This window comes from Photobacterium damselae subsp. damselae, from assembly GCF_038086725.1.
Lineage (GTDB): Bacteria > Pseudomonadota > Gammaproteobacteria > Enterobacterales > Vibrionaceae > Photobacterium > Photobacterium damselae.
Genome location: NZ_CP146970.1, coordinates 1038089 through 1268774 on the forward strand (window position 1 = coordinate 1038089; position 230686 = coordinate 1268774).

General features: G+C 40.5%; 203 protein-coding genes, 4 tRNA genes, 1 pseudogene, 1 riboswitch and 2 other annotated features (2 of these 211 cut by a window edge). Of the genes and pseudogenes, 117 read left to right on the forward strand and 91 right to left on the reverse strand.

The features are described 5' to 3' along the window. The 9 genes from WAX86_RS04720 to dinG all read right to left on the reverse strand — a co-directional run. Positions 1 to 1235, reverse strand: partial view of an efflux RND transporter permease subunit gene (locus tag WAX86_RS04720; protein WP_106261657.1) — the 5' end (the start) only. The gene continues 1891 nt to the left of window position 1, outside the view; 1235 of the gene's 3126 nt are visible here — the first part of the coding sequence; it begins with the start codon at positions 1233 to 1235; its stop codon lies off the left edge, out of view. Next, positions 1235 to 2713, reverse strand: coding sequence for an efflux RND transporter periplasmic adaptor subunit (locus tag WAX86_RS04725; protein WP_341489184.1), 1479 nt, complete (start codon positions 2711 to 2713; stop codon positions 1235 to 1237). Before WAX86_RS04725 ends, WAX86_RS04720 begins: the two co-directional genes overlap by 1 nt. Positions 2714 to 2721: 8 nt before the next feature. Beyond that, the gene (locus tag WAX86_RS04730; protein WP_341489185.1) at positions 2722 to 3999 is read right to left on the reverse strand and encodes a TolC family protein; all 1278 of its coding nucleotides are present in this window, start codon (positions 3997 to 3999) and stop codon (positions 2722 to 2724) included. A 137-nt stretch (positions 4000 to 4136) separates the two neighbouring features. Next, positions 4137 to 4538 (reverse strand): hypothetical protein, encoded by a 402-nt coding sequence (locus tag WAX86_RS04735; protein ID WP_341489186.1) that lies wholly within the window; start codon positions 4536 to 4538, stop codon positions 4137 to 4139. A gap of 347 nt (positions 4539 to 4885) precedes the next feature. After that, entirely contained in the window at positions 4886 to 6340 is a 1455-nt protein-coding gene (locus tag WAX86_RS04740) for an EAL domain-containing protein (protein WP_341489187.1), read from the reverse strand. Between the two features lie 343 nt (positions 6341 to 6683). After that, complete coding sequence (gene rsmS / locus WAX86_RS04745; RefSeq protein WP_341489188.1) at positions 6684 to 6851, reverse strand: pleiotropic regulatory protein RsmS; 168 nt, start codon at positions 6849 to 6851, stop codon at positions 6684 to 6686. 61 nt (positions 6852 to 6912) lie between these two features. After that, on the reverse strand, positions 6913 to 7464 hold the full coding sequence (locus tag WAX86_RS04750) for a primosomal replication protein (RefSeq protein ID WP_341489189.1): 552 nt from the start codon (positions 7462 to 7464) through the stop codon (positions 6913 to 6915). A gap of 11 nt (positions 7465 to 7475) precedes the next feature. Then, complete coding sequence (locus tag WAX86_RS04755) at positions 7476 to 8249, reverse strand: TSUP family transporter (RefSeq protein WP_065170208.1); 774 nt, start codon at positions 8247 to 8249, stop codon at positions 7476 to 7478. Between the two features lie 35 nt (positions 8250 to 8284). Then, on the reverse strand, positions 8285 to 10360 hold the full coding sequence (dinG, locus tag WAX86_RS04760; protein ID WP_068967952.1) for an ATP-dependent DNA helicase DinG: 2076 nt from the start codon (positions 10358 to 10360) through the stop codon (positions 8285 to 8287). Between the two features lie 532 nt (positions 10361 to 10892). Between dinG and WAX86_RS04765 the strand changes: the two genes are divergently transcribed. Together WAX86_RS04765 and WAX86_RS04770 are read left to right on the forward strand one after the other, a co-directional pair. After that, the gene (locus WAX86_RS04765) at positions 10893 to 11897 is read left to right on the forward strand and encodes a porin (RefSeq protein ID WP_068945974.1); all 1005 of its coding nucleotides are present in this window, start codon (positions 10893 to 10895) and stop codon (positions 11895 to 11897) included. Positions 11898 to 12038: 141 nt separating this feature from the next. Then, complete coding sequence (locus WAX86_RS04770) at positions 12039 to 12680, forward strand: DUF2057 domain-containing protein (protein WP_341489190.1); 642 nt, start codon at positions 12039 to 12041, stop codon at positions 12678 to 12680. Positions 12681 to 12771: 91 nt separating this feature from the next. Here WAX86_RS04770 and WAX86_RS04775 read toward each other — a convergent pair whose 3' ends face one another. Beyond that, positions 12772 to 13137 (reverse strand): TraR/DksA C4-type zinc finger protein, encoded by a 366-nt coding sequence (locus WAX86_RS04775; protein WP_044177399.1) that lies wholly within the window; start codon positions 13135 to 13137, stop codon positions 12772 to 12774. 329 nt (positions 13138 to 13466) lie between these two features. Between WAX86_RS04775 and WAX86_RS04780 the strand changes: the two genes are divergently transcribed. The 5 genes from WAX86_RS04780 to recR all read left to right on the forward strand — a co-directional run bounded on the left by WAX86_RS04780 (position 13467) and on the right by recR (position 18005). Then, on the forward strand, positions 13467 to 13865 hold the full coding sequence (locus WAX86_RS04780) for a YbaN family protein (RefSeq protein ID WP_341489191.1): 399 nt from the start codon (positions 13467 to 13469) through the stop codon (positions 13863 to 13865). A gap of 171 nt (positions 13866 to 14036) precedes the next feature. Then, the gene (apt, locus tag WAX86_RS04785; RefSeq protein WP_005300263.1) at positions 14037 to 14582 is read left to right on the forward strand and encodes an adenine phosphoribosyltransferase; all 546 of its coding nucleotides are present in this window, start codon (positions 14037 to 14039) and stop codon (positions 14580 to 14582) included. Positions 14583 to 14830: 248 nt separating this feature from the next. Beyond that, complete coding sequence (dnaX, locus tag WAX86_RS04790) at positions 14831 to 16945, forward strand: DNA polymerase III subunit gamma/tau (protein ID WP_341489192.1); 2115 nt, start codon at positions 14831 to 14833, stop codon at positions 16943 to 16945. 124 nt (positions 16946 to 17069) lie between these two features. Then, the gene (locus WAX86_RS04795) at positions 17070 to 17399 is read left to right on the forward strand and encodes a YbaB/EbfC family nucleoid-associated protein (RefSeq protein ID WP_005300258.1); all 330 of its coding nucleotides are present in this window, start codon (positions 17070 to 17072) and stop codon (positions 17397 to 17399) included. A gap of 3 nt (positions 17400 to 17402) precedes the next feature. Continuing rightward, positions 17403 to 18005: a recombination mediator RecR gene (recR, locus tag WAX86_RS04800; RefSeq protein WP_036764189.1), complete on the forward strand. Its 603-nt coding sequence runs from the start codon at positions 17403 to 17405 to the stop codon at positions 18003 to 18005. A gap of 101 nt (positions 18006 to 18106) precedes the next feature. Here recR and WAX86_RS04805 read toward each other — a convergent pair whose 3' ends face one another. Both WAX86_RS04805 and WAX86_RS04810 read right to left on the reverse strand, forming a co-directional pair. Then, on the reverse strand, positions 18107 to 18616 hold the full coding sequence (locus WAX86_RS04805; protein WP_225314490.1) for a regulatory protein ToxS: 510 nt from the start codon (positions 18614 to 18616) through the stop codon (positions 18107 to 18109). A 44-nt stretch (positions 18617 to 18660) separates the two neighbouring features. Next, complete coding sequence (locus WAX86_RS04810) at positions 18661 to 19563, reverse strand: transcriptional regulator (protein WP_341489193.1); 903 nt, start codon at positions 19561 to 19563, stop codon at positions 18661 to 18663. A gap of 189 nt (positions 19564 to 19752) precedes the next feature. Between WAX86_RS04810 and htpG the strand changes: the two genes are divergently transcribed. From htpG to WAX86_RS04830, 4 genes are all read left to right on the forward strand, one after another. Further along, positions 19753 to 21654, forward strand: coding sequence for a molecular chaperone HtpG (gene htpG, locus WAX86_RS04815; RefSeq protein ID WP_341489194.1), 1902 nt, complete (start codon positions 19753 to 19755; stop codon positions 21652 to 21654). 136 nt (positions 21655 to 21790) lie between these two features. Further along, complete coding sequence (gene adk, locus WAX86_RS04820) at positions 21791 to 22435, forward strand: adenylate kinase (protein ID WP_005300248.1); 645 nt, start codon at positions 21791 to 21793, stop codon at positions 22433 to 22435. 285 nt (positions 22436 to 22720) lie between these two features. Next, a complete protein-coding gene (gene hemH / locus WAX86_RS04825) occupies positions 22721 to 23695 on the forward strand; it encodes a ferrochelatase (RefSeq protein WP_171027373.1) in 975 nt (324 codons plus the stop codon). A 172-nt stretch (positions 23696 to 23867) separates the two neighbouring features. Then, the gene (locus WAX86_RS04830; protein ID WP_044176158.1) at positions 23868 to 25172 is read left to right on the forward strand and encodes an inosine/guanosine kinase; all 1305 of its coding nucleotides are present in this window, start codon (positions 23868 to 23870) and stop codon (positions 25170 to 25172) included. A gap of 77 nt (positions 25173 to 25249) precedes the next feature. Here WAX86_RS04830 and asnB read toward each other — a convergent pair whose 3' ends face one another. From asnB to nagB, 5 genes are all read right to left on the reverse strand, one after another. Further along, positions 25250 to 26920, reverse strand: coding sequence for an asparagine synthase B (gene asnB / locus WAX86_RS04835; RefSeq protein ID WP_005300243.1), 1671 nt, complete (start codon positions 26918 to 26920; stop codon positions 25250 to 25252). Between the two features lie 361 nt (positions 26921 to 27281). After that, positions 27282 to 28871: a cation:proton antiporter family protein gene (locus WAX86_RS04840; RefSeq protein ID WP_237034664.1), complete on the reverse strand. Its 1590-nt coding sequence runs from the start codon at positions 28869 to 28871 to the stop codon at positions 27282 to 27284. Positions 28872 to 29160: 289 nt separating this feature from the next. Further along, the gene (locus WAX86_RS04845; RefSeq protein ID WP_065170218.1) at positions 29161 to 30375 is read right to left on the reverse strand and encodes an ROK family protein; all 1215 of its coding nucleotides are present in this window, start codon (positions 30373 to 30375) and stop codon (positions 29161 to 29163) included. Positions 30376 to 30378: 3 nt separating this feature from the next. Continuing rightward, positions 30379 to 31515 carry an N-acetylglucosamine-6-phosphate deacetylase gene (gene nagA, locus WAX86_RS04850; RefSeq protein WP_036764183.1) on the reverse strand — a complete coding sequence of 379 codons (1137 nt, stop codon included), beginning with the start codon at positions 31513 to 31515 and terminating at the stop codon, positions 30379 to 30381. Positions 31516 to 31532: 17 nt separating this feature from the next. Next, positions 31533 to 32333, reverse strand: a complete 801-nt coding sequence (nagB, locus tag WAX86_RS04855; RefSeq protein WP_005300234.1) for a glucosamine-6-phosphate deaminase — start codon at positions 32331 to 32333, stop codon at positions 31533 to 31535. A 256-nt stretch (positions 32334 to 32589) separates the two neighbouring features. On the opposite strand from nagB, the gene nagE reads away from it, so the two are divergent. From nagE to glnS, 3 genes are all read left to right on the forward strand, one after another. Beyond that, the gene (nagE, locus tag WAX86_RS04860; protein ID WP_237033002.1) at positions 32590 to 34059 is read left to right on the forward strand and encodes an N-acetylglucosamine-specific PTS transporter subunit IIBC; all 1470 of its coding nucleotides are present in this window, start codon (positions 32590 to 32592) and stop codon (positions 34057 to 34059) included. Between the two features lie 171 nt (positions 34060 to 34230). Continuing rightward, on the forward strand, positions 34231 to 36894 hold the full coding sequence (locus WAX86_RS04865) for a beta-N-acetylhexosaminidase (protein ID WP_341489195.1): 2664 nt from the start codon (positions 34231 to 34233) through the stop codon (positions 36892 to 36894). 233 nt (positions 36895 to 37127) lie between these two features. Further along, on the forward strand, positions 37128 to 38795 hold the full coding sequence (gene glnS / locus WAX86_RS04870; RefSeq protein ID WP_065170222.1) for a glutamine--tRNA ligase: 1668 nt from the start codon (positions 37128 to 37130) through the stop codon (positions 38793 to 38795). Positions 38796 to 39072: 277 nt separating this feature from the next. Here glnS and fur read toward each other — a convergent pair whose 3' ends face one another. Continuing rightward, positions 39073 to 39519, reverse strand: coding sequence for a ferric iron uptake transcriptional regulator (fur, locus tag WAX86_RS04875; RefSeq protein ID WP_005300226.1), 447 nt, complete (start codon positions 39517 to 39519; stop codon positions 39073 to 39075). Between the two features lie 192 nt (positions 39520 to 39711). On the opposite strand from fur, the gene WAX86_RS04880 reads away from it, so the two are divergent. Beyond that, positions 39712 to 40173, forward strand: coding sequence for a DUF4442 domain-containing protein (locus tag WAX86_RS04880; protein ID WP_065170223.1), 462 nt, complete (start codon positions 39712 to 39714; stop codon positions 40171 to 40173). 115 nt (positions 40174 to 40288) lie between these two features. Here the strand turns inward: WAX86_RS04880 and fldA are convergent, their stop codons facing one another. The 4 genes from fldA to WAX86_RS04900 all read right to left on the reverse strand — a co-directional run bounded on the left by fldA (position 40289) and on the right by WAX86_RS04900 (position 42040). After that, positions 40289 to 40816 carry a flavodoxin FldA gene (fldA, locus tag WAX86_RS04885; protein ID WP_005300225.1) on the reverse strand — a complete coding sequence of 176 codons (528 nt, stop codon included), beginning with the start codon at positions 40814 to 40816 and terminating at the stop codon, positions 40289 to 40291. Between the two features lie 27 nt (positions 40817 to 40843). Beyond that, positions 40844 to 40978 (reverse strand): hypothetical protein, encoded by a 135-nt coding sequence (locus WAX86_RS04890; protein ID WP_265094721.1) that lies wholly within the window; start codon positions 40976 to 40978, stop codon positions 40844 to 40846. Continuing rightward, entirely contained in the window at positions 40971 to 41192 is a 222-nt protein-coding gene (locus WAX86_RS04895) for a DUF2788 domain-containing protein (RefSeq protein WP_036764176.1), read from the reverse strand. Before WAX86_RS04895 ends, WAX86_RS04890 begins: the two co-directional genes overlap by 8 nt. Positions 41193 to 41278: 86 nt before the next feature. Then, complete coding sequence (locus WAX86_RS04900) at positions 41279 to 42040, reverse strand: alpha/beta fold hydrolase (protein WP_065170224.1); 762 nt, start codon at positions 42038 to 42040, stop codon at positions 41279 to 41281. A 102-nt stretch (positions 42041 to 42142) separates the two neighbouring features. Between WAX86_RS04900 and seqA the strand changes: the two genes are divergently transcribed. Both seqA and pgm read left to right on the forward strand, forming a co-directional pair. Beyond that, positions 42143 to 42688 carry a replication initiation negative regulator SeqA gene (gene seqA, locus WAX86_RS04905; RefSeq protein WP_065170523.1) on the forward strand — a complete coding sequence of 182 codons (546 nt, stop codon included), beginning with the start codon at positions 42143 to 42145 and terminating at the stop codon, positions 42686 to 42688. Between the two features lie 49 nt (positions 42689 to 42737). Then, positions 42738 to 44384, forward strand: a complete 1647-nt coding sequence (gene pgm / locus WAX86_RS04910; protein WP_068945965.1) for a phosphoglucomutase (alpha-D-glucose-1,6-bisphosphate-dependent) — start codon at positions 42738 to 42740, stop codon at positions 44382 to 44384. A gap of 119 nt (positions 44385 to 44503) precedes the next feature. Here pgm and WAX86_RS04915 read toward each other — a convergent pair whose 3' ends face one another. Next, positions 44504 to 45292 (reverse strand): DUF1853 family protein, encoded by a 789-nt coding sequence (locus WAX86_RS04915; RefSeq protein ID WP_341489196.1) that lies wholly within the window; start codon positions 45290 to 45292, stop codon positions 44504 to 44506. A 119-nt stretch (positions 45293 to 45411) separates the two neighbouring features. Here WAX86_RS04915 and WAX86_RS04920 point away from each other — a divergent pair, with 119 nt between their 5' ends. Both WAX86_RS04920 and WAX86_RS04925 read left to right on the forward strand, forming a co-directional pair. Next, a complete protein-coding gene (locus WAX86_RS04920) occupies positions 45412 to 45618 on the forward strand; it encodes a DUF2517 family protein (RefSeq protein ID WP_065170227.1) in 207 nt (68 codons plus the stop codon). Between the two features lie 181 nt (positions 45619 to 45799). Beyond that, on the forward strand, positions 45800 to 46558 hold the full coding sequence (locus tag WAX86_RS04925) for a Nif3-like dinuclear metal center hexameric protein (RefSeq protein WP_138242027.1): 759 nt from the start codon (positions 45800 to 45802) through the stop codon (positions 46556 to 46558). 89 nt (positions 46559 to 46647) lie between these two features. On the opposite strand, the gene WAX86_RS04930 is transcribed toward WAX86_RS04925, so the two are convergent. Next, positions 46648 to 47937, reverse strand: a complete 1290-nt coding sequence (locus tag WAX86_RS04930) for a citrate synthase (RefSeq protein WP_005300214.1) — start codon at positions 47935 to 47937, stop codon at positions 46648 to 46650. 386 nt (positions 47938 to 48323) lie between these two features. Here WAX86_RS04930 and sdhC point away from each other — a divergent pair, with 386 nt between their 5' ends. From sdhC to sucD, 8 genes are all read left to right on the forward strand, one after another. Further along, positions 48324 to 48725, forward strand: coding sequence for a succinate dehydrogenase cytochrome b556 subunit (gene sdhC / locus WAX86_RS04935; protein ID WP_044176127.1), 402 nt, complete (start codon positions 48324 to 48326; stop codon positions 48723 to 48725). Then, on the forward strand, positions 48719 to 49066 hold the full coding sequence (gene sdhD, locus WAX86_RS04940) for a succinate dehydrogenase, hydrophobic membrane anchor protein (protein WP_341489197.1): 348 nt from the start codon (positions 48719 to 48721) through the stop codon (positions 49064 to 49066). The genes sdhC and sdhD overlap by 7 nt, the downstream gene beginning before the upstream one ends. Beyond that, positions 49067 to 50833: a succinate dehydrogenase flavoprotein subunit gene (gene sdhA, locus WAX86_RS04945; protein WP_341489198.1), complete on the forward strand. Its 1767-nt coding sequence runs from the start codon at positions 49067 to 49069 to the stop codon at positions 50831 to 50833. Positions 50834 to 50847: 14 nt separating this feature from the next. Next, entirely contained in the window at positions 50848 to 51558 is a 711-nt protein-coding gene (locus WAX86_RS04950; protein WP_005300210.1) for a succinate dehydrogenase iron-sulfur subunit, read from the forward strand. A gap of 151 nt (positions 51559 to 51709) precedes the next feature. Then, on the forward strand, positions 51710 to 54532 hold the full coding sequence (sucA, locus tag WAX86_RS04955; protein ID WP_065170232.1) for a 2-oxoglutarate dehydrogenase E1 component: 2823 nt from the start codon (positions 51710 to 51712) through the stop codon (positions 54530 to 54532). Between the two features lie 31 nt (positions 54533 to 54563). Beyond that, positions 54564 to 55775, forward strand: a complete 1212-nt coding sequence (gene odhB, locus WAX86_RS04960; RefSeq protein WP_154139929.1) for a 2-oxoglutarate dehydrogenase complex dihydrolipoyllysine-residue succinyltransferase — start codon at positions 54564 to 54566, stop codon at positions 55773 to 55775. A gap of 137 nt (positions 55776 to 55912) precedes the next feature. Further along, positions 55913 to 57079, forward strand: a complete 1167-nt coding sequence (gene sucC, locus WAX86_RS04965) for an ADP-forming succinate--CoA ligase subunit beta (RefSeq protein WP_341489199.1) — start codon at positions 55913 to 55915, stop codon at positions 57077 to 57079. Then, positions 57079 to 57951: a succinate--CoA ligase subunit alpha gene (gene sucD / locus WAX86_RS04970; RefSeq protein ID WP_341489200.1), complete on the forward strand. Its 873-nt coding sequence runs from the start codon at positions 57079 to 57081 to the stop codon at positions 57949 to 57951. Before sucC ends, sucD begins: the two co-directional genes overlap by 1 nt. Before the next feature lie 89 nt (positions 57952 to 58040). On the opposite strand, the gene znuB is transcribed toward sucD, so the two are convergent. Both znuB and znuC read right to left on the reverse strand, forming a co-directional pair. Continuing rightward, positions 58041 to 58826 (reverse strand): zinc ABC transporter permease subunit ZnuB, encoded by a 786-nt coding sequence (znuB, locus tag WAX86_RS04975; RefSeq protein ID WP_065170235.1) that lies wholly within the window; start codon positions 58824 to 58826, stop codon positions 58041 to 58043. 11 nt (positions 58827 to 58837) lie between these two features. Beyond that, positions 58838 to 59587: a zinc ABC transporter ATP-binding protein ZnuC gene (gene znuC / locus WAX86_RS04980; RefSeq protein ID WP_065170236.1), complete on the reverse strand. Its 750-nt coding sequence runs from the start codon at positions 59585 to 59587 to the stop codon at positions 58838 to 58840. 96 nt (positions 59588 to 59683) lie between these two features. Here znuC and znuA point away from each other — a divergent pair, with 96 nt between their 5' ends. The 5 genes from znuA to WAX86_RS05005 all read left to right on the forward strand — a co-directional run bounded on the left by znuA (position 59684) and on the right by WAX86_RS05005 (position 65072). Next, entirely contained in the window at positions 59684 to 60625 is a 942-nt protein-coding gene (gene znuA / locus WAX86_RS04985; RefSeq protein WP_138222837.1) for a zinc ABC transporter substrate-binding protein ZnuA, read from the forward strand. 2 nt (positions 60626 to 60627) lie between these two features. Next, positions 60628 to 61977, forward strand: a complete 1350-nt coding sequence (mepM, locus tag WAX86_RS04990; RefSeq protein WP_065170238.1) for a murein DD-endopeptidase MepM — start codon at positions 60628 to 60630, stop codon at positions 61975 to 61977. A gap of 352 nt (positions 61978 to 62329) precedes the next feature. Beyond that, positions 62330 to 62557 carry a FeoA family protein gene (locus WAX86_RS04995; protein ID WP_044176111.1) on the forward strand — a complete coding sequence of 76 codons (228 nt, stop codon included), beginning with the start codon at positions 62330 to 62332 and terminating at the stop codon, positions 62555 to 62557. Continuing rightward, positions 62557 to 64833 carry a Fe(2+) transporter permease subunit FeoB gene (feoB, locus tag WAX86_RS05000; RefSeq protein ID WP_341489201.1) on the forward strand — a complete coding sequence of 759 codons (2277 nt, stop codon included), beginning with the start codon at positions 62557 to 62559 and terminating at the stop codon, positions 64831 to 64833. Before WAX86_RS04995 ends, feoB begins: the two co-directional genes overlap by 1 nt. Next, positions 64830 to 65072, forward strand: coding sequence for a FeoC-like transcriptional regulator (locus WAX86_RS05005; RefSeq protein ID WP_036764157.1), 243 nt, complete (start codon positions 64830 to 64832; stop codon positions 65070 to 65072). The genes feoB and WAX86_RS05005 overlap by 4 nt, the downstream gene beginning before the upstream one ends. Positions 65073 to 65151: 79 nt before the next feature. On the opposite strand, the gene WAX86_RS05010 is transcribed toward WAX86_RS05005, so the two are convergent. After that, on the reverse strand, positions 65152 to 65586 hold the full coding sequence (locus WAX86_RS05010; RefSeq protein WP_068967976.1) for an HIT domain-containing protein: 435 nt from the start codon (positions 65584 to 65586) through the stop codon (positions 65152 to 65154). Positions 65587 to 65729: 143 nt separating this feature from the next. Here WAX86_RS05010 and WAX86_RS05015 point away from each other — a divergent pair, with 143 nt between their 5' ends. Then, complete coding sequence (locus tag WAX86_RS05015; protein ID WP_065170241.1) at positions 65730 to 66335, forward strand: DUF924 family protein; 606 nt, start codon at positions 65730 to 65732, stop codon at positions 66333 to 66335. 112 nt (positions 66336 to 66447) lie between these two features. On the opposite strand, the gene argS is transcribed toward WAX86_RS05015, so the two are convergent. Next, complete coding sequence (gene argS, locus WAX86_RS05020) at positions 66448 to 68178, reverse strand: arginine--tRNA ligase (RefSeq protein WP_065170242.1); 1731 nt, start codon at positions 68176 to 68178, stop codon at positions 66448 to 66450. A gap of 414 nt (positions 68179 to 68592) precedes the next feature. Between argS and WAX86_RS05025 the strand changes: the two genes are divergently transcribed. Continuing rightward, positions 68593 to 69177: a VOC family protein gene (locus WAX86_RS05025; RefSeq protein ID WP_065170243.1), complete on the forward strand. Its 585-nt coding sequence runs from the start codon at positions 68593 to 68595 to the stop codon at positions 69175 to 69177. Between the two features lie 81 nt (positions 69178 to 69258). Here WAX86_RS05025 and purU read toward each other — a convergent pair whose 3' ends face one another. Further along, a complete protein-coding gene (gene purU / locus WAX86_RS05030; protein ID WP_341489370.1) occupies positions 69259 to 70098 on the reverse strand; it encodes a formyltetrahydrofolate deformylase in 840 nt (279 codons plus the stop codon). A 252-nt stretch (positions 70099 to 70350) separates the two neighbouring features. Between purU and WAX86_RS05035 the strand changes: the two genes are divergently transcribed. From WAX86_RS05035 to rnd, 7 genes are all read left to right on the forward strand, one after another. Then, the gene (locus WAX86_RS05035; RefSeq protein ID WP_065170244.1) at positions 70351 to 72309 is read left to right on the forward strand and encodes an ATP-dependent DNA helicase; all 1959 of its coding nucleotides are present in this window, start codon (positions 70351 to 70353) and stop codon (positions 72307 to 72309) included. Further along, complete coding sequence (gene tsaB, locus WAX86_RS05040; RefSeq protein ID WP_036764153.1) at positions 72310 to 73011, forward strand: tRNA (adenosine(37)-N6)-threonylcarbamoyltransferase complex dimerization subunit type 1 TsaB; 702 nt, start codon at positions 72310 to 72312, stop codon at positions 73009 to 73011. Positions 73012 to 73070: 59 nt separating this feature from the next. Further along, entirely contained in the window at positions 73071 to 73361 is a 291-nt protein-coding gene (locus tag WAX86_RS05045; RefSeq protein ID WP_065170245.1) for a hypothetical protein, read from the forward strand. Positions 73362 to 73503: 142 nt separating this feature from the next. Further along, entirely contained in the window at positions 73504 to 74061 is a 558-nt protein-coding gene (locus WAX86_RS05050; RefSeq protein WP_005300180.1) for a Slp family lipoprotein, read from the forward strand. Between the two features lie 6 nt (positions 74062 to 74067). Continuing rightward, the gene (locus tag WAX86_RS05055) at positions 74068 to 74970 is read left to right on the forward strand and encodes an alpha/beta fold hydrolase (RefSeq protein WP_081282879.1); all 903 of its coding nucleotides are present in this window, start codon (positions 74068 to 74070) and stop codon (positions 74968 to 74970) included. A gap of 178 nt (positions 74971 to 75148) precedes the next feature. Next, positions 75149 to 76843, forward strand: coding sequence for a long-chain-fatty-acid--CoA ligase FadD (fadD, locus tag WAX86_RS05060; RefSeq protein WP_065170246.1), 1695 nt, complete (start codon positions 75149 to 75151; stop codon positions 76841 to 76843). A gap of 165 nt (positions 76844 to 77008) precedes the next feature. Further along, the gene (gene rnd, locus WAX86_RS05065) at positions 77009 to 78157 is read left to right on the forward strand and encodes a ribonuclease D (protein ID WP_065170247.1); all 1149 of its coding nucleotides are present in this window, start codon (positions 77009 to 77011) and stop codon (positions 78155 to 78157) included. Positions 78158 to 78243: 86 nt separating this feature from the next. Here the strand turns inward: rnd and minE are convergent, their stop codons facing one another. From minE to minC, 3 genes are read right to left on the reverse strand one after another with little or no spacing between them, the layout of a single operon-like run. Then, entirely contained in the window at positions 78244 to 78507 is a 264-nt protein-coding gene (gene minE / locus WAX86_RS05070; RefSeq protein WP_005300172.1) for a cell division topological specificity factor MinE, read from the reverse strand. A gap of 5 nt (positions 78508 to 78512) precedes the next feature. Further along, positions 78513 to 79325, reverse strand: coding sequence for a septum site-determining protein MinD (gene minD, locus WAX86_RS05075; protein WP_341489202.1), 813 nt, complete (start codon positions 79323 to 79325; stop codon positions 78513 to 78515). A 22-nt stretch (positions 79326 to 79347) separates the two neighbouring features. Next, positions 79348 to 80010: a septum site-determining protein MinC gene (gene minC / locus WAX86_RS05080; RefSeq protein ID WP_044176083.1), complete on the reverse strand. Its 663-nt coding sequence runs from the start codon at positions 80008 to 80010 to the stop codon at positions 79348 to 79350. Positions 80011 to 80216: 206 nt separating this feature from the next. On the opposite strand from minC, the gene WAX86_RS05085 reads away from it, so the two are divergent. Together WAX86_RS05085 and WAX86_RS05090 are read left to right on the forward strand one after the other, a co-directional pair. After that, entirely contained in the window at positions 80217 to 80495 is a 279-nt protein-coding gene (locus tag WAX86_RS05085; RefSeq protein ID WP_138241305.1) for a YcgL domain-containing protein, read from the forward strand. A gap of 10 nt (positions 80496 to 80505) precedes the next feature. Beyond that, a complete protein-coding gene (locus WAX86_RS05090; protein ID WP_065170249.1) occupies positions 80506 to 81477 on the forward strand; it encodes a lytic transglycosylase domain-containing protein in 972 nt (323 codons plus the stop codon). Positions 81478 to 81768: 291 nt separating this feature from the next. Here the strand turns inward: WAX86_RS05090 and WAX86_RS05095 are convergent, their stop codons facing one another. Further along, a complete protein-coding gene (locus WAX86_RS05095) occupies positions 81769 to 82164 on the reverse strand; it encodes an H-NS family nucleoid-associated regulatory protein (RefSeq protein ID WP_005300165.1) in 396 nt (131 codons plus the stop codon). A gap of 377 nt (positions 82165 to 82541) precedes the next feature. Continuing rightward, a riboswitch (Lysine riboswitch) is annotated at positions 82542 to 82725 on the forward strand. A gap of 100 nt (positions 82726 to 82825) precedes the next feature. On the opposite strand from WAX86_RS05095, the gene WAX86_RS05100 reads away from it, so the two are divergent. The 3 genes from WAX86_RS05100 (at position 82826) to WAX86_RS05110 (ending at position 85375) form a co-directional block, all read left to right on the forward strand. Continuing rightward, entirely contained in the window at positions 82826 to 84421 is a 1596-nt protein-coding gene (locus WAX86_RS05100) for a Na+/H+ antiporter NhaC family protein (protein ID WP_065170526.1), read from the forward strand. A gap of 153 nt (positions 84422 to 84574) precedes the next feature. Beyond that, complete coding sequence (locus WAX86_RS05105; RefSeq protein ID WP_005300162.1) at positions 84575 to 85153, forward strand: thymidine kinase; 579 nt, start codon at positions 84575 to 84577, stop codon at positions 85151 to 85153. 9 nt (positions 85154 to 85162) lie between these two features. Next, a complete protein-coding gene (locus WAX86_RS05110; protein WP_036764145.1) occupies positions 85163 to 85375 on the forward strand; it encodes a VF530 family DNA-binding protein in 213 nt (70 codons plus the stop codon). Positions 85376 to 85478: 103 nt separating this feature from the next. On the opposite strand, the gene hisIE is transcribed toward WAX86_RS05110, so the two are convergent. The 10 genes from hisIE to WAX86_RS05160 form a co-directional block, all read right to left on the reverse strand. Then, on the reverse strand, positions 85479 to 86099 hold the full coding sequence (gene hisIE / locus WAX86_RS05115) for a bifunctional phosphoribosyl-AMP cyclohydrolase/phosphoribosyl-ATP diphosphatase HisIE (protein ID WP_044176072.1): 621 nt from the start codon (positions 86097 to 86099) through the stop codon (positions 85479 to 85481). Then, entirely contained in the window at positions 86096 to 86869 is a 774-nt protein-coding gene (gene hisF, locus WAX86_RS05120; RefSeq protein ID WP_341489203.1) for an imidazole glycerol phosphate synthase subunit HisF, read from the reverse strand. The genes hisIE and hisF overlap by 4 nt, the downstream gene beginning before the upstream one ends. Positions 86870 to 86878: 9 nt before the next feature. Further along, positions 86879 to 87616, reverse strand: a complete 738-nt coding sequence (gene hisA, locus WAX86_RS05125; protein WP_341489204.1) for a 1-(5-phosphoribosyl)-5-[(5-phosphoribosylamino)methylideneamino]imidazole-4-carboxamide isomerase — start codon at positions 87614 to 87616, stop codon at positions 86879 to 86881. 14 nt (positions 87617 to 87630) lie between these two features. Next, positions 87631 to 88257 (reverse strand): imidazole glycerol phosphate synthase subunit HisH, encoded by a 627-nt coding sequence (gene hisH / locus WAX86_RS05130; protein WP_005300155.1) that lies wholly within the window; start codon positions 88255 to 88257, stop codon positions 87631 to 87633. Next, the gene (gene hisB, locus WAX86_RS05135) at positions 88257 to 89330 is read right to left on the reverse strand and encodes a bifunctional histidinol-phosphatase/imidazoleglycerol-phosphate dehydratase HisB (protein ID WP_341489371.1); all 1074 of its coding nucleotides are present in this window, start codon (positions 89328 to 89330) and stop codon (positions 88257 to 88259) included. The genes hisH and hisB overlap by 1 nt, the downstream gene beginning before the upstream one ends. Positions 89331 to 89342: 12 nt before the next feature. Continuing rightward, positions 89343 to 90389 (reverse strand): histidinol-phosphate transaminase, encoded by a 1047-nt coding sequence (gene hisC, locus WAX86_RS05140; protein WP_065170254.1) that lies wholly within the window; start codon positions 90387 to 90389, stop codon positions 89343 to 89345. A 21-nt stretch (positions 90390 to 90410) separates the two neighbouring features. Further along, positions 90411 to 91706 (reverse strand): histidinol dehydrogenase, encoded by a 1296-nt coding sequence (gene hisD, locus WAX86_RS05145; RefSeq protein WP_341489205.1) that lies wholly within the window; start codon positions 91704 to 91706, stop codon positions 90411 to 90413. Positions 91707 to 91710: 4 nt separating this feature from the next. Continuing rightward, positions 91711 to 92607, reverse strand: a complete 897-nt coding sequence (hisG, locus tag WAX86_RS05150; RefSeq protein ID WP_065170256.1) for an ATP phosphoribosyltransferase — start codon at positions 92605 to 92607, stop codon at positions 91711 to 91713. 49 nt (positions 92608 to 92656) lie between these two features. Next, positions 92657 to 92795 (reverse strand) — a sequence feature (His leader region). Between the two features lie 229 nt (positions 92796 to 93024). Beyond that, positions 93025 to 93537: a YchJ family metal-binding protein gene (locus WAX86_RS05155; RefSeq protein ID WP_080551733.1), complete on the reverse strand. Its 513-nt coding sequence runs from the start codon at positions 93535 to 93537 to the stop codon at positions 93025 to 93027. Then, positions 93530 to 94765, reverse strand: a complete 1236-nt coding sequence (locus WAX86_RS05160) for an HDOD domain-containing protein (RefSeq protein WP_341489206.1) — start codon at positions 94763 to 94765, stop codon at positions 93530 to 93532. The genes WAX86_RS05155 and WAX86_RS05160 overlap by 8 nt, the downstream gene beginning before the upstream one ends. Positions 94766 to 95042: 277 nt before the next feature. On the opposite strand from WAX86_RS05160, the gene WAX86_RS05165 reads away from it, so the two are divergent. Further along, entirely contained in the window at positions 95043 to 95936 is an 894-nt protein-coding gene (locus WAX86_RS05165) for a sulfite exporter TauE/SafE family protein (RefSeq protein ID WP_065170258.1), read from the forward strand. 64 nt (positions 95937 to 96000) lie between these two features. On the opposite strand, the gene lpxH is transcribed toward WAX86_RS05165, so the two are convergent. Together lpxH and WAX86_RS05175 are read right to left on the reverse strand one after the other, a co-directional pair. Continuing rightward, complete coding sequence (gene lpxH, locus WAX86_RS05170) at positions 96001 to 96744, reverse strand: UDP-2,3-diacylglucosamine diphosphatase (RefSeq protein WP_068967983.1); 744 nt, start codon at positions 96742 to 96744, stop codon at positions 96001 to 96003. Between the two features lie 49 nt (positions 96745 to 96793). Continuing rightward, the gene (locus WAX86_RS05175) at positions 96794 to 97288 is read right to left on the reverse strand and encodes a peptidylprolyl isomerase (RefSeq protein WP_005300139.1); all 495 of its coding nucleotides are present in this window, start codon (positions 97286 to 97288) and stop codon (positions 96794 to 96796) included. 196 nt (positions 97289 to 97484) lie between these two features. On the opposite strand from WAX86_RS05175, the gene cysS reads away from it, so the two are divergent. The 3 genes from cysS (at position 97485) to glpQ (ending at position 103138) form a co-directional block, all read left to right on the forward strand. Then, entirely contained in the window at positions 97485 to 98864 is a 1380-nt protein-coding gene (gene cysS / locus WAX86_RS05180) for a cysteine--tRNA ligase (protein WP_341489207.1), read from the forward strand. A 252-nt stretch (positions 98865 to 99116) separates the two neighbouring features. Then, on the forward strand, positions 99117 to 101768 hold the full coding sequence (locus tag WAX86_RS05185; protein WP_341489208.1) for a hypothetical protein: 2652 nt from the start codon (positions 99117 to 99119) through the stop codon (positions 101766 to 101768). 284 nt (positions 101769 to 102052) lie between these two features. After that, the gene (glpQ, locus tag WAX86_RS05190; protein WP_005300134.1) at positions 102053 to 103138 is read left to right on the forward strand and encodes a glycerophosphodiester phosphodiesterase; all 1086 of its coding nucleotides are present in this window, start codon (positions 102053 to 102055) and stop codon (positions 103136 to 103138) included. A 212-nt stretch (positions 103139 to 103350) separates the two neighbouring features. On the opposite strand, the gene WAX86_RS05195 is transcribed toward glpQ, so the two are convergent. After that, entirely contained in the window at positions 103351 to 104169 is an 819-nt protein-coding gene (locus WAX86_RS05195; RefSeq protein ID WP_341489209.1) for an ion transporter, read from the reverse strand. Between the two features lie 127 nt (positions 104170 to 104296). Next, the gene (locus WAX86_RS05200) at positions 104297 to 104935 is read right to left on the reverse strand and encodes a YchE family NAAT transporter (protein ID WP_005300130.1); all 639 of its coding nucleotides are present in this window, start codon (positions 104933 to 104935) and stop codon (positions 104297 to 104299) included. Positions 104936 to 105735: 800 nt separating this feature from the next. Between WAX86_RS05200 and adhE the strand changes: the two genes are divergently transcribed. Then, positions 105736 to 108429, forward strand: coding sequence for a bifunctional acetaldehyde-CoA/alcohol dehydrogenase (gene adhE, locus WAX86_RS05205; protein ID WP_341489210.1), 2694 nt, complete (start codon positions 105736 to 105738; stop codon positions 108427 to 108429). 82 nt (positions 108430 to 108511) lie between these two features. On the opposite strand, the gene WAX86_RS05210 is transcribed toward adhE, so the two are convergent. The 8 genes from WAX86_RS05210 to WAX86_RS05245 form a co-directional block, all read right to left on the reverse strand. Next, complete coding sequence (locus WAX86_RS05210; protein ID WP_138222852.1) at positions 108512 to 109192, reverse strand: SDR family oxidoreductase; 681 nt, start codon at positions 109190 to 109192, stop codon at positions 108512 to 108514. A gap of 232 nt (positions 109193 to 109424) precedes the next feature. Continuing rightward, on the reverse strand, positions 109425 to 109958 hold the full coding sequence (locus WAX86_RS05215) for a VC2046/SO_2500 family protein (RefSeq protein WP_065170528.1): 534 nt from the start codon (positions 109956 to 109958) through the stop codon (positions 109425 to 109427). A gap of 144 nt (positions 109959 to 110102) precedes the next feature. Then, a complete protein-coding gene (locus WAX86_RS05220) occupies positions 110103 to 111077 on the reverse strand; it encodes an alpha-L-glutamate ligase-like protein (RefSeq protein WP_065170267.1) in 975 nt (324 codons plus the stop codon). A 3-nt stretch (positions 111078 to 111080) separates the two neighbouring features. Then, positions 111081 to 112592, reverse strand: a complete 1512-nt coding sequence (locus WAX86_RS05225; protein ID WP_044176044.1) for an inactive transglutaminase family protein — start codon at positions 112590 to 112592, stop codon at positions 111081 to 111083. An 18-nt stretch (positions 112593 to 112610) separates the two neighbouring features. Continuing rightward, on the reverse strand, positions 112611 to 113408 hold the full coding sequence (locus WAX86_RS05230; protein ID WP_341489211.1) for an ATP-dependent zinc protease: 798 nt from the start codon (positions 113406 to 113408) through the stop codon (positions 112611 to 112613). A gap of 88 nt (positions 113409 to 113496) precedes the next feature. Further along, entirely contained in the window at positions 113497 to 114471 is a 975-nt protein-coding gene (cmoB, locus tag WAX86_RS05235; protein ID WP_068968186.1) for a tRNA 5-methoxyuridine(34)/uridine 5-oxyacetic acid(34) synthase CmoB, read from the reverse strand. 18 nt (positions 114472 to 114489) lie between these two features. Continuing rightward, the gene (cmoA, locus tag WAX86_RS05240; protein WP_065170270.1) at positions 114490 to 115218 is read right to left on the reverse strand and encodes a carboxy-S-adenosyl-L-methionine synthase CmoA; all 729 of its coding nucleotides are present in this window, start codon (positions 115216 to 115218) and stop codon (positions 114490 to 114492) included. Positions 115219 to 115389: 171 nt separating this feature from the next. After that, positions 115390 to 116286: a DUF72 domain-containing protein gene (locus WAX86_RS05245; RefSeq protein ID WP_341489212.1), complete on the reverse strand. Its 897-nt coding sequence runs from the start codon at positions 116284 to 116286 to the stop codon at positions 115390 to 115392. Positions 116287 to 116528: 242 nt separating this feature from the next. Between WAX86_RS05245 and aspS the strand changes: the two genes are divergently transcribed. From aspS to ruvB, 5 genes are all read left to right on the forward strand, one after another. Next, complete coding sequence (gene aspS / locus WAX86_RS05250) at positions 116529 to 118307, forward strand: aspartate--tRNA ligase (protein WP_065170272.1); 1779 nt, start codon at positions 116529 to 116531, stop codon at positions 118305 to 118307. Positions 118308 to 118538: 231 nt separating this feature from the next. After that, positions 118539 to 119285 carry a YebC/PmpR family DNA-binding transcriptional regulator gene (locus tag WAX86_RS05255; RefSeq protein ID WP_065170273.1) on the forward strand — a complete coding sequence of 249 codons (747 nt, stop codon included), beginning with the start codon at positions 118539 to 118541 and terminating at the stop codon, positions 119283 to 119285. A gap of 16 nt (positions 119286 to 119301) precedes the next feature. Then, entirely contained in the window at positions 119302 to 119823 is a 522-nt protein-coding gene (gene ruvC / locus WAX86_RS05260) for a crossover junction endodeoxyribonuclease RuvC (RefSeq protein WP_065170274.1), read from the forward strand. A gap of 169 nt (positions 119824 to 119992) precedes the next feature. Continuing rightward, complete coding sequence (ruvA, locus tag WAX86_RS05265) at positions 119993 to 120616, forward strand: Holliday junction branch migration protein RuvA (RefSeq protein WP_036764132.1); 624 nt, start codon at positions 119993 to 119995, stop codon at positions 120614 to 120616. Positions 120617 to 120634: 18 nt separating this feature from the next. After that, complete coding sequence (gene ruvB, locus WAX86_RS05270; RefSeq protein ID WP_044176033.1) at positions 120635 to 121645, forward strand: Holliday junction branch migration DNA helicase RuvB; 1011 nt, start codon at positions 120635 to 120637, stop codon at positions 121643 to 121645. A gap of 176 nt (positions 121646 to 121821) precedes the next feature. On the opposite strand, the gene WAX86_RS05275 is transcribed toward ruvB, so the two are convergent. Next, positions 121822 to 122724, reverse strand: coding sequence for a dihydrodipicolinate synthase family protein (locus WAX86_RS05275; protein ID WP_044176031.1), 903 nt, complete (start codon positions 122722 to 122724; stop codon positions 121822 to 121824). Positions 122725 to 123047: 323 nt separating this feature from the next. Here WAX86_RS05275 and WAX86_RS05280 point away from each other — a divergent pair, with 323 nt between their 5' ends. The 17 genes from WAX86_RS05280 (at position 123048) to WAX86_RS05360 (ending at position 139360) form a co-directional block, all read left to right on the forward strand. Further along, complete coding sequence (locus WAX86_RS05280; protein ID WP_044176030.1) at positions 123048 to 123923, forward strand: MurR/RpiR family transcriptional regulator; 876 nt, start codon at positions 123048 to 123050, stop codon at positions 123921 to 123923. Between the two features lie 278 nt (positions 123924 to 124201). Next, a complete protein-coding gene (locus tag WAX86_RS05285; RefSeq protein ID WP_005300094.1) occupies positions 124202 to 124909 on the forward strand; it encodes an N-acetylmannosamine-6-phosphate 2-epimerase in 708 nt (235 codons plus the stop codon). Next, on the forward strand, positions 124906 to 125784 hold the full coding sequence (locus WAX86_RS05290; RefSeq protein WP_065170276.1) for an N-acetylmannosamine kinase: 879 nt from the start codon (positions 124906 to 124908) through the stop codon (positions 125782 to 125784). Before WAX86_RS05285 ends, WAX86_RS05290 begins: the two co-directional genes overlap by 4 nt. Positions 125785 to 125845: 61 nt before the next feature. Then, positions 125846 to 126313, forward strand: coding sequence for an N-acetylneuraminate anomerase (gene nanQ, locus WAX86_RS05295; protein ID WP_341489213.1), 468 nt, complete (start codon positions 125846 to 125848; stop codon positions 126311 to 126313). A gap of 1029 nt (positions 126314 to 127342) precedes the next feature. Continuing rightward, positions 127343 to 128929 carry a cytochrome ubiquinol oxidase subunit I gene (gene cydA / locus WAX86_RS05300; RefSeq protein WP_065170278.1) on the forward strand — a complete coding sequence of 529 codons (1587 nt, stop codon included), beginning with the start codon at positions 127343 to 127345 and terminating at the stop codon, positions 128927 to 128929. A gap of 18 nt (positions 128930 to 128947) precedes the next feature. Further along, the gene (gene cydB, locus WAX86_RS05305) at positions 128948 to 130084 is read left to right on the forward strand and encodes a cytochrome d ubiquinol oxidase subunit II (RefSeq protein ID WP_065170279.1); all 1137 of its coding nucleotides are present in this window, start codon (positions 128948 to 128950) and stop codon (positions 130082 to 130084) included. A gap of 11 nt (positions 130085 to 130095) precedes the next feature. Beyond that, positions 130096 to 130200, forward strand: coding sequence for a cytochrome bd-I oxidase subunit CydX (gene cydX, locus WAX86_RS05310; protein WP_036764124.1), 105 nt, complete (start codon positions 130096 to 130098; stop codon positions 130198 to 130200). Next, positions 130197 to 130508, forward strand: coding sequence for a cyd operon protein YbgE (ybgE, locus tag WAX86_RS05315; protein WP_036764122.1), 312 nt, complete (start codon positions 130197 to 130199; stop codon positions 130506 to 130508). The genes cydX and ybgE overlap by 4 nt, the downstream gene beginning before the upstream one ends. 318 nt (positions 130509 to 130826) lie before the next feature. After that, entirely contained in the window at positions 130827 to 131234 is a 408-nt protein-coding gene (ybgC, locus tag WAX86_RS05320; RefSeq protein ID WP_036764120.1) for a tol-pal system-associated acyl-CoA thioesterase, read from the forward strand. Then, the gene (gene tolQ, locus WAX86_RS05325) at positions 131231 to 131917 is read left to right on the forward strand and encodes a protein TolQ (protein WP_036764119.1); all 687 of its coding nucleotides are present in this window, start codon (positions 131231 to 131233) and stop codon (positions 131915 to 131917) included. Before ybgC ends, tolQ begins: the two co-directional genes overlap by 4 nt. 2 nt (positions 131918 to 131919) lie before the next feature. Further along, a complete protein-coding gene (gene tolR / locus WAX86_RS05330; RefSeq protein WP_036764118.1) occupies positions 131920 to 132363 on the forward strand; it encodes a protein TolR in 444 nt (147 codons plus the stop codon). A 10-nt stretch (positions 132364 to 132373) separates the two neighbouring features. Then, complete coding sequence (tolA, locus tag WAX86_RS05335) at positions 132374 to 133462, forward strand: cell envelope integrity protein TolA (protein WP_341489214.1); 1089 nt, start codon at positions 132374 to 132376, stop codon at positions 133460 to 133462. A gap of 11 nt (positions 133463 to 133473) precedes the next feature. Further along, complete coding sequence (tolB, locus tag WAX86_RS05340; protein ID WP_044176015.1) at positions 133474 to 134823, forward strand: Tol-Pal system beta propeller repeat protein TolB; 1350 nt, start codon at positions 133474 to 133476, stop codon at positions 134821 to 134823. 47 nt (positions 134824 to 134870) lie between these two features. Next, positions 134871 to 135416, forward strand: a complete 546-nt coding sequence (gene pal, locus WAX86_RS05345; RefSeq protein WP_065170282.1) for a peptidoglycan-associated lipoprotein Pal — start codon at positions 134871 to 134873, stop codon at positions 135414 to 135416. Positions 135417 to 135432: 16 nt separating this feature from the next. Then, positions 135433 to 136167 (forward strand): tol-pal system protein YbgF, encoded by a 735-nt coding sequence (gene ybgF, locus WAX86_RS05350; RefSeq protein WP_237032981.1) that lies wholly within the window; start codon positions 135433 to 135435, stop codon positions 136165 to 136167. Between the two features lie 166 nt (positions 136168 to 136333). Then, complete coding sequence (nadA, locus tag WAX86_RS05355) at positions 136334 to 137377, forward strand: quinolinate synthase NadA (RefSeq protein ID WP_341489215.1); 1044 nt, start codon at positions 136334 to 136336, stop codon at positions 137375 to 137377. Positions 137378 to 137512: 135 nt separating this feature from the next. Further along, positions 137513 to 139360 carry a response regulator gene (locus tag WAX86_RS05360; RefSeq protein WP_341489216.1) on the forward strand — a complete coding sequence of 616 codons (1848 nt, stop codon included), beginning with the start codon at positions 137513 to 137515 and terminating at the stop codon, positions 139358 to 139360. Between the two features lie 43 nt (positions 139361 to 139403). Here WAX86_RS05360 and WAX86_RS05365 read toward each other — a convergent pair whose 3' ends face one another. Next, positions 139404 to 139979, reverse strand: coding sequence for a UPF0149 family protein (locus WAX86_RS05365; RefSeq protein WP_036764115.1), 576 nt, complete (start codon positions 139977 to 139979; stop codon positions 139404 to 139406). A 247-nt stretch (positions 139980 to 140226) separates the two neighbouring features. On the opposite strand from WAX86_RS05365, the gene WAX86_RS05370 reads away from it, so the two are divergent. The 8 genes from WAX86_RS05370 (at position 140227) to WAX86_RS05405 (ending at position 148907) form a co-directional block, all read left to right on the forward strand. Beyond that, positions 140227 to 140314, forward strand: a tRNA-Ser gene (locus WAX86_RS05370). A gap of 25 nt (positions 140315 to 140339) precedes the next feature. Next, positions 140340 to 140430 (forward strand) — tRNA-Ser (locus WAX86_RS05375). A gap of 183 nt (positions 140431 to 140613) precedes the next feature. Further along, positions 140614 to 141834, forward strand: a complete 1221-nt coding sequence (locus tag WAX86_RS05380) for an integrase domain-containing protein (protein ID WP_341489217.1) — start codon at positions 140614 to 140616, stop codon at positions 141832 to 141834. 1069 nt (positions 141835 to 142903) lie between these two features. Continuing rightward, positions 142904 to 144847, forward strand: coding sequence for a type VI secretion system tip protein TssI/VgrG (locus tag WAX86_RS05385; protein WP_341489218.1), 1944 nt, complete (start codon positions 142904 to 142906; stop codon positions 144845 to 144847). Between the two features lie 2 nt (positions 144848 to 144849). Continuing rightward, complete coding sequence (locus WAX86_RS05390; protein WP_341489219.1) at positions 144850 to 145419, forward strand: hypothetical protein; 570 nt, start codon at positions 144850 to 144852, stop codon at positions 145417 to 145419. Further along, complete coding sequence (locus WAX86_RS05395; protein ID WP_341489220.1) at positions 145416 to 145946, forward strand: hypothetical protein; 531 nt, start codon at positions 145416 to 145418, stop codon at positions 145944 to 145946. The genes WAX86_RS05390 and WAX86_RS05395 overlap by 4 nt, the downstream gene beginning before the upstream one ends. A gap of 233 nt (positions 145947 to 146179) precedes the next feature. Further along, positions 146180 to 148183 carry a hypothetical protein gene (locus WAX86_RS05400; RefSeq protein WP_341489221.1) on the forward strand — a complete coding sequence of 668 codons (2004 nt, stop codon included), beginning with the start codon at positions 146180 to 146182 and terminating at the stop codon, positions 148181 to 148183. Beyond that, positions 148176 to 148907, forward strand: coding sequence for a hypothetical protein (locus WAX86_RS05405; protein WP_341489222.1), 732 nt, complete (start codon positions 148176 to 148178; stop codon positions 148905 to 148907). Before WAX86_RS05400 ends, WAX86_RS05405 begins: the two co-directional genes overlap by 8 nt. Positions 148908 to 149067: 160 nt before the next feature. Here the strand turns inward: WAX86_RS05405 and WAX86_RS05410 are convergent, their stop codons facing one another. The 6 genes from WAX86_RS05410 to WAX86_RS05435 all read right to left on the reverse strand — a co-directional run bounded on the left by WAX86_RS05410 (position 149068) and on the right by WAX86_RS05435 (position 153577). After that, positions 149068 to 149772 carry a hypothetical protein gene (locus WAX86_RS05410; RefSeq protein WP_341489223.1) on the reverse strand — a complete coding sequence of 235 codons (705 nt, stop codon included), beginning with the start codon at positions 149770 to 149772 and terminating at the stop codon, positions 149068 to 149070. A 54-nt stretch (positions 149773 to 149826) separates the two neighbouring features. Further along, positions 149827 to 150207: a hypothetical protein gene (locus WAX86_RS05415; protein ID WP_376788109.1), complete on the reverse strand. Its 381-nt coding sequence runs from the start codon at positions 150205 to 150207 to the stop codon at positions 149827 to 149829. Next, positions 150188 to 150958, reverse strand: a complete 771-nt coding sequence (locus WAX86_RS05420; protein WP_341489224.1) for a transcriptional regulator — start codon at positions 150956 to 150958, stop codon at positions 150188 to 150190. The genes WAX86_RS05415 and WAX86_RS05420 overlap by 20 nt, the downstream gene beginning before the upstream one ends. 242 nt (positions 150959 to 151200) lie before the next feature. Beyond that, positions 151201 to 151638 (reverse strand): DUF2787 domain-containing protein, encoded by a 438-nt coding sequence (locus WAX86_RS05425; protein WP_341489225.1) that lies wholly within the window; start codon positions 151636 to 151638, stop codon positions 151201 to 151203. A 251-nt stretch (positions 151639 to 151889) separates the two neighbouring features. Further along, positions 151890 to 152789: an LPD25 domain-containing protein gene (locus WAX86_RS05430; RefSeq protein ID WP_341489226.1), complete on the reverse strand. Its 900-nt coding sequence runs from the start codon at positions 152787 to 152789 to the stop codon at positions 151890 to 151892. A 95-nt stretch (positions 152790 to 152884) separates the two neighbouring features. After that, on the reverse strand, positions 152885 to 153577 hold the full coding sequence (locus WAX86_RS05435; protein ID WP_341489227.1) for a hypothetical protein: 693 nt from the start codon (positions 153575 to 153577) through the stop codon (positions 152885 to 152887). A gap of 521 nt (positions 153578 to 154098) precedes the next feature. Between WAX86_RS05435 and WAX86_RS05440 the strand changes: the two genes are divergently transcribed. From WAX86_RS05440 to WAX86_RS05470, 7 genes are all read left to right on the forward strand, one after another. Further along, positions 154099 to 155583 carry a sigma 54-interacting transcriptional regulator gene (locus tag WAX86_RS05440; RefSeq protein WP_341489228.1) on the forward strand — a complete coding sequence of 495 codons (1485 nt, stop codon included), beginning with the start codon at positions 154099 to 154101 and terminating at the stop codon, positions 155581 to 155583. Positions 155584 to 155663: 80 nt separating this feature from the next. Further along, positions 155664 to 159101 (forward strand): DEAD/DEAH box helicase family protein, encoded by a 3438-nt coding sequence (locus WAX86_RS05445; protein WP_341489229.1) that lies wholly within the window; start codon positions 155664 to 155666, stop codon positions 159099 to 159101. Between the two features lie 161 nt (positions 159102 to 159262). Beyond that, positions 159263 to 160840 carry a class I SAM-dependent DNA methyltransferase gene (locus WAX86_RS05450; protein WP_341489230.1) on the forward strand — a complete coding sequence of 526 codons (1578 nt, stop codon included), beginning with the start codon at positions 159263 to 159265 and terminating at the stop codon, positions 160838 to 160840. Further along, on the forward strand, positions 160837 to 162033 hold the full coding sequence (locus WAX86_RS05455) for a restriction endonuclease subunit S (protein ID WP_341489231.1): 1197 nt from the start codon (positions 160837 to 160839) through the stop codon (positions 162031 to 162033). The genes WAX86_RS05450 and WAX86_RS05455 overlap by 4 nt, the downstream gene beginning before the upstream one ends. A 51-nt stretch (positions 162034 to 162084) precedes the next feature. Then, positions 162085 to 163551, forward strand: coding sequence for an AAA family ATPase (locus WAX86_RS05460; RefSeq protein WP_341489232.1), 1467 nt, complete (start codon positions 162085 to 162087; stop codon positions 163549 to 163551). Further along, a complete protein-coding gene (locus WAX86_RS05465; protein ID WP_341489233.1) occupies positions 163551 to 164441 on the forward strand; it encodes a hypothetical protein in 891 nt (296 codons plus the stop codon). Before WAX86_RS05460 ends, WAX86_RS05465 begins: the two co-directional genes overlap by 1 nt. A 187-nt stretch (positions 164442 to 164628) precedes the next feature. After that, positions 164629 to 167907: a DEAD/DEAH box helicase family protein gene (locus WAX86_RS05470; RefSeq protein ID WP_341489234.1), complete on the forward strand. Its 3279-nt coding sequence runs from the start codon at positions 164629 to 164631 to the stop codon at positions 167905 to 167907. Positions 167908 to 168113: 206 nt separating this feature from the next. Here the strand turns inward: WAX86_RS05470 and WAX86_RS05475 are convergent, their stop codons facing one another. Both WAX86_RS05475 and WAX86_RS05480 read right to left on the reverse strand, forming a co-directional pair. Beyond that, a complete protein-coding gene (locus WAX86_RS05475; RefSeq protein WP_106142443.1) occupies positions 168114 to 168296 on the reverse strand; it encodes an AlpA family transcriptional regulator in 183 nt (60 codons plus the stop codon). 55 nt (positions 168297 to 168351) lie between these two features. Further along, complete coding sequence (locus tag WAX86_RS05480) at positions 168352 to 168954, reverse strand: inovirus Gp2 family protein (RefSeq protein ID WP_341489235.1); 603 nt, start codon at positions 168952 to 168954, stop codon at positions 168352 to 168354. 813 nt (positions 168955 to 169767) lie between these two features. Between WAX86_RS05480 and WAX86_RS05485 the strand changes: the two genes are divergently transcribed. Further along, the gene (locus WAX86_RS05485) at positions 169768 to 170658 is read left to right on the forward strand and encodes a hypothetical protein (RefSeq protein WP_341489236.1); all 891 of its coding nucleotides are present in this window, start codon (positions 169768 to 169770) and stop codon (positions 170656 to 170658) included. A 47-nt stretch (positions 170659 to 170705) separates the two neighbouring features. Here WAX86_RS05485 and WAX86_RS05490 read toward each other — a convergent pair whose 3' ends face one another. After that, on the reverse strand, positions 170706 to 171191 hold the full coding sequence (locus WAX86_RS05490) for a lecithin retinol acyltransferase family protein (protein ID WP_341489237.1): 486 nt from the start codon (positions 171189 to 171191) through the stop codon (positions 170706 to 170708). A 131-nt stretch (positions 171192 to 171322) separates the two neighbouring features. Here WAX86_RS05490 and radC point away from each other — a divergent pair, with 131 nt between their 5' ends. From radC to phaC, 11 genes and pseudogenes are all read left to right on the forward strand, one after another. After that, positions 171323 to 171793, forward strand: coding sequence for a DNA repair protein RadC (radC, locus tag WAX86_RS05495; RefSeq protein WP_106142439.1), 471 nt, complete (start codon positions 171323 to 171325; stop codon positions 171791 to 171793). Positions 171794 to 171808: 15 nt separating this feature from the next. After that, complete coding sequence (locus WAX86_RS05500; protein ID WP_341489238.1) at positions 171809 to 172231, forward strand: DUF2787 family protein; 423 nt, start codon at positions 171809 to 171811, stop codon at positions 172229 to 172231. Between the two features lie 399 nt (positions 172232 to 172630). Then, positions 172631 to 172966: a DUF6404 family protein gene (locus WAX86_RS05505; RefSeq protein ID WP_341489239.1), complete on the forward strand. Its 336-nt coding sequence runs from the start codon at positions 172631 to 172633 to the stop codon at positions 172964 to 172966. Positions 172967 to 173081: 115 nt separating this feature from the next. Beyond that, entirely contained in the window at positions 173082 to 174710 is a 1629-nt protein-coding gene (locus WAX86_RS05510) for a LytS/YhcK type 5TM receptor domain-containing protein (RefSeq protein WP_036765092.1), read from the forward strand. A gap of 18 nt (positions 174711 to 174728) precedes the next feature. Then, a pseudogene (locus tag WAX86_RS05515) lies at positions 174729 to 175449 on the forward strand (LytR/AlgR family response regulator transcription factor). 249 nt (positions 175450 to 175698) lie between these two features. After that, complete coding sequence (locus tag WAX86_RS05520) at positions 175699 to 176910, forward strand: OFA family MFS transporter (RefSeq protein WP_005300070.1); 1212 nt, start codon at positions 175699 to 175701, stop codon at positions 176908 to 176910. Positions 176911 to 177223: 313 nt separating this feature from the next. Then, a complete protein-coding gene (locus WAX86_RS05525; RefSeq protein WP_036764111.1) occupies positions 177224 to 177676 on the forward strand; it encodes an L-alanine exporter AlaE in 453 nt (150 codons plus the stop codon). Positions 177677 to 178007: 331 nt separating this feature from the next. After that, positions 178008 to 178748, forward strand: coding sequence for an SDR family oxidoreductase (locus WAX86_RS05530; RefSeq protein ID WP_005300068.1), 741 nt, complete (start codon positions 178008 to 178010; stop codon positions 178746 to 178748). A 13-nt stretch (positions 178749 to 178761) separates the two neighbouring features. After that, positions 178762 to 179967 (forward strand): acetyl-CoA C-acetyltransferase, encoded by a 1206-nt coding sequence (locus WAX86_RS05535; protein WP_341489240.1) that lies wholly within the window; start codon positions 178762 to 178764, stop codon positions 179965 to 179967. 44 nt (positions 179968 to 180011) lie between these two features. Beyond that, on the forward strand, positions 180012 to 180359 hold the full coding sequence (locus WAX86_RS05540; protein ID WP_106341235.1) for a phasin family protein: 348 nt from the start codon (positions 180012 to 180014) through the stop codon (positions 180357 to 180359). Between the two features lie 59 nt (positions 180360 to 180418). Further along, complete coding sequence (gene phaC, locus WAX86_RS05545) at positions 180419 to 182191, forward strand: class I poly(R)-hydroxyalkanoic acid synthase (protein WP_341489241.1); 1773 nt, start codon at positions 180419 to 180421, stop codon at positions 182189 to 182191. Between the two features lie 87 nt (positions 182192 to 182278). Here phaC and mscM read toward each other — a convergent pair whose 3' ends face one another. After that, positions 182279 to 185587 carry a miniconductance mechanosensitive channel MscM gene (mscM, locus tag WAX86_RS05550; protein WP_239972074.1) on the reverse strand — a complete coding sequence of 1103 codons (3309 nt, stop codon included), beginning with the start codon at positions 185585 to 185587 and terminating at the stop codon, positions 182279 to 182281. 246 nt (positions 185588 to 185833) lie between these two features. Here mscM and WAX86_RS05555 point away from each other — a divergent pair. The 6 genes from WAX86_RS05555 (at position 185834) to WAX86_RS05580 (ending at position 192881) form a co-directional block, all read left to right on the forward strand. Continuing rightward, positions 185834 to 185921, forward strand: a tRNA-Ser gene (locus WAX86_RS05555). A gap of 25 nt (positions 185922 to 185946) precedes the next feature. Further along, a tRNA-Ser gene (locus WAX86_RS05560) sits at positions 185947 to 186037 on the forward strand. Positions 186038 to 186788: 751 nt separating this feature from the next. After that, entirely contained in the window at positions 186789 to 188600 is a 1812-nt protein-coding gene (locus WAX86_RS05565; RefSeq protein ID WP_252690253.1) for a leukocidin family pore-forming toxin, read from the forward strand. 734 nt (positions 188601 to 189334) lie between these two features. Next, positions 189335 to 190453, forward strand: a complete 1119-nt coding sequence (locus tag WAX86_RS05570) for a hypothetical protein (RefSeq protein ID WP_341489242.1) — start codon at positions 189335 to 189337, stop codon at positions 190451 to 190453. Continuing rightward, a complete protein-coding gene (locus tag WAX86_RS05575) occupies positions 190453 to 190932 on the forward strand; it encodes a three component ABC system middle component (RefSeq protein WP_341489243.1) in 480 nt (159 codons plus the stop codon). The genes WAX86_RS05570 and WAX86_RS05575 overlap by 1 nt, the downstream gene beginning before the upstream one ends. Continuing rightward, positions 190929 to 192881: a DUF3732 domain-containing protein gene (locus WAX86_RS05580; RefSeq protein ID WP_341489244.1), complete on the forward strand. Its 1953-nt coding sequence runs from the start codon at positions 190929 to 190931 to the stop codon at positions 192879 to 192881. Before WAX86_RS05575 ends, WAX86_RS05580 begins: the two co-directional genes overlap by 4 nt. 257 nt (positions 192882 to 193138) lie before the next feature. On the opposite strand, the gene WAX86_RS05585 is transcribed toward WAX86_RS05580, so the two are convergent. Both WAX86_RS05585 and WAX86_RS05590 read right to left on the reverse strand, forming a co-directional pair. Next, a complete protein-coding gene (locus WAX86_RS05585) occupies positions 193139 to 193411 on the reverse strand; it encodes a DUF1778 domain-containing protein (RefSeq protein WP_341489245.1) in 273 nt (90 codons plus the stop codon). Between the two features lie 403 nt (positions 193412 to 193814). After that, the gene (locus WAX86_RS05590; protein ID WP_341489246.1) at positions 193815 to 194645 is read right to left on the reverse strand and encodes an MBL fold metallo-hydrolase; all 831 of its coding nucleotides are present in this window, start codon (positions 194643 to 194645) and stop codon (positions 193815 to 193817) included. A gap of 143 nt (positions 194646 to 194788) precedes the next feature. Between WAX86_RS05590 and WAX86_RS05595 the strand changes: the two genes are divergently transcribed. Next, entirely contained in the window at positions 194789 to 195691 is a 903-nt protein-coding gene (locus WAX86_RS05595) for a LysR family transcriptional regulator (protein ID WP_341489247.1), read from the forward strand. Between the two features lie 132 nt (positions 195692 to 195823). On the opposite strand, the gene WAX86_RS05600 is transcribed toward WAX86_RS05595, so the two are convergent. From WAX86_RS05600 to ebgR, 5 genes are all read right to left on the reverse strand, one after another. Further along, positions 195824 to 197251, reverse strand: coding sequence for an amino acid permease (locus tag WAX86_RS05600; protein WP_237029352.1), 1428 nt, complete (start codon positions 197249 to 197251; stop codon positions 195824 to 195826). A gap of 159 nt (positions 197252 to 197410) precedes the next feature. Continuing rightward, positions 197411 to 198853, reverse strand: coding sequence for an amino acid permease (locus WAX86_RS05605; RefSeq protein ID WP_065170293.1), 1443 nt, complete (start codon positions 198851 to 198853; stop codon positions 197411 to 197413). A gap of 107 nt (positions 198854 to 198960) precedes the next feature. Continuing rightward, positions 198961 to 199413, reverse strand: a complete 453-nt coding sequence (locus WAX86_RS05610; protein ID WP_341489248.1) for a beta-galactosidase subunit beta — start codon at positions 199411 to 199413, stop codon at positions 198961 to 198963. A gap of 4 nt (positions 199414 to 199417) precedes the next feature. After that, a complete protein-coding gene (ebgA, locus tag WAX86_RS05615) occupies positions 199418 to 202519 on the reverse strand; it encodes a beta-galactosidase subunit alpha (RefSeq protein ID WP_284668943.1) in 3102 nt (1033 codons plus the stop codon). Between the two features lie 309 nt (positions 202520 to 202828). After that, positions 202829 to 203815: a transcriptional regulator EbgR gene (gene ebgR, locus WAX86_RS05620; RefSeq protein WP_238070434.1), complete on the reverse strand. Its 987-nt coding sequence runs from the start codon at positions 203813 to 203815 to the stop codon at positions 202829 to 202831. 336 nt (positions 203816 to 204151) lie between these two features. Between ebgR and WAX86_RS05625 the strand changes: the two genes are divergently transcribed. After that, the gene (locus tag WAX86_RS05625) at positions 204152 to 204484 is read left to right on the forward strand and encodes a tRNA-binding protein (RefSeq protein WP_005300034.1); all 333 of its coding nucleotides are present in this window, start codon (positions 204152 to 204154) and stop codon (positions 204482 to 204484) included. Positions 204485 to 204588: 104 nt separating this feature from the next. Here the strand turns inward: WAX86_RS05625 and WAX86_RS05630 are convergent, their stop codons facing one another. After that, positions 204589 to 206214, reverse strand: coding sequence for a methyl-accepting chemotaxis protein (locus WAX86_RS05630; RefSeq protein ID WP_044175285.1), 1626 nt, complete (start codon positions 206212 to 206214; stop codon positions 204589 to 204591). Between the two features lie 423 nt (positions 206215 to 206637). Between WAX86_RS05630 and yiaY the strand changes: the two genes are divergently transcribed. Beyond that, positions 206638 to 207786: an L-threonine dehydrogenase gene (gene yiaY, locus WAX86_RS05635; protein WP_068968012.1), complete on the forward strand. Its 1149-nt coding sequence runs from the start codon at positions 206638 to 206640 to the stop codon at positions 207784 to 207786. A 98-nt stretch (positions 207787 to 207884) separates the two neighbouring features. Here the strand turns inward: yiaY and WAX86_RS05640 are convergent, their stop codons facing one another. The 4 genes from WAX86_RS05640 to cls form a co-directional block, all read right to left on the reverse strand. Beyond that, on the reverse strand, positions 207885 to 208082 hold the full coding sequence (locus WAX86_RS05640) for a hypothetical protein (protein WP_138222307.1): 198 nt from the start codon (positions 208080 to 208082) through the stop codon (positions 207885 to 207887). Between the two features lie 51 nt (positions 208083 to 208133). Then, positions 208134 to 209207: a GGDEF domain-containing protein gene (locus WAX86_RS05645; RefSeq protein WP_341489249.1), complete on the reverse strand. Its 1074-nt coding sequence runs from the start codon at positions 209205 to 209207 to the stop codon at positions 208134 to 208136. 50 nt (positions 209208 to 209257) lie between these two features. Next, the gene (locus WAX86_RS05650; protein WP_237029348.1) at positions 209258 to 209749 is read right to left on the reverse strand and encodes a molybdopterin-dependent oxidoreductase; all 492 of its coding nucleotides are present in this window, start codon (positions 209747 to 209749) and stop codon (positions 209258 to 209260) included. Between the two features lie 188 nt (positions 209750 to 209937). After that, positions 209938 to 211401, reverse strand: a complete 1464-nt coding sequence (gene cls / locus WAX86_RS05655) for a cardiolipin synthase (RefSeq protein WP_065170302.1) — start codon at positions 211399 to 211401, stop codon at positions 209938 to 209940. A 512-nt stretch (positions 211402 to 211913) separates the two neighbouring features. Between cls and WAX86_RS05660 the strand changes: the two genes are divergently transcribed. The 4 genes from WAX86_RS05660 to WAX86_RS05675 all read left to right on the forward strand — a co-directional run bounded on the left by WAX86_RS05660 (position 211914) and on the right by WAX86_RS05675 (position 215561). After that, entirely contained in the window at positions 211914 to 213248 is a 1335-nt protein-coding gene (locus WAX86_RS05660; protein WP_341489250.1) for a sodium-dependent transporter, read from the forward strand. A 150-nt stretch (positions 213249 to 213398) separates the two neighbouring features. Further along, positions 213399 to 214082, forward strand: coding sequence for a TIGR01621 family pseudouridine synthase (locus tag WAX86_RS05665; RefSeq protein WP_065170304.1), 684 nt, complete (start codon positions 213399 to 213401; stop codon positions 214080 to 214082). A 209-nt stretch (positions 214083 to 214291) separates the two neighbouring features. After that, complete coding sequence (locus tag WAX86_RS05670; protein ID WP_080551731.1) at positions 214292 to 214498, forward strand: hypothetical protein; 207 nt, start codon at positions 214292 to 214294, stop codon at positions 214496 to 214498. Positions 214499 to 214622: 124 nt separating this feature from the next. Then, positions 214623 to 215561, forward strand: coding sequence for a class I SAM-dependent methyltransferase (locus WAX86_RS05675; protein WP_005300023.1), 939 nt, complete (start codon positions 214623 to 214625; stop codon positions 215559 to 215561). Positions 215562 to 215708: 147 nt separating this feature from the next. Here the strand turns inward: WAX86_RS05675 and gspS2 are convergent, their stop codons facing one another. The 11 genes from gspS2 to aroF form a co-directional block, all read right to left on the reverse strand. Further along, entirely contained in the window at positions 215709 to 216095 is a 387-nt protein-coding gene (gspS2, locus tag WAX86_RS05680; RefSeq protein WP_239972039.1) for a type II secretion system pilot lipoprotein GspS-beta, read from the reverse strand. Positions 216096 to 216113: 18 nt separating this feature from the next. After that, the gene (locus WAX86_RS05685; protein WP_005300022.1) at positions 216114 to 216413 is read right to left on the reverse strand and encodes a YciI family protein; all 300 of its coding nucleotides are present in this window, start codon (positions 216411 to 216413) and stop codon (positions 216114 to 216116) included. Between the two features lie 133 nt (positions 216414 to 216546). Next, positions 216547 to 216945 carry an acyl-CoA thioester hydrolase YciA gene (gene yciA / locus WAX86_RS05690; protein ID WP_036764090.1) on the reverse strand — a complete coding sequence of 133 codons (399 nt, stop codon included), beginning with the start codon at positions 216943 to 216945 and terminating at the stop codon, positions 216547 to 216549. Between the two features lie 12 nt (positions 216946 to 216957). Continuing rightward, on the reverse strand, positions 216958 to 217497 hold the full coding sequence (locus WAX86_RS05695; RefSeq protein WP_036764088.1) for a septation protein A: 540 nt from the start codon (positions 217495 to 217497) through the stop codon (positions 216958 to 216960). 114 nt (positions 217498 to 217611) lie between these two features. Further along, positions 217612 to 218424 (reverse strand): tryptophan synthase subunit alpha, encoded by an 813-nt coding sequence (gene trpA, locus WAX86_RS05700; protein ID WP_138242281.1) that lies wholly within the window; start codon positions 218422 to 218424, stop codon positions 217612 to 217614. Continuing rightward, positions 218424 to 219614 carry a tryptophan synthase subunit beta gene (trpB, locus tag WAX86_RS05705; protein ID WP_065170308.1) on the reverse strand — a complete coding sequence of 397 codons (1191 nt, stop codon included), beginning with the start codon at positions 219612 to 219614 and terminating at the stop codon, positions 218424 to 218426. The genes trpA and trpB overlap by 1 nt, the downstream gene beginning before the upstream one ends. Then, positions 219607 to 221016 (reverse strand): bifunctional indole-3-glycerol-phosphate synthase TrpC/phosphoribosylanthranilate isomerase TrpF, encoded by a 1410-nt coding sequence (trpCF, locus tag WAX86_RS05710; RefSeq protein ID WP_341489373.1) that lies wholly within the window; start codon positions 221014 to 221016, stop codon positions 219607 to 219609. The genes trpB and trpCF overlap by 8 nt, the downstream gene beginning before the upstream one ends. A gap of 9 nt (positions 221017 to 221025) precedes the next feature. Then, positions 221026 to 222033 carry an anthranilate phosphoribosyltransferase gene (gene trpD, locus WAX86_RS05715; RefSeq protein WP_341489251.1) on the reverse strand — a complete coding sequence of 336 codons (1008 nt, stop codon included), beginning with the start codon at positions 222031 to 222033 and terminating at the stop codon, positions 221026 to 221028. A 4-nt stretch (positions 222034 to 222037) separates the two neighbouring features. Then, the gene (locus tag WAX86_RS05720; RefSeq protein WP_044175305.1) at positions 222038 to 222667 is read right to left on the reverse strand and encodes an aminodeoxychorismate/anthranilate synthase component II; all 630 of its coding nucleotides are present in this window, start codon (positions 222665 to 222667) and stop codon (positions 222038 to 222040) included. Continuing rightward, complete coding sequence (locus WAX86_RS05725) at positions 222660 to 224318, reverse strand: anthranilate synthase component 1 (protein WP_237032963.1); 1659 nt, start codon at positions 224316 to 224318, stop codon at positions 222660 to 222662. Before WAX86_RS05725 ends, WAX86_RS05720 begins: the two co-directional genes overlap by 8 nt. Beyond that, on the reverse strand, positions 224318 to 225331 hold the full coding sequence (gene aroF, locus WAX86_RS05730; RefSeq protein ID WP_341489252.1) for a 3-deoxy-7-phosphoheptulonate synthase: 1014 nt from the start codon (positions 225329 to 225331) through the stop codon (positions 224318 to 224320). The genes WAX86_RS05725 and aroF overlap by 1 nt, the downstream gene beginning before the upstream one ends. Before the next feature lie 71 nt (positions 225332 to 225402). After that, positions 225403 to 225490, reverse strand: a sequence feature (Trp leader region). Between the two features lie 136 nt (positions 225491 to 225626). Here aroF and WAX86_RS05735 point away from each other — a divergent pair. The 3 genes from WAX86_RS05735 (at position 225627) to rluB (ending at position 228656) form a co-directional block, all read left to right on the forward strand. Then, entirely contained in the window at positions 225627 to 226496 is an 870-nt protein-coding gene (locus WAX86_RS05735; RefSeq protein ID WP_341489253.1) for a PHP domain-containing protein, read from the forward strand. Positions 226497 to 226515: 19 nt separating this feature from the next. Next, the gene (locus WAX86_RS05740) at positions 226516 to 227139 is read left to right on the forward strand and encodes an L-threonylcarbamoyladenylate synthase (protein WP_036764086.1); all 624 of its coding nucleotides are present in this window, start codon (positions 226516 to 226518) and stop codon (positions 227137 to 227139) included. A 359-nt stretch (positions 227140 to 227498) separates the two neighbouring features. Continuing rightward, positions 227499 to 228656, forward strand: a complete 1158-nt coding sequence (gene rluB, locus WAX86_RS05745) for a 23S rRNA pseudouridine(2605) synthase RluB (protein WP_341489254.1) — start codon at positions 227499 to 227501, stop codon at positions 228654 to 228656. An 83-nt stretch (positions 228657 to 228739) separates the two neighbouring features. Here rluB and WAX86_RS05750 read toward each other — a convergent pair whose 3' ends face one another. Continuing rightward, positions 228740 to 229501 carry a YciK family oxidoreductase gene (locus tag WAX86_RS05750; protein WP_065170313.1) on the reverse strand — a complete coding sequence of 254 codons (762 nt, stop codon included), beginning with the start codon at positions 229499 to 229501 and terminating at the stop codon, positions 228740 to 228742. A gap of 276 nt (positions 229502 to 229777) precedes the next feature. On the opposite strand from WAX86_RS05750, the gene sohB reads away from it, so the two are divergent. Beyond that, positions 229778 to 230686 carry the 5' portion of a protease SohB gene (gene sohB, locus WAX86_RS05755; protein ID WP_068945903.1) on the forward strand. The gene runs 153 nt beyond the window's last position, so 909 of the gene's 1062 nt are visible here — the first part of the coding sequence; it begins with the start codon at positions 229778 to 229780; its stop codon lies off the right edge, out of view.

Below are 230686 nucleotides of genomic sequence, written 5' to 3' on the forward strand. Positions count from 1 at the left end.
TCAATCATAACGATTGCGCCATCAACCATGGCACCAATTGCGATCGCAATACCACCTAGAGACATGATGTTGGCATTAATACCTTGCCAGTGCATCACGATAAAGGCTGATAAAATTCCGATTGGTAAGCTAATCATAACCACTAAAGATGAACGCAAATGGAATAAGAACAGCGCACAGACAACGGCAACAACAATGAACTCTTCCAGCAGTTTTTGATATAAGTTATCAACCGCATTGTCGATCAAGGTTGAACGGTCATAAGTAGGGACTATCTCCACGCCTTCAGGCAAGCTGCGTTGTAATGACGCCAGTTTCTCTTTTACATTGGCGATCACTTGCTGCGCATTTTCCCCAAAGCGCATTACAACCACACCACCAACCGCTTCTCCTTCGCCATTAAATTCTGAGATACCACGACGCATCTGTGGGCCCAGATTAATATCAGCGACATCTCCTAATAGCAGAGGAGTGCCTTTGCTGGTGACACCAAGAGGGATATTTTTCAGATCAGCAATATTTTTAATGTAACCGGTCGCACGAACCATGTGTTCAGCTTCAGCCACTTCAACAACAGAGGCTCCCGCTTCTTGGTTGCCTGCTTTTATCGCTTTATTGATCTGTTGTAGGGTTAAGTTGTAAGCACGCAGTTTATTGGGATCAATTTGGATCTGATACTGTTTAACCATGCCGCCAACAGTGGCAATTTCAGAAACGCCATCAACCGTTTGCAGTTCGTATTTTAAGAACCAGTCTTGCAAACTGCGTAGCTCGCTCAGATCATGTTTGCCGCTACGATCGGTTAAGACATAGCTGTAAATCCAGCCCACACCCGTTGCATCTGGCCCCAACACAGGTTTGGCACTAGGCGGCAATTTCGGTGCAACTTGGCTGAGATATTCCAACACCCGTGAGCGAGCCCAATACATATCAGTATCATCGTTAAAAATGATATAAACGTAGGAGTCACCAAAGAAAGAGTAACCGCGTACCGTTTCAGCCCCAGGTACAGCAAGCATGGCGGTTGTTAATGGGTAGGTTACTTGATCTTCCACAACTTGCGGAGCTTGGCCTGGATAACTGGTTTTGATGATCACCTGAACATCCGATAGATCGGGTAGGGCATCAATAGGGGTTCGTTTAACACTGTAGATCCCAGCAGCAACCAAAAACACTGTTGCCATTAAGACCAAAAAGCGATTTTTTATCGACCACCGAATAATAGCTGGAATCATTAGTGACCTACCTTAGTCGCAGGGTCTGCCACTTGAATTGCAATAATCTCAAATTGCCCTTGAGGGGTTTTCTTTAGCTCAAAGCGAATGGACTGTTTGGCTGATAAATCGGATAGATCAACCGATTTTGCAACGGTGAAATTCATGGTCATGGTTGGCCAATTCCACGCTTTTACTGGCTGGTGGTGTACCGTTAACATTCGATGGTTCGCCATGACTTTAGTGATAGTACCATCGACCCACGCAGTATCGGCTTTTGTGTCGGCTTGCTGATCTGCTTGACTAATACGACTGAGATCTGCGGTCTGACTCGATTCAGAATCGATCATAAACTGGGCTGATGTGACAATCTTATCATTGGCGGTGAGACCTGAAATGACCTCAATCATATCACCAGCTTCGCGTCCTGTTTCAATGCGAGTAGAACGATATTTACCGTCACCAAGGGCTAATACAACTCGATCCATGTTACCTGAACGGATCACCGCCTGATTTGGGATTTGTAGCACTTTATTTTTACTCTGTGGGATCAGTTCAACATTGGCAAACATGTTAGGTTTTAAGGCACCATCTTTATTTGGAAAGACCACTCGAATACGTAAAGTGCGCGTTTTAGGATCCAAAATAGGGTAGATGTAATCCACTTTGCCTTGCCACTGTGTTCCCGGTAGGCTGTCGATTTTCATATCGGCAGTTGTTCCCAATGTGATCCAGTGAGCTTGGCGCTCGAACACTTCTACATCAACCCAAACATCTTGTAATGATCCTGCGCTAATCACCGTTTGTGCTGGAGAAAGGTAGGCGCCTTGACGAACATTTAAGGTCGCAATAACGCCATTCGCGGGCGCTTTAATCGCAATTGTTTGAGATGCCGTACCGCGTTTAAGTAGTTGGTTGATTTGAGAATTATCTACTCCAAGTGATTTTAAACGTTCTTTTGCACCATTAATTAATACCGTTTTTCCCAAACGACGAGCATTAAGTAACTCTTCTTGAGCTCGAACTAATTCGGGAGAGTAGAGCGTAAACAGCACTTGTCCTTGTTTGACTTGTTCCCCAATGGCGTTGACATTCAGCTTCTTGATCCAGCCACTGACTCGGCTGTTGATTTGCCACAGTTGGCTTTCATCAAATGCTACATAACCCACCGTATCAATCTGTGGTGTTAGAGGGGCAGAAATCACCTTAGCTGTTTTCACCCCAAGATTATTTTCAACCACAGGTGATATTTTAACTGTGCCGGCCAGTTCTTTGCCTCCATTGTCTTCTTCGTACACAGGGATCAAATCCATTCCCATCGGTGATTTGCCGGGTTTATCTCGTTTGTAATTGGGATCCATCGGTGCAACCCAGTAGAGCGGTTCTTTGTTTTTAGCTGATGGCTCAGTTGATGAATCACCGAACTGAGTTGCCGCAAAATAACCACCACCGGCACCAATCGCTAATGCTAATAAGCTGATACTAAATACGTTTTTCATAACATCCCTTAATATTTATTCAGTAAGTAAGCGAGATTGGTGTTCGCTAGTTGCAGGTCGGCATGGAGACGTCGTTGCTCCAATTGTAGGGTTAGCTCTTCACTGGCAGCGCGAATGTATTCATCCAGCTGGGTGGTATTGTTTTGATAGCCACGCTCAATGGCGCGAGTTTTCTCTTTGGCTTGGCGTAATAGCGTTGAGTTGTAACGCCCTAAACGTTCGGTGATATTTTGCCTGTCGATGAAAAGAGCCTGTGCTTGCGCATTCATTTGTTTGAGCATCAGATCTTTTTGTGATTGAGTTGCCCCAAGTTGTAATTTGGCTGCGGAGAGCTTTTTATCTTGACGTTTATCGGTAAATAGCGGCAGATCCATGGTAACGTAAGCACTAACAAGATCTGAGGCTGGATCACCATTCATCCCTTTTGCCTGACGATAACCGTACATAACCTCAACACCAAACTGAGGTTTATAAGCTTCGTTAGCAATATCGATTCCGGTTTCATTGCTTTTGATCAGAGCATCAATAGCTTTCACCGTTGGATGCTGTGCCAAGAGAGGATAAAAATTAGAATGTGATTGATTCAAACTTTGGCTCAGTTGCGCCCAATTTGGATCGTTTTGAGGTGATACGTTAGAGGCTTGATCTCCTAACCATTCACCCAGTTGAGCTCGAATTTTTTGCTGCATTTGGCGATTGGCTTGAATTTTTTCACCAATACGAGAGATCTGCAGCTGGGACTGAATAATATCTTGCGCCTGGTTAACCCCAACGCCGTAATTCGTGCTGAGGTATTTTTCTAACGAACGAAACAGCTGCTGGTTCTGTTTTAATAACTTTTGTGCCTGCTGTTGATAATGCAGTTCAACCCAAAGTGTTGTAATGGCTTTTTCGATATCAAGCTGGCGAATTTCGGCTTTTTCTCGAATACTAGAAGCTTGCTCAAAAGCTTGGCGTTCAAGCAGATCTAAAGTGTCACCTCGGCCAAATTGCTGCATCAATCCAACGGAAATATTGGTCATAGGATCATTATCAAATCCCATATTTTCAACTGGAAAGCCACCAACTCCCATTTTGAGTTTTGGATCCATCAATTGACCTTGAGCGATCCCCATCTCTTGCATCGCTTTAGCTTGATAATGAATTTGTTGACGGCCAGAGTCGTGCTCAACGGCCCAGTCGATCAACGATTGCAGCTGATCATTGGCAAAGCTTGGTGCTGAAAAAGAGGCAGCAACCATGAGTCCCAACAAGGACTTTGCTGATAAACGCGTATTTTTAAACATAACGTATCCACGATAGATAATTATCATCGCGATATGCGCAACATACTGTAATTATTGTTTTTTACTTTAAATACAGTGGATTACATTACAATTTGACTATAATGAGTGCATATCGAGGTATATAAAAGAATCGTAGACTAGGCTATTGGGGGGCGATAAAGGTTTTCACAAGGTGAGACAGGTGTCTCAAAGTGATAAGTACTCAGTTGAGTCGTTGCTGTTGGAGAAGAGAATGCATAATTAGCGGTTGGTAATACGCCAGTTACAATATGGCACTGGGTCATATCGTCACAACAATTGTCTGACTTGGATTGATCGGATAAGTGACGAGCACAATCAGCCATCATGGCGTGTGATTGGTCATGATGTTGTATCTGCTGCGTATGAGCTATGGGTGCGCGACTATTATCGTACATGGCATGTTGTCCTGAAGCAGACATAGCAAAAGCTGGCTTCGTTATCACAACCATGATAACCACCAGAACTAGCGCAATCCACTTATTAGACAGCAATGTGTTTGACGATAAAAAAGAGTTCACAAATAAGCATCCAGCTAATTAAACGTGTTAACTATAAAGCTTCCCCTTAGGGTAAGGTCAAGTCTGTTTTAATGAAAGAATAGCGATACTACTAATAGTAGTACAAAAATTCCGCCAATCAGTTTCATTAATAGACCTAAGTTATTTGAACCACCTTTTGGTGCTTGATTACAACATCCCATAATAGACCTCTGCTGTGAAATAAGGTTAAAGAAAGTCACTTGGATATAAATAGTAATTGAGCTTTAATTCTGTGCCAAGATATTGCTCAACCGCACTAATGTTGCATTTTTTGCTATTGAGCTTCCCCCTACTGGAAGGGGTATAGCAACGAATAAGTTAACGCTTTATTCTACTACAACTGGTTGATAATTAATTTCAAGATCTGGTTGTTGGCAGATATAAGCGCGGTGATCAAACGAGTGCTGAAAAAGTAAAAAATCTTTAATAGCCATTGGCTTACTAAATAGATAGCCCTGTGAATAATCAATATTCAAGCCAAGTAATTTATTAAATTGAGTTTGAGTTTCAACCCCTTCAGCAACCATTTTACAATTTAGACCTTTACCTAAATAAGCGATATTTTTCAAAATTGAACTGGTAATTGCGTCAGTATCTGCTGTTAATACAAAGAGTTTATCAATTTTTATAATATCAAAATTTAAACTACGTACACTCGATAAGCTTGAATAACCAGTACCAAAATCATCCAGAGCCCAGCGAACCCCAATCTGGCGAAACTGTGTCATAACAGTATTTAACTCTCGCATAGCACAGGTGGTATTTTCACGTTCTGTTAATTCAAAAACAAGACCCGATTGTAAGCTGGTGTTTTTTTTGATTAATGCCATAACTTCAGCCATATAAGCTTCATCTCTTAACATGGCTAACGTAAAGTTAACTGAGATATAAAAATCAGGGTTATGTTTACACAGTTGAATTTTGTCTTTTGCTAATTGGTTCAAAAGCTGAAGAGTAATCGCTTTTATTTGCCCGCTTTCTTCGACTTTTGTAATAAAATGATTGGGAGCGAGAATACGTTTTTTCTTATGATGCCAACGACACAACAATTCTGCGCCGCTACACTGTAAGCTCTTATTTGAAACTATTGGCTGATAATAGGCGATAAACTCTTTTGCTCGGATTGCTCGCTCAATATCTACACGAAATGAAAAGTTATTGTTATATAGATGTTTGGCAAATAATAACCCCAGTAGAATAAAAGCAAAAATAAAAGCAGCTCCCATTGCAATAAGCATAATAACATCTTGGGTTGGTTCACCGATAACAACTTTAAAAGGGTATTGAGGTGATTGATAAACCGCTTTTATTAATAATTTTTGTGGTTGATTGATAATAGGTTGGTTGTGATTATTTACAACATAGCCATTGAGCGTAAGGTCAGCATTATCAAGCCAATCATCCATATAACGTGCATTAAGAAATAGCTGGTAAAAACCGTTTTTTCCTTTTATTACAAAGTGCAGTTCTTCAATATTATTTAATGAACTCTGTTTGCGGTATAAGAAAGGAAACGCTTCTGTCTTTATTTTTTGCTGTAAGCTTGGTGATATTTCTTGATTTAAATGCAATTGACGATCGCTGTATACATAGTGATCATCTTGAATATAAGCCACACTACGAAGAGAGCGTGACGCAAGAATCAGAGTAACAAGTTTATTTAAATCTTGTGAATGATTATGTACTTCTTGAATTAATAAAACATCTTTTTTTAATTGTGTAAAACTGCTATTGAGTGATTTATTTACTTCAAAGCTTATTTGTTCTGAGCGATATGACAAATAAATAACTACTAAACTGCTCGAAATAAAAATCGAGAGTAGAGCAATAAGAAAGAATTTTTTTAACGAGAAGGACATAACTGAAGCCAACAACTTTCGAGATTATTTATAAATTATTTTTGTTATCCCGAAGTAGCACTAAGATACTCGGGTATTTGGTATAGATATATTTATTAATATTAACTGATAATCTACATAATTTGCGCATAAAGTTGATAAGAAATATTTGTTGTAACGATTTAAATTTTAAATCTAAATTGGCTTTACTTAATTTTCAAGTGGTTAGAATGATAAGATATGGAGACCTGATTAAACTATGGGGATCATCATCCTTGATAATCGATTACTCATTGGAAATTTTGCGTTCTAGGTCAGTTTTTACTATTGCAAGGGCGGCTAGTGCGATTGCAGGATCTATCTCATTACTTTCGAGTAAATAAATGAGGTCTACGGCGAGTTTGACTTCCGCAGGAGCATTGTCTAATGGGCTGTTTTGTTTTTCTGTAGTCATTATTTTTCCTTTTCTTCTTAATTGGTTCAGGCTAATTCTATTAGGTTTATATAAAGAGGGATTATCCTTTGCGTTCTCGTTTCATTATTGTCTGTTCTATTTTAGTAAGTGCTTGCTGACAACGAGATACTCGACCTTCAAGAACAAGTACTTCATGTTGAAGTTTCTGTTGTAACTGCCAATCACTGCATTGAGAGAGTTCGAACTCTTTATCTCGTAGCTTAGTTTTAAGTTGGCGTTCCCAATCTTTGTGCTGATTGAGGTTTTGGTAGATCTCATTGAGCGGCTGATAGTGAGCACTTCGGTATTTCGGCTCATTTTTACGGATCGAAACCGTTGCAAATTCACGTTGAACCGCTTGTATCTGAGCCACAATTTTTTCACAGATATGTTGAGTCCGAGTGGGAAGCAGTCGGCCAGATTGTTGTTCTTGGCGCAATTTAAAAACTTCTGAGGCAATCTCGTTAACACAAGGTGTCAGTAATTTACTACGACAACGAAACAGCTGTTCATCAAATAATGGTTTATTGGCTTCGCCACGGGTACGGTCTAAATTCGCTGCTTGTGTTTTGAGTTGGGCAATTAAAGTGTCGAATCTCGTTAAATCTATCATAGTGAATCCGGTTAAAACCAAGCTTGATACGCTAATTTTATGGCAAGAATCATCACCACGGTAATGAAAATAGGGCGAATAAATTTAGCGCCAAATCGAATGGCTGAATGTGCACCTATGTAAGCGCCTACCATCAAGCAAAGACCCATGGTTAAGCCTAAGGCAATATTGATATGACCTAAAATAGCGAAGGTTACAAGCGAAGTTATATTACTGGTGAAGTTCATCGCTTTAGCAAGACCTGATGCCAGCAAGATATCTAATCGATATAAAGCCATACTAGATACAGTCCAAAATGCGCCCGTACCAGGACCTGCTAAACCATCATAAAACCCTAAACTTGAACCTTGTAGCCACTGTTTACGATATAAACTCGCTGACACTTGCGGCAGACTTTGTTGGGCCGTTTTAGGGTGTGGATGCCAAATAGTATAGATTGCAGCGGCAAGAATAATTAAAGGAAGGGCTTTTTCAAGCCACATGGTACTGATTTGATTGACAACCAAAGTACCAATAACGGCTCCGATAAATGTCGCAATAAAGGACTTTTTCCAAAATGATGGCGAAAATAACAGTTTTCGATAATAGGTCCAGGCTGCGGTTGATGAGGCAAACGTCGCTGCCAATTTATTGGTTCCTAAAGCAATATGAGGTGGCAGTCCCAGTGAAAGTAGCGCAGGTACGGTAAGCATACCGCCTCCTCCTGCTACTGCATCTATAAATCCTGCGACCAGTGCAACGCCACCCAGTATCGCTAAAGTTAAAGGCTCGATATTTTCTATCATAGTGTGGATACCCAAGTTGCTTGAGTATAGGATCCTTAATATTCAATAACTCGTTTAAAAGGCGGCAAAGAATCAAGTAGTGCTTTTCCGTAACGCTTACTAATGATGCGTCTGTCTAATAGCACGACTCTACCAGAATCTTCTTCTTTTCGCAGTAAGCGACCTACCGATTGGATCAGCTTTTTACTCGCTTCTGGTACGGAAATTTGTAAAAAAGGATTACCGCCTCGACTTTCAATGTATTCGGCGTGAGCTTCTTCAACTGGTGAGGTTGGTACGGCAAAAGGAATCTTGGTAATAATCAGGTTGGTTAGATATTTCCCTGGTAAATCAAGGCCTTCAGAAAAGCTTCCCGTACCGAATAGAATGCTGGTTTTACCTTTTTCACAGTTCTCTTTATGTTTTTTTAGAGTTTCATTGCGCGATTCTTCACCTTGAACCAGCAGTTCCCAACGATTTTTCTTCGCTAATGGACGTAGAGCTTCAGCCACTTTGTTCATTTGCCAATAAGAAGAGAAGAGCACAAGGCTTGCTGTTTCTCCCTCTAGATATTCGGGTAAAACCTCGATAAGCAAATCGGTAAATTGAGGTGCTTGGGGCTCATATTTGACCGCAGGGATCACTAGACGTGCATTGTTCTGATAATCAAAAGGAGAAGCCAGTGCTAAAAAGCGTACACCATCGGCTTCACTGATCCCGGCTTGACGACAAAAGTAAGTAAATTGATTCAATGCTCGTAGTGTTGCTGAGACTAAGATGCAACCTGCCGCGCGACTCCACAATAATTGATCGAGGCGATAGCCCACTTCAAGGGGGGAAACTTCAACAATATAGTCGTTTTCACGCTCTGGACTTTTTTCTAACCAACGAGCTAGAGGGGCTCCTTTGTCTTTATTTGGTTGTGCCATTAAGAACCAGACCTTTTCTAAGTTCTCTAAGCGCTGCAAATAAAAGCCCATTTCAGCCAGTGCTTGTTCTCCCAATGAGGGTAATATTTCATGTTCTTTTAATCGCTCAGAAACCATATCATGAATTTTACCCAATGATTGCGCGGCTTTTTTACTGGTTTCTTTAAGTGCGACAGATTCTTCAGAAAGCCAAGCGGGTAACTCTCCATGTTCAAAACGATAGACTCCATCTTGATTAAATTGTGATGGGTCAATGTTATTGGCAATTTGGCTGAGGGTCGGCACTAAATGTTGAATACTTTCTTGGATAGCATTTTGAAAGCGATTTGATTTCTTATAATCGGCCAGCTCTGCAAATTTGCTTACGTGTTTATTTAAGTTTTCTAGCCATGCTGCAGCCCCTTTTAAACTGGCCGCAGCTGAAGAAAAATCACGAGCAACTTGTGGCAAATGATGGGCCTCATCAATGACATAAATAGTATCTTCTGGATCGGGTAAGATAACACCACCACCTAATTCTAGGTCTGCCATTAGCAGTGCATGGTTAGCGATAATCACATCAGCTTTGTCTAAATCTTCACGTGCTTTAGCAAAAGGGCAGTTACGATGTAGTGGCAAACCAGAATGGCAGCTATGTTTATCTGCCATGATTTGCTGCCAAATTCGGTCTGGAATGTTGGTTGGCCAACTGTCTCTATCACCATCCCATTTCCCTTCACTGCGCGCTTTAAAAAGGCGTCTCAAAAGTTCTAAATCTGACTTTTTAGGTTTTTCATCTAGTAGAGTGATTTGTTGTGAATACTCGCTAGAACAACACGCTTCTAACTTATGATTACAGCAGTAGCGTTGGCGACCTTTTGCAAGAATAAAGCTAAATTCTTTTGGGTAGATACGATTAAACAGAGGCAAATCTTTATTGATGAGCTGTTCTTGAAGAGCCACTGTTGCCGTTGAAATAAGCAATCTCTTATTATTAAACATAGCGAAAGGAATCCCCCCTAAAAGATAAGAGAGCGATTTTCCAATTCCTGTGCCAGCCTCTGCCACTAACATTCTGTTTTTCTTGTGGTACTCCCCAGCCAATGTTTTTGCTATTTCGGCAACTAAATAGTTTTGAGCTCGACGTGGAATAAAGTTATCAAGCTGTTGCCCTAAGTTGGTATAGCACTGTTTTATGTCTTGTTTAATTTGAGTATGTAACATATTTGAAACTTATTCTTGGCTGGGAGCTGCATTATAGCATGAAGCTCTAACTGTGAGCTGAAACAAATTTTAGGATATTTTCTCAGCAAAATGAGATTGAAATCACGAATTGATATTGAACCTTTTAAATGCAACCAAGTGTAGATATCGCCTCAGTGTTTTAAACTATTTTTTATCTAATTTTTGGAATATTATCTTGGATTTATTCGTTATTGTTACGGTTTTTTAGTGCTATCTACCAATATGTCATTTGTATTACTTAAAAAAATACATTCTAGAGGCAAAAAAATGCTGTATGTTATTTAGGCATTTTTATGTTTATGTTGTTGATTTTGTTTTCTATTTTATGTTTTTTGAGCTTTCATTTAGAAGATTTGACATCAATATTGAACTTCTGACAGGATAAGCGGCACAAGTTACTCACCCCTTGAGCTTACTGACTTTATGGATATAAAAGTTTGTAAATTAAGAGGGGAATTATAAAAGAAAAGGAATTCCAAAAAAGGAATTTCAAGAATAGGCAGTGGATATCATGAAAAAGACTCTTCTAGCTCTTGCAGTTATGACTGCAGCGGGTTCTGCAAATGCAGCAATCAACGTTTACGATAACAATGGTGTTAAAGTAGACCTATCTGGTGCAGCAGAAGTTCAATACTTCGATGGTTTTGAGAAAAGCAAAGATGCAACAATTCGTCTAGACGACGGTGACTTTGCAATCAACGCAACTTACGCAATCAACGAGAACCTAAACGTTATCTCTGGCATGGCGTTTAAATACGAGTCTCGTGACGTTCAAAACGACGAGCTATGGGTTGGTTTCTCTTCTAACCAAATGGGTGCTCTAACTTTCGGTCGTCAGCTACTAGTATCTGATGATTCAGGCATCGGTAAAGATTACGAGCTAGGTCTTGAGCAAGTTGACTTCGCTCAAACTGAAGGTGACCGTGTAATCAAGTACGTTTACGACAACGGTTCTTTCTACGCAGCAGCATCTCATGAGCTAAATGCAGATCACAGCACTACAATCACTGACGGTCGTCTAGGTTTCCGTACTAACGGTCTAGATGTTCGTGTATACGGTTACGACGGTGAGCGTATCGGTGCTAAAGGTCTTGAGCTAGGTATCACACCTGATCAGAAGCCTATTGTAAAACCTAGCGAAGCTGGTGAAGATATCCGTGGTTACAACCTAGAAGCTGAATACGGTTTCGGTGCATTCAACATTGCAGCATCTTTCGGTCAAATCGAATACAAAGCAGCTGATACTCATGTTACTGACCGTGACTTAGACCTATACGAAATCAACGGTTCATACACTATGGACAAGACGACTTTCGCTCTAGGTTATGTTCATGCTCAAAACCATGCAAATACTGAAAAGTATGGTAAGCGTCACGACAACGTATACGCTAACGTAACTCAACAGCTACACAGCAATGTTAAAGTGTACGCAGAAGTTGGTTACGCTGATAACGATAAGATCATCAACGACCGTGAAGAGTTCGGTTACGTTGCTGGTATGGAAGTTAAGTTCTAATTTAGTTTAGATAACTTCTTGATGAAAGCCGCCGCTTATTGGGCGGCTTTCTGTTATATAACTGATAAGTATTTCGCTACCATTGTTTTATTTATTGAGAACAGTAGCTAAAGCAATAGCTAGCAAGAACGGGATAATAATATGAAAAAAGTTGCATTATTGATTGGCGCTGCTCTGTCATTTGGTGTTCAAGCGGCAACCTTAACTGCTGGTGATAACATCGAGTTATTGGTCATTGATGGTAAGAAGATTGAACAAAAAGGTTGGTCAAAGGCAGAAAGTGTCGAGCTAGCTAATGGCGAACATCAGATTGTGGCTCGTTTTGATGGGGAAGTTAAGCGCGGCTCGCAAGGTACGATTTATACTACGCGACCTTATCTGTTTAATGTTGATATTAAAGATCAAAATGCAGAAATCGTATTATCAGATACGTTAACGACGCTATCTCAAGCGGAAGCGTATTTTTCTCGCGGTCCAGAGTGGCAAGTTAAGTTCGCAAACGGCTCTGAGCAAGTTCTTGACGCGACAGAACTTAAAGGCAGTGGCTTTGCCGCTTATGCGGATATGGAAAAATTAGTTGCGCAGTACAATAGCGAAAATGGCATTATCTTTGAGCAAGGCAATCCCGTTGATTTAGAAAAAGTGGCAGTTAAAGTGGATGAGCAAGGTAAAGTGAAAATTACCGGTGACAATTTAACTCAACTTAAAATGTGGTATAGCAAAGCAACACCAGAAGAGAAAAAAGCATTTAAAATGTGGATGACAGAGCAAGATTATCTATAAGGCTTTCGTCATTATTTAATGTTAATACCAAGATAGAGAAAAGGCAGCGAATATATGGCTGCCTTTTTAATTGAAATTTTTTAGCCACCGCTTACGCATCATGATGATAACGGCTATGCTCTCGACAGTGGCGGCAACGTGGTTGAGCGGGATCAGCTTCCAGATCGGCTAAATCAATTTCTTCTTCGCAATCAGCGCATAGGCCGTATAAACCAAAACGGATAGAGCAAACCGCTGCATCGACAACTTCTAGGCGTGTTGCCAATTTATAAAGATTTGGGATATAAGCCGCTTTCGCTAATGCTAAAAGATCATACAGATCCAGCTTGTTAAGCTCTTCCATTGAAGGCGAAACTGCATTTAATAACATTTCACTTTTTAATTCTTTTGCTAAGTCAACGCGCTCATTTTCAAGCGTATCTTGTAGCGGTTGATAGTCTATTTGTGAGTTAGCCATAGTGTTCATTATTATTCACAAGAGGAGTTAAAGGAGATACTTTCGTCCTTGAGTATTTGTGTTTTTTGTTAGTCTCGCCACTTAGTTTACGGCGCGAAAAGAAAAAGTGTCGTGATTTGAATCAATTCTTGATGATTCTGTAAGCGAATATTGATAAAAAAATTGATTTTTTACAGAAAGTTTTGATTTTTGAATAAATTTCGATTTTAAATCATATGGTTATAATAAATATGAGAAAATAACAATAAAACCACGTCGAAATCGTAATAATTTCCATTTCACTTAGGTCTTAGTATGATAACCGTGTTGCAAGCTGATGAGATAAAGGAATGAAGCAATCTGCTATTCGTATTGGTTTACTGGTGATTGGATGGGCTTGTGTCATTTTAGGAACGATAGGTATTTTTCTACCTCTGTTACCTACAACGCCATTTTTGTTACTGGCGAGTGCATGTTTTATGAAAGGCTCACCTAAACTTAATGATTGGTTGATGAATCATAAAAAGTTTGGCCCTATTTTGCATAATTGGCATCAAAACCGGGCGATTTCATCTGTTGTAAAGCGCCGAGCGAATATTACTATGGTCCTTAGTTTTCTGCTTTCTATTAGCTTAGTTCCTCTGTGGTGGCATAAATTGTTGCTATTTGTGATGGGTATAACTTTATTGTGTTGGTTTAATCGGCTTCCAGTGGTGGATTCGGTTGCCGCACCTGTAGAAAAACAATAATATTGGTGCGCTTTATCGGTCTTTGCTCGTCCATTATGGTGCAGGGGAGGCAGATAAATAACTGTCTCAACCAAGGCATAATTTTTGTTCTTGGTATTGGGAGTAAATAAGTAAGCTTGTTGTGACTCTTAAGTTGATATTAACGTTAAAGAGTACCCTCGGAACCAAATTATGACACAAGAAAAAATCGAACTAATCCAAAGCAGTATCAAGTCTATTCAGGATTACCCTAAGCCAGGTATCTTATTTCGTGATGTAACTAGCCTGATGGAAAACCCTGACGCATACCGTGCCACTATGGAAGTGCTAACCGAGCGTTACAAAGACAAAGGTATTACTAAGATCATCGGTACTGAAGCGCGTGGATTCCTATTTGGTGCCCCTTTAGCTCTTGCTCTTGGTGTTGGTTTTGTTCCTGTTCGTAAGCCAGGTAAATTACCTCGTGAAGTGATCGCTGAGAGCTATGAACTAGAATATGGTAAAGACACCTTAGAAATTCACTTAGATGCAATTGCTGAAGGTGACAAAGTTCTGCTTGTTGATGATCTATTAGCAACAGGCGGTACTATCGAAGCGACAACCAACCTTGTTCGTCGCCTAGGTGGTGTAGTTGAAGATGCTGCGTTTGTGATTAACCTACCAGATATTGGTGGTGAAGAGCGCCTTAAAGGTTTAGGCCTTAACGTTTACAGCATTTGTGATTTTCCAGGTCACTAGTAGCTTAACCACTTAATTTTGCTTTAAGTGTTCGAACTGTGCTGAAGGATTGGGCGCTTATTATAGCGCCCTCTCGTTGTTACTCGCTGTTACCCGCCGGCTGTGTTAGCATCTTCTTTTATTACTGTTTTTTCCTTTATTTACTATGACGTATTCATTTTTAGAACGTAATAAATAGTGAAGAAAGGAAATGACAGCAAAGGCCGCAATATTTCTTTGTTGGCAAGGTTAATAAGGTTAGGAATTGAATGAGTTATCAGGTTCTTGCTCGTAAGTGGCGCCCAGCACAATTTGCTGATGTAGTGGGTCAAGCTCACGTACTTACCGCTCTTGAAAATGCGCTAGAGCACAATCGACTTCACCATGCGTATCTATTCAGTGGTACTCGCGGTGTTGGTAAAACGACGATTGCGCGTATTTTTGCTAAAGGCTTAAACTGCGAGCAGGGAGTTACCGCTCATCCATGTGGTCAGTGTGCAACCTGTAAAGAGATTGATGAAGGTCGTTTTGTCGATCTTTTAGAGATCGATGCGGCATCTCGAACTAAAGTCGAAGATACGCGTGAACTGCTTGATAATGTGCAATATAAGCCAGCAAGAGGCCGTTTTAAGGTTTACTTGATCGATGAAGTTCATATGTTGTCTCGCCATAGTTTTAACGCGCTGTTAAAAACACTGGAAGAGCCACCTGAGTATGTGAAGTTTATTCTGGCTACAACCGATCCTCAAAAGCTTCCTGTAACCATTTTGTCGCGTTGCTTGCAGTTTCATTTGAAGCATTTAGATAACCAGCAGATCCAAACTCAGCTGGAAAAAGTGTTAACAGAAGAACAACTTGCCTACGATATAAAAGCATTAAGTTTGATTGCTCGTGCCGCGGAAGGCAGTATGCGAGATGCTTTGAGTTTAACCGATCAAGCTATTGCACTTGGTAATGGTAATGTTGAAGCCGACAAAGTATCAGCCATGCTGGGGACTCTTGATACGGATCAGGCCTTGATGTTGTTAGAGGCGGTTGCACAAAAGCAAGCACAAGTAGCGATTGACACTCTGCATCAGTTAGCTCAAGTTGGTATTGAGTGGGATGGGTTATTACGTGAACTCGCAGCTCAACTGCACCGTATTGCCATGAGTCAGGTACTGCCTGAGAGCCAAGACGAAAGTTCCCCTGATTTTGAACGTGTTTTGTTACTGAGCAAATTAATGACACCGCAAGATGTGCAGCTGTGTTATCAAATCGCACTGCAAGGTCGTCAAGATTTAGCATTTGCACCTGATGGTCGAACAGGGCTTGAAATGGTGTTACTTCGTATGCTCGCTTTTCGTCCGATGAGTGGAGCGGGTATTGTGCCGCAAGCTATTTCGGTTCCGACGCAAGAGCCTATCCAAAGTGCTGCAGTACAACCAATGCCTGCGCCACAACAAAGTATGGAAAAAGTGCAAGCGTTACGAGCTCAAGTTCAGCAGCCTAGTGCTCCTGCTCCTGCTCCTGCTCCTGCGCCACAGGTGCCATCTCAACCACCCGTTGGGCATCAAGTTCAAGGACATACTCAGCCTGAACCGCAGAATGCACCGCCAGTCACGATGCAACAATCGGCACCTGAAACTGCTGTTGCCAAACCTCGCACCAGTGGTTTATTAGCGGCGCGTAATCAGCTTCGTAGCCAAACAAAGCGAGGCCAAACCCCACCTCCTGCAGGCGGTGAGGTAAAAAAGTCTGAATCGGCACCGGCTAAAAAAGTCGCAACCAGTGTATTAGACCGCATTGCTACTAAGCACAATGTAGGATCAAATACATCTAATGCGATGCCTGTGTCGAATGTTGAAACGATTAATGCAAAAGACCAAGAGCCGGAAGAGTATCAGTGGAAACCGATGTTGAATGTTGCACAAGAGCAGCAAAGCAATATCGCCACGAAAGAACTAAAGCAAGCGCTGGAACATGAAAAAACACCAGAAATGATGGAAAAGCTGGTGGTTGAGGCGGCTGCACAAGATAACTGGGCTGCCGTTGCCAATGAGCTAGAGGTAGGGCGTCTAATCCAACAGTTAGCGCTTAACTCGGTATTTGAGCAGAAAGACAACCAAGTCACCCTGTTATTACGTTCTTCACAAAAGCATTTAGATGGTGCTCGAGCACGTGAACAATTAACGGAAGCATTGCAGCAGAAACTAGGCTGTGATGTGGTATTACATATTGAATTAAATGATGAAATCGGCACTACACCCCTTGAGTTACGTGAGGCGATTTATCAACAAAAACTGCAAGCGGCTTGTCAAAGTTTGCAGCAAGATCAAAATGTTAATTTCATCTGTCAGCGCTTTGGTGCTGTGTTAGATGATGAAAGTATTCGACCAATTTAAGTCGATTGACAAGATTGAGTTAATTTACAAGAAAGACTGGCTGTTAATGATTTGCTCATGGGCAGAAATACGATATAACAGTTCAGTAATATGATTTTCAACCAGACCAATAGAGAGAGAAGATATGTTTGGTAAAGGCGGTATGGCGAACATGATGAAGCAAGCTCAGCAGATGCAAGAGCGTATGCAGAAGATGCAAGAAGAAATCGCCAATATGGAAGTAACTGGTGAATCTGGTGCAGGCCTTGTTAAGGTAACCATCACTGGTAATCACAGTGTTCGTCGTGTAAACATCGATGAAAGCCTAATGGAAGATGACAAAGACATGCTTGAAGATCTGATTGCTGCTGCATTTAATGATGCTGCTCGTCGTATCGAAGAAGCACAAAAAGAGAAGATGGCTGGCGTAACTGGTGGCATGAACCTACCAGCTGGCTTTAAGATGCCATTTTAATCAATGCGTACCAGTCTTTTACTGGAACAATTAATGGAAGCCTTACGTTGTTTGCCAGGAGTCGGTCCTAAGTCGGCACAGCGTATGGCTTTTAGTTTGTTACAGCGCAATCGCCAAGGTGGGTTACAGCTTGCTGAGGCGTTAAATCATGCGATGACTGAAATTGGTCATTGTCGTGATTGTCGAACGTTCACCGAAGATGATATCTGTGCTATTTGTGACAATCCACGTCGCAAAGAGAACGGTATTGTCTGTGTGGTTGAAAGCCCAGCCGATATTGTTGCGGTTGAAGCAACAGGGCAGTTTTCAGGCCGTTATTTTGTCTTAATGGGACATTTATCGCCGCTTGATGGCATTGGTCCTTCGGATATTGGCTTAGATACACTAGAGTTTCGTCTGCAAAATGAAGCGATTTCGGAGCTTATTTTGGCAACGAACCCGACGGTAGAAGGTGAGGCGACAGCTCATTATATTGCTGAACTCTGTCAAGAATATGGTGTTCCTGCCTCCCGTATTGCCCATGGCGTACCTGTTGGTGGTGAGCTTGAGTTAGTTGATGGTACAACGCTTTCACACTCTTTAGCCGGTCGACAGAAGCTATATTAATAGCCTTATTTAATAAAAAAATACCAGCAAATAAGTGCTGGTATTTTTTTATTTGAAATTTACTTTACAATCATTTTTTTCGTATCGTTACAGGTGATTGATTATAAAGAGTAAAATATATTAGAACCGTAAGTTAAGCTGGTAAATAAAATGGTTTTATCATTAATAATTTCCATTTTACGGCTCTGTTCTGCATCCATTTGGAAGATTTTCTTCACTACTTTAAGATTTTGGTTATTAAAGTCAGGGTTAGAACCCGATGTGATTTCTTTAAATTCCAACGGCCTTGTAATTAAATACTGACCACTAATATTCCACTTACCAGTTTCAGAAATATGCAATGAGATCGGCTCTTCATCTTGGCTAAAGAGTTTCATTACTGTTATTCGTGAGTAAGTATGGTTTGGCAAATACACCATGTGGCTATTTTGCTCAACACGGCGCAGCATACGTAAATCGTCTAATTGAGTCGGTTCAATACGGCTGTAGGTTGAGGATTGCCACTCTCGCGACATCAGCATTTGTGCTAACTTATAATCGCTCGATAGATAAAACCAAGCACTGCCAACGATTGAGATGAGCAGTAATAATAGTGCCCAGTAGCGTTTCAAAAAATTTATCATAACCAGTGAGATGCTATTGTTATTAGTTGAACTTAACGACATAAGTTTGCATTATCCTCATGGCTGGTAAGTAGGCGAAGCGTAACATTTTCATTAGCAGTTTGTGCAGTATGAATATAGTTAAGCCACACTTGATTGCTCTGTCCGCCGGTTACGATAACTTTAACTGGTTTACTCTCCTGCTGGTGGTTATCTAAATAACTTGTGATACAGGTCGAAATGAGGCTCTGCCAATCGTTCATAATAGGGTTGTTATTTGGTGTTACAACTTGCACCCCTTTAACTGAAAAGAGTGGAATAAAATTGTCAGAAGCTTTTGCTGGTGCAAAGTAACTTGCCAGAGGGATCAATAATGCCAGTATCAAAGCGATGATAGATAAGAGTGAGCGCGAGCCAGTTACCTTTGCCGAACTTTTCTGTTGTACAGGTTCTGTGCTTATAGGCTGTTGTTGTGGCTGCTGAATATTTGATAATTCAACTTCTACTGCGCTTTGAGGAGCGGTAACAAGGGCACTGTCTTGATAATGGTGTTCAGGAACCGAGGTGAGATCTTCTGCGTGTTCCGTTGCTGCAATAGCCAGTGGCATATCCACATATTTTTCGACAGTTGCGATCATTTGATAACCGCGTTTAGGTACGGTTTTTACATACTCAGGAGACTTGGTTGGATCTTTAAGTGCTTTACGAAGCGTTGATATACATTGAGTTAGGCTGGAATCATCAACCTCAAAACCTTGTTCGCGCCATACATAATCGTGCAATCGATTACGTGTAATGATCGCTCCTGGTTCATCAATCAATAATGATAATGCTCGGCTTTCATTGCTACCTAAGCGGATAAGTTCATTATTTTCAACTGTGTCAATTAAGCTATTGTCGTATGGATCAAAAATAAAACGTTGCCCAATACAGTGCTTAGCAGATGTTTTATGCATGTCTAGCCTCAAAGCGAGTATTCTTCCCTTTGTGTACCATAAAATCCCTTAATACATTCTGAATATAAAAATAAAAAAATTATACTCAAAAAAGCTAAAGAAAGGAAAAACTATCAAATTTGCTTGAAAAAGATAAATTTGACCACATCTAGGAGTAGGTAGGAAATACGTTACATTTGGAGTTTTTTTATGAGTGAACAAAGTCTAGATAAAAACAAAGAGACACGTGGTTTTCAGTCTGAAGTGAAGCAGCTTCTTCATTTGATGATTCATTCCCTGTATTCAAATAAAGAGATTTTTTTACGCGAGCTCATTTCTAACGCCTCCGATGCGGCTGATAAACTTCGTTTCCGTGCGCTATCAGATGGCTCACTTTACGAAAATGATGCGGAACTTGCGGTTAAGATTTCTGTTAATCAAGATGCAGGCACACTGACAATCAGTGACAATGGTATCGGTATGACCCGAGAAGATGTGATTGAACATCTAGGTACTATTGCTAAATCAGGAACAAAAGAATTTTTTGCCAAATTGAATGAAGAAGAGACCAAAGATTCTCAGCTTATTGGTCAATTTGGTGTAGGTTTTTACTCTGCTTTTATTGTTGCCGATAGTGTAACCGTAAATACTCGTGCGGCGGGTGTACCTGCAGATCAAGCAGTAAGTTGGTCATCGGCTGGTGAAGGCGATTATACGGTTGAGAACACTGCCAAGGCCACTCGCGGTACTGATATTATTCTTCATTTACGTGATGATGAAAAAGAGTTTCTTGATGAATATCGCCTACGTGACATCATCAGTAAATACTCTGATCACATCGGCATTCCAGTTCTTATTCAAACGACTGAACGTGATGAAGAAGGTAATGAAACCGGTAAAAAGTGGGAACAAATCAATAAGGCACAAGCACTTTGGACCCGCAATAAATCCGATATTAGCGATGAAGAGTTTAAAGAGTTCTATAAGCATGTCTCTCATGACTTTGCCGAGCCTTTAACTTGGAGTCTAAACCATGTTGAAGGTAAGCAAGACTACACTAGCTTGCTGTATATTCCATCAAAAGCGCCTTGGGATCTGTACCATCGCGATAGCCAACACGGTTTAAAACTGTATGTACAGCGTGTATTCATTATGGATGATGCTCAGCAGTTTATGCCGATGTACTTACGCTTTATGCGCGGTCTTATTGATTCAAATGATCTGCCACTAAACGTGTCTCGTGAAATTCTTCAAGATAACAAGGTGACGCAAGCTCTTCGTAAAGCGTGTACTAAGCGTGCTTTATCTATGCTAAGCAAGTTGGCTAAAAGCGACAGCGAGAAATACCAGACATTCTGGCAAGAGTTTGGTCAAGTTATCAAAGAAGGTTTAGCAGAAGACTTTGCTAATCGCGACAAAATTGCACAGCTGCTACGCTTTAGCTCAACTCATAACGACAGCGCAGAACTGACGGTGGCTTTGGCTGATTACGTTGAGCGTATGAAAGAAGGCCAAGATAAGATCTACTACATCACGGCTGATAACTTTAATGCCGCGAAAAATAGTCCGCACCTAGAGCAGTTCCGTGCTAAAGGTATTGAAGTTCTTCTAATGCACGATCGTATTGATGAGTGGATGATGAGCTATATGCCTGAGTTTGAAGGTAAAGGTTTCCAATCTATCACCAAGTCTGATCTTGATCTGTCAAAATTTGAAGACGAAGCAGAAAAAGAGAAACATAAAGAGACTGAAGAAGCCTTCAAATCGGTTGTTGAGCGTACTAAAGAATACTTAGGTTCTCGCGTGAAAGATGTTCGTACTACGTTCAAACTGCATGACACGCCAGCTGTTGTGGTAACCGATGAAAATGAAATGGGTACCCAAATGGCGAAGTTGCTTGCAGCCGCGGGTCAAGAAGCGCCAGAAGTGCAATATATCTTAGAGCTAAATCCAGATCATGCCTTAGTGAAACAAATGGCAGATGAAGCGGATGAAGAGATCTTTGGTCGCTGGGTAGAGATGCTGTTTGGTCAGTCTCTACTTGCTGAACGTGGTGCAATGGATGACCCTTCACGTTTCTTAACTGCAATGAATCAGCTTTTGGCTAAGTAATTGTTTATCTAATTGACAACTATTACTGATAATTCATGTAATGCAAGCCCAGTGACCGTGCTGGGCTTGCGACTCTTGGCTAATCAGTGTATTTTTCATCTTTTGCAAAACTCCATTTTATTTATAGGGGATCAAGATGCGCATCATCCTTCTAGGCGCTCCAGGTGCAGGTAAAGGCACACAGGCTCAATTCATCATGGAAAAATTTGGTATTCCTCAAATTTCTACTGGTGACATGCTACGTGCTGCTATCAAAGCAGGTACAGAGCTAGGTAAACAAGCTAAATCAGTAATCGATGCTGGCCAATTGGTATCTGACGATATCATCCTTGGTCTAGTGAAAGAGCGTATTGCTGAAGACGATTGCGCGAAAGGTTTCCTACTAGACGGTTTCCCACGTACTATTCCTCAAGCTGATGGTTTGAAAGAAATCGGCGTTGACGTTGATTACGTTATCGAATTCGACGTATCTGACGATGTGATTGTTGAGCGTATGGCTGGTCGTCGTGCTCACCTTCCTTCAGGTCGTACTTACCACGTTGTATTTAACCCGCCTAAAGTTGAAGGCAAAGATGACGTAACAGGTGAAGATCTTGTTGTTCGTGATGACGACAAAGAAGAAACTGTACGTGCACGTCTAGGTGTTTACCATGAGCAAACTGCTCCTCTAATTGAGTACTATGGTAAAGAAGCAGCTGCTGGCAACACTAAGTACCTAAAATTTGATGGTACTCTTCCTGTTGCTGAAGTAAGCGCAGCACTTGAGAAAGCACTTGCTTAATTATTGATTTGGGTTCATAGCCTTTATCAATAGAAAAAAACGGGCATACCGATTGGTAGGGCCCGTTTTTTTTATGCCATGATTACGGTAATCCAGTAATTAAGTGATTTATTAATAGTTATAAGTAAGCCTTAGTGACCATACTCTACATTCTCTATCTTACGGTCACGAGTGGATAATGTTCTAGAATTCATTGAATTAAAATCATCATGCGCCAATAACAAACTGTACTCTTTTTATTAACAAGGTACACTAGAGCGCAAGAGAAAAGGAATCTGGTTAATAATGAAAGATAATCATAAATATGGCGTATTATTAGCAAATCTTGGAACGCCAAGTGAACCAACGACTGCCGGTGTAAAACGATTTTTAGCAGAGTTTCTTCATGATCATCGTGTGGTAGATACTAACCGCTTTATTTGGTGCCCAATTTTACACGGTATCGTCTTGCCTACCCGTTCACCTAAAGTCGCAAAACTGTACCAATCTATTTGGATGGATGGTGGTTCTCCATTGATGGTGTACTCACAAAGCCAGCGAGAGAAACTAGAACAACAGTTAGCTGTTCCTGTGGAGTTAGGAATGACTTATGGCGAGCCAAGCTTACTGTCTGGTTTGGATAAGCTAAAGCAACGTGGTTGTGAACGTATTTTAGTCTTGCCACTCTATCCTCAGTATTCTGCCACGACTACGGCTGCGGTGTTTGATCGTATTGCCAAAGATCTTAAACAGCGCTCAGATTTACCTGAATTGCGTTTTGTAAATCAATATTTTGATCATCCAGGATACATTGCTGCACTTGCACACAGTGCGAAATCATTCTGGCAGCAACATGGAGAACCTGATTATTTATTGTGTTCATACCATGGTATTCCGCAGCGCTATGCAGATAACGGTGATCCGTATCCAGAACAGTGTCATGGAACCACGGCAGCGCTTGCTCAAGCTTTAGATATGCCTCGTGAGAAAATGAGCATGAGTTTCCAATCTATTTTTGGTCGTGAAGAGTGGGTAAAACCATATACCGAAGGCACCATTCGAGCTCTCGCGCAAAAAGGGGTGAAACGGTTAGATGTTATGTGCCCAGCATTTTCGGTTGATTGCCTCGAAACATTGGAAGAAATTGCTGGTGAGTGTAAGGAGGTCTTTTTAGAGGCTGGTGGAGAAGCCTTTAACCTGATCCCTTGTTTAAATGATAGCGAAGATCATATTCATTTGATGGCGACGTTAGTTGAGCAACATACTCAAGGCTGGTTATAACTGTAATCCTGCTCATTCTTTTAAGTTATAAAACCAAGTCTAAATAAAGAAAAAATATTGATTAAGCTCTTATTTGCTGATGATTCTCACAAAAGCGATAAGAGCTTTTTCTTTTATGTTCTAGATTATGTGATAGAATTCGCAAAATTCTCACAACTGACAGCTCATTGACATGAAATTTCCAGGCCAAAGAAAATCGAAGCATTACTTTCCAGTACATGCCCGTGATCCGCTTATAAGTCAAACTAAACAAGAAAAACGTCTTGCACGTACCCATGTTGTTGGTATCGATCAAACGCTGGTTGATATCGAAGCATATGTAAACGATGACTTCCTGGAACGTTACAACTTAAGTAAAGGCCACTCATTGGTGATCACTGATGAAATGGCAGAAGCCCTTTACCGCGAGCTGAAAGATAACGATTTAATCACCCATGAATTTGCAGGTGGTACTATCGGTAATACTCTACACAACTATTCAGTATTGGCTGATGATAAATCAGTACTACTTGGTGTGATGAGTAAAGATATTGAAATTGGTAGCTACGCTTATCGTTACCTATGTAATACATCTAGCCGTATGGATATGAACTTCCTACAGCCAGTAACTGGTCCTATCGGTCGTTGTTTCGCTTTGATTTCACCTGAAGGTGAGCGTACTTTTGCGATCAACGAAGGTCGTATGAACCAACTTCACCCAGATAGTATTCCTGAAAGTGTATTTGAAAATGCATCAGCGCTTGTTCTTACTGCGTACTTAGTGCGTTGTAAAGAGGGCGACCCAATGCCAGCCGCAACCATGCGTGCTATCGAATATGCTAAGAAATACGATGTGCCTGTTGTACTAACACTAGGTACTAAGTTCGTTATTCAAGACGATCCTCAATGGTGGCGTGACTTCCTTCGTGACAATGTGACTGTTGTTGCGATGAATGAAGACGAAGGTGAAGCACTAACTGGTGAGTCGGATCCTCTTGTTGCTGCCGATAAAGCACTTGAGTGGGTTGACCTAGTGCTTTGTACTGCAGGTCCTGTAGGCTTATACATGGCTGGCTACACAGAAGATGATGCTAAACGTCAAACGAGCCTTCCTCTGTTACCTGGTGATATTGCTGAGTTCAACCAGTATGAGTTCAGTCGTCCGATGCTAAAAGAACAATGTGAACAGCCAATTAAGGTTTACTCTCATATTGCTCCATACATGGGTGGCCCAGAGCGTATTAAGAATACCAATGGTGCAGGTGATGGTGCGCTTTCTGCGTTATTGCATGATATGTCTGCAAACCGTTACCACAAAGAGAATGTACCAAACTCCAGTAAGCATCAGCACAGCTTCCTAACTTACTCTTCATTCTCTCAAATCTGCTTATATGCAAACCGTGTGAGCTATGAAGTGTTAGCACAATATTCTCCTCGTCTGTCTCGTGGCTTACCAGAGCGTGAAGATAGCCTAGAGGAAGCATACTGGGAGCGTTAATCGCTTTTTATGTATTGCTAAATAAAAAAACCGCCATCATTAATATGGCGGTTTTTTTGTCTATTACTTTTTACTGGTTACTTTTTATAAGCATCACAGTGAACGGCTGCAACGGCACGACCAGATGGGTCCGCGGCATTTTTAAAGCTCTCATCCCACTCAATGGCTTTTGCGCTTGAACAGGCAATAGATGGACCACCTGGTACACAATGTGCCGCACTTTCTAGCGGGAATAGCTCCTCAAAAATCTCACGGTATGCATACGCTTCTTTGGTTGTTGGTGTATTGTATGGGAAGCGGAATTTTGCCGTTTCCATTTGCTGATCGGTAACTTTTTCTTCAGCAACAGCTTTGAGGGTATCAATCCAGTTATAACCTACACCATCTGAGAACTGCTCTTTTTGACGCCATGCGACAGATTCTGGTAAATAATGACCGAAACACTCACGGATAATGTGTTTTTCAATCTTACCGTTACCGCACATTTTATCTTGTGGGTTAATGCTCATTGCCACTTCCAAGAACTCTTTATCTAGGAATGGTACACGAGCTTCAATACCCCAAGCGGCCATCGATTTGTTTGCGCGAGCACAGTCGAACATATTTAGTGCAAGCAGCTTGCGAACTGTCTCTTCGTGGAACTCTTTAGCGTTAGGCGCTTTATGGAAGTATAAGTAACCACCAAAGACTTCATCAGCACCTTCGCCAGAGAGTACCATCTTAATACCCATAGCTCGAATTTTACGAGACATAAGATACATAGGTGTTGATGCTCGAATGGTTGTTACATCATAAGTTTCAATGTGATAAATAACATCACGGATAGCATCTAGGCCTTCTTGAACTGTGTATGTCAGCTCATGGTGTACCGTACCAATATGATCGGCAACAACTTTTGCCGCTTTCAGATCGGGTGCTCCTTCTAGACCAATAGCAAATGAGTGTAGGGTTGGCCACCAAGCTTGTGATTGCTCATCATCTTCGATACGGCGAGCAGCAAACTTTTTCGTAATTGCTGAGATAACCGATGAATCAAGGCCACCAGAAAGTAGTACACCATAAGGAACATCGGTCATCAACTGACGTTTTACTGCGCTTTCAAGGGCGTCTGCCAATTTTTGTTTGTCTGTTACCGCATCTTTTACGGCATCAAACTCCATCCAATCACGCTTGTAATAGCGAACAGGTTCACCTTTTTTACTCCATAGGAAGTGACCTGGAGGAAATTCACTGATGGTTTTACACACAGGAACTAACGCTTTCATCTCTGAAGCTACATAGTAGTTACCGTGTTCATCATAGCCTTGATAAAGTGGAATAATACCAATATGGTCACGGCCAATCAGATACGCATCTTGCTCTGCATCATAAAGAATAAAACCAAAAATACCGTTTAAATAATCCAGTAGCTCAGGCCCTTTTTCTTTGTATAGTGCCAAAATGATTTCGCAATCAGATTCGGTTTGGAACGGGTAATCAGGCGCAAATTCAGCACGTAATTCTTTGTGGTTATAAATCTCACCGTTAACAGCAAGAGCATGAGTTTTGTCTTGGTTATAAAGTGGCTGTTCGCCGCTGTTAAGATCGACAATGGCTAAACGTTCATGGACTAAGATGGCTCGATCTGATGAGTAAATACCTGACCAATCAGGACCACGGTGACGCATTTTTTTTGACATTTCTAACGCTGTTGTACGCAGTGCAGAAGAATCACTTTTAATATCAAGAATACCGAATATAGAACACATACTACTTACCACTCCAAAAAACTTTTAATGACTATCCATAAATCTTGGTGTTCGCGAGTTGCCTATTTACCACGCTAACTTATGCTGCTTCGTTTGATTATGCATCGGGTTAGAGTTTGGGTACATAGACGATTTGGCCAAATTCTCGTCGCTCCCTTGTTGTTTTCTAAAATTGCGTATTCGGTAAAAAAATGCAATGAAAAATCTGAAATATTTTAAACTATAGCCTTGTCGTTAAATATTATTCGATTATTTTTAATATAACTGAATATTTTTCAGTGAAAGCTGTTTTTTGACCATAAAAAGGAAAGCGGCAATAAGAATATTGCCGCTTGAGTTGATTTGAGATGTTGCTCAGAAATTAAGGTATGCGTTGAATTTGAGGGTCTAAATGCTCACATACGTGACGAGCAAATCCACTTCCGGCTTCACTGTAAATGTTAAATGCAGCGTCAACGCCTTGCTCGATTAGCCATTGTTCATCTTCACTGTATTTGGCAATTGCGGCAATTTGACCTTGATAATCACGCAAGCGAATCTGCTCAAGGGCAAAAGTATTGGCTTGACTGTTTGGCATAGCTAATAAAATAAGGTCTATATTGCGACGTTTAATAACGCGAGCCCAAAAATCGGGGTCGGTTGCATCACCACAAATAACATTTCGGCCTTCTTGTTTGTGTTGCTCGGCAGAATCTTCTCGGGTTTCAACTCCAATTACTTGATGACCATAGCGTTCGGTGAGTTCATCATAAGCACCTGAGCCTATGCGTCCCATACCTAAAATCATAATGCGAGCAGAGCCTAAATCGATAAGCTTATCGCCAGAGTTGAGTTGTTCTGGAGCGAACTCTTTTAGCCAACGGGATGATTGACTGTAAATTTTGTGTCCCGCACTGGTTACAGTTGCTGCAACTAAAAACGAGAGAGAAACGGCAATGGCAATCGCTACTAAGAAATTGCCTGGCAACCATCCTAATTTATAAGCGACACCACCGACAATTAAGCCAAATTCACTGTAGTTAAATAGGGTAAGAGTGCCTAACAGTGAGGTTCGGACTCGGAAACGGAAGAGATGGAAAACAAGATAATACAAAATGCCTTTTAATGGCAAAATGAGCATCAACACCAATGCCATTAATAAGCCATCAATGGTTGGGGTTTCGGCCAGGCCAATATTTAAGAAGAAGCAAACCAGCAAGATTTCTTTAATATTAAAGAGTGATTTTGATAATTCAGACGCTTTTGGATGACTGGCGAGCATCATACCGAGAATCAGAGCCCCCAGATCCGGTTTCATACCAACAGATTCAAACAGACCGGCTCCGGCAACAAGGGCTAAGAAAATACCATAAAGCACCAACATTTCACCGTGACCTGCTTTATCTAAGATTCGGTAAAATAGAGGGCGTAGAAGGGGAAGTGCAAAGAGGCCTAACGCTGTGATTTCAGGCATTTTCCCGGTAGAGGCTGTTAAGAAAACGACGGCAAAGATATCTTGCATAACCAGCACCCCAATGGCTAAAGTACCATAGGTTGCGTTGAGTTCACCTTTTTCTTGTAAGGCTTTAATGGCAAAAACAGTACTTGAGAATGAGAGTGCAAAGCCCATTAGAGCCAGTTGTCCCATATCAAGGCCAGCTAACATATTTAGACCAAGTAACTGAAGCCCTTTCAGACATAGAGTAAAGAGCAGTGTTGACAGCAGATTATGTAAGGTTGCGCCTCCCCAGATCTCTTTTGCCAGTAAGTTTTTGACATCCAATTTTAAGCCGATGGTAAATAAAAGTAAGGTTACGCCTAAATCGGCAAATGTGGTTAACGCATCGGTAGAGTGGTAGCCAAAACTATTAAGAAAAAAGCCAGCAATAAGAAAGCCAACCAGCGGTGGAAGTTTGCAGCGAAGTGCAATAAAGCCAGCTACAAAAGCGGTAATAATAAAAACGATTTCCATATCTCGGTAATCTTTCCTTTATTTTGTACTCAAAAATATATCCAAGCTTCTCTCAAGACAGTATGTGTTGGAGAAGTCATAACTCAATTTACAGATATATGATGACTTGATGTGTGAGATATTTTGCAACATGCTCATTTAAAATAATCGAGCAAAATAACCTCTAGTTGTTTGTCATTATATGCTAAGAAAATAGAAAGTTACGTTGAGTATATCAAAAAGGGGAGACTGTGATGAGCCTCCCCTTAAAATGCAATGTAACCGATTATTACGGTTTCGTTGCTGCTTTTTAATCTTCTAACAAACGTTGCAGTAGAACACCGTTTAGCATTGCGCGCTTGATCATTGAAAATGCGCCTATTGTTGGTTGGCTATAAAGCTCAGAGGTAACAATAGGAAGATCTTTGTTAAATGTAGAAAGTGACTGCGTTTCAACACAGCGACGAATCGCAGGGAAAACAATGTCTTTAGCTTGGGTAATGTTGCCTGCTAGAACAATTTTTTGCGGATTAAATAGGTTGACCGTCATTGCCAGTGCTTTACCTAATTGGTTTCCTACTTTTGTGAGGGCTTGAACAGCCAGTTCATCCCCTTTGTTAGCTGCCATACAGATAGCTGGCATAGTAAGCTCTTCTAGCTCCTGAAGAGTGCTTGGATAACCTTGGTCAAGCAGTTCTTGAACGTGTCGAATTACGGCAGGATCGGCTGCTACTGTTTCTAAACAACCAAAATTGCCGCATTGGCATTTATCACCTAATGGATCAATTTGGATATGACCAATTTCACCAACGTTACGGTTATGGCCTAAAAAAACCTGACCATTAACAATAATTCCTGCGCCCGTACCGTGATGCATGCTGACTAAGATTGAGTCTTTACAGTCGCGGCTTGCGCCAAAGTAATGTTCAGCAAGAGCTAGGCCTCGAATATCATTACCAACAAAACAAGAAACACCAAATTTTTCATTGATGATATCTGCTAAAGGAAAATGATCGACTTCGATATGAGGCATGTATTCGATTACGCCAGTTTCCGGATCAATAAGACCTGGAAGAGTAATGCCAAATGCCACAAGTTCTTTGATAACATTTTGATTTTCTGCAATAAATTGACGAATGTGATTAATTAAACCATCAGTCAACTCTTGCTGGTTGGAGTATTGAAAACGATGCGAATCGCTCACAATATGTTTACCACTTAAGTCAAAAATCGTGAGTTCGATATAAGTTCGTCCAAGACGGATTGCTACCGAATGGAAAGGAGTTGACTCAGTAGTAAGAGAAATTGCGCGTCTACCACCTGTAGAAGCTTGTTGCGCGACCTCTTTAATAAGGCCGCGCTCAAGCAGTTGGCGGGTAATTTTAGTAACACTTGCAGGAGCAAGCTGACTTACATCAGCAACCTGAATGCGTGATATAGGGCCTTGTAAGTCGATAAGTCTGTAAACAGCGGCACTATTTAGCTGTTTTACTAGATCTACATTACCAATTTGTCCGCCTGTCATATTTTAATTCTGCTCGTATTCACCATTAACAACTGTCGCCTGGACGTTGTAATCGCGATCGAACACAGTTAGGTTTGCAACCATACCTTGTTTAACAGCACCAAGTTTCTTGTCTACGCCAATTGCGCGAGCAGGATACAAGGTAGCCATACGAATCGCTTCGTCCAGGGCGATACCCACATGCTCAACACAATTTTGTACTGCTTCTATCATTGTCAGTGCTGAGCCGCCTAGTGTGCCATTTTCATCAACACACTTGCCGTCTCTGTAATATACTTTCTTACCGACAAAAATAAAGTGATCCATGTTAGCACCTGCCGGGGCTGTGGCGTCGGTCACTAAAACTAACTTTTCACCCTTCATTTTATGGGCCATACGGATGTTTGCATAATCCACATGGAAACCATCAGCAATGATACCTGTGTATACTTCAGGGGTATCATAAATAGCACCGACCATACCTGGCTCACGACCTGCAATAGGTGTCATTGCGTTAAATAGGTGAGTGGCAAAGGTAATACCAGAGGCAAAGCCTTTACGAGCTTCGACATAAGTTGCGTTAGTGTGACCTGCTGAAACAACAACACCCGCTTCAACCAGTTTTTGGATATGAGCGTGGTCGTTTTGCTCAGGCGCCAGTGTTACTTTGGTAACAACATCCGCATTTTCACAAATGGTATTGATCATGGCATCGTCAGAAGTACGAATGTAATCAATATTGTGAATACCTTTTTTCATCACGTTTAGGTATGGACCTTCAAGGTGTAGACCTAGTGATTGGTTTTGGTATTTTGCTTCGTAGTCGCGTTGAGCTTTAATAGCCGCTTTCATATCTTCATCAGATGAAGTGATAAGCGTAGGAAGGAAGCTGGTACAGCCTGATTTGATGTTTGCGCGGTGCATTGTGTGAATCGTATCAGCGTTGATTTCATCGTTGAACATCACACCGCCACAACCATTAAGTTGGACGTCAATAAAACCTGGAGTTAGGTTAGCACCGTTTAGGTCAATAGTTTTGATATCTTGTGGAAGTTCTGCAACAGGGCAAACAGCATGAATGTTCACGCCGTCAACAATGACGGCGTGGTTATTCAGCACATCGCTACCTGTGAAGATTCGACAATTGGTAAGCGCGTACATGAACAGTTCCTTTATTTTTACATGTGGTTAATGTTTTCAGCTTCTAGCTCTTGGAAATATTTAACCGTTTTAACTTTAAGTTCTTGAGTTGCAGGCTCATCACATACAATCAGTGATTTTGGATGCAGCTGTAGAGCTGAGATAGTCCATAGGTGGTTAACACAACCTTCAACAGCAGCTTCTAGTGCTTGTGCTTTGTTGTGACCTGTAACCAAAATCATGATCTCTTCAGAATCAAGCAGTGTACCCACACCAATAGTTAGAGAGTATTTAGGTACTTGATTAATATCGCCATCGAAGAAACGAGAGTTAGCGATACGAGTATCATGAGTTAATGTTTTGATACGAGTACGAGAAGATAGAGACGATGCTGGCTCGTTAAATGCGATATGACCGTCGTTACCTACGCCACCCATGAATAGGTTGATTCTACCGTAAGATTTGATTTTGTCTTCATAACGTTGACATTCAGCAACATGATCCGCTGCATTACCATCAAGAAGATTGATATTTTCTTCTTGAATATCAATATGATTGAAGAAGTTGTTGTACATAAAGCTACGGTATGATTCTGGGTGATCAGAAGGCATGCCTACGTACTCGTCCATGTTGAAAGTAACAACATGCTTGAAACTTACTTCGCCCGCTTCATAAAGCTCAATAAGACGTTTGTAAGTCGCTAGTGGTGTACCACCAGTCGGTAGACCTAGTACAAATGGACGCTCAGCTGTTGGCTGGAATTTATTAATACGATCAGCAATATAGCGAGCAGACCACAAACCTACATCTTTTGCGTTATCTAGCGGGATAAGTCTCACGGTGACACCTCATACAGAATAATTAAAACAGGGAAATCATAGCGGCATATCGCCTTTGTTTCGAATGATAAAATAAGTTTTATGATCGAGCTAGCAAAATCGCTCAGATATTGCCAACTCTGGTGATAAAGATCACAAATGAGGACGTTTTAATTTGCGGGGCGAAATTAAATTCTTAAACTGCAAATGACTTAATCGGATAGCAAAAAAAAGTTATCAAATATCGAATCTAAGAAAACCATAGGGGGAACTAAGGGTGAACATTCTTGGATATTTTCAAAAAGTAGGTAAGGCGCTAATGGTGCCAGTAGCAGTACTTCCAGCTGCTGCGATCTTAATGGGTATTGGTTACTGGATTGACCCAACAGGTTGGGGTTCAAACAGTGCAATCGCTGCGTTCTTAATTAAAGCTGGTGCGGCAATTATCGACAACATGTCGGTACTGTTTGCTGTCGGTGTTGCTTACGGTATGTCAAAAGATAAAGACGGTGCAGCTGCACTTTCTGGTTTCGTTGGCTTCCTAGTGGTAACAACGCTTCTAGCTCCTGGCGCAGTAGCACAGATTCAGGGTATCGACCCAAGTGCAGTACCTGCGGCATTCTCTAAAATTAACAACCAGTTTGTTGGTATCCTAGTTGGTATCGTATCTGCTGAACTTTACAACCGTTTCTCTGATGTTCAATTGCACAAAGCATTGGCATTCTTCAGCGGTAAGCGTTTAGTTCCAATCCTAACTTCGGTTGCAGGTATTGTGATTGCTGGCGTACTGATGTTTGTATGGCCTTCTATCTACGGTGGTCTAGTACACTTTGGTGAAACTATCCAAGGTATGGGCTCTGTTGGTGCTGGTATCTACGCATTCTTTAACCGTCTACTTATCCCTGTTGGTCTACACCACGCACTAAACTCTGTATTCTGGTTTGACGTTGCAGGTATTAACGATATTCCTAACTTCCTAAGCGGTAAAGGTGTTCCTGGCGTAACAGGTATGTACCAAGCTGGTTTCTTCCCTGTGATGATGTTCGGTCTACCAGGTGCGGCTCTAGCTATGTACCACACAGCTAAGCTTAAGAACAAAGAGCGTGTAGCATCTCTACTTCTAGCTGCTGGTTTTGCATCATTCTTCACAGGTGTTACTGAGCCTCTAGAATTTGCATTCATGTTCCTTGCACCTGTACTTTACGTAATTCACGCAGTACTAACTGGTCTATCTGTTTACATTGCAGCATCAATGCAGTGGATTGCAGGCTTCGGTTTCTCTGCAGGTCTAGTTGATATGGTTCTATCAAGCCGTAACCCACTAGCGGTACAGTGGTACATGCTAATTATCCAAGGCATCGGCTTCTTCTGTATCTACTACGTAGTGTTCCGTTTTGCTATCGTTAAGTTCAACCTTAAGACTCCAGGTCGTGAAGATGACGAAGCTGAAGAGACTTCAGGTGCAGCGGCTGCAGAAACTGGTGAATTAGCTAAGCAATACATCAAAGCTCTTGGTGGTCGTGACAACCTAGAAAACATCGATGCTTGTATCACACGTCTACGTTTGACTCTTAAAGATTCAAGCCTAGCGGATGAGAAAACGCTAAAAGCATTAGGTGCAATGGGTGTAGTTAAACTAGGTACTAACAACCTACAGGTTATCCTAGGCCCTCTAGCTGAAATCGTTGCTGGTGAGATGAAGAAAGTCTCTCCTGCAGAAGACCTATCTTCTGTAAAACTGCCTTAATTACTTAAGTTCTTTAAGTAACAAACTGTAACACCGTAAAACTTTAATAAACCGGCCTCTCTCATAATTTCTTAAGCGAAATGAGAGGCCGGGATTTTGAGTACCTTATTTTCAGTACTCGGTTTAGATTTCCCTAAATTATTAGGGGCTCGGGAGACAAGGAAACATATCATGACTCTAAAATTATCTGCGTTAGCTTCTGTTATCGCTCTTGCGGTAACTGGATGTGCTTCACAAGGAACAAATGATCAAGCTGTAGTTAATAACCTAGCGAATAATCTAGAAGTTAATTACAAGGTAGTAACGAACCATGGTGCTGACAACGGTCTACAATGTCAAAACCTAGGCGCAGAATGGGCTTCTTGTGACCTAATTAACCTTACTCTTGTTAATAATGGCCCTGAAGTAACAAGCAAAGATTGGAAAATCTATTTCCACAGCATCCGCCAAATTTTGGATGTACAAAACGATCAATTTAAGATCACTCACGTAACTGGTGACCTACATACACTAGAGCCAACCGAGAAATTCGATGGTTTTGCTGAAGGTGAAACGGTTGTGATCCCATACGTGGGTGAATACTGGACTCTGTTTGAAAATGATTACATGCCACGCGCTTATGTTGCAGCAGGCAAAGCAGAGCCAAAAACAATTAAAAGTACTGACACTGAAAATCCAGCAGATTACTTAAGCCCAATTGATGGTGATAATTGGAAACGTGTACCTGCTGATAACAACACGCTAGCTACTGCGCAGTCTCGTTTTGATAAAAATAACGATGTACAGCTACTTGCTAAAGAAGAAATTGCAGGCACTATCGTTCCAACTCCATTGAGCACTAAGCTAACGGGTAAAACGGTATCACTAACAAATGGTATTGCGATTGATAACTCGGCGTTATCTGGCGATATGCTAAATGCAGTAAAAGCACGTTTAACCATGCTTGGTGTGAACAGCAACGGTTCATACCCAGTTAAAGTAGAATTAGCACCTAAGCACTTTGCAAAAGCAAACCAAGTATCTGGCGCATATCAATTAGATGTTACGCCAAAAGGAGCCACTATCCTTGGTTTCGATAAAGAGGGTGCGTTCTACGGTATGCAATCTCTGATGTCTCTAATGAGCACAGGTACACAAAACGAAATTCCTACTCTAAAAGTTGTGGATGCACCTCGTTTTGATTACCGTGGCATCATGGTTGATGTAGGCCGTAACTTCCACAGTAAAGAAGCGATTCTTCGTACTCTGGATCAGATGGCTGCCTACAAGATGAACAAACTTCACATGCACTTATCTGATGATGAAGGTTGGCGTCTAGAAATTCCTGGTCTTCCTGAGCTAACCGATATTGGTGCGAAGCGCTGTCATGATCTTTCTGAAACATCGTGTTTGCTTCCTCAGTTAGGTTCTGGTCCTGAAGCAAATAACTTCGGTTCTGGCTTCTACAGCAAGCAAGATTACCTAGATATCTTGAAATATGCGAAAGCTCGCGGTATCGAAGTGATTCCTGAAATCGACATGCCAGCACACGCTCGTGCTGCTGTTGTGGCAATGGAAGCGCGTTATAACCGTTTAGCGGCTGATGGTGATATGGAAGCGGCGAACGAGTACCGTTTGATGGATCCTCAAGATACTTCAAATGTAACAACGGTTCAGTTCTACGATAAGCGCAGCTTTATCAACCCATGTATGGATTCATCGATGAACTTCGTGAACAAGGTGATTTCAGAAGTGGCTGCGATGCACCAAGAAGCAGGTATGCCTCTAACAACATGGCACTTTGGTGGTGACGAAGCGAAAAATATCAAGCAAGGTGCGGGTTTCCAAGATCTTAACGCTGGCGATAAGGTGGCATGGAAAGGCAACATCGATATGTCTGCTGAAAACAAGCCATTTGAAAAATCACCAATGTGTAAGAAGCTAGTGGACAGCGGTGAAGTAGCTGATTATGCACATTTACCAAGCCACTTTGCTGAGAAAGTAAGTGAAGTTGTTAATAGTAAAGGCATTCCACACTTCCAAGCATGGCAAGATGGCCTGAAGTATTCGAAAGATTCTTCAGCGTTTGCAACAGATAAAGTACGCGTTAACTTCTGGGATGTATTGTACTGGGGTGGTACAGCATCTGCTTACGATTGGGCTGATAAAGGTTATGACGTAATCGTATCTAACCCAGACTACGTATATATGGATATGCCATACGAAGTGGATCCTCAAGAGAAGGGCTACTACTGGGCAACACGTGCGACTGATACTCGTAAGATGTTTAGTTTTGCGCCAGAAAACTTACCACAAAACGCAGAAACTTCAGTAGACCGTGATGGCAATGGTTTCTCTGGTAAAGGTACGACTGAATCGAAAGGTTTCTACGGCCTATCGGCTCAGCTATGGAGTGAAACAGTACGTACTGATGATCAGTATGAGTACATGGTATTCCCTCGCGTACTTGCAGCTGCAGAGCGTGCATGGCACGAAGCTAGCTGGGAAAATGAATACAAGACAGGCGTCGAATATTCACAAAAGAGTAATCTAGTGAATAAGAAAGCGCTAAATAACGATTGGACTCGTTTTGCCAACGTACTGGGTCAACGTGAATTGGCTAAACTGGATGCTGCTGGTATTCAATACCGTGTCCCAGTACCTGGTGCAAAAATTATTGATGGTAAGCTAAACATGAACGTGAGCATGCCAGGTCTTAAGCTTCAGTACTCAACAGATGCTGGTAAGACTTGGGTAACTTACTACAATGAAGTGAAACCAACAGTAACTGGTAAAGTTGAAGTTCGCGCAGTAAGTGCTGATGGTAAACGTACCAGCCGAGTTGTGAGTCTATAAGATTCCCCCTAATGCTAGATTTTTCTATGAGTCAATATGGAAAAAAATAGCAAAAACTATCGTGCGGAAATGTTTTTCCGCACGAATTCCAGAATCTGATATGATTAAACCTCGCATTTGCGAGGTTTTTTTGTTCATATCGCAAAACAATGCACACTATTTGTTGAGTCGTGAGTCATATTTGTGGATCATAGGCTGAATTAAAAATCCTGTAAGCACACGAGGTATTATTGATGAGTGGAACTGAAGCTCGTCCAACTAACTTTATCCGCCAAATTATCGATGCGGATTTAGCAAGTGGCAAACATACAAGCGTTCATACCCGATTCCCACCAGAGCCAAATGGTTATCTGCATATCGGTCATGCTAAATCTATTTGTTTGAACTTCGGTATCGCTCAGGACTATCAGGGTCAATGTAACTTACGTTTCGACGATACAAACCCTGAGAAAGAAGACATCGAATACGTTGAGTCTATTAAGAACGATGTTAACTGGTTGGGCTTTCAGTGGAGCGGTGAGATTTGCTATTCATCGAACTACTTCGATAAGCTACACGGGTTTGCTATTGAATTAATTAATAAAGGCTTAGCGTATGTTGATGAGCTAAGTCCTGAGCAGATGCGCGAATACCGCGGTACACTTACCGAGCCAGGTAAGCATAGCCCATACCGCGATCGTAGCGTAGAAGAGAACCTTGAACTATTTGCCAAAATGAAAAATGGTGAAGTAGAAGAAGGTAAAATGTGTCTTCGTGCGAAGATCGATATGGCATCTCCATTTATGGTTATGCGCGATCCTGTTCTATACCGTGTTCGTTTTGCGACACACCATCAGACAGGTGATAAGTGGTGCATTTACCCAATGTACGACTTTACTCACTGTATTTCTGATGCGTTAGAAGGCATTACTCACTCTATCTGTACGCTAGAGTTTATGGATAACCGTCGTCTATACGATTGGGTTCTAGAGAATATTACTATCGACTGTACCCCTCATCAGTATGAGTTCAGTCGTCTAAATCTAGAATACACAGTGATGTCTAAGCGTAAGCTAAACCAGCTGGTAACCGATAAATTGGTTAACGGTTGGGATGACCCACGTATGCCGACTATTTCAGGCCTACGTCGTCGTGGTTATACTGCTGGCTCTATTCGTGAGTTCTGTAAGCGAATTGGTGTGACTAAGCAAGATAACACCATTGAGATGAGCTCTCTTGAAGCGTGTATCCGTGAAGATCTAAACGAAAATGCACCACGTGCAATGGCTGTACTAGATCCAGTTAAAATTGTTATCGAAAACTTCGATGGCGAAGCTGAGACTCTAAACATTGCAAACCATCCAAATAAACCTGAGATGGGTAGCCGTGAAGTGCCATTTACTCGTGAAGTTTACATTGAGCGTGAAGACTTCCGTGAAGAAGCAAACAAGAAGTACAAGCGTCTAGTTCTTGGTAAAGAAGTACGTCTTCGCGGTGCTTATGTGATTAAAGCTGAGCGCGTAGAAAAAGACGAAGCAGGTAATATCACTACTATCTACTGTACTTATGATAATGAGACTTTAGGTAAGAACCCTGCTGATGGTCGCAAAGTAAAAGGTGTAATTCACTGGGTATCTGCAGATCAATCTGTACCTGCTGAAATTCGTCTATACGACCGTCTATTTACCGTACCAAATCCTGGTGCTGCAGAAGATTTTGTCTCTGTAATTAACCCAGAATCTCTAACTGTGATGAATGGCTTTGTTGAGCCAGCTCTTGTTAATGCACAAGCAGAACAAGCATACCAGTTTGAACGTCTAGGTTACTTCTGTGCAGATAGCAAAGATTCAAGTGCAGATAAGCTAGTATTTAACCGTACTGTAGGCTTACGTGATACTTGGGCTAAAATTGCTGACGAGTAATCGTTTATCACTTAAGTGAGCATAAATTATGAAGGTGGGGCTTTGGCTTCACCTTTTTTTGTACTCAAAACTTTTGGATACTTAAAATCTAGGATTTTACAACAAGAATTGGATTAGTCAGTACCGTTATTAGAGGTGCTAGCTGCGTTAGGACTGTGGATCGATAATAAAAAACCAGCCGATAATTAGGCTGGTCCTTGAGGTGAATCTACTTTCTTTCTTACTATGTTGAGCGCATAGCTTTTGGCTTTAGTTATTGAATTATGAAAGCAGTAGATTATTTCTGATCGTGCAGGCTCTCGTCTTTACAGCAATCACCGTTTGCACAGTGGCCATATAGATACAGGCTATGATTAGTCAAGTCGACATTGTATTGTGCTGCGATCTCTTTCTGACGACGCTCAATAAGCTCATCAGAGAATTCAATTACTTTGCCACAATCTAAACAAACAAGGTGATCATGATGGTGTTGTGTTGCTAGTTCGAACACAGATTTACCACCTTCAAAATGATGGCGAGTCACAATGCCAGCATCATCAAATTGGTTCAAAACACGGTATACGGTCGCTAAACCAATTTCTTCGCCGATATCAATCAGCTTTTTGTAAAGGTCTTCCGCACTAATGTGTTGACACTCTGGTTGTTGAAGAACTTCTAAGATCTTCAAACGAGGTAGTGTAATTTTCAAGCCTGCTTGCTTAAGCGCGTGATTATTATCTGACATTCGAGTTTCCTATGGGCTAGCTGCGAAATAGAAGCAGTAGTCTTTCTCATTAATGTTTATTATAAGTGACCATAAGATAACATTAAACCTCAAAAAGCAACTAATCTGTGTTCTGGGTAGATTTTCTGAAGTTTGCTTAATTGTTATCAGGATGTATCATGTTTTACATTGTGCGACAGGGAGTGGATCACAATGAATTACTATAAACCCAGCATCGTAAAACTGGCTTTAAATCTATGGCCACCATTTTGGGGCTCAGGCATTAAGATAGTCGCAATCAGTGATGATTTCCGCTCTGTTAAGATGAAACTTAAATTGCGCTGGTGGAATAAAAATGCCAATCGTTCTCAGTATGGTGGAAGTATATTTTCCCTAACCGATCCTGTCTATTCGCTTATGCTTATGGGTATCTTAGGCCCTAACTATTACGTTTGGGATAAACAGGCCGATATTAATTTTATCCGCCCAGGCTGTAGTGATCTGTTTGCTGACTTTGTTATTTCTGATAGCTGTGTTGAAGCAATAAAAAAGGCAACAGAGCAGGGTGATAAATATTTCCCTGAGTTTGTGGTTCATGTTCATAATGCCGCAGGTGAAGTGGTTTCGACGGTTAAACGAACGCTGTATGTCCGTAAGAAGCCTGAACATCGGTAGATCAAAATGGATATGGATAGAGTAGATGTTGGCGAAGTGCGTTGTATCAAGAAGAATTGATAATAAAAAAGCGCACTGATTTGCTCTAGTGCGCTTGGTTTGAGAATGGAGAATATTAGTCCATTAACTCAGATAGACACATTTCGTCCATTAGCTGATTAACCCACTGGGTCACACGCTGTTCAGTCAGTTCAGGTTGACGGTCTTCATCAACACATAGACCAACAAAGTGGTTATCATCAACCAGTGCTTTTGAAGCTTCAAACTCAAAGCCTTCTGTTGAGAAGTTACCTACTACTGTTGCGCCACGGCCTTCTACGATTTCACGGATAGTGCCCATCGCATCACAGAAGTATTCTGCGTAATCTTCTTGGTCGCCACAGCCAAAGATAGCAACAAGCTTAGTTGAGAAGTCGATTTGCTCTAGTTCTGGGAAGAAGTCATCCCAGTCACATTGAGCTTCACCGTAGTACCAAGTTGGGATACCAAGAATAAGCAGATCAAAGTTATCGATGTCTTCTTTGCTGCTTTTCGCAATATCTTTAACCTCAACCAGTTTGTCACTTAGTTGCTTCTGGATCATTTTAGCAACAGCTTCAGTATTACCTGTGTCGCTACCGAAGAAGAGTCCTACACTCGCCATAGTAAAGATTACCTGTATTGTTGTAGTTTAACCGTACACAAAGACGGCTGAATTCAATGTTGTACCAATGATAATCGTTTCTGCTGCACAAACTGAATACTTTTTGCTGGCAGCAGATCCTTTTGTCGTTTGATTGCTCATTGTTCGAGCAATTTTAGCCAAGGCCAGATCCTTCCCAACTAAGTTGAATAATCCCTTTGGAGATAAATCCCGCACATCCTAAAAATAGCACTAACCAGACAATACGGCGGCCAAAAGGGGGAACCTTGCCTTGCTTTAAAACATCCTTAATTGCCATACCAATAAAAAAGAAAATAGCGGCAAATAAGAGGTCCAATCCGATTGATTCGAGTAAATCCATGTACTCATAAAGCATAACGAATCCTTACGCAGCTCGAATGGGATCACTATATCATAGAGTTGCAGATCAATTCACGGTCTCTTGCTTGTCTTTCTAGCCCGTTATTTTTGCAAAAACTGCTCAATCACCCGATTGACGGTTTCCGGTTTTTCCGCATGAAGCCAGTGTCCAGTATTTGCAACCAAATGAGCTTTTGCGTTCGGAAACTGTCTCATAATAGCCTCTCGATAATCTGGTGTGATGTATTCGGAGTCTTGCCCTTTCATAAATAACGTTTTACCCGTAAATGGGGTAATGTCGTGCCAACCCATAATAGTTTGGTAATTTGCAATTAGGCCTTCAACATTAAAACGCCATTGATAGCCGTTCTCTGTTTTTGTGAGAGATTTGAGCAGAAATTGACGAACACCGGGATCTTGAACATGAAGCGCTAAATACTGTTCTGCTTCTTTTCGATTTAAGATTATGTGGTTACTGACTTCACGTAAACCAGCAAAGACATTTTGGTGACGATGTTCACTATACGCAACAGGTGCAATATCAAGAACAACCAAATGATCAATGCGATCAGATGCCAATTCTGTAAGCGACATGGCGACTTTTCCACCCATTGAATGTCCGATTACTGCAAAATGATCGATTGATAATTCATCGATCATATCGAGTACATCTTGCGCCATTTGCTGATAAGTAAACTGATCACTATGAGGCGATAAACCGTGATTGCGTAGATCAACGTTAATCACTTTATATTTATCTTTCAATGCCCTAGAAATTAAACCTAAGTTATCGCCACTGCCAAATAAACCGTGGATCAAAATGATCGGGTAACCATCCCCAATTGCGTGGTAATGTAACTTCACTGACAATTTTCTCTTATTTGTTATGGTATTTACCGTAGAGTATAACCTCGGATCAGGTTATAATCGCATGAGATTTTAAACGGAACGATAATGAAGACAACGATGAAAACTATTGAGGTAGACGAAGAGCTATACCGTTTTATTGCGAGTCAAACTCAACATATCGGTGAAAGTGCATCTGATATCTTACGTCGCTTGCTTATGATGCCTGATACTCAGTACCAGCCACAACCTGAAGTGGTTATGCCTGTACGTCCTCGTGGTATTGTAGTAAGCAAAGACGCAGGAAATGAACCCCAGTTAGATCGTGTAAAAGAAATGCGATCACTACTGATTTCTGATGAATTTGCCGCACAGGAAAAGGCCATTGGTCGCTTTATGTTGATTCTGTCGTCCCTTTATCGAATCGATTCTAAAGGTTTTACAGAAGCGGCAGCCATCAAAGGTCGTACTCGTGTTTATTTTGCTGAAGATGAAGCAACATTACTGGCGAGTGGTAAAACTACAAAACCAAAAGCTATTGCTGGCACACCATTTTGGGTGATCACCAATACCAATACCGACCGTAAACGCCAGATGATTGACCAACTCATGGTTAAAATGGGCTTTGCTCAAGACATCGTTGATAAAGTTTGCGGCGAGATTTAATGGGGGCTTTTAGCCCTCCTTTTTTATTTCACAAGGACTCGTTAATTATATGGCTATTCATGATCGAGCAGGTCAGCGTGCACAACAAAGTGATTTGATTAATATCCCTGCGTTAGTTGCAAACTACTTTCTGATTGAACCAAGTGCTGATAATGCGGCACAGAAAGTAGAATTTGGTACTTCGGGCCACCGCGGTACAGCCAATAAAGGAACATTCAACCAACACCATATTTGGGCAATCGCTCAAGCGGTAGCAGAGGTTCGTCAAGCACATGGCGTGACAGGTCCTCTTTTCTTAGGTAAAGATACTCACGCATTATCTGAACCTGCATTTATCTCTACCCTTGAAGTACTGGTTGCTAATGGCGTTAAGGTTATTGTTCAGAAAGACAATGGCTACACACCAACACCGGGTGTATCTCATTCCATTCTATGTCACAACAAAGCATCGGCAGAAAAAGCTGATGGTATTGTTATTACACCTTCTCATAACCCACCTCAAGATGGCGGTATTAAATATAACCCTGTACATGGTGGTCCTGCTGAAGGCGAATTGACAACGGCGATTGAATCACGAGCAAACGAAATTATTGCTGGTGGTATGCAAGCTGTGAAGCGTATTGCTATTGAACAAGCGCTAGCCAGTGATTTAGTAGAAGAGCGTGATTTGGTTACGCCTTATGTTGAAGATCTTGTCAATGTAGTCGATATGGCTGCAATTCAAAATGCGAACTTAACTATTGGTGTGGATCCTCTAGGTGGTTCGGGTATTGAATACTGGCGTGAAATTGCAAAACACTACAATCTAAACATCACGTTAGTTGATGAGTCGATTGATCCATCATTCCGTTTTATGTCATTAGACAAAGATGGTGTGATTCGTATGGACTGCTCATCGCCATATGCGATGGCCGGTTTGCTTGAGTATAAAGACAAGTATGATCTTGCTTTTGGTAACGACCCTGATTATGACCGTCATGGTATTGTGACACCAGCAGGTTTAATGAATCCAAACCACTATTTAGCAGTGTGTATTGATTACCTATACCGTCATCGTGCTCAGTGGGCTGATGGTGTTGCTGTTGGTAAAACATTGGTATCAAGTGCGTTGATTGACCGTGTGGTTGCAGATCTTGGTCGTACTTTATGTGAAGTACCAGTAGGCTTTAAGTGGTTTGTTGATGGATTGTACTCTGGTGAACTTGGCTTTGGTGGCGAAGAGAGTGCCGGGGCATCGTTCCTACGTATGGATGGTACACCTTGGTCAACAGATAAAGACGGTATTTTACTGTGCCTATTAGCAGCCGAAATCACAGCGGTAACAGGTAAGAACCCACAGCAATACTATGAAGAATTAGCGGCTAAACATGGCGCTTCTGAGTATAGCCGTCTGCAAGCTGTAGCAAACAAACAACAAAAAGCGGTATTGAGTAAGCTATCACCAGAAATGGTTGCTGCTGAAACATTAGCTGGAGACGTAATTACTGCGCGTTTAACTCATGCTCCTGGTAATGGCGCTGCTATCGGTGGTCTTAAAGTGACGACTGAAAATGGTTGGTTTGCAGCTCGCCCATCAGGTACTGAAGATATCTACAAAATCTACTGTGAAAGCTTTAAAGGTAAAGAGCACCTAGCCCTTATCGAAAAAGAAGCACAAGAGATTGTTAGCAAGGTATTTACTGACGCAGGTCTTTAATTTGCCGTAATCTTAGGTAAAAGATATCTATTTAATACCCCAGTAGTTAAGAGCTGCTGGGGTATTTTTTTATAACTGTTACAACAGATGGCCTTGTAGTTGAATAAACAAATATCACGCTATGGTTTTGAGTTTGGCCAGTATGAGGGCATAACAAACCAAATTTGATTGTTTTCATCTATCGCCTGAGTTGGATGGGTGAGTGGATTATGGTTGCTTTGAGGTTTTAGGGCTTGATATCGCGGAGGTGAAAGCCACTCTGATTTATCAAAAAAGCGTAAATGAGCAGGAGCATGTTCGGCAAAACACCAGAGCCCTTTGGCACAATTAGGGTTGATATCTGGTGCTTTGATTTGCGTTGATTTTGAGGTAAAGAGTCGACCCTGCATAATAAGACGCTTAACCTCTGGTTGCCCAAATTGAGTTTGCCATTGCTGTTGATAAGCCGGTTGTTCAGTCAGTAGCAATTGGTGAGATACCATTCGTGCTGTTTTTTTCTCTAGCTGATCATTTGCATTTGGACCGAGCCACTGTGCTTTATGCTGTAGATAAAATTTAATAGCCACTTCCCAATGCTCAATTTGCTGGGTTTGTTTTTCTCGAACTAGAAAATCGATAGCTCCAAGTGTCTGTTTATCTTGATATATCTGAATTTCTTCGGCAATGAGTTCATATTGAGGGTGAGCCAAGATGAATTGACGCCACAACCATTGATAATAAAACCCCAGTCTCCGATTTCCTTCATATCTACTCCATGTTGGTTTTACTGCCGTTTGGAAAAAATGCTTTAGCCACTGGTTATCAACATAATTGACGTGGTCTGATAACAGAGAGGGGAGCGCCATTACTGCCCGAATATCCGTATCGAACTTCTGAATTGAATTTTCAATATTGTTTATTAATGACATTATTTCATTCTCGTAAAGAATTTTTGCACAGATAGGCGCTATTTTCAGCAAAAATCTGTAGTAATAATACACGCATTCCATTACAGTAATTGGAGGTTAGACCAGTTGAGGGGAATACAATGTTTACGCCATTTTCTATTGTGAATATTATTTTACGCCGAATTTTTGTTCTTGTTGCAGGTATTGTTTCATTTCCTGTAATGGCGTGTCTATCTCATTCCCGACGCTCACGATTCTACAGTTATTTGCACCGTTATTGGGTAAAAACCAGTACGAAGCCTGTGTGGTTAAAATTATCAGAGCATGGCGCAAGTGAGCTCTACTAATATCGACTACCAGTTATAACGGTTATAGCCACATCTATCTTGAAGTTACTTGGGTATATTGAAGTTACTTGAGTATAAATGTGGCTTTATCTTTTTGCTTGGATGGTTTGTCTTAGTTGATACTGTATTTTATTGTGTAAACCAGTATGATTAATCTGTTACTTAATATTTAGGATTGATCATGAATAACATCCAATTAGAACGTCTACTGAATGATTTCCTTTCTCCTCAATTAATTAATGATTACTGCCCAAATGGTCTTCAAGTCGAAGGCAAGTCAGAAATTAAAAAGATTGTTACAGGCGTTACTGCTTGTCAGGAATTGATCGATCTGGCGATTGCAGAGAATGCCGATGCCTTATTGGTCCATCATGGTTTTTTCTGGAAAGGAGAGCCTGCTCCTCTTCGTGGTATGAAGTATCGCCGTATCAAAGCGCTGATTGAAAATGGCATCAATCTATACGCATATCATTTACCTCTCGATGTACATCCGCAAGTTGGTAATAATGTTAAGTTAGCTCAATTACTTGGCATTGATATTATTGGTGGCTTAGAGCAGGATAATCCTCGCTCAATTGCACTTTATGGCGAATTAGAACAACCGCTTGAAGCCAGTGAATTTGCCGCTCGTATCGCGATGACATTGCAGCGTGAGCCTCTTTATATTAGTGGTAACCAATCACAATTGATTAAAACGGTTGGGTGGTGTACTGGTGGTGGTCAAGACTATATTGAGCTGGCGGCCTCGCAAGGAATTGACGCTTTTATCTCTGGTGAAGTATCAGAACGTACAACTCATACCGCTCGTGAAATGGGCATTGATTACTTTGCCGCAGGCCACCATGCCACCGAGCGTTATGGTGTGAAAGCACTGGGTGAGTGGCTGGCGCAAGAGCATGGTTTTGATGTTCAGTTTATTGATGTGAATAATCCAGTGTAATAATTAACGGAAAAAGCCTAAGAAATTATCCAGTTCCTAGGCTTTGTTTTTCTATTTATTTAGAGCTAGCTGTAATCTTTCGCTACTCGCTACTCACGTTCATGCATTGGACTAAACTCACGTTGATCTTCGCCAGTATAAAGCTGACGAGGTCGGCCGATACGGTTGGTTGGATCACCATGCATTTCATTCCAGTGAGCAATCCAGCCAATGGTGCGTGACATTGCAAAAATAACCGTAAACATAGAAACTGGAATACCAATGGCTTTTAGAATAATACCTGAGTAGAAATCAACATTTGGATACAGTTTTTTCTCTACAAAGTATTCATCAGAAAGCGCAATACGCTCAAGCTCCATCGCCACATCCAGTAGTGGATCATCAATATTAAGCTCATTGAGTACATCATGACACGCTTCACGCATTACTGTCGCTCGTGGGTCATAATTCTTGTAAACACGATGACCAAAGCCCATTAAGCGGAATGGATCATCTTTATCTTTGGCGCGCTCAATAAATTCTGGAATATTATCTACGCTACCAATTTCTTCTAACATCTTGAGACAGGCTTCATTTGCCCCACCATGAGCAGGTCCCCAGAGAGATGCAATACCTGCAGCAATACAAGCAAATGGGTTTGCACCAGAAGAGCCGGCTAGACGTACTGTTGAAGTTGATGCGTTTTGTTCATGATCGGCGTGAAGAATAAAGATTTTATCTAACGCACGGCCAACCACAGGGCTAACTTCATATTCCTCACACGGCGTTGCAAACATCATATGTAAAAAGTTTTCGGCGTAATCAAGATCATTACGCGGATAGATAAACGGTTGACCGATTGAGTACTTGTAACACATTGCCGCCAAGGTTGGCATTTTTGATAGGAGGCGGAATGCTGTGACTTCTCGGTGGTAGTCGTTATTGATATCTAAGGCATCGTGATAGAAGGCAGCTAAAGCGCCAACCACACCACACATAACGGCCATTGGGTGGGCGTCACGTCTAAAACCATGGAAGAAACTAGCAATTTGCTCATGCACCATCGTATGACGAGTTACCGTAGTTCGGAACTTTTCGTATTCTGCTCGTGTAGGGACTTCACCGTATATCAAAATGTAGCAGACTTCTAAATAGTCAGCATGATTGGCTAGCTGATCAATTGGAAAGCCACGGTGTAGCAAAATACCGTTGTCGCCATCGATATATGTAATTTGAGATTCACATGAGGCAGTAGCTAGAAAACCTGGGTCAAATGTAAAATAACCGTTAGCACCTAATGTTCGAACGTCAATAACAGCAGGACCTTGAGTTCCCTCAATAATCGGCAGTTCAATTGGTGCCTGCCCTTCAATATGAAGAGTAGCTTTCTTATCTGCCATAACAATCTCCTTTGCTTTTTATAATCCTAAATCCACACGGATGTACATTTGTTGTACCGCTGAGAGAGCTAATTGTCAATTTTTGTGCGTCTATGTGTGCGCTTGTTTATAAGTTTTAACTTTTAAGTAAGTTTTATTGTGAAATGTGTTTGAGGTCATGTAACAAGAATTGTTTTTAAATGTTACAGATTGTATACTCGCGGTAGATCTCTGGTAAGCTCAAGCCAGAGCAAGTAACCTAAGTTTTCAACAAAATAAGTAACTTAGGCCAGCAAGATACTTCTGTTTTCATTAAAGAATACCTTGTTTAGGTTGCATTTTTGTTACTCTTATGTTTTCGGCTCAGGCGTTCATTCCAGAGGTTTTTTATTACTATAAAAAGCTCAATGGAGCTGAGTGAGCAGAAAGTGAAAGTAAAGAAAGTCAGACCAGTCAACCTCGACCTACAGACGATCCGTTTTCCTATAACGGCCATCGCCTCTATATTGCATCGTGTTAGCGGTGTAATTACCTTTGTTGCCATCGCTATTTTGCTGTGGCTACTCAACGTTTCGTTATCTTCTCCTGCAGGATTTACTTCAGCAAGCCAGATAGTTGATGGCTTTTTGGTGAAATTTATTCTATGGGGAATTCTTACTGCGCTGTTTTATCACCTTGTGCTAGGTATTCGTCATCTTGTGATGGATATGGGATTTGGTGAAGAAATGTCTGCGGGAATTGCCAGTGCAAAAGTTGGCTTTGCAGTAACAGCTGTCTTGTCATTAATTGCAGTGGTGATTGTATGGTAAGTAAAGTTTCAAGTTTTGGCCGTAACGGCGTACATGATTTTATATTAGTCCGTGCAACTGCCTTGATATTAACCCTCTACACACTGTATCTAGTTGGATTTTTGTTATTTGGTCCTCCCATTACCTATGCTGTTTGGCTCGAATTTTGGGGCGCTTTATCAACAAAAGTTTTCACTATGCTAGCTCTTTTTTCCATTTTAATTCATGGCTGGATTGGGATCTGGCAAGTATTGACTGACTACATTAAACCTGCCGGATTAAGGGCTGGATTGCAGTTTTTTGTGATTGCTCTACTGCTGGTGTACCTGTTTTCTGGATTTTTTATTGTGTGGGGTGTGTAAGTGAGTATCTCAGTTCGTGAATTTGATGCTGTTGTGATTGGTGCTGGGGGAGCGGGTATGCGAGCAGCCCTTCAGATATCAGAGCAAGGTTTAAAGTGCGCTTTATTATCAAAAGTGTTTCCGACACGTTCTCATACCGTTTCAGCTCAAGGCGGGATCACTGTTGCATTAGGAAACTCTCATCCTGATAACTGGCAATGGCATATGTACGATACGGTAAAAGGTTCTGATTACATTGGTGATCAAAATGCCATTGAGTATATGTGTTTAAATGGGCCCAAATCAGTCATTGAGCTTGAGAAGATGGGATTACCATTTTCTCGTTTTGATAATGGGACTATTTATCAACGTCCATTTGGTGGCCAATCCAAAGAGTTTGGCGGTGAGCAAGCAGCTCGTACAGCAGCCGCCGCGGATCGTACCGGCCACGCCTTACTTCATACCTTGTATCAGCAAAATATTAAACATAAAACAACAATTTTTTCAGAATGGTATGCGCTTGATCTGGTTAAAAATCAAGATGGTGCCATTTTAGGCTGTACTGCTCTTTGTATGGAAACCGGTGAGATTTGCTATTTCAAATCAAAGGCTACCATTTTAGCAACTGGAGGCGCGGGTCGTATTTACGCTTCAACAACCAATGCTCATATTAATACAGGTGACGGTGTTGGTATGGCATTGCGAGCTGGTGTCCCTATGCAGGATATGGAAATGTGGCAATTTCACCCAACTGGTATCGCAGGGGCTGGAGTGTTAGTTACAGAAGGCTGTCGCGGTGAGGGTGGTTACCTGCTCAATAAAGATGGTGAGCGCTTTATGGAGCGTTATGCACCTAACGCAAAAGATCTTGCAGGTCGTGATGTCGTCGCCCGTTCTATGATGGTTGAAATTCGAGAAGGTCGAGGCTGTGATGGCCCATGGGGACCGCATATTAAGTTGAAACTTGATCACTTAGGTAAGGAAGTTTTGGAGTCGCGTTTACCCGGTATTTGTGAATTATCGCGAACCTTTGCTCATGTTGACCCAGTTAAAGAGCCGATTCCTGTGATTCCTACCTGTCATTATATGATGGGAGGCATTCCGACCCAAGTATCAGGACAAGCCATTAAGCAAAATGCATCGGGGCAAGATGTTGATGTTCAAGGGCTATTTGCTTGTGGTGAAATCGCATCTGTCTCGGTTCATGGCGCGAATCGATTAGGTGGTAACTCACTACTTGATTTGGTGGTGTTTGGTCGTGCAACAGGGCTGCATTTAGGCGAAACCTTGCTGGCTCAAACAGAAGCTCGCCCTGCTACCGACTCTGATATTGAAGCATCGTTAAGTCGATTAAACCGTTGGAATCGGACCCAACAAGGTGAAGACCCAGTTCAGATTCGCAAAGATCTGCAAACGTGCATGCAAAATAGCTTCTCTGTTTTTAGAGAAGGGGAAGCAATGGCTGAAGGGCTCAAAGAGTTAAAACAGATTAGAGAACGCTTAAACGAAGCTCGTCTTGATGATACATCGACTGAATTTAATACTCAGCGAATTGAATGCTTAGAATTAGACAACTTGATGGAAACAGCAATGGCTACCGCTGTGGCTGCAAATTATCGTACAGAAAGTCGAGGAGCTCATGCTCGTTTTGATTTCCCTGAGCGAGATGATGAAAATTGGCTCTGTCATACCATTTATAATCCTGAGACAGAATCGATGTCTCAGCGCGCGGTAAATATGACGCCAATTCATCGTGAAGCATTTCCACCAAAAGTTCGTTCATATTAAGGGAGGGTAGAGAGATGAAACTGAATTTTTCTATCTATCGTTACAACCCTGATATTGATGATGCACCGCATATGAAAGGTTACACACTGGATGTACCAGAAGGAACCGATATGATGGTGCTTGATGCATTAATTCTATTAAAAGAGCAGGACCCAAGTATTGCTTTTCGCCGTTCGTGCCGAGAAGGGGTTTGTGGTTCTGACGGCATCAATATGAACGGAAAGAATGGGCTTGCTTGCATTACGCCACTGTCGACTTTAATGACGCAAAGTACAATTGTTATTCGTCCATTACCAGGATTGCCGGTTATTCGAGACTTAATTATTGATATGGAACAGTTTTACAGTAATTATGCCAAAGTTAAACCGTTTCTGATGAATGAGGGGATCCCTCCTGCTCGAGAGCATTTGCAATCTCCAGAAGAACGAGCGCATTTAGATGGATTGTACGAATGCATTATGTGTGCGTGTTGCTCAACATCTTGTCCTTCTTTTTGGTGGAATCCTGATAAATTTATCGGTCCTGCGGGATTATTGGCAGCATATCGCTGGTTAATCGATAGTCGAGATACAGCAACTGATGAAAGATTATCGGAATTGGATGATGCGTTTAGCGTTTTTCGTTGCCATGGCATAATGAACTGTGTAAATGTTTGTCCTAAGGGATTAAACCCCACAAAAGCGATAGGTCACATAAAATCTATGCTGTTAAAGAGAGCAGTATAGGGTTTAGAAATATTATGGCATGATAGTGATATGATTTTTGCCAATCATATTGAAAGATAAGAATTATCGATATGCTGGCCTGCAACAGATGGTCAGCTTTTATCTCGGCACAGACCGAGGCGTTGCGATAACTAGTGGTTAAGGGAAAACAATGCAGAATGGCGTGATGAAGGCCTGGTTGGAGTCTTCTCATTTAGCTGGCGCCAATGCGGCTTATGTAGAAGATCTCTACGAGTTGTATCTTAGCGATCCAGAGTTAGTCGATGAACAGTGGCGAAATGTGTTTGATGCGCTACCTGTTGTTAATCAAACAACGGTAGAACAACCACACTCCCGCGTTCGAGACTACTTCCGTCGACTTGCTAAAGAAACAACTTTTTTAAGTACTACCGTGACAGATCCGGATGAAGATGCGAAACAGGTAAAAGTGTTGCAGTTAATCAACGCATACCGTTTCCGTGGACATCAACACGCAAACCTCGATCCATTAGGATTGTGGCAACAAGAGCGTGTGCCTGATCTTGCTCCTGAGTTTCATAATTTAACGGAAGAAGATTTCGATCAAAGTTTCAATGTGGGCTCCTTTGCCGTTGGCCAAGAAACCATGAAGCTTTCTGAAATCTATGAAGCGCTAAAACAGACCTATTGTGGTTCCATTGGTGCTGAGTACATGCATATTACTGATACAGAAGAAAAACGTTGGATTCAACAGCGTTTGGAATCTGTGTTGGGGCATGATGAGTTCAGTCAAGATGAGCAAAAGTGTTTTCTTGAAGAATTGACCGCTGCTGAAGGTTTGGAGCGTTACCTTGGCGCTAAATTCCCAGGAGCTAAACGCTTCTCGCTTGAAGGTGGTGATGCTCTAATCCCTATGGTGAAAGAGTTGATTCGCCATGCGGGAAGCCAAGGTGTTCGAGAAGTTGTTGTTGGTATGGCCCACCGTGGTCGACTCAATATGTTGGTTAACGTGTTGGGTAAAAAACCACAGGACTTATTTGACGAATTTGCAGGTAAGCATGGTGAAAGTTGGGGTACCGGAGATGTGAAATACCATCAAGGTTTCTCCGCCGATTTTGCAACGCCTGGTGGTGATGTTCACTTAGCTTTGGCATTTAACCCATCTCACCTTGAAATTGTAAACCCTGTGGTCGTAGGGTCAGTTCGTGCTCGTCAAGACCGCCTAGGGGATCATCAAGGAAGCAAAGTATTACCAATTACTATTCACGGCGATTCTGCGATTGCAGGTCAAGGTGTGGTTGCTGAAACTTTCAATATGTCACAGGCTCGTGGTTATCGAGTGGGTGGTACAGTTCGTATTGTTGTGAATAACCAAATTGGTTTTACAACATCAAATCCGCACGATACGCGTTCAACCGAATATTGTACCGATATTGCCAAGATGGTTCAGGCTCCAATCTTCCATGTAAATGCCGATGATCCTGAAGCCGTTGCTTTTGTTACACGCTTAGCATTTGATTTCCGCCATGAGTTCAAGCGCGATGTCGTGATTGATTTGGTTTGTTATCGCCGTCATGGTCATAATGAAGCTGATGAGCCAAATGCAACTCAGCCTCTGATGTACCAAAAGATCAAAAAGCATCCAACGCCACGTAAGCTTTATGCCGATTACTTAACCGAGCAAGGTGTCTTTGGTTTAGATACCGCAACTGAACTGGTTAATGAGTATCGTGATGCGCTTGACCGTGGTGAGTGTGTGGTGAAAGAGTGGCGACCAATGAAGCTGCAATCGGTGGATTGGGCTCCCTATTTAGGCCACGATTGGACCACTGAGTGGAATAGCAAAGTTGATATTAAGCGGTTAACCGATTTAGGGACTCGCTTATGTCAGTATCCTGAAAGCCATAAACTGCATAGCCGTGTTGATAAGCTTTATAACGATCGCTTAGCAATGATTGCAGGCGAAAAGCCAGTTGATTGGGGCATGGCAGAAACCTTAGCTTATGCAACCTTAGTTGATGATGGGCGTCGAGTTCGTATTACTGGTCAAGATTCTGGTCGTGGTACTTTCTTCCATCGTCATTCAGTTCTACATAATCAAAATGATGCCAGTATCTATGTACCATTAGCGCATTTGCATGATAAGCAAGGTGCATTTGAAGTATTCGATTCGGTATTATCAGAAGAATCCGTACTTGCCTTTGAGTATGGCTATGCGACGACAGAACCTCGTGGTTTGACTATTTGGGAAGCGCAGTTTGGTGACTTTGCCAATGGTGCGCAGGTTGTTATTGATCAATTTATTAGCTCAGGCGAGCAGAAGTGGGGTCGTATGTGCGGCTTAACCATGCTGTTACCTCATGGCTATGAAGGTCAAGGTCCGGAACACTCATCTGCCCGTTTAGAACGCTATTTACAGCTGTGTGCTGAGCAAAACATGCAAGTGATGGTGCCATCGACACCGGCTCAGGTTTATCACATGCTGCGTCAGCAAGTACTTCGCCCAATGCGTCGTCCGCTGATTGTTATGTCGCCTAAATCGTTATTGCGTCATCCATTATGTATTTCGACTATGGATGAACTTGCTAATGGCACATTCCAAGCAGCTATTGATGAGGTGGATGCATTAGATCCAACTCAAGTAAAACGTGTCGTCTTTTGTTCAGGTAAAGTGTATTACGATCTGCTAGAGCAACGTCGTAAGAATGAACAGACGGATGTTGCAATCATTCGTATTGAGCAGCTATATCCTTTCCCATTGGAGTTAGTGAGAGAGCTTTTGGCTCCTTATGCTCATGTAACCGATTATGTTTGGTGCCAAGAAGAGCCACAAAACCAAGGTGCGTGGTACTGTAGCCAACATAACTTTTATGCCGCAATTCCGGCTGGCGCTAAACTGACTTATGCGGGACGCCCTGCATCTGCATCGCCTGCAGTAGGTTATATGTCGGTACACTTAAAACAACAGAAAGCGCTAGTTGAAGATGCGTTAACTGTCGAACAAAAAGAGCTTTAGTAAGAGCTGGAACAAAAAGGACAATCACGATATGACAATCGAAATTCTGGTTCCCGATTTACCTGAATCTGTAGCAGATGCAACGGTAGCCACTTGGCATAAAAAACCTGGTGATATGGTTGAGCGCGATGAGGTTCTAGTTGATATCGAAACGGACAAAGTTGTACTAGAAGTACCAGCGCCTGAAAGTGGTGTACTTGAAGCAATTATTGAAGATGAAGGTACAACCGTATTAACCAAACAACTTATTGGTCGCTTAAAAGTAAACGCAGTAGCGGGTGAGCCAACAGTTGATGTGCCTGCAGGTGCTGAAGCGTCACCAAATAAACGTAATACAGCGGCATTAAGCGAAGAAAATAGTGAAGCGTTAAGTCCCGCAGTACGTCGTCTACTTGCCGAGCATAACCTTGAAGCAAAACAAGTTCCAGGTACTGGTGTCGGTGGACGAATTACGCGAGAAGATGTTGATAACTATTTGAAAAATCAGCAGCCAGTTGCTGTAGTGAATACGACGGTAGAAGTAAAAGAAGCACCTCTATCGCATCGTAGTGAAAAGCGCGTACCAATGACTCGTTTGCGTAAACGTGTTGCTGAGCGTCTGCTTGAAGCTAAAAATAGTACGGCGATGTTAACGACATTTAATGAAGTTAACATGAAGCCAATTATGAATATTCGCCAACAGTACAAAGATGTGTTTGAAGAGCGTCATGGTATTCGTTTAGGTTTCATGTCTTTCTATGTTAAAGCGGTTGTGGAAGCGCTTAAACGTTATCCAGAAGTGAATGCATCTATTGATGGTGATGACATTGTTTATCACAACTTCTTTGATGTTAGCATTGCGGTTTCAACCCCTCGCGGCTTAGTGACACCAGTGCTTCGTGACTGCGATAAATTGAGCTTGGCTGAAATTGAGAAGGGCATTCGAGATCTTGCGATTAAAGGTCGCGATGGCAAACTGACAGTGGATGAGCTCACTGGTGGTAACTTTACCGTTACTAACGGTGGTGTGTTTGGTTCATTAATGTCAACGCCAATTATCAACCCACCACAAGCGGCTATTTTGGGTATGCATAAAATCCAAGATCGTCCAATGGCGGTTGATGGTAAAGTAGAAATACTGCCAATGATGTATTTGGCACTGTCTTATGATCATCGTTTGGTTGATGGTCGTGAGTCAGTCGGTTTCTTAGTAACAATTAAAGAACTGCTTGAGGATCCGACGCGTCTACTCCTTGATGTTTAACGGATAAAATAAAGCCAAACGCATGCTCACGTTTGGCTTTTTTCTAGCAGAGAATGACGAAGGTGTACCAAAAGAGTACGCTATATGGAAATAACGAGTCTCCCAATAAAGAGACCGATAACAATGGATAGAACATTATGAATTTGCATGAATATCAGGCAAAGCAGCTGTTCGCTGAATATGGTCTGCCTGTCCCAGAAGGTTACGCGTGTAGTACACCACAAAAAGCGGCAGAAGCTGCGGGTAAAATTGGTGGTGAGAAATGGGTTGTAAAATGCCAGGTTCATGCTGGTGGTCGAGGAAAAGCCGGTGGTGTCGAGTTACACGAAACCAAAGAAGGCATCAAAACATTTTCTCAGCAATGGCTAGGTAAACATTTAGTCACATATCAAACAGATGCTAATGGGCAACCTGTCTCAAAAATTCTAGTTGAAGCAGCATCAAATATCGCCAATGAGTTGTACTTAGGAGCTGTGGTTGATCGCGCTTCTCAACGTATTGTATTTATGGCCTCAACAGAGGGCGGCGTTGAAATTGAGAAAGTTGCAGAAGAGACTCCAGAGCTTATTCATAAAGCTGCAATTGATCCTCTTGTTGGTCCTCAAGCATATCAAGGTCGTGAATTAGCATTTAAGTTGGGTTTAACTGGCGATCAAATTAAGCAATTTACTCAGATCTTTTTAGGGCTAGGTAAAATGTTTACAGATTATGACTTGGCGCTTCTTGAGATTAACCCGTTAGTTATTACTGGTGGCGGCAACTTATTGTGTCTTGATGGTAAGATCAATATTGATGCAAACGCCTTGTACCGTCAGCCTAAGTTACGTGAAATGCACGATCCCTCACAAGAAGATGAGCGCGAAGCACATGCCGCTCAATGGGAACTTAACTACGTAGCACTCGATGGCAATATAGGCTGTATGGTAAATGGTGCAGGTCTTGCTATGGGGACAATGGATATTGTTAACCTCCATGGTGGACAACCTGCTAATTTCCTTGATGTTGGCGGTGGTGCAACCAAAGAGCGTGTAACAGAAGCGTTTAAAATTATTCTCTCAGACAGTAATGTTAAAGCCGTATTGGTAAATATTTTTGGTGGTATCGTCCGATGCGATCTGATTGCCGAGGGTATTATTGGTGCAATTGCTGAAGTTGGTGTAAAAGTTCCAGTCGTTGTACGTCTTGAAGGGAATAATGCTGAGCTCGGTGCGGCAAAATTGGCCGAGAGCGGATTAAATATTATTGCAGCAACATCGCTAACAGAAGCGGCCGAAAAAGTGGTTCAAGCAGCGGAGGGCAAATAATGTCAATTCTTATCAATAAAGACACCAAAGTTATTTGCCAAGGCTTTACCGGAGGCCAAGGAACATTTCACTCTGAACAAGCTATTGCTTATGGAACTCAAATGGTGGGGGGCGTCTCACCAGGTAAAGGAGGTTCCACACATTTAGGCTTACCCGTTTTTAATACAGTTCGAGAAGCTGTTGAAGCAACTGGCGCAACGGCAACCGTTATTTATGTTCCTGCGCCATTTTGTAAAGATGCCATCTTAGAAGCCATTGATGCTGGCATTGAACTTATTGTTACGATCACCGAAGGTATCCCAACCTTAGATATGCTGGATGTAAAAGTACGTCTAGATCAGGCCGGTGTTCGCATGATTGGCCCTAACTGTCCGGGGGTGATTACTCCTGATGAGTGTAAGATTGGCATTATGCCAGGTCATATTCATAAAGCGGGTAATGTGGGTATTGTGTCTCGTTCTGGGACATTGACCTATGAAGCGGTTAAACAGACAACAGATGAAGGGTTCGGTCAATCAACGTGTGTTGGTATTGGCGGTGATCCTATTCCGGGATCAAGTTTTATCGATATCCTCGCGATGTTTGAACAAGATCCAGCAACAGATGCCATTGTCATGATTGGTGAAATTGGCGGTACCGCCGAAGAAGATGCAGCAGCTTATATTAAACAACATATCACAAAACCTGTTGTCTCTTATATTGCAGGAGTTACGGCACCTCCAGGTAAACGCATGGGGCATGCTGGTGCAATTATCTCAGGTGGAAAAGGAACCGCAGAAGATAAATTTGCGGCTCTAGAAGCTGCAGGTGTACGTACGGTGAAAAGTTTAGCTGATATTGGTTTGGTTTTACGTGAAGTGATGCCCAAGTAATAGCATCGGTTGAGCTGTCTATTTTTCATAAAATAAAACCCGTTAAGTTATCATCGCTTAACGGGTTTCTTTTTAATTAAATGGTTTATTTAGCGTTCAGATTTTTTAAATTGGCTCAGAACAAAGAGAGCTGCCGCTGAAACAACAACAGATGGACCCGCTGGTGTGTCGTATTGCCAAGAGAGTATTAATCCACCTACGACTGCGATAGCGCCAATAATAGAAGCAAGGCAAGCCATCATTTCTGGACTGCGAGCAAAACGACGCGCCGTTGCTGCTGGTATAATAAGTAGTGATGTAATAATCAACGCACCGACAAACTTCATCGCAACTGCGATAACCAGACCAACCATTAGCATCAGCAATAGACGCATAAGATCAACATTGATACCTTCTACTTGTGCCATCTCTTCATTGATGGTCATTGATAGCAGTGGTCGCCACAACCAAACTAACATCCCGAGAACTAAGACTCCGCCACCATAGATCCAGTACAAATCGGTTGTTGTAACAGCCAGTAGATCACCAAAGAGATAAGCCATAAGATCGATACGAACGTTATCTAAAAAGCTGACTGCCACTAAGCCAAGTGAGAGAGCACTGTGGGCTAAAATTCCCAGTAATGTATCGGTTGCAACCAGTTTTTGCTTTTGCAGTGTCACAAGAATAACGGCTAAAGCTAAACAGCAGATAACTAGTGCTAAATTGAGATTGATATTAAATAAAAATCCCAGTGCGATACCCAATAGCGATGCGTGAGAGAGGGTATCACCAAAATAGGCCATTTTCCGCCATACAACAAATGAGCCTAAAGGTCCTGCGATAAGGGCGATACCGATGCCCGCTGCGAGCGCAGGAAGTAGAAATTCAAGCATAAAGCTGTGCCTTAGTTATGTTTATGGTTATTGCAACAAGATGAAACGGTTTGACCATTAAGGTCATGTTCATGATTATGCTGATGTTTATATACAGCGACTTGATCCCCAAATAAAGCGATATAAGACGGATGTGCTGTAACCGCATCAGGCGTACCTGAACAACATATATGATGTTGTAAGCAGATCACTTGATCGGTTTTTGCCATAACCAAATGAAGATCGTGGGAGACCATTAAGATAGCACAGTTTAATACATCACGAAGTTCTTGGATTAGGCGGTACATTTCAATTTGACCGTTAACATCAACGCCCTGTACCGGTTCATCGAGTACTAATAAATCTGGATTGAGCAAAATAGCTCTTGCCAGCAAGACCCGCTGCATTTCGCCACCAGATAAATTATGCATATCGCTATGGATAAGATGTTGTCCACCCACTTGAGCTAAAGAGTCAATTCGCTGTTCTGCAGTATATTTACCCGCTAAACGCATAAACCGATCAACAGAGAGAGGTAGGCTATCATTAAGGCGTAATTTTTGCGGAACATAGCCAATTTTAATTCCTTTTTTGCGAATGACTTTGCCCGATGTTGGTTTACGCAATCCGGTAATGATCTTTACTAGCGTCGATTTTCCTGCACCATTTGGCCCGATAAGTGTTGTAATTTGCCCTCGCTCGATTTTTAACGAGATATTGTCCAGTACATTTCGCTCTTGAATAGCGACGATAACTGATTGTAATTCAACTAAGGTAGTCATAGGAAAAGATGCTTAATAAGAATTTGCCAACAGGTGATGTTATAATATAACATATCAAAACTTGATACGTAACTAGACATTTTACTGGATTTTTTTATGAGACGCTTACTTTCTTTTTGTGGCGCAAGCGCCATGCTTTTTTCTTCTTTAGCAACAGCTCATGAACTTAATGTTGTCACAACTGTTCAACCATTAAATCTTATTGTGAGTGAACTTACGGAAGGTGTTGCACATAGCGAGGCAATATTACCTGCTGGAACATCTCCTCATGATTATGCTTTACGCCCATCTGACGTAAAAAAGATAAAAAATGCAGATTTAGTGATCTGGGTTGGCCCTCAATTGGAATCTTTTCTTAAAAAAGTACTCCAAGGAAACAGTAAGAATCTTGCACTAACAGAACAAGCAGGGATCGATTTCCGTCATTATGGCGAAGAAGATGAACATGAAGAGCACGAGCACCACCATGAAGATGGTATGGAAAATGCTGAACATGATCATCATGACCATGAGCATCATCATGAAGGAATTGACCCTCACGTATGGTTAGGCCCTAAACAGGCTATTGAAGTTGCAAAAGTGATCACTCAGCAACTGGTTAAGCAAGATCCATTGCACAAAGAACAGTATGAGGCTAACCTCTCTCGTTTCACCTCAGAGGTTAACCAGACAATTACACAGCTTACAAATGAGCTGAAACCATTAGCGGGACATGGTTATTACGTTTTTCATGATGGCTATGGCTATTTTGAAGAGCAGTTTGGACTAAAAAATTTAGGACACTTTACAGTTGAGCCCGATCGTCGACCAGGAGCGAAGACTCTTATGAATATTCGCCAGGCGTTACAAGATCACCAAGCTTACTGCGTATTTAGTGAACCCCAGTTTTCTCCAGCTGTAGTCGATAGTGTTGTTAATGGTACCGAGGTGAAAGTAGGGACCCTTGATCCGATGGCGACAGGTATTGTGGCAGGCAAGGGGGGATATGTTCGATTTTTACAACAACTCGGACAAAGTTTTACCAAGTGTCTTAAATAATAATGAAATTATATCAGGTTGCGGTTTCTTCAATAAAAGGGTTACCACGTCAGCATAAAATTGCACTAGCCTCAACCTCATTGCTAGTTATGGCTGCTCTAATGTGGCAGCCATCTAAATCAACGTATCGTGCGCCAGTTGTATCTGGTGAGCGAGTCGCTATTGATTTGGCGCACGATAACATTGAGGTTTTGTCAGAACAAAATAGTGAACCATTGGGTGTAGTTTTGGATCCACAAGATCCTGAATTTCAAGCACCTAAAGATGATTTAGACAAAGAGCTCGAAGCTGTAAAAGATGAAGAGCATAAGCATAAAGTAGCTTCTGGTGACACGCTAGGGTCTATTTTTTCTCAATATGGATTACCTATCTCTGATATGTACGCTCTTATTGATGCAAATAAAAGTATTCAGCATCTTAAAGTGGGTCAGCAGATGGAATGGTCATTAGACAGTGATGGCCGAGTTAAAGATTTCAGTATTGTTCGTGATCGCAAGACCACGGACACATTTACGCTTACAAAAAAAGGCTATAAATATAAAGCTGTTGAAATTGCAGGCGTTATTAAACCCGTTATTTTACACGGTAAAGTAACAGGAAGTTTTTACAATTCTGCACGCAATGCAGGCTTATCTCCAACACAAATCAAAACCGTTGTTAAAGCATTGCAGTGGAAATTTAATTTAGGCAGTGGAGCGAGCCGCGGTGATCGGTTTGCTATTTCTCTCGATCGTGAATTTATTGATGGTAAACCGGTCAATATGGGAGATGTAAATGCATTCTTTTATAAACACGGCAGTCAAACCTATTTTATTCAACGTTTTGAGGATGACCAATTCTTTGATCAAAATGGACGTAGTTTAAATCGTTCATTTAGACGCTATCCAACAGCGAAACGTTACAGAATCAGTTCGCCATTTAATCCTCACAGACGCCACCCGATTACTGGGCGTATTTCACCACATAACGGTACCGATTTTGCTGTACCTGTTGGTACTCCTGTACTAGCATCTGGTGATGGTGTTGTTGTGAAGTCGCGTTATCACCCGCTTGCTGGTAACTATATTGTGATTAAACATGGCCGTGAGTTTACCACTCGTTATTTACACTTGAGTAAACGTTTAGTTAAGGTCGGAGATCGCATTAAGATGGGACAACGTATTGCTTTAAGTGGTAATACAGGACGTTCTACAGGTCCTCATTTACACTATGAGTTGATCAAAAATGGTCATCCAGTAAATGCGATGAAGGTTCCATTGCCACAATCTGATCCTCTGTATGGCAGTAAAGCCAACAAGTTTAGAAAGGAAGCCAAAGCTGAGTATAAAAAGTTGGCATCAGCAGCGGGTTAATCGTAATAATAAAGATAAGCGTACTATGCTACATAGTGCGCTTTTTTTATGCCTTTTGTTGATTAACAAAGTAATTACAACACTAATTAAAATAGACAATGGCTTAATAATCTTTTAACCCATTTAAACTAAAATATGGATTCTGTTAGATAGTAATATGTTATATGACGAATCAAACATTGTTTATACCAATAACCATACAAAAAACACTACCTTTCCATTTTTGGAATCTTTGTCTTTATTTTTGAGTGGTGTTTTTGTTGATATAAAACAAGATTACTTGATTAAGAATAGGTAAAATCCCCAATTAGAAATGCTAATAATTCTTATTAAGATGGCGATTTAAAACATTATGAAACTGTCAGAGATGTCATGCGGGACAACAGGGGTCGTGACAGGAATGTCTAAACTTCCTACGGCTACACGTAAAAAATTAATGGTTATGGGACTTCTACCTCACACTGAAGTTGCAGTGGTTCGTCTTGCTCCGCTTGGTGATCCGCTACAAATTCGTGTACGCGGCGTTGATATTGCTTTGCGTAAGCAAATTGCTGAAAGTATTGAAGTTGAGGTTAAGTAATGCAGTACCATATTTTAACGGTAGGTAATCCAAACAGTGGTAAAACAACCCTGTTTAATGGTCTGACAGGTGCAAAGCAGCATGTTGGTAACTGGGCTGGTGTCACAGTTGAAAAGAAAACAGGCCGATATGAGCGTGTTGGTGATGAGTTCGTATTAACCGATTTACCTGGAATTTATAACTTAGATAGTGCAAATGATGCAAACAGTCTTGATGAGGCTATTGCTTCTCGCTCTATTCTAACCACTCCTGCTGACGTGATTATTAATGTTGTCGATGCTTCTTGTCTTGAACGTAGCTTATACATGACATTACAGCTGCGTGAATTAGGCCGTCCAATGATTGTTGTACTAAACAAGATGGATGTTCTAAAACGTCAACGTCAAGTCCTTGATATTAAAGGTCTAGAAAAAGCATTGGGTTGTCCAGTGTTATCGCTATCGGCAAACAATAAAAAGCAAGTTGAAGAGTTTAAAGAAAAATTACATAAGATGCTGACTCAAGGCATCTCTGTACATGGTCTGTCTTTAGATTACGGTGTGGAATTTGAGCGTGCTGTTAGTGAATTAGAACCGCTATTTTCTGATGGTGAAGTCAAGGCTCGTGCTCAAGCGATTCGTGTACTAGAAAATGACACCTTGGTTATTAATACCTTAGAAGACGACGATAAATTTAAGGCTTGTAACACTCGCAGTAAATTAATGGTTGATGTCGACCCTGATATCCAAGTTGCTGATATTCGTTATACCTTTTTGCATAATCTATGTCAGAAGGTTCGTCGACAAGAAGGGAAACTGAGTCATAACATTACTGAACGTATTGATAATGTTTTACTAAACCGTCTGTTTGGTATCCCATTTTTCTTTATTGTTATGTATTTGATGTTCCTATTTGCTATCAATGTAGGTAGTGCGTTCATCGACTTTTTCGATATCAGTTTTGGCGCTATTTTTGTTGATGGTGCGCATCATGTTTTAGATGGCCACTTACCTGCATGGTTAGTTACGGTTATTGCAAATGGTGTTGGTGGTGGTATCCAGACCGTTGCGACCTTTATTCCAGTTATTGCTTGTTTGTATCTATTCCTGACAGTGCTTGAAAGTTCGGGTTATATGGCTCGTGCCGCTTTTGTGCTAGATAAAGTGATGCAGAAAATTGGTCTGCCAGGCAAAGCATTTGTACCTCTTGTGCTAGGTTTTGGTTGTAACGTACCAGCAATCATGGCAACGCGTACTCTTGAGCATGAACGTGAGCGTAAACTCGCTGCAGCAATGGCCCCATTTATGTCATGTGGTGCTCGACTACCTGTATATGCACTGTTTGCTGCTGCATTCTTCCCTCACAGTGGTCAGAACGTTGTATTCTCTCTGTATATTCTAGGTATCGTGGTTGCTATCTTTACCGGTCTTGTGCTGCGTAGCACGCTTTACCCTGGTACAAGTGACAGCTTTATTATGGAGATGCCAGATTACGAGTTACCAACATTCCGTAACGTTGTGCTGAAAACATGGCAGAAAGTGAAGAAGTTTGTCCTTGGTGCTGGTAAGACTATCGTTGTTGTTGTTGCGATTTTAAGCTTCTTTAACTCATTAGGGGTTGATGGTTCATTTGGTAACGAAGATTCACCAAACTCTGTTCTATCTAAAACCGCCCAGGTTGTAACACCTGTGCTTGAGCCTATTGGTGTGAAAGCGGATAACTGGCCTGCAACTGTTGGCATTATTACTGGTATTTTCGCAAAAGAAGCCGTAGTTGGTACTTTAAATAGCCTATATTCACCAGAACAAGCAGGTGATGATGCAGAGTATGATTTACTGGGTAGTTTAAAAGAAGCGGTTGAGAGTATTCCTGCTAACTTAGAAGGCATTAACTTCTCAGATCCTCTAGGTCTAAGCGTTGGTGATTTAGATAACCAGTCGGCAGCAGCAGAAGAGCAGGGTGTCGATCAATCGGTCTTTGGTAATATTCAGGCTCACTTTGTAAGTTCTGCCGCAGCAATGGCGTACTTAATCTTTATCTTGCTATACACACCATGTGCTGCCGCTATGGGCGCGTATGCTCGTGAATTTGGTCAGAAGTTTGCTTGGTTTATTGCCGGCTGGACAATGTTGCTTGCTTATACATGTGCAACCTTGTTCTACCAGATTGCACATTTCATGGACCATCCAGCATCAAGCATACTTTGGATCGGATTATTTGTTGCAATCAATGTTGGTTTAATTCTTATCTTTAAACATCAAGGTAAGAAACAACGAGAAGAGTTATTGGCATTATGATTTTACAGCAGCTAAAACAGTATATTGAACAACACGGCCGAACCAGTCGTAAATCTTTAGCAAAACATTTTGCACTTTCAGAAGATGGTGTCGATGCAATGCTTGAGGTGTGGATTCGTAAAGGAATTGTGAGTAAAGAACTGGTTGGCTGCAATAGTGATGGATGTTGCCAAAGTGCAAAAGAAGTTTGGTATCGCTTACTAAAATCAAACGAATTGTCCATTATGGTCATGCGTTAAATAAAGTAAAACAGACTGATTGAAATCAAATAATAAAGGCAATGAGGAAATTATCTTCATTGCCTTTTTTCTTTATGTTTTATGCTGGAATAAAAGTAATTTCAGCTTGCTGTTCTAATTCACTTTGTAGTTCTTCTACTAGTGCTTGCTGTACTGTTTCAGAACGCTGAATTCCCTTGGTGTTACCCCAGATAGGGCCTGGCCATGCGATGTCATCACTAAAGCGGGCAATATGGTGTAAGTGCAGTTGTGGCACTAAGTTGCCAAGAGCGCCTACATTGATCTTTTCTGCTTTATAATCGGTTTCTAATAGTTGAGCTATCAAGCAAGATTCTTTGATAAGTTGAATCTGCTCTTGCTCAGATAGGTGATGAATTTCGCGAAGATTGTCCTTCTTAGGAACCAAGATTATCCAAGGTCCTAGTGCTTCTTTAGCTAATAAAACTCGGCTGAGAGGGAAGTCACCCAATACGCTGGTATCTGCGGCTAGTCGCTCATGCAATGTAAAACTCATTGTGGATACATCCTATGTTTTGCTCTTGTTCACAGGCTAGAAAGAATATTGTTTATTTAGCCACTCTTATGTGAATTTTGACATTATCTTTCAAATAAATACATCACAATTACTGTATGTGTCCTTTTATTTTGAGGTATCAAATGGTTCCAGAGTATCAGCAGGTTTTGGATTTTTGGTTTGGCCCGTTAACAGATGAGCTCACAACAACCAATCGAAATGCGCTATGGTTTACAGGCGGAGAAGAGGTTGATCGTTTAATCACAACGCAGTTTCATCCATTAGTACAGCAGGCAGGGGCTGGGCAATTAAGTCATTGGACTCAAACCCCAAAGGGAACTCTGGCTTTAATTATTTTGCTTGATCAGTTTTCTCGGAATATTTATCGAGGTTTGAGTGCTGCTTTTCGCTATGATTCATTAGCACTTGCAATTTGTCGTCGTGGAATGTCTCAGAATCAAGATGAAGAGCTAACACCAATAGAGCGTGTCTTTTTTTATCTACCGTTAGAGCATTCTGAAGCATTAGAAGATCAAGAAGAGAGTGTTTTTCGTTTTGATCGATTAAGAAACATGGTATCAGCCAAAAATAAGCCCGTATTTGATGGTTTCTATCGTTATGCTGTGAATCATCATGAGGTGATTAAACTGTTTGGACGTTATCCTCACCGAAATGCGGCAATGGAAAGATTATCAACACCAGAAGAGTTGGCCTGGCTGAATCAAGGTGGGCAGAGATTTGGTCAATAATTGATAGATAAGAAGTAATAAATAAGCAAATAAAAAACCTCTACTGTAGCAGCAGAGGTTTTTATTTATCTGTTAAAACAATCCATTAAAGGCTGTTTGTTAAGATTATGGATTACATGCGATCCAGAGTCTTAATACCTAGAAGATCTAGACCTTGTTTGATTGTTTTCGCTGTTAGATGAGCTAGTTTTAGACGGCTCTGCTTAACTTCTTCTTCTGCGTTTAGAATTGGGCACGCTTCGTAGAAGCTAGAGAAAGTACCAGCTAGTTCGAATAGGTAGTTACACATTACGTGTGGGTGACCTTCACGAGCAACAGTTTGTACTGCTTCTTCAAACTGAAGCAGTTTAGATAGCAGTGCTTGTTCTTTCTCATCAGTGATAACGATTGGGTGAGTCAGGTCTGCTAACTCAACACCAGCACGTTTGAAGATAGATGCTACACGAGTGTATGCATACTGCATGTAAGGTGCTGTGTTACCTTCAAATGCTAGCATGTTGTCCCAATCGAAGATGTAGTCTGTAGTACGGTGCTTAGAAAGGTCAGCGTACTTAACCGCAGCCATAGCAACAGTATTAGCAATTTCTGCTTTTTCTTCTGCGCTTAGCTCTGGGTTCTTCTCTTCAATTAGCTTGTTAGCACGCTCTTGTGCTTCATCAAGAAGATCAGCAAGACGAACAGTACCACCTGCACGAGTCTTAAATGGACGACCGTCTTTACCTAGCATCATACCAAATGCGTGGTGCTCAAGAGATACGTTCTCTGGAACATAGCCCGCTTTACGTACGATAGACCAAGCCATCATTAGGTGTTGGTGCTGACGTGAGTCGATGAAGTAAAGTACACGATCTGCGTGTAGTTTCTCATAACGGTATTTAGCACAAGCAATATCAGTTGTTGTGTATAGGTAACCGCCATCGCGCTTCTGGATGATTACACCCATAGGCTCGCCATCTTTGTTCTTGTACTCATCTAGGAATACAACAACTGCGCCGTCATCTTCTACAGCAAGACCTTTTTCTTTTAGGTCTGCAACGATGCCAGGTAGCATTTCGTTGTACATTGATTCGCCCATTACGTTCTCATCAGTTAGAGATACGTTTAGACGGTCATAGTTACGCTGGTTTTGTTTTAGCGTAATTTCAACTAGTTGCTTCCATTTTTCATGGCAGTATTCATCGCCGCTTTGTAGACGAACAACATAGTTACGAGCTGTTTCTGCAAACTCAGGATCTTCATCGTAAAGTACTTTTGATTCACGGTAGAAGCCTTCAAGATCGCTGATGTTCATTGAAACATCTGAGCCATCTTGCTCTTTACGAACCATGTTCGCAATAAGCATACCGAACTGAGTACCCCAGTCACCTAGGTGGTTAGCTCGGATAACATTGTGGCCTAAAAACTCAAGAGTACGAACAACAGCATCACCGATGATAGTTGAACGTAGGTGACCTACGTGCATTTCTTTTGCTACGTTTGGTGCAGAGTAGTCAACAACGATAGTTTGTTCTTTCTCTTTAGCAACGCTTAGACGCTCATCATTTAATGCTTCTTCTGCACGAGCGGCTAACCACTGCTTGTTTAGGAAGATATTGATGAAACCTGGGCCTGCAATTTCTACTTTCTCAGCCATTTCGCCAAGATCTAGATTATCGATAACTTTTTGTGCGAACTCGCGAGGGTTAGTGCCTAGCTGTTTTGCTACGCCCATTACACCGTTAGCTTGGTAATCACCAAACTGAGCTTTCGCAGACTGACGAACCGCTGCTGGGCTACCTGCTGGTGCGCCTGCGGCTTCTAGTGCCTGAGATACTTTGTCATTAATTAGTGCTTGAATGTTCACACGCTTATCCTTCAATTCGTTTATAACGCTAACGAACACATTAGCGGAGTAAAAACGTTACCTTTATCCAAGAAACCGTCAAAAATAATCACGAATATTTTCGCCATTATTGAGCGTTTTTTACTCAGTGAAACTATCGTGAGTATTTTTGACGGGGCCGCCTCACATGATGAGAGTATAGCCTCTTTGATAAAAGGTATGCATTACCCTAATAATACCCACAAGTTAAGGTACTTTGGCAACCCGAAAATCCCTCTTAATGTGATTTTTTTTTCGTTATCTAATTTTGCTGAAAAATATGCATGAGGTTAGATGGTATCTGGCCTGCCATTATCTGGTGTAAACTATAGCAATCCGTAAAATTATGGATAATTATGCATTTTAGGCAGGCGAAATAAGAAATGGAGAAAAAACATGCAAAAATTGAAAGAAATTGGCCTACATCCTGAGCAAATGTTGGCAAATCTGCCTGCTTTTATGAATAAGATCACAAGCTTGTTACAAGAGCTAAATATTTCTCTTACTGAATACAAGGCTGATCACATTGCTTTGCGAGTAAATAATTATGCAGATGCTGAGTTGTTACACCAGGCTTGGCTCGAATATGGTGTTGAATGGTCAAATAATTGGATTAATGGCCGTCCAATTATCGTGATTGGTTTTACGCAGCCATTGCAGGTAGGTGATTGGACTATTGAAGCATTAGAGCTTCCTTACCCTAGTAATAAGACCTATCCACAGCAGGGTTGGGAGCATATTGAGTTTGTTATTCCATCGAATGCGCGAACAACCGATGAGTTAAAGCAGCATTTGACAGAGCAGTTACCAAGTCTTGATTGGTCCGGGCTTGAAGAAAAGCAGGTTAAGGTCAAAGCAAGTTCTCCTGCTGGGGAAAAAGAGCGTTTACCAAATCCGACGATTGCGTTTAAGAAAGATGGAGTGTGTATTAAATTGCATCCTTGCTCTCTTAAAGCTGTGTTAGAAAGTGAGTCTGAATAGCGTTTAAACAAATTGGAATTCGTATCCCTAGCTTAATTGAAGTGCAGGGATACGATATGTTGTGCCGTTATGGGGGGGGCGCTATAAGATGACGGTTCGATTTCCGTGTACAAAAACACGATCATCAAGAACTAAACCTAACGCTTTACTGAGCACTGATTTTTCAACGTCGCGTCCTGATTTTGCCATTTCTGTTGCACTGAACGTGTGATCAACTGGAATGACATTTTGAGTAATAATCGGCCCTTCATCTAAATCATTAGTAACAAAGTGCGCGGTTGCCCCAATAATTTTAACGCCACGCTCAAATGCTTGCTGATAAGGCTTTGCCCCAATAAAAGCAGGTAAAAAACTGTGATGAATATTAATGATCTTATGAGGAAACGCTGCGACAAAATTAGGGGTTAGAATTCGCATGTATTTTGCGAGTACCACATAGTTTGGGTCATATTGCTGCACGGCTTGTAATAGCTGAGCCTCGTGTTCTTCTCGGCTTAAACCTTCGTGGCTAACGTGGTGGTAAGGAATATCAAACTTTTCGGTAAGATTTTGCAGCGTATCATAATTGCCAACAACTGCGGCAATTTCAACATCCAAAGTGCCATCAAAGGCTTTGACTAAAATATCACCAAGGCAATGAGCCTCTTTGGTTACCATGATAACAATACGTTTGCGATCATTGTTTATTAAGCGGCGACAACTTCCATTAGGTAGGGCTTGGTCGAGATCGGCTAAAAAAGTATTGTCGTTAAAATAGCCTTCGAGTTCGGTTCGCATAAAGAATTGATTATTGGTGTTATCAACAAATTCTTTATTATTAATAATGTTGAGCTGATGCTTATGACAGATATTGGTGATTTTAGCGATTAATCCTAGATCATCAGAGCAATCGGTCAGCAGTGTTTTCTTTTCCATTTTCATCCCTGTTTCTATTTCCAAGCCAGAATGTTGAAACTCTGTCTCTATAGTTTGCTGCATAGTTTTCTGCTTGTGGTTATCATTTTTTACTCTGAAAACCTGGCGGGGTCAAAACTTTCTAATTCTTTCTTTGGTCTGACTTTTTAATAAATCGTCGGGAATTTCAAAAAGTAATTAAGCGATAAACTGGCTGGTAATTAGGAAAATTGGCATAATGCTACGTCAAAACCTGTATGGATAACCAATAGTTTTCTTATGATTGCCAAGTTTTTTGCTCCTGGTGGGGCTTTAGCGAAAGCCATTCCTGGATTTCAAGCCCGACAGCCTCAAATAGAGATGGCGACAGCAGTTGCTAATGCGATTAAGCAACAAGGGCAGTTAGTTGTTGAAGCTGGCACCGGAACCGGAAAGACGTTTGCTTACCTGATTCCGGCTTTAGTCAGTGGCAAGAAAACCATTATCAGTACGGGTTCAAAAAGTTTACAGGAACAGCTTTTTCATCGAGATCTACCCTTGATGACTGAAGCGATTGGTTTTACAGGGCCTGTTGCATTGTTAAAAGGACGCGCAAACTATTTGTGTTTAGACCGATTGGCAAGACAAACTGTTGAAAGTCATGGTGTTCATACCGATCCTACACAGTTAACTCAACTGGTTAAGATTCGCTCTTGGTCTTCTGCATCAAAAACCGGGGACTTGGGCGAGTGTGACGAACTGGCTGAAGATAGCCCTATTATTCCGCTTATTACATCCACCAATGATAATTGTCTGGGACGAGAGTGTCCTTATTATGATGACTGCTTTGTAGTGAAGGCTCGTAAGAAGGCGATGGAAGCAGATGTGGTTGTCGTTAACCACCATTTATTTTTGGCTGATCTGGCGATAAAAGAAACTGGCTTTGGTGAATTGATCCCTGAGGCGGATAATTTTATTTTTGATGAAGCCCATCAAATTCCAGATATTGCCAGTCAATATTTTGGTCAAAGCTTTACTAGCCGCCAAGTACAAGACCTAGCAAAAGATATTGAAATAGGTTATCGCACAGAAGCGAAAGACATGCGCCAGCTCCAAAAAACGGCTGATAGATTGGCTCAAGCGGCTTTTGATTTACGCATTATACTAGGGGATCCTGGTTTTCGTGGTAATTGGCGTGAAGCGGTTAAAGTTCCTGCAGTGAGTCGGGAATTAACTCGCTTACAAGATGCGTTGGAGCTGACCTATGATGTTCTTAAACTCTGTTTAGGTCGTAGCCAACTGCTTGATACGGCTTTTGAGCGGGCAACGCTATTAAAGGGCAAACTTAATCGGTTATGTGATACAAGTATTACGGGTTATTCGTATTGGTATGAATGTACTCCTCGCCATTTTAGCTTAAATATTACGCCGTTATCGGTTGCTGATAAATTCCATGAGCAGATTGAACAGAAGAAAGGGGCATGGATATTTACTTCGGCAACACTTGCTGTAGATGGCGATTTTAGCCATTTTAGTCAACGTTTAGGTCTTAAGCCTATTGAACAATTTTCGTTAGAGAGCCCTTTTGATTATCAGCAACAAGCTCTATTGTGCGTACCTCGCTTTTTGCCCGAACCAAATAGCTATGGCTTGGCCGATAAACTCGTGACCATGTTGACACCCCTTATTCAGTCTAATGGTGGGCGGTGTTTCTTTCTTTGTACTTCTCATCAAATGGTTCGAGATTTAGCCGAAGGTTTTCGTCAACGCTTAGATTTACCTGTTCTTGCTCAAGGTGAAATGACCAAACAAAAGTTATTGGCTGAATATTTAGAATTGGGCAATGCACTGCTAATTGCAACTGGGGCGTTTTGGGAAGGGATTGATGTTAGAGGACAAGCATTAAGTTGTGTTATTATCGATAAATTACCCTTTACTGCGCCAGATGATCCTCTGCTTAAAGCCCGAATCGAGGATTGCCAAGTTAGAGGGGGTGATCCTTTTGCTCAGGTACAAATTCCTGACGCTGTGATTACATTAAAACAGGGCGTGGGTCGATTGATCCGTGACGAGCAAGATAAAGGGGTTCTGGTGATCTGCGATAATCGTCTGGTTACACGGCCCTATGGCGCAGTCTTTTTACGTAGTTTGCCACCGATTCCACGAACACGAAGCGTTGATGAAGTGGAGAACTTTTTGTCACTGCTCACCAATAATGATGTTGAGCAAGTAAATGACAACCAACATTCAGAGGCTTGAATGAGCACCAAAATTCTCGCTGTTGATACAGCAACTGAAAATTGTTCTGTTGCCCTTATTATGGGTAATGAGGTTATTGCACGTTGTGAATATGCACCTCGTGAACATACAACAAAGATTCTACCTATGGTTGATAGCGTTCTAGCAGAAGCTGGCGTTAAATTAAATCAACTGGATGCGCTGGCTTATGGCCGTGGACCTGGTAGTTTTACCGGTGTTCGTATCGGTATCGGTATTGCGCAAGGGTTAGCCTTTGGTGCTGATCTGCCTATGATTGGTGTTTCAACACTGGCGGCAATGGCTCAAGGCTCTTATCGTACAGAACAAGCTGAGCAAGTTGTCGCAGCTATTGATGCTCGCATGGGTGAAGTGTACTGGGGACAATACCAACGCCAACAAGATGGGGATTGGGCTGTTCTTGGCGCGGAACTGGTTATTGAACCAAAAGCATTACCTGAGATGGTTCAAACTGAGTCTGGTATCTGGCTAACGGCAGGCACAGGCTGGGAAAGCTATGCTGAAGAGATGAGCAATTTGCCTCTAGAGCTGAAAACGGGTGCTATGCTTTATCCAGAAGCTCAAGATATGGCATTTTTAGCTCAGTTTGCTTTTGCTCGTGGTGAAATGGTTCCTGCTGAAGAAGCAAGTCCTGTTTATCTTCGCGACACGGTAACATGGAAGAAACTTCCTGGCCGCGAATAAGCATATTATTAGGGTAAGTAGTTTTCTGAGCTACTTACCCAGAATATTAAGAGGTGGTTATGCAGATCAGTTCCCGATTACCACAAATTGATGTTTTATCTTCAGCTACGAAAAAAATATCTGGCAAACCAGCTGCAATAGCTCATACCTCTGCTCCTTCGTCCTCATCTCGCTCATCATCTCTCGCGCTTACTCATCATTTATCTAGCGTCCAGAAAACGTATCAACCCGTACAGTATGATCAGGTCTCTCCAAAGGTTGGCTCTGCCCTTAACCATTATCAGCAGGTACTGCACTATGGGGCTAAAGAGCAATTGTCTCAATTAATTGGGGTCGATATTCTGGTCTAATCCCCCCAGTTAATACGAAATCTATTCTCATTATCAGTAGGAACTGCGGAATGAAACCTCATATTTGTGGTCGTAATTGAGAATAAAATTGAACAAGATGTCTATTTTGGCTGATTATTAGACATTTATGATAGGAGAGGTTATGTATAGAACGCTATTTCTTGGGGGGATCTTACTGTTTATGGTAGGCTGCTCCGCCGTGCCAGAAAGTCTACAGACCGCTTCGGACAAGCCGATTACGAATGTGCAGAGTTTGATTGCTACGCCTGAATTAATGCAAGGACAAGAAGTCCGCTTAGGTGGTGTTATTGCCTCTATTAAAAATGAGGAAAATCAGACTCGACTTGAAATATCTGCAATGCCACTTACTTCTGATGGACGTCCAGTTCTTGGCGCGAAACCGCAAGGTCGGTTTATTGCCTATGAAAACGGATTTCTTGAACCAATGGAATATGCGCCAGGGCGTTTAGTCTCAGTGGTTGGACATTTCCGAGGTATGGAAAAAGGCAAAGTGGGGGAGTTTGATTATAACTTTCCCGTGATTGATGCCACAGGTGACCAGATCTGGCAAGTACATCAAGAAGTTAGAATTGATGATGTATATCCGCCTTGTTTTGGTCGTTACTGTCATCGCTATTGGCGTAATTATCCTTACCGAGGACCAATGAGAGGGCAAGTCATTCAACGAGTGACTCCTTAGGTAGATATGGTATTTGATATTCAATTCCAGTTAGCTGAGCTTCAGTTAGCTGGTTTTTGCTCTTTTGAGTTTGATAAAACTAATGGTAGAAAGCAGAGCTCGGTGGCAAAAACTGATGCACCGCTCATTCTGATGCTTCATGGTTGGCAAGATAATGCAGCGACGTTTATCCCTTTAATTCAACATCTTCGTCCTTATTATCAAATGATAGCCGTTGACTTACCGGGTCATGGATTATCACACCACCGCGGCACAGATAATTTCTATCATTTTGTCGATTATCTTGATGATATTTCACAACTGGTTGAACAATTATCCAGTGCTGAGCAGCCTATTATTTTACTGGGTCACTCATTGGGCGCAATTATAGCCAATAGTATTGGGGCTATGATGCCTGAACATATACAGGCAGTGATTGCTATTGAAGGTTTGACTCCTTTATTTGAGAGCGAAAGTAATACACTTAAGCGCTTACAAAAAGGTGTCGCCAGCCGCAAATTGAGTCGTCGTCGCTTACAAAGAGAACCAAAGGGATTTTTGAGTTTTTCAGAAGCGCTTGCGATGAGAGCAAAGGCGAATCAACTCAAACCTGAACTATTGGAGCAAGTAGTCGAGCGTGGATGTTATCTCGATCAGCAAGATTGGTTTTGGCGACATGATCCTAAACTGCGCTGTGAATCGCTATTTCGAATGTCTTCCAATCAAGTGAAAAATATTATCGAAGGCATCGAGTGCCCCGTTTTCTCAATTGTGGGTGAACATGGCTTTGATTATTTACGAGCTCCACAAACATCTCATTCGTGGTTTCGTAATCTAGAACAAGTTCAAGTGAAAGGTGGCCATCATTGCCATTTAGAGAGTAGTGAGGCCGTTGCGCACTATGTAAAAGAGTTTATTTCTAAGACATAGGTGACAACAAAGATTACATCAGTGTGACAATATAGTTATCAACATCAAACTTTACTATTGAAGTTGAGCTTTAACGTACTGATATTCGTATAAATGTGCTGTAATAATCCAATAAACTGTATTTATTACACCAGAATAATAAAGACTATCGCGTCTAATTCTTATAAGGAGAGTGCAAGTGGATAAGGTTTGGCTTAGCCGCTATCCGGAAGATGTACCGGCAGAAATCAACCCAGACATGTATTCATCATTGGTTGATATGTTTGAGCAGTCAGTACAAAAGTATGCAGATCAAACCGCGTTTATCAATATGGGGCAGGTGATGACCTTCCGCAAATTAGAAGAACGTAGCCGAGCATTTGCTGCTTATTTGCAAAATGATCTTAAACTACAAAAAGGTGATCGTGTTGCGGTCATGATGCCAAATTTACTGCAATACCCAATTGCTATTTTTGGTATTTTGCGTGCAGGTTGTGTGGTTGTAAATGTAAACCCACTATACACACCGAGAGAATTAGAACATCAGTTAAACGATGCGGGCGCAAAAGCGATCGTTATCGTATCTAACTTTGCTCATACTTTGGAAGCCGTTGTTAAAGATACAAGCGTTGAGCATGTTATTTTAACCCGTTTAGGTGATCAGCTTTCTCGTCCTAAAGGTACTTTAGTTAACTTTGTTGTTAAATACATCAAGAAGATGGTACCGAAATATCACCTACCTCACGCAACATCTATGCGTATGGCTCTACGCAAAGGTCGTAGAATGCAGTATGTTAAGCCATTTATCTCAGGCGAAGATATGGCATTTTTGCAATACACCGGTGGTACAACTGGGGTAGCAAAAGGAGCGATGTTAACGCACCATAATATGGTATCAAATGTGATGCAGGCTAAAGGTGCTTATGGCCCTGTATTAACCGAAGGTCGTGAGCTGATTGTAACGGCTTTACCTCTGTATCATGTATTTGCTTTAACCGTTAACTGCTTGCTGATTCTAGAAATGGGTGGTCAGAACTTATTGATCACTAACCCTCGTGATATTCCAACCTTTATTAAAGAACTGCAGCGTTATCCGTTTACTGCAATTACCGGTGTTAACACACTCTTTAATGCGTTAGTGAATAACGAAGATTTCCACGAGCTTGATTTCTCAAACCTTCGTCTATCGGTTGGTGGCGGTATGGCCGTACAACGCGCAGTCGCAGAGAAATGGCAGAATATTACGGGTAACTACCTATTAGAAGGTTACGGTTTAACAGAATGTTCTCCGCTGGTAGCTGCTTATCCATACGATCTAACTCAATATAACGGTTCGATCGGTCTACCTGTTCCTTCAACAGAAGTACGTCTAGTTGATGATGAAGGTAACGAAGTCGGTATGGATGGAACGGGTGAGCTACAAGTTCGCGGTCCACAGGTGATGAAAGGTTACTGGCAGCGTCCAGAAGCAACTAAAGAAGTGCTAACTGACGATGGTTGGTTATCAACAGGTGATATCGTTCGCTTCGATGATGATGGTTTCATGCACATTGTGGATCGTAAGAAGGATATGATTTTAGTTTCTGGCTTTAATGTCTACCCGAATGAGATTGAAGATGTGGTTGCTCTACACGGTAAAGTGATGGAAGTGGCTGCAATCGGTCAAGCTCATGATGTGTCTGGCGAGATTGTTAAGCTTTGTGTGGTTAAACGTGATCCAAGTTTAACTCGTGAAGAATTGATTGCGCATTGTCGAGAACACTTAACGGGTTATAAGATCCCTAAAATTGTTGAATTCCACGAAGAACTGCCAAAATCGAATGTAGGTAAAATCTTACGTCGAGTTCTACGTGAAGAGTCAGATAAAAAACTGGCCGAAAAGACAAACGCATAAACAAATGTACCACCCGAAAAAGGGATCGGTTACAATTGTGAATATACAGAGTGCCGGCTAATTAGTCGGCATTTTTTCTTTTTTACCAATGGCATTAAGTAATACAAAAAGGATATTAGGTATTACTTAATGCGGTTGGTTTGGTAACAAAGTAAAAGGTTTATTTTGGAATTTACAATTATTACGACCACAGCCGACTTAAAGATGGTATGCCAAGCGGCGTCTTCTGCGCCTGCTATCATGCTCGATACTGAGTTTGTTCGTACACGTACACTTTATCCTAAATTGGGTTTGATCCAGCTATTTGATGGCAAACAACTCTCTTTGATTGATCCTTTAGCAATTGAAGATATGGAGCCATTATGGGATTTACTTCGCGATCAGTCCGTTATGAAAGTGCTGCACGCTTGCGGTGAAGATTTGGAAGTGTTTCAACATCATGCTGGATGCCTGCCTGTACCTATGCTTGATACCCAACTTATGGCGGCTTTTTTAGGTCACGGTGTCTCGACAGGTTTTGGAGCCTTAGTTAAAGAGTATGTGGGTGTTGAGCTTGATAAAGGTGAAGCTCGCACAAATTGGCTTGCTCGTCCCTTAACAGATCGCCAATTAAATTACGCAGCAGCCGATGTATTTTATCTATTGCCTCTGTATGAAACTTTGTTAGAAAAAGTAGAGGCCGCTGGATATCGTGAAGCGTTAGAGCAAGAGTGTAATGCCACTATGCTTAAACGAGTAAAACAAGCCGATCCAAGCAAAGCGTATTTGAATATTAAGAATGCATGGCAATTAAATCCAAAGCAATTAGCTATATTGCAGAAATTGGCAGCATGGCGTGTATTAGAATCACAAAAACGCGATATAGCCGTTAACTTTATCGTAAAAGAACTGAATTTATGGAAAATTGCTCGCTATAACATTAAGTCCAAAGCGGTAATGGAAAAAGAAGGCTTTGAGCCGATGGAGATCCAACGTCATGCAAATCGTCTATTAAAGATGGTGTATGATGTGGATTCGATGTCAGCGCTTGATTATCCAGATAAAATTCAACGATTGGTCGACTTCGCTGGATACAAACAGGCGGTTAAACGTCTGAAAGATGTCGTAGTTGATGTCGAGAAGAAAACCGGTTTAGCGCCTGAATTTCTGGCATCAAAAAAACAGATTCATCAAGTACTGTCTTGGGCTTGGAAGCATCAATATGCGGAAGATAAACGCCCAGAAATGCTAAAAACGTGGCGAAAACCATTATTTGAAGAGCGAGTAATGGGCTTATTAGAAAAAATGTCGCCTAATTCGGCAAGCTTGAAATAACTAGGATTAAGAATCAATAAAAAACCCCAGGCTTTTGGCTTGGGGTTTATTTTATTTATCGACAGAATGGTAATGCTGCTGACTGATTATTTATCTTCTTCAGGCAACGTTACATTTAATTCTAGAACGGCAAGATCTTCTTCTTTTTGATCTAAGGTTACAACAACCTGTTCTGGGTCAATTGCAACATACTTACGAATAACTTCAAGAATATCTTGTTTAAGTTGCGGTAGGTAAGACGGCGCACCTTGACCCGCAGAACGACGCTCAGCGACGATAATTTGCAGCCTTTCTTTCGCCACACTTGCCGTCGTTGTTTTTTTAGGGCGGAAGAACTCTAGCAAAGCCATGATAATTAGCCTCCAAATAGACGTTTAAGGAAGCCTTTCTTCTCTTCCTCTAAGAAACGGAATGGGCAATCCTCACCCAATAAACGAGCAACAGTGTCTTGATAAGCAATACTTGCATCAGCGTCTTTGTCAAAGATAACAGGTTCACCTTTGTTTGATGCATTCAGTACTGCTTGGCTTTCAGGAATGACACCTAAAAGTGGGATATGCAAAATTTCTTCAACATCTTGAACACTTAGCATATCGCCTTGGTTTACACGAGTTGGGTTGTAACGGGTCAATAAAAGATGTTGCTTAACGGGTTCTTGACCTTGCTCTGCTCGGCGTGATTTTGAATCTAGAATACCTAGAATACGGTCAGAGTCACGCACAGAAGAGACTTCAGGGTTCGTGGTGACAATAGCTTCATCTGCAAAGTACAATGCCATTAGTGCACCAGTTTCAATACCTGCTGGTGAATCACAAATAACAAACTCAAAACCCATTTCGCCTAAATCTTTAAGAACACGTTCTACGCCTTCTTTACTTAGTGCGTCTTTATCACGAGTTTGCGATGCAGGTAAGACAAATAGATTGTCTGTACGCTTATCTTTAATTAATGCTTGGTTTAAATTTGCTTCACCATTAATAACATTAACAAAGTCATAAACAACACGACGCTCACAACCCATAATTAAGTCTAGATTACGAAGGCCGATATCAAAATCGATTACAGCTGTTTTTTTACCACGAAGAGCTAATCCTGATGCGATTGCCGCACTTGATGTAGTTTTACCAACCCCACCTTTGCCTGAGGTAACAACGATTATACGTGCCATCAAATAAATTCCTTATTAAACGTTATAAAGCTAAAGGCTCTATGTTCAAATTATTTTCTGCTAGTGAGATAACGACACCCTTACCCCAGAATTCTGCAGGTATTTTATCACTTAGCCAGTAGCATCCCGCAATGGAAACTAACTCAGATTGTAAATTCTGACAGAAAATTTGCGCCTGATGTTGGCCATTTGCTCCAGCAATAGCGCGACCTCTTAATGTTCCATAAACATGAATACAGCCATCAGCAATAATTTCAGCGCCTGCACTTACATGGTTCATGATAATAAGGTCTGAATTTTTTGCATAAATTTGTTGGCCAGAGCGAACTGGAGTACGAATGATTTTTGTTGGTACCATCTCAGGCTCGGATGCTTGCAACTGACGTGCTGCATTCATAATAGCAAAACCATTTTGTTTTGCTTTATCTTGCATCTGAGGATTTTTACATCCGCTGATCCCAACAGGAATCATTCCTGCTTTCGTTATTCCTGACTTTAATTGGGCAAAATCAATCTTACTGCCCGCCTGCGAAATATCAATCACTAATGGCGCTGATGCGAAAAAGTTTGGCGCTCTATCAACTTTTTCTTTTAGTTGTGTCAATGCGGTCGTTATATCGCCATCATTGAGATGAAGTGCCGAGAGTGTAAAAGAACTCCCTTTTAATTCTGCAGATTTAGTCATATTGAAGCTAAATTAGCCAATCCTGTCCGTTATCACAAAGGTACTTAGCATGGTATATTCCTAAATCCTTTCGGGCAAGTTATCCTTGCCAAGACTGTGTAAATTCAGATCTGTCTCTCACCCAAATATGAGGAATAGATCATTAAATTGAATGTTTTTGATAAAATAGAGTCTATAAATCTAGTAGTTTAACGGTAGTAAATATCATGTTGTGTGCCATCTATAAAAGTTTAAAGAAAGAGAACACGTACCTATATATTAGTAAGAAAGATGATTTTTCATCAGTGCCAGAAGCACTACTTACTACATTTGGTAAACCACAATTTGTGATGGTATTAAATTTAGCTGGTCGAAAATTAGCAATTGCTGATGTCGAGAAAGTTAAAACTGCATTGGTTGAGCAAGGGTTTTATTTACAAGTGCCGCCGCCAGTGCCTAATTTGTTAGAAGAATATAAAGCGGCAAACGCTGCGGTAAAACCATAATAAGGTCATTATGAAAAAGCGACTAGTTTCTGCTCTTGTAGCATTTGGATTAGGGATGTCATCATCAGTTTTTGCAGCTGATGCAGGATTTGATAAATATGTGGAAGGCTTAAAGGCAGAGGCGCGAGAAAAAGGAATTTCAGAACAGATTATTAATGAAGCGTTTACGGGTATCGAATTTAAGCATCGTGCTGTTAAAGCCGATAAAAATCAGCCAGAGAAAAAACTAACGCTTGATCAATATATCCCAAGAGCAGTACCTCAATGGAAAGTAAAGCAAGCTAATCGTTTATATCGCGAACATTACACCGATTTACAACGTATCGGTAAACAATTTGGTGTTCAGCCTCGCTTTATTGTTGCGCTATGGGGCGTTGAAAGTAATTTTGGTAAATTTACTGGCAAATATAATGTGGTTGAAGCTTTAGCTACTATGGCTTATGAAGGACGCCGTGAAGCTTTTTTCCGAGGCCAGGTTATGGATGCATTGCAAATATTGAATGAAGGTCATATAAAACCTTCTGAAATGAAAGGTTCATGGGCAGGAGCAATGGGCCAGCCTCAATTTATGCCTAGTTCTTATTTAACCTTTGCTGCTGATGGAAATAATGACGGGAAAGCCGATATTTGGAATACAACAGAAGATGTCTTTGCCTCTGCTGCTAATTATCTGCATAAATCTGGTTGGAATGATGAATATACTTGGGGACGTCAAGTTAAAGTACCAACAACATTAAATTCGGCACTTATTGGTGTTGAAAGGGACAAAGGTAAAACTTTATCGCAATGGCAAGCTTTAGGTGTTCGCACTGTATCGGGTCAGCAATTACCAACAGAAGATATTCAAGCATGGTTAGTTCAACCCGATGATCAACATGGACGAGCATATTTGATCTATGAAAATTATCAAACACTATTAAAATGGAATCGATCTCACTATTTTGCTTTAGCTGTGAGTCATTTAGCTGATCAAATACGGTAATATATTTTTAAAGGCTGAGTGAAGACTCAGCTTTTTTATATCATGAGTTTAGCTGCATACATTACGAGATATATAATAGTGTAATAAAAAGTAACAAGAAGTCATGATTGATATTGAACAAATGATTTGCAATTACTTCGATACGACGAATAGATAAGAAGAGTAATAGTCTTTTGGTTGGATATAAATAGTTGTAATAAACGAAGCTGTTTTGAAATGATGTGAATGTTTATGTTAACAATACAATATAAAAAACCCGGCATAAAAGCCGGGTTTTTGTATTGAGAATGATTAGATCTCAAACTCTTCAAGAGATTTGCCTTCATCAAGTGCTTTTTTAAGAGCACTTGGAGTACGGCCTTGACCTGTCCAAGTTTTTTCTTCACCGTTTTCATCGATGAATTTATATTTAGCAGGACGAGCAGCACGCTTTGCTTTTGGTGCTTTAGATAGTGAAGCTAGTAATTCTTCAGGATCAATACCGTCAGCTAATAGCATTTCACGGTATTGCTCTAGTTTCTGGTTACGCTCATTTTCTTTAGCGATTTCTTCAGCTTCAGATTCTTCACGTTCGCTAACAACTGTCTGTAATTTTTCTAGAGCTTCTTGTAGTTGTTCTAGAGTGTATTCACGAGAAAGTGCGCGAAGGCTACGAAGATTTAATAGCGCTTTCATTGCATCAGACATTTATATTTCCTGTTTGTTATATATGGCTACTGGAATAATAATAGCAGCGTTAAATTATATTTGACAATAATAATACTATTATTATTTTAATGCTAGTGTCTGCCATCTATAAATAATCATTTATTGTTACGAAAATTTAAGTATTCATCATTATGAACTCGTTGCAAAGTGGGCTGCATTAATAAAAGACTATCCATATATTTATATTAATAACACATGCGGTTAATTTCATAATCATTAGAAGATGCTTGTTTTGTCTATAAGGAATAATTCTGTGTTTTTTATAAATAGCTGCAAAATTATTCACTAAACACTGTCATTTTTTCATTCTAAGTTGTTGCAAATGAGCTGACATTACGTAGAATGAAATTTCCTTGACTAAGGGTAGAGGTGCATTGTCTATAAGTAACTAACTCGAGGGTGATTCCATTGACGGTTAGAGAAAGGAGCCAATGCCGAAGTAAGAGAAGGGTATCAAACCCTCTTGCTGGGGTTGTGTCGAATAGGTACAACACTGCCATAGTAAAATTTTAATATTAACTATGGAGCGCTACTGTGGGGTCAGGAGAGGGTTAACCTTCTTTCCTTTTCTCTTCTTGATAAGACTAAGTGTTTATCAATGACAGTAGATCTCCAACCTGGATCGGTTGTAATAGAGATCATGAACTTTGTAGATTATTCCCATTCTTTAGTATCCATCTTACCGCCTCTGGTTGCGTTAAGTTTGGCTATTCTGACACGTCGTGTATTAATTTCATTAGGTGCTGGTATTGTACTAGGTGCTTTATTGTTAACCGACTTTTCATTAGGCAACACCTTTTCGTATTTAAAGCAGACGGCGACTGAGCTGTTTGTTGTCGATGGCGACCTAAATTATAGCAATTTAAGCATTTTGCTATTCCTTGTTTTATTAGGCATGACAACGGCACTATTAACTTTATCTGGTGGTACACGAGCATTTGCTGAGTGGGCTCAGACTAAAATTAAGAGTAAGCGTGGTGCAAAACTACTGGCTGCATTTTTAGGTATTTTCATTTTTGTTGACGACTATTTTAATAGCCTAGCAGTAGGTGCAATTGCACGCCCTGTCACTGACCGATTCTATGTATCTCGAGCAAAACTGGCTTATGTTGTTGATTCAACAGCAGCACCTATGTGTGTGATTATGCCTGCATCAAGCTGGGGAGCTTATATCATTACCTTAATTGGTGGCATTTTAGTTTCTCACGGTGTAACTGAGTACTCGCCATTGAGTGCATTTATGACACTGGCACCAATGAACTTCTATGCAATCTTTGCTTTAGCAATGGTCTTTGTAGTTGCTTGGTTCCAGTGGGATGTGGGCCCAATGAAGAAGCATGAAATGGCAGCAAGTCACGGTCGAGGCTTTGATGAAGGTGATTCTCTTGATGAAGCAAAATCATTAGATGAAGAGCTTGAAATTAAAGAGAGTGATAAAGGTCGAGTAGGCGATTTAGTATGGCCTATCTTAGTCCTTATTTTTGCTACCTTCTTCTTTATGATTTATACAGGTAATGAAGGTCTTGCCGCAGCAGGTAAGCCATTTGATATCTTGGGCGCATTTGAAAATACTAACGTAGGTAAGTCACTTGTTCTTGGTGGTACGCTAGGTTTGATTTGTGCACTTATTCCGGTACTTCGTCAACGTTTACCTATGGCTGATGTAACCAATACGCTATGGATTGGTGCTAAATCTATGTTTGGTGCTATTTTAATTCTGCTATTTGCTTGGAGCATCGGCAGTGTGATTGGCGATATTCAAACAGGTAAGTACTTATCAACGTTAGTACAGGGTAATATTAACCCAATGCTATTACCTGTTATTTTATTCTGTTTGTCAGGCATTATGGCATTCTCTACTGGTTCATCATGGGGTACGTTTGGCATCATGCTTCCTATCGCAGGTGATCTTGCGGGGGCAACGGATATTACATTAATGCTTCCTATGCTTGCAGGTGTTCTTGCTGGTGCTGTATTTGGTGATCACTGCTCACCAATTTCCGATACAACGATTTTGTCTTCAACCGGTGCGCGTTGTCATCATATTGATCATGTCGCGACACAGCTACCGTATGCTTTAGCAGTAGCGTTTGTTTCTGCTGTAGGTTTCCTTGTTTTAGGTATTACAGATTCACTACCAGTGAGTTTCTTAGCGGCAACACTGACCTTTGTTGTGATGTGTTTTGGTCTATCTTGGTGGTCTCGTCGCCCGGTATCAAGCACCAGCGCCGCATAATTACAGTCATCATCTTGCTTAAAGCCTGCACAGTTTGCAGGCTTTTTTTATTGTTGTGATCCAATCTTAATGATCTCGCTTTTCATTGTGGGGAGATTTCTGTAGCATCACGCTAATTTTGGATATGTATTTTCAAACGATTTGGGGAACCTAATGGCTCAAATGTATTTCTACTACTCTGCGATGAACGCGGGTAAGTCGACAACCTTACTACAATCATCATTTAACTACCGCGAACGTGGTATGACGCCTTTAATCTTTACGGCAGCGATTGATGATCGATATGGTAAAGGTAAAGTGAGCTCCCGAATTGGTTTGCAAGAAGATGCTGAACTATTCAATAATGCCGATGATCTTTATGCACAAATTACTGATATTCATAATGAGAAAAAAATAGATTGTGTATTAATTGATGAGTGCCAATTTTTAACTAAAGATCAGGTTTATCAATTAACTGAAGTGGTTGATAAATTACATATTCCAGTATTATGTTATGGATTGCGCACTGATTTTCGAGGTGAACTATTTGAAGGCAGTCGTTATCTATTATCATGGGCTGATAAATTAGTTGAATTAAAAACAATTTGTCACTGTGGTCGTAAAGCTAATATGGTTATCCGCCAAGATGAGACCGGCCGCGCAATTGCAGATGGGGATCAGGTTGAAATTGGTGGTAATGATCGCTACGTTTCCGTTTGTCGTACTCATTATAAAGAAGCGTTAGGACGTTAAGTTAATTTTATGACACAGAAAAATAATCCGTTACACGGTATAACGTTAGAGAAATTACTGACAGAGTTAGTTGAACATTATGGCTGGGATGAACTTGGCTACCGAATTAATATTCGTTGTTTTACTCATGATCCTAGCATTAAATCGAGTCTTAAGTTTCTGCGCCGTACAGAATGGGCTCGAACAAAAGTAGAGCAATTGTATCTTGATATGATTCGATAATATCTGTTTGTTGCGATAAGAAGTTATTGCGATAAGAAATGCCAGCGTTAATATGCTGGCATTTTTTCTCCTAATAAGACAGAAGCTATCTCTTATTATTTAGTTATTCATTGTGTCTTTGGTGTAGTTTATTTAATACATCCTGCAATGATAAGCCTTGATCTTGTAGTAGGACTAATAAGTGATATAGCAGATCTGCCGATTCACAAATTAATTCTTCTTTATCTCCTGAAGTTGCTGCTAATGCTACTTCTACACCTTCTTCTCCCACTTTTTGCGATATACGTTTGGTTCCTCGTGCGTATAAACTGGCGGTATAAGATGATTTTGGATCAGCCCCTTTACGACTTGCGAGTACTTGTTCTAATTGCTGTAAGAAAAGGGGAGAAGCGGCAGATAACTCAATGTCTTTATCATCAAAACAGGTTTCGGTATTTCGATGACAAGTTGGTCCTACCGGAATAGCTTGAATAAGTAAGGTATCTTGATCGCAATCGAGTTTTATCTCTTCAAGCTTTAATATATTTCCAGAACTTTCGCCTTTCATCCATAAACGCTGTTTAGTACGAGACCAAAATGTCACTTTATGAGTATCTAATGTACTACTGAGCGCGGCATCATTCATATAGCCAAGCATTAATACTTTTTGTGTCCGGCTATCTTGAACTATGACTGGAATTAAACCACCAACTTTTTCCCAATTAATCTCTGTTATTAAGCTCATAGTCGGATCTCCACATTTTGCTGTTTTAAATAGCGTTTTAATTGACCAATATTAATGATCTGCTTATGAAATACCGATGCTGCTAAAGCGCCATCAACATTTGTTTGATTAAAGGCTTGAGCGAAGTGAGACATTTCCCCCGCACCACCAGAGGCGATTAAAGGAACATGACAAACTTGCCGAATATTACTGAGCTGTGTGAGATCATAGCCATTACGTACACCGTCTTGATTCATCATATTTAGTACAATTTCACCGGCACCACGTTGCTGAACTTCTTTTACCCACTCCTCAGTTTGCCACTGAGTTATTTGAGTCCGTTTTTCATCCCCAGTAAATTGATAGACTTGGTACTGTTTAGTATTTACATCAAAATAAGAATCAATGCCAACGACAATGCATTGCACTCCAAACTTATCTGCCAACTCTGTAATAAGAGCTGGATTGGTAAGAGCGGGGGAGTTAATGGAAACTTTATCTGCTCCAAATTCTAATATTTGATTGGCGTCTTGAACCGTTCGTATTCCGCCTGCAACACAAAAGGGAATATCAATGACTTCGGCAACTTGTGATACCCAACTTTTATCGACAACTCGGCCATCACTTGATGCGGTAATATCATAAAAAACCAGCTCATCAGCACCTTCTTCAGCATACCGTTTCGCCAGTGGTACAATGTCACCAATGATCTCATGATTGCGAAATTGTACGCCTTTAACCACTTGTCCATCCCGTACATCTAAGCAGGGAATAATACGTTTTGCTAACATAAATTCTCCTTATTCCCGAGCCCAAAGTTGAAAGGCATCTTCTGCCGTAAAATGGCCATCAAGCAGTGCTCGCCCCACGATTACACCAGCTACACCACTATTTTTAAGTGCGGCAATATCATCAAGAGAGCCGATGCCTCCAGAAGATTGAAAAGCAATGGTTGGATAGTTACGACACAAATCTTGATAAAGGGCGACATTCGAACCTTGTAAAGTGCCATCACGGGAGATATCGGTGCATAGCACGTGTTGCAGACCGACGGTTAAATAATCCTCTAGTAGTGCCTCAATCGTGACACCAGAATCTTCTTGCCATCCAGAGACGGCAACATGGCGCTCACCTTGGTCATTAATATTAATATCAAGGGCAAGTACGATTTTGTCAGCGCCTAACTCCTGTATCCATTGTTTAACCTGTTGCGGATGCTTCACTGCGGTAGAGCCAATAACGACACGTTTAGCTCCTGTAGATAATAGCGCCTTCACATCTTCTAAATGACGAACGCCCCCTCCAATCTGAATATTGGCAGGTGTACTGGCTAAGATGCTAGCAATTAAGTCTAATTGTCTTGCTTGCGTATTTTTAGCACCGGTTAAATCAACAAGATGTAGCCATTGAGCTCCTGCCCGATAATAAAGAGCAAATTGTTCACTTGGATTCACTTTGTATTCGGTCACTTGACCATAATCGCCCTGATATAGGCGAACGACTTGGCCATCAATTAAATCTAATGCGGGTATGATCATTTTTCATCCTTGAATTAGAGCTCGAGAAAGTTCTTTAGTAATTGAGATCCGACTTTCCCTGAACGTTCTGGGTGAAATTGCACCCCATAAAAATTGCCACATTGAATGGCTGCGCTGAATCCTTGGCCATATTCACATTGCGCAATAGTTCTGCCTCCTTGAGCAAAAATAGGCATGGCATAGCTGTGAACAAAATAAAAATAACTTCCCATTGGAATATCAGCAAAGAGAGGGTGGCCGGGTTCTGGCGTTATGGTATTCCACCCCATATGAGGGAGAGGAAATCCCTGGCTATCGAGCTTAATGACAGGAGCAGAACAAATATCAAGGCATGGCACTTGTTGTTCTTTCTCATCTTTTACTTGTTCTAGCGAGTAACGACCTAGCAATTGCATGCCCAAACAGATCCCCAGTATTGGCTGAGTGATTTGTTTGATGAGCTGAATGAGGTTTCGTTGCTCTAAGTTTTTCATCGCTTCGGCGGCAGTTCCAACTCCTGGTAATAACAGTTTATCGGCGCTTAAAACAATTTCAGGGTCTTTACTGACGGTAACTGGATACCCAAGTCGTTCAATGGCAAATTTTACAGAAGCGATATTGGCGCATCCGGTATCAATAATCACGACCTGCTGCTGACTCATTACAGTACTCCTTTACTGCTTGGTAGTTCGTTACCTTCAACTTTGATCGCTTGACGTAACGTACGGCCAAAAGCTTTAAACAGACTTTCAATAATGTGGTGATCGTTTTGTCCACTAGAACTGAGGTGTAAAGTACACGCTAAGGTATCAGTTAATGAGCGGAAAAAGTGCTCAACCATTTCCGTCGATAAATCGCCAACTTGTTCTCGACTAAATGTGGCATCAAATTTTAGATATGGCCGACCTGAAAGATCCAAAGCACATTGAGCAAGACACTCATCCATGGGGAGCGAGAAACCAAATCGCCCAATTCCTCGTTTATCTCCTAAGGCTTTACGCAGAGCTTCTCCCAAAGCTAGGGCAGTATCTTCAATAGAGTGGTGATCATCAATGTGGAGATCGCCTGCAACATTTACTTCAAGCTGAAACCCGCCGTGGGTAGCGATTTGATCCAGCATATGGTCGAAAAAACCTAAGCCGGTGCTGATCTGATTTCCACCACCTTGATCTAAGTTTACTTTAACGCGAATGTCGGTTTCTTTGGTGGTACGAATAACCTCTGCGATCCTTGGGTTGGTGGTAAGATCTTTAACGATCTGCTGCCATCCCATTTGTTGCGGGTGATATTGAATACCTCGAATGGCCATATTTTCTGCCAGTTGCAGATCCGTTGGACGATCACCGATAACGGCACTTTGACTAAAATCGACTCGGCCTTGCTGAAGATAGGTTTTTACTAGCCCCAACTTAGGTTTGCGGCAACTGCAATTTTCATGATCAAAATGAGGGCAGATTAAGACATCGGAAAATTTCACTCCTTGGGAAGTAAAAATATCCATCATCATATTATGTGGCGCATCAAAGTCTGCTTGTGGATAGCTTTCGGTACCTAACCCATCTTGATTGGTCACCATTACCAGTTGATATCCTGCATTTTGTAGCTCAAGAAGAGCCGGAATAACATAAGGCTCAAGCTGTAATTTATCTAAACGGTCAACTTGAAAATCAATCGGTGGCTCAACAATTAATGTGCCATCACGGTCTATAAATAAAATTTTCTCTTGGCTCACAATCGACATCCTTGCTTATTGTGTTAATTGAGTTCGGATAAATGCGAGCGTTTTTTCACACTCATCACGGTTTCCGATACTGATTCGAATGCAGTTTTCAATCGGACTACGACGTAAAATAATACCGCTGTCCCACAGTGCTTTAAATAATGGCTCTGCATCTTCAAATTGCACCAGAAGATAATTGCCATAACCATCAAAGACGCGCACATTCGGTAGCATGCTTAAACCCGCTTGGAGATAGGCTCGGTTAGCACTGATATCAAGCACTTGAAATTTGGTTCGTGCTATTCCTGCCTCTGATAATGCGGCTATGGCAATATCAGCAACAGGAATCGGAACTGGGTAGGGAGCAATGACTTTTAGAAGTAATTCGATAACTTGTGGGTTAGCAAGGGTAAATCCACAACGAAGACCCGCAAGGGCAAAAGCCTTTGAGAGCGTTCGTAATATCACTAAGTTACTGTAGCGATCCAGAAGATTGGCAACACTTTCCTCGCTACAGAAATCAATATAGGCTTCATCGACCACCACTAAAGCACTATCTTGAGTACGTTCTAATAATGCTTCAATATCAGCTTTTGCTAATAGATTGCCTGTTGGATTATTTGGACTGCAAACAAAAACCAATTTCACGCGATCTAATTGGGCAAAGATAGCGGGTAAATCAAGTTGCCACTCTTTGGTTAAAGGTACAGCAATCGCATTAACATCAGAGGTTTGCGCACTGATGCTATACATACCATAAGTCGGGGGACAATAGAGGATTGCATCTTGATTTGGCTCGCAAAAGGCACGAATTAATAATTCAATTCCTTCATCGGCACCTCGTGAGGTTAGAACTTGTTCTGGTCGTACGCCAGCATAGTTTGCATAAGCTTCTATCAGTTGCGGCGGTTGACATTCACTGTAGCGGTTCAGTCGAGTATGGTTAATGTTGTACTCATTAGCAAAAGGGGATTCGTTTGCATTAAGCCAAATATCACCTTGCCCCCCTAATCGACGAGCAGATTGGTAAGGTGTTAACTCCTGTACTGTTTGTCTTGCTAATTTTTTTACCATGTTCATTTTCCTTGAAAAGAGTTAACACTGTGTTTGATATTGTTCAACTCGAATGGTTACCGCCCTTTTATGAGCATCTAAGCCTTCAGCATCGGCAATGGTTGTTACTGTTGGCGCAAGAGCCATAAGCCCCTCTGCACTAAGTTGTTGTACCGTCATTCGTTTTGAGAAATCGGCTAGCCCTAAGCTAGAGTAGGTTTTGGTATAGCCATAGGTTGGTAATACGTGATTAGTACCAGAGGCGTAATCGCCAACCGATTCAGGAGACCATAACCCAAGAAAAATAGATCCTGCGTTATCGAGTTTAGGTAATAGAGCTCTAGGATCTTCAGTTTGAACAATTAAGTGTTCAGGGCCATATTGGTTTGAGATGGCAATACACTGCTCAATATCTTGCGCCACAATCAGTAAACTGCTGGTAAGTGCCTTATCTGCAATAGTTGAACGAGATAACTCAGCCAGTTGTTTTTCTATCTCAATCGCCGTTTGTTGTGCAATGGTTTCATCTGGTGTTACTAAAACAACTTGAGAATCAGGCCCATGTTCGGCTTGGCTTAATAAATCAGCGGCAATAAAGGCAGGATTGGCACTGTGATCTGCAATAACTAATACTTCTGATGGTCCTGCAGGCATATCCATCGCCGCACCTTGGAAATCATTGCTAACTTGACGTTTTGCTTCGGTTACATAGGCGTTTCCTGGGCCAAAAATCTTATCAACTTTAGGTACGCTTTCAGTACCATAGGCCATGGCTGCAATAGCTTGAGCACCACCAATTTGGAAGATAGTGGTAATGTTACACAATTGCGCGACATACAAAATTTCATCAGAAATGGGTGGCGGGGAGCAAAGCACAACTTGTTTACAGCCTGCAATTTGAGCAGGAATACCCAACATGAGTACTGTTGAAGGTAAAGGAGCGCTTCCTCCTGGTATATATAACCCAACTGCATTAATTGGACGAGTGATCTGCTCACAAATAACACCGGGTTGAGTTTCCACAATCACGGGTTTGGCTTTTTGGGCTTGGTGAAATAGAGCTATATTGTCATAAGCTTGATTTAGAGCTTGTTTCATTGATTCGCTCAGACGATCACTGGCTTGTTGGATCTGCTTTGAGGTTATGGCAAGTTGCTTTAATGTTTGCTGATCAAACTTTTCTGTGAGTTCGAATAAAGCTTGATCTCCTGTTTCTCGAACCGAATTGATGACTTGAGTGACTTTGGCTTTAATCGCCGCGCCATCAGTAATGGCTGGACGAGTGAGCAATTGTTGTTGCTCTTGTTCGCTATATTGTTGCCAATAGACCGTTTTCATCGCGCTACTCCATCATTTTTTCAATTGGCAGAACAAGAATTGAGCTGGCTCCAAGCTCTTTTAGTTGCTCCATCGTTTCCCAAAATAGGTTTTCTGAACTCACAAGGTGAATGGCGACTTTGGTTCTATCTTGAGAAAGAGGCATCACCGTTGGGTCTTCAGCACCAGGAAGCAATTGTTTGATTTGGTCTAAACGATCCGTTGGGGCGTGAAGCATGATGTATTTTGATTCTTTAGCTTGAATCACACCTTGCATACGGGTGAGAAGGCGGTCTATTAGTGCTTGTTTTTCAGCACTCATTGGAATTTGGGCTTGAATTAAGGCTGCTTTAGAACGAAGAATGACCTCGACTTCTTTTAGGCCGTTTGCTTCGAGAGTCGCACCGGTTGATACTAAGTCACAAATAGCATCGGCTAATCCTGCTCGAGGAGCAACTTCGACCGAACCGTTAAGCATACAAGTACTAAATTGAACCCCACGTTCGTCCATATAACGTTTAACTAATTGTGGGTAGGTGGTTGCAATACGTTTGCCTTGTAGATCTTGAGGACCGCTATACTTAGCGTCTTTATCTATTGCGATAGAGAGACGACAGCCGCCAAAATCGAGACGACGCAGCTTTTTATAATCTGCGGGTTCATTGCGAGCAATTCGTTCAAGGCCTACTTCTTCTAATTCATTTTCACCAATAACACCCAGATCAACCACACCATCCATGATTAATCCTGGAATATCATCATCGCGTACTAAGAGTAGGTCAATGGGCATATTTTCAGCGTGAACAACCAGACGTTCACCGACCATGTTAAATTTTACGCCACATTGTTTTAACAAGTTCTGACACTCTTTACTCAAGCGTCCTTTTTTCTGTATTGCAATACGAAGTCGAGGTGTTTGCATAGTTATATTCCTTATATCAATCCATATAATCAGTTTGATCCAGTAAAAAACTGAAAAGCCCTCGGAAGATGAAGTTCTCTTCCGAGGGCTATAATGGCGCAATCCTTGCTAGCCTCTGGAAGATTATGCGATCTTCCAGGGCGATACGTATCCTCCCGAAAGATCAATCAGGATGATGATGGTGATGAATGTTAGTCTGGAAGATACGCATAATTATTTACTCAAAATTGAATGCTATTGATTAGCTTGTTATTCACACTAACTAAGCTACTCATGTTTTGCAACATTAATTTGAAGAAAAAATTAAATTTATTGTTAAGATTCTAGATGGCGAGAAAGAGAAAGATGAAATAAAAAAAGAGAGGATACCTATACGTTATCCTCTCTTATTCAATTGCGATTAAATGGTATGAATGATTATCCGCAGCACTTCTTATATTTTTTTCCGCTACCACAGAGACAAGGATCATTTCGACCTATTTTATTGCTGTTTGCTGGCTGAGAAACCGATTCTTCTTGTGCTTGTGGGTATTCACCGTCGATGTAGAACCACAGTTTATTGCCGTCGACTTCTTCTTGTAAAAAACGAGAACGCTCTTGGAGTACATACTCATCTTTTCCATCTTGATAATACGCTTTAAATTCAACGAAGCCTTCACCGGATGGGGCGATTTCGCTATTTAGAACATCAAGTCCAAGCCAAGTTGAATGTACTGAATCGGCAATGGCATCACGATATTGTTCCGCTTCACAACTTGGGTGATAGGTTGCCACTACAAAATCCACCAAACCTAAAACATGAGCACTGTAACGAGCTCGCATCAATTGCTCTGGGTGAGTTGCATGAGCGTGGTTTTGATGAACTAACTGACAGCATTGAGCGAGAGACTTTTGGCTGCCACATGGGCACGATAATAATGAATTAGTCATTTACTTGTTGCCAATTTTTTTCAAAAGTTGTCGCCCATTGTACCGATTCTAAGTAGAGCTCAGCAATGGATTCTTCTTTCAAGCCAAGGAAACGATTGTAATAGTTCACTGTATCCCATTGTGCGTTATCAAAAGCTTCAGCCAATTGTAGAATGTCGCCCAATTGTCCTGTTCTTTCAATTAGAGCGTCTTTAACATCTTGGGTTAGAGGTAAATTATTCACCAGATCCGTTAACGGTTGGTCCAATAAGGAGTCTAACAATGAAAACAGTCCAGTAAGAAAGGCTTGATTACCATCGATATTGTTATTAACTAACTTACTTAAGCTTTCACAAAAATGCGCTCTTTGTAGTGATAAGTTATGTAAAGCTTGAGGTTTAGCTTGTAACGCATGTGATGTTACGACAAACGTAATAAATCGACGTAATTTCTCTTCTCCAAGATAAACCAGGGCTTGTTTAAATGAAGCGATAGGTTTTGCTCTATTTGAAGTCATCATATTTACATGACGCAGTAATTTATACGAAAGTGAAACATCTGTTGCGATGATCTCTTCTACTTTGTCATAGTTAACTTCGTCGACACAGATCTCTTTAAGTAAACGAATCGCGGTTAATGCTGAAGGCTTAAGAGACTTTCTCTGTAGCATCTCCGGTTTACTGAAAAAATACCCCTGAAATAATTCAAACCCTGCATCTTTTGCGGCAATGAATTCTTCATAGGTTTCTACTTTTTCTGCAAGAAATCTAATATTTGTACGTTTTTTGTAATGTTCAATAAACCGTGCTGCTTTCTCGATAGGCAGAACACGAATATCAAATTTAATAATATGGATATAAGGTAAAAAACGGTTCCATGCTTCACTTGGCATAAAATCGTCTAAAGCTAGGGTGTATCCTTTTTTATACAGGTTGATGACCGCATAAAACAGCTCATTAGTCGGTTGGCAAGACTCTAGAATCTCAATCACAAAGCTTTGCTTAGCAAATAATAAAGGGGTGCCTTTAATTAAACTATCATAAGGAAAGTTTACAAATGCTCTTTTTCCCGAAGTGATGTGTACCGGGCCAGCAAGACTAAAGAAATTGTCATTGAGCAGCTGATTAGTCGCTTGCTCTTCATCGACATTTGGGTAACTGTTTTGTGGTCCATCTCGAAATAGCAACTCATACCCAACAGTTTTCCTTTCTGTATTGAGGATAGGTTGTCTAGCAATGTATGAGAACATGGATGAATTCAATTGTATCTTTCAGTCATTTTTATTACCCCAAAGTATAAATCAGAATGCAGATTAGACCTATACCTTTACTTGAGATGTCACCCTAATATCTATAAATATTTTCTTTTTTTAGGGATAAAGCATCGGTACATCCTATTTATGTGATATTTTGTTGCACCTGCACAATAAGGTGTCGATTCATTATACGCCTTACGTTTAATTCTCTGTTGAATTGTTACTCAATTTGTGCGCGTTATTAATCTGTTTGTGAAGAAATAGCTGAGTTATGTCTATATTTACCTTGATACAAGCGGGACTGCTTGTTGGAGGAGCTATTTTTGTGTTCTTGCTTATTCAAGCATGGCGCAGAAATAGAACGCAGGAAGCGCAAACAAAGATTGTTCCCATTGGCCTTATTGGGGGATTTGCGAATTTTTGCGATACCTTAGGCATTGGTAGTTTTGCCATTATGACTGCAGGTTATAAGCAGTTTAAATTGGTTGACGATAAAGTGTTGCCAGGAACTCTGAACTGTCAGTCCGTATTGGCCACTGTTGTTCAATCGCTCATTTTTTTAACCGCAGTCAATGTTGATGCTGTCACTTTAGTTAGTTTGGTAATTGCAGCTTGTGCTGGTGCGACCGTTGGCGCGAAATTGGTTTCTAGTTGGGATCGCCAGCTTATTCGTATTGTCATGAGTATGGCACTGCTTATTGTTGCGGGTCTTATGCTTGCTGGGCAGCTAAAACTTTTCCCATTAGGTGGCACTGCGTTAGGGTTAACGGGGTGGAAATTAGCTATCGGTATTGCTGGTAACTTCTTATTTGGCGCATTAATGACGGTTGGTATTGGTTTATACGCTCCGTGTATGACAATGATTTATATGTTAGGTATGAATCCATTGGCGGCATTCCCTGTCATGATGTGCTCTTGTGCCTTCCTGAGTTTTTTCTCTGCTGGTGGCTTTCTTGTTCGCGATCGGGTAAATACTCGTGCTGCTTTGGCCGTTGCAATAACAGGGCCTATAGCGGTTGTGATTGCGGCTTATTTAGTTAAATCATTAGATATGCATCTTTTGGCTTGGTTGGTAACTGGTGTGGTACTTTATACTGCAATTAGTATGTATCGCTCTTGGAGCCAAGACCGTAAATCTACACCAGAGCCTATTGCTAATCTTTAATACGGTATGATTTTCGGAATAAAGAAGAAAAAGGTACGTGTTTGCGTACCTTTTTTATTACACGCTATTTAAGTGTGTGTTCAGTTTGAAATTGGCGGGTTTCTAATTGGTAGTCATCAGGCGTTATGACTAATACTGAGCCATGATCATACCAATCACCGAGAACAATACGAATTGCTGGCTGACCATTTACGGTTAACTCATGAATATCTGGGCGGTGAGTATGGCCATGAATCATACGATAGACACCATCTTGAGCCATTACCCGTTCTACTTCACTTGCAGTAACATCCATAATTTCAGCACTTTTTTGCTGATTATTCTGGCTGCTGCCACTGCGCATCTTATTTCCGATGCGTTGACGAGTATTAAGAGGCAGACAAGAAAACAGCCACTGCAAACAAGGATTATGAACCTTCTTACGGTATTTTTGATATGCTTCATCGGCAATACAGAGCGTATCCCCATGAAGAATCAGCGTCGGTATCCCGTAAAGATTAGCAACATGATGTTCAGGTAAAAGTGTCATACCTGTTTCTTTGGCAAACCGTTTTCCAATAAGGAAGTCACGATTGCCATGAATGAAGTAGCATGGAGTACCACGATCTGTTAACTGCTTAAATGCGTGTTTTATCTGCTGATGGAAGGGCGAGTCATCATCATCACCAATCCACATTTCAAACAAATCGCCAAGAACGTAGAGAGCATCAATGTGCTGAGTCTCTTGCTCCATGAAAGAGAGAAAGCATTGTGTGATGTCGGGGCGATCTGCACTGAGGTGTAAATCTGAAATAAAAAGTGTGGTCATAGTCAATAAAGAAAGGGCGATCTTAAAGATCGCCCTTATTCAATGAAGATTAGTCTTCGATAGTTACGCTTTCGATCACAACATCTTCAACTGGCACATCTGCGTGGTAGCCGCTACGACCTGTTTTCACTGCTTTGATCTTTTCAACAATGTCCATACCTTCTAGTACAGCACCGAATACACAGTAGCCCCAGCCACTCATGTTTTCGCCAGTGAAGTCTAGGAAATTGTTGTCTTTAACATTGATAAAGAACTGAGAAGTTGCAGAGTGAGGCGCGTTAGTACGAGCCATTGCAAGAGTACCAGTCTTATTGCTTAGACCGTTGTTCGCTTCGTTTTTGATTGGTGCGTGAGTTTCTTTCTCTTGCATGCCAGAAGTCATGCCGCCGCCTTGAATCATGAAGCCATCGATAACACGGTGGAATAGGGTACCGTTGTAGAAACCTTCACGGCAGTAACGTAGGAAGTTTGCACAAGTTTCAGGTGCTTGCTCTTCAAATAGGTTAATTTTGATGTCACCAAAATTAGTGTGAAGCGTTACCATGGTTTTTTCCTTTACTGGACTGTTTTCACTAAGCTGCAAATTTTAACGATTGCAGCGATTTATCACAAATATTAACGTGCTTCTTGCTTTCAAGATAGCCTAAATGTGGGTTAGTAGTGGATTTTCCTTGCCATCACTAATCATAAAAGGTGTAATTACTGCTTTAATGTAACCCCAAAAATGAGTAAAGAAGAGCATGTTAAAAATCTATAACTCTCTGACGCGACAAAAAGAGGAATTCAAGCCCATTCACCCTGGTAAAGTAGGTATGTACGTCTGTGGGGTTACAATCTACGATTTATGTCATATTGGACACGGTCGTACATTCGTATCTTTTGACGTAGTGTCTCGTTACCTTCGCTACTTGGGCTACGATTTAACGTTTGTTCGTAACATCACCGATATTGACGACAAAATCATCAAACGTGCTGCTGAAAATGGTGAAACATGCGATTCACTAACAGAACGTTTAATTGGTGAAATGCACGCAGACTTTGATGCTCTAGGTATGAAGCGTCCTGATGTTGAGCCACGAGCAACTGCTTTTATTAGCGAAATCATTGCTCTTTGTGAACGTCTGATTGAGCGTGGTTTCGCTTACGTTGCCGATAATGGCGATGTAATGTTTGAAGTGAGCAAGTTTAAAGATTACGGCCGTCTATCTAAGCAAGATCTTGATCAACTGCAAGCTGGTGCTCGTGTTGATATTGAGCTAGCAAAACGTAGCCCTCTTGATTTTGTACTATGGAAAATGTCTAAGCCGGGTGAACCAACATGGGAATCACCATGGGGTCCAGGTCGTCCAGGTTGGCACATTGAATGTTCAGCAATGAACTCAGCTATTTTAGGCGATCATTTTGATGTCCACGGTGGTGGTTCGGATCTTCAGTTCCCACATCATGAAAACGAAATTGCTCAATCTTGCTGTGCGCATGATACCCAGTATGTAAATACTTGGATGCACAGTGGTATGGTGATGGTTGACCGCGAGAAAATGTCTAAATCTCTTGGTAACTTCTTTACTATTCGTGATGTATTAAACCATTATGATCCTGAAACAGTTCGTTACTTCCTAATGTCTGGTCACTACCGTAGCCAGCTAAACTACAGCGAAGATAACCTAAAACAAGCTCGTTCTGCTTTAGAACGTTTATACACATCACTTCGTGGTCTTGATACTTCAGTTGAAGCTGCTGGTGGCGAAGAGTTTGTTGCTCGCTTTAAAGAAGCTATGGATGATGACTTCAATACTCCTGAGGCATATTCAGTACTGTTTGACATGGCGCGTGAAATTAATCGTCTAAAAACAGACGATGTGGCTGCTGCATCGGTTCTTGGTGCTCGTATGCGTGAACTGGCTGATGTACTAGGTTTATTAGGTCAAGAGCCTGAAGCATTCCTACAAAGTGGTGCCAATGATGACGACGTGGCAGAGATTGAAGCGTTGATTCAACAGCGTCTTGATGCCCGTGCTGCCAAAGATTGGGCTGCCGCTGACCAAGCTCGTGATAAGTTAACTGAAATGGGTATCATTCTAGAAGATGGCCCTCAAGGTACAACTTGGCGTCGTAAGTAATGTTATTAGCGCAATTAGCGAAATGATTATTCGTTAAAAGCGCCATTTAAAAATACAAGCCGATAGGGAAGTGATTCCTTATCGGCTTTTTTTATCTTTTATAATTCAATTAGATAAATAAATTTTTGTATTTTAAGGATATTTATAAAACATGATTGATTAATTAAATTTAATGAATAGTTAATTTTACATTTACACTATTTTTATTATTCGCTAGTATCGCCATCCTTTTATTATGCTTAGGTGGAATTTATGCGTAAGGTTTGGTTAGTATCAGCATTGGTTTTAGGTGGTTGTGGTGGTGGAGGTGGTGATGATGCCGCAACTCCAGTCAAAAATTCAGCCGATAATACAGTTAAGACATCTTCTACTCCTATTCTTAATCCAAGTCGTAATAAAGTTGCATCCGCGACTGAAGAGAAAGTAAATTCAAATAGAGAGACTGTGGTTTTAAATAATCGTGAACATCAGCCAGTAGTAACAATTTCCCCTCCGCTATCAACAGATAAGAAACTTGAAGTTACAGAAATAAAACCAGAAGACTTTGTTACATCATCTTCTTCTCAGAATGTAATAAAAGAAAGTGCGGTTAAGGATATACAGCAAGATCATTTATCTCTTGATAAGCCAGCTGAAATTGCTGACTTAAATAAGGGCATTTCTCTCGATGATCAAACGACTTCGATCGCAGTTAATCCAGAAGATTCAAATATAATTGAAGAGAGTGTTAATAAAGATCAGGTAAAACCTTTAGATGTATCATCTAATCGTGTTGGTTCTTATCAGGTATATCAATTGCCTGAAAATATTAATGACGTTCTTAAATCACACCCAGCGAGCAGTGAGATCCAGGTTGGTCGTTTATTAAATATTTCTCGATTAAATAATAAGTTAAATGATTATTATGATGTATATGGGGCAAGAGATAAGTTGTCATTTAAGGTTTCTTTTCTCTCCGCTCAAGAGACTGAATACACTAAAGTTGCTTGTCGTTGGATAAGTGAAGGTGAAACTTCAGCTCAAGATCATGAATTATCAACAAAATGTGAATATCAATTATCAGGTAATGAGTATTTAAAACCGTTATTAATTGAAGTTCGTTATTATATTAAAGACCAATTACATTTGGCAAAATTTCGTTATCAAAAGCGTTTTCTAATTGATCGGAAATCCAATACCTTAGGTAGTGTTAATTTATATAATGATAGTGATATATCTGAAAATATAACGTTAGCCGAAAGTGGTTTGGCACAAATGAATCGTTCATTAAGCGAGGAATTTAAGCACAATATCCGTAAAGTCGAAGCTAACTATAGCGGTTTTGCAGCCATTAATATGCAGGGAAACTTGTTTACATGGGGCACTAAAACATTTATCGGAGAAGAAGACTATTTACAAACGGTAAATCAAGAGAAAATTGTTGATGTTGTACCTAGTTTACGATCCTTTGCCGTTTTAAATGAATATGGGCAAGTCCATGTTGTTGGTTCTTTGGGGAATTTTACCGACACTTTGTTGCAGGACCAATTTAAATTTACTCAAATGATGGGTAATAAACATGCTTTTGCATTAAAAACAGAAAATGGTCAAGTGTGCTTAGTGACCGACAAAATGACAAAAGCTGATTTTTCAGGAACCTGTAAGTATTTAAAACAAGATGCGCCAATAGCTAAATTTGTCGGTTTAGGCCAAGATTTTAATGGGTTTGCTATCTTAACGACAAGAGGTGAGCTAGTTGAATGGGGCAGTGCTTCGCATGAATATAAACAGTATTTGAGAGATATAGCGGCACAAAAGGTAAAGGAATCGCAAGAACAGGCTGAAAAAGAAGCTCTAGCTAAAGAAAAAGGAGAGTTGTCTGATACCGATTTATCACCGAGCTCTAGTCAATTAATTCAGGCGACTGATGAGAACCCCCATTTTAATTGGGATCTCTATTTCGATAAACTTCGTAATATCGATAATAATGAACCGCCTTTATTATTTAATGACTTAGTTGCAACGGATGGCGCTTTTGCAGCTTTAACAAAAAATAAAAAGGTCATCGTATGGGGAATTTCCAGTTATGGCGGTTCACCTGTATATGATTATGCTGGTTTTAAAGTTAAGTTAGTTGAAGATACGACGACATGTAAAGAAAGTAATAAGACGTTTTATACTCAGGATGGGTGCCCGAATGGTTTAAAACGTGTTCCAGTACCTGGTTACTATCAGCAAATGCGTGTTAATGAAGTTAATCAGAAATTATTGGAACCGCTAGAGAATATTAAGAAAGTAGTCGCAAATCATGGTGCTTTTGCTGCATTAACAGAAAGTGGTCAAGTACTGACGTGGGGAAGTGTTTTTTATGGGGGGAATACATACTCTCATGAATTAAAAGGCTTACATTCTGAGTTAGAAAACGCTAAAGATATTATGGCAAGTGATGATGGTTTTACTGCATTATTTGCCAATGGAAAGACTCTATCTTGGAAAGGGATTTGGAACCTGAGCGCGAAAAAAGGTGATCAAGTTTCGTTTGAGAAATTCTATGATTATGATTCTGTATCGACTGAAGATAAATATGGATGGTTTAGAGGCTTTGGTCTAAAAGATGGTAATAATGTAGGACACTTTATTACTAATGGTGAAGCCTTCATGGCAATTTCTGGCATAAGTGATGAACCTAAAGCATGGATAAGCAGTTGGGGTAGTAAAGAGTTTGGTGGTGGTCTTTTAGATAGTACAAGAGATTTAATTGTCATTCCTGAGCGAATTATTGCTACGTATCCTGACCATTATGGTTTTACATTTGTCACAGCTTATGGTGACGTTTATTCCTGGAGTGGTAATGATCGAGGTACTTATATCGGCTCATTCGATATTAAAAAAGCAGCCCCAGTGAGTAAGACTCAAATTCAATAAGAACTGATTTTATAAAATAAAAGGCTAAGAGTTATTGCTGTTAGCCTTTTAATATATCTTCAAATCATAATGTTTTTTTAAATTGTCCTAATAGGAATTTGCATCAAGATCACTATTCGAGCATTAACTATGCTTGTTCGAGCAAAATCGATCACATTTTGCTATTGCTGTCGAAAATTTGTCATAAATATCTCGTACTATTTGTTCGAACTTTAGATAAGAGTTTCACTATTCATATAAGACTCAATATTTAAGTTGGATTAATACTTTAAGGACAAATAATAATGACAAAATTAGGCTTAACCTTGGCATTAACTGCTGCAATGTTAGCTCCTTCTGCTTTTGCCCAATCTGATCTCTCCGACAAAATTGTAGTAGCGCACCGAGGTGCATCAGGCTATCTACCTGAACATACTTTACCCGCAAAAGCTTTGGCTTATGCAATGCACCCTGACTATATTGAGCAGGATGTTGTTATGACTAAAGATAATCAGCTAGTGGTTTTACATGATCATTATTTAGATCGTGTGACAAACGTCGCTGAAGTTTTCCCAGATCGAGCCCGTAAAGATGGTCGTTATTATGCTATTGATTTCACTTTACCTGAAATTAAGCAACTGACAGTAACAGAAGGCTTTAATATTGAAAACGGCAAACAAGTTCAAGGTTTCCCTGATCGTTTTCCTATGTGGAAGTCACATTTCACAGTTCCTACCTTCCAAGAAGAAATAGAGATGATTCAAGGGCTTAATAAAACATTAGGCTATGATATTGGTCTTTATCCAGAAATTAAAGCGCCGTGGTTCCATCGTCATGAAGGTAAGGACATCAGTAAAGCGGTACTTAAAGTATTAAAACAATATGGTTATACAAATAAAGACAGCAAAGTCTATCTGCAAACTTTTGACTTTAACGAACTTAAGCGTATTAATGACGAGTTAATGCCAGAGCTCGATATGGATTTAAATTTGGTTCAGTTGATGGCATACACTGATTGGAATGAGACCATGGTGTATGACAAAGACGGTAAAGCCCAGCCTTATAGCTACGATTGGATGTTTAAACCTGATGGGATGAAAAAGCTGTCTAAATACGCTGATGGTATCGGTCCATGGAAACCAATGGTGGTCTCTGATAAATCAACGAAAGACAATATTCAGTTAACTGGGTTGGTTAAGGCCGCCCATGAAAATGGCATGGTCGTTCATCCATATACCTTTAGAGCCGATAAAGGGCGTATTCCTGCTTATACTGATGACTTTAATGGAATGTTAGAGGTATTTTATAAAACCGCTAATGTCGATGGTGTATTTACTGACTTTCCTGATAAAGCTGTTGATTATTTAAGACAGCAAAATTCAAAAAAATGAATAATTAATCAAATTTGTGGTTTCTGATTTGAAATAACAATCAAAACAATTCCGTTACAACTCTATTGTTAGATATAAAAAAGAGACGATATTACAAGATGATATCGTCTCTTTTTCTTTTGAATGTTATTAAGTTGTAGTTTTATTTTAATCTGTAAAATAAAGTTGAATACCTATTTATGGGTATTTTTTGATGCTCTTTTTTTACTTTCTTAAAGGTGCTCAGGAAGTTTACTACCACATTTTCTGCAGTAATCAGCATCCATATCATGGCCACTTGTTGCACAATTAGGGCAACGAATAAGTGCCTTATGGTGGTTAATTTCTTGGTTAATTTCAGCCGTAATAATACCTGTTGGTACTGCTAATATTGAATAGCCTAACAGCATAGTAAGCGATGCCACTGCTTTACCTAACACAGTATGGGGGACGAGATCACCATAACCGACCGTTGTGATTGTCACAATTGCCCAATAAATACTTTGTGGAATACTCGTGAAACCATTATCAGGTCCTTCAATGATAAACATCAAAGAGCCAAAGACGGTTACAAGGACCAAAACTGAGCTAAAAAAGACGAGTATTTTGCGCTGAGCCTGCATTAAGGAACGTAATAAGATATTGGAATCTCTAAGATAACGTGCAAGTTTTAGCACTCTAAAGATTCGCAGTACTCGGATTAAACGTACGATTAATAGATAGTTTGAACCCGGAATAAAGAACGCGATATAAGCTGGCACAATCGCAATTAAGTCAATTAGGCCATAAAAACTTCGTGCATAAGCCCAGGGTTTTGGCGAGCAGTAAAGCCGCAAAATATACTCAACAGTAAATAGAAGGGTAAAGAACCACTCTAAAATATAAAGTGTTGTAGAAAACTTGGATTCAATACTGGTAACAGATGAAATAATTAAAATTAACTCAGAACTGATAATGGCAATAATTAGAGCAATATCAAAGAGTTGACCATATCGAGTTTGAGTTCCAAAAATGATTTGATAAAGGCGTTGGCGTGGAGTGAGAGTAACCATAACGAGGAATGTCTATTCGGATCAGAAAAATAAAAGCCTCGAACTTAGCGAGGCTTTTTAGCGATTTATTACTACCTGATTATAGCATCAAATGGCATAAATTTAATTATATCAGGCAAATGATTCATTAAGTTAAACCTGGAAACAGCGCACGTAATCCATTGGCGATAAATTCAATACCTAATGCAGCAAGGATTAGGCCCATAATTCGAGTAATAACGTTAATGCCAGTTTGACCAAGCACTCGCACAATAAGAGGGGCCGCTCTAAACAGTAACCAACAACAAAATGCAAAGGTAATAATGGTTGCCGCGATACCTAAGATGCTGGTTAAACCTGGATAACGCGAACCATAAACGATGGTTGAACTGATAGCACCAGGCCCTGCTAAAAGAGGCATGGCCAATGGAACAACACCAATTTGCTCCCGACTGACCGATTCTGATATTTCTTGTTTGTTCTGTTTTCCTTCACCTATTTTTCCGCTCATCATCGAGAATGCGATAGTCAGAAGTAGTAGGCCCCCGGCAACTCGGAACGAATCTAGTGAGATACTGAACATATCCAGTAACCACTGCCCAGCTAATAACGAAACAATCAGAATAATGGCAACCGCAACGTTGGCGGTTAAGGCCGTTCGGTTTCGCTCTTCTGGTGTCATATGGCCCGTCAATGAAACGTAAACCGGCATGATGCCTATCGGATTAACTGCGGCGATTAACCCCACAAAAAATTGAAGGAAAATAGCAAATTCTAAAGATGGCATTGAAGTAACCACATCATGTAAGTGTCGATGGATGAGAACATAAAGCATGGTCATTTGTTATGTTTGGATAGCCAGTCATAATAAATGGATATGAGTGCCTGTATTTCTCTAATTGGCGATACTTTAAGCTATCAATAGGGCGTGGCTCAAGCAAAATATCTAGCTATTGAGGGACAGAAACCGATTTTAAAATTGCTCTAATTACCTCCAAGTAAATTTTAACAGCAAGAGTGACAAGCTGGCTGTTAAAGTCGTGATTTGAAGATCTTGTTGTTTTAATTATTTAATCTGATTCGAGCTGGGGCATTGAAATGTTTTGTCATAAATTTTAATTTTGTTTTGTTTGTGTAAATCAAATAACAAGCTATTATCTGTTTGGGCGGCTGGCGTGCTAGAATATATGCAACAAAATTGACCAGATGAACAAATAAATAGTGATTTTTGTCACAAAATGCGTAGGATTTAGTAATAAATGTAGAAATATTACATATTATTTCCTTACGCGAAGAAACTGATTAAAGTCCACATTCGCCAAAAACAAGCTTAATGATCACAGAAAATGATTTTAACTTGTTGATTTTTAACTGCTTAGATCAAATTTTGATGAAAAATGTAAATTTTTAACAGCAAATGATCTAAATCAAGTTTTTTCATGGTGTGAAATTTTATAATCAGTTTTGAAAGCAATTTACTAAGTATGTGTGTTGCTGAGTTGTTATAACGGAAAACAACGAGTGGCATAAAGGATTGAGAACGTATCCTTACTAAAAAGTTTTCAATATTAAGTTTAGGAGTTAACTATGCCTGTAACAAATATGGCTGAACTAGATGCAATGATTGCGCGTGTTAAAGCAGCTCAGAAAGAGTTCGCAACTTTCTCTCAAGAGCAAGTGGATAAAATCTTCCGCGATGCTTCTCTTGCTGCAAACAACGCTCGTATCCCTCTAGCTCAACAGGCTGTTGCTGAATCTGGAATGGGTATTGTTGAAGATAAGGTTATCAAAAACCACTTCGCATCAGAATTTATCTACAACAAATACAAAGATGAAAAAACTTGCGGCATTCTTGAAGTGAATGACGAGTTCGGCACTATGACTATTGCTGAGCCTGTAGGTATCATCTGTGGTATCGTTCCAACGACTAACCCAACCTCTACAGCAATCTTCAAATCTCTAATCTCTCTAAAAACACGTAACGCAATTATCTTCTCACCACACCCACGTGCTAAAGAATCTACTAACGCAGCAGCAAAACTTGTTCTTGATGCAGCAGTAGCAGCAGGTGCACCAAAAGACATCATTGGTTGGATTGATCAGCCATCTGTTGAACTTTCAAATGCCCTAATGAAGCACGATGATATCAACCTTATCCTTGCTACTGGTGGCCCAGGTATGGTTAAAGCAGCATACTCTTCTGGTAAGCCTGCTATCGGTGTTGGTGCTGGTAACGTTCCTGTTGTTATTGATGAAACTGCTGACGTTAAGCGTGCTGTAGCTTCTGTTCTTATGTCTAAGACTTTCGATAACGGTGTAGTGTGTGCTTCTGAGCAGGCAGTTATCGTTATGGACGAAGTTTACGATGAAGTTAAAGAGCGTTTTGCTTCTCATAATGGTTATGTTCTAACTAAAGAAGAAGCAGATAAAGTTCGTAAAGTACTGCTTATTAACGGTGCACTAAACGCAGACATCGTTGGTCAGCCAGCAGTTAAGATTGCTGAAATGGCAGGTGTTAAAGTTCCTGCTACAACGAAGATTCTTATCGGTGAAGGCTTACAGGTAAGCGCTGATGATGAATTTGCTCACGAAAAACTATCTCCAACTCTAGGTATGTTCCGTGCAACTTCATTTGAAAATGCGGTTGACCAAGCAGTAACTATGGTTGAAATCGGTGGTATCGGTCACACATCTGGCCTATACACTAACCAAGACGTAAACGCTGACCGTATCAAGTACTTTGGTGATCGTCTAAAAACAGCTCGTATTCTTGTAAACATCCCTACTACTCACGGTGGTATCGGTGATCTTTACAACTTTAACGTTGCACCGTCTCTAACTCTAGGTTGTGGTTCTTGGGGTGGTAACTCTATCTCTGAGAACGTGGGTCCTAAGCACCTTATCAACAAGAAGACAGTAGCGAAGCGAGCTGAAAATATGTTGTGGCACAAACTACCTAAATCAATCTACTTCCGTCGTGGTAGCCTTCCAATCGCACTTAGCGACCTTGAAGGTAAGAAACGCGCATTCCTAGTAACTGACCGTTTCCTATTTAACAACGGTTATGCAGATGAAATCGTAGCACTGCTTAAAGCACAAGGTATGGAAGTTCAAACTTTCTTTGACGTAGAAGCTGATCCAACTCTATCTGTAGTAGAGAAGGGTGCTGAAATGATGAAGAGCTTCCAACCAGACGTTATCCTTGCTCTTGGTGGTGGTTCTCCAATGGATGCGGCTAAGATCATGTGGGTAATGTACGAGCACCCAGAAACATGTTTTGAAGACCTTGCAATGCGCTTTATGGATATTCGTAAGCGTATCTTCAAGTTCCCTAAAATGGGTCAAAAAGCTGAGCTTGTATGTATCACAACTACCTCTGGTACTGGTTCTGAAGTAACACCATTTGCGGTTGTAACAGACGATAAGACTGGTGCTAAGTACCCACTTGCTGATTACGAACTAACACCAAACATGGCTATCGTTGATGCAAACCTTGTGATGAATATGCCTAAGTCTCTAACTGCATTTGGTGGTTACGATGCGGTAACTCACGCACTAGAAGCTTATGTATCAGTACTTGCTAACGAATACTCAGACGGTCAGGCTCTACAAGCACTTAAGATGCTAAAAGAATACCTACCATCTAGCTATGCAAATGGTGCTAAAGATCCAATTGCTCGTGAGAAAGTTCACAATGCAGCAACTATCGCTGGTATCGCGTTTGCTAACGCATTCCTAGGTGTATGTCACTCAATGGCTCACAAACTGGGTGCAGAATTCCATATTCCACACGGTCTAGCTAACGCACTGTTGATTTCTAACGTGGTTCGTTACAACGCGAACGATAACCCAACTAAGCAGACTGCATTCTCTCAGTACGACCGTCCACAAGCACGTCGTCGTTACGCAGAAGTTGCTGATCACCTAGGTCTATCTCAGCCAGGCGACCGCACTGCGCAGAAGATTGAACGTCTACTAACTTGGTTAGATGAGCTAAAAGTTAACCTAGAAATCCCTATGTCTATTCAGGCAGCAGGTGTTCCAGAGGCTGACTTCCTAGCTAAGCTTGATGAGCTATCAGTAGAAGCGTTTGATGACCAGTGTACTGGTGCAAACCCTCGTTACCCTCTAATTGCTGAGCTTAAAGATGTACTACTAGCATCTTACTATGGTAAAGCTTTCGTTGAAGGCGAGACTTTCGAAGGCACTACAGTGATTAAGAAGTCTGAGCCTCTAACTGAGAAACCAGCAAAAACTAAGAAAGAGAAAGCAAAAGCTTAATCATTAGTTTTAGACCTTAAATTAAAAACCCGCTCATGTAGCGGGTTTTTTCTGTCTGTCTTTTATGTAAGAAATTAAGTTGTTATTGATGTTCAGCTTCAATGATTCGGCCATTAAATGAGTCATTTTCAACAATATATTCAGCACTTCGAACCATTTCATACTGCATTGAGAGTGACAGAGGGGCAGATGTATTTGTCTCTTGATATGAGATTGGCACAATACTGCCTACCCGAACATCAAAGTGTTTTAACTCTTTTGCCCAGTTTTGTGTTAAGCCCGCAATCATCGCCTTATTTCCGATAGTATAATTGGCCGTATCTAAGGATTCTGATGTGATGACATTTAATATTACGCCAGATCTTTTATTTGATTTCATATAGTTAGCAATAAAACGACCAAAGGAAAAAAATAGGGTAGAGTCTAGGGTAAGGGCTTGAGTCATATGTTCTTCTGAGTGGCTACTTAAAAGGTTTGGCAACACAATACCTTGCCAGCAATTTACGAGAATATCTATTGAGCCAAAATCCTGAAGTACTTTGAGCCCGATTTGATGAATGTTTGCTTCTGTCAGATCTTTTATTAGGTAGCCGTGACATGGATTTTTCAATGTTTGACAGCACTCTAATGTCGTTTGAAGATGAGATGCATCTGTATCAATAAGAGCGATATGAGCACCTAATTGAGAAAAATGCATAGCCATAGCCCGACCGATGGCGCTGCCAGCAGCAGTTATGACGACAACAGATTGAGCAATTTGCATATTTTCTCCTACCAGAAATTCGTTAACCCTGTTAGCCAATAGAGAAGGTGATCGAAGACTTATCAACTTATTTGGTTTTATTCTTTAGTTTGATGGTAGTAAAAGTTTACTCGATGCTAATAGTTTGGATGAATAAGCTATGAGTGAGTTCACGAAATTTATAAAACTGTGATTTGTATGGTAATAATCAGGTGGGGATATATAGGCAACTATGCGTAATTACGCTAGAAACTTAAGCTGTTGCGTAGACTTGTGGTGCTTGTGTTTGCATTTCGGCAAAGCGTTTGGCTTGCACCAGCGCACCATAAAGTCGTTGAGGTGAAGACTCAGGTATAATTATTTCTGTTGGCGGCAATTTACGGCGCTCGTGACCTGATAGGTTATGATATAGCTCTTCAGGCATCCCTTTTGTATCTTGTGGTGGAAAAGTAAGAGCAATAGGCTGTAAACCATCCATGAGTCGGCAGCTTGCCAACCCACCTTGGTGGAATGCTTCAGCTTGTACTGCTCCTCGCTCATAACAAAATTCGGATGTGGTTAATGGGCGAGAGTCTTGTAATTCAAAATAGCCACGAAGCTGGGAATCGGTAACGGGTTTATTATCAATATGATCAACTGGAGTGTTCTCTAGAAAGTCTGGAGAGAGCAAAGCTAACATGAGAGCAAAATCTGAACGACGTCCTTGCTCAACGGCATGACCTAACTGATTGCCCAGCTGAATCTCGTTGATAAGTTGTGCTTTGTCTAAAGTATGGACAGCCGTCATAAAAATTACAGGGTTAATAATAAACTCAGTAATGTTATCGGTTAGACACAAAAAAACTTGAGAGAAAAATAGAAAAAAGCCTCGATGGGAGAGTCGAGGCTTAGATTAGATGTCTATATTAGATGGTTATCAATATTCGTTTGATCAGAACTGTGGTTTAGCACCAAATTGATGGGCAGAATAGGCGACACGCTCTTCAGGTGTTGGCACTCTAAATGATGTTCCCATCATCTCAATATGGCGCAAACGGGGTAACAAACCGCAGCCATTCGCAATTTGAATAGCAAGACCGGGACGAGCATTTAGCTCTAGAACCATAGGGCCAAGTTTTTTATCCAAGACCATGTCGGTACCCATATAACCCAGTCCAGTCATTTCCCATGCACTTGAGGCTAAGGTTAATAGTTTTTCCCAGTTAGGAACTTCTAACTCGCTTAATAACCTATCGGTATCGGGGTGACGTTCGATCGGTTTATTAAACTGCACTGCACGTATAGCTTTTCCGCTGGCAATATCGATACCAACACCGACAGCGCCTTGGTGAAGGTTCGCTTTACCATCAGAGGCAGACGTTGAACAACGCATCATCGCCATTACAGGGTATCCCTTGAATACGATAACACGAACATCCGGAACACCTTCATAGCTAAAGCCATCAAAGACATTATCAAACTCAATCAGGTTTTCGACCATGGCAACATCATTCTTACCCCCTAACGAGAATAGTCCCGCTAGAGTATTGGTAATATGACGCTCTACATCTTCCTTGTTGATCTCTGCACCTGATGGTTTTACATAGACACCATCTTTATGTTTGACGATCACTAAGATGCCTTTACCACCAGAACCTTGTGCCGGTTTAATCACAAATCCAGGCCAATCTTTTACCATATTATGGATGGTTTTAACGGTCGCTTGACTGTCAATAACACCAATCAGTTCTGGAACTGTCGCGCCGTACTCTTGCGCGACAATCTTGGTTTTTAACTTGTTATCTACCAACGGGTAACGACTACGATCATTATAGCGGCCAATGTAACTGTGGTTACGTTGGTTCATCCCCATAATACCGCGTTTTTTCAGTTTGCTAGGGGAGGTAAACTGTGACAAAAATGACATGGTTTAGTCCTCCGCCAGCGGTTTGAATCGACGTAATTCGCTGATTCGGTAACCGGTGTAAGTACCCAACAGTAGAATGGCTGCCATAATGATAAGTTGCAGACCAATAAAGTTAAAAGTAAGGTGACGAATTAATGGGTTTGTCATGGCTAGATAGATAAGTACCGCTGTTAATAGCGAACCACCACCTTGAACAAACACTTCTTTTGCCCCTTCTTCTTCCCATAGGATAGACATTCGTTCAATTGTCCAAGATAGGATAATCATCGGGAAGAAAGTGATACTTAAGCCTTCGACTAGACCAATCTTATAAGCGACAACCGTAAAGACAGAAATGATCATAATAACCGTTATGATAACGGCGGATATTCGGGCCACTAAGAGTAAGTTAAGCTTGGATAAATAGCTTCGTATAATGAGGCCGGTACCAACAATTAATAAGAAGCCTAAGATACCTGTTAGTAGCTGTGTCTGAACAAACGCAACCGCGATCAGAACTGGCATAAACGTACCTGAGGTTTTTAAGCCCACAATAATACGTAAGAAGACCACAATAAGAGCACCAATCGGGACAAGCATAATGGTTTTAAACATTGCTTGCTCTTCAATTGGTAAGCTATGGATAGAGAAGTTAAGTAGATCTTCGGCTTGAACTTTCTCTTGTGTTGCTTGTTGCGGTGTAATGTCTTGCGCAATGATCGAGAAGCTTACATTGGAGTTACGTCCACCAACAACATCAAGTAACGAGTGGCCTTGTTGGTTCCAGATTAAGACATTCTCTGGTTTGCCTTCAATGCCGGTTTCTAGGTTGAATAACTGCCACTCTTGTTTCGCTGAGTCCCAGACTTCAACCATTGGCGTAATGCTTTGGCGACGACGACCATCTTCAAGCTGTAAACCACCGACAACACGAGAATAGATACCATCCATCGACAGCAAATTCGTAATTGCTTGTTCACGAGTTAGGCTGTTAAGAAGTAGGGCGGCATTCTGGTTCTGTTTGTCGTTAAATTCTTTGATTAGCTCACGAGTCAACGTAAGGTCATCTGATGATAAATTACGAGCTTGAGCCAGTAGTGCTGTCGCAGCTGTCTGTTGTGGGCTATCTAAGCTAACAGTAGCAGGTTCGCCTTTAGGTGCGATCTCTTTGTAATCTGATTGATTGTCCACCAACATTTGGGTTTTGTAGTAGAGAATCTGTTTACCAATTGCATCACGAATGGTCCACTCAATGCGGTGACCTTGGTCGTTATCAACAGTCGCTACACCATAGCCTGGTGATGAAGTACTTTGATCAATAAGGGTAAAACCTTGCTGTGTTTTTGGTGCAGCCATAGAGACCTTTACAGGTTCGCCAATTGCATCAAACTCAACTCGAGCTTCAAGTTCCCATAGTTGACGGTGTTCACCTGGAGTCCATGGCACACCATACACTTCATGACGATAAATACTTAGCGCAAGTCCTACCGTAATGAGAATAGAGATCAAAAAATAAAACGGAACTCTAGACGTCATGACATCCTCTTCATTTAATTATTTTGTTACAGCTGCTGGCTCTGTTTTTGGCTCAGTCTTTCCTTGGATGTATTTTTTACCAACATCAACAAGTGCAATATCTTTGAAAAATTCACGACCTAATAGAACGGGATAATCCATCTGCGAACGGTCTGCGAGTGTAAACTGAGCTTTTTCATGAAGAGATCCTAGTTGAACCCATAGCTCAACCACAGGACGACGAACCGCTTCTTCTGTGCTTGCTTGACGAATCTTCACCCAACGCACTACAGGCGCTTCGATTTCATCTACCTTTGCAGCTTGCGTTTTCTCATCGGTATTATCTTCACCCTGATGAGTTAAGTTAAAGCGAATCCACTCTTTACCATCGCGCTCGAAAGTCTGGATATCTTGTGCGTTGATAGACGATGTTGTTGCACCTGTATCAACACGAGCTTTAAAGTGTGCTTTGATTGAATCGATCCAAACCCACTCTTCCTGCCCTAAGACAACTTTACCGTTGGCGACTTTAGGATCGACTTTTTTCTCTTCGACTGGCACACGAACAATTTGTTTTTCAACAATAAGTTTTGGCTCAGTTAAGCTTTTGTGTTTAACAAATTTTACGTCTTTTGAAATGTTGGTTAATTTGGATTCCAACTTGGCTATATGCTGGTTTTGTTGATCAATATGCTGAGCCATCGATGCTATTTGACCATGCATTTGGGTTTCAAGATTCGTAATAGCATCAAGTGTCTCTTGATGATTTTTTTGCTGAGTTGCAGTACAACCGGATAGCACTGCAATGGCAAGTAAGGGTACGCTGCGGCGAAGCATTATTTCTCCCAAAGTACTTCAAAAATTCTATAGACCACATTAGTTTAGCGCACAAAAAGGGATGCGAACAGCACCCCTTTGTCAGTCGTTAGTCAGGATTACGAGCCACTAAAATTGCACGTTTAGGGGCTGGGTATCCTTCAATAGTTTTGCTTGGATCATCGGGGTCCAAATAATCAGGAAGTGAGTTATTTGTCATCCAATCCGTTGATCGCTGCTCGTCTGTAGTAGTGTCACATTGATCTACGATTCGAACATCTACAAAACCACATTTTTCTAACCAAACTTTAAGCGCTTTAGCTGATGGGAAAAAATACACATTGTGCATTTGTGCGTAACGATCTGTTGGTACTAACACATCGTTTTCATCACCATCTATTACAATAGTTTCTAGCACTAATTCGCCATCTTTGCGTAATTGGTTTTTCAGCTGAATAATATGATCTAAAGGTGAGCGGCGATGATAGAGCACGCCCATACTAAATACAGTATCAAATGCCTTGAGTTCTGGAAGCTGTTCTATACCTAGTGGCAATAAGTAAGCGCGGTCATCCATACCCATAAGGCGTTTAATCGCTTCAAATTGGATCAAGAACAGGCTAGATGGATCAATACCTACGGCAAGTTGAGCTCCTTCACCTAGCATGCGCCACATGTGATAACCATTGTTACAGCCAACATCAAGTACTGTGCGATTTTTTAGTGGTGAAATGTGAGGTAGAACTCGATCCCATTTCCAATCTGAGCGCCATTCGGTATCTATTTGAATATCATGGATATTAAATGGACCTTTACGCCATGGTTGCATGATACGTAGTAAACTTTCGATACGTTTACGCTCACCATTTTCAATACCATTTTGGTATGCAACACTTACTTCATCTTTGATATTAATGAGATCAGGTTTCTCTGTTGGTAACTTTTTAAGTGCACGTAACCAACGTCCCATATCGCCATGTTCTTTATTTTCCCAATCCGTCAGTTGCTGTGGCAGGATATTTAGCCAAGGACGCAGGGTTTCATGTTGGGCGATAAGTCGATAAAACTCAGAAAAACTAAACAACATAATGGAACGTAAACCTTATTTAATCGCAAACATTGAGCCAAAGTTAAAACATTGGAACCAAACTTCAACACTGCTAAAACCGATCTGGCTAAGACGGTCACGGTGAGTTTGAATAGAATCTGGCAGCATCACATTTTCAATGGCACTGCGCTTTTGACTGATTTCTAGCTCGCTATAACCATTAGCACGCTTAAAATCATGGTGCAGATCGATAAGTAACTCATGAGCGGTTTCATCATCAAAAACGTATTTTTCTGACAAAATTAAGATGCCACCAGGGCGAAGACCGGCATAGATTTTCTCTAATAGAGCTTGACGATCATCCGGAGCTAAAAATTGCAGTGTGAAGTTAAGGACAACAACCGAGGCCTCTTCGATTTCAACTTCACGAATATCGGCTTCAATGACATTAACTGGAGTGTCTGAGCGGTAGGCATTGACCAATAAACGGCAGCGTTCAACCATTGCACTTGAGTTATCAACCGCAATAATTTGACAACCTTCTTGTTCTATATGACGACGCATAGACAGTGTCGCAGCACCAAGAGAACAACCAAGGTCATAGATTTTTGAGTGTGGTTTGGCAAAACGCTCAGCCAACATACCGATAGCCGATATGATATTACTGTAGCCCGGTACCGAGCGTTGGATCATATCAGGAAAAACTTCGGCAACACGGGCATCAAAAGTAAAGTCACCGATTTTTTCTATTGGCGCAGCAAAAATATTGTCGTGGCCTGCCATTCTCACGAACCTCATAAGTTAAAGAACTGGAATTCCCAAATAAACACTCTAATTTGATTGATAACATCAAACTAGGTGGGCTATCCATAAGCCTGAAAGGTCGCGTATTGTAGAGAAAATGGGAACATTTGTCTTTATCAATTCGCACTTTCCCCTATTTATTCAGCAAATCTACAGTAAGTTAAACTGCGGATTCTCATCGTTTAAGATTGGTAGCGTAATGCTTGGTAAATTCACAGTACTTAGTTGCTTTATACTTTGCTGTTTTAAGAGCGCATAAAGTCGTGTTGCAAGTTCTGGGGCGTGATTATTATCTGGTGTATGGATAAAAAGGTAGGGCTGTTTACCTTCATTAAGCCAGATAGGTAAGCGAGTGAGCCAATTGGCAAAAAATGGGTCATTGCTGAGATCGTCTGGATGACCAATAAAGCGAATCATAGGGTTATCGGCTGTCGCTATGGCATGAACAGGGACATGAGGTTTCTTTTGATGGGCATCTATTACCGCAGCAGTGGTCGGTGGAGCTGCAAAGACTGGCCGACTATCCATAATAATTCGATTGGCTTTTTTTTCGAGTAACAAGTGGTTGAACCGTCTCTCATCTTCACCTTTAGCAAAGAAAGCGGCGTGACGAACTTCAACTCCAACCGGATAGTGACTTGGAAACATATCGAGAAACTGCTTTAACAGTGGTAGAGACTCTGGGCCAAAGCTTGCGGGGAGTTGTATCTTCCATAAACCAATTTTGTGCTCAAGAGGCGACATTACAGAGAAAAAATCGCTCAGACTTTGTTGGCTATGACGAAGCTGTTGCTGGTGGGTAATGGTTTTAGGCAATTTAAAGGTAAAACGAAAGTTATCCGGGGTTGCACTGTGCCATTTTTGGGTTGTAGTTAAGTTCGGAACAGCGTAAAACGTAGTATTACCTTCAACGGTATTAAAGGTTTCTGCATAGCGAGCTAAGCGATCACCTGTTTTACAACCTTTGCCATAAATCGATTGTTGCCACTGGTTATGTGACCACATAGCGAGCCCTAATCGTAATGGTGGTGATGAGTTTGGCTGCATAGTGGATCCTTTTTGAGTAATGAGCTTGTAGACTGAACAATTACCTTGCACTGAACTTCGCATCTTTGAGAGGTTTGGGTATAATACCTCGTTATTTTTTATCTTCCGACCAAATATCTCCGCCTTTTTGGTGCAATTTTGAGCGATGCTAGGTCGGGAGGCTAGATTAGCCTGTGCAAGGTAAGTGATTAGTTTACTTAAATCGCTCACAGGAATGTAAGTATATAGATCGGGAATTTCTTATGCGCACCCAATATTGTGGCCAACTGAACAAGTCCCAAGCAGGACAAACAGTAGAACTTTGCGGCTGGGTTAACCGTCGCCGTGACTTAGGCGGTCTTATCTTTATCGACATGCGAGATCGTGAAGGTATTGTTCAGGTTGTTGTTGATCCAGATATGAAAGAAGTATTTGAATTAGCAAACCAACTGCGCAATGAATTCTGTATTCGTCTAACAGGTGAAGTTCGTACTCGTCCAGAAAGCCAAGTAAATAAAGACATGGCAACGGGTGAAGTTGAAGTATTAGCTACAGGTCTTGAAATCATCAACCGTAGTGATGTACTTCCTCTAGACTTTAACCAAAAGAACTCAGAAGAACAGCGTCTAAAGTACCGTTACCTAGATCTACGTCGTCCAGAAATGAGCGATCGTATTAAACTGCGTGCAAAAGCATCAAGCTTTGTTCGTCGTTTCCTAGATACTAACGGTTTCCTTGATATTGAAACACCAGTACTAACTAAAGCAACACCTGAAGGTGCACGTGATTACTTAGTACCAAGCCGTGTTCATAAAGGTAACTTCTACGCATTGCCACAGTCACCTCAGCTATTTAAGCAGCTGCTGATGATGTCTGGTTTTGACCGTTACTACCAAATCGTAAAATGTTTCCGTGATGAAGATCTTCGTGCTGACCGTCAGCCAGAGTTTACTCAGATCGATATCGAAACATCTTTCATGAGCGCAGAGCAGGTTCGTGCTGTTACTGAGCAGATGATCACTGAAATGTGGAAAGAGCTTCTAAATGTTGATCTGGGCGAGTTCCCAATCATGCCATTTAGCGAAGCAATGCGTCGTTTTGGTTCTGATAAGCCAGATCTACGTAACCCACTTGAGCTTGTTGATGTCGCTGACATTGTTAAAGACGTTGACTTTAAAGTGTTCTCAGCACCAGCAAACGATGAGAAAGGTCGTGTTGCTGTTATCTGTGTACCAGGTGGTGCAGAACTAAGCCGTAAGCAAATTGACGAATACACTAAGTTCGTTGGTATTTACGGTGCTAAGGGTCTAGCATGGATGAAGGTTAATGACCGTGCTGCTGGCCTTGAAGGTGTTCAGTCTCCTGTTGCTAAATTCTTAAACGAAGAAGTTGTTGCTAACTTGCTTGAGCGTACAAATGCTCAAACAGGTGACATCATTCTATTTGGTGCCGATAGTAACCGTGTAGTAACTGAGTCTATGGGTGCACTACGTCTGAAACTGGGTGAAGACCTAGAACTAACAGATAAGTCTGCTTGGAAACCACTATGGGTTGTTGATTTCCCAATGTTTGAAGAGAACGAAGATGGTTCATTGTCTGCAATGCACCACCCATTCACTTCTCCATTGAATATCTCTCCTGAAGAGCTAAAAGCAAACCCAGCTGGTGCACTATCTAATGCCTACGATATGGTACTAAATGGTTATGAAGTGGGCGGTGGTTCTGTTCGTATTCATAATGGCGAAATGCAAGCAGCAGTATTTGATATTTTAGGTATCGCCGCTGATGAGCAACGCTTGAAGTTTGGTTTCCTACTTGATGCGCTTAAGTACGGTACGCCTCCTCATGCGGGTCTAGCATTTGGTCTTGACCGTCTAGTCATGTTACTTTGTGGTACAGAGAACATTCGTGACGTTATCGCATTCCCTAAAACAACAGCAGCAGCATGTCTACTGACTGATGCTCCAAGTGTTGCAAACCCAGCAGCGCTTGAAGAATTAGCGATTGCGGTTAAGCTAGCGAAAGAAGAATCTGCAGAGTAATAAAATCGACACTGTCTTTGATTGTGAAGGCAGTGAATTCGAGAGGATACTGAGCTAAGAATCTCGCTTGGTATCTGTAGATTTTTATATTTAACTGGTCGCTCAGAGTTCTGGACGACCAGTTTTTTCATTTTTGTGAAACAGAGAGTCCCTTGGGCTTATACCATGCTCCATACTCATTTATGTTTTGGGTGGTTATGAAGCTTGGTATCAAAGAAATAGGAGTAAGATATGGCTGGTCATAGTAAATTTGCCAACATCAAACACCGTAAAGCGGCGCAGGATGCTAAACGCGGTAAAATTTTCACTAAGCTAATTCGTGAGATTGTGGTTGCAGCGAAAGAAGGTGGCGCAGAGGTTGAAAATAACCCTCGTCTACGTGCTGCAATTGATAAAGCATTATCAAATAACATGACACGCGATACCATTAACCGTGCCGTTACTCGTGGCGCTGGTGGTGATGGTGAAGACAATATGGAAACCGTAATCTATGAAGGTTATGGTCCTGCAGGTACGGCAGTTATGGTTGAGTGTATGACTGATAACCGCAACCGTACTGTATCTGCTGTTCGTCATGCATTTTCTAAAGCTGGTGGTAACTTAGGTACCGATGGCAGTGTAAGTTACCTATTTGATAAAAAAGGGGTTATCTCTTACGCTCCAGGTCTGGATGAAGACGCTGTTATGGAAGCGGCATTAGAAGCGGGTGCTGATGATGTTGAGACGAATGATGACGGCTCGATTGATGTTTACACTACGCCAAAAGAGTTTGGTGCAGTGAAAGATGCAATGGATGCGGCAGGTTTTGAAGCTGCAAACGCAGAAGTAACTTTAGTGCCATCCACTAAAGCGGATCTGGATATCACAACAGCGCCTAAATTGATGCGTTTGATTGATGTATTAGATGACCTAGATGATGTACAAGAAGTGTATCATAACGGCGATATGTCTGATGAAGTTGCTGCAACTCTAGAATAAGTGTAGCTACGCATTAATGTCGATTATTTTAGGTATTGACCCCGGATCTCGTATTACGGGATATGGGGTGATACGACAAGTAGGCCGAAAATTAGAGTATTTAGGCAGTGGTTGTATTCGTACTTCTTGCCCTGATATCCCAGGCCGATTAAAACAAATTTATGCAGGGGTGAGTGAAGTTATCACTCAATTTCAGCCAGATGTTTTTGCCATTGAAGAAGTCTTTATGGGTAAAAATGCCAGCTCTGCACTGAAGTTAGGTCAAGCTCGCGGCAGTGCTATCGTTGCTGCGGTTAATGCCGACTTACCTGTTAATGAGTATGCGGCCCGTTTGATTAAACAAGCAGTGGTTGGCATAGGTAGTGCTGATAAATTACAGGTTCAACATATGGTTTGTTCTATGTTGAAACTAGAAGGTAAACCTCAAGCGGATGCGGCCGATGCTTTGGCCGTTGCCATCTGCCATGCTCATACTAACCGAACGTTAGTTGCTATGGCTGGACAGGTATCTGGTGCTCGTCGAGGCCGATATCGCTAACCTGATATTTTGTTCTATTAAAAGCAGCTTCGGCTGCTTTTTTTCTGTCAAATAAGTGAAAAGAGCTGGATATCCATCCAGCTCTTTACTATTCTAAGGCCAGAAAATGCATTGCTGCTTCTTAAAGGGAGCGGCATAACGTAATTCATTCAAATATAGAGAGAATGTTGTGATAGGTCGACTACGCGGAACCGTATTAGAAAAACAGCCACCAGAGGTACTCCTTGAGGTGGGCGGAATTGGTTATGAAGTTCAAATGCCAATGAGCTGTTTCTATGAACTGCCAGAAGTCGGCCAAGAAGCGATTATTTTTACCCATTTTGTGGTTCGTGAAGATGCGCAACTTCTATATGGCTTTAATAAGAAAAGTGAGCGAGAGCTCTTTCGTGAAGTGATTAAAGCTAATGGTGTCGGTCCTAAATTGGGCTTAGCCATTCTTTCTGCCATGACTGCAAGCCAATTTGTACTTAGCGTGGAGCAAGAAGATATCACTACATTAGTGAAGATCCCGGGTGTAGGTAAGAAGACTGCAGAACGTCTATTGGTTGAGATGAAAGATCGTCTTAAAGGGTGGGGTGAAGGCGACTTATTTACACCAGCTCAAGATACGGCGGCGTCAAATGCACCAATTCAAAACCCATCTTCGCAAGCGCGTGCTGAAGATGAAGCTGTTAGTGCTCTAGTTGCGCTTGGTTATAAACCGCAACAAGCCTCTAAAGTGGTTTCACAAGTGGCTCAACCTGAAATGAGCAGTGAAACGATCATCCGTGAAGCTTTACGTTCAATGGTTTAATAGGTAGGAATTCATATCATGATTGAAGCGGATCGTCTGATTTCTGCCAATCACACGACATCACGTGAAGAAGATGTGATTGATCGTGCGATTCGACCTAAGCTGCTGCAAGATTATCGTGGTCAGGATCATGTCCGTGACCAGATGGAGATCTTTATTAAAGCGGCTAAATTACGTAATGAAGCGCTGGATCATCTCCTTATCTTTGGTCCTCCTGGCTTAGGTAAAACGACATTAGCCAATATTGTTGCCAATGAAATGGATGTTAATATCCGTACTACATCGGGCCCAGTATTAGAAAAAGCCGGTGATCTTGCCGCTCTTCTAACAAACTTAGAAGAAAACGATGTGTTGTTTATTGATGAGATCCATCGTTTAAGTCCGCATATTGAAGAGATTCTTTATCCTGCGATGGAAGATTATCAGCTGGATATTATGATCGGTGAAGGCCCAGCCGCTCGGTCTATTAAAATTGATTTGCCCCCTTTTACTTTAATAGGAGCAACAACCCGAGCCGGTTCTCTTACTTCACCTCTTCGTGACCGTTTTGGTATAACGCAGCGCTTGGAATACTACAAAGTTGAAGACTTGAAAAACATTGTAAAGCGCAGTGCCGATTGCCTTGGTTTATCAATGGAAGAAGCCGGAGCTATGGAAGTTGCGATGCGTTCGCGTGGTACACCTCGTATTGCTAACCGTTTGCTACGTCGAGTGCGCGACTATGCTGAAGTAAAGGGTGATGGTCATATTTGTCCTGATATTGCTTCTAAAGCGCTAGATATGCTTGATGTAGATAGCAGCGGTTTTGATTATATGGACCGTAAATTATTACTGGCTATCATTGATAAATTTATGGGTGGCCCCGTTGGTCTGGATAACTTAGCCGCGGCTATCGGTGAAGAAAGAGATACCATTGAAGATGTATTAGAACCTTACTTGATTCAGCAAGGTTTCTTACAGCGTACACCGCGAGGTCGTATTGCAACTCATCGAGCGTATTTGCATTTTGGTTTAGATATTCCAGATTAATCGCTAAGATTCTATCTGTACTGTTAAAAAGCAATGAATTAACACGCAATAAAAAAAACGAGGCGGTAGTGATATCGCCTCGTTTTGTCTTATTTGGGTGTCTAAAGTCGTTATTTAAGCTTAAGTTTTAGGATGTTATCTAAACCGAAAACATGTACTTAATGCTTTTTATTCCATTATTTTGCGGCGTTTAGAAAACCAGCATCACGCATCTTAGCAACAACTGTTTCTTTTTGTTCTGCAGTTAAAGCACGAAGTGGTAAACGTGGGTCGCCACAGTCGATACCGTGAAGAGCCATCGCGGCTTTACCTGCTGCTACACCACCAAATTCAACTAATACTCGAATTAGAGCAATAACATTGTCCATACCTTTAACAACTGCTGCATGATCACCGTTATTGAAATCTTCAATCATTTTAGTGAAGTGCGGAGCTGCATAGTTGTAAGTACTACCAACTGCGCCAATAGCACCAACAGCAAGCGCCCCAGGAAGATGCTCGTCAACACCAAATGGAATGTCGTATTTGCCATCGCAAGCACGTAAACAGCGTTGGTATTCGTATAAGTCACCAGAGTTAAACTTAATACCTGATAGGTTAGGGATCTTTTTATCTGCTTTAATTAGGAACTGTTCCATATCTAGGTTCACACCAGACATGCCTGAGTGGTAGTAGTAGAACCCTTTTGATGGCGCAGCTGCTGCAACGGTTGCACAGTATTCAACAAGATCATCAACAGAACCTGGTTTAAAGAAGCAAGGACCAATTGCCGATGTTGCGAAAATATCTAATGTTTCAGCGTGACGAGTCAACTCTAGTGTATCAACAATACTTAGAGCACCCGTGTGTAGAGTAATCTTTAGCTGGCCTTGAGATGCTGAAACCCAACGCTCTGCAATCGCTTTACGCTCTTCAACCGAACAGTGAATGCCTTCTCCTGTTGTACCACAAACATAAACCCCTTTTACGCCGTCTTTAATTAAGTGAGCGGCAATTTGATCGATAGCAGCAAAGTTAACGTTGCCATTAGTATCAAAAGGAGTGTGTGGAGCAGCAATTAGACCTGTTAGTTTTTCCATGGTATGCCTCGATATTAATCTGAAGTTTTGCTTCATTAAATATTTAAAAGTGGAGTTTGAGTTTATTCTATGGAGTAAAATTTCATTAAGCAATGGCTAAAATCGGTTCAAGACAACAAAACCATTAAAATGTGATTGGTACGACATTTGGGCAAACAATTTTAAATCGAGCTGTTTTTACCCATATTAGATTTATAAAATTTGCGCAAAGAAAATGCGACTGATATAACACTTGGTAAATGGAGTAATACTTCACATTATTGTTATGCCATGTGAGAATGTTATAACAATAGAATCAATACGATAAATCAGTAGGGGATAGCATGACCGCAAAAACAACAGCGATAAAAGCGGGTAAAGTTTTAGATATGATCGGTAGTTTACAAGAAAGTTTAACGCCATCAGCTCAAAGAATTGCCGATTATGTTCTTGATAATGCAGCTGATGTTACTCGTTTCTCTATTGCTGAATTGTCTAGTGCGGTAAATGTGGGTGAGGCTACGATTATCCGATTCTGTCGTACGCTGGGTTTTAAAGGCTTTCAAGATTTTAAGATGGAGTTGGCTATAGAGCTTTCTACTGCGTCATCGCCTAATGAGAAATCTCTGTTAGATAGTGATGTAACCCCAAGCGATAGCGCCGAGCTTATTGGACAGAAGTTACATAACACGATCAATAACGTATTAGGTGAAACGCTTAACCTACTTAACTTCGATACTTTAGCGAAAGTGGCAAAACTGCTGCGCTCATCTCACGGCGTGTATTTTTTTGGTGTTGGTTCATCGGGTATTACTGCAGAAGATGCGAAAAATAAATTGATGCGTATTGGTTTCAATGTTGATGCATTAACCAATAACCACTTTATGTATATGAAAGCTTCTCTTTTGCATCCAGGTGATCTAGCCATTGGTATTAGTCATTCTGGTAACTCTTTGGAAACAACAAAAGCGCTTAAACTGGCAAAAGAAGCCGGAGCGACAACTGTAGCTCTAACTCATAATCCCCGTTCATCGATAGCAGAATATGCTGATTATGTGCTGGTTAATGGAAATCGTCAGGGTAAATTACAAGGTGACTCCATCGGTACTAAAATTTCTCAGCTGTTTGTTCTCGACCTTGTCTATGCTTTGTTAGTTCAAGAAGATATGGATGGTACACAAGCGCAAAAATTGAAGACGACACAAGCGCTCGATTTTTAGCTTAAGGCCCCAAGTAATGTTAAGGTGCTAGGTGCTAGGTGCTAGGTGCTAGGTCTTGAAATTACTTGGGTATTACTTTGATCTTTGTGCATCCTCTTATTGACTCTCTCTTTCTTGCTGACTCTTCTTAAAAGTTGATTTGCCTCTAATTTCATATTCAGATACATCTATTTTCGTGGAGTAGATCTCTATTTTCTCAAAACCAATTTGAAGCTAAACTTCATTCGCTTTAAATTGGAGTCAAACTTCATAAGTAAAAATGTTTTGGAGTAAGACTTATGACACACAATGAACAGCCAATTCTCAAAAAGCTTAAGGGTGGTTTTATCTCTTCATGCCAGCCTGTTGATAATGGTCCAATGGATGACCCAAATATTGTTGCAGCGATGGCTCAAGCTTCTGTGGCTGGTGGTGCAGCGGGCCTTCGTATTGAAGGGGTTGCCAATCTAAAAGCAGTCCGTCCAACCGTTACTGTTCCTATCATTGGTATCATTAAGCGTGATTTGCCGGATAGTCCAATTCGTATTACCCCATTTATTGATGATGTTATCGCATTAAAAGAAGCGGGTGCCGATATCATCGCTATAGACGCCACACACCGTACCCGCCCAGTTGAAATTGCAGCATTGGTTCAAGAAATTAAAGCTCAAGGCTGTTTAGTAATGGCTGATTGCTCTAATTATGATGAAGGCATCTATTGTCAGCAACTCGGGGTGGATATTATTGGTTCTACTATGTCTGGCTATACTGGTGGAGAAGTGCCAACCGAACCAGATGTAGAACTGGTAACTCGTTTGCATAATGCGGGGTGTTGGGTTATGGCAGAAGGTCGCTATAACACACCTGAGTTAGCGAAAGTTGCAATTGAAGCTGGGGCTTCTTGTGTGACTGTTGGCTCTGCGATTACACGAGTTGAACATATTTGTCAGTGGTTCAGTTCTGCTGTTGCCAGTGCAGAGCCACAAAAGATTGAGGCAATAGCATGAAGTCAGTGTTAGCTGTTGATATTGGAGGCACTAAAATTGCCTGTGCGATAGTGCGAGATGGTCAAGTTTCTAACCGACAACAGATTGCCACTCCCAGTTCGCAGCAACCCGAGGCGATGACTGAAGCGTTACGTCAGCTATTAACACCGTATATTGGTCAAGTCGAACAGGTTGCTGTGGCTTCAACCGGTATTATTGATCACGGCATTCTCAAAGCATTAAATCCAGCTAATTTAGGTGGGTTAAATCACTATCCATTACAGCAAGAAATTATCGCTATTATGGGCTGTAATGTTGATGTGATTAATGATGCACAAGCGGCTGCATGGGCTGAGTTTAAAGCTCTTGAACAGCCAGTGAACAATATGGCCTTTATTACTGTATCAACTGGGGTCGGGGCTGGAATTGTTCTTAATGGTCAGCTTCAAGTTGGCCCTAGAGGTATAGCAGGCCATGCTGGGCATACAGTCGCCGATCCTCATGGCCCTCGTTGTGGCTGTGGCCGCATTGGTTGTGTAGAAGCTATCGCATCAGGAACTGCCATTGCAAAGCAAACCAGTCAGCGTTGGGGTGAAGAGTGTACAGGTAAAGAAGCATATCAAGCTTTTTTAGCCGGAGATCCTCACGCCACTTTCTGTGTGGAAAATTCAGCAAAGGCGATTGCTAATTTAATTGCTGATCTCACTATTACGCTGGATTTAGATACAGTCACCCTTGGTGGCAGTGTGGGTTTAGCCCAAGGATATCGAGAGCTAGTTGCTGCACAATTAGCCGAGTTACCAACCGTGTATCGTCCCAAATTAGTAGCGGCAAAAACACAAGCCGATGCAGGCTTAGTGGGTGTTGCTTTATGGGTCAACGAAACGAATTTATAGTTCCCCCTAAGGCTCAGATGTGTGATATGGCATCTGAGCCTTTTTATAAAGGATTTACAATATGATTTTAGGTCATCTTGATAACGCAAAAAGTTACGAGTTTTTACCGCAACCATTTAAACAAGCGATTCATTTTTTATTAGAACAAGATTTGGCTGAACTAGAGCTAGGTCGTCATGAGATTGCAGGCGACTTGATTTATGCCAATGTGATGAGTTTTGATACGGCAGATGCAAGCTCTAAGCAGGCTGAAGTGCATGAGCAATATATTGATTTACAGGTGCTAATATCGGGTGAAGAGCGCATTGATTTTGCTCTGCCTGATGCACACCCAAAAGCGACAGAATACGATGATGAAAATGATTTTTATCTGGTAAGTGATATGGTTGCACAAAGCACTGTGATCATGAAGCCAAGAATGTTTGCCATCTTTATGCCTCTAGAGCCTCACAAGCCAGGCTGTGTGGTAGAAAAGACAACGAATATTAAGAAAGTAGTGGTTAAGATTCATCAGCAAATTATCCGATAATTGATTTTGTTAAGATCTGGTTATTAAAAAGATGATTACTTATGACAAAAAACGAGGCGTTGACAGCCTCGTTTTTTGTCTCGAATGTTTAATTTGTATAATAAATGAAAATTAAATGAATCTTTTGTGACGTTAATAACAGATAAAAAACAAATTCAATCAAGGGATAACTCATGCAAGGGGTGAATTTATTTTATAGTTTGACTGTTTTTTGTCCGTTCTTTTATTAATAAGGTTACTCTTGGATAATTGCCGAAAATTTTTTTTAGAATAAATGCTCAATCTGGCAACTAAATTTGCCATAACTTCTACCGCTATCAATACATTATACGATAAAAATCACCTCAAATTTTTTGTCTGGTTCAGCCCGTTTTATTTCCTTATATGAGTCGTATTTCTTCATATAAATAGCCAAAAAATGACGTATTTAGTATTCATGATGAAAGATTGAATGGATTAGTTTTATTTATGTGATTAATTTAGCTTAAATTACGTTAATCCATGATAAATCTAAGGGATTCCCTTAGGAAATCCAGTCAAGATACATGGTAAATTATCATCTTCACCTTATTTTTTTCGGGTAAAATGTAAGTTTTGTATCAAATTAAAAACAGGTTGTGAATAAACGTGATTTACTCGTGAGCAGATTTAAAAATTCCCTATTTAAATATCCCAACAAGCCATCTAAATTGCCCATAAAATCTTGATCTGTATCAATTGATGCTCTGATGGTTAAAATCTGAACAGCATTTATTGATATTTATCAAAGCAAATTGATTAATAAATTCTTTGAAGAGTCGAGCGAAAATCAGTAATATTAGCGATGACTTTATTAGCTGTAGCTTAACAATAAATTAACAGTTTTTTACAAACTTGCAACATAATAAGGATGCTTTCGTCATAGCTATGATCGCTGCCAGGAAGGTCACCCAATGATGCGGTTTATTGGCTATAACCCAAGCTAAAACCAATAATCGGTACACTGTGTAGTACTGTCGCCAGTCAGCCTGGCGAAAGAAGGAGTTCTCAATGTTCACTGATATCGTCGAACTATCGCGGTTACAGTTCGCATTAACTGCGATGTATCACTTTTTGTTCGTGCCTCTGACTCTTGGTATGGCATTTTTACTTGCCATCATGGAATCAGTTTATGTAATGACTGGAAAGCAAATCTACAAGGACATGACTAAGTTCTGGGGTAAGCTTTTCGCAATCAACTTCGCACTAGGTGTGGCAACAGGCCTAAGTATGGAGTTCCAGTTCGGTACTAACTGGGCGTACTATTCTCACTATGTGGGTGATATTTTTGGTGCACCACTAGCAATCGAAGCGTTAATGGCATTCTTCCTAGAATCCACTTTAGTCGGTATGTTCTTCTTCGGCTGGGATCGTCTGTCTAAGCGTCAACACCTTGCAGTGACTTGGTTAGTAGCACTTGGTTCAAACTTCTCTGCTCTTTGGATCCTAGTGGCTAATGGCTGGATGCAAAACCCTGTAGGTGCCGATTTCAACTTCGAAACCATGCGTATGGAAATGGTGAGCTTTGCTGATGTGGTTCTAAACCCAGTTGCTCAGGTGAAATTTGTACACACAGTTGCGTCTGGTTACACAACAGGTGCGATGTTCATTCTAGGTATCAGTGCATACTACCTACTTAAAGGTCGTGATATTGCTTTTGCTCGTCGTTCTTTCGCCATTGCAGCAGCTTTCGGTCTAGCAGCAATTATCTCTACTATCATTCTTGGTGACGAGTCTGGTTATGAGCTTGGTGACGTACAGAAGACTAAACTAGCAGCAATTGAAGCTGAGTGGCACACAGAGCCAGCTCCTGCAGCCTTTACCGCGATTGCAATTCCTAACCAAGAAAAAATGGAAAATGATTTCCAAATTAAGGTTCCATATCTATTAGGTATCATTGCAACCCGTTCTCTTGATGAGCAAGTAACAGGTATCGTAGATCTTAAGAAAGAACATGAAGTTCGTATTCGAAACGGTATGATCGCATACGGTCTACTAGAGAAACTTCGTGCAGGAGATAAAACTCCTGAAAACGTTGCAGCATTTGATAAAGTTAAGAAAGATCTTGGTTATGGTCTACTGTTGAAGCCTTATGCGCCAAATGTAGTAGATGCAACTGAAGCCGATATTCAAAAAGCGACAGACGACTCAATCCCTACCGTTTGGCCGCTATTCTGGAGCTTCCGTGTGATGGTTGGTGCGGGCATGCTAATGCTTGGTATCATCGGTATGGCATTTATTCAGTCTTGCCGTCATAAGATCACAGAGAAGAAATGGGTTCTTAAAGCCGCACTTTATGGTATTCCACTACCATGGATTGCAGTAGAAGCAGGCTGGTTTGTTGCTGAATACGGTCGTCAGCCATGGGCAGTAGGTGAAGTTCTACCTGTTCATATGGCAGCATCGAATCTACAACCTTATGAGTTATGGCTATCACTACTAGGTATTATTGCACTATACACAATCTTCTTGATTGCAGAGCTATACCTAATGATTAAGTACGCTCGTTTAGGTCCAAGTAGTCTAAAGACTGGCCGTTATCACTTTGAAAAAATTGACTCTCAGCAAAATGCTGTATCACGTCAAGTAGAAGCGTAATCAGGGAGAACCATAGCAATGTTTGATTATGAAGCTTTGCGATTCATCTGGTGGATACTAATTGGTGTGTTATGCATCGGTTTCGCTATCACTGATGGTTTCGATATGGGCGTAGGTATGCTGTCTAAAGTTATTGGTAAGACAGATACTGAACGCCGTGTAATGATTAACTCTGTCGCTCCACACTGGGATGGTAACCAAGTATGGTTAATCACCGCAGGTGGTGCTCTATTTGCAGCGTGGCCTCTAGTTTACGCAACTGTATTCTCTGGCTTCTACCTAGCAATGATTTTGACGCTAGCAGCTCTTTGGCTTCGTCCATTGGCGTTTGACTACCGTTCAAAGCTTGCTGAGCCTAAATGGCGCGATGCATGGGATAACGCTTTATTTGTAGGTAGTTTTGTTCCGCCTCTAATTTTTGGTGTGGCGTTTGGTAACCTGCTTCAAGGTGTTCCATTTGAATTAAATAGCCTATTGATTCCAACCTACAAAGGTAATCTATTGGGTCTTCTAAACCCATTTGCATTGCTATGTGGTGTTGTTAGTGTGCTAATGATCCTGACTCAGGGCGCGGCATACCTACAGATGAAAACAACAGATGCTGTTCATGTACGTGCTCGTGCAGTGGCAATGAAAACATCTATTGCAACAGCAGTAGCGTTTATTATCGCGGGTATTTGGGCTCATGGCCTTGATGGTTATGTAGTGACTTCAACAATGGATCACTTTGCTCCATCTAACCCACTGAATAAGCAGGTAGAAGTAGTTTCTGGTGCATTGTTCCTTAACTATGCTCAATACCCAGCAATGTGGATTGCCCCAATCCTTGCTGTTGTAATGCCAGTTCTAACCATGCTTGCTTCACGTGCTGAACGTGCAGGTTTTGCCTTCTTATTCTCAAGCTTAACATTAGCGGGTGTCGTGCTAACTTTCGGTTTTGCGACTTTCCCATTCATTATGCCATCGAGCATTATGCCTAATGTAAGTTTGACCATTTGGGATGCAACATCTTCTGAGCTAACTCTGAAGATCATGACAGGCGTAGCCTTCGTTATGGTTCCAATTATCTTGGCTTACACCTCTTGGTGTTATTACAAAATGTTTGGTCGTCTTGATAATAAATTTATCGAAGACAACAAAAACTCATTGTACTAAGGAGATTAACCATGTGGTATTTTGCTTGGATTCTAGGTGTATTACTGGCATGTTCATTCGGTATTATCAACGCATTATGGCTTGAAACAACCGAAGATATGGACAAAGAAGATTGAGTAATATCAACAGTGTAATTACAGCAGTTCATGCGCCATTGGCTAATCTTCCAGTGAGAATATTAGCTTTTGTGATGGCTGTAGTCACAACCGGACTCGTGATGTGGAATCCGCATCAGTTTGCCGATGCAATAGGGGGTTTTGGTCCTGTTATTGCGCCAGCCATGATTTGGTCAACCTGTGCATGTATGATTCATGCAATGGGGTTTGTTCCACATAAGTGGTATTGGAAGTTGCTCTTTACACCAGTAATTGCACTACCTGTTTTAGCTTACATCTTAGGATTACGTTTACATTTAATAATGTAATATCCTGAAACAGAATAAACGGCTTGTTCTTATTAAAGAGCAAGCCGTTTTTTTATGGCTTGAGTATAGTGAGCTGTATTTTTAGGATGCAAGGACGTTACTGAGTTCGAGTATAGATAAAGTGTGACAAAAAAAGACAGAGAGCATATACCCTGAACAGAAATGTAATTTGATTGTCAGAAACCAATAAATACGACAAATAATTGGGTAGAATAGCGCTCGGTTCTACTTATTAACGGATAATTATCTGAAAGGTCATCGAGTTAGGGTATAGTAAGCTCAATTACTGAGTAACAAAATCATATTGCAGTGCAGATTATGAGTGATATTAAAATCTTTAATTGGCCCATTACCATCTACTATGAAGATACCGATGTTGGTGGTGTGGTTTATCATGCCAATTATCTAAAGTTTTTTGAGCGTGCTAGAACAGAGATGCTTCGTAGTATCGGTGTGAGTCAGCATGTTCTTCTTGAGCAAAATCTAAGTTTTGTTGTGAAAAGCATGAACATAGATTTTCGTAAAGGTGCTCGCTTAGATGAGCATTTAACCGTACAAACCTGGGTTGAAAATGTCCGTAAAGCCTCTTTGGATTTTTGTCAAAGTTTGGTGAACAATGACGGTCAAATCTTGTGCTGTGCAACTGTTAAGGTAGCCTGTATCAACCCGAAAATAATGAAACCTCAAGCGCTTCCAGAGCATATTAAATCGGAGATTATGAAGTGACTGGCGAACTGTCCATTTTAGACCTTTTCTTACAGGCGAGCCTGTTGGTTAAGATTGTAATGCTGATTCTATTAGGGATGTCCGTGGTCTCTTGGACCATGATCATCAAACGCTCTCAGGTACTTTCTGAGGCAACAACACGAGCTCATCGTTTTGAAGACCGCTTCTGGTCTGGGGTGGATCTTTCTCAGCTTTACAAAGAAGTTGAAGCTCGTAAAGACGATCTAACTGGCTCCGAGCAGATCTTCTATGCGGGCTTTAAAGAGTATGCTCGTCTTCACCGCAGTAACGGTAAAGTGCCAGAAGCTGTGATGGAAGGTACTGGCCGAGCAATGCGTGTTGCGCTATCTCGTGAAGTGGAAGAGCTTGAAACTAATCTACCATTTTTAGCAACCGTAGGTTCAATTAGCCCATACATCGGCTTGTTTGGTACGGTATGGGGCATCATGCACGCATTTATTGCATTAGGCGCAGTAAAGCAAGCCACTCTAGCTATGGTTGCTCCTGGTATTGCCGAAGCACTAGTGGCAACAGCAATGGGCCTATTTGCAGCGATTCCTGCTGTTATGTTTTATAACCGTTTAACTAACCGAGTTGCGAAACTAGAACATACTTACGCTACTTTTATGGAAGAGTTTTCTAGTATTCTACACCGTCAAGCGTTTGCTGCTAATCAGGAGTAAGCATGGCTTATCAACCGAAAAAGCGCAAAATGACCGCAGAGATTAACGTTGTTCCTTATATCGACGTTATGCTGGTGTTGCTGATTATCTTTATGGTAACCGCGCCGTTTGTCAGTCAGGGGGTTGATGTCGATTTACCTTCTACGCATACGGCACAAACGGTTGCAGATTTAAATGGTGAGAGTGATACACCACCGATTATTGTCGAAGTTGATAAAGACGGTAACTTAGGTCTGAGTGTCAATAATGAAGATGTTCAGCGAGGCTTGAGCTTAAATGATTTAATTACTCGAGTAAAAGCAGAGCGACAATTGAACCCTAAAGTTTTAGTGATGGTGGGTGGGGATGGTAGAACACCTTACGCTAATATTATTGAAACGTTAGATGCGCTTAATACCGCTGGTGTGAGTTCGGTTGGCCTAATGACCGATCCGATTGATCAGTAAAGGACCTTGAATGAAAAATAACAACTACACGACATCTGTCATCATATCGTTATTTCTTCATGCCTTACTGTTAATTGCTTTGATTTGGGGGGCGGATTTTGCCATGACTGAATCTAAGCCTGCGGGTAATGCGATTCAGGCTGTGGTCGTTGATCCGGCTCTTATTCATCAGCAAGCTCAGCGCATACGAGATCAGCGACAAGCGGCGCAAAAAGCAGAGCAAGATCGACTTAAACGTCTTGAGCAGCAAGCTGATGCGCTTGAAAAGCAACGCAAGGCAGAAGCTGAGCGAGTTCGTAAGCTCAAAGAAGATAAACTAGCGGCAGAAAAAGCCACTCGTGAAGCCGAAGCTGAGCGTAAAGCGAAGCAAGAGGCTGCAGAGAAAGCCGAACAACTGCGTCAGCAAAAGTTAGCAGAGCAGCGTAAAGCAGAAGCGGCAGCGAAAAAAGCAGATGCCGAGCGTAAAGTTAAAGAGGCCGCGGCTGCAAAAGCTGAAGCCGAACGCAAAGCAAAGCAAGAAGCCGCAGAAAAAGCCGAGCAACTTCGCCAGCAAAAAGTAGCTGAACAGCGCAAGGCAGAAGAAGCTGCGAAAAAAGCAGAGGCAGACCGTAAAGCTAAAGAAGCTGCAAAGAAGAAAGCTGAAGAAGCCGCTAAACTGGCAGAGCAAAAACGTATCGAAGCTGAGAAACAACGTAAAGAATCTGAGCGTAAGGCCGCAGAAGCGAAAGCTAAACAGCAGCAACAAGAAGCAGCATTAGATAATATCTTTGATGGTTTAGAAGCCGAAACACAACAGCGTGGTGGTGCTAAAGGTCAATTTATTGCCGATGAAACTCAGCGTTATGGTGCTATTTATAAACAAATGATTCAGCAGAACTTACTGACTGATCAAAGTTTTATTGGTAAGCAGTGTGTGCTGAGTATGCGTTTATCTGCTAATGGTTTATTGTTAAATGTTGACCAGGTTTCTGGCGATAACACCTTATGCCGAGCAGCGAAGGCCGCTGTTGTAAAAATCAGTCAGTTCCCAATGCCGGAAGATCCTGCCGTTATTGAAAAACTGCGAAATATTAAACTTACCGTCAGTCCTCAGTCATAAAGGAGTTGTGGATGAAACGTTGGATAATGGGCTTGTGCTTAATGTTACTGACCATGAGTCAGTTTGCACGTGCTGAATTAGAACTTGTGATAACCGATGGTGTCGACTCGGCCCGTCCAATTGCTGTTGTGCCATTTAAATGGGAAGGGCAAGGTAAACTACCTACTGATATCTCTGCTGTTGTCGCTTCTGACTTACAGCGCAGTGGTAAATTTAGCCCTGTTCCTGTGGCAAAAATGCCGCAACAACCATCTGATGAGAGCCAAATTAACTATAATGCTTGGACTCAAATGGGCGTGGATGCCCTTGTAATGGGAACCGTATCGCAAGATGCTAATGGTAATTACGTTGTTCAATATCAATTGATCGACTTAGTGAAAGGTCAACTACAAAGTAAACAAACCACAGCAGATGCTAATGGTCAGGTTGTAACTGAGAAAAATTATATCTTAGTGAATAACCGCGCAACGGTGAAACCAAACCGTTTACGTCAGTATGCTCACCGTATTTCAGATGTGGTATATCAAAAACTAACGGGTGAGCGAGGTGCTTTCTTAACTCGTATTGCTTATGTTGCAATGGAAGAGAAATCAAAATTTCCATATCAACTTCGTGTAGCTGACTACGATGGTTACAACGAGCGTACCGTACTTAAGTCTCAGCAACCAATTATGTCTCCTGCATGGTCACCAGATGGCAGTAAGTTAGCTTATGTTAGCTTTGAGAACAATAAAGCTCAGATCTACATTATGAATATCTATAAAGGTACTCGTGAGCTGGTTTCTGACTACCCTCGTCATAACGGTTCTCCACGTTTCTCTCCAGATGGTTCTAAGTTAGCACTTGTACTGTCTAAGAGCGGCAGTTTGCAGATCTACATTAAAGATTTAAATACTAAGCAGCTAACACAAGTGACTCGCGGTCGTGCTAATAACACTGAACCGTTTTGGGATCCAACAGGCAATTCATTGATCTTTACCTCTGACCGTGGTGGTAAGCCTCAGATTTATCGTGTTAACTTAGCCGATGGTCAAACTCAGCGCTTAACATGGCAGGGCAGTCAGAATTTAGGTGGCCAATTAACACCTGATGGTCGTTACCTTGTGATGGTGAATCGTTCAGATACTGGCTATAACATTGCTAAGCAAGATTTAAAAACGGGTGCGGTACAGGTTCTAACCAAGACATTTCTTGATGAATCACCAAGCATTGCCCCTAACGGCAGTATGATCATTTACAGCTCATCGATTGGTAATTCTAACGAGTTGTCTTTAGTGTCTATCGATGGTCGCTTTAAGGCTCGTTTACCATCGGCAAGTGATCGTGTTCGTTCACCTGCTTGGGGACCATTCCTCAACTAATAGTTACTAAAAAAGACAAATAGATATCAAGACAAAGGATACAAATAATGCAATTAAACAAAGTACTTAAAAGTCTAGCGATTGCGCTACCGCTAATGACTCTTGCTGCATGTAGTTCAACTGAAGGTACAAACAGTTCAGCGGCTGATCAAACTGCTGGTGGTTCATCTTCTATGGTTGATCAAGGTGCAATCTCAACACCTGTAGATGGTGGCAATGCGTCAATGTCTGAACAAGAAATTCGTAATCAGCAATTGCGTCAAGAGACCACTGTTTTCTTCAAGTTTGACAATGCTGAGATTCAACCTGAATATCAAGCAATGCTAGAAGCTCACGCTGAGTATCTACGTGACCACCCAGCAGTAAAAGTTATCATCGAAGGTCATGCTGATGAGCGCGGTACGCCTGAGTACAACATTGCCCTAGGTGAGCGTCGTGCTGCTGCGGTTGTTAAGTACCTACAAGCATTAGGTGTTCCTGCAAGTCAGATGTCTATCGTGAGCTACGGTGAAGAGAAGCCGCTAGTTCTTGGTCATACAGATGCTGATTACGCGAAAAACCGTCGTGCAGTACTTGTTTATAAAACTATCTAATTGATAGGGATCTATCATGAACAGTAACAATATGCGTAAACTCGCATTAGGGTTGCTGGTTGGTACGGCGACTCAATTGGTCGCCGTTCCTGCTTTTGCCGATTCACAGTTAGATCGTCTAGAGCGTATGCTTGATGCGCGAAATCAGATGATGCTTGATATGCAGCGTCAACTCGATCAAATTTCAACAGATGTTGATGATCTTCGCGGAAAAGTAGAGCGTAATAGCTACGATTTAAAGCAGATGTTAGAGCGTCAACGTGAACTTTATCGAGAAGTAGATACGTTAAGTAGCCAGCAAGCGCAACAGGCAAAAGAGACCAAAGCAACCAATACGGATGCAAAAGAAAATCAAGAGAGCTACAGCAGCAATCTTGATGAAAACCAAGCGTATGAGAAAGCCGTTAATCTGATTTTAAAAGAAAAGGATTACCAAGGTGCAACTAAAGCCTTTAATGACTTTATTGCCACTTATCCAAAATCGGTTTACGCACCGAATGCCCATTACTGGCTAGGTCAGCTGTATTTTGCTCAAGGGCAAATGAAAGCCGCTGATGAACATTTTACAGCAGTTGTTGCTGCAAAAGATTCAAGTAAGCGTGCAGATGCTCTATTAAAGTTGGGTGCTATCGCTCAAAAAGCTAATGATACTGCCAAAGCAACTCAGTATTATCAGCAGGTTATTAAAGAGTTCCCTAGTTCAACAACGGCCACACAAGCCCAAGCTGCATTGAACAAACTGGGACAATAATCCAGAATTTTCATTGGTTAAAACTAAGGTCTGAGCTTAAGTTCAGACCTTTTTTTATTGTGAGATTTCGCTGAAACCTGGTGGTAACTCAATGTTCCTCCTGCATCTTGTGAACGTTTTGTATATAATCAGGCAGACTAAGGATTAGCCACTAGAGCAAGAAGCAATGACAAAACAATTCAATCCCGCCGAAACCATTTATCCCTTTCCACCAAAGCCAACCCCTCTAACCGCCGATGAGCGCGCTACTTATAAAGAGAGCATTAAACGCCTATTAGTAGATAAAGATGCGGTGATGGTCGCGCACTATTATACCGATCCTGAAATTCAAGCATTGGCTGAAGAAACAGGCGGTTTTGTTGGTGATTCGCTAGAAATGGCTCGTTTTGGTAATCAACACCCAGCGAAAACCCTACTGGTCTGTGGTGTGCGTTTTATGGGAGAGTCTGCCAAGATCTTAACACCAGAGAAGCAGATACTGATGCCAACATTAGAGGCTGAGTGTTCCCTTGATCTTGGCTGTCCAGCAGAAGCTTTTACTCAGTTTTGTGATGAACATCCAGAGCATACCGTGGTTGTTTACGCTAATACGTCAGCAGCGGTAAAAGCTCGTGCTGATTGGGTGGTGACGTCAAGCATTGCTTTGGAGATAGTCGAGCATTTAGAGGCGGAAGGTAAACCTATTATTTGGGGACCTGATCGTCATTTAGGATCTTACATCCAAAAGCAAACCGATGCCGATATGTTATTGTGGCAAGGCGAATGTGTCGTCCATGATGAGTTCTCAGCTAAAGCGCTCCGAGATATGAAAGCGGTTTATCCAGATGCTGCCATTCTCGTACATCCAGAATCACCAGCCAGTGTTGTCGCTCTGGCCGATGCCGTTGGTTCGACGAGTCAGTTGATTAAAGCAGCTAAATCGCTTCCTAACCAACAGCTGATTGTCGCAACAGATAAAGGCATTTTTTATAAGATGCAGCAGATGGTTCCAGAGAAAGAGCTGATTGAGGCTCCAACTGCTGGTGCTGGCGCGACCTGTCGCAGTTGTGCTCACTGTCCTTGGATGGCGATGAATGGTCTAAAAGCAATCGAGACCGCATTGATAGATGGCGGAGCGGAGCACGAAATCTTTGTTGATGAAGCTATTCGAGTGCAATCGCTCGTTCCTTTAAATCGCATGTTAGATTTTGCTGCTAATCTACAGAACTAACCGAATTCTACTCTGAGCCAAATACCGCTTTCGCTTAACTGTTAAAGCGGTATTTTTTTATACACGTATTAAAAAAGTACCAAAAAGCCAAAATTTTGCTTTACTTAATTAACAGTAGGTAAGGAGATTTTAGGCATGAAGCAAATTGGTCGGCTCCCATTATGGGGAAAGTATTTACTTGTGATCGTGAGCTTAACCATGGTGATGTGCTTTGTTTTTGGTGAGATTTTACGAATTTCAGAAACCAAATTTATTGAAGAAAAGATCCAAGGCCAATTAGAGCAGTACAGCAATATTATTGTTTCTGCTACTAAACAAGATCTCCTTGAGCAAGATACTCAAAGATTAGAAAATACTGTTCTCACTATTACACATAATATTCCCAGTTTAGCCCATCTCTGTTTTTATAATCGAGATAATCAAAAAGTGTTTCAATGGGGAAGTGCCGATGATCACCATGATGATCATTTTCACTATGAGATCACCAAAGATGTGGTGGTTAATAATGGTTATATCGGCAAAGTTGAGATCGCTTTAAAAAATCAGGTTCCTGAAGAGATCATAGCCCACCATGTCGCTTATATTCGAATTATTCTTGCGGCTTCATTATTACTTCTAGGCTGTTTGTGCTATTTCGTATCGCAATATCTTATTATTAATCCTATTGCGCGAATTAATAATAAAATTCTTTCGCTTAAAGAGATGTACCCTAAATTAAATCAAGTAAAAGAAAACCAGTCAGAAATGCAACGGCTCAATTCATCAGTCTTTATTTTGAAGCAAGTATTAGAGAGGCAGCGAGAAAAAGAATTATTACTTCAAGAAGCGCAACATGAATCAGAAGAAGCCAATCGAATTAAGACTGAATTTATTGCGACCATGAGCCATGAAATTCGCACTCCGATGAATGTGATTTTAGGCTCGTTAGAAGTACTCAATGAAGAAGACTTAAGCCCTAAAAGTAAGCGGTTTGCTGAAATATCACAAAGTGCAGCCCATTTACTATTAAATCAACTTAATGATGTTTTGGACTTTGCGCGATTAGAATCAGGAAAGGTGGCACTAAGCCAAGGGGAGTTCTCTCCGTATAAATTAGTTCGTTTTATAGAAGATATCTTTCGCAATCAAGCCGAACAAAAAGGTGTTCAATTTCATGTTGATATCGGCTTTTCGCCAGAGCTATTTATGGTTAGTGATGAGGGGAAAATATCACAAATTCTCACTAACATTGTTGGTAATGCACTAAAGTTTACCAGCTCTGGGAGTATCACGATTAGGGCCCGTTGGCATGAGACAGAGCAACTGATTTTTACCATTAGTGATACTGGAATTGGTATTGATAAAGATAAAATAGCCTCGATTTTGCAGCCTTTTGTGCAAAGTGATGCATCCTTTTCAAGACGTTATGGTGGGGCAGGGATGGGACTGGCTATCACCTCTGCATTGGTAGAGTTGCTCTGTGGCCAGTTAGAAATTGATAGCCAAGTTGCAAAAGGAACTCAATTTACCGTGAGAGTGCCAATTGCTAAAAGCTATTTTAAGCAACAGGAGCAGAGTGGATCTTCAAAGCACGATGATTGGACATCACTCCATGGTAAAAAGATTTTGTTAGTAGAAGACAGTATTTCTAATCAATTGATTGCTAAAACGATTTTAGAAAAAAATGGCTTTGTTGTTGAAACGGCTTTAAATGGTCGAGAAGCGATAGAGCAAGTACAGCAAGTCAAGGTTGATGCGGTATTAATGGATTTGCAGATGCCCGAATTAAATGGGTTAGAAGCCAGTCTTGCGATACGCCGGCTAGGGGGGATATATACATCCCTACCTATTATTGCGATGACAGCAAATGCTAGCGATAAAGATAGAGAGAAATGCCATCAAGCAGGTATGGATGATTATTTAACTAAGCCGATAAATAAACAGCAGATGCTTGAAGTGCTAAGGATATGGTTAACGACTCAGTCAACCCCTGAAATTGAGTAGATTTGGTATACGACAAACCTACTCAATTAATAGGGTTTGTCGCTTATTGATCTTCTGCTAACGTTTGGGCTCGCTGAGTTAGGCCACACAGCATAGTTGGAACAGCTTTAAAGATCTCTTCAAATTGAGCCAGAGCATCGGCACCTTCTTGAGATAATACTGCAAGAGCATTTTCTGGGTCGAACAGTAAGCTGATAGACAGAAGAACGCCACCTAGTAGGGCATTATCTTCACTGTCTTCAGGCATAATGGTTTCCCAATCATCACGTGCTAACTGCCAACCTTGCAGCATGCCTTCTGTGAACTCGCGAGTTTCTTCTGTCACTAGTTGAGCATCATCGAGGGCGCAACCTTCAGGCCATTGCCAAGTACCCGCTAACAGTGCTGCTCGTGCATCATTCCAGATACCAACAATAGCATTTGCGTAAGCCTCAAGTTCTTCATGAGTTGTAAATGGTGAAACTTCCTCACCACCCCATAAGAAAGCAAGCCACTCGGCAGGATCAAGAATATTTGGTGCTGCCGCCATAGAGGTCACAAAACCATAAGTTTGTGCAGAGGATAATAGCTGCTCGGCAAGGTTAGAATCTTCTAAAATTGCATTTAGTTGTGAAGACATAGTTAGAATCTCATCGGTGAAGGCTTAATGACGTCTTACTGTATTTAGCGACGTATCTCATGGCTTGAGTATATACCAGTCTTACTTAAGAAGAGCAGTGATGGACTCGCTAAATTCTTGTTATTTCATCTTGTTGTTTGAATAATGAACGCTTAAAAACAAATAAAGAAAAAAGGCTTGCCAATGTAGTCGGGGATCTTTATAGTACGCCTCCGTTGTCACGGTAAAGCTGTGATGGCAACAATGTGGTGAGGTGTCCGAGTGGCTGAAGGAGCACGCCTGGAAAGTGTGTATACGGCAACGTATCGAGGGTTCGAATCCCTCCTTCACCGCCATAACTTCTTACGAGAAGAACAAAACGGAGAGATGGCTGAGTGGTTGAAAGCACCGGTCTTGAAAACCGGCATACGTTTGTAGCGTATCTAGGGTTCAAATCCCTATCTCTCCGCCAAACCCCCTTCCATCTATGTCCATAGAAGTCCAAATAATCCTTACTATCAAAAGCTTATAGATATTAGCGTTTCTGTTGGAATCCACGAACGTCTATTCATATCTACTACTTTTGGTATTCCATTTCGTATTCCAAACCTGATATTGTTTACTTCTGGAATACAGCACAAAGGAGGGTGTATCTATGGCTACTAATGCGACTCGTCTGAATCAAAAACAAATTACTAGCGCTAAACCAAAGGAAAAGGATTATGTTCTTTCTGATGGTGGTGGTTTACAGTTGCGCGTTCGAGCAAATGGTTCCCGCCTTTGGAACTTCAATTATCATCATCCAGTGACTAAGAAACGTGTCAATATGGGACTAGGCCCTTTCCCAGAAATTACTTTGGCAAATGCTCGTAAGCTGGCATTAGAGGCTAGAGAGTTAGTTGCTCAAGGCGTTGACCCAAAGGAGCAACGAAACCATCAGAGAGCTTTAGAAAAACAAGCAAGTGAACATACGTTACTTAGCATTAGCCAAGAGTGGTTTAAAATAAAACAAGTTTCTATAACTGAAGGCTATGCCGAAGACGTATGGCGTTCACTTGAGAGGCATGTTTTTCCTGTCATTGGGCACTGTATCATTTCGACTATTACGGCCCCTCAAGTTATAGAGTTACTTAGGCCGATAGAAGCAAGAGGGAGTTTGGAAACCGTTAAACGATTATCTCAACGACTTAATGAAATCTTCTCTTTTGCTGTAAATAGTGGTGTTGTAAGTAATAACCCGTTACGAGGAATACGAGCCGTTTTTAGGAAGCCACAAAAAGAAAATATGGTAGCTTTAAGGCCCGAAGAGTTACCTGAACTTATGCGTACAGTAGCTCAAGCTCCAATACGTCGAATGACTCGATGTTTAATTGAATGGCAATTACATACCATGACTCGACCATCAGAAGCAGCTGGTACTCGTTGGGATGAAATTGATGTTGATGCGAAAGTCTGGGTGATCCCTGCTCATCGAATGAAGAAGAGGCGAGAGCATCGAATACCTCTTACGGAGGCTATGCTAGGAATTTTAACTGTAGCAAAAAGCCTTAGTGCTCGTAGTGAGTATGTATTTCCAGCAGAGCGTAATTTAATGGCGCCTTACAATAGTCAAACAGTGAATATGGCATTAAAGCGAATGGGCTTTAGGAGTCGGTTGGTGAGCCATGGAATGCGCTCTCTGGCAAGTACTGCATTAAATGAGCAAGGATTTAATCGAGATTGGATAGAAGCGGCATTAGCGCACGTTGATACGAACCAAGTTCGAAGTGCATACAACCGTACGGACTATCTTGAACAAAGGAGAGAGATGATGCAGTGGTGGAGTAGCTTTATTCTTGCGTCAGCTGTAGGGTCTTTATCTATAGCTGGGACATAAGGATAAATCGAACCAAGATATCTCGATATGGGACACTCTACTGTGTCAATAATCCTATTGATTAAAAGGTGCTCTCAGCTGTGAGGGCACCTTTTATTTTTTGTTCTTTATTGGTTGTTGCCTTCAACTCACCTATGAAATTTAATATGAGAGATATAGTTATTATAATCAATAGCATAATGCTTATTAAAGCATCCTTTCAGTAAATTAATATCGATGTTAACGAAGTGGTGTACTCAATAAAGTGTTGCTGATAACTCTAGTAACGAGGCATGGTTGTAGTGAGTTTTTTGAAAGGTAGCCATAAGATTTTAAGGCGCTTAATTCCGATATATTAAAGAAGTCTTGGCCTTTACTCATAATAAGCAGTTTGGGTTTACTAGACGTTATTTCTTCGTGTGATGTCTTTTTAGTATTGCTATATGTTTATTTAACGTTAAAGTGTGATCGTTTTGTTTGCCTAATGTTAATTTTATAGAATCTATCGGGCAAGATCTTGCTCGCTGGGCAACTTCTTGCCCGCCTCTGAGCAAGATCTTGCCCAGAAAAAGTCTTATCAAATTCATCTAAAAATAAATTCCTTCTTATTCAACAGGTTAAGTTTTATCTAAGTTGGCATGCATCCTGCATATAATACGTAGGCAAAAAATGCCGATTTAACATTTAGCGATAAGATTAAAAGGGCATTTTAATTTAACTCCCAATTATTTTAATCAAAGAGAAAGCTCGGTGGTTTACATACTTATTAAAATTGAGTGAGTTATCGAATATTTTATTTAATCCATTTAAAAGCTAGATTCAATAGTTCGATAAACAAATTTTCAGGAAAGCATAATAGAGCGGTATTATACAAAATTGAATTAGAAATCCTAGAAAGCTTATGGTATTAGTGTTTAAATTTATGGAGGCGCTCTGCAATGGATTAATAATAGGGATGTAAAGATAATAACTGCATGTTCTTATTAATTGATTGTGTACGTTTAGGAGTACTATGCGGAGAGGTAGTGAGAGAACTGTAACATTTATATAATGTACGGGGGGCTTAATAGAAAACTTATAAGGAACGATTATGAATAGAATTTATTTTCAGTTGGTAAATGTTAAGACGCAGGAAGAGTGGTCAGTCGTTGATTTTACATCTCGATTGGAAATGAATAGCCTAACTCAGTCAGTGATTCAAATTAAAGTGTCTTTGGGCTCCGACCCAAAAAACTTTCTTCGGCAAGAAGTTAAGTTAGCTATAGACCATTATGGAACGTTAAATTCAATATGTGGTTTAGTGTCTAATGTCAGTCATTTAGGTAATTCTCGGGAGTTTTCACTTTTACAATTAACCGTAGTGCCTAAAATGTGGCTAACTACATTAAGGCATAATTTTCGGATTTTTCAAGAAGTATCTGTTCCTGATATTATTAACACTATTCTATCGGAGCACAATATTACTGCTGTTACTTTTGATTTAACTAATCAGTACGATAACAGAATTTATTGCACTCAATATCAAGAAACTGACTTTGAATTTATACAAAGATTGTGTTCAGAAGAAGGGCTATCATTTACGTTCTCACCAGAGAAAGATCATGTATATTTTAATGATAGTAAAGACACTTATTTTATAACACAGGATTCTGAATACAACCCAATAACAGGCCCTGTAAATCAAGAATCATATATCTCTTCTGCTATATCTAATTATTCAATAACAACATCAAGTGTATTGACTAAAGATTATAATCCATTTCATCCTCAGAACTCATTAGAACAATTGGTAACCTTTGGTGAAGATAATCAATTAGTAGATTATCACTACCCTAATGCATTTTATAATGATGCTCATTCACGTAGCGCTCAGATTAGAGCTGCTATCCATCAGTGGCAAGCTCATCTTGTATCTCTTAAAGGAAACGATCCGTCATTTGTATGTGGTCGTCACACAACTGTTTCCGGAGTTGGTAAATTAGTTCCGATTAAAATTATACACACAGGCACACAGTATCAAGCTTTAGAAGAGCAGGCTGGTAGTGAGGGGACTACATATTCAATTGAAGTAACGGCAATCCCTAGTGAATATCAATTTTATGTCCCTAAGATTGATAAACCCAATGTGTTAGGAACACAACTTGCCACGGTATCTGGGCCCGAAGGGGAAGAAATTTATTGTGATGAATGGGGACGAGTGAAAATATACTTTCCTTGGGATAGATACAATAAAAATGATGATTTATGCAGTTGTTGGGTTCGGGTTTCTAGTCCTAATGCTGGTGCTCAGTTTGGTTTTGTTGCAATACCCAGAATAGGTCAAGAGGTGCTGGTATCCTTTTTACATGGAGATCCAGATCTACCTTATATATCGGGAGCTATGTATAACACCCTTAATAAACCACCTTATGAATTACCTCAGTACAGAGCGACCACGACACTTCGCTCAGAGTCATATCAAGGATCTGGTTATAATGAAATGTCTTTTGATAATGTAGGTGGTAAAGAAAGGATATTTGTGCATGCTCAGAAAGACTATGAGAAAGTAGTCGGGCAAAATGTTCATGAAGTCATAAAAGGCTCTCAGCATACTACTGTTGAGGTTAATGAACACCAACACATTAAGGGCAATAAAAATATTCAAATAGATGGTGATGCTTACGTTCAGTCTACTGGTTTACACATTTCTTCTGAAACACTGGTTAGTAATCAGAAGAGTGACTCTCTATATAAGTCAGGCGGTACTCATACTGTTAAAGCATCTAATGTTCTTATTGAAGCCAGTTCAAAGATTTGTTTAAAGGTCGGCGGTTCTTTCATCTCAATATCTAACAGTGGCGTTGATATTGTGGGTGCTAAAGTTGGACTTAACTCAGGCGGTGCTCCTCTAGGAGCAAAAGAAATTACAGCTACGTTACCTGTATTACCTAATGGCGTTGAACAAATTGCTGATAACCCTATTGAGATCAATATGGCTATGTTTAAAGCCGCGTTAAGCAATAATATTATTCCGCGAAAATGTGGAAAGGAATAAGCATGAAAAAAAGAATATGGATCCCAATTGTAGGTTTAGTTCTTGTGTCTTTTACAAGTATTCCAAGGGTTACTTATTACAAGGTTATGAAATACGTATTAGAGCCTAGTATATGGAATGAGAGCGTTGTAATAACAGGAGCGAAGCCAAAAGATATTGAAATATATGGTAATGTTATGATTGATAAATGTGGTATATACTCCCAAAGTCGTATATACAAATATGAAGCTGAGGATTTAGGAAATAGTTATAGATTAGAATTACCTGTTATTAAAGGAAAAATAGATTTTTGTAATACTACTTCCTCTTACGGGTTAGTAGGTTTTTCCAAAGTAAATTCTGTTTCTAACATTTATAGTATATGGGGAATAAATAACGAAAGAAACCCTTGGGGTATGCCAGTTAACTATACTATACCAAAGAGGGATGATCTATTATGTTCCCCAACAAAAATAAATTATAGGTATAAATGTGTGAGTGAAAACCAGTTGGATATAAAAGGTCCCTTTAAAGTAGTACAAAAGGAAGATATTCAGTCAGCCAGAAATATTATCTTAAACGTGAAATTATGAAAAAAAGAATATGGGTCCCAATTGTAGGTTTAGTTCTTGTGTCTTTTACAAGTATTCCAAGAGTTACTTATTACAAGGCTATGAAATACGTATTAGAGCCTAGTATATGGAATGAGATCGTTGTAATAACAGGGGCAAAGCCTAACGATATGAAAATATACGGTAATATCATGATAGATAAATGTGGTCTTTACTCACAAAGCCGTAAGTATACATATAAAGCAGAGGATTTGGGAAGTAGTTACCGATTAGAACTACCTATTATTAATAAAGATAACAGTTGTCAGAAAGTTACTATATTAGAAGTGCTAGGTAAAAAATCTTCAGTTTCCTATAGTCTATGGGGATTTAGAACATTAGGAAGTGCGTGGGCTCAAAATGTTGAATCTAAAAAAATAGATAGTAGTTTAACAGCAATATGTGAAATTAAATCGTGTAATGTTGATGGATACGTTAAAGGATCCATAACGTATAGCGACTCATATATTCAGTCTTTAAGAAATATTAAATTAAACGTGGAGCTATGAAATACGTATTAGAACCATAGTATACTGAATGAGAACATTGTAATAACGAGAATGAAGCATAAAAGTTTAAATATAATAAGTAAATTTACTCATAATAAACTTATCTTGTACCAAAGAGGGGGCCAGTGAGGGAAAATAGATAAGGTGTAAAAAATAGATATTTTCATCCTACCATATCAGAAGATAATTTAAGTTTATTTACTAAACTGACAATTAATTTTGGAAAATAAAACATGCCTATAGATACAAATTTAGTGTGCCAACCCTGTACTCAATTCAACAGTTGGACAAAGCTGATGTTCCGTAGTGAAACTAATCATGGTATTCCGGGGTTAGTTGTAAAACTGCACCCAATAAATATGGAGCCGCTGGAAGCTATTACTGATAGTGATGGTCTTGTAACGTTCGTTAATATTCCATTAGATGGTGCTAAATTCTATGTAGCAATTGATTCTCTTTTATCGGAAGTAGAAAAGTTCCCTAGTGAAGATGTCGAGCCTGATTTTAAGCCTCATAGCAGTATTCAAGTTGAAGGTATTCCCCTAGACCGTATATTACACCGAGAGGTTACTATTGGGGATTTATGGGATATTCAACCTGATGATAAAATCTTGGTGGAACAACATCCTTCTATTAGTAAAGCGATAACTCATACTGTATGCCCAGAGTGTTTAACCATCTTCAATGTGAAAGCAGTTCGTGCGAAAGTGCCAGTTTTCTTACACACTGATGAATATAATTTAGTATCTGGTTACAATGGGTCTTTAATTTCTATATTATCTTATGCAAGTTTCTTTTCTGGTATTGAAGATGAAGCAGAGGTTACTTACAACGTTAGTAAAATTCAAGGTACTGACTACACTTTTGATATTTTACCTAATATTGAGAAAATAATAGAAGATAAAACTCAGGATGCAACTGTTGATGGTTCAGTAGTAAGTGTATTAAAACAACTAAGAGAGAATTCTCATGTAACTAAAATTGATGATAGTTCTATGATTTCTCCACCTAATTTAGCAAAGGCTGTTGATGAAAATTGTCCTACATTTATTACTGAAGAAGTACCTTATAGTAAACATTATAAAGCCATTCCTGTAATTGAGTATTCTAAAGAGTTCAATACAAAAAGTTCGGAAGCTTTTATTATGTGGAACGATGAAAACATCATTATTAGTTTTCGCGGTACAGCTCAAATTTCTGATGCACTACTTGATTTATATACTCTCAAGAAAGACATATCTCTTGATGGTGATCCAAATAGCAAAGAAAAAGATTATCATATTCATGCAGGGTTTAGTGTATATGTAGAGCGATTATATGCTTTGTTGCGTTTTAAAATCGAAGAATTACTCGCGGAAAAATCTAGGCATTTAATAATCTGTGGTCACTCTTTAGGTGGAGCTAGTGCATCGCTATTTTCTTTATTTTCCAACAACTTTTGTAAGCCTAAATCAATAAGAACTTACACATACGGAGCGCCTCGTGTATTTTCAACAGATATAGGCATGTTTGGTAATAAGAAAGATCTGTATGACTATGTGAATAAATTAACTCATTTTCGACATGTTAATTTTGAAGATGTTGTACCCCAAGTACCGCCACAGACTATAGGCTTTATCCATAATGGACAACTTGTCCAATTGTTTGAATATAAGTTACCTAATCAGGGTGTACAGCAGATGATACTATTACCTCACATCGATATTGATCCAAAGTGTTATCACCTAGATATTAATAATAATGGAATATGTGATTTCTGTAATAAAGAATATAGTGATCATATTATCGATGCTAATACAGGAGCTATTGATGCATTTGGGGGGAAGTATCACTCTAGTAAGTTGTATGCTAAAAATTTGGCAAATCATATTGCTGATTTTTATATGCACAATTATTCAATTGAAGCTCGTCAGAAAAAGATTTTATACAATTTAGAACATAAGTTAGAATTACTTGAAAGAGAATCTGTTTTTAAAAAAGCGAAACATAAAGTTGAGCAAGCAGTAAAACACAGTGCGTTAACAAGTGTATTCCCTGTCTCATTTCTAGTAGATGAAAAAGTAGTAATGAGTCAAGACCAAGTATTAAAAAATACGATACGGTTGATTAAACAATCAGGTGCTTCTGATGGTGTTATTAAACAAAGTATGACCGCTGACATAATACTATACGGAGACCAAAAAGTTACAACACAAGTCAAAGAGCAGCTGAAAACATGGAGACCTCTTCATGATTAATAGCAGCCTATGGATTTCAGAACAATTACGTAGGGAACGACCTGTATGGGCAATATTAGATATGACGCAGGTTCCAGATGTGTTGGAAAATTATCCACATATTGATACACGCCCTTTAGTGCCTTGGTCTCGCATATCAAATATCGATAAGATTTGTATGTGTGTTCAGCTTACAGAACAGCATTTTGATTGGTATCAAGATTATAAGGCTAATGGTATTCTGGTAGCAGGTGATAATTGTATCGAGCATTTTGGTTCTTTATTTGAAGCTCATATAGAGGGTGAGTCAGTCTTGTTTCCTTTCTATTGCCCTGATTATATTGCTCCGATGATGGATAAATTCACTGAATCGGAATTACAGACGTTTTTGGGAGGGAATTACTTATGGGTGCAAGGCCGACAATATGAACCAGATGGTTTATCTGTCATATCTAAAAAAAATATGTGGTGGGAAATTAAACCTCATCATTTAGCTGAACAAGTAAGTAAAGAAAGTTTACGTAATTGGATGTGGCAACATCATTCAGATCGGATGATTTTTTTGACAGAAAATGGGTATGATTTCGATGACATATTAGATAATCATTTAGAACTGTCTTTAAATAAAACGATGGGGGCGATTCGAGCTATACTTCAAATCCTAAGGAAGCAAGAATCAGATCTTACTCTTAATAATCTATTAGAGTCTAAATCGGTTTTTGAAATATTGGATGGCTATAAATGAAATAAACTGAGTGGATGATAGTAATGTCAATAGGTATATTCAGATATGGTTAAATATAGAAGGTAGTGCTGGATTTTAATTCTTTGATTGTTATATTTTGTGACATAATCTCATTTAAACCAGACAAAAAATAGGTATTCAAACGAATACCTATTTGATGTTACTGCTCAAAAGATTGAACCTGTTGTCCATCAGATATTGAGAACATGACTACATTACACTCACGATTCGTAGTGGCGTAGATCCAGTCACCCATCTTAACAGTAGACTTAGGCTTAATAAAATCACGACCGCCAGTTAATGTAAATGGTTTATATAGTACGACAGCTTCACACTGACCATCATTTACTGTGACCTTAATATCATCTAGTGATACTACACGTCCTTTATTCTGGAACATGATAATATCACGAGTCTTACCCAAGGCATTACCTGCAAATACTAGACGTCCATCGTTACGTACCTTTGCAGCAAAGCTAAACGGCATGGTGCTACTAACTTTAGATTCTGGAATTGTCCATGTAGTACCTTCATACGAAGCCATACGCTTTAGCTCACGAGGTGTAAGCTGTCCTGTATGTTGGAACTCACCATCGATTGTTGTATAGAACTGCCAATTAGGGTTAACTGCATTATCATTAATGATAACATCATGAACCCCATCGCCATTAAAGTCGGCTTCAATGAAAGAATAGTCTTTAGGGTTACCACCGAACTGGTCAAAGTATAAATCGGATGCTTGGTCTTTTGCTGGTTGTTCTCGGGTTTCAACAGCCATTGGTGCAGTTGCCCAATCTTCATAATAAGATGCTGACGTAGAAAAAGATACTGCTGAGACAACTACGGCTAATAGCGTTTTCATCATTTTGCTCCTTTATTAAATGATAAATACGGATGTACGATTGTTTGGCGGTATGACTTAGAATGTGAATACAAAGGTGCCAGTACTTGATGTGACAGTGATTTCTTTTACATCATCGACAGTACAGTTATTGCTGTAGCCTGTGTATGTTTGACCAAATTTCAATGGAATGTGTCTTGATAGTTCAGCCGTGGTGCCAGCTGGAATATGGCAGTTACCTCTATTAATCACAACATCAGTTATTGTGGTGTTATCGGTGATAGCTTGGAGATCAAAAACTAACCCCCCCCAATAAGAGTTAGTTGATATTGATACTTCTATATCTGGGGATGATTGTTGAGTCTCGTCTTGTTCTGTACAGGCTGTTACACCTATCAGTAAACTCATGATGGTGAGATATCGAGTTGAGAAATCTATTTTACGGTGTACTTGTATCATTATTTATTTTCCTTAATTCTGGGTACTCTAATTCCTCATGGTTACGCATAAATTGCTCAGTATTGAAATCAGAGGGGTAGCGAAATGAGAATGTTGATACACAGGCTTTATCAATAAGAGATAAAGCAATAGTGCGTATCGGATGTTGATCTGATAATCGAAAGAGCAGCAGAATTACATCGCTTTGAACAGAGAGACCGAGAGGTTCAATGAACATGTATCCCTGCTGTAAGAATGGGCTCGATATTTTAAGCATACGGCAGTTAAGCAATGCATTATGGACGGCATCCAATATTTGCCATTGCTCATCACTCCAATCTTGAATTGTTGGTAATCTGATATGAACTTTATGAAGCCATTGCAGCTCTTTAGAATACGATAATTCGTTATAGGTTAATGGATTGGTTCTTTTTAAGGTCTCTCCTAAACTGTAATGTAATGCTTCAGGAATGATGGGTTGTAAGTATTTCTTGGTTAGTTGCCAATAGAGCATTTCTCGCTTGTTGAATTTCAATAATTGTTCCGATGTTTTCCTGTAAACATGAGGCATACTCGTCGAATCGCATTCCACGTTAAACACCTCAATTATGACTTCATCAAGGTAGCGCTTAATACTTCGGGTTGTACGGCTGATATTCATGAGGGCTAACTGCTGCTGCAACTCCTTCACAGTGATCCATCGATGTTGAGGAATAAGCATCAGCGTATGCAGCAAGGCAGATAATCCTTCGATACTGGTTTTATTGCTCATGGCTATTCTCTTTATACATAGTACTCCGAGTAGGAGTGGGACATTTAATGTCGGGAGAATAGAGGTCGGTTCGACATATAATGTCCAACGGATGAGGGGCGACTAATTGGGCGGTAAAAATGTGAGCTAATTAACATTTTAGATTTAGGCTTAATAACTCAGTTTTGAACTGAGTCATGTAGCTTTAATAAAACAGTTAATGGCCCTGTCTGGATTTAAATAAGAAAAACGATAAGGTGGGATTAGTTGAATGTTCTGATTAAAGAGAGCTGTATATTATCGAATATATGTTGAGATAGATGGCGATAAAATGCGTTCATCCAATGAGTGAATATGTCATGCGCTTCATGGTGTGACAAATGCGTTGTTCCTGATTCAAGTTGATAGCACCAATGATTGATTAAATGAAAATATAGTTCGGGTTCGACTGTTGTACAGTTGTCACTGGTGTATGAAAAACTGGTAAAACACACTATGAGCCAAGGGCTTGAAATAGACTCTCTTTTTAGTTGTACCTCAATGGGATGTATCCCCTGTCTATTACGGTAGTAGCTCATTTGACGACAGTTTAAGACGATCCTTTTTGCGTTAGTAGGGAGTTCATAGTCCTTTAATAAACGTTCTAATAATGAATGAAGCTCATCTGTGATATGGATATCACCATAATGTTGCTCAAGCATAATTTGCTCCTTTTAACTGATAGCTGGGCTGTAAGTAAGATTTTTGTATTTATGCGACTTGTTGCTTTCTCTAGGTAGAGGAAGTCGCGTTAATGATATATGTCTGAATATTTTTGGATTAATGGGGGCGGTGAGTATTGAATCATGACGTTATGCTAAACTTGCTCATTAAAATGTTCTTCCCAATAAGATAATGTGATTACTCAAAAAATTTGATTCAGATAGAAAGGCGAGTGATCGCCTTCCTGTCTTTATTGTTGAGGGATTGCTAATTCTCCCATAGGGACATAGCGTGATTTATTTTCAACGTTATAGAAGTATCGCTTTTTAACTTGCCAACCATAACGAATATATTTGGTATCTGTTAGATAATAGCCATCTCCCATTGCAAAGCGCTCTCGGTGTTCTACGCTTTTCTCTGGCTCATTAAGAAATGCTGTTTCAGGGTGATTTAAACAAGCTTTACGCAGTTCTGGAAAAAGATTTCGAGAGTGTTTGGACCAAGCTAGAATAATGGTCTTGAGTGTTTTAGTGTGGAATTCTCCTGAATACGGCTCGCTTCTTTCTGCATCATAGTCAGTAAGTGTTGCAACGATTACCCCTTGAGCCCATTGTGGTATATCAAGAGATTGCTGAAATAACGCTTCGGCGTTTTGGTGTTCTCGCCATGCTTGTTCAAGAGCTTCCTTTTTACGTTGTTGTTGAGCGGCTTCTTCAGCTCTAGCTTGCTCCTCGATATGCTTAATCTGCAAACAACCTTGTTCAATTAGAGTTAGGTCGAACTCATAGGTGTTAATAAGAGCAATAAGCTGTTGATGGTCTTTGTCGTAAAGCCAAGGTTTATCGGCGTCTCCTTTGTGTTGATTAAAATAAGCCGCAATGCTTAAGCAGTGTTGAGCAAAACCATGATCATTACCATTACACCCTAAATCTAAGCGGCATTCATGTTGATGCTCGTTATCAAACGTGACGGTCACTTTTGTTTTATCGTATCCGCCAAGAGGGTTAAGTTTGGCAACTTCTAGTGCTTTTTGCTCAAATTCATTAAAGTCGTAAAGTGTCAAATCAGTGAATTCTCGGGATTCAGACCAGTGAACAAAAACTGTTTTAGGTTTGATTTTTCTAAGGTGTGTTTGTGGTGTTTTAGGCATGATGATGTCCTGTTTCAGATGTAATAAAAAAGCCATCTTGATATCAAGATGGCTTATTGTGAGAGGCGCTAATAAAAGCTTTATAAATGTGATTGTTAGATTGAGAGCTTTTTGACGGCAAAAGAAGGCGGTTCAGAGCCATTGAACCAACATTTATCTTGGTAGCCTGTGATCAATTGTTGAAATAACCACATCTCAAAAACAGACTTAGGTGCTATCTCTACATTAAATCCCGGCTCATCGAATCGCATTTGTTCTTGCCAAATTGGATTTAAATCAGACAATTGTGTTTTAAGCTCTGCGAGTTGATTCTCTTTTAGTTCATCGGCAGGGGATTTCAGCCAAATCTTTAAATAGCGACAATAAGGCATAATGTCATAGCCTTTAGCGTTATGTAGAGTTTGACGAAGTGTGCGGATCCATCCTTCTGCTTTGGTATCGCGTCCATTAAGTTTGAGTTCTCCTGATTCAGCCATTGCAGACCAATCACAACCGTATTCAATTAATAATTGTTGATATGTGTTCACACCACAAAACTGCCAACTTCGGGAGCGTTTGTTCGTCTCAGTATCAAAGAGGTTACTTGAACCAATGAGCATAAATAGTACGTATATGTCTTCATTTCGAACGGTGAAGCGATAGCGTGTATACAGTGTTTGGTTGATATCTGACAAGCGATGGATATCGGTAGGGGGGACGCAATTTTTAAGGAAGTCATAAGCTTGTTGCTTAACATCACCCCATGGTACTCGAAGGGCTAATTGTTCATATACGATGTCATAAGACATAAACGATATCTCCTTATTAAAGGATTGATTTATTGAGAAATATTAGGATTAGGCAAGATGCGAGAGTGATGGAACTGTTAAATGAAATGGAGGGTGCTGAATAAATACAGCCAGTTCTATATGTAGAGGCTGTGCAGCAAAATGAAATATATTTGAAAAGATTTTGATTTAAGGCGTAAATCAGAATCAATCTATCTGGATGAATGGCTTTTTTAAAAAACTAAAATGATAGGTAGTGCTTTAGAGTATAGAGGGTGATAGTTGAAAAGTAGTCGTTGCCAAAGAAAATCAACTGTAGATACTTTTTATGTTTATCGGCTCATTTGTTGATTTTGACTAAAAAACCAGACTGTATTTATTGCTTATATACACAACTTACAGATAATATTGAAGGGCTATAGACCTTCAATATTATGTTTTTATCACGATGGCTTCTATAGTTTTTAAGACTGAACGAAACGAATGAATTGTTATTTTGTGATGTCATCCAATATCATTATCTTCACTCTAAAGAATGTAAAATGAAAGTACTACTGAGTTGGCTAGGTCGAACCGATTTAGATCAAATGAAGCTTGATAAAGCTGCTTCTATTGCCACCCTTGCACTTAGAGGGCCGATATTCGATGACATCGTTATTCTTGCTAGCACATGGGATGATGAATGGTTCGATTATAAGGATTGGTTAAAAAGAAAGTTAGCGTGCGCTGGGCGCTCTAAAACATCTGTAGAGATAAAACGCGTCAGATTAACCTCACCTATTGATTATTTCTCAATAACAAAAGTTATGCAAAAACAATTAGGTGCAGTTTCTTCTGATGCTTCCCAAGTGTATATTAATCTGACATCTGGTACCCCAGCAATGACCGTTGTATCAGTACTGTTAGGCAAGAGTAACGCTAAATGTCAGCTCGTCCAAACATCGCCACAAGGTGAAATTAATGATGTTGATATTCCCGTTGATTTTGCTTCTGAATATTCAAAATCTTCATCCACAGCGATTTCTCAGTTGGTATCCAAGCAGCCCAAAAATAATGGCGCTTTTAGCTCAATAACCGCTAATTCCGTCGTGATGCAAGAAACCATCAAAAAGGCGCAACGTTTAGCATACTCAGATCTACCAGCGTTATTATTGGGTGAAAGCGGAACGGGTAAAGAGGTACTTGCAAATTGTATTCATCAAGCCAGTTTCCGACATAAAAAACCATTTAAAGCCGTCAACTGTGGAGCACTGCCTGAAAACCTGGTCGATTCTATTTTATTTGGTCACAGAAAGGGAGCATTCACGGGAGCTGAGCGTGATCATGAAGGGCTGTTTGAGCAAGCTAATGGTGGAACACTATTCTTAGATGAAGTTGGTGAGCTTCCTTTAGTTGTGCAAGTCAAACTATTGAGAGCGTTACAACAGCAAGAGATCACTCGTGTGGGTGATACCGTAACCCGAACAATTGATGTGCGGATAATCGCCGCAACACATCGTGATTTATTTCACATGGTGTCTGATGAGACTTTTCGTGAAGATTTATTTTATCGCCTCGCTGTCGGTGTTATCACGTTACCCCCATTAAGGCAGCGTACTGAAGATATTCCTGACATCATTGCCATATTTATGTCAGACATTAATAAGCAGATGGAAACACATCCGCTTTTTGATAGTAAAGAAATTTCCGATGCTGCAATAAACTTTACAATTTCACACTGTTGGCCGGGTAATATTCGTGAGCTTTGGAATACTTTGAATCGTGCTACGTTGTGGTCTGAAAATAAAGTGTTAAGCCGTACAGATATTGAAGCAGCAACTTTAAGTTTAGGTAATATACCGTCAGTTGAAGATAAGTTCCGTATTCCAGGGGATTTGCAGCAATATATTGATAATATTAAAAAAGATGCGATTATCTCAGCCATGGATTTTGCTTGTGGGAACAAATCTAAGGCTGCTAAATCATTAGGTTTAAAAAATCATCAAACATTGAATAATTGGCTTAAAGCATACGATTTAGATTCTTAATGTAACAATGAAAAAGCGGTTGGCATAAACGTTGCGTTAGACACAGGTATCAAAGGAGAGTAACTAAGGTGAGAATATCCATGAATTTTGAACATTTACGTGATCAATGGCCTGAGTTGGCCGAGCTTGGTGCATATGCTGAAACCTATGCTGTGAGTGATCCGCAAAGCGCCTTAGTTAAACTACGCTGCTACGTTGAAAAAATCGTAGGGTACTTGTACCGCGAGCTTCACCTTCCTGTTGCGCCTAATGCTTCTATGCATGATAAGTTGGTGAGTGGTTCATTCACATCCATCGTCGATAAAACCATTGTTGATAAGTTTCACGCTGTTCGTCGAGGTGGAAACAAAGCAGCGCATGAAGGCGAAGTGAGTCAACACGACGCTATTTGGTTGTTGAAAGAATCTTATTTCATAGGTTGCTGGCTATTTATGGCATATGGCGAGGGTAAACTAAAAGATTGCCCACCGTTTACCACACCAGAAAATAGCCAAAGAGAAGATGAATCTAAAGGTGAATTTAAGCGTAAGAATAAACAATTACAGGAAAAGCTTAAACAGCATGATGAGATCCTGAAACAAGCATTGAAAGAGTTGGAAGAAACCAAGCAAGCTCAATTAGAGGCTCAGAAAGAAGCGGCACAGCTTAAAGCACAAGTTGATCAAACCAAAGCGGATAAACTTCGTAGTAATACACTAGCAATGAAGAGCAGCTTTGATTTTAATGAAGAAGAGACCCGTAAGCGAATCATTGATGCAGATCTTCGTGGTTGTGGTTGGGATGTTGCTCTTGACGAGGTCAGTACAGAGCAAGTATCCAAAGAATTTAAAGTCGATGGGCAGCCAACTCAAACTGGCATTGGTTATTGTGACTACGTGCTTTGGGACGACAATGGTAAACCGCTTGCGGTTATTGAAGCAAAGCGTACGCGTAAAGATGCCAAAGCAGGGCGTGAACAAGCAAAATTGTATGCTGATGCGTTACAAAAGCTTTATGGACAACGTCCTGTGATCTTCTACACTAATGGGTATGAAATTTATATTTGGGATGACGCTCAAGGTTATGCTCCACGCTTAATCTTCGGTTATTACGCCAAAGATAGTCTTCAATATCTGATCCAACAACGTACTCTTAAACAAGATCTTAATACTACGCCTATCGATACCAAGGTTGCTGGGCGTATGTATCAAATGGAAAGCATCAGTCGTGTCTGTGAACGCTTTTCAGACAAACATCGTAAAGCTTTAGTGGTACAAGCAACAGGTACTGGCAAAACTCGTGTATCTATTGCATTAGCAAAACGTCTGCTTGATGCGGGTTGGGCGAAGCGTATCCTATTTTTATGTGATCGAAAAGAGTTACGCAAACAGGCTGGGCAAGCGTTTAACGAACACACCAAAGAGCCGCTTTATATCAAAGGGAAAAGTAAAAAAGATGCTGCTTTAAATGCCCGTATAATGATTGCTACGTATCCCGGCATGATCCAAAACTACGAAGAATTCGATGTTGGGTACTTTAACCTGATTATTGCCGATGAATCACATCGTTCTATCTACAACAAATATGGTGAGCTATTTAAGTACTTTGATGCACTACAAGTCGGTTTAACTGCAACTCCTGTAGAGATGATCTCTCGCTCTACCAGTCAATTATTTGGCTGCGACTACAAACTGCCCACAGCTAATTACCCGTTAGAGCAAGCGATTGAAGAGAAGAACCTCGTCCCGTTTAAGGTAGTCACTCATACCACGCAATTTTTACGCGAAGGGATCCGAGCCAATGATCTGAATGATGAGCAAATTGCGGAGCTAGAAGAGCAAGGCATTGATCCTAATACTTTGGATTTCGATTCCAAACAGATCGATGATGCGATTTTCAATAAAGATACCAATCGAGCTATTATTCGTAACTTAATGGAAAAAGGTCTTAAAGATAAAGATAGTCAACTGCCGGGTAAATCAATCATCTTTGCACGTAGTATTGCTCACGCAGAACTATTGGCTGAACTTTTCAGTGAGATGTACCCAGACTTGGGCGGCAATTTCTGCCGCGTTATCCACTCTAAATACGAGCGTGCCGATGAACTAATCGACAACTTCAAAAGTACAGAAGGGAATGATGATGACATCACTATTGCTGTATCTGTCGATATGTTAGATACCGGTATTGATGTCCCCGAATGTGTCAATCTTGTATTTGCAAAACCGATTAAATCAAAAGTGAAATTTTGGCAAATGGTGGGTCGTGGTACTCGTTTGTGTGAAAATCTCTACGGTCCCGGTTTGGATAAAAAGTACTTTTTAATTTTCGATCATTGGGGCAACTTTGAATACTTCAAAATGAATCCAGAAGAAGATGAAGGTTCACATAGCAAATCTTTGGCGCAAAAAGTGTTTGAAGCAAAACTTAATCTGGCTGTTGAAGCACTAAAGAAGGCAGAAATGGAGATCTTTGCTGATGCCATTCACCAGATCAAAGCTGATATAGACTCTCTCAATGATAAAACCATCGCTGTGCGTGAAAAATGGAAGTTGAAATCTCAATTGAGTGAAGAAAAACGTTTAATGCAAATGGCACCAGATACCAAGGTATTGTTGTTTGATGAGATGGCGCCGTTAATGCAATGGAAGAAGACTACAGGCGAAAGTGAAGCTCTCCGTTTAGATTTGCAATTCCTTCAATTGCAACTGACCAAGCTACAACAGCCAAGTAAGGTCGATATTGAAGCGCAACCTATTTTAGATAAAGTTGGCAGCTTGTCTATGCATCTAAATGAAGTACGAAGAAAAGTGGCGACGATCAAGCAGATACAACAAGAGAACTATTTGAGTGATGCTGATTACTTCGAAATTGAGGCTTGTCGTCATAATTTGCGCAGTGTTATTCACTTACGTGATAAAGGTATTGCTCCGGCATCCAATCAAATCCGAGTTATTGATGTACGTGAAGATGAAAGTCTTTGTCAAACAGAAGAGATAAAAACAGATATCATTACTGTTGATTATGAAATCTATCGCCAAGAGGTTGAGAAGACCTTAACGCCACTGTTTGACACTAATGACGTTTTACAAAAAATTCGTAGTGGTCAAGCCGTAACAGAAACCGACTTAGCGACATTAAGCGCCTTGGTTCTGACGCAAAACCCTAATGTTGACTTGCTCACACTGAAAGAGTTCTTCCCAGAATCAACCGCAGGGCTGGATCAAATTCTGCGTACTATTGTCGGTATGGATGCGCAACAAATAGAAAATGAGTTCACTGTTTTCGTGCAAAAAGTACATACACACTTAAATGCAAGGCAGCAACGATTTATTGGTATGCTTAAAAATCACCTTTGTCGCTATGGCAGTGTTGATATTGAGCAGCTATACGACGCTCCGTTTAACCAAATTGATGATGCTGGATTAGATGGGGTATTTCCAAACCCAGCACAAGCAAATGTAGTAGAACAATTTGTGCGTCGCTTCAGTGTTCATTTGGGGAATAAACAATCAAGTGTAGAGAAAGCAGTCAATTAAGACTTTGGCATACCGACTTAGCTAAGTACACTATCACTCATTAGTGTTGTTGCCTTTATTGGAACGTTAAGGCATTAAATGCTCAAGCAGTTTTTAGCGACAATAAATAAGGTGTTGGCAACATATTTGCACGACCAACGCAATAATTAAAGAGAATAAAAATGATCACATCAGGCGCATTGAAAAGCCAAATTGACAAGTTATGGGAAGAGTTTTGGACTGGTGGTATTACCAACCCATTAACTGTTGTTGAGCAAATTACTTATTTACTGTACGCCCGAATGTTAGACATGAATGAGCGTAACGATGAAAAACGCAACGTTCGTACTGGTAAACCATTTAATCGTCGTTTCCCTGACGATAAACAGCATATTCGTTGGGAAAACTTCCGCCATCTTGGTGCAGAAAAGTTATATCCATTAGTGAAAGATGAGCTCTTTCCGTATTTTAAAGAACTCACGTTTGATGACTCGCTGTTTGCAGACTTCATGAAAGATGCCCAACTGATGATCCAAAAACAATCACTATTGGTGAAAGCAGTGGAGTTAGTCAGTGAACTGCCTTTAGAAAATAAAGACGTAAAAGGCGATTTATACGAATACTTACTGTCTAAACTGACTACCGCTGGCATTAACGGTCAGTTCCGTACACCGCGTCATATTATTCGTGCCATGATTGAAATGCTCGATGTAGAAGAAACCCATCGAGTGTGTGACCCAGCGTGTGGTACGGGTGGTTTCTTGTCTTCGACCTATGAATACCTGCTAGAAAAGTATTCATCACCAGAAGGCATAGAGAAAGAGCAAGCATTTGATACTGAGGGTAAGCCTGTACTCGATGTGTACGGTAACCCAGTGTTTAATTACCTCTATGCAGGTGATTTGTTAGAAAAACGCACGCATATTGATTATGACATGTTCCATGGTTTCGATTTTGATTCAACCATGCTGCGTGTTGCAGCAATGAATCTAGTCATGCACGGCATTAAACAACCTGATATTCAATATCAAGATACACTAAGCCAAAGCTTTATTAAACGCTTTCCTAATGAAGCGAAAAACGGTTTTGATATCATCCTTGCCAACCCGCCGTTTAAGGGCAGCTTAGATGAAGAAGACGTCGATCCTGCGATTCTGAAAGTGGTCAAAACCAAAAAGACCGAACTGCTGTTTGTCGCATTGATCCAGCGAATGCTGAAAGTTGGCGGTCGTTCCGCCACCATCGTGCCTGATGGTGTGTTATTTGGTAGCTCTAAAGCGCACCAAACCCTACGTAAACACTTAATAGAAGACAACCAGTTGGAAGCGGTGATTTCATTACCAAGCGGCGTGTTTAAACCTTATGCGGGTGTTTCTACCGCGATTCTTATTTTCACCAAAGGCGGTAGCACCAATAATGTGTGGTTCTACGATGTACAAGCCGATGGTAAATCGCTCGATGATAAGCGTACCCCGATTAAAGATAACGACCTACCTGATCTGGTTAAGCAGTACAAAGCCTACCAAGCGGCGGTGATGGCGGGTGAGTCAACCGAACAATGGGCGGACAAAACCCAAAAAGCCTTCTTGGTTGCAAAAGACGACATTACGTCGAACAAATACGACTTGTCGATCAACCGCTATAAAGAAGTAGTGTACGAGCAAGAAAGTTACGAAGAACCAAAAGTGATCCTTGGTAAACTGAAAGCGTTAGAAAACGAGATTCTGGCTGATCTTAATGAGTTGGAGTCGATGCTATGAGTTGGCCTTTGGTAAAGCTTAAGGATATAGCAGAACTTATAAATGGTGATAGATCTAAAAACTATCCTAGCGGAAGCGATATTGTAAATAGTGGTATTCTATTCCTTAATTCAAAAAATATTGTTAATAACAAGCTTGACCTACGTTTTAAGAGTTTTATAACACAAGAAAAATTTGAGTCATTAAGTCGTGGAAAATTAGAAAGAAATGACCTCGTTATTACTCTACGAGGAACACTTGGTAGTTGTTGTATATTTAACTCAAAATATACAACAGGATTTATTAACGCTCAAATGATGATTATTCGTCCGAATAGTAGAGTTGACGTTGCTTATCTGTATTATTTTATTACTTCATCAGATACTAAAAATAGATTTGAGAGATTAAATACTGGCTCTGCAGTGCCTCAACTTACAGGAAAGCAGGTTGGCGAGCTAGAAATCCCACTCCCACCACTAGAAGAACAAAAACGCATTGCGGCTATTTTGGATAAAGCGGATGCGATTCGTCAAAAGCGAAAACAAGCGATAGAACTTGCTGATGAGTTTTTACGTAGTGTGTTTTTGGATATGTTTGGTGATCCGGTAACGAATCCGAAAGGGTGGGAGGTTCGTAATCTTCAAAATTTAACATCAAAACTTGGTAGTGGGTCAACTCCACGTGGAGGGAAGGAAGCTTATCTGAGCGAAGGGATTTCTCTCATAAGAAGCCTTAATGTGCATGATAATACCTTTATCTATAAAGATCTTGCATTTATATCAAACGAACAGGCTGAAAAGCTTAAAAATGTAGTCGTTCAAGAGCAAGATATTCTTTTGAATATTACGGGAGCGTCCGTATGTCGTTGTACAATAGTTCCAAACAATGTACTACCCGCTCGAGTAAACCAGCACGTTTGTATAATACGTGTTGATAGGGCGTTACTTTTGCCAGAATTTGCAAAGAGGCTGATAACCTCGACGAGTTTTAAGCAAATGTTGTTGCGAATCGCTACATCTGGAGGCGCTACACGAGAGGCTTTAACAAAACAGCAGGTTGAAAATCTATCTTTAATTGTTCCTCCGATGGAACTACAAAAGAAATTTTGCGATATGGTTGGCAAAGTCTTAGATGTAGATACTAGAACTAAGAAACAAGTCGCTTTTCCCTTGTTCGATAGTCTTTCCCAAAAAGCCTTCTCTGGCCAACTATAAACGTCAGAGGTATCTTCGGATGCCTCTTTTTTGATCAAAGGTTAGGTAAAAATGAAAATAACATCACTCACCGTGGGTGGATTCAAAGGCATTAAGAACAAAGCCACGATTCCCCTTGCACCCATCACCTTGTTTTTTGGTGCGAACAGTACAGGCAAAAGTACTGTATTACATGCATTGCTGTTTCTATATGAAGTGGTCGCTAAACGTAATTTCGATGCGCAGTGCAGTTCAATCGCTGGGGAGTCGCTCTACTTTGGTGGTTTTCAAAACATTGTTCATGGTAAAGACTTAAATGGCGTTATCACCCTAGGTGCAACTCTAGATTTTAGAGATGGTACAACGGATATTTGGGATGATTATTTGTCTGACTCTGAGCGTTGGTTGCTTGAATCCCATTTAGGCTTTACACCAGACTCAGACGCTGATGTTGTATCCTTTGAGTTAGATATTAAATGGGACCATACCAAAAACCGTGCGTATATCAGCCGATATGAATGTAAATGCCAAGGGATTGAGTATTTCAAAACAACAGCACAAGCCGGTCGACCAGATTGCCAAATTACTCATTATCAACCACTGTCACATTGGGAAGTAGATGAATCATTTAAAGTCGAAAATCTCTTTGATTCGGGCCAGTGGGAAGATGTCTCCATCAATAGCCAAGATGCGTTACCGAATATCTACAAGAGGCTTGACCTATCTAACGTACCTTTCGATTGGTCTGATGTTTTCGAAGACCACCCACTGGCTGCACAGTTGTTTGCCGAAGCTGCGTTATCGCAGGCTGCGTTTGCGCCATTAAAGCTATTAGTGAAAAAACTTGAAGACTTGCTGCATATTGGCCCGTTACGCATTGTGCCAACACGAGCAACCGTCTTGAACAAAAAGACAAACTCGCAGCGTTGGTATGATGGTACTGCTGGTTGGGAGACTTTCGCCTTTTCGAGTGAAAGGGTAAAAACCAAAACTAACGAAAAGTTTATTAGTAGTCAGTTCTTCGGCACTAATTACTGCTTTGAGTCTCCAGCTTACGGCGAAGCAAGTTTGAGTGAAAAATCTGTCATACTTAAAGACTCTCAGACTGACATCCCTTTATTACCTTCAAGTGTTGGTGTTGGCGTATCGCAAGTCTTCCCATTCGTAGTTGCTACCTCACTAGAGCAAGACCTTATTGTGTCGTGCGAACAACCTGAATTGCATATTCACCCTAAATGGCAGTTAGCTTTGGGGGATATGATGCTAGCGGCAACTAAGAAAAATCCTGACCGTATGTTTTTAGTTGAGACCCACAGCGAACATTTGCTATTGAGACTGTTAAAACGTCGCCGCCAAACCGCAGATGAAGAGATCGAATACGAACCATTTGGTTGTAAGAAAAGTGATGTACAGATAGTTTTCTGTGAGCAGTCCGAAGGTAAAACTCGTTTAATTCCAATCAAAACAACTGACGAGGGTGAGTTTGATGCACCGTGGCCAAATGGCTTCTTCGAAGAAAGAAGAGAGGAGCTATTCTGATGTTGCATTTGGAGTTTGCGGTAGCGCCAAGTCAAATTAATTCATTGATGGATCTTGTGATACTGGAAGCAAGAATGGGCTATGAGAAAGGAGCTGTGTTATCACGTTTCCCAAGAGCTTGGTTCAGAGAAGTCTCTCAGCAGCTTAATGCTGAACTTGATGGGACCAAACTAGACAGAGCAACTGAAAAGCTCAGAGCTTTACAATCAAGCAAGTTAGTTTCATTTGGTAGGACTTTTGACGGAGATGATTGGGTTGAGGCTGCTAGAAATAGCCACGATGCTAAGTTATTTCATCGGTTGGTTGAAGAATCCTTCAACGATCGGCCTGTATTTGTTCCATCACTTATAGAGCTAGAGGATGCAGACTTTGCATATGTATCTCGTTATACACGTGATGCAGAATCTTTAGCAAGTGCCGCTTCCGGTCTTCTTTTTGGCGCAGAAAAGGTAACGCTCTACGATCCATATATTTGTGCCACTAAGGTTGGTAGTCGTAAGACCCTGTTAGAGTTGATGAAGCTATGTAAGAAAGGCGAAGTAGAGTTTCACGTCTTTTCTGAAGAAGATAGAAAACCTGCTTGGGAGCTAACAGAACAAGCTCTAGTTGAGTTTAGGGATACTATGCCTGAAAACGTGAGGCTGTATTGGTATTGCGCTGATGACCAAGGATCGGGCTTTTTACACTCTCGAGGGTTATTTACGGCTAAAGGGGGGCTAATTTACGACAGAGGGTTTTCAGAGCCAGGCGCAATGGAACAACGGCAGGAGCTCACGGAAATCATTCCTATGCCTAACGAATTATTACAAGCGAAAGCTAATTGTTACAACACCTCTCTTCAATACGAAGATTTTAAGCTAGTGAGAGATGTTTGGTTTTCCCATCCTTGATTAACACACATGATGTAGTACATGTGGCAGGCTAATTAGATGTAAATTTATTTCCTTGTAGTAAATATTATTACGGACGGAAATTGTGATGATGTACTAAGACCTAATTAAATCATAATGTTAGCGTTTGGCATACTTGTTGATTGCATTGTTGTATCAACATTTACGAATCGAGGTGCCATCGAATATGACAGACGCTAATCTTACTACTTTAACCATCCCATCATTTTCATTTCCGGATATCCAAGTATCTGGAAACAGAGTCGAGAGATTCGGACATCACTCGTTAGAGCTCACTGCATCGATAGCTACTACAGATAACGCTGATATCGTTATCTGTAAGTCTCTAATTGGAGGTGCTCTCTCTCAGTTTTATGTCGTCAAAAGTAAGCGCGTTTGTGTTTCGCACCTTGAAGCTTACCCAGTTTTATACACACTAAAGCCTGCAAGTTTTAAGTCGCTAGCCGTTGAATCCGAACTTCGCTGGCTAAACCATCCGTTGACGACATTAAACGATTTGAAACCCCTGCAAATTTCTCAATCCTGGCAGAACCAGTTTATGTTTAAAGCCGAGGACAAAGAGTCAAATACCTTAGGATTGCGTATGCCTCAAATTGGGGCTCTTCATGCAATCTCTGCTGAATTTTCAAGATCATCAAATATTGAGCCTAGTACAGTAGTCCTACCGACAGGAACAGGCAAAACAGAGACAATGTTGGCGACTACGATCTACCATCGCTGCGAAAAAGTTCTGGTGTTGGTTCCTTCAAATTCGTTACGAGATCAAGTTGGCGATAAATTTAAAACTCTTGGTTGCTTGGCTGAGCTTGGTGTTATCCCTGAGGAAATTCTTCACCCTGCTGTAGTGAAGATCAAAAAGGGCATTAAGACTGTAGAAGAGGCGCAGAAGCTGCTCGACAGCGCGAATGTGCTAGTTGCAACGCCTCAAATATTGAAATCACGTTTTGCTAACTCAGGTGTACTTGAAACAATCTGCAATGCTTGTAGCCATCTGTTTGTTGACGAAGCTCATCATATTTCAGCGAGTACGTGGAATGAAATAAAAGAGCAATTTGTTGGAAAAAGAGTTATTCAGTTTACCGCTACGCCTTTCCGTAATGATACTCAGAGCTTGGGTGCAAAAATTATTTACAACTACACCATGGGAGAAGCTCAAAAAGCAGGCTATTTTACGAATGTACAGCTCGAACCCGTAGAGGAATACTTCCAAGACTCCATGGATCTCGCTATAGCAGATAAAGCGATTAAGTTGCTAAAGCATGATATGGATTTAGGGCTCGACCACTTAATGATGGCTAGAGTGAAAACTAAAGAGAGAGCGAAAGAAGTCTTTGCTCTATATCAGAAATTAGCACCAGAACTTAAACCTGTATTAGTTCATTCTGACCTTTCTAAAACGGTACAAAATCAGCGACTAGCCTATTTGCGTTCAAGAGAATCAAAAGTAGTAGTTTGCGTCGATATGTTAGGTGAAGGTTACGATTTACCTAACTTAAAAATTGCTGCTATTCATGACCATCATAAAAGTTTGGCGATAACGTTACAGTTTATTGGGCGATTTACTCGTGTATCTCACAAAGAAACACTCGGTTCTGCAAGCGTTGTTGTGAATATAGCTGACCCTGGTGTTGAAGGTGCATTGCAGAAGTTGTATGCACTTGGTGCCGATTGGGATGAAGTATTAAGGCGTTTATCTGAGAATCAAATTGAACGAGAAGTGCGATTGCAACAGGTTGTTGACTCACTCAAAGGGCAGGGGGACTTGCACGAACAACTTTCGCTTTGGAACTTGCGACCATCTTGTTCTGCTATGTTATTCAAGACAGATTGTGAAAATTGGAATCCTGAGAATTTCATGGATATCAAATTCAGTCATGATGAAATGTGGCATTCAATTTCAACTGAGGAAAATATTTTGGTGTTGTTGGCTGTAGCCAGTACGTCTGTGAAATGGGGTCACTTTAAAGATGTTAAAGACATCAACTACAAAATACTGATAGCTCATTGGGATAATGAACGTAACGCTTTACTCATTTATTCAAATGATTATAAGGGTTTCAAAGTAGAAGTACTGGCTGAAACATTATGTGGTGAGTCGACTTATGTTATGTCGGGAAAACAGATTTTTAATGTTCTCAATAACATCGAATACCCATTGGTGAATAATCTTGGTTCTGCGCAAAACGGAGCGATCAGCTTTACGCAGTTCTTTGGACCAAATGTTACCGAGGGGCTAAGCGCAGTTGAAAAATCAGCGTCAACTCTCAGTAATATTGCAGCAATGGGGTATGAGGATGGTAATAAAGTATTGTGGGGCTGTTCTGAACGTAAAGGCAAAGTTTGGTCTCCAAAAGCAGGTTCAATCGCGGACTGGTTACTCTGGGCAAAAGCAGCGTGGGATAAAGTAGTTGAGGGTGGTAATGATGATACAAACATTACACGTGATTTCTTGAGACCTCAGAAAATAGACTATCCTCATCCTTATATGCCGATATCAATACAGTGGGGTGAGCAACTTCAAGTCCGTAATGAAGAAGGCGTCAAAATATACTTTGGTTCATCTTCATTCTACTTATACGAAGTCGACCTAAACGTGACATGGGATGCACAAACCAAAGAACCCATTCTAGTTTTTGAGTCTTTCCAAAACACATCAAAATACAAATTGCTGATCGATCAAGATCTATCCAAAGGTTATGACTATCAATTGTTAGAAGGTGAGCAGGTCTCAATTCAAGTAGGAAATTCTGAACCTAGAATGCTTATAGAAGAGATGTACCACGATCCAATATTCGTTTATTACGCTGATGGCTCATTTTCTTATAACTGTTACTGGGTAGAGGTGAAGGACAATATCGGTAGCTATTCTTCTGATGCTTTGAATCCCGTCGAATGGACTGTAGACATAACGAAAGAGTCAATGGGCGCGAACTTAAATACTGATACAGTACAGCACCAAACTTGGCAGCTTATCGACTCTGAGTACGACATTGTCATCAATGATGATGACCATGGAGAAGCTGCTGATTTAGTGGCGATTAAATCTCTACCTGACAAGATAATTCTAAGCCTATACCACTGCAAATACTCTCATGGTAGTGAACCAGGAAGACGACTGAGTGATCTTTATGAAGTCTGCGGTCAGGCTCAACGTTCTGTGCGTTGGAAGCATGTTGGTCTTCCTTATTTATACAAACATATTCAAAAGCGTGAGGGTGCATGGAAAAGGCGTGGTCAGAGCCGTTTTCTTAAAGGAAATATGGCTCAGTTGGAAAGCATCAAAAATCGCTCACGTACAACTCCTATTGAATTTCAAGTAACAATAGTTCAACCTGGTTTAAGTAAAGAGCTGGTGACAGAAGAAATGCTCAAATTATTAGGGACAACGGAACTATTCATAAAGAAAACAACACTCGCTAATTTAAACGTGTGGTGTTCTCAATGATAATTAAAAGTTATTAATCTTGATATATGTTCTAGTGGCTAATGCTTTTTAATAGGAGGCAAGGAAATGATACCACTATTCCTATTCGTTTAAATAGGCTGGGTATATAGCTCACAGTTTAAATTAGGTTGTATCACAATATAACTACCTAAAGAACAAGGTAACTGGCTCAGGTTCATTCTATTACTCTGAGCCAGCCCTTATAGCTAAGCTGCTCTTGCTGCTATTTTAGCTGCAATCCATTCATGTATTTCACTTTCAACCCAAGCTACGGCTCGACCTCCTAAATCTACTGTTTTAGGGAATTGGTCTTCACTCATGTATTTATAGATGGTTGAGCGACCTAAACCTGTTAATGACTTAACTTCATTTAATCTAATTAATCTCATGATTTGATACTCCAATATTCTGTTCAGAAGATTGGTCCATATGTAATAATTAACCCTAGTAAGCACTGGTCCCAAATGAACGGTATCGCCTAGACCGATTTTTAGTTCGCGTTTTAGCTAGATAACTAACGCGATAAAATAAATCATTGAACTGTTCATCATAATCTTCTGAGTTGATATTGAGACGATAAGAATGATTCTTTGGAAAATAAGCCTGAACATCTGGGTCAGCTAATGCGCTACTCCAAGCTTCTGAAATAAGCCCAGATAAATAGTTAGAATTATGGTATTCACCAATACCACGATAAATATCATTATTAACCAGTAATAACAGATGGTAATGTGGAGTTTGAGAACTGTCTTGTTCTAAACACCATATATAACGTAACCTGTAATTATGATTACGATTCCAACGACGATTCTTAATTTTACAATCATGATTTATCTTAGCTTTTAATGAAGCGATAAAACGCGTAATAGCTTCATGGTCAAATCTATACCCTTTTGGATACCTTAAGTCTACCCGAATAGCTAATACCCTATGATGGTGTTCTACGGCTTTATTAATAACCGATTCTATACGACTTAAATAACGTTCATCGACCGATTCAGTAATGATGTCATGCTGATGCCATCGACGCTTAGAAAAACGAATCATGAGAAATACTCTTAGTAGTTATCAACATAGAAATATGAGTCGATGTAATTAATAACTAAGTTTAATTTCTCCATGGTTTTGATGGATGTAATCAAGATTTTAACAATACTAAATATAAAGCCACATAAGAGTCATAGCAATGATTAAATATGTTATAGAGCATAATCTATTAAAGCATATTGATATGGTTACTATAAGGCTGATATGAGCGGTTAATATCGATATGATGCTACAGTGTCACAAGCATCAGTTTATGTGAGTAATGAAAAGTATAGTTAATGAGTAAGAATGGATGTTAGTGTTATACATGATGAGTTGTATCAGTAATACTAAGATTATAGTTTAGTATAGGTTCATGATAGTAATAGGTATGGAATGATGAATAGATAAATGTATGAATAATATTATTAAAACCAACTACTACTTTTTCAAAGAAGACTCTGTGTTTATAAAGGCACTTAGCTTTATTAATAAAAAAACACTCTCAAGTTAGTATTAGTCTCAATGAATTAACAAGGACTTACTAATGGTAGGTTAGGACTGTTCTTAATAGACTTTATCTGTGTTATTATAAGTCAAAATAGAATAGATATCGCTGTAATAAAAACTGGAGTTATGGAAGAGGTGGACCCTCTTCTGTCGAGAAGATGTTGAGGGTTTTATCACATCTTTTTGATGTCGTTCTAAAATTCTGTTGCTTGTAAATCACTAAAAAATCTACAATTGATACTCTTTAAATCTCACCAAAAACATACAATAACTTGTTTGGTGTAAAAAAGCGAATCCCTAAAAAATCTACGAGGCTTTGAATATATGAGTGACTTTAAGTTTAGAAATTTATATGAAGTTAATCAGGCTTATAGAATTCTTGGAGAAGAAGGAGTTAGCTATGAAAATATAGATAGAACGTTTAAAAATATGGATGAGGTTAATAACTATAGTTTGAATATAAATAATAAGGTTAACAGGGATATACGTCGTTGCGATATAAGGCGTGAGATAGAGCAAATGTTGAAAGAGGAACGTGTTGAATCAAGTGATATAGTTTGGTTGGACAAGAAAAACATAAGATTGATTAATTTTGTTTGGTCTATAATGAATAATATACAGAGAGGTGTTGAGTATGATTGTTATTTTAGAAGATATGATTTAACTGATATTAATAATGCTTATAAGATGACTGCAAATTGTTTTGATGAAAGAGTGCAAGATGTAACAGAATGGTTTATATTCGGTGATATCCCGAAGGAAGATAAATTAAGTATATTAGATAAATTTAAAACTTGCTGGGAATATACTATTGATAAAAAATTACCAAATAAAATGATAACTAAAGCGATAGATGAGAAAGACAAAGAAAAATGTGAATGGTATTATTCTCGCATAAAAAATGAAAATGATGATAAAAACAAGTTACTGACTGCTAATATGGATAAAGATTATTATTGGTCAGTTATTAATTATTTTGATTGTATTTTTGATAAATATGAATATGAGAATCGCCTAGATAAAATTAAAAGAGCATGGTCACAAAGAGAGCATAAAAGGGGGCGAAATGGCGTAAAAGACTATTCATATTCAATGTCTGTAGATATTGATTCCATGGTTACTGAAATGTCTAAAAAATTAGGAATACCTAAATGCAAAGTTGTGGAAATTTCTATTAAGACTGAATTTGATCGATTCAAAAACACAACGAAATAAATAGGAATAGTTACCTAGTTAGACTAGGTAACCCTGCTTTATGATTTTTATTTATAATCCCATACTCTCCACTCATTACTATTTAGTATATTTGCCGATTCGTTCTTTAAAAGAGCTAAAGAGATATTATAGTTCTCTTTATCACCAGTTAGACAGTAGCTACAAAACTGATGACAATTTCTTGTAATAAAATTGTACTCTTGTTGATGGTTTAGTAGGGATTCAGCGCGTAAAGCTATTTGTTCTAAGCCAATAGCATGATTATCAAAACAGCTAACGTAAATAGATAATGCAGTGGTTCCTGAAATAAACTGCTCAGGGGTTACGAGCTCAATAGCTCCCTTACAGTTTTTATGAATAATAAGCCCATTACCTATGTAAATCCCTGAGTGTTCTGCATAGCCTAGGAATAGGTCACAATAGAGGACTGACCCTCTAACAGGTTCTACTTTGTCTCGAATAACATTATCAATATAGCTTTCGGTAATATTTTTCACAAGAGGGAAGAGTAAAGTATAACGTAATAATTTCATTACTTAATCCTATCTTTAATTTGGGTTCAAGTTATGAAATATATTTCAAATGTTTTCATATCAACGTAATAGAAAAAATTACAGATATATATCATCTAAGTGATAATTACTTACTTAGGTGGAAAATATCTATGACTAATACGACTCAATATTTAAAGTGTAAAAGGCTATCTGATAATCAGATATTAGAAAAAGCAGCTGAGATTATTGCTCAGCGTTACTTGAGAGGAGAGGCTTTAGTTTCTTCTCAAGCCACAAAGGATTATTTGCAATATAAATTAGCTCATAATGACAGAGAGGTTTTTGCTGTCTTGTTATTAGATAACCAGCATCAGATTATTAAGTACCATGAATTATTCTTCGGTACTATTGATGCTGCAACTATCTATCCAAGAGAGGTTGTAAAGTTAGCTCTGGAGCATAATGCTGCTGCCGTTATCTTCGCTCATAACCATCCATCAGGAGACCCTACACCATCTAATGCAGACCAAAGAATGACTCAAAAGCTCAAGGAGGCATTAGCTTTGATTGATGTACGAGTATTGGACCATGTCGTGGTTGGTAAGTCATGTGTTTCTTTTTCTGAACGTGGGCTGGTGTAATAGGTAGGAGGTTATATGTTAGAACTAGCATTTGCAGAGCAATCATTCATATCAAGCGATAAACTTAAAGTAATAATTAACCAAGCAATCGCTCAAGCCGACCTGCCTGTTGTAGAGCGTTACACTGTAAGTTTTAAAGATACCGATTATAGTGCCGAGAGTGGAGGGTTTAGACCTGTAGAGATTGCCATTAATCAGACAGCATCAGGTGAATGGATAATCGAGTATATAACTGAGTTTGCGTATTTTGGTAATTACTATCCAGAGCTAGAACGGAGTGTTGATTTTGATATCTCTTCAGGCAGCTGGTTTATGGCTTACAGTGGGTGGAGTTCGATAGACTGTGATGATTGTCGAGAGTTCTACAATTTGTGGGAAAGCAACTTTATACAGTATATAGAAATGAAAGTTTATGATTCGATAACTGTAACGGAATAGTGTAGAAGGAGCGCAAGCGCTCCTTCTCAGCAGTTATTTTTTTCTGGAAGAAAATCATAAGAATATAGATATAGTTTTTAATGGGTATCAATATGCTAAGATATTGTCCATAGACGTCCATTTATGACTATTACTTTTTGTATTCCAAATCGTATTCCAGATTAAAATTGAATTGATAAAAACACATATAAAACAATAGGATAAATTATGATTTCAAATCCCTATCTCTCCGCCATATTTAGAAAAGCCGCTGAGTTTATGCTCAGCGGCTTTTTGCATTTTTGCGAGATAGCTAATAGAATCCATTTCTCATTGTGCAATAATTTGCTTATAAATCCGTTGCCGTTGTCATCATTGGCGCGGGAATAGATAACAATGATCTCTTCAAGGAATGAAGTTATGGACGCACACTATCAGCAAAGACTCAACGCCGCATTTCGTCAACTACAAGGTGTCAGAATCACCAATTATGATCCTATTGTTGATCGCTTATTTCGCCGAATTGGCATCTATCTACCTCCGAGTTATTATCGCCACCCATTAAGCAATCTAGCGATTTTTGGGGTTATGTACTGGCCGCTCTTTTTCGTGCTCAATATCTTATTCGTCCCTGTGGCAAGTGCGGCACTTTACAGTTTAATTCCAAGCTTATTATTGAGTAGCTTGTTAACCGTGTATTTTTATTGGACTCAATGTATTAACGATCTCACTGAATGGCAGCAGTTAGATTTGTAAGTAACAGGTTTGAACTTCTCAATAAATCATCCTACAAATTATTTTTCACTTTAGTACAATTCCCTCACTAAATATTCAATGTAAGTGAGGGAATAACGTGTACAGTGAACAACTAATGATGCTATTGGCGGTGTTTGAGCGTGCCGCCTTAATGCTCATGGCTCTTTTTCTCCTCACTCGAACACCGCTATTCCAAGATATTGTTAAGAAAAAACATCGTCGACCAATAGAAACGGCAATGATCTCTTTGTTGTTTATCCTTTTTGCGGTCTTCAGTACTTATACTGGAGTTAAAGTTGATGGCTCTTTGGTTAACGTCCGTATTATTGCGGTTATCTCTGGTGGAATTATTTTTGGTCCTTGGATTGGCATTCCAGCGGGAATTATTGCAGGTATTCACCGCTATTTGATCGATATTGATGGTCCAACTTCGGTAGCATGTTTAATCACGAGTGTTATCGCAGGCTTATTAGCTACATGGATACATAAAAAGTGTGCCCCTAAGCATTATGCAAAGTTAGGCATTTTAGCGGGTATGGTGTGTGAAGCGTTAACCATGACCTTAATTGTGGTGTTATCTAATAATGACTCCCAAGCCTATACCATAGTGTCACACATTAGCTTTCCAATGATTACCGGGACCTTATGTATTGGTCTTATCATTAAGCTGGTGCAAGATCTTGATGAAGAGAAAGACCTGGTTGCTGCAAGACAAGCCAAACTGGCACTTGATATTGCCAATAAAACCTTACCGTATTTTCGTAAAAGCAATCGTGAATCCTTGATGGCAGTATGTAATATCATTCGCCATGAAACAGAGGCTGATGCGGTCTCTATTACCGATACGCAAGATGTTCTCGCGTACGTCGGAATAGGGGAAGAAAATTACTTAGATGCCTATCATAAGATCAGTACCATGACCCAGCAAGCCGTGACGACAGGTCAGCAAATTATCAGTAACAATCTCAATATTCACAATTTTCACTCTTTGTTGATTATACCGCTGTGTGAAAATGGGGAAGTAACCGGGACGCTGAAAATCTTTTATCGCCAGCCGAATCAGGTTAAACCGTCATTACGAGAAATGGCTATTGGTCTATCACAATTGATCTCGACGCAAATGGAAGTCTCCCGCATTGATCAACTGCGAACTATGGCGAGCAAAGCGGAATTTTCAGCCTTACAAAGTAAGATAAACCCTCATTTTCTGTTTAATGCGCTTAATGCCATTTCTACTTTAGTGCGAATTCGTCCAGATCAAGCTCGTGAATTGATTGCTAACTTAGCCGATTTTTTACGCTACAACCTAGATCACACCGATGAATTGATCGATATTCAAGAAGAGCTGCAACAAGTGAAAGACTATGTAGCGATAGAGCAAGCTCGTTTTGGTAATAAACTGAGTGTGAATTTTGATATTGATGATGTTCACAATAAAATTCCGGCACTGCTTCTACAACCGTTAGTGGAAAATGCCATTTTGCATGGAATTCAGCCTTCAGCCAAACCAGGACAAGTGTCTATTCTGGTTAAGCGCTTACTTACCGATGAAGTTCAGGTCACCATAGAAGATACCGGGGTAGGTATTAAACCTGAGGTTATCACCAAATTGCGTAACGGTAACATGGAGAGTCACCGAATTGGTTTGCAGAATGTCCACCAGCGATTGCTACTGTTATATGGTGAAGGATTAGAGATTGTTTCTGATAAGCATGGCACCAAAATGTCTTTTATTATTCATTAAGCGAGAAGGGAAAGAACAATGTTAAAAGCATTAATTGTTGAAGATGAGTACCTAGCTCGTGAAGAGTTGCAGTATCTGATTTCCACCCACAGTCAAATCGATGTGGTAGCCAGCTTTGATGATGGTCTTGAAGCCTTTAAATATTTACAAAGCTATAAGGTCGATATCGTCTTTTTAGATATTAATATACCCTCTATTGATGGCATGTTATTGGCGCGTAATATTCATCAATTTCAACATAAGCCCCATATCGTGTTTACTACAGCTTATAAAGAATATGCAGTAGATGCATTTGAACTCGAAGCGTTTGATTATTTGCTTAAGCCCATCAGTGAAACTCGGGTCAAAGGCTTGTTGCAGAAACTGGAATCGATAAACAACGACATCCCTGTTGCCAATGAAAAAGTCACAACATCATTAAATTTAACCCGTGATAACCGCATTTATGTCACACCCATTAAAGATATATATTATGCGGTAGCCAAAGAGAAAATCACTGAGGTTTGTACTGCATCGGGCCTTTATATTGTGCCATATACTATTAGTGACTTAATGACCCGCTTGCCCCAAGATCAATTTTATCGCAGTCACCGCTCTTATATTGTTAATACCAGTAAAATCTGCGAAATCATCCCGTGGGTAAACAGCACTTATCTACTGAAATTACGTGATGTAGAAGGGGGAGATCCCGGTCAGTCGTAGTAATATTAAAACGTTTCGTCAGCTAATGAACTTGTAACTGATAACCCATTTTATAGTGACTAATGCAGAAGGCTACTTCTGGTTTTGTTTAAAATATGCGCGATTTTGAACTTTGATCTCGCGCAAACTCTGTATTTCATGCGGTTATTTTGCATTTCATTCCAACCCCAATGCAGCTCAGGTTTTATTGATTTCAACCTCTTGCTACAGGCATAAATAAGCTTAATCTCATCTTTAGAGCAGCGAGTTAATCGCTTGATTTTTATTGATGTTGGAGATGCTTATTATGGCAAGTGCGATCACCAAACAGAGCCGTATCTTTACTTTGATTGGCACCATAATTACCCAGTTTGCTTTGGGTTCGGTCTATACTTGGAGTCTGTTTAATTCACCATTAGCAGATAAGTTATCAGAACCTGTTAACCGCGTTGCGTTCTCATTTGGTATCTTGAGTTTAGCACTTGCTGTTGCATCTTCTCTATCTGGCAAATTACAAGAACGTTTTGGTGTTCGTAAAGTCACAATTGGCGCAGGCTTATTACTGGGTGCAAGCTTATTGCTAACTGCACACGCTTCCAACCTGATTTTGCTGTATGTTTTTGCAGGATTACTGGTTGGTTTTGCTGATGGTACTGGCTACCTATTAACCCTCTCTAATTGTGTGAAGTTTTTTCCCGAACGTAAAGGATTGGCCTCTGCCTGTGCAATTGGTGCTTACGGTCTAGGTAGTCTTGGCTTTAAATACATCAATATGTACTTACTCACTCACATGGGTCTTGATATGACTTTCGATGTGTGGGGCGCAATTGCTATGGTTATGGTGATTATTGGTGGTCTGATGATGACAGATGCTCCTAAACAGCAAGTAAGTGCTAACAATAGTGCAGAGCAGCGTGACTACACCTTGGCTGAAGCGATGAAATGTTCTCAATTTTGGTTGCTAGCCCTAGTATTCTTAACTGTTTGTATGAGTGGCTTATATGTTATTGGTGTTGCAAAGGATATCGGTCAAGACTATGTACACTTATCTGTCACAACGGCGGCATCTGCGGTCGCTATTATTGCCGTTGCTAACCTAAGTGGTCGCTTAGTCTTGGGTATCTTATCTGATCGTATTGCTCGTACTAAAGTCATTGCGATTGCTTTAGCAGTATGTCTTGTTGGTGTTTGCTCACTTCTATTTGCTCACCAATCTATGCTCTCTTTCTATGTGGCGGTTGCGTGTATAGCCTTTAGCTTTGGTGGTACGATTACGGTATTCCCATCATTAGTTAGTGACTTTTTCGGTCTTAATAATCTCGCAAAAAACTATGGTTTAATTTATTTAGGCTTCGGTATTGGTAGTTTTGTCGGCTCAATTGTTGCGTCTGTATTTGGTGGCTTTATCGCGACATTCTACTTAATGTTTGCTTTGTTAGTGGTGTCATTAATTATCGCATTAACCATCAAAATTCCGGGTCAAACAGGTATAAAACAGCAAATTATTATGGCTAGTTAAGCATAAATCAGACAACGTGCTAAAAATCACAAAATTGAATCGGGTAGAGCGTGTCTCTGCCCGTTTTTTTATTGGTAACATGTTGTTTATCATCTTGTTATTACTGTATTTTTTTAAAATGGTAGCGGAAGTAACTGGTTTTTAATCTGAAAGTAGCGATTAATTCATAACTCAGTTAAATCTTTGGTGAGATATTTTATAAAAAAGCTGTTCTAATACGACAATCAACTGCCAAGTTAGTTAATGGCTGGTGATAATCGCTTTATTTATTCTATTTATTGGGCTTATTTGCTAGTTGTTTGAGGTGTTGTCTATGGCTGTTAAAGGGCAATTTAATTTTAAGAGTGCGGCAGTTGATATGTTTGCCATGGTTGTGTTCAGTTTTGTTGCTGGTATGGCAATTGAAATATTTATCTCAGGTATGACATTTCAGCAATCGTTGGCTTCTCGAACCTTATCGATTCCGGTGAATATTGCTATCGCTTGGCCTTATGGTGTCTTTCGTGATTATGTTATTCGTCAAGGCCACCGTTTATCTGAGCGTAAATGGATGAAAGGCGCATCAGATATGGTTGCTTATGTGCTGTTTCAGTCCCCAGTTTATGCATTGATATTGCTGGTGGTTGGGGCCGATATGAATCAGATTATCACTGCGGTTGCAAGTAATGCGTTGGTTTCTGGGGTCTTAGGCATCGCTTATGGACAGTTTTTAGATATGTGTCGCCGTTGGTTTAAAGTTACCGGTTACGCACAGCAACAAGCTTAATTTTCCCAGCTTTTTCTATTCAACTATTTTTGAATTCATAAGGCCAGATCATCGCGATCTGGCCTTTTCTTTTTTAGAACTATCTACCTAATCAAGAAATATCATAGTCAAATATATGACGTTCTAGGCATTTTTATTCGATACATACATACCATTTCATAATGTTTATCTTGTTCACATCCGATGAGTGTATTGAGATAAGGATCAATATTATGAAAATAGTTTAATACAGTCATTGCAATGTAATATGTATGCATTAGGTTAAATAACAGTCAAATGCAGAAGGCCAACGGTTGTTTGGTCTGGTTGTTATTAAAGAATGGAGTCTTAAATGAGTAAATTGGCTTTGATCACAGGTGCAAAAGGCGGTATTGGTTCTGCAATTTCATGTCAGCTTGTTAACGATGGTTATCGTGTGATTGCAACCTATTTTACGGGTAAGCATGAATGTGCCTTAAAGTGGTTCAAGGAGTGCGGTTTTACTGAGCAACAAGTGCGTTTACTCGAATTGGATGTGACGAATACTCAGCAGTGCCAAGAGCGTTTAACTGCATTGCTGGAAGAAGAAGGTACCATCGATGTTTTAGTCAATAATGCCGGAATTACCCGTGATTCTGTATTTAAAAAGATGTCGGCAGAGGCTTGGTATGACGTCATCAATGCCAACCTAAACAGCTTATTTAATGTTACTCATCCACTCTTTGCCGCTATGTGTGAAAAGGGGAATGGACGAGTAATTAATATCTCTTCCGTTAATGCCTTAAAAGGTCAATTTGGACAGGCAAATTATTCAGCAGCAAAAGCAGGCATGATCGGTTTTTCTAAAGCTCTGGCAGCAGAAGGTGCGCGTAGTGGTGTGACCGTGAATGTCGTAGCCCCTGGCTATACCGCAACGCCAATGGTTCAAAAAATCAAACCAGAAATTTTAGATGCGATCAAAGGTGAAATTCCGATGAAACGTCTTGCCGAACCAGAAGAAATCGCCAAATCAGTCAGTTTCCTTGCCAGTGATGCAGGCGCATACATTACAGGGGAAACACTGTCTGTTAACGGCGGCTTATACATGCAATAAAGGGAAAATCATCATGGAAAGAGTATTTATTGTTGCAGCAAAACGTTCGGCGATTGGCGCATTTGGCGGCACATTAAAAGATCAATCGGCAGGGAAAATTGCTGCAGAAGTGATTAAAGGTGCATTAGATGCGGCAAATATTAATGGCGCTCAAGTCGATGAAGTGATTGTTGGTAATGTGGTTGGTGCTGGCCAAGGGATGGGGGTTGGTCGCCAAGCTTCATTGTGGGCTGGAATTCCGGCTACAGTGCCTGCTTATAGCCTTAATATGGTATGCGGCAGCGGAATGAAGACGGTCATGGATGGCGTTTCTCATATTCGTAGTGGTGATGCAAAGGTGGTGGTTGCAGCTGGGGTCGAAATTATGTCCCAGATCCCGTTTATTGTGCCAAGCAAAGTGCGTGATGGTCAAAAGATGGGAAATCTCACTTTAACCGATCTCTTGATTGCTGATGGCTTAACCGATGTTTATAACCAGTGCCATATGGGAGTTACCGCAGAAAATATTGCTAAGCGGTTAGATATCTCCCGTCAAGAACAAGATGAATTTGCCCTTGCCAGTCAGCAAAAAGCTGTAGCCGCAATTGAAATGGGTAAATTTGAAGATGAGATTGTTCCTCTTGAGATTCAACAACGTAAAGGAACGATCACCTTTTCAACCGATGAATATCCAAAAGCCAATGCGTCTTTAGATGCGCTCGCCAGTTTACGTCCTGCTTTTGATCGTGAAGGGTCAGTCACCGCAGGTAACGCATCTGGAATTAATGATGGTGCCAGTGCCGTTATTCTCGCTTCTGAATCTGCGTTAAAAGCATATGACCTTATTCCACTCGCTGAAATTGTCGGATATGCCCAGTCTGGACTTGAGCCAGAAATTATGGGGTTAGGACCTGTTGAAGCGGTGACCAAAGCTTTGGCACAAGCCGAATTGAATTTATCGGATATCGCCGTATTTGAGCTCAATGAAGCCTTTGCCGCTCAAGCTCTTGGTGTGGTGTATCAGTTAGCTGAAAAACATCAGGTGGAAGCGAGCGATATTATTGCCAAAGCAAACCTAAATGGCGGGGCAATCGCACTCGGTCATCCATTAGGAGCTTCAGGTAACCGAATTTTGGTCACCTTGACCCATGAATTGAAAAAACAACGCGGCCGATATGGAGTGGCATCGCTCTGTGTTGGTGGTGGTATGGGAACCGCAATTGTCATCAAAGCAATGTAATTCTTTTATTTAATAATTAACTGTCCTTTACAAGGAGATAGCAAATGTACAGTGATTTTTTTAAGACGTTTACTGATCAAACTGAAAAAACACTTCAGCCTTATGTGAAATTCAACAAGCTTATGACTAAGAATGTTGAGGTACTCACTGAACTTCAATTAAATGCAATACGTACCTACAGTGAGATGGGTATTGAGCAAATGAAATCGGTAGGTGAGATCCATGATGTGACTTCTCTTGCTGCTTATAACAGTCAGCAAATGGCGGTTTTGACAAAATTATCCCAGCAAATGGTAGAAGACAGCAACAAGCTTCAATCTATTGCTAAAGAGTTTAAAGAAGATTTGGAAAAGCTCTCATCCGAGAATCTAAAAACGGTGACTCCAGCTTAATAGCTCTTATCAGCGCCGCCAGTGACCGGTGGCGCTTTCCGATTACAGGAGTTTTTCCCATGTACCAAAACTTCTTCTCGGACTACCTTGTGAAGCTCCAAGAGACCAATCAACAGTGGTGGCACGATTTTGAAGCCAACAAGGCAGCCGTAAATTCCCCTCTTAATAAAGCAATGCAAGAAGTGAATTTTGAAGATACCGCAAAATTCTTCGAACAAGCTGCAAATCAACCAGCAGCAATGTTAAAGGTTCAGACTCATTGGTGGGAGCAGCAACTGCAAATTTGGCAGAATCTGGTGCTCAGTGATCCATCTAAATCTGTGGTTGAAGCTGAACTTGGAGATAAACGTTTTGCCAATGAAGCGTGGCAAAACGAACTTCTTTATAACTTTATTAAACAGTCATATTTGCTATTTAGTAAAACCTATCAAGACACGATTGATTCTATTGAAGGGGTTGATGAGAAGACAAAAGAACGTATTAGCTTTTTCTCTCGTCAAGCCATTAATGCACTTTCTCCATCAAACTTTATCGCAACCAATCCTGAATTGCTTAAGATGACCCTTGAGCAAAATGGTGAAAACCTCATTGCAGGACTGGAGAAGTTTAAAGAGGATATTGAATCGAGTGCTGATATTTTAAAAGTCCGGATGACCAACAATAACGCATTTCGCATCGGTGATGATATTGCAACAACCGAAGGGGATGTGGTGTATCGAAATGATCTGTTTGAGTTAATTCAATATCGACCTTTAACTGAGAAAGTTCATGCGACCCCGTTGTTGATCGTTCCGCCTTTTATTAATAAGTACTATATCCTTGATTTAACCGCAAAGAACTCCATGGTTCGTTGGCTGTTAGAGCAAGGTCATTCGGTCTTTATGATGTCGTGGCGAAATCCCGGTAAAGCTCAAGCGGATACCGAGTTTGGTGACTACATTACCGATGGGGTGGTTAAAGCCGTTAGTGCAATTGAAGATATCACAGGACAACAGCAGGTTAACGCCGCAGGTTACTGTATCGGTGGTACTTTGCTGGCTTGTACCGTGGCTTATTATGCCGCTAAACGAATGAAAAAACGCATTAAATCAGCGTCCTTTTTCACGACCATTTTAGATTTTTCTCAACCGGGTGAAATAGGTGCTTTTGTTAATGATACCGTGGTGTCAGCTATAGAGCAGCAAAACAAGGTTAAGGGATATATGGATGGTCGCAGTTTAAGTGTGACCTTTAGTATGTTGCGTGAGAATAGCCTTTATTGGAACTACTATGTCGATAACTATTTAAAGGGTAAGAGTCCGGTTGATTTCGACCTTTTATATTGGAACAGCGACAGTACCAATGTGGCGGGACCTTGTCATAATTTCCTCTTACGAGATTTTTATCTGGAGAACAAATTAATCCAAGATAAAGGGGTGAAGATTGATGGGGTATGGATGGATCTGAATAAGATCAAAATTCCAAGCTACTTTATCTCAACCAAAGAAGATCATATTGCGCTGTGGCAAGGGACTTATCGTGGTGCTCTGCTAACAGGGGGGAATAAAACCTTTGTTCTTGGTGCATCTGGCCATGTTGCGGGTATTGTTAATCCACCCAATAAGAACAAATACGGTTATTGGACCAACGATAATCTAGATGATTCTGCCGATGAGTGGTTAACCAATGCCGAATATGCAGAAGGGTCTTGGTGGACTCACTGGGATCAGTGGCTATCGCAGCATAATCGTCAAGAGCAAGCCGAGCCTTATTCGCCAGGATCTGAAAACTATCCAGTAATCGATAGCGCGCCAGGTCAATACGTGAAGCAGGTTCTGCCTATTACTGAATAGCTACAATCGTATTTTGTGGTAAAGCTGTAATAAGAAACTCGTTAAAATAAAGGCTTGAAGTGAATTATCAGCTTCAAGCCTTGTTGTTTAAGCCTTACGTGAGCGGAAACTCTTTCGCATTGGATGCAGTTCTTGTTTTTTCATGGTCACTTCCAGTTGTGGGTGAGCAATCATAATGTTGTGATCCATAAACTTATTCTTAATGCGGCAGTGTAAGTCATGGGTCAAGCTTAAGCGGTGTCCGGTTTCTGCAGCGTAAGCACGAACTTCAAAACGTTGACAGTTGGCATCGAGCCCTAAGAAAAAGACTTCAGGGGCTGGATCATCTAGAACCAAGCGGCATTCATGGGCGGCATCAAACAGTAATTGAGTGACCAATTCAGGGTCAGCGACATACTCAACATTGATAAAGAGTTTGACGCGGGTAATAGAATCACTGAGCGACCAGTTAACAAATTGCTCGGTAACAAAAGCTTTGTTAGGCATGATCACTTCTTTACGATCCCAATCGACAATGGTGGTGGCTCGGGTCTGAATTTTTGTCACCATGCCAGTGAGATCACGAATAGTAACGGTATCTCCAATTCGAATTGGCTTTTCAAATAAGATGATAAGGCCGGAAATAAAGTTAGCGAAAATCTCCTGCATACCGAAACCGATACCCACACCGAGAGCAGCAACAAGCCATTGCATTTTGCTCCAGTCAAAACCAATTAGACCAGAGCCAACAATGATACCGATAAATATCGCAAAATAACGGGTTAGGGAGGTGATGGCATAACCGGTTCCTGGGCGTAAATCCAAGTGTTGTAAGATCAACAGTTCCATCGCTGCGGGTAAATCTCGCGCTAAAATGGTGGTTAAACCAAATGTTAGTACCGCGAGCAACACACTGTTTAAGGTAATCGCACTCAGCTGATCAATACCATTAATCTTACTGGTTACATCCCACAGCGTAACGTTTTGTAGCGAGCTGGTGGCCAGATAGAGATCTGAAAGTAACCACGCCATCATTGCCAGATAAATCAGTAGCAGTAACGAGCGCAGTAAACGCAACGATTGCGCACTGATTTTATCTAAGTCAATTTCAGGCTCTTCAATCTCAATATTGATTTCGCTGGTACTGAAGTTTTCTTCTTTATCACCTTGTACTTCTGCCTGACGCTGCGCAATGATCTCTTGACGCTTGGCTTTCGCTCGTTCAAAAGCAAGACGGCGTTTTTGGATCAACATTAAGCGTTTACATAAGTAATAAATCAGCATGGTTACAACGCCAAGTACGGCCGATTGTTCCATGCGCAGCATAATGGCTTGAGAGGAACCTAAGTAACCGTTTAGTGCGCTATAGTTTAGAATTTGTGGGACTAAGATTAACGTCCACCAAAACAGATGATGACCTAAATGCGCTTTGCCTTCAGGAACATCACCATAGGTCATTGGTAGTTTTTGTTGCCACATACGATAGTGGAAATAACTTAAAGCACAGTTACTGATAATAAATGCCAGTCGCCCCAGAGTGCCATTGACTTCAATATCACTGTAATTGAGAGCAAAGTTTTGAATCACCATCATGGGAATGTAAATCCACAATAAGCGACGATAATGGGCAAACGTTGGGTTTACAACAAAGTCATCCCAGCCAAAATGACTGATGAAAAGGCCATTTTTTCGTACCAACTCTCTAATAAAGAAAAAGACGACTAATGCCATAGGGTAGACAATAGCTTGGCCAAGATGATGGACAAATGGATATTGCCATGCTTCTTGTAATCCATAGCCAAATAGGGTGATCACTAGAGGTATGACCCACGCAAAGCAGAAGGCGACGAAGACATTAATATAACTGTAACGGAACTTGTCCATAGTCACTCGGCCAATCTTGGCGCTGGTCTTTTCTAAGTATTTCTTCCAACGTTTACGAGCCCAAATCTGGCCGCTGATCAGCAGTCCACTTACAACGATGATAGTCAGTAAAATGAAGTGATTTATGACCATTGGCGCTTTGAGTAAATTGACCCATTGCGACGGTGAAAAGAACCACTTTAGTTTTTCCCATGTATCGATGAGTAAATTAACACTGAGAGGGTTTGTGTCCGGCGCCCAAAATAGACGTTTAGCCGCAAGATTTTTTAGGTCGGTCAATTTGGTATTCAACTTATCATAAGCAACTTTTAGTACGGCCTGCTGATAGATAAGGGATTCTGAAGCAGCAATTAAGTCGCTGTATAAACCGATGTTCGCATCACTGAGTTCTTTTGCCATCACTTGCTGTTCTGGGGTAAGTCCTGAACTGGTAATGTGCTTTTGACGTTGAGATAAAGAATCCACTTGTTGTTGATATTCGTATTTTTTCAGCTGATTGCGACCAATACTGTTATCTAACGCTTCAATAGGGGGATTGCTTGGTAGCCCTTTAATTCGGTTACGCATGCTTTCACTAAACGCTGGGCTCAGTTTTAGCAAGTCGGTCATCGCATTTAGATCGTCTGCGGTTTTGGTTACTTCGCTAATTTGTTTATTGGCGGTGACCGCTTGTTGCTGCGTTTGTTCGTTTTGGTAGTTGAGGTTATTTAGCTCCCCTGAAAGGCGCTGATTAGCTTGAAGTAACTGTTGAATGACCAAGGGCTGATCACTCATGGATTCTTCAAGCTCTGTCCCTGTCTCTTGGTTGTCGCTACTGGCCATTCGCAATACACGATTTAAGGTACTTTGAAGATTGTTTCGGTACGCTTGGCGCGCTTCAATTTCTTGATTGTCGTATTGAACTTGGAGCTTGGCTAAAGTACGGCGATTACCCGAACTAAGCTGTTCTGCTTCTAGCATATTTAAGTAGCTATTGAGATACTGCTCGTTGATTTGAAGCAAAAGTAGGGCATTCGTATCGTTAATACGGCGAGCTTGTTGCAGATCTAATTCGGTTGATTTTAGTTGGCGACGCAGGCGATCTGACTGAGCCGTAAAGTTATCAATACCTCGTTCGATTTCTAATAAGATATTTTTATGGGCGTTACGTGAGCTTTCGAGTTGCAGTAAAAGATTATCTTGTTCTGCAATTTCAAGGGTCAGCTGTTCTTTGTCCCATTGATTAAATTCAGGAAATTCACTAGTAGAGAAGGCATCAATTTTATTTTGTAGTGCTGCAACTTGTTTGGGAAAGGTATCTATCAGGTCGTCATACTGCTTGGTAAGACGATTAAACTCTTTTGCTTTAGCGACTTGGTTTTGCGCTTGTAGGTAGATATCGAGCTCTTTTATGGTCTCGGGAGTTTGTGGCTGTTTATTGAGGTACTCAATTTTGTCATTTAATGTTTGTTCATTCTCATTAGCGTGCGCAGGGGCCGTCACTAATATTGTGAACATCAAACAAACTAAGACAAACAGTCGTCTACCAAGCATAAAGCTACCTTTTCTTATTCTCTACCTGACTTGTTAGATTAACGTTAAATCATAGATTTGTTAAGGAATTAGCACTATTTTTGCGCACCGTTAATAGGTTACTGCATACAGGGAGGGTAAGATTAAAGCGAATTGATCTAATCCTCTGCAACTAAAAGAAAATAAAAGAAAAAGCCTTGACCCCATGGCGCTAAATCTTTAAATTACGTCTCCGTTGTCACGGTAAAGCTGTGATGGCAACAATGTGGTGAGGTGTCCGAGTGGCTGAAGGAGCACGCCTGGAAAGTGTGTATACGGCAACGTATCGAGGGTTCGAATCCCTCCTTCACCGCCATAACTTCTTACGAGAAGAACAAAACGGAGAGATGGCTGAGTGGTTGAAAGCACCGGTCTTGAAAACCGGCATACGTTTGTAGCGTATCTAGGGTTCAAATCCCTATCTCTCCGCCATATTTAGAAAAGCCGCTGAGTTTATGCTCAGCGGCTTTTTGCATTTCTGCGTTTTGAAATTATCTTGCAAGGTGCGTTTCATTTGTATTGCTGCTTTATTTTCATTACGTGATAGTAGTTATCCCAACGACTAGAGTGATACATTGCGGTGCACTCTAGTAATGGGAGTCCTTCATCAGTTTAGGCAGGAATACCAATAAGGTATGATAAAACCTGACATAATCACGACAAATATTAGATAGAATAAGCTCATCCGTTACTGTAATGTGAAGCATTATCATGTGCTGTGAGGTGATTATATGTCAAGCTTACTCAATACTTGTATTATCTCGCTATTTTTTGCATCAATGATAGTTCGGACTGTCATGTCTACTCATGTTATTCATTTAAATCTTGGTTATAGCAGCCCTCACTCCAACCTATACACTAACTACCTTTGTTCTAATTATATTATTAACTTATTACTCATTAGAGTATGAAAAACAAATAAGATCTCAATAGTAAAAAAGTAATATCGAATTACAAATTCTGAGCAGAGAGGAGATATTATTTTTAATATTGGATAACGTCATGAAGAGTTAGGGAGGGTCTAATCAGTTATATAGAGATAAGAAAGGATTTATTCTCTGGAGTAAATAGTTAAAAAACGATGGTTTAAATACGTTATTTGATATGAGAGTGTAAGTATTATAACAAAAATATTTAATTATTAAAAAATATATTGTAACGCAAATGTTTATATGGGGATATTATGAAAATTAGAAAACTATATAGTTGTATACTTTTGGGTATTAGTAGCTTATCTGCCAGTGCTATAGCTGAAGTTGATAATTATTCTACGGGCGCAGACGCTATATCAATATTAAGCAGTGTGCAAAATCCAGATCGTATTGTATATGTAAATATGAAACAGGAGGAAATATCAACTTACAATCATATATTAGAAGATATAATATATAATGATAAACAATATATCTTTGATCTTTCTTTTGAAAATAATGAAGAAAAAGAGAAACTTCAAAAGAAATTTAAGGATTTAATGGGAGTAAAATTTGATAGTAATTTTATAGTTGTAACAGGCTATAAAAATCAACTAATGTATACTCCGATAGCAGATGCTAATGATCGTATGGTATCTGTCCTAGATCATGAAGCCAGATCTAATGATATCTCTAAATACCCAATGGCTTTAGCTTTACGTTCAGGTAACGCTACTAGTGATCAATCAATTTCTTTGCCCCATGTTTCGTTTTATCTTAATGTTAATAAAGAAATAACTGATCAGGAATGTACTTTCCGAAATTCTTTAATTTGGGATAGAGGAAGTCGTTCTTTTTGTAAAAATGGTAATATTTCACTTATTTATCAAGTTATATTAGAACGTTCTTTATCATTTGGTACTAATGGCGTTGCAACGCCTGATGCAAAAATAGTTCGAATTAGCTTAGATGATAATACGACAGGTGCCGGTATACATCTAAATGATACACTGACGCAAAAATATTATTGGGCTAATTATCAGGTGGTATCTGGTTGGGCTAGAGAGTGGTCAGCCAGTGCTATTGCTCAAGATTATTTATTTGATATATCTACTTCAAATAAAAAAGCTCAGATATTAAAAACGTTCCCTCGGGAGAATATTAATTCTAATTATAATATAAATGAATCTTCTGGATTCACTATTGGTGTTACTGGTGGTGCTGAAGTTAGTAAAGATGGCCCGAAAGCGAGTCTTCAGGCTAATGCTAGTTATAGTCAATCTAAGTCGTTATCTTTTAATACCCAAGACTATAGAGTTGAAAAAAACTCAACTTCAGCCCAAAATGTTTCTTTCCGTTGGGCGAGAGAGCAGTATCCTGACTCTGAGTCACTGTTAGATAAGTGGACAAACCCTGTATGGTCGGAAGGTTATCCTGCGAATCTAAAAAAAGTTCAGCCGCTTAGTTATGCGAGTTTTGTTCCTAAACTTGATGTTATATATAAAGCATCTCCTAATGAAACAGGAAAAACTCAATTTACTATAGATTCATCAGTTAACATTATGCCTCTATATAATAGATCGTGGTTCTATTTTTATGGAATTGGCGCACATCAGACTTATTATGGTGTAGATGATCAGCCTCTTCGTAGAGTTAATAAGGCAATATCATTTACTGTTGATTGGGAGCACCCTGTATTTACTGGTGGAACTCCGGTAAATTTACAGCTAGCATCTTTTAATAATAAATGTATTGATATCCAAAACAACAATAAAGTAATGACTGCTGAATGTGATATTAATAGTAAATCACAGTCATTTATTTATGACCAATATAATCGATATGTTAGCGCAACTAATACTAAATTATGTTTAGATGGCGAATCTTTATCAGAGCTGCAATCTTGTAGCTTGAAGCTAACGCAAAAATGGTTATGGGATGGAGATAGATTAAAAAATAGTTTTGAAGATAAATACTTAACTGTCGATAATGATACTTTATCGTTAGAAACTGGTTTATCTAATAAACAAAAATTAAATTCATCATATACAAGAGTTTTTGACCCATCAACCATAAATCAATAAACGTTAAAGTTTAATGTTATGTCAGCTCATTTGGTGTTAAGCCAAATGAGCTTTTCTATATGAAACTTAACTAACTCTAAATTTCATGATTATTAGTGTTATTTGAAACAGATTCATGTCTATATTGTTGTTTCTAGTGTGGAGTTGGAATTCCTATCTTTCTATCATTTTTAGAACAACTACTGAGTTTTGATCGTATCTTGCAGGGAGTACAACACTCATATTGCAACTTCACTTTTATGATGTGGTAGTGGTTATCTCAATGGGGTTAAATTCTTATTTTTTAGCTGCGAGCTAGAGGAATGCCTCTTAACTTCCAGTCCACTAGTGTAGGTAGATGGTGTTTCGTAACTCGTTTTGCCCCAAAGTGAGTTACGACTCCAAATCATACAATGATACTCAGTCAACTTTGATATACAAAAAGTAATAAGAGATAAAAGGCAAGACTTAAGCCCGTGAGTTTTGATATCTTGCCCTACAGTTATGTAAAAATCGTACAAGCGTAACCTTGTTTACAAAGTCTCATAACTACACAACTCAATATTCAACAAGTTTTACTTGCATTAACGTTGTATTTGTACACAATTAATCCTTTCTAACCGTATGGTAATTATCGTGATTTTATTTGCTTCGACTTGGTATGGTGGTGAAGTCGGTTGCGAGAACATTACGAGATTGGAGCTTTTCCTAGCTCGCGAAGTTAATGAAGAGTAAATCTAGGAGTAATCGACAGGATGACAAAAGGTTTTGCCAACAACGCTACACCAAAGTATTTAGGTTATGTTTACCAAGTCTTAATCGCCATTGAGAAGTGCTTTGATGCAAAACCCAATGAGACTATCTGGATAGAGTGCTTTGGGGATGTCTATGATGGTAAGACGTTCACAGAGGTAAAACACCACCTAGAAGAACATAACTTAGCTAGTAACTCAAAAGATTTCTGGAACACTTTGAAGAACTTGGTGGTTGAAGACTCATCTATGTTTGAGCAAATTGTATTACATACGACATCTTTCGTTTCCGAGAGCTCAATATTCCATAGTTGGAACACAAGAAGTGCCCATGAAAAACTCGACATCATAAAGGATCACGTACCATCATCTTCGATTAAGCCTCTCTATGACAAAATTTTTGAAGACGCATCGGATGCTGAGCTATTGAGCATATTGTCTAGATTTACAATTGAACAATCTCGAGAGCATGTAGAAGAGAAATGGAAGAGCTTATTGGAAGATCGTAAATTGAAGTGCGTGTTAGAGCCATACAGAGAAAGCATTTTCCATTGGATTTATTCATACGTTAATAAAATTGCAATCGTAGACCGCCGACATTGGAAAGTTAATATCAATGATTTTGATGACGCTTTTCAGTTTCAAGTTAACAGATGGAGTGGAGATAGCATTCCTTTTCCTGTAGACCGCACGGAGTATGACACGGAGCAGCAGCATGCTGACGGTTACTTATTTTTATTAGAATATAGAGATATAGGTTTGAAAGGCAGGGATAGAGGTGTTGCCCTCAATGATTACTTCAAAGCCAAAAACAGTGAAGAGAGCCTTGTAGATCTTAAACCAGACATTATGCCCGAAATTATTGATAACTATTTAGTAGATGCAGTAGAGAAAGCTACAGGCTATAAAAGACAATATGCTTATGAAATAGATTATGAAGATTTAGGCACATCTAAATCTAATAAGGCAGCTCGTGAGGCATTTTTTGAATTTCATAATAGTTCGGTGTTAGAAGTGCCTGAGGTAAGTGGCACGAAACCTTATTTCATGAGAGGTAAAGTACACGAGGCTATTAATAACACCTCTTATACTTGGAAATATAGTGAAGAGGATGTTGACTAATGAATCCCCAGGTTATTAGAGATTTGAAGTATTCTCCCTCTTTTATTGCTGAAATACTATATTCATTTATTGAAGGAGCTAGGCAAATTGATGAACGAGGCGCAAAGTTTGAGTTGATTTATCTTGTAGTTCCTTTTGTTATGGATGATGTTTTAAGAGTGAAGCTGAGTAGGTCTAATGCTCGTAGTACATTTCAAACTGCATTTCTAAAAGATGATGAAATTAAAGAAAGATTGTTTTTCATAAATGATAAAGTTCAATACTCAAAGTCTGTGACAAATTATGGGCTAATCTATCTCAGTTCAATTTGTGAAACTATAATTGATTCTTTTATTTTGAATGGAAGTACTTTAGAAAAATCATCAATAACAAATGACTATAAAAAAGAGTTTCTAAAGGCATCTCATAACTTAGGTATCATTTTTGCGAAAGAAGGATATGTTAATGTTCTTCTTAAATCCAGGGTCAAAAATTTATGAAAGCTTTTTTAAAAAATATAATTCTCATTGGTCATAACGGTGATTTGAAACGTCTTGGCTTTGATCGAGGGTTAAACATAATAACAGGTGACTCTAAAACAGGTAAAAGTGCTTTAATAGAGATAGTAGATTTTTGTTTATTTTCAAAGCGCTCTACAATCCCTGTGGGAAAAGTTACTGATTTCACAGATATTTACTGTTGTGTATTTGAACACAACAGTAAAAAGATAATCATTGGACGCTCAAATAATCAACCAACAAAGTGTTATTTTTCTGTTGAGTATTCGGCTGATTTCAATGTTGATGATGAAATTAACTCGAATTATTTTAAGTCCAAAAAAACTAGAACTAGACTAGAGGTTCAAAAGGACTTCGAAGAGCACTTAGGATTATCGGTTGAAGATACATCATTGCATGATGATGACGATTATAATCTTAATAAAGGGAAAGTCTCAATTAGGAATGCTACTTCATTATTTTTTCAGCATCAAAATTTAATAGCTAATAAACATAGTTTATTTTATAGGTTTGATAACTTCATTAAAAGCAGAACGGTAATTGATCAGTTTCCTATATTTATGGGCTGGGTTGATAGCAGATACTATAGATTGAAGAAAAGATCTGAAGATTTAGAAAAACAAATAAAAAAGATAGAGACAGAAGAAAAGAAAGCTCTGCTAGGTATTCAAGAAAAAAGAGAAAAGTTGCTTATACCAATTAGGCAGTATTATAGAGTTTTAAATCTTAAATTTTTGGATGAAGATGCATCACTGGAAAAGCTAAAAAATTTAGCGAGAAACCTGCCTTCTGTACCATTGAATGTAGAGCAAAATGTTGATTTCAATAAGCAGATCAATGCCTTAGAGAAAGCAAAAGATAAAGAGCTAACATCTTTATATGAATGTAATCAATTGATAACTCTTATTAAGGAAAACGAGGAGGAGTCAATAGATTACTCTAACTCGATGGCACGCCTTGTAGAAGTATCGCAAGATGGGTCTATATCCAAAAACAGTGTTAGTTGCCCGCTATGTAGTGCACCAGTAACTAGTGTTGTTTCTAAAGTGGAAGAGGTTAAGCGTTCTAGAGCGTTACTTCTTGATGAACTGTCCCGAATCGGTAGTTACAAACAGGACAGTTCTAAGTCTCTTAACTCATTACTTTTAAAGCGAGATAAGCAAAAGCAGGTTGTAGCTAATATAGAGAATGAAATTAGGCAATTAAGAAAATTATTTAGAGTTAAAAATAATCTAGATATAAGGGACTCACTAAATAATATTCGTGGAAGAATAGAGAACACCTTAGAGTTCTTTATTGAAGGGCAAAAGTTTGAAAAAGCTAACCACGATCTTTCAGCTATGAAAGATGAGTTAGAAACCTGTATCGGACTGATTCGAGGCTATGGTCTTGAACGTAAATTTTCTGAAGCTAATACACTTATCAATGAGACAATGAATGAGCTTAAAAAAGACTTAGATTTTGAAGATGATTTACGAAATGGTGAAATGAAATTCAAAACAGAAGATTTTACATTCGCTTATTACTTTAAAAATCAAGAAATACTACTATCAGAAATGGGCAGCGGTGCAAACTGGTTGGCTTGTCATCTAGCGGTTTTATTGGCAATTTTAAAACTAACGTCAAGCTCAAACTCTGTAATTCCAGCAATGTTATTTCTAGACCAACCTAGTCAGGTATATTTTCCAAAAGTAACAAGAAGATTTTCTTCTAATAATAAACAAGAGTTATTAGGTGAAGAAGAAGTTGATGAGAATATTAAACAAGTAATAAATATATTCAAGGTTTTTGAACGTTTCTTAAATGAACTTGAAAGAGATCCAAAAATTGGATTTAAACCACAAATTATAGTTTTAGAACATGCAGATGAACCAGAGTTTGAACAATATGTTAGATATAGATGGTCTTCGAATGGTCAAAAGCTGATATGATTTTACCAAGGTCAAACAGCAATGTTTGGCCTTAATATTAACTGCTAATGATATCTATGAAATAAAGGCTAACAATGATCGGGGTCAGATCTTTCTTTTTGTCCTAGCAAAATTTATCTGAGAGTCCGATATTCACCAGAAATCGTAATACGGAATTGTCCAAAAATCATTTAGCCTGAGACGCTTGAACACACTCTCATGTCAGTTATTGACCAATTTTTCTATGTGCTTAGCTTTATCGAGAAGTACCGTATTCATCATTGAGTTTTTTCCCCATATCGTTTAGCGGCCGCTTTGAGTTTTGAATTTTGTATTGCAGGGCGGTCTAAAGCGTTCATCAATAACGTAGCATCAACTTGGCTCAGTTTTAAAGTTTGTTCATGCTCGATAACTTTTTTCGCTTTTTCAATTGCAGCACATATAACAAACGAGTTAATACTCGACATGCCAGATATCGCAGTAGCTTTTGTCAGTAAATCTTGTGTTTCAATATCAACTCTAGCGGTAATGCGATGTAAGGTCGTCGGCATAATATTATCTCTGGTTGTGTCAAAATCTCATATCAGCATTTTGGTCTAAAAGTGTGCAATAAGCAAAAAAGCCCAGTCACTTATTCACTCTCCATGAGTTTATAAGATAACTGGGCTTTATTATTTCAAGATTCACGTCGTAAAACGATTACACTTTAGCTTCTTTTAGTACTTGCTTTGCCGCTAACTTTTTTGTTTAGCTTCAAAGCGAGAAATCCACCACCAAGACGCGCGCACAGGACCCCCGTGTTCATTAAGCTCAGTCGTTTTTCACTGTAAACACCTTTTGGAATTTAAATCCCTATCTCTCCGCCATACTTAGAAAAGCCGCTGATTTTATGCTCAGCGGCTTTTTGCTTTTATCTTAATTATTAATTGCTATATCATGAGCAAATAAACAACTCTATCCATGAACATGATTGTTAACACTATGAATAAGAAGAAAATCTTCTTGAGCAAATCCTGGAAACTCTGCAATCATTGCATCAATAGCGTTTTGTGGGGTGGTTGCTGATTGCGTGATATCTAAAAACTTTTGTAAATAGTTAATCATATTTGATACTAAAGTCTGATCTCCACTCTGACCATGTCCCGGATAAAATGTCCAATCACTAATATTGTTTTGCATTAAAATTTCTTCCAGAATTGCAATCCAGTGATGTATCTCTTTGCGATCAACACCAGGCCCACACCAAGCATGAACTTTGTTAAATAACAGATCATAAGCTAAGAAAATATTTTGCTCTGGTATTGTCATTGTTGTCATATGTCCACACTCATTTCCAGGATAATCTGCTTTTAAATGAATATGATGTTTAGATAATGGAAGTGAAATAGTAGGGCTTTCTATTACTGTAATTAAGTTATTGTAATCAAAACCATTAGGATTCGTTTCTGATTTCACTTTCATCTGTGGTTCATTGTCTAGCCAACCAATAGATTCCATCCATTGTGAAAACTCAATCAAATCATTTTTTATCTCTTGTGTTGCCACTTTAATTTCAACATTAGGAAATCTACGATGTAAAACACTTAATCCCATGTAATGATCAGCATGACCATGGGTAATAAATATCATATTGAGCTTTTGATTTTTTTGCTCTAAATGGTCGGCTAATTTTTCTGCTTCTTCACTATTTCGTAGGCAGTCAACAACTAGCATATTTTCGCCATCAGATAAAATATAGCTATTTACATTAGCTTCGGTACCTTGATATAGCTCGACTGAGATCATTTATATTCCCCTTGTTTATTATAATATTTAATATAATTTAAAAAACATATTGAAGCTAAGAGCTTTAATTTAGGTTATGTTTTTTGACTCGGTAATACAATAAGCATAAAGTAAGTTCACTGTTTACTAAATGATGCTAATTAATGAATTTAATATACTTACAAACGTTTTTAGCTGTTGCAGAAAAGAAAAGTTTTACTTTAGCGGCAAAAGAATTAGGTGTTTCTAAAGGCTTGGTTTCTCGTCATATTAAAAATTTAGAGGATTCTTGTAATGCAAAGTTATTCTATCGAACCACTCGATCTATTCAATTAACTGAAATCGGAGAAGAGTTACATATAAAAGCAAAAGAAATACAGGCTATAGCCGTTGAGGCAAAGACTCGTGTCCGAGATATGACGCAAGAATTAAGTGGCTCCTTGAAAGTCACAGCTCCTTTTGAACTAGGAGCAATGTTATGCCGTCATGTTATTCCTAGTTATAAGAAATCCTATCCTGAAATTAGCTTAGAATTAAACTTTGGACCTACAGCGAAAAAAATTGAGATAGGTGACTTTGATATTGCACTTAGAGCATATAATGAGTTACCGAATGATGTTGTAGCAAAGGAGCTTGGATTTATTAGAAATGTGCTGGTATGTAGCTATAATTATGCGAAAAATAATAAACATATCAATATAAACAACTTAGAAAAATATAATTTTATTTTAAATGGACAAAACTCAAAATGGAATGAACTTCAGTTGTTCTCAAAAATAAACAATATAAATGATATTAAACAAGTAGAAGGAAATGTTTCCGCAAATACTTATCATTCATTACTTGAATTAGCTTTACAAGATCTAGGAATAGTTAGCGTTCCTTATTATCAGGTTAAAGAGCTTATTGATAGTAATAAAATTGTTCATTTACTTCCAGAGTGGTCAATTAAAACACATAAATTATATTTGGTTTATGCTCAAAGACGAGTAATACCCAAAAAGATGTCACTATTTAATAGCGCAGTTACAGAATGGTTAAGTACGGATAACCAATACTTGCTATGATAAATTTCAAATCATGAGTATATGTTATCATTTTTACATTTATTAAATATATAAGCCCAGTCACTTATTCACTCTCCATGAGTTCATAAGATAACTGGGCTTTATCATTTCAAGATTCGCGCCGTAAAACGATTACGCTTTAGCTTCTTTTAGTACTTGCTTTGCCGCTAACTTTTTTTGTTTAGCTTCAAAGCGAGAAATCCACCACCAAGCAAGACCAGAGAATACCGCAGTCATAAATACGTTGATAAAGAATGCACGAACTAGGTCAACACCAGCTGGGAAAGCAGAGGCTGTCATACTTACCACAAAGATAGCGATAAGAACCGATACCATAGCCATACCAAACTTCTGTGAACCCATGCGGAAATCACGTGGTGTATCATCGTGTTTCCAACGGAAGACAAAGTACGCCACCATGATAAAGATAGGTGGAAGCATTGCAGTACCCGCAGTTAGGTTGATAGCTTGGTTCATCATATCTTGTACAGATTCAGAGCCAAAACCGTTCACAATTAGCATCACGAAAACGAAAGCAAATTGCCACCAAGCCGCGCGCACAGGAACTCCGTGTTCATTAAGCTCAGTCGTTTTTTCGCCGTAAACACCTTTTGGAATTTCAGAGAAGTGGATTTTTACAGGCGCTGCTGTCCACATCATCATCGAACCAAACATCGCGATAAAGAGTACGATACCTACAAAGCGACCAACTAGAGACTCAGAAATACCAAAGTATTGCGCCATACCAGTGAAAATCTCAACCATACCGCCAGAGTAGGTTAGAGCATCGCGAGCCACAAAAACGTTAACCAGCAGTGAACCTAGAGCGTACATACCACCGATTAATAGACCAGCAACAATGATCACCTTAATGAAAGATTTATGACCGCCTTTTACATCGTTTAAGTAAGCCGCTGCTGTTTCTGCGCCACCAGCTGCTTGGAAAATCCAACACATAATACCCAGAGTTGCCCAGTTAACGGTTGGCTCCATCGCTTCTAATGTAATTGGTTGAGCAGGAGTATGATCGCCACCTAACGCCAGTAGGGCACCGAAAACATAAATCGCAAACAGTGCAAATACACCATAAGCAACGATTTCAGAGATCTTACCTAACCATGATGCACCCTTAGTTGAAATATGAGTAGCTACAGCAAACAGCACCATAGAGATAACAGAGGTTACCATAGGTGAGAAGGCATACTCATAACCTAGCATCGCATAAGAGGCATAAGCAATAACGTTAGGGAGCAGTGAAACAAACCAGAACAAGTTAACGAACCAGTAGAGGAATGAGCCCAAGTAGGCTGCTTTTGTGCCCAAAGGTTGTTTTAACCAGTCATACATCCCCGATTCTGAGTTTTTATTAGCCGAAACAAATTCAGCAATAATAAACACAAACGGAATAAAATAGACCACGGTTGCTAATAAGAAAATAGGGGCTGAGCTTAGTCCCAGTTCGATATTGTTGTTTACGATGTTGCGGACGTTAAATACCGCAGCAAAAGTCATCGACAGTAAGGCAAATTTGCCAATCGTGCCGCGCATTGAGTCAGACATGGTGGTACTCCATTTATTGCATCTGCCAGATTTAAAACATTATTGGTTTTGTTATATTCAAGTTCCCTTAGCTCGATCCCAGAACGATAAAGAAATTTGGATATCGCAAAACGGCAAAGAAGCAGAGAGAACATCAAGCTCTCTCTGCAAGTTAGTGGATTATGCGTTTTCGGTTAGCAACTCCGCTGGTGGTGCTTCTTGTTGACGCTCTTCATGATTAAGTGTTTTTTCATATTGACCGTACTTCCACCAAGCAAAGCCTAAGAAAATCACGATGCCGCCAACGTTATAGAACACAATGGTCATAATATCGGCACCCGTTGGGAAGGTTGATGCTAGGAAGCCAACCGTGAAGATAGCAATCAGAATCGATACAACAACGATACCTGTGCGACGAGAGCCCATCTTAAAGTCGCGCTCAACATGGTCTAGTTTCACTCGTAAGTTTAGGTATGCCAGCATGATAAATAGCGGTGGAAGCATAGAAGCTGCCGCAGTCATATTGATAACCGTGTTCATCAGATCTTGTGCGGTATTTGAACCAAGAGCTGGGATAACCATAAGAGGAAGAACGATTAGGTATTGAATCCATGCTGCGCGAGCTGGAACGCCATTTTCGTTAAGTTCAACTGTCTTCTTACCAAAGATGCCTGCTGGAATTTCAGAGAAGAAAATCTTAACTGGTGTTGCTGTCCACATTAGTAGAGAGCCGAACATTGCTGTGAAGGAAACCAGACCTACAAAGCGGTTCATCATAATTTCAGGTAGACCGAAGTAACGAGCTAGACCTTCAAATACTTGAACAGAGCCACCTGTAAACTTCAATTCGCTGCTTGATACGAATACGTTGATAAGTACAGAGCCAACTGAGTAAAGCACACCGATAAACAGACCTGCTACGATGATCACTTTAACGAAAGACTTAGAGCCACCTTTGACGTCGTTTACGTAAACGGCAACCGATTCTGCACCGCCTGCAGCCATAAAGATCCAGGTTGTAATGCCAAGGAATGCCCAGCTAAATTCAGGGATCATTGCATCAACAGTGATTGGGTCTGCTGGTTGTACACCACCTAGTAGTGCCGCACCTGATAGCAAGATGTATGACATAGTCAGAAGCAGCATCAGTGATGATGTCACCGAGGTGATTGGACCTAACATTTTTGCTCCGTTAGTTGAAACGTACGTAGCAAAAGCAAATAGGATCATACTCAGTGCTGTGGTTGTAAATGGCGTTAAGATGTACTCATAACCTAAGAAGGCGTATGAGGCATAAGCAATAACGCGTGGCAGCAATGAGGTGAAGAAAAAGAGGTTAACAAACCAGTAAGTATAGGCAGAAATGAAAGCCCAACGACCACCTAACGAACTTTTTACCCATGCATAAACGCCGGCTTCAGAGTCTTTATTTAGGGATACAAATTCAGCAATAATCAAACAGAAAGGAATAAAATAAAAAATGGTCGCCAAGAAGAACATTGGAGCCGAAGATAGGCCGATCTCAATGTTATTGTTGATGATATTGTTAAAGCTAAATACAGCGGCAAAAGTTAGGGAGAGTAGCCCGAACTTGCCTATGGTATTACGTTTGGTATCAGACATCTTTTTATTCTCCGAAGAGTCACGTTATATGTAGGTGTAGGTTTTATGAAGGACTTACAGCCGTAACTGCAGTCCTTCTTTTTTATTTATTGCAATGTCTTACGTGGTTATTTATTTAAGAAGTAACCGTCTTCTATTGTCACTTTCAGCACCACTTTGCGAACGCGGTTATCGCCACAAAAACGGTAGGCTTCATCGTTTTCAAAAATAATGACTTGGCCTTCAGTCAATTCACGAGTTTCACCTTGACCTTGTAGATATTCGCGGTCAGTTTCATCTCGGTATGCTTGAGTGAGTGTTAGTTGATCTTTTTTCGCAAATTCAACGGTTTCACGACCTTCTAAGTAGTAATGAACATCGAAGTAACGACGGTGACCAACAAAGTTTTCTGTCTCTTTTGCGGTGCCATCTTCTACCATGTACACCAGTGAATCGCCGATAGAGTGCATGACGCCATCTTTGATATTGCTGATGTTATTGATAGCTTCTACGCAGCGATTCCATTTACGACCGTTGCGATATACCGATTTAAATTGCTCTAAGTTATCAAGTACGATCATGGGGTTACGCCTCGTTTACAGATGTTTGAGTTGATGCTTGAGTAAAAAATGCATCGCCAAAGTTATGAGCTGCCATTGCCTGTGCACTGCAATCACCTGCTTGAAGTGGCATTAACGTTAAGCCGTAGCAGAAGGTATCCATGTACACTCGGTATGAGTCAAGCACTTCACTACCCCAAGAGTTTGAGCCCAGACCCATCACTTGGTGATCAAGGTTCAACGTGATGTAACCGCTCTTCTCTAGCTCGATAGTGTGCTGTGCAGCATGAAGATTTTCATTGGTGCAGAACCAAGCACTGAAGTTGATATCTTGCTGAGGTTTTACCAATAAACCCGTACCGTGACGGTTAGTAAGAGCTGCCCAACGAACATGCTGACGGTTACCGTTATTTTGCGGGAACGGATAGTTCACAAACATATCGGCAACGTTAGTCTGGTATACGTCGATCATGTTGGCTTGTTGGCTATCTTGGTAGTTCTCTTCTGGGCCTCGACCGTAGTATTTCACCTGGTCAAAATCACCATTGATGCCAAGATCCAATCCGATCACTGGGATCACATGTGGATAATCGCCGTAACGTTCACCACGAAGCTCGATATTTAACTGACCTTCAGCATTGATTTGGTAGCAGTAGTGACAGCGCATACCAAAATCAAACACTGGTGGGGCAATAATGCTGGTGGTATTGATAACCACTTTGCCATCTAAGGTTTCAACGTTTAGGGTACGGAAGTGCTCCTGCATGATCTGAAGGTGAGCAGGCTGCCACAGACCTTCGTACTCTTGCTTATGGTTATCAATCATTGGCTTGAAGAAGTTCAATCGTGGTTCTGATTGAATAAGCTCTTCACCATTGATTAACCATGACGTCAATTTGCCGTTTACTTTAGAGAAAGTGAGCGCAAAGTTATGGCCTGTGATGGTGTAATCAAGACGACTCTCTGCAACGTTAAGCTCGGTTGCATTGTGGTTAACAAATACCGGTGCTGTTGCTGTATTCTCTTTTAGCTGGAACTGATACACCGCAATATCGTGGTTTGCTGCGCTGTATAGAGTGCGGCTGTCTTTGCGAACAGTGAAGTTTACAAAAGTCTCGCGCTCATCCAGTTCTGGTAGAGCTAACGTGATCTCACGAGCTGAGTTTGCCGCTAGGTCTTCAACTTTAAACTGTACGGTACGTAGCGTTTCGCCTTCAGCACGAACATCAGCAGTAATGGTGTAGTCATTAAGATCGCTAAACCACAGTTTGTTTTCGATGGTAAAACGGTTATTTGAGCCATCTACTGCACGGATCTTAACTGGAGCAATTACTTGCTTATATTCTTTTAGACCAGGGCCAGGTGTTTGGTCTGGGAAGATCAAGCCGTCCATACAGAAGTTGTAGTTGTTTGGATAGTCGCCGTAGTCACCACCGTATTTGTAGAACTCTTCGCCGTTCTCATCACGCGCTAGAATTCCGTGGTCACACCATTCCCATACATAGTGACCTTGAATATGATCGTGTGCATAAAACACATTTTGATACTCAGTCAGACCACCAGGACCGTTACCCATAGCATGGGCGTATTCACAGATAATACGAGGCTTCTCGTGTGGGTGTTCGCCAAAGTAATTCATTAATTGAGCGCGTGAGTACATGGTCGAGATAACATCAACGACTTCTGCATCACGGTCTTCTTCATAGTGAACTAAGCGTGTGTCATCAATAGCTTTGGTTGCCGCATACATAGAGCGGATATTACAGCCATAGCCAGATTCGTTACCTAGTGACCACATGATGATCGATGGGTGGTTCTTCTGTGCGTGAACATGACGCTCTGCACGATCAACAAATACGGCTTCCCACGCTGCGTCGTTCGTAATACGGCTTAGATCGCCAACGTTAGCAAAACCATGAGTCTCAACGTCAGTCTCTGCCATGACAAACAGGCCATAAATATCACATAACTCATAGAAACGAGGATCGTTAGGGTAGTGCGCAGTACGTACTGAGTTGATGTTGTGCTGCTTCATCAAAATCAGATCTTTTTCAACGCGATCCATACCCACAGCACGACCTTTAAGATGATCGTTATCGTGGCGGTTTACACCGTGTAGCATGACGTATTGGTTATTGATGTAGAACAGGCCATCACGAACTTTAATATCACGGAAACCAACACGTTGTGGAATCACTTCAAGGATTTGACCTTGGCTATTTTTAAGAGTGATAAACAACTGATACAGATATGGATTTTCTGCATTCCACTGCTGTGGGTTGTTCATATCAATGGCAAACTGTACTTGACGGTTAGCATCAATATCATCGATAGAACAGCTACCTTGAGCCACTTCTACGCCGTTATCTTGTAAGCTGTACTCTAACTGATAACCGGTTGCTACTGCATGGGTTAGGTTCTCAAGTTCAACAGAGCAAGACAGTGTGGCACTTTGGTAATCGTCAGCAAAATCTGTACGAACAGTGAAATCTTGTACGTGAACCGCTTCTTTACCAACTAGGTAAACATCACGGAAGATACCCGCAGTCCACCACATGTCCTGATCTTCAATATAGGTTGAGTCAGCCCACTGCATAACACGAACAGAAAGTAGGTTCTCACCCTGTTGAACATAAGCTGAGATATCAAATTCTGCTGTTAGGCGGCTGCCTTTGCTAAAGCCAACGTATTGACCATTAACATACAGCTCAAAATAGGTTTCAACACCATCAAATTTAATGATGGTTTGTTTGTCGTTCCACTGCTCACCTAAAGTAAAGGTACGTTGGTATGCGCCTGTTGGGTTATCAGTTGGAACAAAAGGAACATCGATTGGGAAAGGGAAGCCTTCATCTGTGTACTGAAGATCGCCATGACCTTCCATCTGCCACATGTTTGGCACTGTGATGTGACCCCAATCGGTCATTTTTTGTGAATAGAATTCTTCTGGTACTAACAAAGGGTTAGTGAAAAAGTTAAAAGTCCATTGACCGCTTAGGAGCATAAAACGGTTGCTGAGCTCGCGTTGGAATGATTTTGCGCTCTGAACTGAGTCGTATGAGAAAAAGTAAGCACGTGGTGCCATGCGGTTCTCATGTAGGTGAAGGAAGTTTTCCCAGTTGTTCACGTTTGTTCTCCCCTCGGCTTATTGGTGTGTCACCGTGCCGACGTACTATGAATAAAAACTTGATGTGTTATCTGAGGATAGATATTAGTAAAACTTTTACTAAAATAAACTAGTGAAAACGTTTTACTTTAACTTGGTCACGTTTTAAACGGGGGAACAATTTCAAGATGTGATCGTGGTAGAATTCTATTTGAAGTGAAAAAAACGTAGGAGATAAAACTCAGCGTTGTGGATTAATAAAGAAAAAGCACTGAAGAGTTTCAGTGCTTTATAAAATAAGGGAAAGTTTTTAAATTCTTTACTTATTAACTACTTAGTTGTTCCTCGTAGTTTGAGTTTACTCGGTACAAAGACTTGTAATGGCAGTGCTCGACCATCGCGATATTTTTCAACTAATAGATTAACACCTTGGATTCCCATCATTTCTGAGTGAATACGCACTGTCGATAGAGGAGGGAAGGTAAAACGTGCTGTGGGAATATCGTTTACACTGATCAAGGCAATATCATCAGGGATCGTGAGTTTGAACTCATGAATGGCGCGTAAAACACCAATGGCAATAGAGTCAGAAGCAATAAAGAGAGCTTTTGGGTAATTGCCTTTTTCCAGCATATCTTTTGCTAAGTTGTAGCCTGACTGACTAGAAAAATCTCCTCGATAGATATCTTGCTCTGAGACCACACCTTTTAAGTTACCATATTCAACAAAAGCATTTTCACGGATATCGGGTGTATTAGGTTCATCATGTCCACCGATAAAGCCGATACGTTCGTACCCTTGTTCAACAAAGAAATCGATGATCTGTTTACTGATTCGAACAAGATCGATATCAACACAATCATAGCCACTATTATTATCGGTAAAATCGATATAACAGATATGATCACTAAGACGTTTAGGTATTTTTTTGATGATGGAACCGTGCATGCGACCAACGAGAAGAACGCCAGTAACTTTGTTTAAGTCGACGTCTATTTCGCTGTTATAACAATTGGTTAAGGTAACACCTAATTTATCACATTGGGTTTCAACGCCGTGGCGAATGGAAAGATAATAGGGATCATTGACCTCCGCTTCTTGTTTGTAGTTATACAGAGCAAGAAAATGGTGGTTAATCTTTTTATCTAGGGGGGATTTTTTTGCACTACTGGTTCGATATTCGAGCTTTTCTGCAATCTCAAAAATTCGGTGTTTAGTCTCTTCTTTAACACTTAAGGTTGGATCATCATTGAGCACGCGAGATACGGTTGCCAATGATACTCCAGCCTCTGTAGCGATATCTTTTAAAGTCGCCATGTTCTATTTCCCACTGGCAAAGTTCATAATTTCAAAATGTTAGCAGATATTGTAAACGCCAATCTATGTGCGAAACAAATTTTTAGTAAAACTTTGAGATCAGTGTTGGAAGTTAGCAACAAAGCTGATAATAAACTGTAAACAGAATGATGGTCTGAATAGCTGGAATAAGGGGGATAGACGAGTCTAAGTAACACACTATGCGCATAATCTATGTAGCTAAGACATGGCACACTATTAAGACATAAACTTGTTGTGTGAAATGAGATCTGGCGCACTTGTGTTTCTAATTCGCTACGCTTAACCTTTTAGTAAAATTTTACTAAGGTGATTATTGTGGAAACTATAGCGTATTCAGATTTTGCAAAACTTGATATTCGTGTGGGTAAAATCATTGAAGTTAAACGACATGATAATGCAGATAAGCTTTATATTGTGCAGATTGATGTTGGTGAAAAAACACTGCAAACGGTAACAAGCCTTGTTCCTTATTACACAGAAGAGGAACTCATGGGTAAACAAGTTGTGGTGTTGTGTAATCTGGCAAAAGCGAAAATGCGTGGTGAGACTTCTGAGTGTATGCTGCTGTGTGCTGAAACAGAAGATGAATCCGAAAGTGTGCTGCTAACACCTGAACGTTTAATGCCAGCTGGAGTTAAGATCGTTTAATTTGGCCCATCGTCATTACTAGTTATTAGCCATTATTTTAAAGGCCGCTAGATAAGCAATCATCTAGCGGCCTTTTAATATCTAAAGCTTTTGTCTTTTATGATTTAGCTTTTGACCTTAAATTTATGAGCCCAAGTTTCCAGTTCATTAGCTAGAGTTGATAGCTTTTGAGTACTGTTATTGCTCTCATTAACCGCATGGTTTAGCTGATTGCTATTATCTTCAATCAGATGGATACGGTGCGCAATATCATTACTAACTTGAGTTTGCTCTGCAGCAGCCGTTGCGATTTGTTGACTCATGGCTGAAATAGATTCAAGTGCAATGACTATCTGCTCTAACGCCACTGCCGCTGATTGGGATTCATCTTCGGTTTTACGACTGGTTTCTGCGCACATTCCCATAGTTTCAATTGCATTGCGAGAGCCATTTTGCAGATTAGTGATCATCTGCTGAATTTCAATGGTGCTATCTTTAGTGCGACCTGCCAGGTTACGAACTTCATCGGCAACCACGGCAAAACCACGGCCTTGTTCACCCGCACGAGCCGCTTCAATGGCCGCATTAAGAGCCAGTAGATTTGTTTGCTCTGCAATGCCACCAATCACATCTAAGATCTTGACGATATTATTGACATCTTGATCCAGATCTTCAACGGCTTTACTCGCCATACCAAGTTGAGTTGCTAAGCCTTGAACATTTTCAACCGTGGCATAAAGAGTGTGTTGAGTCTGTTTACTTTGGCTATCTGCTTCATCGGTATAACGTGCTGTGTCGCTGGCTGAATCAGAGACATTTTGTGCAGATGAAACCATTTCGGTGACCGCCGTTGCTATCATAGAGGTGGATTGCTGCTGTTCATTGGTGAGCTGATTAATGCCATCGGAGAAAGTTTCAACATCAGCCAACTCTTTACGCAGCCCAGAGATAGACTGCTCTAGGTTATTGACCAATTGTGCTAAAGAGAGACTCATATTTTGCACCGCATGGTAAATGCTGCCTTGTGGAGCACTTTCAGCAAAATATGTCTGAATTTCACCATTTGCCACCGCTTGAACTGCGGCGCAAACTTCGACAGGTTCACCGCCAACTAAAGCAATAATACGACGTACCGAGAAGATTAAGAGAGCAAGGATACTGCCTGCAATGGCTAGACATAGGAGTAACTGAAACTGCGCTGTTGACCAGAAGCGGGCATTAACTTCATTAAACCCAATACCTGTACCGACAACCCAACCCCAAACGGGTGTTTTTTCTGCAATAGACAGTTTCTCTTCTACAGAGCCATCGGGTTGGCGCTGATCCCAAGTGTACTCAATTAACTGACCAGTACGTCCTGCCAATTTCTGTTGGATCAATTGACCAACGCTATCCCCATCACTGGTTTTAAAATCGTTAAAACTGGTGCCATGAAGTTGAGGGTCAAGAGGTGCCGCAATAAAAATCATATTATTGTCAGCAACATAAACATATTCATTATCTTTATAGATGTTATTACGCAGCATACGAGTTGCCATTTCTTTGGCCGTTGTTTCTGGTAATACGCCATCCTGAACCATTTTTTCAATTTCGGTCAGCATGTTATAGGTCGAGGTGAAAATCTCAGTAACGCGCGACTTATTATCTAAATTACTGGCTACGCGAAGCGTCCATAATCCAGTAGCCGTGAGTGCTAAAAAGCCCACTAATGTAATGAGGGCTAAGACGTAAGCTTGTGTTTTTAATTTCATAGCAGTGCTTGTTATGTGATGAGCGATAACTTAATTCACGGCATGAAATAAAAAAACTTAAGTCGGCTGAATCAATAATGCGACAGGCTTCTCATTTTTTAATATCAGTAAAAAACGGTAAATTAGATGGTTTTATGAACAAATTTTGCTTGGTAAATAACACTATGTTTCTGGTGGGAAACAATAATAAATAAAAAATATGAATAATAGTGATCTAATTCATATTTCCATTTCAAATTCGTCAATCTTTTTTCATAACTTGTTTGAGATCAATTTGATGCACATTCACTTGGTGGTACAACTATGTGCGTTTGGAATAATTACAAAAAAAGAAAACCCATTAACCTCTGCTCTTTATCGCCTCTTATCGCTAAGGTTTAGAAAGTTTAGGTAATGAGTTTTTGAAAAATAAGGAAATATATTATGGCTAGTGCATTTTTTATCCCTACAGTAAACTACATGGGTGCCGATTGTTTAACGGATGCAGCTGATGCTATTAAAGCACACGGTTTTAAGAAAGCCTTAATCGTTACTGATAAAATTCTTAGTCAAATTGGTATGGTGAAGCAAGTTGCTGATCTTTTGGCTGAGCGTGGCGTTGAATCTGTTGTTTTTGATGGTACACAACCAAACCCAACTATTGGCAATGTAGAAGCAGGTCTTGCGCTACTGAAAGACAACCAATGTGATTTTGTTATCTCTCTAGGTGGCGGTTCTCCACACGACTGTGCAAAAGGTATTGCACTGGTTGCGGCTAATGGTGGTCAAATTGCTGACTACGAAGGTGTTGACCGTTCTGAAAAACCTCAGATGCCACTGATTGCGATTAATACAACTGCGGGTACTGCATCTGAAATGACTCGTTTTTGCATTATTACAGACGAAGCGCGTCACATTAAGATGGCGATTGTAGATAAACACACTACGCCACTTATGTCTGTTAACGATCCTAAGCTTATGTTGGCTAAGCCTGCTTCATTAACTGCTGCAACAGGTATGGACGCACTGACTCACGCTATCGAAGCGTACGTATCTATTGCTGCTACACCAGTAACAGATGCTGTTGCTATTAAAGCCATTGAGTTAATTCAAGAGAATCTTCGTACAGCCGTTAAAGATGGTCAAAACCTGCATGCTCGTGAACAAATGGCCTATGCTCAGTTTATGGCTGGTATGGCATTTAACAACGCATCATTAGGTTATGTACACGCAATGGCACACCAACTAGGTGGCTTCTATGATTTACCTCATGGCGTATGTAACGCTATTTTATTGCCACATGTTCAACGTTATAACGCACAAGTTAGCGCTGATCGACTACGTGATGTGGCAAAAGCGATGGGCGTAAATGTCGAAGGTATGACAGCAGAGCAGGGTGCTGAAGCTGCGATTGAAGCGATTGTTACTCTTGCAAAAGATGTCGGTATCCCAGCAGGTATTAAAGAATTGGGCGCAAAAGCAGAAGATGTAGCAATTCTTGCTGATAACGCTCTAAAAGATGCTTGTGGTTTTACTAACCCTAAACAAGCAACACATGAAGAGATCTGTGAAATCTTCATGGCAGCAATGTAAGACGACTTTACCTAATGAAATCCATTAATACTTAAGTCATTTTGCATATTGAAATGACTTGGGTAGATAGGTAAAGAAAATTAAAGCGATACTGTTGATTAGTATCGCTTTTTTATTTGAAGTAATTCATCATAAAGCAAATCGAACTGATCTTGGTAATGAGCTAACTCTGAATACAATGCATCCAATTTTTCTGTGTGCTCATCGGTAATGGCATAACGTATTTGTTGTAGTATATGATTAAGTTGTGCTCTTTTCTGATCTAATCGTTGCTCTATATCCATTTGTCTACTCACATCGTCACCTGATATAACAAGATTTAGTTGATATATCTCTTATTAATGCAATTACTGCTCCATTTTGTGAGGTGACGAGATATTTTTTGTTTGGCCATTCTGCTCTGTTGCAAAAAAGATATTATTTTTCCCCTTTTGCTTTGCTTCATACATCGCAAAATCTGCTTGTTGCAATAAGTCATAAATTGTATTGCTTTGCTGCGGATAATCACTAACACCAACACTTCCTGCAATATGACAAAACCCGTGCTGATATTGGACAGGTTTACTTATACAGTTAATAATCTGTTGATTTAAGTATTTATTATTATCTGATTGAGTTGAAATAAGACAAAACTCATCGCCACCCATTCTGGCAACAAAACAATGCTTATTTACTAATTGTTGTAATCGTTTAGCAACCGTTTTCAATACGATATCGCCGACTTGATGCCCTAACGAATCATTAATTTTTTTAAAGCCATCAAGGTCAATTAAATAAAATCGAAACGGTTGCTTTTTCTTTGTCATGGTTGTCAATTGCTGATTGAGCCATAACCGGTTATTGATTTCGGTTAATGCGTCTTGCATTGCTAATTTATGATGATAGAGACTCTCGTAATAGAGTAAAACAATGACAAATAAACACAGCATAAAAGTAATCACAAGCAGTGCCTGAAAATGACTTTGCAGAGCATTAATTTCATCTAATTGTTTATCAATCGTTCCATCATGCAGTTGCAACGTTTGGCTAAAAGTCTTTTGTAGCCGCTCAAAATCATTTTTTAATGCACGTGTCAATTGAGTTGGGTTATCAATATGATCTGGTGTGATCCGTGAATCGACACTTTGTAGAAAGCTAAAATGGTGCTCTAATTCATGAAGTAAAGCTGCTAGATTATTATGGTAATTAATTTTACTGTTACTGAGTATCGCACTATATCGACTCCACAAAACTTCATATTGCAGGGCGATTTGTTGGCTGTCTATTTGGTTTAATTCTAATTTTTGGAGCAAATAAATAATCTCGCCGTACTCTTTATTTAGTTCAAGAATGTACCAAATAGCTTCATTTTGCTGACGAGATATATTTTCAGAAGTAAGTTTGAAATGATTTGCGCTGATAAAAATGGCAAAAACTAACACAGTAATTATGCCATACAATAATCGCTTAAAATTTATGACAAAATGTCCCATTATTTTTCAACCTGTATCGTTTTTATCTGCCATATCATACGAGCGTGATATTTTGGCGTGTTGAGTTCTGGATACTTAGACATGGGGTAAATTAACCAATAAGGGCCATAATTTCGAATTTTTAATGGCTTTTGGTTTTGGGTAATAGCAATAATTGGGTCGTAGCGATAAATGTCTAAATAGGGAATCGTAACGGTATAGTCGTTGAGAGCCGTTAAATGAATTTGACGACCAAAGAGTCGGTAATGGTTTAAGATATCTTTCAACCTTGCCCCGGAGAAGGTTGCAAAGTGATTTACCCAGGGTAATCTGGTTGTAATTTCATAAGTCGGAAAATTGGCTGTAATATCATCAGGATTGAGTTCGACAGCAATAAAATTTTGTTTATCTGTTTGGCCTTTAATGACCAAAGATGGTATCAGAGCATCAGCGTAGATTGTTGAAGTAAACCATATAGTTAATAAGCCTATACAGACTGAGACTATGTTCATCTATACCAATCCTTTGCTACTGCTTCTTTATATACAATTAGCTCAAAAAATTGACATGTCAAATTTTTGTCTAATTTGTACAGAATGATAGGCGAATTATGATAATTTGCTGAATATAATAAAAAAGAATAGAAAAAACCCTAAGCTACTTTGTGCATAGCTTAGGGTGAATGATTTGGCTCAGTTATTTAAAGTAAAGGGCTGAACATATAGAAAAACTGTTCGATAAGTTTATGGGTCATAGGACGCCGTTCCCATTCCTTACGATCAATTTGTTCTGAGTCGGCAATATATTGTTGCTGTAACCAACTCAACTGTTTGGTGAACTCTAAATTATCAACCGCCATAGTGACTTCAAAATTAAGCCATAAACTGCGCATATCAAGGTTTACTGTACCGATCAGACAGTGTGTATCATCAATTACTACAGATTTAGTATGGAGCAGACCACCATGGAAACGGTGGATTCTCACCCCCGAGTCAAGCAGTTCATTAAAGAAAGAGCGACTTGCCCATTCAACCATAGTGGAATCATTTTTATTAGGAATTACGATATGAACGGCAATTCCTCGTTCCGCCGCACCTTTTAATGCATGGAGCAGGTGTTCACTTGGCACAAAATAAGGCGTGGTAATAACCACACTCTCTTTGGCTTGATAGATACTCAGTAGTAGCACTTGATGGATAATATCATCGGGCATACCAGGACCTGATGGAATAACCTGAACGGTATCTACTTCATGGTTTGGTATCTGAGGTGGTATTGCACAAACCGGTAAAGGAGGGAGGTGACGTTCCCCTGTTTCTACTTCCCAATCCCAAGACTGAATACAGTTAAGTAAAGGTACCGTCGGCCCGGTAATTCGAACCATAACATCGACCCATTGACCGACCCCGGCATCTTGTTTGAAAAAGGCAGGATCAACCAAGTTCATTGAACCGGTATAAGCAACGAGATTATCGATAACCACAATTTTACGATGCAAACGCAAATCTAAGCGTCGGAAGAACATTCGAAATGGCGAAACAGCTAAGGCTTCGACCACATCGATTCCTGAATTACGCATCAGCTTTGGCCAGTGAGAACGGAAAAATCGCATACTACCGGCAGAATCAAGTAGCAGTTTTACTTTGACGCCACGTTTGGCTGCTTGAACCATAGCAACTGCAACTTCATCTGCCATGCCTCCTGGATTCCAGATGTAAAACTCCATGTGAATTGCATGCTCAGCATGATTAATATCATCAATAATAGAGCGCAATATGGTCTGCGGTGAGTTTTGCAATGATAGAGAGTTTTCCGTTAAGCCTGGAATACCCAAACGGTTTTCACACAGATCAGAAATGGGGCGTGCGTTACTACTCATGTTCTGAGGCTGGTGGCCTGGACAATCATTGAGACGCTGGAACCATTCGGCAAAAGGGTCGAGCATTTCTTTGGCACGCTCTGCTCGTTTACTGCCAAGGTTGAGCTCACCAAATAAAATGTAAGCGAAGACACCACCAATTGGGATGATGTAAATGATCATTAGCCATGCTAGAGCGACACCAACTGCACGACGTTTAAAAATTACACGTACAGTTACACCAGCAATGATGAGCCAATAGAGGAAAACGCCAAGCCAAGCGAGTATTTGATAAAATTGTTCCATGTATTTGACTTAACTAAATAGAGTTTAAAAATATATAAAAAACGTTAACAAAAAAGAATCATAACGTATTTAGTGAGTGAGATGGGGCGGTCGTTCTCTTTTGTTTACATGAGTATGTAAAATTGTGAACAAGCCTAAGGTTTATCTACTTTTCTCTAATATTCAGCTTGTTATTCACGGTTTTACTATAGTGTTTTTTTCTAAAAAGGAATCTAAATATTGCTTATTAGGATAAGAAATCACGACCTAAGTCAGTATTAATTGATAGTTTATGAAAATTAAGCCGCCTTAATTATGGCTATCACTTATGGTTTAAACGTAGAGTCTAGATGGCAATGGTTTTTGTTGACAAAAGGTTAAAAAATGGTTGTTATTATAATGTTTTACAATGTAGCAGCAAAGTTTATTCTTTATTGCAATCTTTGGCTATCACATCATGTTGAATTCTTTCTGTCACAATTGTAATTAAATCTTTACATTAACAATAACGAACGACAAGGAAGCGTAACGTTATGGCAGGACAATCTCGTGCTCAATTTAGCTCCCGTCTAGGATTTATCTTAGCCGCTGCAGGTTCCGCAGTTGGGTTAGGTAATATTTGGGGGTTTCCAACTCAAGCAGCCAGTAATGGTGGAGCTGTATTTCTCTTAGTTTATTTAGTGATGGTTTTTGCTCTGGCTTACCCTTTATTAGTCGCAGAGCTCACTATTGGCCGTTATGGTCACGCCAATCCGATTAAGTCCATTCGAGCTATCTGGCCTAAACAACCTGTGATTGCTGCTGTTCTCGGTATTGCTGGGATGGTTGCGGTATCCATGATTCTTAGTTTCTACGCCATCGTTGCTGGATGGTTATTTGGGTATCTTGTGGGGCCAATAGCCAATTATGTTGGGTTCACCAGTGTCGGTGATTGGCTAGAGAACTTCAGTACATCTCGTAATTTAGTGTTGATGATACTTTTTATGTTGCTGACTATTTTAGTTGTACGAAATGGTGTTGCTGATGGCATTGAACGTTGGTCGACTCGTTTAATGCCTGTGCTGTTTGTCTTATTTTTGCTGTTGGTTGGGTATATATTTACTCAACATGGCGCAATGGAAGGGCTTAAGATGTATCTGGTTCCCGATATGTCTCACTTTAGTTCCGATCTGGTAGTGAGTGCGATGGGACAGGCATTTTTCTCATTGTCATTAGGTGTTTGTTCTATGATGGTGTATGGCTCTTATCTGAAAAAAGAGGTGAATCTGCCAAAAACTGCCGCCCAAGTTGCTTTGTTAGATACATCGGTTGCCTTTGTGGCTGGACTTCTTATTTTGCCCGCGATGTTTGTTGCATCAAATAATGGTGTCGAAATCTACAATGATGCCGGTGAATTATTAAGTTCCGATACATTGGTTTTTAGCGTGCTGCCGGCAATGTTCGATACCATGGGTACAGTCGGTTTTATTGTTGGTATATTATTTTTTGTCTTAATGGTTATTGCGGCGCTAACATCATCAATTTCTATGCTTGAAGTCCCTGTTTCTTGTGCCACAGAGGAGCTTAAACAAGACCGTCATATTGCAGTATGGTGGATAGGCGGTTTAATTACCTTATTCTCCGCGATTATTGTGTTTAATTTTGGTGACTTGTTTGGTTTGGTTATTGCGCTGACTACGGAATACGCACAACCGATTCTAGGGATGCTGTTTGCTCTGCTTGTAGGATGGGTCTGGAAACGCGACCAAGTTTTGCAAGAGATTAAATCCGGTTACCCAGACCTAGAACACAGCCTATTTTGGAAAATCTGGCCATGGTATGTTCGGGTCGTCTGCCCATTATTGATGTTGTGGGTCTTTTTTGCCTAATTAAATAATAAGGTCATTATCTGATGACCTTATTTTTTATTTTCCGCTTAAGGGAGTATATACTCCGCCTCCTGTATTCTTATACTAACTTGCGCCATTGATAGGTCGAGTTTGTTGGTGCGAGTTAGTTTTATCACATTGAGAAAGCCCATGTTTACTTTAGTCCATGAACATCCTGACTTTATTCTTATCCATAAACATCCAGGAGTGAGTGTTCATAAAGACGATAATGACCAACCTCTGTTGGCGGCGGTTGCGGCACAAACCGGTGATGAGAAACTCTATTTGATCCATCGTTTGGATAAAATGACATCAGGACTATTGTTACTTGGACGAAATAAAGAGGCGGCGGCTGAACTTTCAGGCAATTTTGCTAACCGTGTGGTTGAAAAATTCTATGTGGCGATCGGTTCTAAAAAGCCTAAGAAAAAACAAGGTGTTGTTATTGGTGATATGACCCGTTCTCGCCGCAGTAGCTGGAAATTAGAAAGCAGTAAACACAATCCAGCGATTACACAATTTTTTTCTACCGCAGCAGGTAATGGGCGTCGACTGTTTCTTTGTAAACCGCATACAGGAAAAACGCATCAGATCCGTGTTGCGCTTAAAAGTGTGGGGTCTGGCATTACTGGCGATGATATTTACGGTAATGAGGCGGCAGATCGTGGCTATCTTCATGCGTATGCGTTGAGTTTTCCTTATCAAGGTGAGCAGTATCGTTTCCTTTGTGCGCCAACTTTTGGTCAATTATGGCAAGAGCCTGATACGGTGGCAGGTCTGGAACAATGGCAACAACCTTGGCTATTAGATTGGCCTAAAATAGGTTCTAAATAGATTTGTTCCTATTTGAATTGAATCTGTGATTGCAATCTACCTTCTACCTTTTGTGCTGCCTTCTGTGATTATTGGGATATATATGCATAAATTTGCCTGAATTGCTGATAATTCGGGCAAAAAAATCGATTGTTTGCGGATCGATTCGCATCTATATCAAGAGTTGCGTATACTAGCCGCCTAGGATTTCACCCTAGATGAGGATTACCATGCGCCATACCCGTAGTGCTGCATTTCGTATGCGATTAAAGAAGAAAAAGAGTGTAACTCGATTTTGGGGACTGGCATCACATCGACGTAATCGACTGAAAATAAAATCTCATCTTAAACGCCGCCGCCAAATCCGTATTACCGCTGAATACGTCCTCCTTGCTGATTCCCGCAAAAATGAACCCGAATTAAAACTTGTCGCTTAATAGTTAAAGCATTTGCTATCTAAAGTCTCCTAAGGTTACTTAGGTATATCAATATTGCCTATTTTCTGTCAGTCGCGATTTAGGTTAAAATTTCTATCCAGTTTAGTAAAAGTTGAATAAAAATATGGAAACCAGTGCTCTACCTAGCTTAGAAGCTCATTTATTATCATCCTTAGCAACACCACCATCAGAGGTTCGTCGTCTCTTTCATGGCCGTGGTCGTTGTTGGCAGGGGTTAGAGCAAATCACCGTTGACTACTTACAAGGTCAAGTTTTGGTGTCATTATTTAAAGAGCCTGAACCTGAGTTTCTGCAAGGCCTTTATGCGATGCTTGAAAATCTAGTATCACAACCACAATGGCAGCAAAGTGGCGCAACCTCTTTACTACTGCAACATCGAGACCGTCAAGGTTCACCGCTAGAAGTGATTTGGGGTGATCTGCGTGAATATCAAGATGTAATCGAAAGTGGTTTAACCTATAAACTCGATCTAGGACGTAATCAGAATAACGGCCTGTTTTTGGATATGCGTTATGGTCGTGATTGGGTTCGTGAACAAGCCAATGGTAAACGTGTACTCAATTTGTTTGCCTATACTTGTGGCTTTTCGGTTGCTGCGATTGCGGGTGGTGCCGAGCATGTGGTGAATCTAGATATGGCAAAGTCGGCATTAAGCCGAGGTCGTGATAATCATCATTTAAACCAACACGACTTAAAGAAGGTCTCTTTTTTAGGTCATGAGTTGTTTAAATCTTGGGGTAAGGTGCGTAAATTGGGGCCTTATGACTTGATCATTATCGATCCACCATCATTCCAAAAGGGCAGTTTTGCACTTACGAAAGATTATCAAAAAATTCTCCGCCGTTTGCCTGAATTACTGACTGAGAAGGGAACTGTTTTGGCGTGTGTGAATGACCCATCTATTTCATCTCAGTTTTTAATTGATGGCATGGCTCAAGAAGCCCCAAGCTTACAGTTTATTGAGCGTCTTGATAATCCTCCTGAGTTTAAGGATATTGATCCAGAAGGTGGTCTGAAGGCGTTAGTATTTAAATCAGCGTAATAGCACATGACTCTGATGGTCAAATAACTATCCCCAAGTAATCTCACATCTTGAAGCCTCTTGGGTATATAAATGGGTATATAAGTTAGCGACCATAAAGAAACCCCAGCATCTTGAATTAACTATCAAGTCGGCTGGGGTTTTTTATTAAAGTGTCTGTTGTTTACAATAAGCTTCTGAAATCGGTTGCTGGACAAGTTTGCGGCCCTGCATATCCATGATCGCGATATTGTAATTAACGCCTTGGGTAAAAAATGGCGTCAGCTCATCATTATTACAATAACTTCTTGCGGCACTCTTTGCAGCCTGCGTTGGGCTAATCGTACTGTTGCCTCCATACAGAATGGTGATTTCAACTGTATGGCCTTTAGCTTGTGCTCGTACGATTTGGTAAGCATCTATTTTAGGGTAAGGCGCTTTACTATTGATGCTTGCAGCGCGACTCTTTGCCATCGCATTAGCCACATCAGCATCAGAGGATGCACACCCTCCAAGAATCAATAGCGCACCGACAGCAATAACTTTTTTTAACATGACTGACTCGTTATTGGTTTATGGCAGAACTTTCTTAAATGGTTTTACGATAACTTTTTCGTAAACACCTGCATCAATATATGGGTCAGCATCAGCCCACGCTTGAGCATCTTCCAGAGAGGCAAAATCAGCAATGACAGTGGAACCTGTAAAGCCTGCTTCACCTGGATTTTCATCATCGATCGCTGGCATTGGCCCAGCAACAAGTAAACGACCTTCGTTTTGTAGATCTTTAAGGCGCGCAAGGTGTTTTTCGCGAACGCTCATACGGCGCTCTAAGCTGTTCTCAACATCTTGAGAAAAAATCACATACCACATGTAAGGACTCCCTTGTTGTTATTGTGATGATGTTATCCCCAAATCATATCAGGGGGAGATACCATAACCAATAAAAAAAGCACCCACCAGAGGAGAGTGCTTTTTCTTCGAATTTTGACCGATTCTTAACGTATTATGCTTTTTTAATCGGACGAGGTCGACCTTCAGAGTTGATCGCAACATAGTTAAAGGTCGCTTGACACACTCGGTAGCGTTCGCCTACTTCTTCTTGAGCAACAGGCTTAACCCACACTTCCAATGCGACACTCATCGATGTGTTACCGATACGCTTACACTCACCGTAACAACACACAACATCACCCACACCAACTGGTGCTTTAAATTCAATACTTTCTACAGAGACAGTAACAACACGGCCTCCTGAGATTTCTTTGGCTAAAATGGCACCAGCTAGATCAAGTTGAGACATGATCCATCCACCAAAGATGTCACCATTGGCATTGGTATCGGCAGGCATGGCAAGCGTACGAAGCAGTAGCTGTCCGCAAGGGATATTGTTGTCAGGGTTCATCGAGTTTTGCATCTATTCTGAGTCGGTTGTTTTAGGAATATGGCGGTAGATATAACCACCAGTGAGAGCGGTAAATAGCAAAGTTAAGATCAGCAAACCAAAGACTTTGAAATCTACCCATACTTCCAGCGGTAATGTGAAAGCAATATAGACGTTTAAAACGGCAAGGACAACAAAAAACAGGCTCCAAGCCAAATTGATTCTTTTCCAGACCGGTTCTGGCAGGGTTAATTCTTTACCAAGCATACTTTTAATCAGGGGCTTGCCCATCATTTGACTAATAGCAAGGCCAGCAGCAAAGAGCACATAGATGATAGTCACTTTCCATTTTATGAAATTTTCATCGTGCATAAACAGGGTTAAGCTGCCGAAAATCAATACCATAAAGAAGGTCGCAAGCTGCATTTTTTCGACCTTTTTATACATAAACCAAGTCACCGCAAGTTGAATTGTTGTTGCGATGATTAAAGCGCCTGTTGCCACAAAGATGTCAAACATTTTGAATAAGACGAAAAAGACGACAAGTGGGATAAAATCAAGAATTTGTTTCATTGAATGTGCTCAATCAATACTGATACTGACGCTAGTATACCTTGTTGGCCCGATGAAACCAAAAATCCTCCAGTGGCGGAGGACTTTTGATGTTATTTCCAAGCAGAGCCTGTGCTATTGACTGTTTTTAGTCGCCGCTTTCATGGTTTGAATAAAGTGGCTCATTGCCTTGAGTAATTCCTCTGGTTGCTCTAAATGGGTTTCAATAATTTTTACAACGGCAGAGCCTGATATCGCACCAGCAGCCCCTGCTTTTATTGCATCGGAAACTTGTTCTGGACTGGAAATGCCAAAGCCAAGTAAAGCCGGTGGCGCATGGTGATCTTTTAAGCTTTTTAGTAGATGGTCAACGGGCATTCCGGCTTTGGTTTCTGCTCCTGTTACCCCTGCCCGTGAGAGCAAATAGGTATAACCAGAACCGTATTCTGCCACCATTTTTAATGTTTCTTCATCAGCATTGGGTGGAGCAATGAAAATTGCATCGATGCCATGTTTTTCTGCTGCCTGACGAAACTCTGCTGAGGCGTGTAGCGGCACATCTGCAATTAAAACGGAGTCAATTCCAGCTTCTGCGCACTGATGATAGAAATTATCTAGGCCTGCTGCAAAAACTAAGTTGGCATACATTAAGAGGCCAATTGGCAGTTCTGGATATTTAAGACGAATTTGTTTTAGCAATTCAAAACAGACAGGTGGTGTTGTCCCCGCTGCAAGTGCTCGAATTGTAGCGCCTTGAATCGTAGGACCGTCTGCAAGCGGATCGGAAAAAGGAATGCCTAACTCCAGAGCATCAGCACCAGATTCAACCAAAGTATCGATAATCTGAAGAGATAAAGTTGGATTTGGATCGCCAATGGTAACAAAAGGAACAAAAGCACCTTCGTTGCGAGCACCTAATCGGTCAAATAAAAGAGAATAACGATCCATTATAGTGCTCCTTGTGCTGTTAAGATGTCGTGAACGGTGAAGATGTCTTTATCACCACGGCCAGATAAGTTCACCACCAACAATTGTTCTTTGTCTGGATTTTCCTGAATCAGTTTAAGTGCATAGGCAAGGGCATGGGCTGATTCAAGAGCTGGAATAATACCTTCATTTCGAGCCAGTAATTGAAACGCTTCAAGGGCTTCATCATCGGTAACAGAGCCATATTCAGCACGACCAATTGCATTTAAATGAGCGTGTTGAGGACCAACGGATGGAAAATCTAGGCCAGCAGAAACAGAATAAGATTCTTCGACTTGACCGTATTGATCTTGCATTAGCGGGGCTTTCATACCAAAGAAAATGCCGAGTTTGCCATGTTTAAGTGGCGCGCCGTGCATATTAGTATCAAGGCCTTTACCGGCAGGCTCAACACCAATGAGTCCGACACTGGTTTCTTCGATAAAATCAGCAAACATACCTATTGCATTAGAACCGCCGCCAACACATGCGATTACTGCATCGGGTAGGCGGCCTTCTTTGGCTAATATTTGAGCTTTTGTCTCTTCGCCAATAACACGTTGAAACTCTCTTACTATGGTTGGAAATGGATGTGGACCTGCGGCGGTGCCAAGTAAGTAGTGTGCTTTGTCATAGCTGGCAGACCAATCACGCATCGCTTCATTACAGGCATCTTTAAGTGTGGCCGATCCCGAATGAACTGGAATTACCGTTGCGCCCATCAGCTTCATTCGAAAGACGTTTGGACTTTGGCGCTCGACATCTTTTGCTCCCATGTAAATACGGCATTTCAGGCCAAGCAGCGCACAGGCAAGAGCGGTTGCGACCCCATGTTGTCCAGCCCCCGTTTCTGCAATAATTTCATCTTTACCCATGCGTTTTGCAAGTAGTGCCTGACCTAATACTTGATTGGTTTTATGGGCTCCACCGTGAAGAAGATCTTCTCGCTTAAGATAGAGCTTTGTTTTACTCCCTTTAGTGAGGTTTTGGCATAAAGTCAGTGCCGTTGGACGACCAGCATATTCTTTTAGTAACTCAATAAATTGTTGTGAAAACTCAGGATCTTGTTGGGCATCAATAAAGGCTTGCTCAAGTTGATCTAAAGCTGGAACGAGGATCTGCGGCACATATTGACCACCAAATTCTCCGAAGTAGGGATCTAATTTACTCATAATGACGGTTTTCCTTAATTTGTCTGATTGCCGCAAATGCTGCTTGTAATTTTTGAGGATCTTTCTGTCCCGGTTTGATCTCAACGCCTGAGTTAAGATCTAAGCCTGCACAGTGAATATGAGTTGCTATAAAAGCATTACTTGGGTTGATACCACCTGCGATCATTAACTGGGATTTTTGTTGTTCGGATAATGAATCTAGTAATGACCAGTCAAATTGCTGTCCAGTCCCACCCAGTTGTAGGCCGACTTTACAATCGAGTAAATGGCGATCAACATCAGGAAGAAAGTCTGGAAGTTGCTCTCCTTCGATGCCATAGGCTTTCCATATTTGACAAGTAATCTGGCTTTCTTGCAGCTGTTTGGTTAGCTCAGCAATATAAGCGGTATCTTCTTGCCCATGTAGCTGTACGCCATAAAGACCCAGAGCTTTAACAGTCTGAACAATTTCTTCACTAGTTTGGTTTTGGAATACCCCAATATACTTAAGAGGGGCACCACTCATCACCATTCTTGCTTGTTCATTACTGATGGCACGAGGTGATGCTTTCGCAAAAATTAAGCCACCATAATAAGCGCCTGATTGGTACGCATAACTGGCATCATCAGAGTGGGTTAGACCACATACTTTGTTTTCGCCTAAGATGACCTTTCGCACGGCCAGTTCCAGATCGTTTTCTGCCATTAAAGCGCTACCAATTAAAAAGCCATCGGCATACTGGGCCAGTTCTCGTACTTGCTGATTATTGTAAATTCCCGATTCTGAAATGACGGTGACATCATTAGGTAGCTTTGGCGCAAGTTGTTTAGTGCGATTTAGATCAATAGAAAGATCGCGCAAATTACGATTATTGATCCCAACTACGGTCGCTTTTAAATCGATGGCTCTTTGTAACTCATCTTCTGTACTGACTTCGGTTAATACGCCCATACCCAGTTGATGAGCTAGGGTTGATAATTGTTGGTACGTTTCATCATCAAGGACTGATAGCATCAATAAAATCGCATCGGCTTGATAATAGCGAGCTAAGTAGACTTGATAGGGATCGATCATAAAGTCTTTGCAAAGTACAGGCTGTTCAACTTGCTCTCTGACATGAGTGATAAATTCAAACTGGCCTTGGAAATACTTTTCATCAGTAAGGACTGAAATCGCACTGGCATAACGGCGGTAAACTTTTGCGATAGCATCAAGATTAAAATCAGCACGAATTAATCCCTTTGATGGTGATGCTTTTTTGCATTCGAGAATAAAGGCTACGGGCTGCTGTTTTAATGCTTGATAAAAACTGCGTTCAGAGGTTTTAACTGCCGACTTAAAGCCAGTAAGCGGCTGCAATTTTTTTCGTGCTTCTACCCACAGACGTTTATCGGCAACGATTTTTTGTAATACGGTTTCCATTGTCATGGGTTATTTTCCCCTTGCAGCCAGTTGTTCTACTAGATGGTAGGCAACACCGGTTTTCATAATTGTCAGCGCTTTTTCTGTGTTGGCTTTTAGATCTTCGTGGCCAAAGAGACGAAGCAGTAAAGCAACATTAATGGCGACAGCGGCCTCCTGAGCTGGAGTGCCTTTACCGGTTAAAATATGTTGGATGATGGTTCGATTTTCCTCTGGGCTACCACCTTTTATCGCTTCAAGAGGGTAAGTATCCAAACCAAAATCTGCTGGCGTTACCGTGTATTGTTTAATTTCACCGTTAATAATTTCAGCGACTAAGGTTTCACCATGAATGGCGACTTCATCCAGACCTGAGCCATGGACAACGGCAGCGCGTTTAAAACCTAATGTTGCAATGGTTTTGGCGATAGGAAGCACCAATTCTGGTGAGTAGACCCCCATTAATTCAATGGTCGGCTTAGCGGGGTTAATTAAGGGACCAAGCAAATTGAAGATGGTACGAGTTTTTAAACTTTGACGCACGGGCATCGCATGACGTACGCCTTGATGATATTGCGGGGCAAACAAGAAACAGATCCCCAATTCATCGAGCGCTTTACGAGCCTCTTGTGCCGTCATGGCTAAATCAATACCAAATTTATCCAGTAGATCAGATGAACCTGACTGACTCGAAACGCCGCGGTTACCATGCTTGGCTACTTTTACGCCGCAAGCACTGGCTACAAAGGCTGCTGTGGTCGAAATATTAATGGTATTTGCGCCATCGCCTCCGGTACCAACAATATCGGCAAAATCATAATCTGGGGTTGGAAAATTGTTGGCATTGTCTTGAAGTGCGCTCGCGGCTCCTGCTATTTCACTTGGGGTTTCCCCTTTAATTTTGAGTGCGGTTAAAACAGCAGATAACACCACAGGCTCAACTTCGCCTTTAATGATCGCATCAAACAGCTGATAACTTTCTGTTTGATCGAGTGATTCTTGTTGTAACAGTTTATTGGTCAGTTCATGTACCGTCATAATATCATCCTTGATTCTGTGCTGGTGTGGTCAGATCGAGTGGTGTTGCAGGGCGTGATATCCAATCAAGCGTCTGCGCTAACAGTTGAGCTCCTTGAGTGGTGAGAATTGACTCGGGATGAAATTGAAATCCACACACTTTATCTTGCTCATGAACAACCGCCATAACGAGTTGATTGGCTTTTGCAATAACATGTAATGGTTCAACAACTTGGGTTGCAACCAATGAGTGGTAACGAGCAATGGGAAAAGAAGAGGGCAGATCGCCAAAAATCCTATGACCATTATGCTCAAGCATATCAGCCTTACCATGCATGATTTCACCCGCGCCTGCTACAGTGCCACCATAAGATTCAACGATTGCCTGATGCCCAAGGCAGATCCCTAAAATCGGCACTTTTCCTTTCATTAACTCAATTAGGTGTGGCATGCATCCCGCATCATTTGGCGCTCCTGGTCCTGGGGATAAAACCAATACGGCATTAGGGAGTGCTTGAATATGTTGTGCTAGTCGGTAAGCATCAGCACTGTTGCGAAATACGGTAACCGAGTGGCCAAGCGAGCGAAATTGGTCGACAAGGTTGTAAGTGAAAGAGTCATAGTTATCGAGTAAAACAATATGAGTATTATTCATTATGTGACTCCTTTGAGTTTTGAGTCCTCAAGCTGTTTGCCGAAGTTGAATGGGCCTGCTGTATGGCTCTGATCACAGCTTGCGCTTTAGCTCGTGTTTCATCTGTTTCAGCCTGAGGTATGGAGTCGTACACGACGCCAGCACCCGCTTGAACCGTTGCCACCTCGTTTTCTACATAGGCAGAGCGGATCACGATGCAAGTATCCATGTCTCCTGTGCCAGTAAGGTAGCCGACTGCACCGCCATAGCTACCTCTTCTTTGCTGCTCGACTTGGCGGATCAGTTGCATGGCTCGAATTTTTGGTGCCCCTGTCAGCGTGCCCATATTCATACAAGCTTGATAGGCGTGAAGAGCATCAAGGTCACTTCTTAATTGGCCGACAACTCTTGAGACTAAATGCATCACGTGACTATAACGGTCGACTTTAAGTAAATCAGCAACATAACGAGAGCCTGGTTCACTGATTCTGGCAACGTCATTGCGTGCTAAATCGACCAGCATCATGTGTTCAGCTTTTTCTTTTACATCGCAGCGAAGTTCCAGTTCAATACGCCCATCTAGGTCTAAATTAATTGAACCATCACGGTTTTTACCTCGAGGTCGGGTTCCTGCTATAGGGTAAATCTCAACTTGATTGGTTGCTTTGCTGTATTTCAATGCACTTTCAGGAGATGCGCCAAATAAGGTGAAATCTTGATCGCGCAAATAAAACATATAAGGACTCGGATTACCCTGCTTTAGGGCTCGATAAGCTGCCAACGGGTCGGGACATGGCAGAGTAAATTGGCGCGATGGCACGACTTGGAAAATATCACCTGCAATCACATGTTGTTTAAGAAAGTTGACCTGTTGACAGAATTGCTCATCACTAACATTTGTTGTGGGTGCTACATTGGTCATCACAGGGGCTGGTGGCACAGTGATCTTAGTTAAACATTGCTCTTTGATTGCCTGAATACGACGACTTAATTCATGGTAGTTGTGTGCATAGTGAGAGTTATCGCCCGGTGAATCCTCTGATGATTGGTGGCTAAACAGTGACGCTTGCAGTTTGCTTTTACGTTTTTGGTGATCCATAACCAATAACGTTTCTGCCACATAAAACACATAATCAGGGCATTGAGTTTTAGCATCTACCTCTGGCAAGGGTTCAAATGCAGCCACAAGATCGTAGGCAAAGAGTCCGGCTAGAAATAGGGCATCATGGGGTAAAGCCGTGGTTGGATACAGTTGCTGTACAGCACGTAGGGCATCGAAATTAGATGCTTGACGTAAGCGGCTATCTTCATCTAATTCGGTGTCTTGATGATGTGAGAGATAGCTTAAGGTGAGTGTTTTACGAGATTGTTGCGTAATTAGAGATGGATCAAGTCTATCAACCAAACTGGCTAATACATTTTCACCATTTAAGGTCAGAGCTTCAAAATCGACTTGATGACCTCGACAGACAATGCGCACCGCAGCATCAATCAGCATCAGGCTTTTTAAATTCTGTTTGGAATCTACTTCAGCCGATTCCAAGAGAAGACTATTCGTACTTTGCCCACACAGAGCATAGTAGAGCTCTGTTGGGTCAGCAACATAAGGGACTTCTAGTGCCAACACTTCAAGCTGAGCAGAGGCTTGTGGCGTACTATCCTTATACGTCATTACAGCGTTCTCCCCGCCGCCTCAACAAACGGCGTTATTTCATCCATAAGTTGCGCAAACATTGGACCTGTTAGTGCTTGATGACCATCAGATAGTGCTTGGCATGGATTGAGATGTGTCTCCACAATAATGCCATCAGCACCAACGGCAACAGCAGCTCGTGACAGTGGAACCACTAACTCACGGACGCCAGTTCCATGGCTTGGGTCAACAACAACAGGTAAATGGCTACGCTGTTTTAAATAAGCAACGGCGTTTAAGTCCAGAGTATTACGCGTTGCGGTTTCAAAGGTTCGAATACCTCGTTCACATAAAATAATATTAGGGTTACCGGCGTCATAGATATATTCTGCAGCAAGCAGCAGCTCTTCAATAGTTGCAGCAAGGCCTCGCTTAAGTAATACCGGTTTACTGCTTTCGCCAACGGCTTTAAGTAAACCGTAATTTTGCATATTTCTTGCGCCAATTTGTAAACAATCAACGTATTGGCACATAATGTCAAGTTGACTGATATCCATTACTTCAGAAACCGTTGGTAGCCCCAGCTGTTGATTTGCTTGTTGAAGAAGCTGAAGTCCTGTTTCGCCAAGTCCTTGAAAATCATAGGGGCTAGTTCGGGGTTTATAAGCACCACCACGTAAAGCGATAGCACCATATTGTTTTACCATTTCAGCTACCGACAACAATTGTTGCTCCGATTCTACGGAACATGGTCCTGCAATGACGGCAAACTTGTCTCCACCTATAACCGCATTACCAAATCTAACCTGAGTGTCGTGTGCTTGAACTTCACGACTTACCATTTTGTATTTAGTCAAAATAGGTTTGACATTTTCGACAAAGGGATACGCTTCAAAATTCATTGCTTGTAATTTACGTTCATCACCTAATGCGCCTAAGACAATACGTTCAACCCCAGGCATATACAGTGGTTTTAGCCCAGCAGATTCAATTTTTGCTAATAATTCTTTGGCTTGTTTTTCAGTAGCTTGAGGTTTTAATACAATAATCATTGTCAGTTCCTTGTTATCTTGTCGCGCTGAATGTGTGGTATCAAGAATCAAGTAATGGGCTACATTTAGGTATGAAAAAGCCCACACTCAGCGGGCTTTATGAATTTATGTTAGGTACAGAAACTCACACCACCCGGGTAGGGAAGTGCCACCACCAAGAGGTGAATAAAGTTCGGTTTTGTAAGTGAAATTGCTGTACCATGTTAAAAAATCCTAAGAGATGTAGTGCAAACGTGTATTAGGTATCTGTGTACTAGTAAACTAGTATGTAAATGCAAAGTCAAGATGTAAATGTATGTTATTTGATCTCCATACGCACACGACGGCTTCTGATGGTCGCTTAACCCCAGAAGAATTGGTTAAGCGAGCGGTAGAGAGACGCGTTGATGTGCTTGCTATTACTGACCACGACACTGTGGCAGCGTTGCCTATCGCACAAGATGTGATTGACCAACAAAATTTGCCAATAACTTTGATTAATGGCATAGAAATATCAACGGTTTGGCAAAATTTTGATATACATATAGTTGGACTTAATATTGATCCGATGCATCCAGCTATGACGCAACTTATTGCTGAGCAAGCTGAGCGCCGTCATAAGCGAGCGCAAGAAATTGGTGAGCGCCTTGCCAAAAAACGTATTGAAGGGGCATTTGAAGGAGCTTCTCAATTAGCAAATGGTGATACAATCACTCGTGCTCATTTTGCGCAATGGTTAGTTGAGCAAGGGCACGCTAAAACGATGCAGGCGGTATTTAAGAAATTCTTAACTCGTGGTAATCCCGGTTATGTGCCACCCAATTGGTGTACGATTGCCGAGGCAGTTACTGCGATTCATGCCTCTGGGGGTAAAGCGGTTATTGCCCACCCAGGTCGTTACAAGATGACAGCAAAATGGCTTAAACGCCTGATTGCCTGTTTTATAGAAGCAAAAGGTGATGCTATTGAAGTAGCACAACCTCAGCAAGGACCGCAGGAGCGTCGTACCTTAGGGGATTACGCGATCACGTATCATTTATTAGCTTCTCAAGGCTCTGATTTTCATTATCAATCTCCATGGACAGAGCTTGGCCGTAACTTATGGCTACCTAAAGATGTTGTACCGATTTGGCACGATTGGACGGTAGAGAAAAAACGAGAAGATGTTGAGCAACCTCACGTCTAATCTCGTGATTGGAGGAAATATGAGTCAGTTTTTTTATGTTCATCCAGAAAACCCACAAACGCGTTTAATCAATCAAGCGGTTGAAATTATTCGTAATGGTGGAGTTATTGTTTACCCGACAGATTCCGGTTATGCCCTTGGTTGCCAATTAGAAAATAAATCGGCGCTAGAGCGTATCTGCCAAATTCGTCGTTTAAATGATAAGCATAATTTTACGCTGTTATGTCGCGATCTTTCTGAAATTTCGCTTTATGCTCGTGTGGATAATGCAGCGTTTCGTTTATTACGTAACAACACACCTGGTGCTTACACCTTTATTTTTAAAGGAACGAAAGACGTACCTCGCCGCTTAATGAATCCAAAACGTAAAACCATTGGTATTCGTGTACCAGATAATCAAATTGCCTTGGATTTATTGGCAGCACTTGGTGAGCCTATGATGTCAACCAGCTTGATTTTACCGAACCATGAGATGACTGAGTCTGATCCTGATGAGATCCGCGATAAGTTAGAGCATGCGGTCGATTTGATTATTCATGGCGGTTATTTAGGCGAGCAGCCAACAACGGTTATCGATTTTAGTAATGATGATATTGAAATCGTTCGCGTTGGTGCCGGTGATCCAGCTCCATTTGAAGGTTAAAAGGCCTTAACTAAGCTGAGTTCTAATTGATTTTGAGATAGCGGCGGTAGCATATTGTCTGGTTAGGACAAGTTCTATTGGCCGCTATCTTTTTTATAGCTTGCACATGGGATTTTTGGCATAATAGCGAGCTAATTTGTTGTTGAGATAGTTTGAAAAAACATCTTGGCGACCCCTAAAAATGTAAATGGTACAATAAACTAGATTTTCAATATTAAAACAATGACTTATGGCTTTGACTATCATCAAGCGATTGTCGCTGTATTGGCATCAGATTAAGCAAAATTATTTTTGTTTAATGTTTATAGTTTATTGATAAAGATTTCGACGCCTGTGAAGGCGACAAGGTTTGTCTGAAAATGAGTGAAAAATTACAGAAGGTGCTAGCACGTGCTGGCCAAGGTTCTCGTCGTGAAATTGAATTAATGATTCAAAACGGTCGAGTAAGTGTTGACGGCGATGTGGCTAAACTGGGCGACCGTCTAGAAGATATGACTGCTTCTGTGCGAATTGACGGACGTCGCATTGAACTTGTCGCATCAACTGACGAAGTATGCCGTGTTTTAGCATATAACAAGCCAGAAGGTGAACTGTGTACACGTCACGATCCAGAAGGTCGTCGTACAGTATTTGATCGCTTACCTCGCTTAAATAATGGTCGTTGGGTATCAGTTGGTCGTCTTGATGCAAATACATCAGGTATGTTGCTGTTCACTACAGATGGTGAATTAGCAAACCGTTTGATGCACCCAAGCCATAGCGTTCAACGTGAATATATGGTTCGTGTCTTTGGTGAAATCTCTGAAGATATGGTTCGTAACCTTGTTCGTGGTGTTGAACTAGAAGATGGTATGGCACGTTTTGAAGACGTTGTTTATGCTGGTGGCGAAGGTATGAACCACACATTTTATGTGGTAATTACTGAAGGCCGTAACCGCGAAGTTCGTCGTCTATGGGCTTCTCAAGGCGTTACAGTAAGCCGTCTAAAGCGTGTACGATACGGTGATATCTACTTGAGCAAAGAACTGCCTCGCGGTGGTTGGATGGAGCTTGAGCTTAACGATGTTAACTACCTACGTGAATTAGTAGGCTTACAACCAGAGACTGAAACTGAATTAACAGTGGAAGGTCAAAAACGTAAGCGTAATGTTCGTCAAATTCGTCGTGCAGTTCGTCGTTTTGAAGAGCGTGCAGATAATACGAATTCTCGCCGTCGTAATGATCGTCGTTCAACTACTCGCAATAGTGATGTAGAAAAAGCAGGTAATGATAAACCACGCCGTCCATCAACGCGTAGCAGCGATGTGGATAAGGCTGGTAATCAGAAGCCTCGTCGTCCTTCTACACGTAATTCTGGTGCGGACAAAGCTGAAAACAATAAGCCACGTCGTCAGCCTCGTCAAAATGACGCTGATAACAACGGCGGTAATAAGGCTCGCAAGCCAGCAGGTAACGGTGCAAATCGCCGTAACCCTCTAGCTTCTAAGCCAACGAATAAGCCTCGTACTCGTAAATAATTATTTTGAGTATGTTGATATAATAAGAAGGCCGCTCTGAATTTACAGAGCGGCCTTTTTAATACAGAAAAATTATTTGAATATTAGCTTGCTGCACCTGGTTGGCGTTTAGGTTGTGCATCAATACATTCACCGTGAATATGACCGCCTTCTGGTGCCATCAAATAAAGATACAGGGGCATAATGTCTTTAGGGGTTTTTAATTGATTAGGATCTTCAGCAGGGAAGGCTTGAGCGCGCATGCCAGTACGAGTACCTCCTGGATTAATCGCATTAACTTTCACGTTTGTATTTGTTAGTTCATCAGCTAAAACTTGCATCATCCCTTCGGTTGCAAACTTGGAAATTGCATAACTGCCCCAAAATGCTCGGCCAATATGGCCAACTGTCGATGAGGTAAAGATAATACGGCCATCAGATGCTTGTTTTAGTAAAGGTAGGAGTGCTTGAGTCATTAAAAACTGTGCTTTAACGTTTACTTTCATCACATCATCAAAGCTGGCTTCATCAATTTGGTCAAAAGGGCTGAGAACCCCAAGTAAACCTGCACTATGCAATACACCATCTAAACGACCAAACTGTTGTTCTATAGTGTCAGCCATATCCTGATAATTTTGCTTTGTTGCGCCAAGCAGATCCATCGGTATGATTGCTGGAGTTGGCAAGCCTTGTTGCTCAATTTCATCATAAACCGCTTCCAGTTTAGCGACTGTACGGCCCAGTAAAATGACAGTAGCACCGTGAGCGGCATACTGCATAGCAGCTTCTCGTCCAATACCATCGCCAGCTCCTGTCACTAAGATTACGCGATCTTTGAGGGCATCTTGAGCAATTGAATAATTCACGTTCGTATTCCTTTTTAATAAATTGGCTGCAAATTGCCGATATTGTCGACACTTACCTAAATTTTCTGCAACAAATCGCTATTATTGCGAACTTTTATCATTTATATAGTCAAACAATATCAAAGATTGTGGTAGTTTTCTTGAGTGTAGCTCTGTTTTTTTCGGCAAATGTTGAGAAAAATGGCGCAATTTTGTAATTGGATGATGATTAATACTGTCACATGGTTACAATAGTGAGAGTTATGCTTACTAGCTGATTTTAAAGAGGGTTATACCTTGGAATTTATTTTAGAGTACGGATTATTTTTAGCTAAGATTGCAACTGTTGTGGTTGCGGTTGTGGCTATTTTATTAGTGGTTAAAGGTATTAAAGGTCATGGTGGTTCACAAAAAGGTGAATTAGAAGTAACTGACCTAACAGAGCAATATAAAGAAACAGTTAGCCAACTAGAAGAGCATCTATTTGATAAATCTCTGCTAAAAGCTCGTGATAAAGCAGAGAAAAAAGCTGATAAAGAGCAAGAAAAAGCACGTCAAAATGAAGTGAAAAAGGCGGCAAAAGAGGGTGAGCTTGATTTCTCTCGTGACTCTCGTCTTTTTGTGATCGACTTTAAAGGCAGTATTGATGCACGCGAAGTTTCTGCTCTTCGTCAAGAAGTTACTGCTATCTTAGCCGTTGCTCAAGAAGGTGATGAAGTGCTGTTACGTCTAGAGACTGGCGGCGGTATGGTTCATGGTTACGGCCTTGCATCATCGCAACTTGATCGTCTTAAAGCGGCAGGCTTAAAGCTAACAATTTCTGTCGATAAAGTCGCGGCAAGTGGCGGTTATATGATGGCATGTGTGGCTGATAAAATTATCTCCGCACCTTTTGCGATTGTTGGTTCAATTGGCGTGATTGCTCAAATTCCTAACTTCAATAAAGTATTGAAGAAAAATGATATTGAGTTTGAACAAATTACAGCAGGTGAGTTTAAGCGTACATTGACCATGTTTGGTGAAAATACCGATAAAGCTCGCGAGAAATTTAAGCTTGAGATTGAAGAAACACATGGCTTATTTAAAGATTTCATCGCAAATCATCGCCCTGAATTGGATTTAAATAAAGTAGCAACAGGTGAACACTGGTTTGGTCAACAAGCTTTTGAACTTGGTTTGGTTGATGCTATTGGCACCAGTGATGAT

What these genes read in the sequence shown, in the direction of transcription:
- WAX86_RS05195 (WP_341489209.1), bottom strand. Translation starts at nt 104,169, where the DNA reads ATGGTTACTCTCACTCCACGCCAACGCCTTTATCAAATCATTTTTGGA.
- WAX86_RS05085 (WP_138241305.1), top strand. Translation starts at nt 80,217, where the DNA reads ATGTTGTGTGCCATCTATAAAAGTTTAAAGAAAGAGAACACGTACCTA.
- mscM (WP_239972074.1), bottom strand. Translation starts at nt 185,587, where the DNA reads ATGCTTGGTAGACGACTGTTTGTCTTAGTTTGTTTGATGTTCACAATA.
- WAX86_RS05045 (WP_065170245.1), top strand. Translation starts at nt 73,071, where the DNA reads ATGCAGATCAGTTCCCGATTACCACAAATTGATGTTTTATCTTCAGCT.
- WAX86_RS04840 (WP_237034664.1), bottom strand. Translation starts at nt 28,871, where the DNA reads ATGGAAATCGTTTTTATTATTACCGCTTTTGTAGCTGGCTTTATTGCA.
- apt (WP_005300263.1), top strand. Translation starts at nt 14,037, where the DNA reads ATGACACAAGAAAAAATCGAACTAATCCAAAGCAGTATCAAGTCTATT.
- WAX86_RS05155 (WP_080551733.1), bottom strand. Translation starts at nt 93,537, where the DNA reads ATGACTAATTCATTATTATCGTGCCCATGTGGCAGCCAAAAGTCTCTC.
- WAX86_RS05380 (WP_341489217.1), top strand. Translation starts at nt 140,614, where the DNA reads ATGGCTACTAATGCGACTCGTCTGAATCAAAAACAAATTACTAGCGCT.
- WAX86_RS05185 (WP_341489208.1), top strand. Translation starts at nt 99,117, where the DNA reads ATGCGTAAGGTTTGGTTAGTATCAGCATTGGTTTTAGGTGGTTGTGGT.
- rsmS (WP_341489188.1), bottom strand. Translation starts at nt 6,851, where the DNA reads ATGACTACAGAAAAACAAAACAGCCCATTAGACAATGCTCCTGCGGAA.
- adhE (WP_341489210.1), top strand. Translation starts at nt 105,736, where the DNA reads ATGCCTGTAACAAATATGGCTGAACTAGATGCAATGATTGCGCGTGTT.
- WAX86_RS05230 (WP_341489211.1), bottom strand. Translation starts at nt 113,408, where the DNA reads ATGCTTCGCCGCAGCGTACCCTTACTTGCCATTGCAGTGCTATCCGGT.
- WAX86_RS05395 (WP_341489220.1), top strand. Translation starts at nt 145,416, where the DNA reads ATGAAAAAAAGAATATGGGTCCCAATTGTAGGTTTAGTTCTTGTGTCT.
- WAX86_RS05460 (WP_341489232.1), top strand. Translation starts at nt 162,085, where the DNA reads ATGAAAATAACATCACTCACCGTGGGTGGATTCAAAGGCATTAAGAAC.
- odhB (WP_154139929.1), top strand. Translation starts at nt 54,564, where the DNA reads ATGACAATCGAAATTCTGGTTCCCGATTTACCTGAATCTGTAGCAGAT.
- WAX86_RS04770 (WP_341489190.1), top strand. Translation starts at nt 12,039, where the DNA reads ATGAAAAAAGTTGCATTATTGATTGGCGCTGCTCTGTCATTTGGTGTT.
- WAX86_RS04950 (WP_005300210.1), top strand. Translation starts at nt 50,848, where the DNA reads ATGAAACTGAATTTTTCTATCTATCGTTACAACCCTGATATTGATGAT.
- WAX86_RS04865 (WP_341489195.1), top strand. Translation starts at nt 34,231, where the DNA reads ATGACTCTAAAATTATCTGCGTTAGCTTCTGTTATCGCTCTTGCGGTA.
- yiaY (WP_068968012.1), top strand. Translation starts at nt 206,638, where the DNA reads ATGGCTAGTGCATTTTTTATCCCTACAGTAAACTACATGGGTGCCGAT.
- glnS (WP_065170222.1), top strand. Translation starts at nt 37,128, where the DNA reads ATGAGTGGAACTGAAGCTCGTCCAACTAACTTTATCCGCCAAATTATC.
- WAX86_RS05535 (WP_341489240.1), top strand. Translation starts at nt 178,762, where the DNA reads ATGGAAAGAGTATTTATTGTTGCAGCAAAACGTTCGGCGATTGGCGCA.
- pgm (WP_068945965.1), top strand. Translation starts at nt 42,738, where the DNA reads ATGGCTATTCATGATCGAGCAGGTCAGCGTGCACAACAAAGTGATTTG.
- dinG (WP_068967952.1), bottom strand. Translation starts at nt 10,360, where the DNA reads ATGTTACATACTCAAATTAAACAAGACATAAAACAGTGCTATACCAAC.
- hemH (WP_171027373.1), top strand. Translation starts at nt 22,721, where the DNA reads ATGAAAGATAATCATAAATATGGCGTATTATTAGCAAATCTTGGAACG.
- WAX86_RS05405 (WP_341489222.1), top strand. Translation starts at nt 148,176, where the DNA reads ATGATTAATAGCAGCCTATGGATTTCAGAACAATTACGTAGGGAACGA.
- znuB (WP_065170235.1), bottom strand. Translation starts at nt 58,826, where the DNA reads ATGCTTGAATTTCTACTTCCTGCGCTCGCAGCGGGCATCGGTATCGCC.
- WAX86_RS05575 (WP_341489243.1), top strand. Translation starts at nt 190,453, where the DNA reads ATGAATCCCCAGGTTATTAGAGATTTGAAGTATTCTCCCTCTTTTATT.
- WAX86_RS05425 (WP_341489225.1), bottom strand. Translation starts at nt 151,638, where the DNA reads ATGCTTGAGCAACATTATGGTGATATCCATATCACAGATGAGCTTCAT.
- WAX86_RS04795 (WP_005300258.1), top strand. Translation starts at nt 17,070, where the DNA reads ATGTTTGGTAAAGGCGGTATGGCGAACATGATGAAGCAAGCTCAGCAG.
- recR (WP_036764189.1), top strand. Translation starts at nt 17,403, where the DNA reads ATGCGTACCAGTCTTTTACTGGAACAATTAATGGAAGCCTTACGTTGT.
- WAX86_RS04915 (WP_341489196.1), bottom strand. Translation starts at nt 45,292, where the DNA reads ATGTCATTAATAAACAATATTGAAAATTCAATTCAGAAGTTCGATACG.
- cmoA (WP_065170270.1), bottom strand. Translation starts at nt 115,218, where the DNA reads ATGGCAGGCCACGACAATATTTTTGCTGCGCCAATAGAAAAAATCGGT.
- WAX86_RS05435 (WP_341489227.1), bottom strand. Translation starts at nt 153,577, where the DNA reads ATGTCTTATGACATCGTATATGAACAATTAGCCCTTCGAGTACCATGG.
- minC (WP_044176083.1), bottom strand. Translation starts at nt 80,010, where the DNA reads ATGACTAAATCTGCAGAATTAAAAGGGAGTTCTTTTACACTCTCGGCA.
- WAX86_RS05505 (WP_341489239.1), top strand. Translation starts at nt 172,631, where the DNA reads ATGGACGCACACTATCAGCAAAGACTCAACGCCGCATTTCGTCAACTA.
- WAX86_RS05735 (WP_341489253.1), top strand. Translation starts at nt 225,627, where the DNA reads ATGTTATTTGATCTCCATACGCACACGACGGCTTCTGATGGTCGCTTA.
- WAX86_RS04930 (WP_005300214.1), bottom strand. Translation starts at nt 47,937, where the DNA reads ATGGCAGATAAGAAAGCTACTCTTCATATTGAAGGGCAGGCACCAATT.
- WAX86_RS05650 (WP_237029348.1), bottom strand. Translation starts at nt 209,749, where the DNA reads ATGAACATAGTCTCAGTCTGTATAGGCTTATTAACTATATGGTTTACT.
- WAX86_RS04925 (WP_138242027.1), top strand. Translation starts at nt 45,800, where the DNA reads ATGAATAACATCCAATTAGAACGTCTACTGAATGATTTCCTTTCTCCT.
- WAX86_RS05225 (WP_044176044.1), bottom strand. Translation starts at nt 112,592, where the DNA reads ATGACGTCTAGAGTTCCGTTTTATTTTTTGATCTCTATTCTCATTACG.
- hisA (WP_341489204.1), bottom strand. Translation starts at nt 87,616, where the DNA reads ATGATCATACCCGCATTAGATTTAATTGATGGCCAAGTCGTTCGCCTA.
- WAX86_RS05420 (WP_341489224.1), bottom strand. Translation starts at nt 150,958, where the DNA reads ATGAGCAATAAAACCAGTATCGAAGGATTATCTGCCTTGCTGCATACG.
- WAX86_RS04995 (WP_044176111.1), top strand. Translation starts at nt 62,330, where the DNA reads ATGAAACTGTCAGAGATGTCATGCGGGACAACAGGGGTCGTGACAGGA.
- WAX86_RS04755 (WP_065170208.1), bottom strand. Translation starts at nt 8,249, where the DNA reads ATGATAGAAAATATCGAGCCTTTAACTTTAGCGATACTGGGTGGCGTT.
- tsaB (WP_036764153.1), top strand. Translation starts at nt 72,310, where the DNA reads ATGAGCACCAAAATTCTCGCTGTTGATACAGCAACTGAAAATTGTTCT.
- WAX86_RS05485 (WP_341489236.1), top strand. Translation starts at nt 169,768, where the DNA reads ATGAGTGACTTTAAGTTTAGAAATTTATATGAAGTTAATCAGGCTTAT.
- feoB (WP_341489201.1), top strand. Translation starts at nt 62,557, where the DNA reads ATGCAGTACCATATTTTAACGGTAGGTAATCCAAACAGTGGTAAAACA.
- WAX86_RS04765 (WP_068945974.1), top strand. Translation starts at nt 10,893, where the DNA reads ATGAAAAAGACTCTTCTAGCTCTTGCAGTTATGACTGCAGCGGGTTCT.
- glpQ (WP_005300134.1), top strand. Translation starts at nt 102,053, where the DNA reads ATGACAAAATTAGGCTTAACCTTGGCATTAACTGCTGCAATGTTAGCT.
- sucA (WP_065170232.1), top strand. Translation starts at nt 51,710, where the DNA reads ATGCAGAATGGCGTGATGAAGGCCTGGTTGGAGTCTTCTCATTTAGCT.
- WAX86_RS05290 (WP_065170276.1), top strand. Translation starts at nt 124,906, where the DNA reads ATGAAGTCAGTGTTAGCTGTTGATATTGGAGGCACTAAAATTGCCTGT.
- WAX86_RS05400 (WP_341489221.1), top strand. Translation starts at nt 146,180, where the DNA reads ATGCCTATAGATACAAATTTAGTGTGCCAACCCTGTACTCAATTCAAC.
- WAX86_RS05670 (WP_080551731.1), top strand. Translation starts at nt 214,292, where the DNA reads ATGCGCCATACCCGTAGTGCTGCATTTCGTATGCGATTAAAGAAGAAA.
- WAX86_RS04775 (WP_044177399.1), bottom strand. Translation starts at nt 13,137, where the DNA reads ATGGCTAACTCACAAATAGACTATCAACCGCTACAAGATACGCTTGAA.
- WAX86_RS05100 (WP_065170526.1), top strand. Translation starts at nt 82,826, where the DNA reads ATGAACTTTGTAGATTATTCCCATTCTTTAGTATCCATCTTACCGCCT.
- sdhD (WP_341489197.1), top strand. Translation starts at nt 48,719, where the DNA reads ATGGTAAGTAAAGTTTCAAGTTTTGGCCGTAACGGCGTACATGATTTT.
- cls (WP_065170302.1), bottom strand. Translation starts at nt 211,401, where the DNA reads ATGGAACAATTTTATCAAATACTCGCTTGGCTTGGCGTTTTCCTCTAT.
- WAX86_RS05665 (WP_065170304.1), top strand. Translation starts at nt 213,399, where the DNA reads ATGTTTACTTTAGTCCATGAACATCCTGACTTTATTCTTATCCATAAA.
- hisG (WP_065170256.1), bottom strand. Translation starts at nt 92,607, where the DNA reads ATGCAAACACCTCGACTTCGTATTGCAATACAGAAAAAAGGACGCTTG.
- WAX86_RS05215 (WP_065170528.1), bottom strand. Translation starts at nt 109,958, where the DNA reads ATGACGGCTGTCCATACTTTAGACAAAGCACAACTTATCAACGAGATT.
- WAX86_RS05105 (WP_005300162.1), top strand. Translation starts at nt 84,575, where the DNA reads ATGGCTCAAATGTATTTCTACTACTCTGCGATGAACGCGGGTAAGTCG.
- WAX86_RS05025 (WP_065170243.1), top strand. Translation starts at nt 68,593, where the DNA reads ATGCAAAAATTGAAAGAAATTGGCCTACATCCTGAGCAAATGTTGGCA.
- rluB (WP_341489254.1), top strand. Translation starts at nt 227,499, where the DNA reads ATGAGTGAAAAATTACAGAAGGTGCTAGCACGTGCTGGCCAAGGTTCT.
- WAX86_RS04830 (WP_044176158.1), top strand. Translation starts at nt 23,868, where the DNA reads ATGAAATTTCCAGGCCAAAGAAAATCGAAGCATTACTTTCCAGTACAT.
- WAX86_RS05280 (WP_044176030.1), top strand. Translation starts at nt 123,048, where the DNA reads ATGACCGCAAAAACAACAGCGATAAAAGCGGGTAAAGTTTTAGATATG.
- sdhC (WP_044176127.1), top strand. Translation starts at nt 48,324, where the DNA reads ATGGAGCTGAGTGAGCAGAAAGTGAAAGTAAAGAAAGTCAGACCAGTC.
- hisIE (WP_044176072.1), bottom strand. Translation starts at nt 86,099, where the DNA reads ATGAGCTTAATAACAGAGATTAATTGGGAAAAAGTTGGTGGTTTAATT.
- WAX86_RS05090 (WP_065170249.1), top strand. Translation starts at nt 80,506, where the DNA reads ATGAAAAAGCGACTAGTTTCTGCTCTTGTAGCATTTGGATTAGGGATG.
- WAX86_RS05465 (WP_341489233.1), top strand. Translation starts at nt 163,551, where the DNA reads ATGTTGCATTTGGAGTTTGCGGTAGCGCCAAGTCAAATTAATTCATTG.
- WAX86_RS04880 (WP_065170223.1), top strand. Translation starts at nt 39,712, where the DNA reads ATGAATTACTATAAACCCAGCATCGTAAAACTGGCTTTAAATCTATGG.
- mepM (WP_065170238.1), top strand. Translation starts at nt 60,628, where the DNA reads ATGAAATTATATCAGGTTGCGGTTTCTTCAATAAAAGGGTTACCACGT.
- pal (WP_065170282.1), top strand. Translation starts at nt 134,871, where the DNA reads ATGCAATTAAACAAAGTACTTAAAAGTCTAGCGATTGCGCTACCGCTA.
- asnB (WP_005300243.1), bottom strand. Translation starts at nt 26,920, where the DNA reads ATGTGTTCTATATTCGGTATTCTTGATATTAAAAGTGATTCTTCTGCA.
- WAX86_RS05385 (WP_341489218.1), top strand. Translation starts at nt 142,904, where the DNA reads ATGAATAGAATTTATTTTCAGTTGGTAAATGTTAAGACGCAGGAAGAG.
- WAX86_RS05220 (WP_065170267.1), bottom strand. Translation starts at nt 111,077, where the DNA reads ATGTCATTTTTGTCACAGTTTACCTCCCCTAGCAAACTGAAAAAACGC.
- trpCF (WP_341489373.1), bottom strand. Translation starts at nt 221,016, where the DNA reads ATGGAAACCGTATTACAAAAAATCGTTGCCGATAAACGTCTGTGGGTA.
- WAX86_RS05500 (WP_341489238.1), top strand. Translation starts at nt 171,809, where the DNA reads ATGTTAGAACTAGCATTTGCAGAGCAATCATTCATATCAAGCGATAAA.
- ebgR (WP_238070434.1), bottom strand. Translation starts at nt 203,815, where the DNA reads ATGGCGACTTTAAAAGATATCGCTACAGAGGCTGGAGTATCATTGGCA.
- WAX86_RS05415 (WP_376788109.1), bottom strand. Translation starts at nt 150,207, where the DNA reads ATGATACAAGTACACCGTAAAATAGATTTCTCAACTCGATATCTCACC.
- WAX86_RS05565 (WP_252690253.1), top strand. Translation starts at nt 186,789, where the DNA reads ATGAAAATTAGAAAACTATATAGTTGTATACTTTTGGGTATTAGTAGC.
- WAX86_RS05390 (WP_341489219.1), top strand. Translation starts at nt 144,850, where the DNA reads ATGAAAAAAAGAATATGGATCCCAATTGTAGGTTTAGTTCTTGTGTCT.
- aroF (WP_341489252.1), bottom strand. Translation starts at nt 225,331, where the DNA reads ATGATTATTGTATTAAAACCTCAAGCTACTGAAAAACAAGCCAAAGAA.
- minE (WP_005300172.1), bottom strand. Translation starts at nt 78,507, where the DNA reads ATGGCTTTGCTAGAGTTCTTCCGCCCTAAAAAAACAACGACGGCAAGT.
- fldA (WP_005300225.1), bottom strand. Translation starts at nt 40,816, where the DNA reads ATGGCGAGTGTAGGACTCTTCTTCGGTAGCGACACAGGTAATACTGAA.
- WAX86_RS05210 (WP_138222852.1), bottom strand. Translation starts at nt 109,192, where the DNA reads ATGCAAATTGCTCAATCTGTTGTCGTCATAACTGCTGCTGGCAGCGCC.
- WAX86_RS04810 (WP_341489193.1), bottom strand. Translation starts at nt 19,563, where the DNA reads ATGCATAAAACATCTGCTAAGCACTGTATTGGGCAACGTTTTATTTTT.
- nagA (WP_036764183.1), bottom strand. Translation starts at nt 31,515, where the DNA reads ATGTACGCGCTTACCAATTGTCGAATCTTCACAGGTAGCGATGTGCTG.
- WAX86_RS05630 (WP_044175285.1), bottom strand. Translation starts at nt 206,214, where the DNA reads ATGAAATTAAAAACACAAGCTTACGTCTTAGCCCTCATTACATTAGTG.
- WAX86_RS05005 (WP_036764157.1), top strand. Translation starts at nt 64,830, where the DNA reads ATGATTTTACAGCAGCTAAAACAGTATATTGAACAACACGGCCGAACC.
- seqA (WP_065170523.1), top strand. Translation starts at nt 42,143, where the DNA reads ATGAAAACTATTGAGGTAGACGAAGAGCTATACCGTTTTATTGCGAGT.
- trpA (WP_138242281.1), bottom strand. Translation starts at nt 218,424, where the DNA reads ATGGATCGTTATTCTCTTTTATTTGACCGATTAGGTGCTCGCAACGAA.
- ybgC (WP_036764120.1), top strand. Translation starts at nt 130,827, where the DNA reads ATGAGTGATATTAAAATCTTTAATTGGCCCATTACCATCTACTATGAA.
- WAX86_RS04750 (WP_341489189.1), bottom strand. Translation starts at nt 7,464, where the DNA reads ATGATAGATTTAACGAGATTCGACACTTTAATTGCCCAACTCAAAACA.
- WAX86_RS05490 (WP_341489237.1), bottom strand. Translation starts at nt 171,191, where the DNA reads ATGAAATTATTACGTTATACTTTACTCTTCCCTCTTGTGAAAAATATT.
- adk (WP_005300248.1), top strand. Translation starts at nt 21,791, where the DNA reads ATGCGCATCATCCTTCTAGGCGCTCCAGGTGCAGGTAAAGGCACACAG.
- WAX86_RS05200 (WP_005300130.1), bottom strand. Translation starts at nt 104,935, where the DNA reads ATGCCATCTTTAGAATTTGCTATTTTCCTTCAATTTTTTGTGGGGTTA.
- gspS2 (WP_239972039.1), bottom strand. Translation starts at nt 216,095, where the DNA reads ATGTTAAAAAAAGTTATTGCTGTCGGTGCGCTATTGATTCTTGGAGGG.
- cydA (WP_065170278.1), top strand. Translation starts at nt 127,343, where the DNA reads ATGTTCACTGATATCGTCGAACTATCGCGGTTACAGTTCGCATTAACT.
- WAX86_RS05480 (WP_341489235.1), bottom strand. Translation starts at nt 168,954, where the DNA reads ATGATTCGTTTTTCTAAGCGTCGATGGCATCAGCATGACATCATTACT.
- sucC (WP_341489199.1), top strand. Translation starts at nt 55,913, where the DNA reads ATGAATTTGCATGAATATCAGGCAAAGCAGCTGTTCGCTGAATATGGT.
- WAX86_RS04895 (WP_036764176.1), bottom strand. Translation starts at nt 41,192, where the DNA reads ATGCTTTATGAGTACATGGATTTACTCGAATCAATCGGATTGGACCTC.
- WAX86_RS05580 (WP_341489244.1), top strand. Translation starts at nt 190,929, where the DNA reads ATGAAAGCTTTTTTAAAAAATATAATTCTCATTGGTCATAACGGTGAT.
- WAX86_RS05595 (WP_341489247.1), top strand. Translation starts at nt 194,789, where the DNA reads ATGAATTTAATATACTTACAAACGTTTTTAGCTGTTGCAGAAAAGAAA.
- WAX86_RS05725 (WP_237032963.1), bottom strand. Translation starts at nt 224,318, where the DNA reads ATGACGTATAAGGATAGTACGCCACAAGCCTCTGCTCAGCTTGAAGTG.
- WAX86_RS05360 (WP_341489216.1), top strand. Translation starts at nt 137,513, where the DNA reads ATGAAGCAAATTGGTCGGCTCCCATTATGGGGAAAGTATTTACTTGTG.
- radC (WP_106142439.1), top strand. Translation starts at nt 171,323, where the DNA reads ATGACTAATACGACTCAATATTTAAAGTGTAAAAGGCTATCTGATAAT.
- WAX86_RS05440 (WP_341489228.1), top strand. Translation starts at nt 154,099, where the DNA reads ATGAAAGTACTACTGAGTTGGCTAGGTCGAACCGATTTAGATCAAATG.
- WAX86_RS04725 (WP_341489184.1), bottom strand. Translation starts at nt 2,713, where the DNA reads ATGAAAAACGTATTTAGTATCAGCTTATTAGCATTAGCGATTGGTGCC.
- WAX86_RS05720 (WP_044175305.1), bottom strand. Translation starts at nt 222,667, where the DNA reads ATGAATAATACTCATATTGTTTTACTCGATAACTATGACTCTTTCACT.
- WAX86_RS05110 (WP_036764145.1), top strand. Translation starts at nt 85,163, where the DNA reads ATGACACAGAAAAATAATCCGTTACACGGTATAACGTTAGAGAAATTA.
- hisC (WP_065170254.1), bottom strand. Translation starts at nt 90,389, where the DNA reads ATGGTAAAAAAATTAGCAAGACAAACAGTACAGGAGTTAACACCTTAC.
- WAX86_RS05430 (WP_341489226.1), bottom strand. Translation starts at nt 152,789, where the DNA reads ATGCCTAAAACACCACAAACACACCTTAGAAAAATCAAACCTAAAACA.
- WAX86_RS04845 (WP_065170218.1), bottom strand. Translation starts at nt 30,375, where the DNA reads ATGACAGGCGGACAAATTGGTAATGTAGATCTAGTAAAACAGCTAAAT.
- WAX86_RS05245 (WP_341489212.1), bottom strand. Translation starts at nt 116,286, where the DNA reads ATGCAGCCAAACTCATCACCACCATTACGATTAGGGCTCGCTATGTGG.
- tolA (WP_341489214.1), top strand. Translation starts at nt 132,374, where the DNA reads ATGAAAAATAACAACTACACGACATCTGTCATCATATCGTTATTTCTT.
- WAX86_RS05050 (WP_005300180.1), top strand. Translation starts at nt 73,504, where the DNA reads ATGTATAGAACGCTATTTCTTGGGGGGATCTTACTGTTTATGGTAGGC.
- WAX86_RS04780 (WP_341489191.1), top strand. Translation starts at nt 13,467, where the DNA reads ATGAAGCAATCTGCTATTCGTATTGGTTTACTGGTGATTGGATGGGCT.
- WAX86_RS05450 (WP_341489230.1), top strand. Translation starts at nt 159,263, where the DNA reads ATGATCACATCAGGCGCATTGAAAAGCCAAATTGACAAGTTATGGGAA.
- WAX86_RS05585 (WP_341489245.1), bottom strand. Translation starts at nt 193,411, where the DNA reads ATGCCGACGACCTTACATCGCATTACCGCTAGAGTTGATATTGAAACA.
- WAX86_RS04730 (WP_341489185.1), bottom strand. Translation starts at nt 3,999, where the DNA reads ATGTTTAAAAATACGCGTTTATCAGCAAAGTCCTTGTTGGGACTCATG.
- WAX86_RS05475 (WP_106142443.1), bottom strand. Translation starts at nt 168,296, where the DNA reads ATGAGATTAATTAGATTAAATGAAGTTAAGTCATTAACAGGTTTAGGT.
- trpD (WP_341489251.1), bottom strand. Translation starts at nt 222,033, where the DNA reads ATGACGGTACATGAACTGACCAATAAACTGTTACAACAAGAATCACTC.
- WAX86_RS05525 (WP_036764111.1), top strand. Translation starts at nt 177,224, where the DNA reads ATGGCTGTTAAAGGGCAATTTAATTTTAAGAGTGCGGCAGTTGATATG.
- WAX86_RS05590 (WP_341489246.1), bottom strand. Translation starts at nt 194,645, where the DNA reads ATGATCTCAGTCGAGCTATATCAAGGTACCGAAGCTAATGTAAATAGC.
- WAX86_RS05610 (WP_341489248.1), bottom strand. Translation starts at nt 199,413, where the DNA reads ATGATCGTACTTGATAACTTAGAGCAATTTAAATCGGTATATCGCAAC.
- WAX86_RS05660 (WP_341489250.1), top strand. Translation starts at nt 211,914, where the DNA reads ATGGCAGGACAATCTCGTGCTCAATTTAGCTCCCGTCTAGGATTTATC.
- WAX86_RS05530 (WP_005300068.1), top strand. Translation starts at nt 178,008, where the DNA reads ATGAGTAAATTGGCTTTGATCACAGGTGCAAAAGGCGGTATTGGTTCT.
- WAX86_RS05685 (WP_005300022.1), bottom strand. Translation starts at nt 216,413, where the DNA reads ATGTGGTATGTGATTTTTTCTCAAGATGTTGAGAACAGCTTAGAGCGC.
- WAX86_RS05455 (WP_341489231.1), top strand. Translation starts at nt 160,837, where the DNA reads ATGAGTTGGCCTTTGGTAAAGCTTAAGGATATAGCAGAACTTATAAAT.
- WAX86_RS05410 (WP_341489223.1), bottom strand. Translation starts at nt 149,772, where the DNA reads ATGATGAAAACGCTATTAGCCGTAGTTGTCTCAGCAGTATCTTTTTCT.
- WAX86_RS05160 (WP_341489206.1), bottom strand. Translation starts at nt 94,765, where the DNA reads ATGTTCTCATACATTGCTAGACAACCTATCCTCAATACAGAAAGGAAA.
- WAX86_RS05165 (WP_065170258.1), top strand. Translation starts at nt 95,043, where the DNA reads ATGTCTATATTTACCTTGATACAAGCGGGACTGCTTGTTGGAGGAGCT.
- tolB (WP_044176015.1), top strand. Translation starts at nt 133,474, where the DNA reads ATGAAACGTTGGATAATGGGCTTGTGCTTAATGTTACTGACCATGAGT.
- hisF (WP_341489203.1), bottom strand. Translation starts at nt 86,869, where the DNA reads ATGTTAGCAAAACGTATTATTCCCTGCTTAGATGTACGGGATGGACAA.
- WAX86_RS05275 (WP_044176031.1), bottom strand. Translation starts at nt 122,724, where the DNA reads ATGGAAAAACTAACAGGTCTAATTGCTGCTCCACACACTCCTTTTGAT.
- WAX86_RS05570 (WP_341489242.1), top strand. Translation starts at nt 189,335, where the DNA reads ATGACAAAAGGTTTTGCCAACAACGCTACACCAAAGTATTTAGGTTAT.
- WAX86_RS05540 (WP_106341235.1), top strand. Translation starts at nt 180,012, where the DNA reads ATGTACAGTGATTTTTTTAAGACGTTTACTGATCAAACTGAAAAAACA.
- cydB (WP_065170279.1), top strand. Translation starts at nt 128,948, where the DNA reads ATGTTTGATTATGAAGCTTTGCGATTCATCTGGTGGATACTAATTGGT.
- minD (WP_341489202.1), bottom strand. Translation starts at nt 79,325, where the DNA reads ATGGCACGTATAATCGTTGTTACCTCAGGCAAAGGTGGGGTTGGTAAA.
- aspS (WP_065170272.1), top strand. Translation starts at nt 116,529, where the DNA reads ATGCGCACCCAATATTGTGGCCAACTGAACAAGTCCCAAGCAGGACAA.
- dnaX (WP_341489192.1), top strand. Translation starts at nt 14,831, where the DNA reads ATGAGTTATCAGGTTCTTGCTCGTAAGTGGCGCCCAGCACAATTTGCT.
- phaC (WP_341489241.1), top strand. Translation starts at nt 180,419, where the DNA reads ATGTACCAAAACTTCTTCTCGGACTACCTTGTGAAGCTCCAAGAGACC.
- cydX (WP_036764124.1), top strand. Translation starts at nt 130,096, where the DNA reads ATGTGGTATTTTGCTTGGATTCTAGGTGTATTACTGGCATGTTCATTC.
- WAX86_RS05675 (WP_005300023.1), top strand. Translation starts at nt 214,623, where the DNA reads ATGGAAACCAGTGCTCTACCTAGCTTAGAAGCTCATTTATTATCATCC.
- WAX86_RS05035 (WP_065170244.1), top strand. Translation starts at nt 70,351, where the DNA reads ATGATTGCCAAGTTTTTTGCTCCTGGTGGGGCTTTAGCGAAAGCCATT.
- WAX86_RS05740 (WP_036764086.1), top strand. Translation starts at nt 226,516, where the DNA reads ATGAGTCAGTTTTTTTATGTTCATCCAGAAAACCCACAAACGCGTTTA.
- WAX86_RS05055 (WP_081282879.1), top strand. Translation starts at nt 74,068, where the DNA reads ATGGTATTTGATATTCAATTCCAGTTAGCTGAGCTTCAGTTAGCTGGT.
- WAX86_RS05010 (WP_068967976.1), bottom strand. Translation starts at nt 65,586, where the DNA reads ATGAGTTTTACATTGCATGAGCGACTAGCCGCAGATACCAGCGTATTG.
- WAX86_RS04920 (WP_065170227.1), top strand. Translation starts at nt 45,412, where the DNA reads ATGTTTACGCCATTTTCTATTGTGAATATTATTTTACGCCGAATTTTT.
- WAX86_RS05605 (WP_065170293.1), bottom strand. Translation starts at nt 198,853, where the DNA reads ATGTCTGATACCAAACGTAATACCATAGGCAAGTTCGGGCTACTCTCC.
- ybgF (WP_237032981.1), top strand. Translation starts at nt 135,433, where the DNA reads ATGAACAGTAACAATATGCGTAAACTCGCATTAGGGTTGCTGGTTGGT.
- WAX86_RS05285 (WP_005300094.1), top strand. Translation starts at nt 124,202, where the DNA reads ATGACACACAATGAACAGCCAATTCTCAAAAAGCTTAAGGGTGGTTTT.
- nadA (WP_341489215.1), top strand. Translation starts at nt 136,334, where the DNA reads ATGACAAAACAATTCAATCCCGCCGAAACCATTTATCCCTTTCCACCA.
- hisD (WP_341489205.1), bottom strand. Translation starts at nt 91,706, where the DNA reads ATGAAAACGGTCTATTGGCAACAATATAGCGAACAAGAGCAACAACAA.
- WAX86_RS05015 (WP_065170241.1), top strand. Translation starts at nt 65,730, where the DNA reads ATGGTTCCAGAGTATCAGCAGGTTTTGGATTTTTGGTTTGGCCCGTTA.
- WAX86_RS05365 (WP_036764115.1), bottom strand. Translation starts at nt 139,979, where the DNA reads ATGTCTTCACAACTAAATGCAATTTTAGAAGATTCTAACCTTGCCGAG.
- nanQ (WP_341489213.1), top strand. Translation starts at nt 125,846, where the DNA reads ATGATTTTAGGTCATCTTGATAACGCAAAAAGTTACGAGTTTTTACCG.
- yciA (WP_036764090.1), bottom strand. Translation starts at nt 216,945, where the DNA reads ATGAACCCTGACAACAATATCCCTTGCGGACAGCTACTGCTTCGTACG.
- fur (WP_005300226.1), bottom strand. Translation starts at nt 39,519, where the DNA reads ATGTCAGATAATAATCACGCGCTTAAGCAAGCAGGCTTGAAAATTACA.
- WAX86_RS05510 (WP_036765092.1), top strand. Translation starts at nt 173,082, where the DNA reads ATGATGCTATTGGCGGTGTTTGAGCGTGCCGCCTTAATGCTCATGGCT.
- WAX86_RS05600 (WP_237029352.1), bottom strand. Translation starts at nt 197,251, where the DNA reads ATGTCTGACTCAATGCGCGGCACGATTGGCAAATTTGCCTTACTGTCG.
- WAX86_RS05520 (WP_005300070.1), top strand. Translation starts at nt 175,699, where the DNA reads ATGGCAAGTGCGATCACCAAACAGAGCCGTATCTTTACTTTGATTGGC.
- trpB (WP_065170308.1), bottom strand. Translation starts at nt 219,614, where the DNA reads ATGAGTAAATTAGATCCCTACTTCGGAGAATTTGGTGGTCAATATGTG.
- hisH (WP_005300155.1), bottom strand. Translation starts at nt 88,257, where the DNA reads ATGAGTCAGCAGCAGGTCGTGATTATTGATACCGGATGCGCCAATATC.
- WAX86_RS05095 (WP_005300165.1), bottom strand. Translation starts at nt 82,164, where the DNA reads ATGTCTGATGCAATGAAAGCGCTATTAAATCTTCGTAGCCTTCGCGCA.
- WAX86_RS05175 (WP_005300139.1), bottom strand. Translation starts at nt 97,288, where the DNA reads ATGGTAACGCTTCACACTAATTTTGGTGACATCAAAATTAACCTATTT.
- WAX86_RS05255 (WP_065170273.1), top strand. Translation starts at nt 118,539, where the DNA reads ATGGCTGGTCATAGTAAATTTGCCAACATCAAACACCGTAAAGCGGCG.
- htpG (WP_341489194.1), top strand. Translation starts at nt 19,753, where the DNA reads ATGAGTGAACAAAGTCTAGATAAAAACAAAGAGACACGTGGTTTTCAG.
- znuC (WP_065170236.1), bottom strand. Translation starts at nt 59,587, where the DNA reads ATGACTACCTTAGTTGAATTACAATCAGTTATCGTCGCTATTCAAGAG.
- cysS (WP_341489207.1), top strand. Translation starts at nt 97,485, where the DNA reads ATGTTAAAAATCTATAACTCTCTGACGCGACAAAAAGAGGAATTCAAG.
- sucD (WP_341489200.1), top strand. Translation starts at nt 57,079, where the DNA reads ATGTCAATTCTTATCAATAAAGACACCAAAGTTATTTGCCAAGGCTTT.
- lpxH (WP_068967983.1), bottom strand. Translation starts at nt 96,744, where the DNA reads ATGACCACACTTTTTATTTCAGATTTACACCTCAGTGCAGATCGCCCC.
- WAX86_RS05445 (WP_341489229.1), top strand. Translation starts at nt 155,664, where the DNA reads ATGAATTTTGAACATTTACGTGATCAATGGCCTGAGTTGGCCGAGCTT.
- ruvC (WP_065170274.1), top strand. Translation starts at nt 119,302, where the DNA reads ATGTCGATTATTTTAGGTATTGACCCCGGATCTCGTATTACGGGATAT.
- purU (WP_341489370.1), bottom strand. Translation starts at nt 70,098, where the DNA reads ATGAAAATGGAAAAGAAAACACTGCTGACCGATTGCTCTGATGATCTA.
- tolR (WP_036764118.1), top strand. Translation starts at nt 131,920, where the DNA reads ATGGCTTATCAACCGAAAAAGCGCAAAATGACCGCAGAGATTAACGTT.
- ruvB (WP_044176033.1), top strand. Translation starts at nt 120,635, where the DNA reads ATGATTGAAGCGGATCGTCTGATTTCTGCCAATCACACGACATCACGT.
- WAX86_RS05470 (WP_341489234.1), top strand. Translation starts at nt 164,629, where the DNA reads ATGACAGACGCTAATCTTACTACTTTAACCATCCCATCATTTTCATTT.
- znuA (WP_138222837.1), top strand. Translation starts at nt 59,684, where the DNA reads ATGAGACGCTTACTTTCTTTTTGTGGCGCAAGCGCCATGCTTTTTTCT.
- WAX86_RS05695 (WP_036764088.1), bottom strand. Translation starts at nt 217,497, where the DNA reads ATGAAACAAATTCTTGATTTTATCCCACTTGTCGTCTTTTTCGTCTTA.